182 protein-coding genes, 3 tRNA genes, 1 rRNA gene and 1 pseudogene (1 of these 187 cut by a window edge) are annotated in these 230,686 nt (G+C 60.5%); 122 read left to right on the forward strand and 65 right to left on the reverse strand.

Going from position 1 to position 230,686, the window contains the following annotated elements:
• The first annotated feature begins 205 nt into the window (after nt 1–205).
• Nucleotides 206–318 (forward strand): 5S ribosomal RNA (gene rrf / locus O0879_RS17980).
• A gap of 126 nt (nt 319–444) precedes the next feature.
• Here rrf and uraH read toward each other — a convergent pair.
• Entirely contained in the window at nt 445–798 is a 354-nt protein-coding gene (uraH, locus tag O0879_RS17985; protein ID WP_070303439.1) for a hydroxyisourate hydrolase, read from the reverse strand.
• A 121-nt stretch (nt 799–919) separates the two neighbouring features.
• Here uraH and puuE point away from each other — a divergent pair, with 121 nt between their 5' ends.
• The 10 genes from puuE to O0879_RS18035 all read left to right on the forward strand — a co-directional run bounded on the left by puuE (nt 920) and on the right by O0879_RS18035 (nt 18,143).
• Nucleotides 920–1,873 carry an allantoinase PuuE gene (gene puuE, locus O0879_RS17990; protein WP_289917918.1) on the forward strand — a complete coding sequence of 318 codons (954 nt, stop codon included), beginning with the start codon at nt 920–922 and terminating at the stop codon, nt 1,871–1,873.
• Between the two features lie 99 nt (nt 1,874–1,972).
• Nucleotides 1,973–3,439, forward strand: a complete 1,467-nt coding sequence (gene xdhA / locus O0879_RS17995; protein WP_289917921.1) for a xanthine dehydrogenase small subunit — start codon at nt 1,973–1,975, stop codon at nt 3,437–3,439.
• Between the two features lie 10 nt (nt 3,440–3,449).
• Nucleotides 3,450–5,795 (forward strand): xanthine dehydrogenase molybdopterin binding subunit, encoded by a 2,346-nt coding sequence (xdhB, locus tag O0879_RS18000; protein WP_099665389.1) that lies wholly within the window; start codon nt 3,450–3,452, stop codon nt 5,793–5,795.
• A 9-nt stretch (nt 5,796–5,804) separates the two neighbouring features.
• Nucleotides 5,805–6,872 carry a xanthine dehydrogenase accessory protein XdhC gene (xdhC, locus tag O0879_RS18005; RefSeq protein ID WP_289917923.1) on the forward strand — a complete coding sequence of 356 codons (1,068 nt, stop codon included), beginning with the start codon at nt 5,805–5,807 and terminating at the stop codon, nt 6,870–6,872.
• A 9-nt stretch (nt 6,873–6,881) separates the two neighbouring features.
• Nucleotides 6,882–8,198 (forward strand): guanine deaminase, encoded by a 1,317-nt coding sequence (gene guaD / locus O0879_RS18010; protein WP_289917925.1) that lies wholly within the window; start codon nt 6,882–6,884, stop codon nt 8,196–8,198.
• Between the two features lie 43 nt (nt 8,199–8,241).
• Nucleotides 8,242–9,729 carry an adenosine deaminase gene (locus tag O0879_RS18015; RefSeq protein ID WP_289917927.1) on the forward strand — a complete coding sequence of 496 codons (1,488 nt, stop codon included), beginning with the start codon at nt 8,242–8,244 and terminating at the stop codon, nt 9,727–9,729.
• Between the two features lie 793 nt (nt 9,730–10,522).
• A complete protein-coding gene (locus O0879_RS18020; RefSeq protein ID WP_289917929.1) occupies nt 10,523–13,969 on the forward strand; it encodes a TonB-dependent receptor in 3,447 nt (1,148 codons plus the stop codon).
• Nucleotides 13,970–14,125: 156 nt separating this feature from the next.
• The gene (locus tag O0879_RS18025) at nt 14,126–15,823 is read left to right on the forward strand and encodes a bifunctional metallophosphatase/5'-nucleotidase (protein WP_289917931.1); all 1,698 of its coding nucleotides are present in this window, start codon (nt 14,126–14,128) and stop codon (nt 15,821–15,823) included.
• Nucleotides 15,824–15,840: 17 nt separating this feature from the next.
• A complete protein-coding gene (locus tag O0879_RS18030; RefSeq protein WP_289917932.1) occupies nt 15,841–17,070 on the forward strand; it encodes a phospholipase D-like domain-containing protein in 1,230 nt (409 codons plus the stop codon).
• A 2-nt stretch (nt 17,071–17,072) separates the two neighbouring features.
• Nucleotides 17,073–18,143 (forward strand): S1/P1 nuclease, encoded by a 1,071-nt coding sequence (locus tag O0879_RS18035; RefSeq protein ID WP_289917934.1) that lies wholly within the window; start codon nt 17,073–17,075, stop codon nt 18,141–18,143.
• Nucleotides 18,144–18,178: 35 nt separating this feature from the next.
• On the opposite strand, the gene O0879_RS18040 is transcribed toward O0879_RS18035, so the two are convergent.
• Nucleotides 18,179–18,943: a DeoR/GlpR family DNA-binding transcription regulator gene (locus tag O0879_RS18040; protein WP_289917935.1), complete on the reverse strand. Its 765-nt coding sequence runs from the start codon at nt 18,941–18,943 to the stop codon at nt 18,179–18,181.
• An 85-nt stretch (nt 18,944–19,028) separates the two neighbouring features.
• Here O0879_RS18040 and O0879_RS18045 point away from each other — a divergent pair.
• Nucleotides 19,029–19,613 (forward strand): annotated as a pseudogene (locus O0879_RS18045) (NUDIX domain-containing protein); the annotation flags it as partial.
• Nucleotides 19,614–20,032: 419 nt separating this feature from the next.
• Here O0879_RS18045 and O0879_RS18050 read toward each other — a convergent pair.
• The 7 genes from O0879_RS18050 to O0879_RS18080 form a co-directional block, all read right to left on the reverse strand.
• A complete protein-coding gene (locus O0879_RS18050) occupies nt 20,033–21,004 on the reverse strand; it encodes an ABC transporter permease (RefSeq protein ID WP_034754516.1) in 972 nt (323 codons plus the stop codon).
• A gap of 4 nt (nt 21,005–21,008) precedes the next feature.
• Nucleotides 21,009–22,088 carry an ABC transporter permease gene (locus tag O0879_RS18055; protein ID WP_035824975.1) on the reverse strand — a complete coding sequence of 360 codons (1,080 nt, stop codon included), beginning with the start codon at nt 22,086–22,088 and terminating at the stop codon, nt 21,009–21,011.
• Nucleotides 22,085–23,614, reverse strand: a complete 1,530-nt coding sequence (locus O0879_RS18060) for an ABC transporter ATP-binding protein (RefSeq protein WP_099665375.1) — start codon at nt 23,612–23,614, stop codon at nt 22,085–22,087. Before O0879_RS18060 ends, O0879_RS18055 begins: the two co-directional genes overlap by 4 nt.
• A gap of 81 nt (nt 23,615–23,695) precedes the next feature.
• Complete coding sequence (locus O0879_RS18065; protein WP_289917938.1) at nt 23,696–24,691, reverse strand: BMP family ABC transporter substrate-binding protein; 996 nt, start codon at nt 24,689–24,691, stop codon at nt 23,696–23,698.
• Between the two features lie 379 nt (nt 24,692–25,070).
• Nucleotides 25,071–25,973 (reverse strand): LysR family transcriptional regulator, encoded by a 903-nt coding sequence (locus O0879_RS18070; RefSeq protein ID WP_077400023.1) that lies wholly within the window; start codon nt 25,971–25,973, stop codon nt 25,071–25,073.
• Between the two features lie 87 nt (nt 25,974–26,060).
• The gene (locus O0879_RS18075; RefSeq protein ID WP_099665374.1) at nt 26,061–26,990 is read right to left on the reverse strand and encodes a pseudouridine-5'-phosphate glycosidase; all 930 of its coding nucleotides are present in this window, start codon (nt 26,988–26,990) and stop codon (nt 26,061–26,063) included.
• Between the two features lies 1 nt (nt 26,991).
• A complete protein-coding gene (locus O0879_RS18080) occupies nt 26,992–28,149 on the reverse strand; it encodes a carbohydrate kinase (protein ID WP_099665373.1) in 1,158 nt (385 codons plus the stop codon).
• Between the two features lie 380 nt (nt 28,150–28,529).
• Here O0879_RS18080 and xapA point away from each other — a divergent pair, with 380 nt between their 5' ends.
• The 7 genes from xapA (at nt 28,530) to O0879_RS18115 (ending at nt 37,156) form a co-directional block, all read left to right on the forward strand.
• On the forward strand, nt 28,530–29,369 hold the full coding sequence (xapA, locus tag O0879_RS18085; protein WP_099665372.1) for a xanthosine phosphorylase: 840 nt from the start codon (nt 28,530–28,532) through the stop codon (nt 29,367–29,369).
• Between the two features lie 117 nt (nt 29,370–29,486).
• Complete coding sequence (locus tag O0879_RS18090; protein ID WP_289917940.1) at nt 29,487–30,680, forward strand: phosphopentomutase; 1,194 nt, start codon at nt 29,487–29,489, stop codon at nt 30,678–30,680.
• Nucleotides 30,677–31,636 (forward strand): deoxyribose-phosphate aldolase, encoded by a 960-nt coding sequence (gene deoC, locus O0879_RS18095; RefSeq protein WP_046685481.1) that lies wholly within the window; start codon nt 30,677–30,679, stop codon nt 31,634–31,636. The genes O0879_RS18090 and deoC overlap by 4 nt, the downstream gene beginning before the upstream one ends.
• Before the next feature lie 42 nt (nt 31,637–31,678).
• A complete protein-coding gene (locus O0879_RS18100) occupies nt 31,679–34,030 on the forward strand; it encodes an aldehyde dehydrogenase family protein (protein ID WP_289918463.1) in 2,352 nt (783 codons plus the stop codon).
• A 74-nt stretch (nt 34,031–34,104) separates the two neighbouring features.
• Entirely contained in the window at nt 34,105–35,427 is a 1,323-nt protein-coding gene (gene deoA, locus O0879_RS18105) for a thymidine phosphorylase (protein WP_289917942.1), read from the forward strand.
• Between the two features lie 87 nt (nt 35,428–35,514).
• Nucleotides 35,515–35,934, forward strand: a complete 420-nt coding sequence (locus tag O0879_RS18110; protein WP_354004615.1) for a cytidine deaminase — start codon at nt 35,515–35,517, stop codon at nt 35,932–35,934.
• Nucleotides 35,935–35,944: 10 nt separating this feature from the next.
• Complete coding sequence (locus tag O0879_RS18115) at nt 35,945–37,156, forward strand: nucleoside deaminase (protein ID WP_289917944.1); 1,212 nt, start codon at nt 35,945–35,947, stop codon at nt 37,154–37,156.
• A 1-nt stretch (nt 37,157) separates the two neighbouring features.
• Here the strand turns inward: O0879_RS18115 and O0879_RS18120 are convergent, their stop codons facing one another.
• From O0879_RS18120 to O0879_RS18145, 6 genes are all read right to left on the reverse strand, one after another.
• Nucleotides 37,158–38,321: a dipeptidase gene (locus O0879_RS18120; RefSeq protein ID WP_289917947.1), complete on the reverse strand. Its 1,164-nt coding sequence runs from the start codon at nt 38,319–38,321 to the stop codon at nt 37,158–37,160.
• Nucleotides 38,322–38,332: 11 nt separating this feature from the next.
• Nucleotides 38,333–38,755, reverse strand: a complete 423-nt coding sequence (locus tag O0879_RS18125) for a VOC family protein (protein WP_099665365.1) — start codon at nt 38,753–38,755, stop codon at nt 38,333–38,335.
• Nucleotides 38,756–38,915: 160 nt separating this feature from the next.
• Nucleotides 38,916–39,185, reverse strand: a complete 270-nt coding sequence (locus tag O0879_RS18130; protein ID WP_289906405.1) for a hypothetical protein — start codon at nt 39,183–39,185, stop codon at nt 38,916–38,918.
• A 141-nt stretch (nt 39,186–39,326) separates the two neighbouring features.
• Nucleotides 39,327–39,842: a hypothetical protein gene (locus tag O0879_RS18135; RefSeq protein WP_289899796.1), complete on the reverse strand. Its 516-nt coding sequence runs from the start codon at nt 39,840–39,842 to the stop codon at nt 39,327–39,329.
• A gap of 91 nt (nt 39,843–39,933) precedes the next feature.
• Nucleotides 39,934–40,611 carry a TetR/AcrR family transcriptional regulator gene (locus tag O0879_RS18140; RefSeq protein ID WP_289917950.1) on the reverse strand — a complete coding sequence of 226 codons (678 nt, stop codon included), beginning with the start codon at nt 40,609–40,611 and terminating at the stop codon, nt 39,934–39,936.
• A gap of 10 nt (nt 40,612–40,621) precedes the next feature.
• Complete coding sequence (locus O0879_RS18145) at nt 40,622–42,079, reverse strand: PLP-dependent aminotransferase family protein (protein WP_289917953.1); 1,458 nt, start codon at nt 42,077–42,079, stop codon at nt 40,622–40,624.
• 199 nt (nt 42,080–42,278) lie between these two features.
• Here O0879_RS18145 and O0879_RS18150 point away from each other — a divergent pair, with 199 nt between their 5' ends.
• The 7 genes from O0879_RS18150 to O0879_RS18180 all read left to right on the forward strand — a co-directional run bounded on the left by O0879_RS18150 (nt 42,279) and on the right by O0879_RS18180 (nt 52,286).
• The gene (locus tag O0879_RS18150; RefSeq protein ID WP_289917954.1) at nt 42,279–43,595 is read left to right on the forward strand and encodes an aspartate aminotransferase family protein; all 1,317 of its coding nucleotides are present in this window, start codon (nt 42,279–42,281) and stop codon (nt 43,593–43,595) included.
• Nucleotides 43,596–43,677: 82 nt separating this feature from the next.
• The gene (locus O0879_RS18155) at nt 43,678–45,180 is read left to right on the forward strand and encodes a CoA-acylating methylmalonate-semialdehyde dehydrogenase (RefSeq protein ID WP_289917957.1); all 1,503 of its coding nucleotides are present in this window, start codon (nt 43,678–43,680) and stop codon (nt 45,178–45,180) included.
• A 47-nt stretch (nt 45,181–45,227) separates the two neighbouring features.
• A complete protein-coding gene (locus O0879_RS18160; protein WP_289917959.1) occupies nt 45,228–46,595 on the forward strand; it encodes an NAD(P)-dependent oxidoreductase in 1,368 nt (455 codons plus the stop codon).
• A complete protein-coding gene (gene preA / locus O0879_RS18165) occupies nt 46,595–47,872 on the forward strand; it encodes an NAD-dependent dihydropyrimidine dehydrogenase subunit PreA (protein WP_289917961.1) in 1,278 nt (425 codons plus the stop codon). The genes O0879_RS18160 and preA overlap by 1 nt, the downstream gene beginning before the upstream one ends.
• 274 nt (nt 47,873–48,146) lie before the next feature.
• The gene (locus tag O0879_RS18170; RefSeq protein ID WP_289917963.1) at nt 48,147–49,631 is read left to right on the forward strand and encodes an NCS1 family nucleobase:cation symporter-1; all 1,485 of its coding nucleotides are present in this window, start codon (nt 48,147–48,149) and stop codon (nt 49,629–49,631) included.
• A 17-nt stretch (nt 49,632–49,648) separates the two neighbouring features.
• Complete coding sequence (gene hydA / locus O0879_RS18175) at nt 49,649–51,040, forward strand: dihydropyrimidinase (protein WP_289917967.1); 1,392 nt, start codon at nt 49,649–49,651, stop codon at nt 51,038–51,040.
• A 10-nt stretch (nt 51,041–51,050) separates the two neighbouring features.
• Nucleotides 51,051–52,286 (forward strand): Zn-dependent hydrolase, encoded by a 1,236-nt coding sequence (locus O0879_RS18180; RefSeq protein WP_289917969.1) that lies wholly within the window; start codon nt 51,051–51,053, stop codon nt 52,284–52,286.
• Nucleotides 52,287–52,288: 2 nt separating this feature from the next.
• Here the strand turns inward: O0879_RS18180 and O0879_RS18185 are convergent, their stop codons facing one another.
• Both O0879_RS18185 and O0879_RS18190 read right to left on the reverse strand, forming a co-directional pair.
• Complete coding sequence (locus O0879_RS18185) at nt 52,289–54,043, reverse strand: allantoate amidohydrolase (protein WP_289917970.1); 1,755 nt, start codon at nt 54,041–54,043, stop codon at nt 52,289–52,291.
• 73 nt (nt 54,044–54,116) lie between these two features.
• Nucleotides 54,117–55,055: a LysR family transcriptional regulator gene (locus O0879_RS18190; RefSeq protein WP_034754583.1), complete on the reverse strand. Its 939-nt coding sequence runs from the start codon at nt 55,053–55,055 to the stop codon at nt 54,117–54,119.
• 131 nt (nt 55,056–55,186) lie between these two features.
• Between O0879_RS18190 and O0879_RS18195 the strand changes: the two genes are divergently transcribed.
• The 14 genes from O0879_RS18195 (at nt 55,187) to O0879_RS18260 (ending at nt 71,008) form a co-directional block, all read left to right on the forward strand.
• Nucleotides 55,187–56,419 (forward strand): urate hydroxylase PuuD, encoded by a 1,233-nt coding sequence (locus O0879_RS18195; RefSeq protein WP_289917972.1) that lies wholly within the window; start codon nt 55,187–55,189, stop codon nt 56,417–56,419.
• Nucleotides 56,416–57,651, forward strand: a complete 1,236-nt coding sequence (locus O0879_RS18200) for a M20/M25/M40 family metallo-hydrolase (RefSeq protein ID WP_289917974.1) — start codon at nt 56,416–56,418, stop codon at nt 57,649–57,651. Before O0879_RS18195 ends, O0879_RS18200 begins: the two co-directional genes overlap by 4 nt.
• Nucleotides 57,652–57,708: 57 nt before the next feature.
• The gene (locus tag O0879_RS18205; protein ID WP_289899810.1) at nt 57,709–58,635 is read left to right on the forward strand and encodes a LysR family transcriptional regulator; all 927 of its coding nucleotides are present in this window, start codon (nt 57,709–57,711) and stop codon (nt 58,633–58,635) included.
• Nucleotides 58,636–58,769: 134 nt separating this feature from the next.
• Entirely contained in the window at nt 58,770–59,441 is a 672-nt protein-coding gene (locus O0879_RS18210) for a DUF4286 family protein (RefSeq protein WP_289917976.1), read from the forward strand.
• Nucleotides 59,442–59,549: 108 nt separating this feature from the next.
• A complete protein-coding gene (locus O0879_RS18215; protein ID WP_289917978.1) occupies nt 59,550–60,875 on the forward strand; it encodes an MFS transporter in 1,326 nt (441 codons plus the stop codon).
• A 9-nt stretch (nt 60,876–60,884) separates the two neighbouring features.
• Complete coding sequence (locus tag O0879_RS18220; protein WP_289917980.1) at nt 60,885–61,562, forward strand: DUF2848 domain-containing protein; 678 nt, start codon at nt 60,885–60,887, stop codon at nt 61,560–61,562.
• Between the two features lie 4 nt (nt 61,563–61,566).
• Nucleotides 61,567–62,925 (forward strand): amidase, encoded by a 1,359-nt coding sequence (locus O0879_RS18225; protein ID WP_289917982.1) that lies wholly within the window; start codon nt 61,567–61,569, stop codon nt 62,923–62,925.
• 89 nt (nt 62,926–63,014) lie between these two features.
• On the forward strand, nt 63,015–64,346 hold the full coding sequence (locus O0879_RS18230; RefSeq protein ID WP_289917985.1) for a paraquat-inducible protein A: 1,332 nt from the start codon (nt 63,015–63,017) through the stop codon (nt 64,344–64,346).
• Nucleotides 64,339–65,970: an MlaD family protein gene (locus O0879_RS18235; protein WP_289917987.1), complete on the forward strand. Its 1,632-nt coding sequence runs from the start codon at nt 64,339–64,341 to the stop codon at nt 65,968–65,970. Before O0879_RS18230 ends, O0879_RS18235 begins: the two co-directional genes overlap by 8 nt.
• 23 nt (nt 65,971–65,993) lie before the next feature.
• A complete protein-coding gene (locus tag O0879_RS18240; RefSeq protein ID WP_289917989.1) occupies nt 65,994–66,563 on the forward strand; it encodes a PqiC family protein in 570 nt (189 codons plus the stop codon).
• Nucleotides 66,564–66,616: 53 nt separating this feature from the next.
• Nucleotides 66,617–67,009 carry a DUF2946 domain-containing protein gene (locus tag O0879_RS18245; RefSeq protein ID WP_289917990.1) on the forward strand — a complete coding sequence of 131 codons (393 nt, stop codon included), beginning with the start codon at nt 66,617–66,619 and terminating at the stop codon, nt 67,007–67,009.
• 77 nt (nt 67,010–67,086) lie between these two features.
• A complete protein-coding gene (locus tag O0879_RS18250) occupies nt 67,087–69,201 on the forward strand; it encodes a TonB-dependent receptor (protein WP_289917992.1) in 2,115 nt (704 codons plus the stop codon).
• 8 nt (nt 69,202–69,209) lie between these two features.
• Entirely contained in the window at nt 69,210–70,559 is a 1,350-nt protein-coding gene (locus tag O0879_RS18255) for a PepSY-associated TM helix domain-containing protein (protein ID WP_289917993.1), read from the forward strand.
• Between the two features lie 56 nt (nt 70,560–70,615).
• A complete protein-coding gene (locus O0879_RS18260) occupies nt 70,616–71,008 on the forward strand; it encodes a hypothetical protein (protein WP_289906376.1) in 393 nt (130 codons plus the stop codon).
• A 3-nt stretch (nt 71,009–71,011) separates the two neighbouring features.
• Here the strand turns inward: O0879_RS18260 and O0879_RS18265 are convergent, their stop codons facing one another.
• A complete protein-coding gene (locus O0879_RS18265) occupies nt 71,012–71,926 on the reverse strand; it encodes a LysR family transcriptional regulator (protein WP_289913288.1) in 915 nt (304 codons plus the stop codon).
• A 102-nt stretch (nt 71,927–72,028) separates the two neighbouring features.
• Here O0879_RS18265 and O0879_RS18270 point away from each other — a divergent pair, with 102 nt between their 5' ends.
• From O0879_RS18270 to O0879_RS18285, 4 genes are all read left to right on the forward strand, one after another.
• Complete coding sequence (locus O0879_RS18270; protein WP_289913289.1) at nt 72,029–73,138, forward strand: muconate/chloromuconate family cycloisomerase; 1,110 nt, start codon at nt 72,029–72,031, stop codon at nt 73,136–73,138.
• A gap of 153 nt (nt 73,139–73,291) precedes the next feature.
• A complete protein-coding gene (gene catC, locus O0879_RS18275; RefSeq protein ID WP_251349767.1) occupies nt 73,292–73,582 on the forward strand; it encodes a muconolactone Delta-isomerase in 291 nt (96 codons plus the stop codon).
• A gap of 24 nt (nt 73,583–73,606) precedes the next feature.
• Complete coding sequence (gene pcaD, locus O0879_RS18280; protein WP_289917999.1) at nt 73,607–74,422, forward strand: 3-oxoadipate enol-lactonase; 816 nt, start codon at nt 73,607–73,609, stop codon at nt 74,420–74,422.
• A 105-nt stretch (nt 74,423–74,527) separates the two neighbouring features.
• Nucleotides 74,528–75,931, forward strand: a complete 1,404-nt coding sequence (locus O0879_RS18285; protein ID WP_251349768.1) for a sodium:solute symporter family protein — start codon at nt 74,528–74,530, stop codon at nt 75,929–75,931.
• Between the two features lies 1 nt (nt 75,932).
• Here the strand turns inward: O0879_RS18285 and O0879_RS18290 are convergent, their stop codons facing one another.
• Nucleotides 75,933–77,327, reverse strand: coding sequence for a GntP family permease (locus tag O0879_RS18290; protein WP_289918002.1), 1,395 nt, complete (start codon nt 77,325–77,327; stop codon nt 75,933–75,935).
• A gap of 730 nt (nt 77,328–78,057) precedes the next feature.
• Here O0879_RS18290 and O0879_RS18295 point away from each other — a divergent pair.
• Both O0879_RS18295 and O0879_RS18300 read left to right on the forward strand, forming a co-directional pair.
• Complete coding sequence (locus O0879_RS18295; RefSeq protein WP_289918004.1) at nt 78,058–79,281, forward strand: hypothetical protein; 1,224 nt, start codon at nt 78,058–78,060, stop codon at nt 79,279–79,281.
• Nucleotides 79,278–81,002: an ATP-binding protein gene (locus tag O0879_RS18300; RefSeq protein WP_289918006.1), complete on the forward strand. Its 1,725-nt coding sequence runs from the start codon at nt 79,278–79,280 to the stop codon at nt 81,000–81,002. Before O0879_RS18295 ends, O0879_RS18300 begins: the two co-directional genes overlap by 4 nt.
• A 200-nt stretch (nt 81,003–81,202) precedes the next feature.
• On the opposite strand, the gene O0879_RS18305 is transcribed toward O0879_RS18300, so the two are convergent.
• Nucleotides 81,203–82,393 (reverse strand): protein rep, encoded by a 1,191-nt coding sequence (locus O0879_RS18305; RefSeq protein WP_289918008.1) that lies wholly within the window; start codon nt 82,391–82,393, stop codon nt 81,203–81,205.
• Nucleotides 82,394–82,604: 211 nt separating this feature from the next.
• Entirely contained in the window at nt 82,605–82,907 is a 303-nt protein-coding gene (locus O0879_RS18310; RefSeq protein ID WP_289918009.1) for a helix-turn-helix transcriptional regulator, read from the reverse strand.
• Nucleotides 82,908–83,069: 162 nt separating this feature from the next.
• On the opposite strand from O0879_RS18310, the gene O0879_RS18315 reads away from it, so the two are divergent.
• The 3 genes from O0879_RS18315 (at nt 83,070) to O0879_RS18325 (ending at nt 85,666) form a co-directional block, all read left to right on the forward strand.
• Nucleotides 83,070–83,660, forward strand: a complete 591-nt coding sequence (locus O0879_RS18315) for a hypothetical protein (RefSeq protein WP_289918011.1) — start codon at nt 83,070–83,072, stop codon at nt 83,658–83,660.
• Nucleotides 83,661–83,670: 10 nt separating this feature from the next.
• On the forward strand, nt 83,671–84,927 hold the full coding sequence (locus tag O0879_RS18320) for a hypothetical protein (RefSeq protein WP_289918013.1): 1,257 nt from the start codon (nt 83,671–83,673) through the stop codon (nt 84,925–84,927).
• Nucleotides 84,928–85,069: 142 nt separating this feature from the next.
• Nucleotides 85,070–85,666 (forward strand): hypothetical protein, encoded by a 597-nt coding sequence (locus O0879_RS18325; protein WP_289918015.1) that lies wholly within the window; start codon nt 85,070–85,072, stop codon nt 85,664–85,666.
• Here O0879_RS18325 and O0879_RS18330 read toward each other — a convergent pair.
• Complete coding sequence (locus tag O0879_RS18330; protein ID WP_289918016.1) at nt 85,659–86,303, reverse strand: hypothetical protein; 645 nt, start codon at nt 86,301–86,303, stop codon at nt 85,659–85,661. The genes O0879_RS18325 and O0879_RS18330 overlap by 8 nt on opposite strands.
• Nucleotides 86,304–87,868: 1,565 nt before the next feature.
• Between O0879_RS18330 and gvpU the strand changes: the two genes are divergently transcribed.
• Entirely contained in the window at nt 87,869–88,381 is a 513-nt protein-coding gene (gvpU, locus tag O0879_RS18335) for a gas vesicle accessory protein GvpU (protein ID WP_289918018.1), read from the forward strand.
• Between the two features lie 538 nt (nt 88,382–88,919).
• Here gvpU and O0879_RS18340 read toward each other — a convergent pair.
• The 3 genes from O0879_RS18340 to O0879_RS18350 all read right to left on the reverse strand — a co-directional run bounded on the left by O0879_RS18340 (nt 88,920) and on the right by O0879_RS18350 (nt 92,945).
• Complete coding sequence (locus tag O0879_RS18340) at nt 88,920–90,569, reverse strand: site-specific integrase (RefSeq protein ID WP_289918019.1); 1,650 nt, start codon at nt 90,567–90,569, stop codon at nt 88,920–88,922.
• A 151-nt stretch (nt 90,570–90,720) separates the two neighbouring features.
• Nucleotides 90,721–90,797, reverse strand: a tRNA-Pro gene (locus tag O0879_RS18345).
• A 54-nt stretch (nt 90,798–90,851) separates the two neighbouring features.
• On the reverse strand, nt 90,852–92,945 hold the full coding sequence (locus O0879_RS18350) for an AsmA family protein (RefSeq protein WP_289918022.1): 2,094 nt from the start codon (nt 92,943–92,945) through the stop codon (nt 90,852–90,854).
• 132 nt (nt 92,946–93,077) lie between these two features.
• Here O0879_RS18350 and O0879_RS18355 point away from each other — a divergent pair, with 132 nt between their 5' ends.
• Genes O0879_RS18355 through arsH form a run of 3 tightly spaced genes read left to right on the forward strand, consistent with a single transcriptional unit; the run spans nt 93,078 to nt 94,607 of the window.
• Nucleotides 93,078–93,449: a metalloregulator ArsR/SmtB family transcription factor gene (locus O0879_RS18355; RefSeq protein WP_289918024.1), complete on the forward strand. Its 372-nt coding sequence runs from the start codon at nt 93,078–93,080 to the stop codon at nt 93,447–93,449.
• On the forward strand, nt 93,446–93,868 hold the full coding sequence (gene arsC / locus O0879_RS18360) for an arsenate reductase (glutaredoxin) (protein ID WP_289918026.1): 423 nt from the start codon (nt 93,446–93,448) through the stop codon (nt 93,866–93,868). The genes O0879_RS18355 and arsC overlap by 4 nt, the downstream gene beginning before the upstream one ends.
• Nucleotide 93,869: 1 nt before the next feature.
• Complete coding sequence (arsH, locus tag O0879_RS18365; RefSeq protein ID WP_289918027.1) at nt 93,870–94,607, forward strand: arsenical resistance protein ArsH; 738 nt, start codon at nt 93,870–93,872, stop codon at nt 94,605–94,607.
• A 66-nt stretch (nt 94,608–94,673) separates the two neighbouring features.
• Here arsH and ispB read toward each other — a convergent pair whose 3' ends face one another.
• Nucleotides 94,674–95,663: an octaprenyl diphosphate synthase gene (ispB, locus tag O0879_RS18370; protein WP_077400159.1), complete on the reverse strand. Its 990-nt coding sequence runs from the start codon at nt 95,661–95,663 to the stop codon at nt 94,674–94,676.
• A gap of 304 nt (nt 95,664–95,967) precedes the next feature.
• Here ispB and rplU point away from each other — a divergent pair, with 304 nt between their 5' ends.
• From rplU to proB, 5 genes are all read left to right on the forward strand, one after another.
• Complete coding sequence (rplU, locus tag O0879_RS18375; protein WP_034754730.1) at nt 95,968–96,279, forward strand: 50S ribosomal protein L21; 312 nt, start codon at nt 95,968–95,970, stop codon at nt 96,277–96,279.
• Between the two features lie 40 nt (nt 96,280–96,319).
• The gene (gene rpmA / locus O0879_RS18380; protein WP_070219281.1) at nt 96,320–96,592 is read left to right on the forward strand and encodes a 50S ribosomal protein L27; all 273 of its coding nucleotides are present in this window, start codon (nt 96,320–96,322) and stop codon (nt 96,590–96,592) included.
• A gap of 113 nt (nt 96,593–96,705) precedes the next feature.
• The gene (gene obgE / locus O0879_RS18385; protein WP_077400162.1) at nt 96,706–97,815 is read left to right on the forward strand and encodes a GTPase ObgE; all 1,110 of its coding nucleotides are present in this window, start codon (nt 96,706–96,708) and stop codon (nt 97,813–97,815) included.
• Nucleotides 97,816–97,827: 12 nt separating this feature from the next.
• Nucleotides 97,828–98,238: a hypothetical protein gene (locus O0879_RS18390; RefSeq protein WP_035825091.1), complete on the forward strand. Its 411-nt coding sequence runs from the start codon at nt 97,828–97,830 to the stop codon at nt 98,236–98,238.
• Nucleotides 98,239–98,265: 27 nt separating this feature from the next.
• A complete protein-coding gene (gene proB / locus O0879_RS18395) occupies nt 98,266–99,384 on the forward strand; it encodes a glutamate 5-kinase (RefSeq protein WP_251349774.1) in 1,119 nt (372 codons plus the stop codon).
• 54 nt (nt 99,385–99,438) lie between these two features.
• On the opposite strand, the gene nth is transcribed toward proB, so the two are convergent.
• On the reverse strand, nt 99,439–100,086 hold the full coding sequence (gene nth, locus O0879_RS18400; protein ID WP_034782448.1) for an endonuclease III: 648 nt from the start codon (nt 100,084–100,086) through the stop codon (nt 99,439–99,441).
• Entirely contained in the window at nt 100,083–100,814 is a 732-nt protein-coding gene (gene rsxB, locus O0879_RS18405; RefSeq protein ID WP_289918033.1) for an electron transport complex subunit RsxB, read from the reverse strand. The genes nth and rsxB overlap by 4 nt, the downstream gene beginning before the upstream one ends.
• A 363-nt stretch (nt 100,815–101,177) precedes the next feature.
• On the opposite strand from rsxB, the gene O0879_RS18410 reads away from it, so the two are divergent.
• The 3 genes from O0879_RS18410 to O0879_RS18420 all read left to right on the forward strand — a co-directional run bounded on the left by O0879_RS18410 (nt 101,178) and on the right by O0879_RS18420 (nt 105,338).
• Nucleotides 101,178–101,918, forward strand: coding sequence for a transporter substrate-binding domain-containing protein (locus tag O0879_RS18410; protein WP_099665327.1), 741 nt, complete (start codon nt 101,178–101,180; stop codon nt 101,916–101,918).
• Nucleotides 101,919–102,047: 129 nt separating this feature from the next.
• Nucleotides 102,048–104,612, forward strand: a complete 2,565-nt coding sequence (locus tag O0879_RS18415) for a TonB-dependent receptor (RefSeq protein WP_289918035.1) — start codon at nt 102,048–102,050, stop codon at nt 104,610–104,612.
• 42 nt (nt 104,613–104,654) lie between these two features.
• The gene (locus tag O0879_RS18420; RefSeq protein WP_099665325.1) at nt 104,655–105,338 is read left to right on the forward strand and encodes a DOPA 4,5-dioxygenase family protein; all 684 of its coding nucleotides are present in this window, start codon (nt 104,655–104,657) and stop codon (nt 105,336–105,338) included.
• 66 nt (nt 105,339–105,404) lie between these two features.
• On the opposite strand, the gene phaZ is transcribed toward O0879_RS18420, so the two are convergent.
• The 4 genes from phaZ to O0879_RS18440 all read right to left on the reverse strand — a co-directional run bounded on the left by phaZ (nt 105,405) and on the right by O0879_RS18440 (nt 109,331).
• Entirely contained in the window at nt 105,405–106,625 is a 1,221-nt protein-coding gene (gene phaZ, locus O0879_RS18425; RefSeq protein ID WP_077400193.1) for a polyhydroxyalkanoate depolymerase, read from the reverse strand.
• Nucleotides 106,626–106,900: 275 nt separating this feature from the next.
• On the reverse strand, nt 106,901–107,224 hold the full coding sequence (gene fdxA, locus O0879_RS18430) for a ferredoxin FdxA (RefSeq protein ID WP_010395176.1): 324 nt from the start codon (nt 107,222–107,224) through the stop codon (nt 106,901–106,903).
• Nucleotides 107,225–107,556: 332 nt separating this feature from the next.
• The gene (locus O0879_RS18435) at nt 107,557–107,844 is read right to left on the reverse strand and encodes a protealysin inhibitor emfourin (protein ID WP_077400196.1); all 288 of its coding nucleotides are present in this window, start codon (nt 107,842–107,844) and stop codon (nt 107,557–107,559) included.
• A gap of 89 nt (nt 107,845–107,933) precedes the next feature.
• On the reverse strand, nt 107,934–109,331 hold the full coding sequence (locus O0879_RS18440) for a hypothetical protein (RefSeq protein WP_289899840.1): 1,398 nt from the start codon (nt 109,329–109,331) through the stop codon (nt 107,934–107,936).
• A gap of 200 nt (nt 109,332–109,531) precedes the next feature.
• Between O0879_RS18440 and O0879_RS18445 the strand changes: the two genes are divergently transcribed.
• The 4 genes from O0879_RS18445 (at nt 109,532) to proX (ending at nt 113,789) form a co-directional block, all read left to right on the forward strand.
• A complete protein-coding gene (locus O0879_RS18445; protein WP_289918037.1) occupies nt 109,532–109,816 on the forward strand; it encodes a polyhydroxyalkanoic acid system family protein in 285 nt (94 codons plus the stop codon).
• A 572-nt stretch (nt 109,817–110,388) separates the two neighbouring features.
• Nucleotides 110,389–111,621, forward strand: coding sequence for a glycine betaine/L-proline ABC transporter ATP-binding protein ProV (gene proV / locus O0879_RS18450; protein ID WP_099668215.1), 1,233 nt, complete (start codon nt 110,389–110,391; stop codon nt 111,619–111,621).
• A complete protein-coding gene (proW, locus tag O0879_RS18455; RefSeq protein WP_289918038.1) occupies nt 111,618–112,721 on the forward strand; it encodes a glycine betaine/L-proline ABC transporter permease ProW in 1,104 nt (367 codons plus the stop codon). Before proV ends, proW begins: the two co-directional genes overlap by 4 nt.
• A 9-nt stretch (nt 112,722–112,730) precedes the next feature.
• Nucleotides 112,731–113,789: a glycine betaine/L-proline ABC transporter substrate-binding protein ProX gene (proX, locus tag O0879_RS18460; protein WP_289918039.1), complete on the forward strand. Its 1,059-nt coding sequence runs from the start codon at nt 112,731–112,733 to the stop codon at nt 113,787–113,789.
• A 138-nt stretch (nt 113,790–113,927) separates the two neighbouring features.
• On the opposite strand, the gene O0879_RS18465 is transcribed toward proX, so the two are convergent.
• Together O0879_RS18465 and O0879_RS18470 are read right to left on the reverse strand one after the other, a co-directional pair.
• Nucleotides 113,928–114,182: an acyl-CoA-binding protein gene (locus O0879_RS18465; protein WP_034782468.1), complete on the reverse strand. Its 255-nt coding sequence runs from the start codon at nt 114,180–114,182 to the stop codon at nt 113,928–113,930.
• A gap of 199 nt (nt 114,183–114,381) precedes the next feature.
• Nucleotides 114,382–114,738 carry an FKBP-type peptidyl-prolyl cis-trans isomerase gene (locus O0879_RS18470; protein ID WP_034782471.1) on the reverse strand — a complete coding sequence of 119 codons (357 nt, stop codon included), beginning with the start codon at nt 114,736–114,738 and terminating at the stop codon, nt 114,382–114,384.
• 197 nt (nt 114,739–114,935) lie between these two features.
• Here O0879_RS18470 and O0879_RS18475 point away from each other — a divergent pair, with 197 nt between their 5' ends.
• From O0879_RS18475 to O0879_RS18505, 7 genes are all read left to right on the forward strand, one after another.
• A complete protein-coding gene (locus tag O0879_RS18475; RefSeq protein WP_034760259.1) occupies nt 114,936–115,907 on the forward strand; it encodes a beta-propeller fold lactonase family protein in 972 nt (323 codons plus the stop codon).
• Nucleotides 115,908–115,917: 10 nt separating this feature from the next.
• Entirely contained in the window at nt 115,918–116,772 is an 855-nt protein-coding gene (locus O0879_RS18480) for a polysaccharide deacetylase family protein (RefSeq protein ID WP_289918041.1), read from the forward strand.
• Nucleotides 116,769–117,809, forward strand: a complete 1,041-nt coding sequence (locus tag O0879_RS18485; protein ID WP_099665320.1) for a sterol desaturase family protein — start codon at nt 116,769–116,771, stop codon at nt 117,807–117,809. The genes O0879_RS18480 and O0879_RS18485 overlap by 4 nt, the downstream gene beginning before the upstream one ends.
• The gene (locus O0879_RS18490; RefSeq protein WP_099665319.1) at nt 117,809–118,636 is read left to right on the forward strand and encodes an EI24 domain-containing protein; all 828 of its coding nucleotides are present in this window, start codon (nt 117,809–117,811) and stop codon (nt 118,634–118,636) included. The genes O0879_RS18485 and O0879_RS18490 overlap by 1 nt, the downstream gene beginning before the upstream one ends.
• Nucleotides 118,637–118,667: 31 nt before the next feature.
• Nucleotides 118,668–119,453 carry a molybdopterin-binding protein gene (locus O0879_RS18495; protein ID WP_289918045.1) on the forward strand — a complete coding sequence of 262 codons (786 nt, stop codon included), beginning with the start codon at nt 118,668–118,670 and terminating at the stop codon, nt 119,451–119,453.
• A 364-nt stretch (nt 119,454–119,817) separates the two neighbouring features.
• Nucleotides 119,818–122,934 carry a transglycosylase domain-containing protein gene (locus O0879_RS18500; protein WP_289918048.1) on the forward strand — a complete coding sequence of 1,039 codons (3,117 nt, stop codon included), beginning with the start codon at nt 119,818–119,820 and terminating at the stop codon, nt 122,932–122,934.
• A 63-nt stretch (nt 122,935–122,997) separates the two neighbouring features.
• Nucleotides 122,998–123,378 carry a hypothetical protein gene (locus O0879_RS18505; protein WP_289918050.1) on the forward strand — a complete coding sequence of 127 codons (381 nt, stop codon included), beginning with the start codon at nt 122,998–123,000 and terminating at the stop codon, nt 123,376–123,378.
• On the opposite strand, the gene O0879_RS18510 is transcribed toward O0879_RS18505, so the two are convergent.
• Nucleotides 123,375–123,980: a glutathione S-transferase gene (locus tag O0879_RS18510; RefSeq protein WP_289918052.1), complete on the reverse strand. Its 606-nt coding sequence runs from the start codon at nt 123,978–123,980 to the stop codon at nt 123,375–123,377. The genes O0879_RS18505 and O0879_RS18510 overlap by 4 nt on opposite strands.
• 131 nt (nt 123,981–124,111) lie before the next feature.
• Here O0879_RS18510 and O0879_RS18515 point away from each other — a divergent pair, with 131 nt between their 5' ends.
• Complete coding sequence (locus tag O0879_RS18515; RefSeq protein ID WP_289906351.1) at nt 124,112–125,464, forward strand: TAXI family TRAP transporter solute-binding subunit; 1,353 nt, start codon at nt 124,112–124,114, stop codon at nt 125,462–125,464.
• A gap of 13 nt (nt 125,465–125,477) precedes the next feature.
• Here the strand turns inward: O0879_RS18515 and O0879_RS18520 are convergent, their stop codons facing one another.
• From O0879_RS18520 to O0879_RS18530, 3 genes are all read right to left on the reverse strand, one after another.
• The gene (locus O0879_RS18520; protein WP_289906350.1) at nt 125,478–125,762 is read right to left on the reverse strand and encodes a Fis family transcriptional regulator; all 285 of its coding nucleotides are present in this window, start codon (nt 125,760–125,762) and stop codon (nt 125,478–125,480) included.
• The gene (locus O0879_RS18525) at nt 125,759–126,109 is read right to left on the reverse strand and encodes a type II toxin-antitoxin system RelE/ParE family toxin (protein WP_289899850.1); all 351 of its coding nucleotides are present in this window, start codon (nt 126,107–126,109) and stop codon (nt 125,759–125,761) included. Before O0879_RS18525 ends, O0879_RS18520 begins: the two co-directional genes overlap by 4 nt.
• Before the next feature lie 171 nt (nt 126,110–126,280).
• Entirely contained in the window at nt 126,281–126,742 is a 462-nt protein-coding gene (locus O0879_RS18530) for a rhodanese-like domain-containing protein (protein ID WP_289918054.1), read from the reverse strand.
• 386 nt (nt 126,743–127,128) lie between these two features.
• Between O0879_RS18530 and glnA the strand changes: the two genes are divergently transcribed.
• The 7 genes from glnA to O0879_RS18565 all read left to right on the forward strand — a co-directional run bounded on the left by glnA (nt 127,129) and on the right by O0879_RS18565 (nt 137,585).
• Nucleotides 127,129–128,544: a type I glutamate--ammonia ligase gene (gene glnA / locus O0879_RS18535; RefSeq protein WP_070219258.1), complete on the forward strand. Its 1,416-nt coding sequence runs from the start codon at nt 127,129–127,131 to the stop codon at nt 128,542–128,544.
• 156 nt (nt 128,545–128,700) lie between these two features.
• The gene (locus O0879_RS18540; protein ID WP_306558298.1) at nt 128,701–129,210 is read left to right on the forward strand and encodes a DUF4124 domain-containing protein; all 510 of its coding nucleotides are present in this window, start codon (nt 128,701–128,703) and stop codon (nt 129,208–129,210) included.
• Between the two features lie 5 nt (nt 129,211–129,215).
• A complete protein-coding gene (glnL, locus tag O0879_RS18545) occupies nt 129,216–130,304 on the forward strand; it encodes a nitrogen regulation protein NR(II) (RefSeq protein ID WP_289918055.1) in 1,089 nt (362 codons plus the stop codon).
• Nucleotides 130,305–130,352: 48 nt separating this feature from the next.
• Complete coding sequence (gene ntrC, locus O0879_RS18550) at nt 130,353–131,843, forward strand: nitrogen regulation protein NR(I) (RefSeq protein WP_289918058.1); 1,491 nt, start codon at nt 130,353–130,355, stop codon at nt 131,841–131,843.
• Nucleotides 131,844–131,982: 139 nt separating this feature from the next.
• The gene (corA, locus tag O0879_RS18555; protein ID WP_034760218.1) at nt 131,983–132,948 is read left to right on the forward strand and encodes a magnesium/cobalt transporter CorA; all 966 of its coding nucleotides are present in this window, start codon (nt 131,983–131,985) and stop codon (nt 132,946–132,948) included.
• Between the two features lie 134 nt (nt 132,949–133,082).
• Nucleotides 133,083–134,456 (forward strand): GAF domain-containing sensor histidine kinase, encoded by a 1,374-nt coding sequence (locus O0879_RS18560; protein ID WP_099665309.1) that lies wholly within the window; start codon nt 133,083–133,085, stop codon nt 134,454–134,456.
• A gap of 429 nt (nt 134,457–134,885) precedes the next feature.
• Nucleotides 134,886–137,585 (forward strand): TonB-dependent receptor, encoded by a 2,700-nt coding sequence (locus O0879_RS18565; protein WP_289918062.1) that lies wholly within the window; start codon nt 134,886–134,888, stop codon nt 137,583–137,585.
• 79 nt (nt 137,586–137,664) lie between these two features.
• Here O0879_RS18565 and O0879_RS18570 read toward each other — a convergent pair whose 3' ends face one another.
• Both O0879_RS18570 and O0879_RS18575 read right to left on the reverse strand, forming a co-directional pair.
• Nucleotides 137,665–139,296, reverse strand: coding sequence for an NAD(P)/FAD-dependent oxidoreductase (locus O0879_RS18570; RefSeq protein WP_289918064.1), 1,632 nt, complete (start codon nt 139,294–139,296; stop codon nt 137,665–137,667).
• Nucleotides 139,297–139,537: 241 nt separating this feature from the next.
• Complete coding sequence (locus tag O0879_RS18575; protein ID WP_289918066.1) at nt 139,538–142,180, reverse strand: TonB-dependent receptor; 2,643 nt, start codon at nt 142,178–142,180, stop codon at nt 139,538–139,540.
• A gap of 211 nt (nt 142,181–142,391) precedes the next feature.
• Here O0879_RS18575 and O0879_RS18580 point away from each other — a divergent pair, with 211 nt between their 5' ends.
• Nucleotides 142,392–142,769 carry a hypothetical protein gene (locus O0879_RS18580; protein WP_289918067.1) on the forward strand — a complete coding sequence of 126 codons (378 nt, stop codon included), beginning with the start codon at nt 142,392–142,394 and terminating at the stop codon, nt 142,767–142,769.
• A 321-nt stretch (nt 142,770–143,090) separates the two neighbouring features.
• Here O0879_RS18580 and O0879_RS18585 read toward each other — a convergent pair whose 3' ends face one another.
• A complete protein-coding gene (locus O0879_RS18585) occupies nt 143,091–143,816 on the reverse strand; it encodes a 16S rRNA (uracil(1498)-N(3))-methyltransferase (protein ID WP_289918069.1) in 726 nt (241 codons plus the stop codon).
• 529 nt (nt 143,817–144,345) lie between these two features.
• On the opposite strand from O0879_RS18585, the gene O0879_RS18590 reads away from it, so the two are divergent.
• From O0879_RS18590 to gap, 3 genes are all read left to right on the forward strand, one after another.
• Nucleotides 144,346–147,090: a TonB-dependent receptor gene (locus O0879_RS18590; protein ID WP_289913313.1), complete on the forward strand. Its 2,745-nt coding sequence runs from the start codon at nt 144,346–144,348 to the stop codon at nt 147,088–147,090.
• A 242-nt stretch (nt 147,091–147,332) separates the two neighbouring features.
• Nucleotides 147,333–149,330 carry a transketolase gene (gene tkt, locus O0879_RS18595; RefSeq protein WP_289918071.1) on the forward strand — a complete coding sequence of 666 codons (1,998 nt, stop codon included), beginning with the start codon at nt 147,333–147,335 and terminating at the stop codon, nt 149,328–149,330.
• A 79-nt stretch (nt 149,331–149,409) separates the two neighbouring features.
• Complete coding sequence (gap, locus tag O0879_RS18600; protein ID WP_010395244.1) at nt 149,410–150,420, forward strand: type I glyceraldehyde-3-phosphate dehydrogenase; 1,011 nt, start codon at nt 149,410–149,412, stop codon at nt 150,418–150,420.
• Nucleotides 150,421–150,479: 59 nt separating this feature from the next.
• Here gap and O0879_RS18605 read toward each other — a convergent pair whose 3' ends face one another.
• The 3 genes from O0879_RS18605 to glnE form a co-directional block, all read right to left on the reverse strand.
• On the reverse strand, nt 150,480–150,668 hold the full coding sequence (locus O0879_RS18605; RefSeq protein WP_152281604.1) for a hypothetical protein: 189 nt from the start codon (nt 150,666–150,668) through the stop codon (nt 150,480–150,482).
• Between the two features lie 135 nt (nt 150,669–150,803).
• On the reverse strand, nt 150,804–151,583 hold the full coding sequence (locus tag O0879_RS18610; RefSeq protein WP_289918077.1) for a YoaK family protein: 780 nt from the start codon (nt 151,581–151,583) through the stop codon (nt 150,804–150,806).
• A 13-nt stretch (nt 151,584–151,596) separates the two neighbouring features.
• Nucleotides 151,597–154,530, reverse strand: coding sequence for a bifunctional [glutamate--ammonia ligase]-adenylyl-L-tyrosine phosphorylase/[glutamate--ammonia-ligase] adenylyltransferase (gene glnE / locus O0879_RS18615; RefSeq protein WP_354670193.1), 2,934 nt, complete (start codon nt 154,528–154,530; stop codon nt 151,597–151,599).
• Between the two features lie 79 nt (nt 154,531–154,609).
• On the opposite strand from glnE, the gene O0879_RS18620 reads away from it, so the two are divergent.
• From O0879_RS18620 to tldD, 3 genes are all read left to right on the forward strand, one after another.
• Nucleotides 154,610–158,770 (forward strand): YhdP family protein, encoded by a 4,161-nt coding sequence (locus O0879_RS18620; RefSeq protein WP_354670194.1) that lies wholly within the window; start codon nt 154,610–154,612, stop codon nt 158,768–158,770.
• A gap of 30 nt (nt 158,771–158,800) precedes the next feature.
• The gene (locus tag O0879_RS18625) at nt 158,801–159,601 is read left to right on the forward strand and encodes a carbon-nitrogen hydrolase family protein (RefSeq protein WP_289918083.1); all 801 of its coding nucleotides are present in this window, start codon (nt 158,801–158,803) and stop codon (nt 159,599–159,601) included.
• Nucleotides 159,602–159,758: 157 nt separating this feature from the next.
• Nucleotides 159,759–161,219 (forward strand): metalloprotease TldD, encoded by a 1,461-nt coding sequence (gene tldD / locus O0879_RS18630; RefSeq protein ID WP_289899860.1) that lies wholly within the window; start codon nt 159,759–159,761, stop codon nt 161,217–161,219.
• 147 nt (nt 161,220–161,366) lie between these two features.
• Here the strand turns inward: tldD and O0879_RS18635 are convergent, their stop codons facing one another.
• Nucleotides 161,367–164,213 (reverse strand): TonB-dependent receptor, encoded by a 2,847-nt coding sequence (locus O0879_RS18635; RefSeq protein WP_289918085.1) that lies wholly within the window; start codon nt 164,211–164,213, stop codon nt 161,367–161,369.
• Between the two features lie 508 nt (nt 164,214–164,721).
• On the opposite strand from O0879_RS18635, the gene aroG reads away from it, so the two are divergent.
• Nucleotides 164,722–165,786, forward strand: coding sequence for a 3-deoxy-7-phosphoheptulonate synthase AroG (aroG, locus tag O0879_RS18640; protein WP_099665300.1), 1,065 nt, complete (start codon nt 164,722–164,724; stop codon nt 165,784–165,786).
• A 77-nt stretch (nt 165,787–165,863) separates the two neighbouring features.
• On the opposite strand, the gene O0879_RS18645 is transcribed toward aroG, so the two are convergent.
• The 3 genes from O0879_RS18645 to O0879_RS18655 form a co-directional block, all read right to left on the reverse strand.
• Nucleotides 165,864–168,710 (reverse strand): TonB-dependent receptor, encoded by a 2,847-nt coding sequence (locus tag O0879_RS18645; RefSeq protein WP_289918086.1) that lies wholly within the window; start codon nt 168,708–168,710, stop codon nt 165,864–165,866.
• A 357-nt stretch (nt 168,711–169,067) separates the two neighbouring features.
• Nucleotides 169,068–171,737, reverse strand: coding sequence for a TonB-dependent receptor (locus tag O0879_RS18650; RefSeq protein WP_289918088.1), 2,670 nt, complete (start codon nt 171,735–171,737; stop codon nt 169,068–169,070).
• Between the two features lie 360 nt (nt 171,738–172,097).
• The gene (locus O0879_RS18655) at nt 172,098–174,878 is read right to left on the reverse strand and encodes a TonB-dependent receptor (protein WP_289918090.1); all 2,781 of its coding nucleotides are present in this window, start codon (nt 174,876–174,878) and stop codon (nt 172,098–172,100) included.
• Between the two features lie 179 nt (nt 174,879–175,057).
• Here O0879_RS18655 and O0879_RS18660 point away from each other — a divergent pair, with 179 nt between their 5' ends.
• The 21 genes from O0879_RS18660 (at nt 175,058) to O0879_RS18760 (ending at nt 201,251) form a co-directional block, all read left to right on the forward strand.
• Nucleotides 175,058–175,480 (forward strand): hypothetical protein, encoded by a 423-nt coding sequence (locus O0879_RS18660; RefSeq protein ID WP_289918092.1) that lies wholly within the window; start codon nt 175,058–175,060, stop codon nt 175,478–175,480.
• Between the two features lie 19 nt (nt 175,481–175,499).
• Complete coding sequence (locus O0879_RS18665) at nt 175,500–177,338, forward strand: ABC transporter substrate-binding protein (protein ID WP_081345921.1); 1,839 nt, start codon at nt 175,500–175,502, stop codon at nt 177,336–177,338.
• Nucleotides 177,339–177,366: 28 nt separating this feature from the next.
• Complete coding sequence (locus O0879_RS18670) at nt 177,367–178,305, forward strand: ABC transporter permease (protein WP_289918093.1); 939 nt, start codon at nt 177,367–177,369, stop codon at nt 178,303–178,305.
• A gap of 9 nt (nt 178,306–178,314) precedes the next feature.
• Nucleotides 178,315–179,430 carry an ABC transporter permease gene (locus tag O0879_RS18675; protein WP_289918095.1) on the forward strand — a complete coding sequence of 372 codons (1,116 nt, stop codon included), beginning with the start codon at nt 178,315–178,317 and terminating at the stop codon, nt 179,428–179,430.
• A 9-nt stretch (nt 179,431–179,439) separates the two neighbouring features.
• Nucleotides 179,440–181,131 (forward strand): ABC transporter ATP-binding protein, encoded by a 1,692-nt coding sequence (locus tag O0879_RS18680; RefSeq protein WP_289918098.1) that lies wholly within the window; start codon nt 179,440–179,442, stop codon nt 181,129–181,131.
• 150 nt (nt 181,132–181,281) lie between these two features.
• The gene (locus O0879_RS18685; RefSeq protein ID WP_251349817.1) at nt 181,282–182,244 is read left to right on the forward strand and encodes a VTT domain-containing protein; all 963 of its coding nucleotides are present in this window, start codon (nt 181,282–181,284) and stop codon (nt 182,242–182,244) included.
• Between the two features lie 389 nt (nt 182,245–182,633).
• Entirely contained in the window at nt 182,634–183,653 is a 1,020-nt protein-coding gene (locus tag O0879_RS18690) for a glucokinase (RefSeq protein WP_077400303.1), read from the forward strand.
• 398 nt (nt 183,654–184,051) lie between these two features.
• The gene (scpB, locus tag O0879_RS18695; protein WP_077400306.1) at nt 184,052–184,846 is read left to right on the forward strand and encodes an SMC-Scp complex subunit ScpB; all 795 of its coding nucleotides are present in this window, start codon (nt 184,052–184,054) and stop codon (nt 184,844–184,846) included.
• On the forward strand, nt 184,839–186,908 hold the full coding sequence (gene rluB, locus O0879_RS18700) for a 23S rRNA pseudouridine(2605) synthase RluB (RefSeq protein ID WP_289918100.1): 2,070 nt from the start codon (nt 184,839–184,841) through the stop codon (nt 186,906–186,908). The genes scpB and rluB overlap by 8 nt, the downstream gene beginning before the upstream one ends.
• Nucleotides 186,909–187,252: 344 nt before the next feature.
• Nucleotides 187,253–187,741 (forward strand): ribosome maturation factor RimP, encoded by a 489-nt coding sequence (rimP, locus tag O0879_RS18705; protein WP_035828693.1) that lies wholly within the window; start codon nt 187,253–187,255, stop codon nt 187,739–187,741.
• Nucleotides 187,738–189,303, forward strand: a complete 1,566-nt coding sequence (gene nusA, locus O0879_RS18710; protein WP_077400312.1) for a transcription termination factor NusA — start codon at nt 187,738–187,740, stop codon at nt 189,301–189,303. Before rimP ends, nusA begins: the two co-directional genes overlap by 4 nt.
• 46 nt (nt 189,304–189,349) lie before the next feature.
• Entirely contained in the window at nt 189,350–192,208 is a 2,859-nt protein-coding gene (gene infB / locus O0879_RS18715) for a translation initiation factor IF-2 (protein WP_289918101.1), read from the forward strand.
• A gap of 114 nt (nt 192,209–192,322) precedes the next feature.
• On the forward strand, nt 192,323–192,739 hold the full coding sequence (gene rbfA, locus O0879_RS18720) for a 30S ribosome-binding factor RbfA (protein WP_099665290.1): 417 nt from the start codon (nt 192,323–192,325) through the stop codon (nt 192,737–192,739).
• 2 nt (nt 192,740–192,741) lie between these two features.
• Nucleotides 192,742–193,677, forward strand: coding sequence for a tRNA pseudouridine(55) synthase TruB (gene truB / locus O0879_RS18725; protein ID WP_289918103.1), 936 nt, complete (start codon nt 192,742–192,744; stop codon nt 193,675–193,677).
• 207 nt (nt 193,678–193,884) lie between these two features.
• A complete protein-coding gene (typA, locus tag O0879_RS18730) occupies nt 193,885–195,717 on the forward strand; it encodes a translational GTPase TypA (RefSeq protein ID WP_076569139.1) in 1,833 nt (610 codons plus the stop codon).
• A 117-nt stretch (nt 195,718–195,834) separates the two neighbouring features.
• Nucleotides 195,835–196,830 (forward strand): tRNA dihydrouridine(20/20a) synthase DusA, encoded by a 996-nt coding sequence (gene dusA / locus O0879_RS18735; RefSeq protein WP_251349820.1) that lies wholly within the window; start codon nt 195,835–195,837, stop codon nt 196,828–196,830.
• Nucleotides 196,830–197,294 carry a hypothetical protein gene (locus O0879_RS18740; RefSeq protein ID WP_289918104.1) on the forward strand — a complete coding sequence of 155 codons (465 nt, stop codon included), beginning with the start codon at nt 196,830–196,832 and terminating at the stop codon, nt 197,292–197,294. The genes dusA and O0879_RS18740 overlap by 1 nt, the downstream gene beginning before the upstream one ends.
• Before the next feature lie 520 nt (nt 197,295–197,814).
• Nucleotides 197,815–199,575, forward strand: a complete 1,761-nt coding sequence (locus O0879_RS18745) for a methyl-accepting chemotaxis protein (RefSeq protein WP_289918106.1) — start codon at nt 197,815–197,817, stop codon at nt 199,573–199,575.
• Between the two features lie 60 nt (nt 199,576–199,635).
• Nucleotides 199,636–199,983, forward strand: a complete 348-nt coding sequence (locus tag O0879_RS18750) for an energy transducer TonB (protein ID WP_077408994.1) — start codon at nt 199,636–199,638, stop codon at nt 199,981–199,983.
• A 167-nt stretch (nt 199,984–200,150) separates the two neighbouring features.
• Nucleotides 200,151–200,723, forward strand: a complete 573-nt coding sequence (locus O0879_RS18755) for a hypothetical protein (protein WP_289918107.1) — start codon at nt 200,151–200,153, stop codon at nt 200,721–200,723.
• 162 nt (nt 200,724–200,885) lie between these two features.
• On the forward strand, nt 200,886–201,251 hold the full coding sequence (locus O0879_RS18760; protein ID WP_289906328.1) for a hypothetical protein: 366 nt from the start codon (nt 200,886–200,888) through the stop codon (nt 201,249–201,251).
• A gap of 551 nt (nt 201,252–201,802) precedes the next feature.
• On the opposite strand, the gene O0879_RS18765 is transcribed toward O0879_RS18760, so the two are convergent.
• The 3 genes from O0879_RS18765 to O0879_RS18775 form a co-directional block, all read right to left on the reverse strand.
• The gene (locus tag O0879_RS18765; protein WP_035825219.1) at nt 201,803–202,252 is read right to left on the reverse strand and encodes a hypothetical protein; all 450 of its coding nucleotides are present in this window, start codon (nt 202,250–202,252) and stop codon (nt 201,803–201,805) included.
• A gap of 256 nt (nt 202,253–202,508) precedes the next feature.
• Nucleotides 202,509–203,168, reverse strand: coding sequence for a PEP-CTERM sorting domain-containing protein (locus O0879_RS18770; RefSeq protein WP_099665284.1), 660 nt, complete (start codon nt 203,166–203,168; stop codon nt 202,509–202,511).
• A gap of 327 nt (nt 203,169–203,495) precedes the next feature.
• Nucleotides 203,496–205,607, reverse strand: a complete 2,112-nt coding sequence (locus O0879_RS18775; protein ID WP_289918109.1) for a TonB-dependent siderophore receptor — start codon at nt 205,605–205,607, stop codon at nt 203,496–203,498.
• A gap of 289 nt (nt 205,608–205,896) precedes the next feature.
• Between O0879_RS18775 and O0879_RS18780 the strand changes: the two genes are divergently transcribed.
• On the forward strand, nt 205,897–206,343 hold the full coding sequence (locus O0879_RS18780) for a response regulator (RefSeq protein ID WP_161789566.1): 447 nt from the start codon (nt 205,897–205,899) through the stop codon (nt 206,341–206,343).
• 53 nt (nt 206,344–206,396) lie between these two features.
• Nucleotides 206,397–207,149, forward strand: a complete 753-nt coding sequence (locus O0879_RS18785; protein WP_289918111.1) for a hypothetical protein — start codon at nt 206,397–206,399, stop codon at nt 207,147–207,149.
• 45 nt (nt 207,150–207,194) lie between these two features.
• Here the strand turns inward: O0879_RS18785 and O0879_RS18790 are convergent, their stop codons facing one another.
• From O0879_RS18790 to O0879_RS18800, 3 genes are all read right to left on the reverse strand, one after another.
• Nucleotides 207,195–208,553 carry a family 43 glycosylhydrolase gene (locus tag O0879_RS18790; protein ID WP_289918113.1) on the reverse strand — a complete coding sequence of 453 codons (1,359 nt, stop codon included), beginning with the start codon at nt 208,551–208,553 and terminating at the stop codon, nt 207,195–207,197.
• Between the two features lie 19 nt (nt 208,554–208,572).
• Complete coding sequence (locus O0879_RS18795; RefSeq protein ID WP_289918115.1) at nt 208,573–208,851, reverse strand: hypothetical protein; 279 nt, start codon at nt 208,849–208,851, stop codon at nt 208,573–208,575.
• A gap of 196 nt (nt 208,852–209,047) precedes the next feature.
• The gene (locus O0879_RS18800; RefSeq protein WP_289918117.1) at nt 209,048–209,725 is read right to left on the reverse strand and encodes a hypothetical protein; all 678 of its coding nucleotides are present in this window, start codon (nt 209,723–209,725) and stop codon (nt 209,048–209,050) included.
• Between the two features lie 234 nt (nt 209,726–209,959).
• Between O0879_RS18800 and O0879_RS18805 the strand changes: the two genes are divergently transcribed.
• Nucleotides 209,960–210,205, forward strand: coding sequence for a hypothetical protein (locus tag O0879_RS18805; protein ID WP_289918118.1), 246 nt, complete (start codon nt 209,960–209,962; stop codon nt 210,203–210,205).
• On the forward strand, nt 210,184–210,339 hold the full coding sequence (locus tag O0879_RS18810; RefSeq protein WP_289918121.1) for a DUF4113 domain-containing protein: 156 nt from the start codon (nt 210,184–210,186) through the stop codon (nt 210,337–210,339). The genes O0879_RS18805 and O0879_RS18810 overlap by 22 nt, the downstream gene beginning before the upstream one ends.
• Nucleotides 210,340–210,494: 155 nt before the next feature.
• Here the strand turns inward: O0879_RS18810 and O0879_RS18815 are convergent.
• The 4 genes from O0879_RS18815 to O0879_RS18830 all read right to left on the reverse strand — a co-directional run bounded on the left by O0879_RS18815 (nt 210,495) and on the right by O0879_RS18830 (nt 213,886).
• Nucleotides 210,495–210,570, reverse strand: a tRNA-His gene (locus O0879_RS18815).
• 142 nt (nt 210,571–210,712) lie between these two features.
• The gene (gene murI / locus O0879_RS18820; RefSeq protein ID WP_289899874.1) at nt 210,713–211,558 is read right to left on the reverse strand and encodes a glutamate racemase; all 846 of its coding nucleotides are present in this window, start codon (nt 211,556–211,558) and stop codon (nt 210,713–210,715) included.
• A 66-nt stretch (nt 211,559–211,624) separates the two neighbouring features.
• A complete protein-coding gene (locus O0879_RS18825; RefSeq protein WP_166449574.1) occupies nt 211,625–213,166 on the reverse strand; it encodes a fumarate hydratase in 1,542 nt (513 codons plus the stop codon).
• A 105-nt stretch (nt 213,167–213,271) separates the two neighbouring features.
• On the reverse strand, nt 213,272–213,886 hold the full coding sequence (locus tag O0879_RS18830; protein WP_077400355.1) for a YqhA family protein: 615 nt from the start codon (nt 213,884–213,886) through the stop codon (nt 213,272–213,274).
• Between the two features lie 308 nt (nt 213,887–214,194).
• Here O0879_RS18830 and acs point away from each other — a divergent pair, with 308 nt between their 5' ends.
• The 3 genes from acs to O0879_RS18845 all read left to right on the forward strand — a co-directional run bounded on the left by acs (nt 214,195) and on the right by O0879_RS18845 (nt 217,570).
• A complete protein-coding gene (gene acs, locus O0879_RS18835; RefSeq protein ID WP_289906323.1) occupies nt 214,195–216,201 on the forward strand; it encodes an acetate--CoA ligase in 2,007 nt (668 codons plus the stop codon).
• A 184-nt stretch (nt 216,202–216,385) separates the two neighbouring features.
• Nucleotides 216,386–216,476 (forward strand) — tRNA-Ser (locus O0879_RS18840).
• 410 nt (nt 216,477–216,886) lie between these two features.
• Nucleotides 216,887–217,570: a hypothetical protein gene (locus O0879_RS18845; RefSeq protein WP_289918128.1), complete on the forward strand. Its 684-nt coding sequence runs from the start codon at nt 216,887–216,889 to the stop codon at nt 217,568–217,570.
• Between the two features lie 2 nt (nt 217,571–217,572).
• On the opposite strand, the gene O0879_RS18850 is transcribed toward O0879_RS18845, so the two are convergent.
• Together O0879_RS18850 and O0879_RS18855 are read right to left on the reverse strand one after the other, a co-directional pair.
• Complete coding sequence (locus tag O0879_RS18850; RefSeq protein WP_289918130.1) at nt 217,573–218,718, reverse strand: hypothetical protein; 1,146 nt, start codon at nt 218,716–218,718, stop codon at nt 217,573–217,575.
• 13 nt (nt 218,719–218,731) lie between these two features.
• Nucleotides 218,732–219,691 carry a protein kinase gene (locus O0879_RS18855; RefSeq protein ID WP_289918132.1) on the reverse strand — a complete coding sequence of 320 codons (960 nt, stop codon included), beginning with the start codon at nt 219,689–219,691 and terminating at the stop codon, nt 218,732–218,734.
• 682 nt (nt 219,692–220,373) lie between these two features.
• Between O0879_RS18855 and O0879_RS18860 the strand changes: the two genes are divergently transcribed.
• Both O0879_RS18860 and O0879_RS18865 read left to right on the forward strand, forming a co-directional pair.
• A complete protein-coding gene (locus tag O0879_RS18860) occupies nt 220,374–220,760 on the forward strand; it encodes a BPSL0067 family protein (protein ID WP_289918133.1) in 387 nt (128 codons plus the stop codon).
• A gap of 10 nt (nt 220,761–220,770) precedes the next feature.
• The gene (locus tag O0879_RS18865; protein WP_289918135.1) at nt 220,771–221,205 is read left to right on the forward strand and encodes an STY0301 family protein; all 435 of its coding nucleotides are present in this window, start codon (nt 220,771–220,773) and stop codon (nt 221,203–221,205) included.
• Nucleotides 221,206–221,215: 10 nt separating this feature from the next.
• On the opposite strand, the gene O0879_RS18870 is transcribed toward O0879_RS18865, so the two are convergent.
• Together O0879_RS18870 and O0879_RS18875 are read right to left on the reverse strand one after the other, a co-directional pair.
• Nucleotides 221,216–221,629, reverse strand: a complete 414-nt coding sequence (locus O0879_RS18870) for a type II toxin-antitoxin system HicB family antitoxin (protein ID WP_289918137.1) — start codon at nt 221,627–221,629, stop codon at nt 221,216–221,218.
• Between the two features lie 176 nt (nt 221,630–221,805).
• On the reverse strand, nt 221,806–223,386 hold the full coding sequence (locus O0879_RS18875) for an isocitrate lyase (protein ID WP_034784508.1): 1,581 nt from the start codon (nt 223,384–223,386) through the stop codon (nt 221,806–221,808).
• 386 nt (nt 223,387–223,772) lie between these two features.
• On the opposite strand from O0879_RS18875, the gene O0879_RS18880 reads away from it, so the two are divergent.
• Complete coding sequence (locus tag O0879_RS18880) at nt 223,773–224,186, forward strand: SMI1/KNR4 family protein (protein ID WP_289918138.1); 414 nt, start codon at nt 223,773–223,775, stop codon at nt 224,184–224,186.
• A 56-nt stretch (nt 224,187–224,242) separates the two neighbouring features.
• On the opposite strand, the gene O0879_RS18885 is transcribed toward O0879_RS18880, so the two are convergent.
• On the reverse strand, nt 224,243–225,547 hold the full coding sequence (locus O0879_RS18885; protein ID WP_289918140.1) for an MFS transporter: 1,305 nt from the start codon (nt 225,545–225,547) through the stop codon (nt 224,243–224,245).
• Nucleotides 225,548–225,698: 151 nt separating this feature from the next.
• Between O0879_RS18885 and O0879_RS18890 the strand changes: the two genes are divergently transcribed.
• Entirely contained in the window at nt 225,699–226,415 is a 717-nt protein-coding gene (locus O0879_RS18890; protein WP_289918143.1) for an SDR family NAD(P)-dependent oxidoreductase, read from the forward strand.
• A gap of 3 nt (nt 226,416–226,418) precedes the next feature.
• Here O0879_RS18890 and O0879_RS18895 read toward each other — a convergent pair whose 3' ends face one another.
• Together O0879_RS18895 and O0879_RS18900 are read right to left on the reverse strand one after the other, a co-directional pair.
• Nucleotides 226,419–226,937 carry a hypothetical protein gene (locus O0879_RS18895; protein WP_099665265.1) on the reverse strand — a complete coding sequence of 173 codons (519 nt, stop codon included), beginning with the start codon at nt 226,935–226,937 and terminating at the stop codon, nt 226,419–226,421.
• A gap of 40 nt (nt 226,938–226,977) precedes the next feature.
• Nucleotides 226,978–228,168 (reverse strand): hypothetical protein, encoded by a 1,191-nt coding sequence (locus O0879_RS18900; RefSeq protein WP_289918146.1) that lies wholly within the window; start codon nt 228,166–228,168, stop codon nt 226,978–226,980.
• Between the two features lie 331 nt (nt 228,169–228,499).
• On the opposite strand from O0879_RS18900, the gene O0879_RS18905 reads away from it, so the two are divergent.
• Both O0879_RS18905 and O0879_RS18910 read left to right on the forward strand, forming a co-directional pair.
• Complete coding sequence (locus O0879_RS18905) at nt 228,500–230,455, forward strand: PKD domain-containing protein (protein WP_289918150.1); 1,956 nt, start codon at nt 228,500–228,502, stop codon at nt 230,453–230,455.
• A gap of 118 nt (nt 230,456–230,573) precedes the next feature.
• Nucleotides 230,574–230,686: the beginning of a hypothetical protein gene (locus tag O0879_RS18910; RefSeq protein ID WP_289918152.1), read on the forward strand. The gene runs 316 nt beyond the window's last position; only the first 113 of its 429 coding nucleotides appear in the window; the start codon lies at nt 230,574–230,576; its stop codon lies off the right edge, out of view.

Consider the following 230,686-nt stretch of genomic DNA (forward strand, 5'->3'; position numbering starts at 1 on the left):
GGCTGGGTGTGGAAGTGCAGTAATGCATTAAGCTAACCAGTACTAATTGCCCGTACGGCTTGTCCCTATAACCTTAGCAGGTACAGAGGATAAGACGGTACAACGTTGCGTGTGTGTTGATACCACTATTCATTACCCTAATCTTTGCTTCTTCCAGATTCAGGCTTTGTCGCTCCACTGAGGACAAATGCCAGTACAAGTTATGCCTGATGACCATAGCAAGTTGGTCCCACCCCTTCCCATCCCGAACAGGACCGTGAAACAACTTTGCGCCGATGATAGTGCTGCAACCAGTGTGAAAGTAGGTTATCGTCAGGCTTGTTATTCGAAAAAACCCCTTCCGGTGATCCGGTTGGGGTTTTTTTACGTCTGGCGGTTTGGTTTTGCCAACAGACAGGCGTAAAAAAAGCAGCGCTGCGCGCTGCCTTTGTCATGTAACGTCGCTTAACTTCCGCGATAGGTCGAATACGACCACGGCGACACCACCAGCGGCACGTGGTAGTTCTCGTCCGTATGCGCAATGCCGAAGGCCAGGGTGACCAGATCGATGAAGCGGGGCGAAGGCAGTTCCACTCCCTGGGCGGCGAAATAGTCGCCTGCGTTGAACACCAGTTCATATTGACCCGCTTTCATGCTCTCGCCTTCCAGCAAAGGCGTGCTGCAGCGGCCATCGCTATTGGTCATATCCATCTTCAATAGCACTTTTCCTTCCGGCGCGACTGAAAACAGGGCCACCTTGACGCCGGCTCCCGGTCTGCCGTGGGCGATATCGAGTACATGCGTGCTGAGTTTTCCCATTTGCTATCCTGTATATAGGGTGAGTGAATGTGCTTATCGTGCAAATCATATACCGGTGACTGCGCCTGGCTATATGATTGGGCATATAGCCAACATTGTCCTCCTATAGGCGCGCCTCCGCATGAACAATTACGAAGATTATCCACGCGACTTGATCGGCTATGGCCGCACGCCCCCGCATCCGCAATGGCCAGGCAAGGCCCGCATCGCCCTGCAATTCGTCCTCAATTACGAGGAAGGGGCGGAAAACAGCGTGCTGCATGGCGATCCCGCCTCGGAAACCTTTTTATCGGAAATGATCGGTGCGGCCGCTTTTCCCGCGCGCCACCTGAGCATGGAGTCGATCTACGAATACGGCTCGCGTGCCGGATTATGGCGCCTGCTGCGCATGTTCGAGGACCGGCGCCTGCCGTTGACCGTATTTGGCGTATCGATGGCCTTGAAACGCAATCCGGAGGCGGTGGCCGCGTTCCAGCAACTGGGGCATGAAATCGCCTGTCATGGCTTGCGCTGGATTTCCTACCAAAATATGGATGAAGCAACGGAGCGCGAACACATGCGCGAAGCCGTGCAGATCATCCGCGAATTGACGGGTTCGGCCCCGCAAGGCTGGTACACGGGGCGCGATTCGCCCAATACGCGCAAACTGGTGGTCGAGCATGGCGGTTTCCGCTACGACGCCGATTACTATGGCGACGATCTGCCATTCTGGGAAAAAGTGGCGTACACGGATGCCGCCGGCATGCCGGCCGTGCAGCCGCAGCTGATCGTGCCCTACACCCTGGACACGAACGACATGCGCTTTGCCGCCATGCAAGGCTTTAATTCGGGCACGCAATTTTTCGATTATCTGAAGGATGCCTTCGATGTGCTGTATGCGGAAGGCGATCCGAACGGCTTGAATCAGCCGAAGATGTTGTCGGTGGGCTTGCATTGCCGCCTGGTGGGACGTCCGGGACGGGCCGCGGCGCTGGCGCGCTTTCTCGACTATGTCCAGGGCCATGATCAGGTATGGATCACGCGCCGCATCGATATCGCTGAGCACTGGCATGCGACGCATCCCTATGCTGCTTGATGGGTATTGATATTGGATGATAAGTAAAATCAGTCTTTGCATATAGTTGTCCCATATGCCGGTGTTAATCTCCTATACTGGGACTATACCGAGGCCAGCATGTCAGAACCGATCCGCTTTTATTACCGTGGTGCCGTACAGGAAGTACGCAACGCCGCCCCTACGCAGACTGTGTTGCAGCACCTGCGCGAGGATTTGCATTGCACGGGTACCAAGGAAGGCTGCGCCGAAGGCGATTGCGGCGCCTGCACCGTCGTCATCGGCAGCCTGGTCGATGGCCAGGTCGAGATGAAGGCCGTCAACGCCTGCATCCAGCTCACGCCCACCCTCGATGGCAAGGCCCTGTTTTCCGTGGAAGACTTGCAACAGCCCGACGGCGCCCTGCACCCGGTGCAGCAGGCGATGGTCGAGTGCCACGGTTCCCAGTGCGGTTTTTGCACGCCCGGTTTTGTCATGTCCTTGTGGGGCATGTACCTGAAAAAAAACGGCGAGACGCCCACGCGCTGCGAAATCGACGACACCCTGTCGGGCAATCTGTGCCGCTGCACCGGTTATCGGCCCATCATCGATGCCGCCAGGCGCATGGGGGAATTGCCGCACGTCACGTTCGATCGCGATGCCTTGAGGGGGCAATTGCAGGCGCTGCAGCGCGGCAGCCTGCATACGTATGAACATGGCGGCCAGCACTTCCACGCGCCGCGCAGCATCGATGAATTGGTGGCGTTGCGCGCGGAAAAGCCGCAAGCCTGCCTGCTGGCCGGTTCCACGGACGTGGGCTTGTGGGTGACCAAGCAATTGCGCGACCTGGGCGACATCATTTATCTGGGCAACGTGGCCGCGCTGAAGACGATTGCCCTCGTTGACGGCAAGCTGCACATCGGCGCCGGCGCCAGCCTGAACGATGCTTACGGGGCGCTGTGCCAGCATTACCCGGAGGAATTGTCGGAACTGTGGCAGCGCTTTGCCTCCTTGCCGATTCGTAACGCCGGTACTTTGGGCGGCAATGTGGCCAATGGTTCTCCCATCGGCGACTCGATGCCGTGGCTGATTGCACTGGGCAGCGAGATCGTGCTGCGCGGCCCTGCCGGACAGCGCATCATGCCGCTGGAAAACTTCTATCTGGGGTACCAAAAGAAAGATTTGCAGCCAGGCGAATTCGTCGAAGCCGTGCGCGTTCCCTTGCCACGTGCCGACGTGCAATTTCGCACCTATAAACTGGCCAAGCGCTTCGACCAGGATATTTCGGCCGTGTGCGCCGCGTTCGCGTTCCAGCTCGATGGCGAACATATCGTCGATGCGCGCATCGCCTTTGGCGGCATGGCGGCCACGCCGCAGCGCGCCGCGCAAACGGAAGCATTTTTGCGTGGACAGGCGTGGACGGAAGACAACCTGGTCATCGCCATGCGCTTGCTGGCCGACGATTACGCGCCCCTGTCGGACATGCGCGCGTCGAATATTTACCGCATGACGACGGCGCAAAACCTGTTGCGCCGCTTCTGGCTGGAAACACGCCCCGGTGCGCCGCTGTTGCGCACTGCCGTCAACGCCTACGCTTGCCGCGCCTGAAAGGACCAGCATGAACCATCCTGCCACGCCCGAACTGCAAGCGGCCGCCTGGGCCGCCGTGGGCAAGCCCAGCCCGCATGAATCGGCGCAATTGCATGTGCTGGGACAAGCCACGTACACGGACGATATCGCCGAACTGCAAGGCACCTTGCATGCGGCGCTGGGGCTGTCGCAAAAGCCGCACGCGCGCATTACGGCCATGGATTTGTCGGCCGTGCGCGCCGCTGGCGGTGTCGTCGCCGTCTATACGGCGCAGGACATTCCCGGCACCAATGATTGCGGTCCCATTATCCACGATGATCCCATCCTGGCTTTTGATCTGGTGCAATACGTGGGCCAGCCCATCTTCATCGTCGTGGCCGATACGCATGACCATGCGCGCCGCGCCGCCCGCCTGGCGCAAGTGTCATATGAGGAATTGCCCGCGATCATGACGCCGCAAGCGGCCAAGGCCGCGCAATCGTACGTGCTGCCGCCGATGCAGCTGACGCGCGGCAACTACCAGGCCGCGTTCGAAGGCGCGCCGCATGTGGTAAAGGGCCAACTCTACGTGGGCGGCCAGGAACAGTTTTATCTGGAAGGACAGATTTCCTACGCCATCCCGAAGGAAGCGCAGGGCATGCTGGTGCTGTGTTCGACCCAGCATCCGAGCGAGATGCAGCACGTGGTGGCGCATGCGCTGGGCGTGCATTCGCACAACATCACGGTCGAGTGCCGGCGCATGGGCGGCGGCTTCGGCGGCAAGGAATCGCAATCGGCCCTGTGGGCGGCGGCGTCATCGATTGCGGCGGCCAAACTGAAGCGTCCCGTGAAATTGCGCGCCGACCGCGACGACGACATGCTGGTGACGGGCAAGCGCCACTGTTTTTACTATGAGTACGAAGTGGGCTACGACGACGAAGGCCGCATCCTTGCCGCCAAGGTCGACATGACCACGCGCGCCGGTTATTCGGCCGACTTGTCCGGCCCCGTCGCCACGCGCGCCGTCTGCCACTTCGACAACACATATTACCTGTCCGACGTGGACATCCGCGCCGCCTGCGGCAAGACGAATACCCAGTCGAACACGGCTTTCCGGGGCTTTGGCGGGCCGCAGGGCGCCATTGCCATCGAGTACGTCATCGATGAAATCGCCCGCCACTTGCAACGCGATGCGCTCGATATCCGCCTGCTCAATTTCTATGGCCGCAACGATGCCGAGGGACGCAACGTCACGCCCTACGGGCAGAAGATCGTCGACAACGTGATTCATGAACTCGTTGCCGAACTGGAAGAGAGCAGCGATTACCGGGCGCGCCGCCGCGCCATCGACGCCTACAACGAGGCCAGTCCAGTCCTGAAGAAGGGCCTGGCCTTCACGCCCTTGAAATTCGGCATTGCCTTCAACGTCACGCATCTGAACCAGGCCGGCGCCCTCGTGCACGTGTACGTGGATGGCTCCGTTCTGGTCAACCATGGCGGCACGGAAATGGGGCAGGGCATCAATACCAAGGTCATGCAGGTGGTGGCGCACGAGCTGGGCCTGGACCTGGACCGCGTGCGGGCCACGGCCACCGATACCAGCAAGGTGGCGAATACGTCGGCCACGGCAGCGTCCACCGGCGCCGACCTGAACGGCAAGGCGGCGCAGGACGCGGCGCGCCAGATCCGTGAACGCCTGGCCGATTACGCGGTCAAACTGTACGGCGGCGACGTTGCTGCTGTGCGCTTCTTTGACAACCATATCCACGTGCATGGCCATGTCGTCGCGTTTGCCGAACTGGTGCAGAAGGCGTATCTGGCCCGCGTACAACTGTGGTCGGACGGTTTCTATGCCACGCCCGGCCTGTCGTGGGATGCGAAGACGATGACGGGCCATCCGTTTTCGTATTACGCGTATGGCGCGGCCGTGGCCGAAGTGGTGGTCGATACCCTGACAGGCGAATGGAAATTGCTGCGTGCGGACGCCTTGTACGATGCGGGCCAGTCATTGAATCCCGCGATTGATCTGGGTCAAGTGGAGGGGGCATTTATCCAGGGCATGGGCTGGCTGACGACGGAGCAGCTGTGGTGGAATGCTGCGGGCAAGCTGATGACGCACGCGCCATCGACGTACAAAATTCCTGGCATTTCCGATTGCCCGGAAGATTTTCGTGTGAAACTGTTTCAGAATCGCAATGTGGAAGACAGCATCCACCGTTCCAAGGCCGTGGGCGAGCCGCCGCTGCTGTTGCCGTTTTCCGTGTTCTTCGCCATCCGCGACGCCATTTCCAGCGTGGGCCATCACGCCGTGCAGCCACCGCTGAATGCCCCAGCCACCAGCGAGGAAATCCTCAAGGCGGTCATGGCCGTGCAAGCGGCGCATGCCGGCGCCTAGGAGCAGAGCATGAGCGACTGGCTGACAGCGATGGAGAACGACACGCAGCCATCCGTGCTGGTGACGGTTGCCCTGGTGGAAGGTTCCGGACCGCGGGAGGCGGGCGCGAAGATGCGCGTGACCCTCGATGGCCAGGTGGACACCATCGGTGGCGGCCACCTGGAATTGCGCGCCGTGGAAATCGCCAAGACCATGCTGGCAACGGGCGAGACCCATGCGCGGCTCGAGCGTTTTGCACTGGGCCCCAGCCTGGGACAATGCTGCGGCGGCGTCGTCCACCTGGCATTCGAATATGTCGATGCCAGCCTGAAAGAATTGCTGGCCGCCTTGCGCGAACGCCGCCAGCAAGACAGTTGGCGTTTGACGGCGCTCGACGGTGAAACCGCGTCGGCGCTGTTCGATGCTGCCGGTCGCCTGATCGCCGGGACTGCTGCACAGGCGCCCGACACGTTTTCGCGCGAACGCAGTACCCATGTGGCCCAGGATGGCAAGGGCCGGCGCTGGCTGGTCGATCCCTGCCTGGCGCCGCGCGCCCATTTGACCTTGTTTGGCGCCGGCCATGTGGGCGCCGCCATCGTGCGCGCGCTGGCCTACTTGCCTTGCAATATCACCTGGGTCGATGAACGCGAAGACATGTTTCCCGTGCAACTACCGGATAATGTGCGCATCGCCGCCACCGATACGCCCGAGGAATTTGTCGCCATGGCGCCGCCGGGCGGCAGTTTTCTCGTCATGACGCATAGCCATGCGCTCGATCAGCGCTTGACGCAAGCCATCATGGAGCGCGAGGATGCGGGCTGGTTCGGCTTGATTGGTTCGCACACGAAACGCAAGCAGTTCGAGCACCGCCTGCAGGCACGCGGCGTGCCGGACGAACGTATTGCCGCCATGGTGTGTCCGATCGGCATGCCCGGCATCCGCAACAAGGCGCCGGCCGTGATCGCCGCGTCCGTTGCCTGTCAACTACTCATGGTGTGGGAGGAAGCGGCCGCGGCCGCCCTGGCCGCACCGCTGCGGCTGGCCTCGGCCAGCGCGCCACCGCGACGCGAGAAACGCGCCGCCATTCACCCGTTATAGAAAGAAGTCATGCCGATTGTTCCTGCTACATTGCAAGCTTACCGTGCCAGCTTGCTGCACTTCCACGCCGATCCCGCCTTTAGCGAGGAGGCGCACGGCTGGCATGCGGATGGCTTGCTGATCGTGGCCGATGGCAAGGTCGTGGCCGCCGGCGATTATGCGCAGCTGCAAGCGACTTTGCCGCCCGGCACCGAGATCGTCGATTACCGCGGCAAGCTGATCGTGCCGGGTTTCATCGATACCCATCTGCACTTCCCGCAGACGGAAATGATCGCCTCGCCCGCTCCCGGTTTGCTGCCGTGGCTGGAAACGTATACGTTTCCTACCGAGCGCGCGTTTGAGAATCCTCAACATGCGCGCGATGTGGCCGAGTTTTTCCTCGATGAACTGCTGCGCTGCGGCACCACGACGGCCATGGTGTATGGCAGCGTGCATCCGCAATCGGTCGATGCCTTCTTTGGCGCCAGCGAGGCGCGCGGCTTGCGCATGGTGGCGGGCAAGGTCATGATGGACCGCAATTGCCCCGAGTTCCTGCGCGACACGGCCGAGTCGGGTGCGCGCGAAAGCGAAGAGCTGATCCAGCGCTGGCACAAGCACGGCCGTTCGCTGTACGCGATCACGCCCCGTTTCGTGCCGACGTCCACCAACGAACAGATGCACCTGGCGGGCGAGCTGGCGCGCGCCTATCCGGATACGTATTTGCAGACGCACGTGTCGGAAAACGCGGATGAATGCCGCTGGGTGCGCGAATTGCATCCGCAGGCGCGCAGCTATCTCGATGTGTATGACCAGTACGGCATGCTGCGTCCGCGCGCCATGTTCGGGCACTGTATCTGGCTCGACGAGCGCGACCGCGCGCGCATGGCGGAGACGTCGTCGGCGGCCGCCATTTGTCCTACATCAAACTTGTTCCTGGGCAGCGGCCTGTTCGATTTCGAGCGGGCCGATGCGGCGCGGGTGCTGCTGTCGCTGGCCACCGACGTGGGGGGCGGCACCTCGTTCTCGATGTTGCAAACAATGAACGAAGCCTATAAAGTAGCACGCTTGAAAGGCAGCTATCTGCCCGCCTTACGCATGTTTTATCTGGCGACCCTGGGCGCTGCACGGGCCATGCAACTGGAAGGCACCCTGGGCAATTTCGCGGCAGGCACGGAAGCGGATTTTATTGTGCTCGACAAGCAATCGACGCCGCTGCTCGAGCGCCGCACGGCCGGCTGTCAAAGCCTGGAGGAATTGCTGTTTGCCTTTGCGCTGCTGGGCGACGACCGTGCCGTGGCCGCCACCTATTCAGGCGGTCGATGCGTGCATGTGCGGGGGCAGGGCTGACCTACCCGTTGTTCAACACGAATTATCCTGAGCGAGAACGCGAATGCACAAGAAACTCACTGGCCTGGCGCTTGGCGCCGCGCTGGCCTTGACCGGAACGGCGCAGGCCGCCCCGTCTTCCAATGAAGCAGCCACCGCGCGCCATTTTGCCGCCCTGGTTGCCGGTGCGCAGCCGAAGACAGCCGAGTTGAGCCTGTTCTTTTCCATGATGCCCAAGGGCGGTGACTTGCATCACCATTACTCGGGCGCCATTTACGCCGAGCAATTCCTCGACTGGGTCGACAAGGAAAACTATTGCGTCAACAAGATAACGTATCGCATCGAAAGCAACAAGGACGTCGTGGCGGCCGAGCGCGCCAAGCCGGCCGCGCAGCGTGGATGCCTGTCGTCCACGGAAGTGTTTGCCGATGCGGGCCTGTATGCGGAATTGCTGCAGCGCTGGTCGACCAAGGATTTCTATAATCACGGCGCCATCCAGACGCCGCCGGACCGTACCTTCTTTGATACCTTTGGCTATTTCGGCCCCGTGGCATCCACGAACACGGCCGATGGTCTGAAAACCCTGAAGCAGCGCGCCATCGCGGAAAACCTCAGCTATATTGAGACGATCTTTGAGCTGTCGCCATTCGTGCAAAACGCGCAGTTCGACCAGCAAGTGCTGGCGCCGGGCTTGCAGCCGGCCGCGCTGCAAGCGCTGCTGGCCAACTGGACAGGCAGCCTGGAGCAGGATGCCGGCTTCCAGAAAAGCATCACCGCCTACAACGACAACGTCAACGCCAGCAGCGCCGGCATCGACGATGCGCACTTCACCATGCGTTACCAGGCGTATGTGTTGCGTTTCCTGTCGCCATCGCAAGTTTTTTCCTCGATGGTGGCCGCGTTCAAGGCAGCGAGCTTGAATCCCTTGCTGGTGGGCGTGAACATCGTGGGCCAGGAAAGCGTGAACGTGTCGATGCGCGATTACAGCCTGCACATGGAAATGTTCAAGTTCCTCAAGGCAAAGTATCCGAACGTTAAGATCGCCTTGCACGCCGGCGAGCTGGCGCTGGGCATGGTGCCGCCGGAAGGCATGGCTTTCCATATCGCCGAAGCCGTCGATGTGGCGGGCGCCGACCGTATCGGTCACGGCATGGATATCGCCTACGAGCACAATGCGCTGGCGACCATGCAAAAGATGCGCGAACGGGGCATACCCGTGGAAGTGAACCTGACCAGTAACGATTACATTCTCGGCATCAAGGGTCAGGCCCATCCGATCACCCTGTACCGTAAATATGGCGTGCCCTTCGTCATCTCCACCGATGACGCGGGCGTCTCGCGCAATACCCTGTCGAATGAGTACGTGCTGTTTGCCAGCCAGTACAAGACCGATTATGCGGAAGTCAAAAAGCTGTCGTATAACAGCTTGCGGTACTCGTTCCTGGCGGAAGCGGACAAGCAACGTTTGCTGAAAGCACTCGATGCCCGTTTCACCCGCTTTGAAGCGCAAATTGCCGCGGCCGACAAGGCAGGCAAGAACAGCAAACCGTAAGTTGCGCGACGTTCACAACTGATACTCTCAGGACGGCCGGATATTCCGGCCGTTTTCATTTCTCCCCCTCAAATCCCGGCAATGTATTTTTGTTAATTTTGTGGCGGCCATGCGACACAATTAACGGCAGATGCACGACTTTGTCCAATTTCTTGGATGAATCAATTTCAAGTACATATTGCTCATTTATAATCACGCGCCATAAGCCCGGACGCTGTCAGCACGATATCAATCCAGCTAGTTACCCCACGCTATTTATACTTAAAATATATAAATATGTAAAAAAAAACGTATTTGTCATCCATTTTTTGATGATGCATAGTGGGATGAATGTGATATTAAAAAGTCACAATTCATATGGCTGATAGCGTATGAAGATGGGTATTTGCAGTAAATAAAGGTGAGATGCAGAGTGAAACAAACAGTCGCGCAACTAAATGACGACATTCCTCTGCATTTTACCGCCGTGTCACAGTCTTGAAATATTTAACAATTACACTCGCGGCTTGCCATGTTCGCCGGGTAAGCCTGTCGGGTGAATGACACAGGAGCTAGCGCCCTGGGTCGTACGGATCGGTCGCAGTTTTTTCCGCCGTTATTGTCTGAATAGGAATGGTTGTGATGTGTGGAGCGGCGTTTTGTGACGGTCTTGTCAGGACCGCAGCCAGTCCCGCCGGCGTAACAGTTGCAGCATCGTAAAGAGGAAATGTTGTGTTTGTTTTGCTGTGCGGCGCAGCCGGACGGTGGGGCAAACCAGGATTTTCAAAAATAATAGTCTTTTCTGGGGTTAAAGATGATCAATCACAAACGACTTCGGCTAACGCAAATCGCGTTCAGCCTGTCTATTGCACTGGCGACGATACCATCGATCGCACAGAACACTACCTCCTCCATTGGCGGACGCATTTCCTCCACCGACGGCCAGCCGGCAGCCGGCGCCACTGTCACCATCGTGCATACCGAGTCGGGTTCCGTCAGCAATGTGACGACCGATGCGGAAGGCCGCTACGTCGCGCGCGGCTTGCGTGCCGGTGGCCCTTACACGATCACCGTGACCAAGAACGGTCAAGTTGAGAAACGCGAAGGCGTGTACGTGCAACTGGCTGAAACGGCCAGCGTGGACGCCACCCTCGGCGCGCCGATGCAAACCGTGAGCGTGACTGGCAGTGCTGGCCGTTCGGATAAGTTCAGCAAATCCAACATGGGCGCCGGTACCAGCATCGGTCCAACCGAGCTGGCCATGCAAGCGTCGATCCAACGTAATCTGCAAGATTATGCTCGTTCCGACCCACGCGTATCGCAAACCGACAAAGAGCGTGGCGAATTGTCCGTCGCCGGTCAAAACTCGCGCTACAACTCGATGACCATCGATGGCGTGGCAGTGAACGACACCTTCGGCCTGGAATCGAATGGCAGCCCGACCGCCAAGCAACCGATTTCGATCGAGGCGATCCAGTCCGTGCAAGTCAACGTCGCCAACTATGACGTGACGCAAAAAGGCTATACGGGCGCCAACATCAATGCCGTGACCAAGTCGGGTACCAACGAATTCAAAGGCAGCGCCTATTTCGTTTTCCGTAACGACAAGATGGCTGGTGATCGTTATGATAATAACAAAGACACCTATAGCTCCCCTGAGCCATTCCGCGAAACGACCAAGGGCGTTACCGTCGGCGGCCCATTGATCAAGGACAAACTGTTCTTCTTCGCCAATAAAGAGCGCCTGGAAAGCACGCGCACCGCGCCATCGTTTGGCCCACTGGGCAGCAACAAAACCAACGTCGGTATTTCCGATGCCGCAATTGCGGCAGCGCAAGCGATCGCCAAGAATAACTACGGTGGCCTCGATATCGGTACCACGGCAATCCCAGCAGGCACTCAGCTGCTGGTGAACGATACCCTGTTGAAACTGGACTGGAATATCAACGATAACCATCGCGCCATGGTACGTTATTCGAAAACGGACCAATCCGAGCCGATGTTCCCTGGCGTGTCGGCCACTGGCCTGTCGCTCAATTCTTACTGGTACACGCAGAATAAGAAGATCGAAACCGTTGTCGGCCAATGGTTTGCTGACTGGACGCCGGCTTTCTCGACCGAGTTCAAGGTGTCGTCGCGCGATTATGAAAGCACGCCAACGAACAACGCACGCCTGCCAGCGATTGGCCTGCAATTTAGTGGTGCCAATCCTGCCGGCACGCCAGCCGGCGTTCCTACCGATAACCGTTTCTTGAACTTCGGTACGGAAATGAGCCGCCAGCTGAATGTGCTGACCACCAAGACCAAAGATGCCTATCTGGGCGCGAACTGGGCTGTGGGTGATCATGAAGTCAAGTTTGGCGGCGATTACAGCAAGAACGATGTGTATAACCTGTTTGCCCAGAACATCAACGGCAATTACACATTCAATTGCACGAATAGCTCGGCAACCTACAAGTATTCGTTTGGTAGCGTGACCTGCGGCGGCAAGACTGCTTCGTCGCCCGAAATTATCCAGCAAGCGATCCTGGAAAACTTCCGCCTTGGCCGTCCTAGCTCGTACCAAGTGCAGATTCCAGTCGTGGGCGGCACAATTGAAGGCGCTGCCGCCGATTTTAGCCTGAAAAATTATGGCTTGTTCCTGCAGGATGTGTGGTCTGTCAACAAGCGCCTGACCGTCCAGTACGGCGTGCGTGTGGATAAAGCCGCCATAGGCGAGCGTCCTGCGCGCAATGCGGCCGCAGCCGCGCCGATGGTGGCAGGCGTCGCCACGGGTGGCCGCACGGGCCTGGGTGGTACCGCGCAGACCGGCGGTTTTGGCCTGGATAATACCCAGACCATCGACGGCCAGACCCTGGTACAGCCGCGTGTCGGCTTTAACTATACGTTTGACAGTGCCCGTCCGACGCAAATCCGTGGTGGTGCCGGCCTGTTCCAAGGTGCGGCGGCGACCGTGTGGATGTCGAACCCGTTTGCAAACTCCGGCATGGCGACCCGCGTCGTTGGTTGCGGCGGTAGTTTCAAGCCGTGTACGACCGTAGGCGGCCTGTTCAACCCTGATCCTGACAAGCAACCAGTCTTTATCGGTGATGGCGCCGCCAACGTCGACTTCCTGTCGCCAAACCTGCGCCAGCCATCGATCTGGAAAGCCAACCTGGCGTTCGAACATGAATTGCCATGGATGGGTCTGGTTTTCGGTGCCGAATACCTGCGCACCAAGAACAAGGATGCGATTTACTACGAGCACCTGAACTTGGGTACACCGACGGCAAAGGGTTCGGATGGACGTAATCTGTACTATTCGGCCAATGCCTATAATACCGATTGCTGGACTGCCACTGGCTCGTTGAGCTCGTCGGCGGCTCCGGTTTGCGGGGGGGCTGTGTCGCGTGCTCTGAAAAATACGGCCTACAACAACGTTCTCGTTGCCAAGAAAACGGACAAGGGAGAAGGCAATCTGGTGACTCTGTCGCTGAGCCAGCCAATGACCAAAGGCTTCGGCTGGTCGGTTGCCTACACCTACACGGATGCAACGGAAGTGTCGCCACTGACGTCGTCGGTTTCGAATTCGAACTTCAACGCCCGCAGTATCTTCAATCCAAATGAAGAAGTGGCGGCGAACTCGAGCTACCTGGTGAAAGACCGTTTCAATGCCATGATCAACTGGCAAAAACGTTTCTTCGGTACCTACAAAACAAGCTTCGGCCTGTTCTATGAAGGCCGCAAGGGCAAGCCTTACAGCTGGACCGTCAACAATGACTTGAACGGCGACGGCGTGCAGGGTAACGACCTGATGTACATTCCATCGAAACCAGGTTCGGGTGAAGTGGTGTTCCGTAACGACACCGCGACCAACCATGCCAACGAAGACCGTTTCTGGGCTTTCGTCAACAGCAACCCGGATCTGAAAAAATCCGCTGGTGGTGTTGCTTCCCGTAATGGCAGCTTCGCACCATGGACCAACAGCTTCGATATGCGTATCAGCCAGGAAGTACCAGGCTTCTTCAAAGGCAATAAAGGCGTGTTCACGATGGACTTCTTCAACGTGGGCAACATGATCAACCGCAAGTGGGGCCGTATCAATGAAATCGGCTTCCAATCCGGTGGCGGTCAGGCACGCAGCTTTGTTGACTTCGCAGGTCTCGATGCTCAAGGCCGTTACATCTACCAAGTCCGCGACAAAGTGGAAAACTATGATGTGCGTCAAAACAAGGGTGAGTCCCAATGGGCGATCCAGGCTACGGTCAAGTACGAGTTCTAATCTCGACGCTTGATTGAAGTTGCAAACGGCTGGTGGCGACACCGGCCGTTTTTTCGTTTATGTTCTGCTTTCTTGTAATGCTCGGATGGGCTTGCGGCGCGCGGCGTCCCCCCGGATGAGACAGATTCTTTTGACAACGATGACTACGTGGGGACCATGAAACATCATCTGACACCACTCGCCGCAGCGGCGGCCCTGACCTTGCTGCTGGCCGCCTGCGCCACGCCTCCCACGCCTTCCGCGGCGCCCGTCGATATCAACCTGGTCGCCCTGAACGATTTTCACGGCAATCTCGACCGCAGCAAATTTACCTACACGAGCGTCGCCGATGCCGAGCGCAAGACGGTGCAGGCCGGTGGCATCGATACCTTGTCCGGCGCATTGACGGCGTGGCGGCGCGAAGACGCGCAGCTGATTTTTGTCGGCAATGGCGACCTGGTCGGCGCCAGTCCCGCCATGTCGGCGCTGTGGGCCGATGAACCGAGCATCGTCGCCATGAACATGCTGGGCATGAAGGCCAGTTCCGTCGGCAACCATGAATTTGACCAGGGCAAGGCGGAATTGCTGCGCCAGCAGCGCGGCGGCTGCGACTCGTCGCGCGCCGACAAGGCGTGCAAGTTCACCCCCGATTTCAAGGGCGCCAGCTATACCTATATGGCGGCCAATGTCATCGACACGCAGACGGGCAAGTCCTTGCTGCCCGCCTACCGCATCGAAGAGGCGCATGGCGTCAAGGTGGGCTTCATCGGCGCCGTGCTGAAAGATACGCCGTCCGTGGTGACGGCCGCCGGCATTTCCGGTTTGCAATTCGGTGATGAAGCGGATGCCATCAACGCCACCTTGCCGCAGCTGCGCGCGCAGGGCGTGGGCGTGTTCGTCGTGCTGCTGCACCAGGGCGGCGAGACCAAGGAAGCTGTCGACCAGCCCGATTGCAGCCAGCTGAAGGGCGAAGTGGTGGATGTGGTGAAACGTCTCGATCCGGCGATTCAGCTGGTCATCAGCGGCCATTCGCACCAGGGCTATTTGTGCCGCGTCGATGGCCGCCTGGTGACGCAGGCACAAATGGGCGGACACATGTTGACGCGCATCAAGCTCAAGGTCGATCCGGTCAAGAATGCGCTGATCGATGCCAGCGCGCAAAACGTTGTCATGCTGCCAGGCATGTATGAGCCGGACCCGGCCGTAGCAGCCTACCTGGAATCGGTGAAGCAGCGCAGCGCGGCCGAATTGTCGCGTCCCGTGGCCGCCATCGCCGTGCCCACCGTGGGCCGCAGCACCAAGGGCGGCGGCGCATCCCCGCTGGGCGACCTGGTGGCCGACAGTACCCTGTTTGGCGCGCGCGCAGCCGGCGCGCAAATTGGCCTGATGAACAATGGCGGCATCCGCAAGGACCTGGAAGCAGGCGCCGACTTGATGACGAACGTGGGCCAGAACCAGGCCGTGGTGCCGTTTGGCAATACCCTGATCGTCGTGAGTCTTTCCGGCGCGCAAATCCGTACCTTGCTCGAGCAGCAATGGCCGGGCGAAGAGGCCGGCGAGGGCAATCTGCTGCAAGTGTCCCAAGGTTTTAGCTACCGCTGGGACAGCACGCAGCCGCAAGGCCAGCGCGTGCTGCCGGGCAGCATCATGCTGAATGGCATTCCTCTTGAAGACAATCAACAATACCGAGTCGCCGCCAACAGTTTCCTGGCCGGTGGCGGCGACCGCTTCACCGTGCTGGCGGCCGGCACGCGCCGCCTGGACACGGGCGTGCGCGACATCGACGCCTTCAGCAATTACCTGATCGACCGCGCGCGCGCCGGCAAGCCGGCTGGCAGCGCCACGGCGGCCGGCCGCATCGTGCGCGTCAAATAACATTACAAGGAATAACCATGCGTCGCTTATTTGTTTCTATCGTTCTCTCCAGTCTGTTCGCGGGCACGGCCCATGCCGATTTCACGATTCCCGGCTTTGAGCTGGTACACACCTCGCCCGTGGAAACGAGCTTGACCAATCCCGACCTGCGCGAGCCCGTTACCGTGTGGAGCGAGCTGTTTGATTCGGCCAAGAAAGAAATCGTCATCGCCCAGTTCTATGCCGTCAGCAAGCCGGGCACGGCCTTTGACAAAGTGCTGGCGAGCCTGACGGCCGCGGGCCAGCGCGGCGTGAAAATCCGCTTCCTGCTGGACCAGAAGGGCGTGGGCCTGTCGGAAGCGGCGACCATCGCCCAGATCAAGGCGATTCCGAACCTGGACTTGCGCCTCATCGATTTCAATAAAATCACGGGCAATGGCATCGTGCACGCGAAATACCTGGCCGTCGATGGCCAGGTGGCATACATCGGCAGCCAGAATTTCGACTGGCGCTCGTTTGAGCACATCCATGAGACGGGCTTGAAGATCACGGAGCCGGCCATGGTGAACCAGGTGCAAGCGATTTTCGAGCAGGATTGGCATGCCCAGGCATTGACGTCGCAAGGCAGCCGCGCCACGGTGCTCAACAGCAAGGTCGTGCCTGCCAATTACGCGCAAAACGCTTTCCTGTTGGCCAGCCCGAACGCTTACAACCCGGCCGGCGTGGGCGACTCGGAAACAGGCTTGCCCGCCTTGCTGGCGGAAGCGAAAAGCGAAGTGCGCATCCAACTGCTCGACTATGCCCCCCTGTCCTACGGCCCGAACCGCACGCGGCCGTATTACGCCGTGATCGACAACGCCGTGCGCGCGGCTGCCCAGCGCGGTGTGAAAATCAAGCTGATGGTGTCCGCCTGGAACACGGAAGCGCCCGCCATTGCCTACCTGAAAAGCCTGGCCCTGGTGCCGAACGTGGAAATCCGCATCGTGACGATACCCACGGCGTCGACGGGCTTCATCCCGTTCGCGCGCGTGATCCACAGCAAGACCATGAGCATCGACGGCAAGCTGGCCTGGGTCGGCACGAGCAACTGGGCGGGCGGCTATTTCGACCTGTCTCGCAACCTGGAAGTGGTGCTGCGCAACGATGCCATGGCGCAGCGTATTGCCGCGCTGCATGAGCAGACGTGGAGCTCGGCGTATGCGCAGCCTATCGATATCAACAAGCAATATCCGAAGCCGGCCAAGGCGGCGCCGCAAGGCAAGGAGTGAACATGAAAAAACTGTTGACGGTGCTGGCGCTGGGTGCGGCTTTCTCCTCCGGCAATGTGCTGGCCTGGGGCAACGACGGCCACCGCGCCGTGGGCGCCATCGCCGATCAATTGCTCAAGGGTAGCGCGGCGCAGGCGCGGCTGGAGAAATTGCTGTTGCGGGGCGAAAGCCTGGAAAAGATCGCCAACTGGCCCGATTGCGTGAAGGGCACGTATTGCGGTCCGCAATCGCCCGAAATGTTGACCTATGTGGCGGCGAATCCCAAGCATGGCGAATACCATTACACGAATGTGCCGTTCCAGAACGCGCATTACCACGACCATGGCGTGGGCACGGCCGACGACGATATCGTGCAGACGCTCAAGCAGGCGATCCTGGTGTTGCAAGGCAAGGCTGATGCGGCCAGTAATCCGCACGGCTTCAGCCAGCGCGAAGCGTTGATCCTGATCACGCACCTGGTCGGTGATATCCACCAGCCATTGCATGTGGGCAATGCGTTTGTCGGCAAGGATGGCCAGTTTTTCGTGCCCGCCACGCAGGCGCAGATTGACGATGTCACCATTTTCAATGCGCGCGGCGGCAATGACTTGCTGCTCGACGATGCGAAGATGGCGGCTCTGTCCGATGCCGTGATTCCCGCACCGCTGCCGGCCGAGGATGGCGCGGCCAAGCCCGCCAGCGCGTATCCGAAGTCGCCCACCAAGCCCCTGCATTCATATTGGGACACGACCGTCGTCGATTACGCCATGCGCCGCCTGAGCACGCGCACGCCGCAGCAGTTCGCGCGCACCGTGATCGCCAGCGCGCCTGTGGTCAGCGTCAATACTGGCGACCCCGCCACCTGGCCGTATCAATGGGGCGATGCCTCGCTGGCGGCGTCAAAGATTGCCTTCACGGACGTGGAGGCCGGCCCGGCCACGCAGCAGACCAGCCGCAAGGGCGATGTCTACAATGTGTGGAACTTGAACGTGCCGGACAATTATCCCGTGCCCAGCTCGGCGCTGGCGAAGCAGCAGCTGATCGAGGCGGGCTATCGTCTGGCCGCCGTGCTGCAGGCGATCTGGCCGCAGTAAAGTGTCATGCGAAAGCGGCCTGCGGGCCGCTTTTTTCATGCCAGGGTGATGCTGATCCCCATCTCGCGGTAGGGCGCGATCAGGGCGTCTTCCACGTCGCGGTGAACGATGATGTCGTTGACCTGGCTCAAGGGTACGATTTGAAACGGCGAGGCCGTATTGAACTTTTCCGGCGAAGCCAGCACGACAGTGCGGCTGGACGCTTCGCTCAGCGCGCGTTTCACGCACGCTTCTTCATGGTCCCCCGTAGTGATGCCCGCTTGTGGATGCAGGCTGGACACACCCATGAAGTACAGGTCGGCGCGGATGCGGCCGATGGCTTCCACGGTTGCCGCACCGACACCCACGATCGAGTGCTTGTACAGGCGCCCGCCCAGCATCAGGACCTCGACGCCGGGGTGATTCACCAGTTCGACGGCAATCGAAGGGCTGTGCGTGACGATGGTGGCGCGCAATTCCCGCGGCAGCTGGCGCGCCAGTTGCACGGCAGTCGTGCCGCCATCGAGAAACACCACTTGTCCCGTTTGTATCATGGCGCCCGCTGCGCGGCCGATGGCGGGCTTGGCTTCTAGCGAAATCTGTTCGCGCCCGGAAAACGGCGCCAGCGCGGGCGAACGGGGCAGCAAGGGCAGGGCGCCGCCGTGCACGCGCTCCAATAGACCCTCTTTCGCCAGTTCGCGCAGGTCGCGGCGTATCGTGTCTTCCGACAAGCCCAGGCTATCGCTGACGGCCTTGGCGACGATCTGGCCTTCGCGCTGGAGCAAGTCCAGCAGGTATTGTTTGCGTTGATGTGTCAGCATGATTTTTCTTGTATTTTCTTGATATTGCACGAGTTTGCATGATAAAGTCGGCAAAGGCAAGCATATACAAGCACAAGGAGACACTATGCGTGAAGAAAATAGCAAGCAGGAACGGGTCCGCATCCACGGCGTGCAGACCCTGTCGCACGATTGGTATTTATTGCAGAAAACCACGTTCGACTATCTGCGCCGTGATGGGCAATGGCAGACGCAGACGCGGGAAACCTATGACCGGGGCGATGGCGCCACCATCTTGCTCTACAACAAAGTCAAGCGTACGGTGATTTTGATCCGCCAGTTCCGCTTTCCCACCTACCGCGAAGGCCACGACGGTTTCCTCATCGAATCGGCGGCCGGCTTGCTGGAAGAGGCCAGTGCGGAGCAGCGCATCCGCGCCGAGGTGGAAGAAGAAACGGGCTATGCGGTGGGCGCCGTGCATAAAGTGTTCGAGGCTTTCATGAGCCCCGGTTCCGTGACGGAGCGCCTGCATTTTTTTGTGGCCGAATACGATCCGGCCAGCCGCATCGGCGATGGCGGCGGCCTGGCGCACGAGGGCGAGGATATCGAAGTGCTGGAACTGCCCCTGGCGCAAGCGCTGCAGATGGTGGCCGATGGCCGCATCTGCGACGGCAAGACCATCATGCTGCTGCAGCATGCGCAGTTGCACTTGATGCCGCGCAAAAGAGGACTGCAGATTTTAGTAGCTGGCCCGTATCGTTCCGGCACGGGCGACGACCCCCTCTTGATGCAGCGCAATGTGGACGCCATGCAAGCCGTCTGCCTGCCCCTGTATGCCAAGGGACACATGCCCGTGCTCGGTGAATGGCTGGCCTTGCCCATGCTGGCGCTGGCCGGTTCCACCCGGGTGGGCGACGCCGTGTATGAAGAGTTGTTCCACGCGCATGCGACGCGTTTACTCAGCCATTGCGATGCCGTGCTGCGCATCGGTGGCGCTTCCCAGGGAGCCGACCAGATGGTGGCGGTGGCGCGCAACTTGGGCCTGGCCGTGTATTTCTCGCTGGACGAGATTGCGCAGGCGTAAAAAAAGCGAAGCCCGCGGGCTTCGCTTTTTTATGATGTGATAGCCTCTTAACGGGACTTCACAAAGGGGATACCGATGGCCTTCGGCGCGATGGATTTCGCCATCAAGCCCGCCAGCACGATCACGGTGACGACATACGGCACCATCTGGATCAGCGAGCCGGGGATGCGGCCCACGACGGGCAAGTCCACGCCTTCAATCTGGATCTGGATGGCGGCAAAGAAGCCGAACATCAGGCAGCCTAGGAAGGTGTAGACGGGACGCCAGTTGCCGAACACCATGGCCGTCAGGGCCAGGTAGCCGGCGCCGGCCGACATGTCGCGCAGGAAGAAGCCGCTTTGCACGATGGCAAGATATGCGCCCGAGAACGAGCACAGGATGCCGGCCACCAGCATGGCCAGGTAGCGCGTCGCTTCCACGCTCACGCCAGCCGAGTCGGCCGCGTGCGGGTTTTCGCCGCAGGCGCGCAGGCGCAGGCCGAAGCGCGTGTGGTACAGCAGCCAGTGCACGAGCGGAATCAGCAGGAATGCCACGTAGACGAGGATGGAATGGCCGCCGATCAAGTGGGCGTACACCCAGCCGATGAAGGGGATATGTTCCACGTATTGCGTACCTGGCAAGACCACGTCGAACAGCCGCGCCGAACCGAGGTCGGGCGTGCGGCCGCCTTGCTGGAAGAAGAATTGCGCCAGAACAAACGTCAGTCCGCTCATGGCGATATTGATCGCCATGCCGGCTACCAGCTGGTTGCCCTTTTGCGTGATGCTGACATAGGCTTGCAGCAGGGCCAGGGCGACGCAGACGAGCATGCCGGCAGCCATGCCGTAATACGGGTTTTGCGTCGTGTAGGCCACGGCGGCGGACGCGAAGGCGCTGGCCAGGATCTTGCCTTCCAGGCCGATGTCGATCATGCCGCTGCGTTCGGCAAACAGGCCGGCCATGGCGGCAAAGATCAGGACGGGCGCATTGCGCACGGTCGATACCAGGATGCTGGCGAATTGAAAGTCGTCGAGTGTCATGGTGTTAGCCTTTGGTGCGCTTGAGCAGGGCGGAAATGGCCGGTGCGTAGAAGTTTTCCATGGCGCCGCAGAACAGGATGATCAAGCCCTGGATGAAAATGAAAGTTTCCGTCGGGATATTCGGTTTTTCCAGCGACAAGTCGAAACCACCCTGTATCAGCGCGCCGAACAGCACGGCCGACAGGAAGATGCCGACCGGATGCTGGCGGCCCATCAAGGCGATGGCGATGCCGATGAAGCCGGCGCCGCCGACGAAGTTGAGCGACAGATAATGCGTCGAACCCATGATGGAATTGACGGAACCCAGGCCTGCCAGCGCGCCGGAGATCAGCATGACGATGATGATCATCTTGCTGATCGACACGCCCGCATAGTGGGCCGCGTGCTTGTTGAGGCCCGTGGCGCGCAGCTTGAAGCCCCACGACGAGCGCCAGACCATCACGCCGTAAATCACCAGCGCGGCAATCGCCAAAATAAAGCTGATGTTCAGCGGGGTGTCGCCCAGCGACGGGAACCAGGTGGACAGACGCGGCATTTCACCGCTTTCCGCAAACACGCGGCTGGCCGTGTTCTGTTCGCCTGGCGGGATCAGGTATTTCACGATCACGAAGTTCATCAGGCTGGCGGCGATGAAGTTGAACATGATGGTGGTAACGACGATATGGCTGCCGCGCTTCGCCTGCAGGTAGCCGGGCAGGAAACCCCACAGCGCGCCGAACAGGGCCGCGCCGATCATGGCGGCCGGAATCAGCAGCCAGGCGGGCAGGGTCTGGTCGAAGGCCAGCATGGCGACAGTGAGGCCCAGGCCGCCGATATACATCTGGCCTTCGGAACCGATATTGAACAGGCCGGCCTGCATCGCCACGGAGACGGACAGGCCCGTGAAGATGAATGTGCTGGCGTAGAACAGCGTATAGCTCAAGCCTTCCGGATTGAGGATGGCGCTGTGGACGAGGATCGACAGCGATTCGGCCGGGTCTTCGCCCAGCATATAAATCACCAGGGCTGCGACCAGCAAGGCCGACAGCAGGTTTAACATGGGCATGACAAAGGCTGTCGCCCAGCGTGGCAAGTCGTTATTCATGATTTATGCATTCCCCCCATCAACAGACCGATGCGGGTGGTATCGAATTCTTCAATTTTCAGTTCGCCGGTGATGCGTCCGCCGCACATGACGAGAATGCGGTCGGCCAGCGCCCGCACTTCTTCCAGTTCGACGGACACCAGCAGGATCGCCACGCCCGCGTCGCGCAGGGCCAGCAATTGCGTATGGATGCTTTCGATGGTGCCGATGTCGACGCCGCGCGTGGGCTGGCCCACCAGCATCAGTTTCGGCTTGGCCAGCACTTCGCGCGCGATCACCACCTTTTGCTGGTTACCGCCCGACAACAAGCCGATGCGCAAGTCCGGATTGGCCGGGCGCACGTCGAAAGTCTTCAGCAATTGCGCGCAGCGGGCGCCGATGGCCTTGAAGTTGAACAAGCCCCAGCGGTTTTTCAGGTGGTCCTGGTAACCGAGGATGGTGTTTTGCATGACGGAAAAATTTTTCACCACGCCATCGCGCAAGCGGTCTTCCGGAATGTGGGCGATGCCCAGTTCGCGGAAGGCCAGCGGCAAGCCATCGGCATCGTGACGCTTGGCAAACGGCAAGTCCTTGTCCAGGAAGCGCAGCTTGCCCGACGTCGGCAAACGCATGCCGGACAGGATTTCCAGCAGTTCGCTCTGGCCATTGCCCGACACGCCCGCGATGGCGACGATTTCGCCGGCGCGCAGATTAAAACCTATGTCGGCAAGCAATTTGACTTGCTGGTCGTCGGCTAGTTGCAAACCGTCAACTTCCAGCACCGTGGCGCCCGGATTGTACGGTGCGCGCGGCAAGTGGCTCTGGATGGGGCGGCCGACCATCATGTTGGCCAGTTCCTCTTTCGAGGTGCCGGCGGTCGCCACGGCGCCCACCACCGTGCCGCCGCGCATGACGGTGACGTTGTCGGTGATTTCCAGGATCTCTTGCAGCTTGTGCGTGATCAGGATGATGGTCTTGCCTTGTTCCTTGAACAGGCGCAAGATTTCAAACAGCGAAGCCGTTTCCTGGGCCGTCAGCACGGCTGTCGGCTCGTCGAGGATCAGGATATTGGCGCTGCGGTAAATCTGCTTGAGGATTTCCACGCGCTGCTGCGCACCGACGGAGAGGTCTTCGATCTTTGCCAGCGGGTCGACGTCGAGGCGGTAGCGGGCGCAAATCTCGCGCAACTTCGCTTCCGCTTCCGTGCGGTGGCTGGCCAGGCGAAAACCGCCTTCCGTGCCCAGCATGATATTGTCGAGGACGGTGAAGTTCTCGACCAGCATGAAGTGCTGGTGCACCATGCCGATGCCGAGGTTGATCGCTTCCTGGCTGTTGCGGATCGGTTGTACTTTTCCGTCGAGCAGGATTTCTCCGCCGTCGGCACGGTAATACCCGTACAGGATGCTCATCAAGGTCGATTTGCCGGCGCCGTTTTCCCCCACCAGGCCGTGGATACTGCCCTTGGCGATGGAGAAGCTGACGTCGGCGTTCGCCTTCACATGTCCAAACTGCTTGGAAATGCTGCGAAATTCTACTGCTGGCTGCATAGGTTCATAACTGGATAGTTTCATGGAAACGCGCCGCGCGGAGACTGGCCCCGGCGGCGCGCTAAAAGATACGGAGAAAAATTAAACCGGGCAGCTGCTGCCGACGCGGTAATCGATCACTTTGATCTTGCCATCGATAATGTCCTTACGCGCACCCAACACGCGCTTTTCGATTTCCGGCGTAATCAGCTTGCGGTTGTTCGCATCGAGCGCCCAATCCACGCCGCCTTCTTTCAAGCCTTTATAGCTGACGCCGCCCTTCCAGGTGCCGTTCTTGACTTCCATGAAGCTGTCATAGACGGTGTTGTCGACGCGCTTGACCATCGAGGTCAGGATGCTGCCTGGATACAAATGGTTCTGGTTCGAATCGACGCCGATGGCCAGCTTGCCTTTTTCCTTGGCCATTTGCAGGGTACCCATGCCGCTGCCGCCTGCGACGGCGAAGACGACATCGACGCCGCGCTCGAATTGCGAGCGGGCCAGTTCGCCGCCCTTGGCGGGGTCATTCCAGGCGCCGGACGTGGTGCCGACCATGTTTTGCGTGATTTCCGCTTTCGTGTTGACGGCCTTGACGCCTTGCGCGTAGCCGCAGGCGAAGTTGCGGATCAGGGGAATATCGATGCCGCCGATGAAGCCGACCTTCTTGCTCTTGCTGGCCATGGCCGCGGCCACGCCCACCAGATAGGAGCCTTCTTCTTCCTTGAAGACGACGGAATTGACGTTGCTGCCGGCGGCCTGGCCGTCGATCAGCACGAATTTTACGTTCGGGAATTCCTTGGCTACCTTTTGCACGGCTTGCGTTTGCGCAAAGCCGATGGCGGCGATCATGTCGAGTTTCTTGCGGGCCAGGCCGCGCATGACTTGCTCGGCTTGCGTATCGCTCGATGCTTGCACTTCGATGAAGGAAATGCCCGTGTCTTTTTTGAAGCGCGAGGCGCCTTCGAAAGCGGATTGGTTGAACGACTTGTCGAACTTGCCGCCCGCGTCATACACGACACCCAGTTTTGGGGTAGCCGCGGACGCTTGAGCAGTCAGAAATACGGCTGCGATCGTCAAACTAAATTGTGTAAGTTTCATGAATTGGCTCCTGGAAGATCGATATTGTATATTTTTTATAGGTGAAACATATAATTTGGGGCCGATTTAGCCTGTTTTTGATGCACGAGGTGATAATTCCTTATCAACATTGCACTGTATTGCACAAGATCATTGCTGACCTTGACTGCTTTTATGTCGACAATGTGATGCTCATGCAACAGTCGACCCTGTCTCTTTTACAGGTACAACATCGAAGGGGGCTGCCGGAGCGGGCTGGGATGCGCCGTCAGTTGACGGGCAGGGCATGCACGGGACCGGCGCCGCGATGGGCGTCCGAATCACTATGCATCATGCCAGATATGTATGACAAATACGTTTTTGTTTAGTTATTTATATGAAAGCCATATAAATTGCGGCTTCAAGCGGCGGGGGGATTCAGGATATTCAGGAAGGCCCGCACGACGGGCGCGTCGTCCAGCGTGGTGTAGCTGATATACAGGTTGGCCGACGGCGGATTGGTCTTGATCGGCAGAAACACCACGCCGGGCCAGCCGATGCGGCTCGTCGTTTCCGGCACCAGGGTCACGCCCAGGCCCGCGCCCACCATGGCCAGCAGGGTTTGCGGCTCGCTCGCTTCCTGGAAGATCACGGGTTCGAAGCCGGCATTGATGCAACATTGCACCAGGTAGCGGGGAAACGCGGATTTGTCGAGGTTCAGGGTCAGCATCGGTTCGTGGGCGATGTCGATCAGTTCGATGGACGTGTTTTTTGCCAGCGGGTGGTGTTCATTGACGGCCACGCAGACGTTTTCGCGGAAACACAGTTCCTGGCGCAAATTGTCGTGACGCAAGTCGTCGTCGTTGAGCTTGGGTTCACGCCAGAAGCCCACGTCGATTTGCTTGGCGCGCAAGGCTTCGTATTGCACCGTGGGGCCAAATTCATGGATGGTCCAGCTGACGCGGGGAAATTTGGTCTGGAATTCTTCCAGCAGGCTGGGAATGGGGCCCCACATGGCCGAGCCGACGATGCCCACGCGCAAGCGGCCCACTTCGCCGCGGTCGATCTGGCGGATGGTGTCGATGGTCATGCGCATCTTGGCCAGCAGGTCGGCCGCCTCGTTCATCAGCGCCTTGCCCGCCACGGTCAGTTCGAACGTGCGCGTGGTGCGTGCAAACAGGCGTACGCCCAGTTCGCTTTCCAGTTTCATGATCTGCTGGCTCAGCGGCGGCTGCGAGATATGCAGGCGCTCGGCGGCGCGGCTGAAGCTTTTCTCCTCGGCAACGGCAAGAAAATACTTTAACTGTTTCAGATCGATGGACATGCTTTCCTTGGCGTTGCGTGGTGCTAGGCGATGGAACGGCGCGCAGGCCTGGATGCCGGCATGCGCGCTTTCTTTACAGCAGTCCTATTATCGTGCCACGACTGCCTGCATGGCAATGGCCAGCGCCGTGCCGACCTGGGCATTGTGCTTGACCAGCGCAATATTCGTCGCCAGGCTGCGGCCATCCGTCAGCTGCTTGATGCGCGACAAGAGGAATGGCGTGACTTGCTTGCCCTTCACGCCGCCCGCATCCGCTTCCTGCAGCGCTTGCGTTGTGATGGCGTCGATTTCTTCCTTGGGCATGGCTTGCGCGGCCGGCACGGGGTTGCTGACGATCACGCCGCCTTTCAAGCCCAGCTGCCACTTGGTGCCGATGAAGGCAGCCTGTTCGGCGGCTGTATCGAGGCGGAAATCGGCCTTGAAGCCGCTTTCGCGCGTGAAGAAGGCGGGGAAGCCTTCCTGGCCCACGCTGATGACGGGCACGCCATGGGTTTCCAGGTATTCCAGGGTCAGGCCGATGTCGAGGATGGATTTCACGCCCGCGCAGACGACGGCGACGGACGTTTGCGCCAGTTCCTGCAAGTCGGCGGAAATGTCGAAGCTCGTTTCGGCGCCGCGGTGCACGCCGCCGATGCCGCCCGTGACGAACACGGAAATACCCGCCAGTTCCGCGCAGATCATGGTGGCGGCCACGGTGGTGGCGCCCAATTTACCCTGCGACAGGACGAACGGCAGGTCGCGGCGGCTGACTTTCATGGCGTCGGGCGAGGTGCCCAGCAATTCCAGTTGCTCGGGCGACAAGCCCACGCAGATCTTGCCGCCGATGATGGCGATGGTAGCCGGTACGGCGCCGCCGTCACGGATGATCTGCTCCACTTCGCGCGCCATTTCCACGTTTTGCGGATACGGCATGCCGTGCGAAATGATGGTTGATTCCAGCGCCACGATGGCCTTGCCGGCGGCGCGCGCGTCGAGCACTTCTTGCGAGAACAAGAGGAAATTCTGTAATTGGGTCATGTTAATCCTGTTGAAAGAGGGTAGGTGGGGGCGGCGCCAGGTCGGCGTCGTCAATGTTGTCGAGCGCGCCGGCGGAAATCTGGGGGGAGACGGTGGCGGCCGATTCCAGGGTCATGGCGGCCAGTTTCAGGCCGCGCCGGCACGCCAGTTTCAAGTCGCTGCTGTCGTGGTAGAGCGACCAGCAGACGGCGGCGGAGAACGCGTCGCCGGCGCCCGTCACGTCGACGGCGTCCACTTCGCGCGCGGCCAGGTGCACGACAGGCGCGTCCAGGCTGTCGCCATCCGTGAAGTACACGCCTTCGCCGCCGCAGGTGACGATCACCTGGCGCGCGCCCTGGCGCTGCACTTCGCGGCAGGCGGCGCGCACTTCGAACGCCGTGGGCAAGGCCCGCGCCACGCGCGTTTCCAGTTCGCCACGGTTGAGGATCAGCAAATGCAAGCCCGTCAGGTCTTGCGGCAGGTGCGCCATCTTCGGCTGCGAGACGGCGACGATGACCAGCGGCGTCGCATGGGCGGCGTCCTGGCGCGCATCGGCCAGCAGCGCCTGCACGCTGTCGTGGCCCAGGTTCAGGTCGCAGACGGTGAGGGCGGCCGCCGCGCGCTGCGGCTGGCGGCTGTGCAAAAAGGCGGGTGTCAGCTGTTCGTAGAGTTGCATGTTGGCCATCGCCAGCAGCATTTCGCCATGTTCGTCGAGCACGGCCGTATAGGTGCCGCTGCTGGTGTTGCTCAAATGCAAGCTGCCGCGCATGTCGATGCCCGCGTCTTCCGCGTGCGTCTGCAGCGCGTGGCCGGCCGCATCGTCGCCCAGCGCCGTCAGCAGGGCGACGGGAATGGACAGGCGGGCCAGGTTTTCCGCGATGTTGCGGCCGACGCCGCCAAACACTTCTTCCGAGCGCACGGGATTCGAGGTGCCCATCTGCAAGGTCGCCAGCGTGCGCATCTTGCGGTCGAGGTTGGCGGCGCCTATGCACAGCACGGGACGGCTGTCGGGCAGCACATAGGCGCGTCCCAGCAGGCGTCGTTCGCGGATCAACCCGGCGATGTGGCCGGCGACGGCCGAGCGCGACAAGCCCAGTTCGCTCGCCAGGTCTTGCTGCGAGATGAAGGGGTTGTTGCGGATCAGCGTGTACAGCTGGTCTTTTTTATTGGTATCGGTCACAAGGTTTTCGCTGAAGGTTTAAACATTTGTCTGCGACTGTAAACATTTGTCTTTAGTGTGTCAAGCCCATGTCAAGCCCGTGTCAGGCGTGCGCGAAAAGCGGTCGTATGGAGCTTGTATGCATGCATTTTCGAGGCATGGCAGGTCTGGGCTTGCCTGGACTATAATGTCGGCCATTTATATTTGAATTGTATAAATGGGCAAGAAAAATGGTATTTGCCATACATATTCCGTTTGATGCATAGTGGCGGCAAATAGTGGCAATACGCATTTCGATATACCTGTAACACCATACTTAGCCGATACCTGGGCCGCAGTCCTTCACCGGGCACGGCCGCGCAGGCAGCAACCCATCATCATTAGTCAATCAGAGGATAACCATGTCGAACAACAGCCCTTTCCACGCCGCCGAAATCATCCGTGCCCGCGCTCCTGCAAATTTCAAGCCGCGCGTGGCGATGATCCTCGGCTCCGGCCTGGGTGTGTTGGCCGAGCAGATGACGGATGCCGTCAGCATCAGCTTTGACGAATTGCCAGGCTTCCCGATCAGCACCGTGCACGGCCACGCCGGCGAACTGGTGGTCGGCACCCTGTCGGGCGTCGCCGTCGTCTGCATGAAGGGCCGTGGCCACTTCTACGAAGGCTATGGCATGGGTGTCATGACGAGCGCCATCCGCACCCTGAAACTGCTGGGCTGCGAAATGCTGTTCGTCACCAACGCCGCCGGTTCCCTGCGCCCTGAAGTGGACGCCGGCAGCCTGGTCGCCATCAGCGACCACATCAACCTGTTGCCAGGCACACCGATGGTCGGCCCGAACGACGACCGCTTCGGCCCGCGCTTCTTCAGCATGGCCAACGCCTACGATGCGGACCTGCGCAACCTGGTCAAGGACACGGCCGCCACGAACGGCATCACCCTGCACGAAGGCGTGTTCGTCGCCTACCCAGGCCCGAACTTCGAGACGGCTGCGGAAATCCGCATGATGGCCCGCCTGGGCGCCGACACGGTCGGCATGTCGGTGGTGCCGGAAGTGGTGTCGGCCCGTCATTGCGACCTGAAAGTGGTGGGCGTGTCCGTCATCACCAACCTGGCCGAAGGCATGTCGCCATTCGCCCTGTCGCACGAACAAACCCTGAAATACGCGGCCATCGGCGCCAAAGACCTGGTCAAGCTGATCCTGGCTTTCCTCTCCAAAGTCGCTGAAAAACCGCAAGCCTAAGCACTTTTTTATGCAGTAGCGGCGCGCCGGCCACCGGCGCTGCCGCGCGGCAGGCCGGGAAAATCCGGCCTACACTGTTCGCATCATCTTCGCATCACTCCTAAAGCGAGCCTTATCATGTCACGCGCATTTATCCTCCTGCTTGATTCCTTCGGCCTTGGCGCGACGCCAGACGCCGCCAAGTATGGCGACGCAGGTGCCAATACCTTTGGCCATATTGCCAGCACTGTCGCCAAAAGCGGCAAGACCTTGAAACTCCCGAACATGGAACGCCTGGGCCTGGGCGCCGCGGCGCACCTGGCCAGCGGCGAATGGGCCACGGGCTTCGACCAGCGCGACGGTTTCACCGGCGCCTACGGCGCGGCGCGCGAGCGCTCCACCGGCAAGGACACGCAGAGCGGCCACTGGGAAATCGCCGGTGTGCCTGTCGAATTCGACTGGGGCTACTTCCCCCGCACGACGCCGTCGTTCCCGGCCGACCTGACCGACAAGCTGAAAGCCATGTCCGGCGTGCCAGGCTTCCTCGGCGACTGCCATGCCTCGGGCACGGACATCATCAACAAGCATGGCGATGAACACGTCGCCACCGGCAAGCTGATTATCTATACCTCGGGCGACTCGGTGATGCAGATCGCCGCGCACGAAGAGTCGTTCGGCCTCGAGCGCCTGTATGAAGTGTGCGAAATGGCCTTCAAGCTGGTCGAACCGTACAACATCGGCCGCGTGATCGCCCGCCCGTTCACCGGCAGCAATGGCAACTACACGCGCACTTCCAACCGCCACGATTACGCCGTTGCGCCGCCAAGCAAGACCCTGCTCGACCACGTCAAGGATGCGGGCGGCGAAGTCGTCGGCCTGGGCAAGATCAGCGACATTTTCGCCACCCAGGGCATCTCGCGCGTCGTGAAGGGCGTCGACAACATGGCGCTGTTCGAAGCGCTGCTGAAGACGGCCGATGAAGTGCAGGACAAGTCGCTCACTTTTGTGAACTTCGTCGATTTCGACCAGGCGTTCGGCCACCGCCGCAACGTCGAAGGCTATGCCGACGCGCTGCGCGAAATGGATGCGCGCCTGCCGGAATTCATGGCCAAGCTCAAGGAAGGCGACCTGGTCGTGATCACCGCCGACCATGGCTGCGACCCTACCTGGCACGGCTCCGACCACACCCGCGAACACATTCCGATGATCTTCTTCGGCCCCGGCGTCGCTCCGCGCGCACTGGGCATTTCCGAGACGTTCTCCGATATTGGCCAAACCCTCGCCAAGCACCTTGGCGTACCACCACTTGCTAATGGAACCAGCTTGTTATGACACTCATGCACCCCGAATTCAAGCGTAACGAGGCCGTTGGCCTCGACCTGGGCTGGATCAACCAGATCCGCGTCAACCGCGCCGCGACGGACCGCCGCGCGGCCAGCCTGGCGAACCGCCGTACGGTGAAAAAGGAATACCAGGCCGCCTGGCTGGTGAAAGCCATCCAGATGATCGACCTGACCACCCTGGGCGGCGACGATACGCCGGGCCGCGTGGAACGCCTGTGCATGAAGGCCATGCGCCCGCTGCGCGCCGACCTGATGGACGCGTTGGGCTTGACGGAACTGAGCACCGGCGCCGTGTGCGTGTACCACGAGATGATCCAGCCGGCCGTGAAAGTCATCCAGGGCCGCCTGCCCATCGCCGCCGTGTCGACGGGTTTCCCTGCCGGCTTGACGAGCATGGAAACGAAGCTGCGCGAGATCGAACTGTCGGTCGCCGCGGGCGCCTCGGAAATCGACATCGTCATCACGCGCCAGCATGTCCTGAACGGCAACTGGCAAGTGCTGTACGACGAAATGCTGGCTTACCGCAAGGCTTGCGGCGAAGCGCACGTGAAGGCGATTCTCGCCACGGGCGACTTGCTGACCATGGAAAACGTGGCCAAGGCGTCGTGGGTCTGCATGATGGCGGGCGCCGATTTCATCAAGACTTCCACCGGCAAGGAAGGCGTGAACGCCACCATCCCCGTGGCCCTGACGATGGTGCGCACGATCCGCGAATACCACGAGCAGACGGGTTTCCAGGTGGGCTTCAAGCCGGCCGGCGGCGTCAGCTCGGCCAAGAGCGCGCTGCAATACCTGACCCTGATGAAGGAAGAGCTGGGCAACGAATGGCTGCAGCCGCACCTGTTCCGCATCGGCGCTTCCAGCCTGCTGACCGACATCGAGCGCCAGCTCGAGCACTACGTCACCGGCAGCTACTCGGCCAATCATCGTCACGCACAACCTTAAAGAACAATCGTCATGCCAACAATTAACGAGATTCTCAATACTATGGACTACGGCCCTGCTCCCGAAAGTCAAAAAGAAGCGCAGGCGTGGCTCGACGGCCACCAGCGCACATTCGGTCTGTTCATCGACAATGCCTGGAGCGAGCCGGCCGAGCTGTTCGCCTCGACCAATCCTGCCGACGGCACGCAACTGGCCGAGCTGACGCAAGCCACGGATGCCGACGTGGAACGCGCCGTGGAAGCGGCGCGCCGCGCGCTGCCCGTATGGCAAGGCATGGGCGGCCATGGCCGCGCGAAGGTCATGTACGCGCTGGCCCGCCTGCTGCAAAAGCACTCGCGTCTGTTCGCCGTGCTGGAAACCCTGGACAACGGCAAGACCATCCGCGAAACGCGCGATATCGACTTGCCGCTGGCCGCGCGCCATTTCTACCATCACGCCGGCTGGGCGCAGTTGCAGTCGGAAGAATTCGCCGACTACCGCGCCGTGGGAGTGGTGGGCCAGATCGTGCCGTGGAATTTCCCCCTGCTGATGCTGTCGTGGAAAATCGCCCCGGCCCTGGCCGCGGGTAACACGGTGGTCTTCAAGCCGGCCGAATTCACCTCGCTCACGGCCATGCTGTTCGCCGAACTGTGCCTGCAGGCGGGCGTGCCGGCCGGCGTGGTCAACATCGTCACGGGCGACGGCCGCGTGGGCTCGGCCATCGTCAACCATCCTGGCGTCGACAAGATCGCGTTTACGGGTTCCACGGAAGTGGGCCGTTTGATTCGCGAGGCGACGGCCGGCAGCGGCAAGAAGCTGTCCCTCGAGTTGGGCGGCAAGTCGCCGTTCATCGTCTTCGAAGACGCGGACCTGGACGGCGCCGTGGAAGGCCTGGTCGATTCGATCTGGTTCAACCAGGGGCAAGTGTGCTGCGCCGGTTCGCGCCTGCTGGTGCAGGAATCGATCCAGGAGCGTTTCCTGAACAAGGTACGCACCCGCATGGAAAACCTGCGCCTCGGTTCGCCCCTGGACAAATCGATGGACGTGGGCGCGCTGGTCGACCCTGTGCAGCGCCAGCGCATCGCTGCGCTGGTCGATTCGGCCCGTGCCGAAGGCTGCGACGTATGGCAACCGGCGTGCGAATTGCCGGCGGACGGTTCGTGGTTCCCGCCGACCCTGATCACGGGCGCGTCCACTTCCGCCGCCGTGGCGCAAGCTGAAATCTTCGGCCCCGTGCTGGTGGCGATGAGCTTCCGCACGCCGCCTGAAGCGGTGCAACTGGCGAACAACACGGTGTACGGCCTGGCCGCCAGCGTGTGGACCGAGTCGATCAGCCTGGCGCTGGACATCGCGCCTGCCATCAAGGCTGGCGTGGTGTGGATCAACAGCGCCAACCAGTTCGACGCGGCGTGCGGCTTCGGCGGCTACCGCGAATCGGGCTTCGGCCGTGAAGGCGGCCGCGAAGGCATGCTGGAATACATGACGGCCCTGGCCGAAGATGCGCGTCCGGCCTTGCTGGTGGTAGAAGCCAAGGCCAAGGCGGCGGCAAAGCCGGCGGCAGCCGATCCGTTCGCCATCGACCGCACGGCCAAGATGTACATCGGCGGCAAGCAGGCACGCCCTGACAGCGCCTACAGCGTGCCCGTATTCGGCGCGAATGGCGCCCTGCTGGCCGAAGTGGGCGTGGGCAGCCGCAAGGACATCCGCAATGCCGTCGAAGCGGCCCATAAAGCGTCCGGCTGGACCAGCGCCACGGCGCACAACCGCGCGCAAGTGCTGTACTACATCGCCGAAAACCTGGCAGCGCGCGCCGACGAATTTGCCGCCCGCATCGCTGCCATGACGGGCAGTAAAAATCCTGAAAAGGAAGTGCAGGCATCGATCGAACGCCTGTTCTACTACGCCGCCTGGGCCGACAAGTACGACGGCCTGGCGCACCAGCCGCCAACCAAGGGCATCACCGTGGCGCTCAATGAAGCGGTCGGCGTGATCGGTATCGTCTGCCCGAACGAAGCGCCTTTGCTGGGCTTCATTTCGCTGGTGGCGCCGGCCATCGCGCTGGGCAACCGCGTGGTGGTGGTACCGTCGGAAGCGCATCCGCTCTCCGCGCTGGACCTGTACCAGGTGTTCGACACGTCCGACTTGCCGGGCGGCGTCGTCAACATTATCAGCGGCAACGCCGATGAACTGGCGCGCACCCTGGCCACGCACGCCGACATCGACGCCGTCTGGCGCCATGACGGTTCGCTTGACGGCTGCGCCGAAGTCGAGCGCCTGTCGGCCGGCACCCTGAAGCGCACCTGGGTAGGCGGCGCCAAGGGCCGCGACTGGTACAGCGCCGCGCAAAGCGGCGGCCGTGCCGTGCTGGCGCATGCGTCGCAAGTGAAAAACGTGTGGATTCCTTACGGCGTCTGATAAGTAGCTAGCGTTACAAAGCTGGGGTCAGATCCGCAGGGACTGACCCCAGATCTCATGATTGGAGTTATTCCATGTTGTTAACCCAGGAAATCATTCGCAAGAAACGCGACAAGGGCGTGCTGAGCGCCGAGGAAATCCAGTTTTTCGTGCGCGGCATCACTGACGGCAGCGTCAGCGAAGGCCAGATCGCGGCGCTGGGCATGGCCGTCTATTTCAATGACATGAACATGGACGAGCGCGTGGCGTTCACCCTGGCCATGCGCGATTCCGGCCAGGTGCTGGACTGGCGTTCGCTGAACTTGCCGGGGCCCATCGTCGACAAGCATTCGACGGGCGGCGTGGGCGATGTCGTCTCCCTGCTGCTGGGCCCCATGGTCGCCGCGTGCGGCGGCTACGTGCCGATGATCTCGGGCCGCGGCCTGGGACACACGGGCGGCACGCTGGACAAGTTCGACGCCATTCCAGGCTATTGCACGGTGCCGGACAATGAATTGTTCCGCAAGGTGGTCAAGGAAGTGGGCGTGGCCATCATCGGCCAGACGGCGCAGCTGGCGCCGGCCGACAAGCGTTTCTACAGCATCCGCGACGTCACCGCCACGGTGGAATCGGTGGCCATGATTACCGGCTCCATCCTGTCGAAGAAACTGTCGGCCGGGCTGGACGCGCTGGTGATGGATGTCAAAGTGGGCACGGGCGCCTTCATGCCGACCTACGACAAATCGGTGGAACTGGCCGAAAGCATCGTCGCCGTCGGCAATGGCGCGGGCATGCAGACGTCGGCGATTTTGACGGACATGAACGAGTCGCTGGCGCCGTACGCCGGCAATGCGCTGGAAGTGCGCGGCGCCATGGATTACCTGACGGGCCGTTCGCGTCCCGTGCGCCTGCATGAAGTCACCCTGGCGCTGTGCGCCGAGATGCTGGTGCTGGGCGGCCTGGCCGCCACCGAAGAAGAGGCGCGCGTGAAATTGATGGCGGCCCTCGATTCGGGCGAAGCGGCCGAGCGCTTTGCGCGCATGGTGTCCGCACTGGGCGGCCCGGCCGACCTGGTCGAACATCCGGACAAGCACCTGGAACAGGCGCCGTTCATCGTGCCGGCGCCTGCGCTGTCGTCCGGTTACGCCAACGTGCGCGATTGCCGCGCCATCGGCCTGGCCGTGGTCGCCTTGGGCGGCGGCCGCCGCCGTCCGACGGACAGCATCGATTTCGCCGTCGGCCTGACGGACCTGGTCTGCCTGGGCGAGCAGGTTGCTGTCGGCCAGCCGCTGGCCATGGTGCACGCGCGCACGGCAGCGGCGGCGCAGCAAGCCGTCAAGGAAATCCAGGATGCGTATGCCATCGGCGCGGTGGCGCTGACGGCCAATCCCGTGATTTACCGTACCATACGTCCGTAGTTGAAAACCGGGGGCAGACCCCCGCTTGCGATAGCGCTGAGCTATGTGTCGGCGGTGGTCTGACCCCGGTCTTATGAATTCAAGGGTATTGCAGAAAAAATGAACAACCAAGAACTGATCGCCGAAGCTAATGCGGGCCGTGAACTGGCCTACGCGCCATACTCGCGTTTCAAGGTAGGCGCGGCGCTGCTGTGCAAGGATGGCCGCGTCTTCCGTGGCTGTAACGTGGAAAACGCCGCTTATGGCCTGTGCAACTGCGCCGAGCGCACGGCGTTTTTCAGCGCCATCGCGCATGGCTGCAAACCGGGCGACTTCGCCAAGCTGGCCGTTACGGGCGACACGGCCGAACCGATTTCGCCATGTGGCGCCTGCCGTCAGGTGATGTTCGAGATGGGCGGCGCCGACCTGCCGGTGATCCTGACGAACCTGAAAAACGATGTCATGGAAGTGACGGCGGGCTGGCTGCTGCCGCATGGCTTCGGCAATTCCGACCTGGACATGAAGTAACAGGATCCGCTTGAACAAGACGATCGACATCCAGGCCGCCGTGGCGATTGCCGCGGCCGAAGCCATGGCCGCCAAGACGCAAGGCACCTTCGGCGTGGGCGGCGTGCTGCTCGATGGCGCAGGCAACGTGCTGCAATCGATGCACAACAACGTCGTGCGCCAGGGCCTGGTGTTCGACCCCACGGCGCATGGCGAGCGCCAGCTGGTGGACTGGTATTTTGCCGAACGGGCCAAGGGCACGCCCTTGCCGCCGCCGGGAGAGCTCACCATCGTCACCTCGCTCGACCCCTGCTGCATGTGCACGGGAGCGATTCTGGCGGCCGGTTTCAACGTGGTGGTGGCCGCACCCGATGTCAAGGCCGGCATCAATTACGATGGTAGCGCCACGTTTACGGCCTTGCCGGCGCTGTTGCAGGCGCAGGCCGGCCGCAGCTTTTGCTATCCGGCCGTGCGCGGCGCCACCGAGTATGCGCGCCTGCCTGCCGGCGCCACGCCCAAATCTTTTTTCATCGGCAAGAGCATCCACGAGGCGACGCAGGCACTGTGCTCGCTCGTGTTCGAGTCGACATCGGCGCAGGTGATGCAGCTGCTGAACGCCGGCGACGACGTGTACTTGCGCGATCCCGCCACCTTGCCATCCGAGCATGCCGTGGTGCGCGCCCTGCGCCGCCGCTATCCCGATGCCCTGACTTACCGTTGCGACCCGCACGCGCCCGATGCGGGCCTGGCGCCATTCCTGCAGGCGGCCATGGAGCAGGATGTGCGCGATGGCGGCCAGGGCGACGCGGCCGCCTTGCTCGATTCCTTCGGCAACCTGCTGCTGTGCATGCCGGGAAACGTGGCGCAATCGGCCATCCGCACGCCGTTCATGGAATGCACGCGGCAGTACGCGCAGCTGCGCTTTGAATTGATGGCGAATGCGGCGCCGGCGCTGCAGGAAGAATTCAAAAGCTACCTGGGCCACCCCAAGCACGGTACCTTCGTGCTGGCCATCGGCCCAGACGACAGCGCCGCCAGTTTCATGACCCTGGGCGCCTACGGCTCCACCATGGAAGGGGCGCTGCCGGAGAATAATCCGGCGCAATTCCAGTACGTACGACCCGCCATGGGGGAAGACGCGCTGCTGGCGCTGTGCGAGTCGATGCCGCCGCTGTATCGCAAGCTGATACGCATCCGGCCGCGCCAGGTGCTGGACCAGGCCCTGGTCCAGGCGCTAGGCTAGCCTAGGCGTCATCGTCCGGCAGGTTTTTCAGTAAAAAGTCGCGCACGTTTTCGCCCGCCACGCGGCGGATCTGCGCTTCCGACAAGCCTGCGTCGAGCAGGGCTTGCGTCAGGCGCGGCAAGCCCGTCGCATCGATGGCCGTGGTGACGGCGCCGTCGAAGTCCGAGCCATAGGCCACGTGCTCCGCACCGATCAGTTTTACCGTGTACTTGATGGCGCGCGCGATGGACGCCACGTCCTTGCCGCAGACGGCCGTATTCCAGAAACCGATGCCCACCAGGCCACCCTGGGCGGCGATGCGTTTCAGTTGTGCGTCGCTCAGGTTGCGCCCGTTGGCGCAAGTGCCGCGCACGCCCGTGTGCGACACCATCACGGGGCGTTTCGCCATCGTCAATACGTCGTCGATGGTGGCTGGCGAGGCGTGCGCCAGGTCGACGATCATCTTGCGTTGCTCCATGGCGCGCAGCCATTGCTTGCCCAGCGGCGTCAAGCCGCCTTTCTTCAAGCCGTGCTGGGAGCCGGACAGTTCCGTATCGAAGAAGTGCGTGGGCGCGGCCATGCGGTAGCCGGCCCGGTACAGGGTATCGAGGTTGGCCAGCTTGCCTTCGAGCGCATGCGCGCCTTCCAGCGTCAGCCAGCCGGCCAGCAGGGAGGGATCTTGCTCGCGCGCGGCGATGAAGCTGCGCAGCTGGGCGCGGCTGCCGATGACCCGGACCTTGCCCTGGCTCTTGGCCGCCTGCTGGCGCAGCTCGTCTGCCTGGTAGGTGGCGCGCGCCAGCAGGCTGTTCCAGGTGGCAGGCGGCAAGCCTTGCGCCACCACCAGGGCCGTGATGTTGTCCGTGTCGCTGCCATTGCGCTCGATATTCATCTTGCGCGGCGTCTTGGTGACGACGGAAAAAGCTTGCAGCGCCACGTTGGCCCGCTGCAGGCGGGGGAAGTCGACATGGCCGCGCAGGCTGTCGCGGTTCAGGTTGCGTTGCCACAGCAGGCTGTCCGCGTGCAGGTCGGCGATCCACAGGCTCTGGTGCAGGGCCACAGTGGCTGCTGATGGCGCCTTGCCGGACGGAGGATGGACACGGTTGAGGTGCTCGTCGACGAGGACGGGAGCGGACAGGAAACCGCCGATCAGCGCAAGGCTGGCGGCGGCGAGGGTACTGATAATCATTGTTCTCCGTCTTACCATGGATCGTAGGTGCCCAGGCTCCAGATATGGCCTTCCGGGTCGCGGCAGGTAAAGCCCCGTCCGCCGTAATCTTCATCCTTGATGTCGAGCACGATTTCGGCGCCCGCTTCGCGCGCGCTGCGGTAGACAGCATCGGCATCGCTGACGACCAGGTAACAGTTTTGCGTGTTCGCGCCACCGACGTCGCCGGGCAGTTTCATCAGGCGGCCATAGTCGCTGTCGATGGCCGGCGCCACCATGACCATGCCATTGCCAAAGCTCAGTTGCGCATGGGCGACGCCGCCGTTTCCGTCAGGCACAATCAATTGTTTTTCAAAGCCGAGCGCCTTGCACAGCCATTCGATGGCGGCGGGCGCGTCGCGGTAGCGCAGGCAGGGAATGGTCGTGCCGGTTGTGGCTTTTGCAGTCGAGGTCATCAGAAAACTCCTATGGCTGTGGGGGAGTAGCTTCGATTGTTAATCTTGCGTAGCGTTCCGTCTCAATACCATCCATCGGGAGGGGTTTGATGCCCGTCAGTGCCGCGCCCATCCATAGTGCCATAGAATAATCATTGCACTCTTGCTACTACGCAAATTTTTATTGCGGCGACTGCGAAGAGTTCGCTGCCTTCGTGTCCGCGTCCATGTCATCGCTGTTGCTTGCCCATCTCAGCAGCATGACGAGGGCAAACAGCATGATTGCCAGCGGCAAGATGGTGATCACGAACGCCAGGCCCAGGCAGCATGCCAGCAGCATGGGCCAGGACATGGCGCGCAGGGCGGCCATGCCTTGGCGCGTGTAAGCGCACAGCTCGTTCCAGAAAGCGCTGAAGGAAGTGCTGCCCGGTGCCGAATTGAGGTCTTTCATGCCATTCTCCTGTCGTGTGGGTGCCGCTGCGTATGCAAGCTGGCGATGGATCCACTATAGGCAAAACCCCGCTGCCAGACATCGCGTATGCGACGAATGGCAGGAATGGCGGACCGAACGGCGACAAATCAGGACAAACGGTTATTCAAACACCTTGAGTTTCAGCTGGAAACTGAGGGCGCCATACAGGCGATCCTTGTAGGATGGCACGATGGCGATATTGACGCCCACGCGCTGGTATTCATAGCTGATGGTGGGGACCAGGGCCGGGAACCAGCCGCCATCGCGCATCTTCGGATAGCCGCTGAAGCCGCCAACGACGGCGCCGACGCGCAGCGGGCCCACCTTGATGGGCTGGTAGTACACGCCCAGATAGTTCGAATAGGCGCGGTCGCTATTGTAGAAGCGGCCGGCCGTGACCGAGGCGACGGTGGAAAAGCGGTATTCGGCGCCCAGGCCCGGATTGCTGTCGTTCAGGTTCTTGTCGCGCTGGAAATGATACGAATAAAAGCCCGCGTTGAGCCAGGTTTCGCTCAGCGGCTGGTTGTCTATCATGCCGACTGTCTGCGCCTGTGCCGCGCCCGCCACTGCCAGCAGCGCCGCGCAGGCAGCTTTGCCCAGCAATGACGCGGTGCGCGCCGATGACCATTGTTTCATGCCTGTTCCTTATCCTGTCGATATTGCGCCGCCATTGCAAACGCTTCAGCGCGCCATGCTATCACTGTCAGATTGTTCATTGGAAATTTCATCACGTGCCGGGCACAGTCCTGGGCAGGGCGATGGCCGCCTGCACCATGTGCGTAAGCAGGATTTCGGCATCCTCGTAATCCTTGCGCGTGAGCTGCTTGCGCTCCAGCACCAGGGCCATCTGCGCTGAAAAATCCGCATACGATTGCGTCATGGCCCAGATGGCGAACATCAGGTGCGTGGCGTTGACGGGCGCGATCCTGCCGGCCGCGATCCAGGCTTCGAAGACGGCGATATCCTTGCGCAGCAGGGGCACGACCCGGTCGCGTATCTGCGCGCCGTACAGGGGCGCGCCGTTGATCACTTCCAGCGCATACACGCGCGAAGCCCACGGCTGCTCGCGCGAAAAACGCAGTTTGGCGCCGATGTACGCGCGCAGCACGTCGCGCGGCTCGTCGTGTTCATTGGCCAGCGATTCCATGCGCGCCAGCCAGTCGTCGAGCACGTCGTCGAGCACGCGCTGGTACAGCAGCTGCTTGGATGGAAAGTAATACATCAGGTTTTGCTTCGACAGGCCGGCTCGCTCGGCGATGGTGGCGATCGACGCGCCCTCATAGCCGCTTTCCGCGAACACGCGCACGGCTTGCTCCAGGATGTCCGCTTCCAGGCGGTCGCGGTTTTGCAGGCGCCGGCCGCCGGCATTTTTCACGGAAAGGGTAGGGGATTTGTCGCTGGCCATGGCGGATTCTTTAGCGTGGGCGGATCGATTGCAGGAAGGCTTGCAGCACGGGGGTATCGGTGTAGGCCACGTTGAAGCGGAACCACACCGTCTCGGGCGCGCGCAGCATGAAAAATTCGTTTGGCGACAGCAGGATGCCGGCCTTCAAGGCCATGTCGGCGATGATCTTGCCATTCCACTCCGGCGTTTGCACATCGGGCCAGCCGGCGCTGACGAACATGCCGCCGCGCGGACGCGCCACGGGCGCCATGCCCGCCTGCGCCAGGCAATCGATGCTGCGCTCGCGGGCCGCATCGAGCTGCGCCACCAGCCGTTCCACCATGCGCTTGTAGGGCCGCGCGGAGATGGCGTGGTAGACGGCGCGCTCGTTGATTTCCGACGTCGTCAGTCCCGCCAGCATTTTCACGCGCACCAGTTCGGCCACCAGCGAAGGCGAGGCGCAGATGGAGCCGACGCGCAGCACGGGCGACAGGGTCTTGGAAAAACTGCCCACGCGGATCACGCGGCGCAAGCCATCCATGGCCGCCAGCGACGCGTCGCCGCGCGCCGCCAGTTCGCGGTAGATATCGTCTTCCACCAGCCAGAAATCGAATTGCTCGGCCAGTGCCAGCAAGCGGTGCGCCTGCGCCTGGCTGAGCGAGGTGCCGAGCGGATTTTGCAGCACCGTGTTGACGAACATCAGTTTGGGCTGCGTGCGCGCAGCCTCGCTGGCCAGCGCATCGAGGTCCAGGCCCGCCTCGCCGCGCGCGATGCCCACGGGGATGCAGCCGTGGTGGCGGATCAGCGACTGCAGATTGCTGTAGCCTGGGTCTTCCACCAGCACCGTGTCGCCCGGCTTGGTCAGGCTGCGCAGGACCAGGTCAAAGGCGTGCGTGGCGCCATGCGTCAGCAAGACCTGGTCTGGTTCCACCTGGAACAGCTCTTCCGACAGGCTTGTCGCCAGGTGCTGGCGCAGCGAGGGAAAGCCCAGCGGATGGCCATAGCCGCGCAGCCGGCTGGCGGGAATGCGCATGGCCTGGCGCACGGCGTCGAGCACGGTCGCTTCGCCATACATTTCGGGCGGCAGCCAGCCCGCGCCCACGGGCAGGGCGTCGGACACGCCCGAATACAGGTCCGGCGTGAGGGCGTCGATGGCGGTGGGACTCGTATGCACGGCCGTCTGCGGCGAGGCGGCGATATCGTGGCGCGCGACGAAATAGCCGGAGCCGCGGCGCGACGACAGCAAGCCCAGGTTGACCAGGCGGTCATACGATTCGACGACGGTAAACGTCGACACGCCATTGCTGCGGGCGAACTGGCGCACGGACGGCATGCGCGTGCCGATGCGCAGGGCGCGGCTGCCCACCATGACGCTGATCGCGATGACGATCTGCTCGACCAGGCCGCCCTTTTTCTGGCGGTCGATGTCCAGCACGGGCCAGCCGCTGGTCTGTTCGGGGGCATCGTCTGTGCTGTCGCTGTGCTTCACGGTGGCTCCTTATGCTGCCCTGCACAAAACTGTACTGATTTTCCGACCTGTACGGTTGGGATACTTTGCCGTTTGTGTATCTGTGCCATTGGGGATGGCCTGTCTATTATTACATCAGCTTTTTGCCAACTGGTAAATTATTTTACGCTTCGTCAAAAACGATCCTGGCCCCGCGCCAGCCCATCCCAAGGAGAAGGTCATGAACGAAACAAGGCCGGAATCGATGTCGGCATTCTGGATGCCGTTTACGAACAACCGTGATTTCAAGGCCAATCCGCGCTTGCTCGTGTCGGCCGAAGGCATGTACTACAAGGACGTCGATGGCAACAGCATCCTCGATGGCACGGCCGGCCTGTGGTGCGTGCCCTGCGGCCATGCGCAGCCAAAAATCGTCGGCGCCATCCGCGACATGGTGGGCCAGCTCGACTTCGCGCCCACTTTCCAGATGGGCCATCCGGCCGCCTTCGACCTGGCGGAAAAACTGATGGACTACACGGGGCATAAATTTGGCCATGTCTTCTACACCAACTCCGGTTCCGAAGCCGTCGACACTGCCTTGAAGATCGCGCTGGCCTACCACCGGGCGCGCGGCGAAGGCGCACGCACCCGCTTGATCGGCCGCGAACGCGGTTACCACGGCGTGGGCTTCGGCGGCATTTCCGTGGGCGGCATCGGCGGCAACCGCAAGACCTTTGGCCCGCTGTTGCCCGGCGTGGACCATTTGCCGCACACGCATAACCTGGACAAGAACGCCTATACGGTGGGCGAGCCCGAATACGGCACCCACCTGGCCGACGAACTGGAACGCATCGTCGCCCTGCACGACGCCTCGACGATTGCCGCCGTCATCGTCGAACCGGTGGCCGGCTCCACGGGCGTGCTGATTCCGCCGAAAGGCTATCTGAAACGCTTGCGTGAGCTGTGCACCAAGCACGGCATCCTCTTGATTTTCGATGAAGTCATCACGGGTTTCGGGCGCATGACGACGCCGTTCGCAGCCGACTATTTCGACGTCGAGCCTGACCTGATGACGACGGCCAAGGGCCTGACCAACGGCATGGTGCCCATGGGCGCCGTCTTCAGCAAAAAGTACATCCACGACGCCTTCATGGATGCGCCGGCCGGCATCGAACTGTTCCACGGTTACACGTATTCAGGTCACCCGCTGGCCTGCGCCGCCTCGCTGGCCACCCTGCAAGTGTTCGAGGAACAGGACATCCTGGGCCACGCGAAAGTGATGCAGGCGTATTGGAGCGACGCCGTGCATTCCTTGAAAGGCTTGCCGCACGTGATTGACCTGCGCAGCATTGGCCTCATCGCTGGCATCGAACTCGATCCTATCGCCGGCAAACCCGGTGTGCGCGCCTTCAACGCATTCAAGCAGGCCTTCGCCGACGGCGTGCTGATACGCACGACGGGCGACATCATCGCCCTGTCGCCGCCGCTGGTGCTGGAAAAGCAGCATATCGACGAGCTGTTCGGCAAGCTGGCCAAGGTACTCAAAAATCTCGATTGAACGGCGACCCCAAGCAAAACCTCGGGGCGGGCCCTGAGGGGCCGACCCCGGCACTTGTTTTTGGGTTTGAAAAAGGAATAGCATGAACGATCTCGACACCATCACCCACTACATCAACGGCGCCAAAGTCGACACCGCCAGCGGCCGCTATGGCGACGTCTACAACCCCGCGCTGGGCGTACCCGTGGCCCGGGTGGCGCTGGGCACCGTGGAAGACGTGGACGCAGCCGTGCAGGCGGCCGCCGCCGCCTTTCCCGCCTGGTCGGCGACGCCGCCCTTGACGCGCGCGCGGGTCCTGTTCCGCTACCTGCAGCTGTGCCAGCAGCACACGGACGACTTTGCCGCCATGCTCACGCGCGAGCATGGCAAGACCTTTGCCGATGCGCAGGGCGAGGTGGCGCGCGGCATCGAGATGGTGGAATTTGCCGTCGGCATTCCGCAATTATTAAAAGGCGAATTCACGGACCAGATTTCGCGCGGCATCGATGCCTGGTCCATGCGCCACGCGCTGGGCGTGGTGGCCGGCATCACGCCATTCAATTTCCCTGTGATGGTGCCGATGTGGATGTTCCCCGTCGCCATCGCCTGCGGCAATACCTTCGTCCTGAAACCGTCCGAGCGCGATCCGTCGGCCTCCTTGCTGCACGCGAAACTGCTGCAGGAAGCGGGCTTGCCTGACGGCGTTTTCAACGTGGTGCAGGGCGACAAGGTAACGGTCGACGCCTTGCTCGACCACCCTGTCGTGCAGGCGATCAGCTTTGTGGGCTCCACGCCGATTGCCGAATACATCTATGCGCGCGGCAGCGCCAGCGGCAAGCGCGTGCAAGCGCTGGGCGGCGCGAAGAACCACATGGTGGTGATGCCCGACGCGGACATGGACATGACGGTCGATGCGCTGATCGGCGCGGCCTACGGTTCGGCGGGCGAGCGCTGCATGGCCATCTCCGTCATCGTGGCCGTGGGCGACGCGGGCGACCGATTGATCGATGCACTGGCAGCGCGCACGGCCGCACTGAAAGTGCGCGACGGCATGGAAGATGGTGCGGAAATGGGGCCTGTCGTGTCGTTGGCCGCCAAGCAGCGCATCGAAAAACTGATCGCCTCGGGCGTGGAGCAGGGTGCAACTTTGGTGGTCGATGGCCGCAACCATGTGGTGCCGGGCCGCGAGAATGGCTTCTTCGTCGGCGGTACTTTATTTGACCACGTCACGCGCGACATGAGCATCTACAAGGAAGAGATTTTCGGTCCCGTGCTGTGCGTGCTGCGCTGTCCTGACGTGGTGCATGCGGTGGAGCTGATCAACGCCAACGAGTATGGCAACGGCGTGGCCATCTACACGCGCGATGGCGGCGTGGCGCGCGAATTCGTGCGCCAGATCCAGGTCGGCATGGTGGGCGTCAACATTCCCTTGCCCGTGCCCATGGCCTTCAACAGTTTCGGCGGCTGGAAGCGCAGCATGTTCGGCGACCACCACGCCTATGGCCCCGAAGGCGTGCGTTTCTACACGCGCCACAAGGCCGTGATGCAGCGCTGGCCCAATACGGCAAGCGCTGGTGTGGAATTTGCTTTTCCCCAGATGAAGTGACGGTTTCACACGACAAATCCACCGCAGGATCAAAGAAGGAAACAGCGATGATCGAGTCCCTGAGCTATTTGCCGCATCCCATCCTGCCCAACGAGGAACTGGCGGGCCATTTCACGGACCTGGCGCCTCCTTTGAGCGCGCGCCAGGCCGCCATCGAAAGCGCCCGCTGCCTGTATTGCTACGACGCGCCGTGCAGCCGTATCTGTCCGTCGGAAATCGACGTGGCCAGCTTCATCCGCAACATCCACGACAAGAACATCAACGGCGCCGCAGCCGGCATCCTGAAGCAGAACATCCTTGGCGGCAGCTGCGCCCGCGTCTGTCCCACGGAAATCCTGTGTGAAGACGTCTGCGTGCGCAACCACGACGCGGAAGGCCAGCCCGTCAAGATTGGCCTGTTGCAGCGCTACGCCGTCGACCACATGACGTTTGCGGCGCACCCTTTCAAACGGGCGGCAAGCACGGGCAAGACGATCGCCATCGTCGGTGCGGGCCCTGGCGGCCTGTCGTGCGCGCACCGCCTGGCCATGCTGGGACACGAGGTGGTGATCTTTGAAAAGGAAGACAAGGCAGGCGGCTTGAATGAATACGGCATCGCCAAGTACAAGCTGACGGACGACTTCGCGCAAAAGGAAATCGACTTCCTGCTGGACATCGGCGGCATCGAAATCCGATGTCGCCAGGTGCTGGGTGAGAACCTGCAGCTGCGCGACCTGCATACGCAGTACGACGCCGTGTTCCTGGGCCTGGGCCTGGGTACCAGCCGCAAGTTGGGCTTGACGGGCGAAGACGCTCCTGGCTTGCTGGCCGCCGTCGATTACATCAGCGCGCTGCGCCAGGCCGACGACCTGGCTGCGCTGCCCGTGCCGAAACGGGCGATCGTGATTGGCGCTGGCAATACGGCCATCGACATGGCCGTGCAGATACAGCGCCTGGGCGCCGAGGAAGTCACCCTCGTCTACCGGCGCGGTTTCGACGCCATGACGGCCACCCACCATGAGCAGGAGATCGCCAAGGCCAACCAGGTGCGCATGCTGACGTGGGCCCAGCCGCAGCAGGTGCTGCTCGATAGTGAGGGCAAGGTGGCCGGCATGCGCTTCGAGAAGACCCGTATGCAGGGCACGCGTTTGACCGGTACGGGCGAAACGTTCGACGTGGCGGCCGACGCCATCTTCAAGGCCATCGGCCAGAGCCTCGACACGGAAGTGCTGCATGACCCGATGGCGGCGCTGTTGCAACGCGAAGGCGACAAGATCGCCGTCGACGCAGGTTTTCGCACGGTGCTGCCGGGGATCTACGCGGGCGGCGACTGTGTGGCGCCGGGACAGGACTTGACGGTGCAGGCCGTCCAGCATGGCAAGCTGGCCGCACTGGCCATCCATCACGATCTTCTTTCCAAAGTGGAGGCCGCATAATGGCTGATCTCAGCATCGAATTTTGCGGCATCAAGGCGCCGAACCCCTTCTGGCTGGCGTCCGCGCCGCCGACCGACAAGGCCTACAACGTGGTGCGCGCCTTTGAAGCGGGGTGGGGCGGCGTCGTGTGGAAAACGCTCGGTGAAGACCCTGCCGCCGTGAACGTCTCGTCGCGCTATTCCGCCCTGTACGGCAAGAACCGCGAAGTGGTCGGCTTCAATAACATCGAACTCATTACCGACCGCTCGCTGGAGATCAACCTGCGCGAAATCACGCAGGTGAAAAAGGATTGGCCCGACCGCGCCATGATCGTCTCCCTGATGCTGCCGTGTGAAGAGCACTACTGGGCCGACATCCTGCCCAAGGTGGAGGCTACAGGAGCGGACGGCATCGAGCTCAATTTCGGCTGCCCGCACGGCATGCCGGAGCGGGGCATGGGTGCGGCCGTGGGCCAGGTGCCCGAGTACGTGCAGATGGTCACCGCCTGGTGCAAGAAGCACAGCAAACTCCCAGTCATCGTCAAGCTCACGCCCAACATCACGGACGTGCGCATGCCGGCGCGCGCGGCCAAGGCGGGCGGCGCGGATGCCGTCTCGCTGATCAACACCATTAACTCGATTACCTCGCTGGACCTGGACCGCATGGTGGCCTTGCCCATCGTGGGCGGCGCCAGCACGCACGGCGGCTATTGCGGCGCGGCCGTGAAACCCATCGCCCTGAACATGGTGGCGGAAATCGCCCGCGATCCGCAGACGCGGGGCTTGCCCATTTCCGGCATAGGAGGTATCGGTAACTGGCGCGATGCGGCCGAATTCCTCGCCCTGGGCGCCGGCTGCGTGCAGGTGTGCACGGCAGCCATGCTACATGGCTTCCGCATCGTCGAAGAGATGAAGGATGGCTTGTCGCGCTGGATGGACGAGAAGGGATATGAGCGCATCAGCGACTTTTCCGGCAAGGCCGTGGCCAATACGACGGACTGGAAATACCTGGACATGAATTACCAGGTCATCGCGCAGATCAATCAGGACGACTGCATCAAATGCGGCAAGTGCTACGTGGCTTGCGAAGACACGTCGCACCAGTCGATCGCGCAACTGATCGACGCTGCCGGCACGCGCACGTATGAGGTGATCAAGGAGGAATGCGTGGGCTGCAACCTGTGTGAAATCACCTGTCCGGTGCAGGGCTGCATCACGATGGTGCCGCAGGTCACGGGCAAGCCATACATGAACTGGACGCAGGACCCCAGGAATCCACGGGCGTTGGTGACGGTCTAACATAAGCTACTGCGCGTTGCGCCTTGCGGCCTGTGATGCTCACCGTGCTCCAGCACGGTTGCGCTTCTCGGCCACAATTCGCTGCCGCTCGCTACGCTTCTGTTAGTCGTTGCGAGGCTGACTTCTGGCCAGGGAAATCCAAGGCACAGTTTTTGCGTACATTTATTTTGTAAACAGTTGCCCATCTTTGCAGTAAGCTAGGTTGCAGCCGTTTCCACTTTGCCGTATCCCTGGCGTCTTCGCGCGCCAGCGGTCTAACCGATGGAGCATACCTGTGAACCACGACTATTCAGGCAACACGCAACTCTGGAATGAAGACCTGGCGCCCACCACGGCGGCGCAGCGCACCTGGCGCTGGTATCACTTCGCCGCGCTGTGGGTCGGCATGGTGATGTGCATTCCCGCCTACACCCTGTCGGCCAGCTTGATCGACAGCGGCATGTCCGGTTACCAGGCCGTGCTCACGGTATTTCTCGCCAACGCCATCGTGCTCTTGCCCATGCTGCTGATCGGCCATGCGGGCACCAAGTACGGCATCCCGTATGCCGTGCTGGCGCGCGCCTCGTTCGGCACCATGGGCGCGCGTCTGCCGGCCTTGATGCGCGCCATCGTTGCCTGCGGCTGGTATGGCATCCAGACCTGGTTCGGCGGGCAGATGATCTACACCCTGATGGGCGTGCTGGTGGGCCATGAGCTGGGCGGCGAGAAGATTGCCGGCCTGGGCATCAATGGCAGCCAGTTGCTGTGCTTCCTGGCTTTCTGGGCCATCCAGTTCTATTACATCCTGCATGGCATGGAGTCGATCCGCAAGCTGGAAACCTACACGGCACCCTTGAAAATCCTCATCTGCTTCGTACTGCTTTACTGGGTGCACAGCAAGGCCGGCGGCGTAGCCAGCCTGCTGGATCAGCCATCGCAATTCATCCCCGGCGGCAAAAAGGCGGGGCAGTTCTGGAGCGTCTTCTGGCCGTCGTTGACGGCCATGGTGGGCTTCTGGGCCACCCTGGCCTTGAACATTCCCGACTTCACGCGCTTCGCCAAGACGCAGCGCGACCAGGTGATCGGCCAGTCGATCGGTTTGCCCGTGCCGATGGGATTGCTGGCCATGCTGGCCGTGATCGTCACGGCAGGCTCCGTCGTCATGTACGGCAAGGCCATCTGGGATCCCGTCGACCTGGCCAGCCGCATGACGGGCGCCGCCGTGCTGATTGCCTTGATCATCCTCTTGATCGACACGGTCAGCGTCAACCTGGCGGCCAATCTGGTGGGCCCCGCGTACGATTTTTCTTCGCTGGCGCCGAAACAGATTTCGTACAAGATGGGCGGCTACATCACGGCCTTCATCGCCATCGTCATGATGCCGTGGAAGGTGCTCGAGTCGACGCAGGGCTATATCTTCACCTGGCTGATCGGCTACTCGGCCCTGCTGGGGCCCATCGCCGGCATCCTCATCGTTGACTACTACTTTGTACGCAAGACGCAGCTGGACGTCAAACAGCTGTACCGCGACGACGGCGTCTACTCGTATGGCAATGGCTGGAACATGGCGGCGCTGATCGCCTTTGTCATTGCCGTGCTGCCGAACATCCCGGGCTTTTTGAACGCGGCCTTCCCCACGGCGTTTCCCGGTGTGGCCGAAGGTTTTAAAACCATCTACACCTACGCCTGGTTCATGGGCGTGGCCATCGCCGCCGTCGTTTACGGCGCCATGATGAAGGGCAAGGCGGCGGAGAGAGTGCAGCAGGCGCCGCAGTCCTAATCACTCAAGGAGACAAGATGACTACACTGATACATGGCGGTACTGTCGTCAACGCCGACCGCGCCTTCCGCGCGGATGTGCTGATCGAGGGCGACACGATTGCCGCCGTCGGCGAGAATCTGCCGGTGCCGGTCGGCGCCACGGTGATCGATGCGGGCGGCCTGTATGTGATGCCGGGCGGAATAGACACGCACACGCACATGAATCTGCCCTTCATGGGCACCGTGACATCCGACGATTTTTTCACGGGCACGGCGGCGGGCCTGGCGGGCGGCACCACCACCATCATGGATTTCGTCATCCCCGCACCGAAGCAGTCGCTGATCGAGGCGTATCACCAGTGGCGCGAGTGGTCGGCCAAGGCGGCCGGCGACTACACCTTCCACGTGGCGATCACCTGGTGGAGCGAGCAGGTACATGAAGAGATGGGAGTGCTGGTGCGCGAACATGGCGTGAACAGCTTCAAGCACTTCATGGCCTATAAAAACGCCATCATGGCCGACGATGAAACCCTGGTGAAAAGTTTTACACGTTCGCTTGAACTGGGAGCACTGCCCACCGTGCATGCGGAAAACGGCGAACTGGTTTTTCAATTGCAGCAAGCCTTGCTCAAGAAGGGGATTACCGGGCCGCAGGCGCACCCGCTGTCGCGCCCGCCTGCCGTGGAGGCGGAAGCGGCCAACCGCGCCATCGCCATCGCCAATGTCTTGAATACCCCCGTGTACATCGTGCACGTCTCGTGCGCCGAGTCGCTGGACGCCATCACGCGGGCGCGCGCGAATGGTCAGCGCGTGTATGGCGAAGCGCTGGCGGGCCACCTGGTGATCGACGACAGCGTCTACCAGGGCGACGATTTCGATTTCGTCGCGGGCCACGTCATGAGCCCGCCGTTCCGCGGTAAACACCATCAGGCGGCCCTGTGGCACGGCCTGCAAAGCGGTAACCTGCACACGACGGCCACGGACCACTGCACCTTTTGCGCCGAGCAGAAGGCGGCCGGCAAGAACGACTTCACGCGCATCCCGAACGGCTGCGGCGGCGTCGAGGAGCGCATGGCCGTCGTATGGGATGCCGGCGTCAATTCCGGCATGCTGACGCCCTCCGAATTCGTCAAGGTGAGCTCCACCAATGCGGCGCAGATCTTCAATATGTATCCGCGCAAGGGCATCATCGCCACCGGCAGCGATGCCGACATCGTGCTGTGGGATCCGCAGGGCACGCGCACCATTTCCGCCGCCACGCAGTTCGCCAAGGGAGGCTTCAATGTCTTCGAAGGACGTACCGTGCGCGGCATCCCCAGCACCACGATTGCCGCCGGCAAGGTGGTCTTCCACAAGGGTGAACTGATGGCGGTGGAAGGGGCCGGGCGCTATGTTGAGCGGCCCGCGTTTTCCGCCACCACCGCATAAGGAGTTGACGATGGATGCATTGCGTATCAATGGCGAACGGCTGTGGTCGGCCCTGATGGAACTGGCGCAAATCGGCGCGACAGCGAAGGGCGGCGTCAAGCGCCTGGCCCTGACGGACCTGGACAAGCAGGGGCGCGACCTGGTGGTAGGCTGGGGCAAGGAAGCCGGTATGAGCATCACCATCGACCAGATAGGCAATGTCTTCATGCGCCGCGACGGCACGGACAATAGTTTGCCGCCCGTGATGACGGGCAGCCACATCGACACGCAGCCCACGGGCGGCAAGTTCGACGGCAATTACGGCGTACTGGCCGGCCTGGAAGTGGTGCGCACCCTGAATGATTTACAGATCAAGACGCAGGCTCCCATCGAAGTGGCTTTCTGGACCAACGAGGAGGGCTCGCGCTTCGTGCCCGTGATGATGGGCTCGGGTGTATTCTGCGGCGCCTTTTCGCTCGAAACCGCGTATGCGGCCAAGGATACGGAAGGCAAAACGGTGGGCGAGGAGCTGGCGCGTATCGGATACAAGGGCGACCAGGTGCCGGGCGAGCATCCCATCGGCGCCTACTTTGAAACGCACATCGAACAGGGGCCCGTGCTGGAAGACGCCGACAAGGTCATCGGCGTGGTGCCTGCTGTGATGGGGCTATCGTGGTATGACTGCGTGGTGACGGGCATGGAAGCGCATGCGGGCCCCACGCCCATGGGCTTGCGCAAGGATGCGCTGCAGGTGTCCACCACCATCATGCAGGAAGTCGTCGCCATCGCCAACCGCTACCCGCCGTATGGCCGCGGCACGGTGGGCATGGTGCAGGTCTTCCCGAACAGCCGTAACGTGATCCCCGGCGAAGTCAAATTCAGCATCGACCTGCGTAACGTGAACGACGAACTGCTCAACACCATGCATGGCGAAATCACGGCCTTTATCGACGCCACGCGCACCGGTACTGAACTGGATATATCTCTTGAGCGGGTTTCCTATTACCCGCCATGCCCGTTCCATCCCGACTGCGTGGGCGCCGTGCGCAACGCGACTGAAAAGCTGGGCTACTCGATGATGGACGTGGTCTCCGGCGCCGGCCACGACGCCATCTATGCGGCCAGGCTGGCGCCGGCCGGCATGATCTTCGTGCCGTGCAAGGACGGCATCAGCCATAATGAAATCGAGGACGCCAAGCCCGAGCACCTGGAAGCGGGCTGCAACGTGCTGCTGCACGCGATGCTGGAGCGGGCCGTGGCTGTGTAGTCTTACGGCTTGGGCTGGAAGTTGCGCAAAAACGCCAGCAGGGCGCGCGCCGCGATGTCGGCGTCGTCGGCCGTCATGGTTTCCAGCGGGTTGTGGCTGATGCCGCCATTGCCGCAACGGGTAAACAGCATGGCCACGTCGGTGATGGCAGCCATGGCCATGGCGTCGTGGCCGGCGCCAGATAGCAGCGCGTATGGTTCGATGCCAACCGATTCCACGGCCTGCGCCAGCTGCGCCATCAGCCATGGCGCGCACGGCGCCGCACGCGCCGACAGCAGCAGTTCCAGCTGGTAGTCGATCTGGCGCCGTGCACAGATGGCGGCGATGCCATCGAGAATATCGTCGACGGCTGCCTGGCGCACGGCATTAACGGCCGCGCGGATGTCGAGCGACAGGGTGCAGGCGCCGGCGATCACGTTGACGGAGCCGTTCGGCACGTGCAGCTGCCCCACGGTGCCCACCAGCGCCTCGCCCTGGTTGCAGCGCCGTTCCACCAGCAGGATGATTTCGGCCGCCGCGCTGGCGGCATCCTTGCGCATGGTCATGGGCGTGGTGCCTGCGTGGCTGGCCACGCCGCCAAGATTGACCAGGTAGCGCGAGCTGCCGGCAATCGCCGTGACGATCCCCAGCGGTAGGTCGCGTTCCAGCAGCACGGGACCCTGCTCGATATGCACTTCCACATAGCCGAGCAAGTCGGTGGGATCGCGTGCGATAGCGCCGATGGCGCTCACTTCGTGGCCGGCGGCGGCCAGCGCGTCGCGCATGCTCACGCCATCCGTATCCAGTTGTTCCAGCAGCGATACGTCGAACTTGCCCGTGACGGCCGTACTGCCCAAAAAAGTGCTCTTGAAGCGCACGCCTTCTTCCTCGGCGAAGCCGACAATCTCGAAGTGAAACGGCAGCCTTTCTCCCCGCTCATGCAGGTGGCGCACGACGGCGATCGGTAGCACGATGCCCAGGCGGCCATCGTACTTGCCGCCGTTGCGCACCGTGTCGTAATGCGATCCCGTCATCAGGGTTTTTGCGCCGGGTGCATCGGACAGATAGCGCCCGACCACGTTGCCGACGGCGTCGATGTGCACCTGCATGCCCGCGTCCCGCATCCAGTCGGCCAGCTGTGCTGCCGTTTTCTGGTGCGCCGGCGTCAGGTAAGCGCAGGTCAGGTTGTAATCGCTGTCGCTCCAGCCGGCCAGGGTTTCCGCCTGCTGCATGATGGCCGGGCCGAAGTCCAGGCGCACGTCGAACAGGTCGTTCAGGCGCAGCTCGGCGATGCGCTTGATCTGCCGCAGCGATTCGGCCAGTTCATCGGCGCGCCGGTTCTTCAGGCGCCGCGCAAACGTGGCGATGATGTCCTGGCGCGTCAAGCCTCCGCCCGTCGGGCCCTTGACGGCCAGGATGAAGGGAAAGCCGAACTTGGCGTTGTAGTCGTCGTTCAGGTGCTGCAGGGTGGCGAATTCGTCGGGGCTGCACAGGTTCAGGCCGGACTTGGCCTGCTCGCGCGTCGATTCCGCCGTCAATTGCCCTGCGATGGCGGCCTTGCCGGCCAGCTCCGGGTGGGCGCGTATCAGCCCCAGCTGCTCTTCGGGCGAAGCTTGCGCCAGCACGTGCTGCAGCTCCGTCTTGAGTGCCGTCAGGCTGGAAAATGGCCGGGCGGGTGCCGCGCGCTGGGCGATCCAGGGCGAATGTTCATAGATGCCGTGCAGCCGTGCGATAAAGTCTGCCGTGCTGCCGGCGTTCAGGTCTGAAAGGGTGGTCATGGTTTTCCGATCATGCAAGCGGTGATGATAGCGCCCTGTTCCTGTCTCCATTATATGCGCGTGCTGATAGCGGCTATCGCTGCACCAGCGCCTTGGCGGCCGCGCTGACCTGGTCGCGCAGCCATTTGTGTTCGGGCGCCTGGTGCACGCGCTGGTGCCACAGCTGGTAAAAACGCATGGGCGGGAATTTCAGAGGCACGGTATACGTTTTCAACGGCAGCGTCTTTTCATAGAAGCGCATGAATTGCCGGCCCGTGGTCAGCACCAGGTCCGTCTGCGTCAGCATGTAGGGAATCAGGCCGAAATACGCCGATTCCACCACCACGTTGCGCTGCAGGTTCTGGCGCTCCAGAAAGGAGTCGATCACGCCGTGGTAGCCGGGCATCATCTGCGACGGCGCCACGTGGGGCAGGCTCAGATAATCGTCGAGGGTCATGGCGTCGCTGGCCGTGCGCCGCGCATAGGCGTTTTCCGCATGCATGGCGCAGATGATGGGGTCTTCGAACAGCTTCGAGATGTGCAGATGCGCGGGCGGCTCGTCCCAGTTGGCGATCACCAGATCCAGGCCCCCATCGGACAGTTGGCGGATATGGTCGATGCCGGGCCCCAGGCTGTGCAGCACGACGCGGCTTTTCGGCGAGCCGCGGCGCAGCAGGGCCACCACGTTGGGCAGGAACTGGCTATCCAGGTAGTCGGGCGCGGCGATGTGGAAGGTGCGCGCTTCTTCCTGCGCCACGAATGGCGTCTTCTTGACGAACAGGCTTTCCGTCTGGTCGAGGATGCGCTTGGCCGGATTGAGCAGGCTTTCGCCATGCTGGGTCGGCACCATGCCGCGCGCGCCGCGCACGAGCAGCGGGTCGCCCGTCAGTTCGCGCAGCTTGCGCAGGGAGGCGGAAATCGAAGGTTGCGGCTGATTGAGTTTCAGCGCCACGCGCGAGACATTCTTTTCCACCAGCAGCAGGTAGAGGATGCGGATCAAGTGCAGGTCGAGGTGTTGCGGCAGGCTGGACATGTGGCGGCGGCTCTGTTGTATATCGATTTGAATATGTCAAATATACGATATTTTTCATGTGATGGGCGGTAAATCCGTTTATCTTGTGTAGATTGGCACGAATATTGGTTCGGTCTGACTAGAGGAAATTTATGGAAGTATTTGCCTACCTGATTCCGTACGGCCTGGAGTGGCTGAACCTGATCGTCCGCTGGCTGCACGTCATCACGGGCATCGCCTGGATCGGCGCTTCCTTTTATTTCGTCTGGCTCGACAACTCGATCCGCCCGCCCGCGCCCGGCTCGGAGCTGGCGAAGAAAGGCGTGTCGGGAGAATTGTGGGCCGTGCACGGCGGCGGCTTCTATAACCCCCAAAAATACCTGGTGGCGCCCGCGGAACTGCCGAAGGAACTGCACTGGTTCAAGTGGGAAGCGTATTCCACCTGGCTATCCGGCTTTGCGCTGCTGACGATTGCCTACTACTTCAATGCCCAGGCCATGATGATCGACAAATCCGTGGCCGACATCAGCAGCGGCCAGGCGATCGGCATCGGCATCGCCACCCTCGTCATCGGCTGGACCGTGTACGACCTGCTGTGCCGATCAAAGCTGGCGCAATACGAGCTGTGGTTCGGCGTGACGGTGTTTGCCCTGATCGTCGGCGCCGCATATGTGCTCACGCACTTGCTCAGCGGGCGCGCCGCCTACATCCACGTGGGCGCCATGATCGGCACCATCATGGTGGCCAATGTGCTGATGCTGATCATTCCCGGCCAGCGCAAGATGGTCGAAGCCATGGCCGCCGGCAAGCTACCCGACCCCAAACACGGCCTGAAAGCCAAGCAGCGCAGCGTGCATAACAATTATTTTACGTTGCCCGTGCTGTTCATCATGATCAGCAACCACTACGCGATGACCTACCGCAACGATCACGCCTGGTTGGTGCTGGCGCTGATCATGGCGGCCGGCGTTTTCATCCGTCACTTCTTCAACCTGCGTCACAAGGGCCGGGTCGAGTGGCGCTATCCGGCCCTCGGCGTGGCCTTGCTGGTGGCCGTGGCCGTGGCCATCGCGCCCAAGGCGCCCGGGGCTGTGGCGGCCGCGCCGGCGGCGGACCCCGCAGCGCAATTCAAGCACGTGCATGCCATCATCGCCCAGCGCTGCGCCACCTGCCATTCGGCCCAGCCCACGCAACCGGGCTTTGCTACGGCGCCGGCCGGCATGATGCTGGATAATGAAGTCGAAATCCGCCAGCACGCGGCGCAGATCTACAAGCAGGCCATCGAACTGAAGGCCATGCCGATCGGGAACCTGACCAATATGACGGACGCCGAGCGCAGTGAGCTGGGCGCCTGGCTGCAACAGACCATGCAAGGAGCAAAATGACAACGCACGTAAAACAGATTATGGCCTGGATCGACAGCCATTTTGACGAGGAAGTCGCCTTTTTGCAAAAGGTGGTGCAGCAGCCGACGGATACGCCGCCCGGCAATAACGCGCCCCATGCGGAACTGGTGGCACAGCTGCTGCAGGCGTATGGCTGGCAGGCGGAAAAGCACGCCGTGCCAGCGGAGCAGGTGGAAGCGTACGGCATGCAAAGCATCACCAACCTGATCGTGCGCCGGCCGTATGCCGCGGGCGGTCCGACGGTGGCTTTGAATGCGCATGGCGACGTGGTGCCGCCCGGCGACAACTGGACGTATCCGCCGTATGGCGGCCAGATCGACGGCGGCTATATCTACGGCCGCGCGACGGCCGTGTCGAAGGGCGATTTCGCCACCTATGTGTTTGCCGCGCGCGCGCTCGAAGCGCTGGGCATTCCCTTGAAGGGCCAGCTTGAGCTGCACTTCACGTACGACGAGGAATTCGGCGGCTTGCTGGGACCGGGCTGGCTGCTGGAGCAGCAGCTGACGAAACCCGATTTTGTCATCGCCGCCGGTTTCAGCTACGGCATCGTCACCGCCCACAACGCCTGCCTGCAGCTGGAAATCACCGTGCACGGCAAGTCGGGCCACGGCTCCATGCCGGAGACAGGACACGACGCGCTGCAGGCGGCCAACAAGATACTCAGCGCCATCTACGGCCAGTTGCCGGAGCTGAAAAAGGTCAAATCCACAGTGGCGGGCATCGATTCGCCCACCATGCTGGTGGGGCGCATCGACGGCGGCACGAATACCAATGTGGTGCCGGGCAAGGTGGTCATGAAGATGGACCGCCGCATGATTCCCGAAGAAGACCCAGTAGCGGTGGAAGCGCAGGTACGCGCGCTGATCGAAGACGCCGTGTGGGGCGAGCCCGGCATCCGCCTCGAGATCCGCCGCCTGCTGCTGTCGCACGCGCTGCGCCCCTTGCCCGGCTCCGAGCAACTGGTGAGCAGCCTGCAAAAGAATGCGCAAGCCATCCTCGGCGAAACGATTCCCGCCGTTGGCACGCCCCTGTATGCGGATGCGCGTCTGTATGGCGAGCGGGGCATCCCCGCCGTGCTGTATGGCGCCGGTCCGCGCACGGTGCCCGAATCGAATGCGAAGAAGGCCGACGAGCGCCTGGCGCTCGACGATTTGCGCAAGGCCAGCAAGATCGTCGCCCTGACCCTGCTGGACTTCCTGGCGCAAAAATAAGGTCGCTGACTTTGGCTTACAATGGGGCGGACATTCAAACTGTGAAGAAGAGCCCCATTGAATACCCGTTTTCTCGAAGCGTTTGTCTGGGCTGCGCGGCTGGGCAGCTTCCGCACGGCGGCCGACAAGCTGCACATCACGCAGGCGGCCATCTCGAACCGCATCGCCTCGCTGGAGCAGGATTTTGGCACGCGTCTGTTCGACCGCGACGCGCGTGAAATCCGCCTGACCTTCGCCGGACGCAACCTGCTCGTGTACGCCGAACGCATGCTGGAACTGTGTCGCGACATGTATGCGGCCAATTCCTCGCCCGCGCTGATTACGGGCGAAGTGCGCATCGGCGTCATCGAAACCATCGTGCATACCTGGCTGATCCCGTTCCTGCAGCGGGTGCAGGAGCGCTATCCGGGCATCGAGATTCAACTGACGTCGGAATCGACGCGCCGCCTGCACGAGCAGCTGCAGCAGGGCGAGCTCGATATCGCGCTGCAGACGGACATGCTGACGGGCGACCATCTCCGCAGCACGGGCAGCGGCGCCATCGCTATGGGCTGGGCGGGCAGGGCCGCCGACTGGCCCGACACGGGCAAGCCGTTCACGGTGGCGCAACTGGCGCAGCATCCGATCATCACCATGAACCGGGGCTCGCAGCCCCATTCCGCATTGAAAGCGCTGTGCCAGGACGAGGGTGTGCAGCTGGGCCGCGTGCATTGCGTCAGCTCGATTTCCGCCATCGTGCGGCTGGTCAAAGCAGGTTTCGGCATCGCCGTGCTGCCGCTGGCGCCGCTGCGCGAGGAAATCGAGCAGGGCCACATCGCCCTGATTCCCTGTACCAGCAGCCTGGCGCCGCAGCGCATCGTCATCAGTTACAGCGAAGACCTCACCACGGAAGCGATTCAATTGGTGGCCATGCTGGCATGCGAGGAGGCGGCCAGGTTCACCCTGGGGCTGGGCGAAGAGTATGGCGCCGGTGCGCGGACGTGAGAATTAAATTGCTGTTGTCACCGCGACCCATAAGAAAAACTTATCAGTCGCGTTCAGAATAACCCGTTTGCCAAGTGATGGCGTGCCACCTATTCTGGGCTGGCATACCACCCATCACGCAGAACGGAACCATCATGACGACGTCACCTACCTTGCCAGGCATCCTGTTTGTCTGGACCAGCGCAGACCCGGAACACGAACGCGATTTCAACCGCTGGTACGACCGCGAACACGTGGAAGAGCGCGTGCGCATTCCCGGTTTTGTCAGCGGCACGCGCTACCAGAGCGTGCGCGGTTCCCGCAAATATCTGGGCCTGTACCGCACCGTCTCGCTCGACGCCTTCCAGACGCCGGACTACTTCAAGGCTTTCGGCCAGCAGACGCCATGGTCGGTGACGAATCTGCAGCGCATGGTGGACCCGATGCGCCGCGTCTGCGCCATCGAGGCGGAAACGGGCATGGGTACGGGCGCCTGGCTGGCCGTGCTGCGTCTGGGCGCGCCGGCGATCGGCCAGGATGCGCAAGCCGTGGCCGCCATGGCCGCGCTGGGGGCGACATTGCTGCAGATCGACGGCGTCATTGCCACGCGCTTGCTGACGCCCGACGCCAAGCTGTCCGGCCCTCTGCCGGCGGAGCAGAAGGAGGGCCGCGTGCTCGACCCGATCTTCCTGATCGACGCATCGTCGGAAAGCGCTGCTGTGGCGGCCGCCGATGCCGCCAGCGCGGCGCTGGGCCTCGACGGCGAACAGGCTGCCATCCTGCAGTTGTCCTGGCAGTTGCGCGAGGCCGACCTGCACGGGGCCTGACACGGCCGCGCGTATCTTGCCGGCACTGATAACACGAGACACGGGCCACGGCGCAGGGCAAAGCATCCTGCACCGGACCTGCAATAAAACTGACGAGAGAGGTAGGCAATGACCACATATACAACGGCAAACGCTGCGCATCCGGCGGCCCAGGCACCGGGCGACAAGCCAAAAACGGGACGCCTGGCCACGGCCAGCATGGTCGGCACGACCCTGGAATGGTATGACTTCACCGTATACAACACCATGGCCGCGCTGATCTTCAACCACCTGTTTTTCCCTTCTTTCGATCCGCTGACGGGCACCATCCTGGCCTTTTCCACGTATGCCGTCGGCTACATCTCGCGCCCGATCGGCGGCGTGATCTTCGGCCACCTGGGCGACAAGCTGGGACGCCGCTGGGTGCTGGTCGTGACCCTGATGCTGATGGGTGTGACGACGGGCCTGATGGGGCTATTGCCCACGTATGCCACGGCCGGCATCTGGAGCCCGGTCCTGCTGGTGGCACTGCGCTTCGTGCAGGGCATCGCGCTGGGTGGCGAATGGGCAGGCGCCGTGCTGATCTCCGTCGAACACGGAGCAGCGGACAAGCGTGGCCGCAACGCTTCGTGGACACAGGTGGGACCGTCGTTCGGCACCTTGCTGGCCACTGGCTGCATCGGTTTGATCACCTATTTGCTGCCGCATGAAGCGTTCATGGACTGGGGCTGGCGCATGCCGTTCATCGCCAGCCTGCTGCTGGTGGCCTTCGGCATGTGGATACGCAGCGGCATCGAAGAAACCCCGCTGTTCAAGGAACTTGACCAGAAGGATGCGAAGGCGGAAGCGCCGATAGGCGAGGTGCTGCGCCTCTACTGGCGCCGTTTGCTGATCGCCGGCGGCGTGCGCATCGGCTCGGACGTGCTGTATGCGCTGGTGGTGGTGTTTACCCTGACGTATGTGACGACGGTGCTGCACCTGTCGTCGACACTGGCGCTGACCGCCATCATGATCGGCACGGCCTGCAATGCGCTGTCGGTGCCCGTGTTTGGCGCGCTGTCGGACAAGATCGGCCGCCGACCCGTATATGCGCTGGGCGCCGTGCTGGGCCTCGTGTGGGCGTTTGCCTTCTTCACCCTGCTCGACACGGCCAGTCCGGCCGCCATCGTCACGGCCGTTGTCGTAGGCCTGGTCATCCACGCCATCATGTACGGCCCGCAAGCGGCCTTCGTTATCGAGCAATTCCCCACCAAGGTGCGCTATGCGGGTTCCTCGCTGGCCTATACCCTGGCCGGCGTCATCGGCGGCGGCTTTGCACCGCTCGTCATCGCCAGCCTGTACCGCTCGTACAACAGCACCATGGCCGTCTCGCTGTATGTGGCGGCGGCCCTGCTGATCACCGGTGCCGCCGTCTTCGCAGCCAGAGAAACGGGTCGCGGCCCCCTTGAGGAGTAAAGAGATACCATGACTACCCATACCTTCAACCTGGCGGGCCACGGCCCCGTCACCTTCGACATCGACAACCTGATCATCGCCGGCTGGACGGGCCGCGACCTGGCCATGGTCGAACACCATATCGCCGAACTGGAAGCCATCGGCGTGGCGCGCCCGAAAAGCGTGCCGACCTTTTACCGCGTGGCGGCGGCGCTGCTGTCCAGCGATGCCGCCATCGAAGTGCCGGGCTGCGATTCGTCCGGCGAGGCGGAATTCGTGCTGTTCTCCACCGAATACGGCCTGCTGGTGGGCATCGGCTCCGACCATACGGACCGCAAGGTGGAAAGCTATGGCGTGACGGTGTCGAAGCAAATGTGCGGCAAGCCCGTGGGCGATACCCTGTGGCCTTATGCCGACGTGGCCGGCCACTGGGACCAGTTGCAGATGCGCTCCTGGCGCGAGCGCGCCGGCGTGCCGGCCCTGTACCAGGATGGCCCCGTGACGCGCATGCTGTCGCCGGAAGACCTGATCCTGCGCTACACGGGGCAGGCCAGCCTGCCCGTGGGCAGCGCCATGTTTTGCGGCACGCAGCCGATCATCGGCGAGATGGGCCATGGCGACGCGTTCGAGCTGGAGCTGTATGATCCAGCCTTGCAGCGCCGCCTGCAGCACCGCTATGCCGTGCAAACCCTGCCCGTGGAAGGATAAGAGAATGACCCAACAGACCAAGACCATCCGCGACCTGGCGGCCGACCTGGCCGCCGGCCGCATCACCAGCGTGGAATTGACGCAGCGCATGCTGGCGCGCGCCGAGGCGCACCGGGCGCAGGGCGGCCATGCCTATGTCAGCCTCGATGGCGAACAGGCCCTGGCCGAGGCTCGTGCCAGCGATGCGGCGCGCGCGGCCGGCTGGGTGCCTTCGCCGCTGGCGGGTGTTCCCCTGTCCATCAAGGACCTGTTTGACGTCAGGGGACAGGTCAGCAGCGCCGCCTCGCTGGCGCTGGCTGACGCCCCGCCCGCCGTTGTGGATGCCGGCGCCGTGGCGCGCCTGCGCGCTGCCGGCGCCATCCTGCTGGGCCGCACCAATATGAGCGAATTCGCATTCTCCGGCCTGGGCTTGAATCCCCATTACGGCACGCCGCGCAATCCGCACGACCGCGCGCGCGTGGCGGGCGGCTCCACCTCGGGCGGCGCCGTGACGGTGGCGCTGGGGATGGCTGCGGGAGCGCTGGGCACTGACACGGGCGGCTCGATCCGCATCCCGTCCGCCTTTTGCGGCCTGACCGGTTTCAAGCCGACGGCGGCTTCCGTGTCGCTGGCCGGCACGGTGCCGCTGTCGCGCTCCCTCGATTCGGCCGGCCCCATCGCGCACAGTGTCGATTGCTGCGCCATTTTGTACGCAGCGCTTTCGGGTCATGATATCGGCGCGCACGCGCCAGCACTGAAAGGCTTGCGCTTTGGCTTTACCTTGGACTATGTCGATACGCATTTGGCGCCGCAGGTGCAGCAGGCTTTCGATGCTGCCCTGGACAAGCTGCGGCAAGCTGGCGCGCAGGTAGAACAGTTTGATTTCCCCGAATTGCTGGAGCTGCCGACGATTAATGGCGGCGGCGGCTTGGTGGCGGCGGAAGCTTGGCACTGGCACAGGGTGTTGCTTGAAGAGAAGGGTGCACAGTACGACCAGCGCGTGGCGGCGCGCATCCGCCGCGGTCAACTGCAGGGCGCGGCCGACTACATCGACCTGCTCGATGCGCGCGCGCGCCTGATCGGCGTCGCCCGGCGGCGCTTGGCGCCGTTCGATGCCTGGCTGATGCCCAGCGTGGCCATACTGGCGCCGGAAGCCGCGCCGCTGGAAGCGGATGACGCCACCTTCTTTGCCACGAATGGCCTGGTGCTGCGCAACGCCAGCGTGATCAACTTCCTCGATGGCTGCGCGCTGTCGCTGCCTTGCCACGCCGACGGCGAGTTGCCCGTGGGGCTGGGCATTTGCGGCTTGGCGGGCGCTGACGATCAAGTGCTGCAGATCGGCCGCGCCGTGGAGGTGCTGCTGCGGGGGCGTGGAAAAGAATAATGTCGTAGTGCAGAAAAATGCCAACTCTGTCATGATGGCTGGCATTGACATGGGATAGTCGCGCTTCGGGCGCCGGCAAACTTCACACTGTGCACCGATACGACCTGATTAGTTGTCATGACTGCGGCGTGCTGTACCGCAAACGTCCGCTGCGTCCCCGCGAAAAGGCGCGCTGTATCCGTTGCCGCTCGGTGCTGTATCGCGGCGCCCACGCGCGGGGCCCATCGGCCGAATTGACCAAGGTGGTGGCGCTCACGCTGGGCGCCGCTTTTGTCTTCCTGATCGCCCAGTTTTTCCCTATCGTCGAACTCGACGTCAATGGCCTCACTTCCAGCGCTACCTTGCTCGGTTCCATCCGCGTGCTGTGGTCCGAGCAGATGCACATCGTGGCGACGATGGTCTTCCTGTTTACCATCCTCTTTCCCGCAATCGAACTCGGTTCCCTGCTGTACGTGGCGCTGGGCCTGCGCGGCGGCGTCAAGGTGCCCGGCTTTAACCGCGTGCTGCGCGCTGTGCAGACGGCGCGCGAATGGGGCATGACGGAGGTGCTGATGATCGGCATCCTGATCACCGTCGTCAAGATGACCAGCCTGGCCACGGTGCTGCCGCAACCGGGGCTGTTCGCGTTTGGCGCGCTGACCCTGATGCTGGCCATCGTCGTCTCGTTTGACCCCAAGGCCCTGTGGAACCTGGGCGACGACCTGACCCGGCAAGCGCTGCCCGGCATCCGCTACAAGGCCTTCGCACCGGGCGAGAAGGTGCTGCCCTGCCATGCCTGCGGCCTGGTGGCGCCGCCGCTGGGCAAGGGCAGGCACCTGGCTTGCGTGCGCTGCGGCACGGTCCTGCACGTGCGCAAACCGGACAGCATCAACCGCACCTGGGCCTTGCTGGTCGCCGCCATGATCCTCTACATTCCCGCCAACCTGCTTCCCGTGATGGTGACGCAATCGCTGTTCGGCGCGCAGGACGACACCATCATGAGCGGCGTGGTGCTGTTCTGGACCAGCGGCTCGAAAGGTCTGGCCATCATCATTTTCATCGCCAGCGTGGTCGTGCCGATGCTGAAGCTGGGCGTGCTGGCGCTGCTGGCGTTCACTGCGCAGCGGCGTTCGCGCTGGCGGCCGCGCCAGCGCACCATCTTGTACCGCATGGTCGAATTCATCGGCCGCTGGTCCATGCTCGACATCTTTGTCGTCACCCTGACGGTGGCGCTGGTGCGCTTCAAGTCGCTGGCCGTGATCACGGCCGGTCCTGGCGCGCTGGCCTTTGGCGCCGTGGTGGTGCTGACCATGCTGGCGGCAATGCAGTTTGACCCGCGCCTGATCTGGGACCCCGTCGACGGGCAGGTGCCCGGCGAGGAAGAACCCGTGGTGGTGACAAATACCGGAAACAATACAGTGATTGGAGAACAGCATGTCTGACAAAGAAGCAGGCGACCATGCCGAAACGGGTGGCCGTCCATTGCCGGAGCCTGATGTGGAACAGGGCAGCCGCTGGCTGCCGTCGCTGGTATGGCTCATCCCGCTGCTGGCCGCGCTGATCGGCGCCGGCCTGGCCGCCAAATCCATCCTCGACCAGGGGCCCACGGTGACGGTCAGCTTCAAGAGCGCCGAAGGACTCGAGCCTGGCAAGACCAAGGTCAAGTACAAGGATGTCGATATCGGCCAGGTGCGCGCCATCACCCTGGGCGAGGACTTGAGCAAGGTGCTGGTGACGATCGACATGAGCAAGGAAGCGCGCCGCTTCGCCACCGCCGATTCGCGTTTCTGGGTGGTGCGCCCGCAGATCGGCGCCAGCGGCGTGACGGGGCTGGGCACCTTGCTGTCGGGCGCCTACATCGGCGTCGACACGGGCAAGTCGGAAGCCAAGAAAGACAATTTCGTCGGCATGGAGAGTCCGCCTGCCGTGGCCGGCGACCAGAAGGGCAAGCTGTACACCCTGCATGCGGAAAGCCTCGGCTCCGTCGACGTGGGTTCGCCCCTGTTCTTCCACCGCCTGCGCGTGGGCAAGGTGGTCAGCTTTGCGCTGGATAAGGATGGCAACGGCATCACCATGTCCGTCTTCGTGAACGCGCCGTACGACCAGTTCGTCGGCAAGAATGCGCGCTGGTGGCATGCCAGCGGCGTCGATGTGCGCCTCGATTCGAACGGCTTCAAGCTGAACACCCAGTCCCTGGCGGCCATGCTGGTGGGCGGCATCGCCTTCGAGGCGGAAAATGGCCGCAAGCCCGAAGAACCGGCACCGGCCAATACCAATTTCCGCCTGGCGGCCGACGAAGCCAGCGCCATGCGCGAACCCGATGGCGAAGCCATTACCACCGTGTTCTATTTCGACCAGTCCCTGCGCGGCTTGCAGCCTGGCGCCACGGTGGACTTCCGCGGCATCGTGCTGGGCGAGGTGCGTTCGGTCGGCATCGAGTTCGATCCCGTGAAGAAGAACTTCCGCATGCCCGTCACCGTCAATCTGTACCCGGCCCGCCTGGGCATGCGCTTCAAGGCCGCTGTCGACGATGAGGAAGGCTCGGCCGGCCACCAGCTGCTCGAACGCATGGTCAGCCGTGGCTTGCGCGCCCAGCTACGCACGGGCAACCTGCTGACCAGCCAGCTGTACATCGCGCTGGACTTCTTCCCGAAAGCGCCGAAGGTGGTGCTCGACGCGAACAAGTATCCGCTGGAAGTGCCGACCGTGCCGAACACGCTCGACGAATTGCAGACGCAGATCGCCAGCATCGCCCGCAAGCTCGATCAGGTACCGTATGCGGAGATCGGCAATAACCTGAACGCCACCATCAAGCAGGCCAATACCCTGTTCAAGCAGCTCGATGGTCAGGTGGTGCCGGAAATGCGCGATACCTTGACGGCGGCGAAACAGACCTTCGGCACGGCCGAACAGGTGCTGCAAAAGGATTCGCCGCTGCAGTCGGACGTGCGCCAGGCCTTGCAGCAGCTGACGCAAACCCTGCAATCGCTCAATGCCCTGTCGGATTACCTGGAACGCCACCCCGAGTCCCTGATCCGCGGTAAAAAAGGAGATGAGAAAAAATGAAGCAGCCAATTTTTGCGCTTTTGATGACAGCCATCTTGCTGTGTGCCTGTTCCACACCCCAGCCCGAGCATTTCTATACGCTCAGCGGCGGCGCCGACGCGCAGCCGGCCAAGCCCGTCAAATACTATGTCGAAGTGCTGGCCGTCAGCGTGCCGCAGCAGGTGAGCCGCAACCAGTTTGTCGTGACGGCGCCATCGGGGCGCATCGAATTGCTGGAGCAGCAGCGCTGGGCGGGGCCGCTGGCCGGCGAGATCGGCCAGGCCCTGTCGACGGCCGTGACGAACGACCTGGGCGCCATCGACGTGTTCCGCACGCCGCATCCGGACAACCTGCCCGTGTACCGCATCAGCACCAATGTGCAGCGCTTCGAGTCCGTGATGGGCCAGTATGCGCTGATCGATGCCGTGTGGAGCGTGCGCCAGCTGGCCAGCAACAAGGTGGTGACTTGCCGCACGATAGCCAATGAAAAGGTGGGCGCGGGCTACGATGAACTGGTGCTCGGTCACCGCCGCGCCGTCGGCCGCATCGCCGCCGATACGGCGAGCGTCGTGCGTGGCTTTGACGGCGGCAACGCCGCCTGTCCGGCCGCCTGAGCCGCTTTCCGCTACCCAGTCCCGGCGGCCGCTGGTAAAATGCGGCCATGGGAATGACCTCTTTCACACGCCGCTGCGCCGCCTGGATCGCCTGTTTCGCGATCCTGCTGGCGGCGCTCGCGCCATCGGTTTCCCAGGCCGTCGCCAATGCCAAGCAGGAGTCCGGCTCCGGCTGGGCGGAAATCTGCTCGGTGGCCGGCATCCGTTTCGTCCAGATCGACGATGATGGCGGCGCCGACGGCAAGTCCGGCGGCAAGGCCATGCAGATGGAGCATTGCGCCTTCTGTTCCACGCATGCGGGTTCCGTGGGCTTGCCGCCCAGTCCCGTGCTGCCGCTGCCCGTCGCCGGCGGCACGGCCATTTTCCCGGCCCTGTACTACCAGTCGCCGTCTCCGCTGTTCATCTGGTCCACCGCGCAATCGCGCGCGCCGCCCGCACTCGTCTAAGTCCTTGCATTTTCAATGTTGGCGCTGTCCGCCTTGCGGTGGGGCACGCCGCATCCGCACACTCATACGAGAATCACATGAACAAACAACTGTTGGTGCTGGCCGCGGCCATCACCGTGGCTTACCCCTGCGCGCAGGCGCAGCAACTTGACCACGCCATCGACACCGTCGTCGTTTCCGGTTCGCGCGCGCAAGCGTGGCTGTCCGAGACGCCGCAGGCCATCGGCGTCGTCAATGCCACAACCCTGGAGCGCGACAAGCCCAAGACCATGGGCGATATCCTCAACCGCATCGCCGGCGTGTACTGGAATGACCTGGGCAACGAACAGCACAGCATGAGCATCCGACAGCCCATCGGCACGAATGCCGTCTACCAGTACTTGGAGGACGGCATTCCCATTCGCCCGCTGGGCGTCTTCAACCACAATTCGCTCAACGAGATGAACATGGCGGGCGCCAGCGGCGTGGAAGTGGTGAAGGGCGCCGCGTCCTCGCTGTACGGCAGCAATGCGGTCGGCGGCGCCGTCAATTTCTTGACGGCCGGCGCCAGCGCGACACCCACGGCCAAGGTCGGCGTGCGACGCGACAGCGTGGCCGGCTACACCCGCTACGACACTTCCGCCAGCGATACCTGGGGCCAGCTGGGACTGCGCTTTTCCCACTATAGTTCGCGCCGCTCGCGCGACAACTGGCAAGAGTACAGCTACGGCGACAAGGATTCGTTCTCGCTGCGCGCCGACTATGCGCTCGGCCCCACCTCACAGCTGCGCGTCACCATCGTTCACACGGATCTCGATGCGGCGATGACGGGCAGCCTGTTCGAGAACGACTACCGCAACGACCCCGGCAAGAGCCTGAACACGTTTACCTACCGCAAAGACAAAACCACGCGCATGAATCTGGCGTGGGAGGGCGCGACGACGGCCAATGGCACGAGCACCGTCACCGTGTTTACGCGCAAGAATGACCATGGGCAGATTCCCGCGTATTCCATAGGCAGTTGCGCGGGCATGCTGTGCAAGGGCGTCATCAACAACAACAACGTCGATTCGCTGGGTCTCGATATCAAGCACCAGCAGGAATACGCCTGGCTGCGCTCGCGCCTGATCTTTGGTGTGTACGTGGACAAGAGCGACAATCCCTTTGTCAGCGATAACCTGTCCATCGTGCGCGATGCCGCCACGGGCCGCTACCTGCGCTATACGCTGGCCAATGCCAGCAATCCGCAGGGCGTGCGCGACTACCAGACGGATATCCTCAATACTGCCGTTTTCGCGCAATGGGAATTTTCTCCGCTGGCGGGCACGCGCGTGGTGCTGGGCGGCCGTTCCGACGCCATTCGTTACGATTACCATAACAGGCTGGCGCCCGGCGGCAGCGTCAATTATGGCGCGCCCGACGAGTCGCGCAGCTTTTCGCATGTCAGCCCGAAGCTGGGCGCCACCTATGCCATCGGCCATGCGGGCAGCGCGTATGCGAACGTCAGCCAGGGCTTTACGCCTCCCGAGGTGAGCCAGCTGTATGGCAAGACGGGCATCGCCGACTTGCAGCCGTCCGTCTACAACAACTATGAACTGGGCTTGCGCTGGGCCTTTTTGCAGGGCCGTTTGAAACTCGATACGGCCCTGTACCGCCTCGATGGGCGCGACACCATCGTCAGCTACACGCTTTCGCCGGGCAACAGCGAAAACCGCAATGCGGGGCGCACGCGCAGCGAAGGCCTGGAGCTGGGCCTGAACTACGACAGTGGCCCGTTTGACGCGCGCTTCGCCACGGCCATCGCGCGCCACCGCTACTTGCGCTACCAGGTGTCCTCCACTCTCGATTACAGCGACCGCACCATGCCGCAGGCGCCGCGCGACATCACTTCGATCGAGGTCGGCTACAAGCCCGTGGCCGGTGCGCGTATCGCGCTCGAAGCCGTGCACCAGGGCCGCTACTGGATGAACAATGCCAACACGGTGGAGTACAAGGGGCACGCCTTGCTGAACCTGCGCGCCAGCTACCAGCTCGCGCGCGGGCTGGAAGCGTGGGCGCAGGTGCGCAACCTGGCCGATAAACGCTATGCCGATTCGGCCAGCAGCAGCTATGCGGGCACGGGCAGCTATGTGCCGAACAGCCAGAACCAGTACACGCCCGGCGCGCCGCGCAGCGTGATGCTGGGCCTGGGCTATACCTTCAACGCACTGTGAGGATGACCATGGACGACGCAACTTTTCTCATCGCACGGCGCAAAAGCCTGTATTGGCGCATCCACTTCTGGGCCGCGCTGATCGCCTCGCCGTTTGCCCTGGTGGCCACCCTGACGGGCATTTTGTATGTATTCACGCCGCAGATCGAGGCAAGGCTGTACCAACATCTCGATCACGTGACACCGCAAGCCTCCATGCTGCCGCTGGATGCCGCGGTGGCGGCTGCCGAACGGGCGGCGCCGCGTGGCTGGGCGGTGCAGCACGTGGTGCCGCCGTTCCAGCAGGACGACGCGGTGCAGGTGGCGTTCGCGCCGCCCGGCGGCGCGCAGGATGAGCATGCGCGCCATGGCGGACATGCCGCGCCGGCCACGCCCGCCAGGCCGAAGTTCGGCCTGCCCGCGCAAGCCGTCGTCGTATATGTGAACCCCTATGGCGCGCGCGTGCTGGGTAGCCTGGCCAGTAGTGAGCGCTTCGGCAACTGGGCGAAAAAGCTGCATTCGCGCCTGCTGCAAAACGATGGCTGGCGCTGGATGATCGAGCTGGCTGCCAGTTGGCTGATGGTGATGCTGGTAACGGGCGTGATCCTGTGGTGGCCGCGCAGCGCGCAAGCGGGCTTGCCGAAGCGGGGCGCGCGCGGGCGCAATGGCTGGCGCCAGTGGCATGCTTTTCTCGGCGTGGCGCTCGGCATCGTCAGTGTCGTCATTCTGACGACGGGGCTGACGTGGAGCCAGCAGGCGGGTGGGCGCATCCGCGCGCTGCGCGACATCAGCGGCCAGGCGCCGCCGCCTGTGCCGCGCGGCCTGCACTCAAACGAGGAGGGCGCCCCGCTCGACTGGCAGGATGCGTGGCAGGTGGCGCGCAGCCATGCGCCCGCCATCGCCGTGCAGCTGACGGCGCCGGCCAGCCAGGACGATGTGTGGCGCGCCACCATGGCCGACCGCAGTCAGCCCACCTTGCGCTTCGACCTGCAATTCGACGCCTACAGTGGCAAGCCTTTGTACTATGCGGGGTGGGAGGCGCAGACGGCGTTCGGCAAGGCGACGGCCATCGGCATCCCATTTCATCGCGGCGAATTCGGCTGGTGGAACCAGGCCGTGCTGCTGCTGTTCGGCGCCAGCGTGCTGTTCTCGCTGGTGTCGGGCTGGGTGATGTTTTTCAAGCGGCGCCTTCCAGGTTCGCTGGGTTTACCCAAGCTGCTGCCCGGCGCCTGGACCTCGCCTTCCACGCTGGCCTGGATGACGGCGGCGGGCATGTGTGCGCTGATGCCGCTGCTGCTCATCTCCGGCGGCCTGCTGATGCTGCTTGAGCTGGGCCTGGCAAAATGTGGGCCGCGTGTCGGCCGGATGTGGCTGCGCTAGAATAAGGGGCGCGGCCAGGCTCGTTGCCATGGGCCGCCCCTTGCATAGGCTGAACTATGGTATTCATCGATTTTCCCGCCTTGTCCGCACTGGCCGCCGCGTCGGCCGCGGTTACCCAGAAATGCAGCTGCTGCGTCGTTCCGCTGGACGCCTGGCAGCGCCTTCCCACCTCGCTGGAGCTGGACCGGTTTGAAGAAATCGGCACTCTGCGCGAAGATCCGTACGAGGAACCGACGTTTGACGAGTATCACCCGCACGGCACGCGCTACGACAGCGTCGATGCGCCCATCGCGCCGCGCTACTATCCCGCCAATCTGAGCCAGGTAGCACGCTGCCTCAATTGCGGCCGCCACTACCTGCGCTACAACGAGGCGGGCGGTTATTTCACGGAACTGCGCATCCGCGCGCTGCGCCCGGCATTGCTGGCCGACGCGCCGCTGTCTGTCTGAGGGCTACAGGCTTTCCTTGACGTGCGCGATGCCGTGTTCATCGTAGATCGAATACACGGCAGCGAGGAGATTGTCCAGTTCCGGCGAGCGGTCCATGTGCCGCATGCTGAATAAAATGGGCGAGAACGCATGCTTGTCGTCCAGCTTGCGGTACACGACGTTCCGGTGATGCATGGCTTGCACGCTTTCCGGTACGATGGAAATGCCCTGGCCAGCCGCCACCAGTCCCATGGAAATCTGCAGTTCGCGCACTTCCGTGACGGGGCCGGGCGTGACATTGCCCTCGCTGAACATGGCCAGCACCTGGTCGGCGAAGCTGGGGCGGGGCGCTTTCGGATACACGAGCAGGGTTTCGTGGATCAGGTCCGTCAGGCGCAACCCGCCTTCTCCCTTGGCCAGCCGGTGGCCGGGCGGCAGGGCCACCACCAGCCGTTCCTCGCGCAGCAGGATGCGGCGGATGCTGGGGTCCTCGCTTTTCAGGCGCCCGAAACCCACGTCGATGCGGCCTTCCTTCAGGGCCTTGATTTGCTCCACCGTCGTCATTTCATGCAGGGTCACGTCGACCTCGGGATGGCGCTCGCAATAGCGGTGCACGACGTCGGGCAATTCCCCGTACAGGGTCGAGGCGACGAAGCCGATCGACAGGGTGCGTTCCAGCTTGCCGATGCGCTGGGTCATCGCCTTCAGGTCGCGCACCTGGTCGAGCAGCGGGCGGGCGTGGGCGAGAAAAAACTCGCCCGCTTCCGTCAGCCGCAAGGGTCGCGAGCCTTTCTCGATCAGCGCCACGCCCAGGGTTTCTTCCAGCTGCTGCATCTGCCGGCTCAGTGGCGGCTGCGCGATATGCAGGCGCGCGGCGGCCCGCGTGAAGTTCCTTTCCTCTGCCACCGCCACGAAGTAGCGCAAGTGCCGTAATTCCATCTGCATACCTTTCAGGTATAGGTTTGATACCAACTCGGTGTTGGACGTGGGAACATTCGGGGAATATCGTGTCTCCACTCCACAGAATTATACGGAATAAATATGATTCAAAATATCGAGACCTACCTGGTCGATGTGCCAACCATCCGTCCGCACAAGCTGTCCGTCGCCACCATGAATACGCAAACCCTGGTGCTGGTACGGCTGCGCTGCGCCGACGGCATCACGGGCTGGGGCGAGGCGACCACCATCGGCGGCTTGAGCTACGGCGGCGAAAGCCCGGAAAGCATCAAGACGAATATCGATACCTACATCGCGCCGCTGCTGGTCGGCATGGAAGCGAGCGAAGTGGCCAAGGCGATGGCCAGGGTGCGTAAGGTCATCCAGGGCAACCGCTTCGCCAAGTGCGCGATCGAGACGGCGCTGCTGGACGCGCAGGCGCGCCGCCTGAATGTGCCGCTGTCGGAATTGCTGGGCGGCCGCGTGCGCGATGCGCTGCCCGTGGCCTGGGTGCTGGCCAGCGGCGATACCGCGCGCGATATCGCCGAAGGGGAAAAAATGCTGGAATTGCGCCGCCACCGCATCTTCAAGCTGAAGATCGGCTTGCGCGACGTGATGGACGACGTGGCCCATGTGCTGGAGATCAAGCGGGCGCTGGGCGAACGGGCCAGCGTGCGCGTCGACGTCAACCAGGCCTGGAGCGAGACGGACGCCGTGCGTGGCATCGCCGCGCTGGAAGCGGGCGGCATCGACTTGATCGAACAGCCCGTCAAGGCGGGCAACCGCGTCGCGCTGGCGCGCCTGACGCAGCGCTTCGACGTGGCCATCATGGCCGATGAAGCCTTGCACGGCCCCGCCGACGCGCTGGCGCTGGCGCAGGCCGATGCGGCCGACGTGTATGCGGTGAAAATCACCCAGTCTGGCGGCTTGCTGCCGGCGCTGGAAGTGGCCACCGTGGCGCGCCTGGCCGGCGTCGGCCTGTACGGCGGCACCATGCTCGAAGGCGGCGTCGGCACGGCCGCCACGGCCCACGTGTGTTCCACGTTTGCCGAACTGGCCTGGGGCACGGAGCTGTTCGGGCCACTGCTGCTGACGCAGGAAGTCCTGCGCGAGCCGCTCGTGTACCGCGACTTCATGCTGCAGGTGCCGACAGGCCCGGGCCTGGGCGTCGAGATCGATATGGACAAACTACGCACCATGCAGCGCGCCTGAGGACGCCTATCAAAACCTACTGCGCGTCGTGATTTACGGTCTGCGATGCTCACTGTACCTTCGTACAGTTGCGCTTCTCGACCGCAACTCTCTTCCGCTCGCTACGGTTTTGTTAGGCCTTGTAAGTGCCTATAAAAATCTTAAGGAGACACAATGTTATTCCATGTACGCATGAACGTGAACCTGCCATTAAGCATGCCCGCCGAGCAGGCAGCGCAGCTGAAACAGACGGAAAAGGAACTGGCGCAGCGCCTGCAGCACGAGGGCAAGTGGCGCCACCTGTGGCGCATCGCGGGCCAGTACGCCAACATCAGCGTCTTCGATGTGGACAGCGTGGACGAGTTGCACAACTTGCTCACTTCCTTGCCGCTGTTCCCCTACATGCAGATCGACGTGATGCCGCTGTGCCGTCACCCATCGTCGGTGCGCGACGGCGATGCCTGACCCGCAGAGCAAAGGAGACATGCCATGAAACACACGGATACGGGAATTGTCGTGACCACCTGGAACGGGGAAGATACGCTGCTGCATTACCGCACCGACGGCGAGCGCGGCAAACCGTGCCTGGTATTGTCGAATTCCCTGGGCACGGATCTGTCCATGTGGGATGCCCAGGCGGCGGACCTGGCCAGCGACTTTTATGTCGTGCGCTACGATACGCGCGGCCATGGCCGCTCGGCCAGCGGCGGCGCGCCGTTCGGCATCGAGCGCCTGGGCCTGGACGTGGTGGCGCTGCTCGACCACCTGGATATCGCCCGTGCCGCGTTCTGCGGCATTTCCCTGGGCGGCTTGACGGGCCAGTGGCTGGGCATTCACCAGCCGCAGCGCTTGACGAAGCTCGTGCTGGCGAATACGGCGGCGCGCATCGGCACGGCCGACGCCTGGCTGGCGCGCGCTGCGCAGGTGCGCCGCGATGGCATGGCCACGGTGGCCGACGGCGCCGCCGCGCGCTGGTTCTCGCCAGCCTTCATCGCGCGTGAAGCGGCCACGGTGGCGCGCATGATCGCCACCCTGCGCGGGCAGGATGCCGAAGGCTACGCGGCCTGCTGCGCAGCGCTGGCGCAGGCGGACTTGCGCGCGCAGGTGGCCACGATTGCGGTGCCCACCCTGGTCATCGCGGGCGAGCACGATCCCGTCACCACGGTGGACGATGCGCGCTGGCTGCAGCGGCAGGTGGCAGGCGCGCAGCTGGCCCAGGTGCCCGCGTCGCATTTGTCGAATGTCGAGGCGGCGCCAGCCTTCACGGCGCAGCTGCACGCCTTTGTATCGTCGCCGGCAGGGTAAGATTTCGCTTTGCCCCTGAGCACCGCCACCGGCAAAGACCGGCACGCGGCAGGGGAAGCTTTTTTGAAATAATAATAAGAAAAAAAGCAAACTTGGAGTAGACAGATGGAAAACAGATTGATCATCATCGCGGCGGTCACGGTGGGCTATTTCGCTCTCATGTCGTACATTACGTATAGCGTGCGCAAGCATGCCAACAGTGCCGAGGGCATGACGGCGGGCGGACGCAACTATCCCGCTTACCTGATCGGTGCCTTGCTGCTGTCGGAATTCATCGGCAGTTCCGTCAGCATCGGCACGGCCCAGAAGGGCTATGAACTGGGCATTTCCGCCGCCTGGAATCTGGTGGCGCTGTCGCTGGGCTTTTTGCTGCTGGCCATCGTGCTGGTGAAAAAATACAAGGAAAGCGGGCAATCGACGATTTCCGGCATCCTGGCGCAGACGTACGGCGAACCTGTGCGCTATGCGGCATCCATCCTCACCATCGTCGCGCTGAGCATCGTTGCCGTGGCCTTGTATGCGAGCGGCGGCGCCGTGCTGGCGGCCGTGCTGCACATCAATAAAACCGTGGCCATTTTGCTGGTGGGCGCCATCACCGTGATTTATGTCAGCCTGGGCGGCATGCGCTCGGTGGTGTACACGAATTTCGCCCACTCCATCGTCAAGTACCTGGGCGTGATCCTGGCGTTGGCGTATGCGCTGGAAGCAACGGGCGGCATCGGCGCGCTGCAGGCGCAGCTGCCGGCCAAGATGTTCAACTGGGTCGAGATCGGCTGGGGCCAGATCATCGCTTGGATGATCGGCGGCATCGGTTCCATCTTCGCCACGCAATACGTGATCCAGGCCCTCGTCAGCACGGACAACCCGGCCGTGGCCAAGCGCGCCTGCTATTACGTGTCTTCGTTGATGATTCCGTTCGGCCTGATGGCCGCCCTGATCGGCATGTGCAGCGCCGTGTTGTATCCGGGCATGAAGTCGATCGACGCCTTTCCCACCCTGATCGCCCACATGCCGGCGTTTTCCGCCAGCATCATGATCGTCGGCCTGGCCGGCGCTCTGTTCGGCGGTATTTCCGCCACCACCCTGGCATCGGCCACCCTGGCCATGAAGGATTTTTATGACCCCTGGTACAACAAGGCGAAGAACGATGCGAAATCGCTGATGTTCCTGCGCATCGCCATCGTCGTGGCCGGCCTGCTGCCGCTGGTGCTGGCGCTGTATGCGGAAAAACTGCTGATGATCGCCTTCCTGGGCAAGGCCCTGCGCGCCACCCTGGCCGTGCTGGTACTGATGGCTTTCTATGCGCCGAAATTCGGCACGCCGCGCGGCGCCTTCGTCGGCGTGATCGTCTCGGTGATCGCCACCATCGGCTGGTTCCTGGCGGGCAATCCCTATGGCGTCGACAGTTCCTACCTGGCGCTGGCCGGTCCGCTGCTGACCATGGGCATCAGCCATCTGTTCAAGCCGGCGCAAGCCGTGGCGAAGCCGGCATCGTCGTCAAGGCTCTAGGTCAGACCAGCCCCGTCAGGTAATACAGGGCAATGACGAGGAACACGGCCACCGTCTTGATGACGGTGATGCCGAAAATGTCGCGGTAGGATTGGCGGTGCGTGAGGCCCGTGACGGCCAGCAGGGTGATCACGGCGCCGTTGTGCGGCAAGGTATCCATGCCGCCGCTGGCCATGGCCACCACGCGGTGCATGACTTCCAGCGGAATATGTGCCTGCTGCGCGGCCTGGATGAAACTGTCCGACATGGCGGCCAGCGCGATGCTCATCCCGCCCGAGGCCGATCCCGTAATGCCGGCCAGGGTCGTCACGGACACGGCCGCGTTGACGAGGGGATCGGGCACGCTGCGCAAGGTGTTGCTGACGGCAAGAAAACCGGGCAGGGCGGCGATGACGCCGCCAAAGCCATATTCGGACGCCGTATTCATGGCCGCCAGCAAGGCGCCGCCCACGGCCGCCTTGGTGCCTTCCGCAAAGGCGGCGCGGATGCGCCCGAAAGCCGTCACGCAGACCAGCAAGATACCCAGCAACAAGGCGCCTTCCACGGCCCAGATACCGGTCACGGAGGCGATCGACGTGGTTACGGGCGCATGCAGCCCTGGCAACGCCTCGGCGGTGAGCGAGTAACTGGCGCCGTACCAGTGGGGAATCAGCCGGGTCAGCGCAAAGTTGGCCACCCCCACCAGCACCAGGGGCGCTACCGACAGCAGCGGATGGGGCAGGTCGCCCACGTCGGCCGTGGCCTTTTCGGCCTCGGCTCCATAGCCTTCGCCCGTCGCCATGACGGAACGGCGGCGCCATTCGAGGAAAGCCAGGCCCATGATTACCGTCAGCACGGCGCCGATGGTGCCCAGCCACGGTGCGGCCCAGCCCGTCGTATTGAAAAAGGTGGTGGGGATGATGTTCTGGATCTGCGGCGTGCCGGGCAAGGTATCCATGGTGAACGAGAACGCGCCCAGGGCGATGGCGCCCGGCATCAGCCGCTTGGGGATATTGCTCTGGCGATACAGCTCGGCCGCAAACGGATACACGGCGAACACCACCACGAACAGCGACACGCCGCCATAGGTCAGGGCCGCGCACACGGCAACGATCACGGCATTCGCGCGCGAGCTGCCGATGTAGCGAATGGCCGCCACGACGATGGACTGGGAAAAGCCGGACAGCTCGATGAGTTTACCGAACACGGCGCCGAGCAAAAAGACGGGGAAATACAGCTTGATGAAGCCCACCATCTTTTCCATGAAGATGCCGCTGAAGACGGCCGGCACGGCCGACGGATCGGTCAGCAGCACGGCGCCCAGTGCGGCGACGGGCGCAAACAGGATTACGCTATAGCCGCGGTAGGCGGCCAGCATGAGAAAGGCCAGTGCGGCCAGAACTATCAGGAAAGACATCGGTCAGGCCCTTGCGCGGAAAGTGATCAGGATACTAATGATGCAATTAGTATCATACTTCTCGGCAAGACACCAACGCGCAGGTCAAGGTGCAAGCAGTTGATGCAGGCGCAGCAAGGAAGAAAGGGCTGGTCGGGGTGAGAGGATTCGAACCTCCGGCCTCTGCGTCCCGAACGTGAACTTCGCGATCTATACCGTGCCCCATGTTGTGGGTAATTCATTATAAATCAACGACTTATAATCATGTTGTTTTTCTTTTTGGAAATAAATATTAGTGGCAAAAATAGAAAACTGCCACTGATTTGGCACTGATTTTTGAACTGTTGCACTGACCACTGACTTGCCATTGATCGTTTGCCAGCAGGACTGCTGTCTTGGCTCTAGCAGTGCTAGCAGCGTCTGTGGTAGGTCAGACAGAAGGTCAAGGCCGCACCGGTCTAAGGTGGATTCGTGCGTGTCGTACATGCCTGAGCAAATACAGTCCCTGATAGCCCGATCTGAGCCGCCAACGGCAGGGAAGCGATATTCCTGACCGATTTTCAGCTTACTTTTAATCTGAGAATCTTAAGGTTGGCAGTGGGATAAAGCAGAAAGAGACTCATGGTTGCAAACTTTCTTAGATATCGCAGTAGTTCATTGCATAAACAGAAAGTTCCGGTGTAGGATCAGTCTTATGTATTGAGTTGATGAGCTAAGTTCGGGTGAACTGGCGGTGAGTGAGCGAAATTTCTTGAAAGGGAAATCTGTGGAGGACGGCGGGTATTATGCAATAAAAGGCTTTGACTTTCAAATAGACAAGACTATTTTAGCTTTGTTTAAAGAAGTTTCTTCGGGAGCGAAAGTTGCAATCGAACAAATACAAGATATAAATACAAATACGACAGTTATACAGGTTAAATATAAAGAAACCCAGGAATTTGCAAATTCAAAAATACGAGAACCTGTTGTTAAATTAATTGATGAGTTTCTTATCGATACGACAGGGAAGATTTTTATTCTTTACTGTCACTTTAAAGATGTACTGCCTTGTTCGATGTCGTTTCTTCCGACCGGTATTGATGATATATTAAATATAGCATTGAGTAAAAATTCCTCTGAATCACACAAGAAAAACTTTGATAAGATTCAAAATATATCCGCCGTGGTTCGCGCAAATTTTTCTAAAAAATTTGTACTTCAATTCGCTGATGATTACGATGCACATTTTGGTGATGTTTTAAAAGTAATTTCGAATCAGTCATTTTGCGGGTCAGATAAGGAAGCGTTATTTCTTTATCATATTATCGCGGATCATTTGAGGAAAATTGTAATTTCAAATACCGATAAAAGCCAGAGAGTTTGCGATAGAAATACAATTTTTTCATTGATGGATAGTGGGAAAAGAGCGATATTCAATTCCACTTTTTCTCAAATCAAGTCAAGAAATTCTTATTTAAATTTCTTAAAATCAAGAGCCCCGGCAATTTATGCAAACCAAAATAATTGCATCCTTATAGGACAATCTTCTAGGTCTACTTCGCCTGAGAAAATAGCAGACTTAATCAAAAGATTTTTGTTCGATTATTTCAAGTCAGCCACTTGCGATGTGAACCCCCCTATGTTTTTGATAAGGGGTGATATGGTTTTTGATGTAAAGAAGAAGTTGATAGAATCTGGCGGTAAAATAAATGATGGATATGAACAAATATTGTTTAAGACGGAGTTTTTTGTAGAGTTGCCGGTCGTCAATCTGAAGGTGGTTGGAAAAAAGGTTACGGCTTCGTTGGGTGAAATATCTTTTGAAGTAAGAATAGCTTCGCTGTCAAGAATTTCTGAACTGAAAAATAAATATATTCCGGATCGGCTGATGTATTTCGATGTACCTGAGGTAGAAACTTGGAGTTCCATTCCGATGTTTTCTGTTGATGATATTGCTCCAGAAGAAATATTAACCCTTATGAGGATTGCAAAGTGAATGGTGAAAACTTTAAAATTTCGAGCGTGTCAGCAACTGCGCTTGTTATTGAAATTATTGACCCCACAAAATTTGTTGGTCAGTTCAATATCGGTAGCTATGTGAAAGTACCATGCCGAGGTTTAGATGGAACATTTGTGGTTGGAATTATTGATAACTATCGCATTAAGGATCTTCAGTTGCCGAACCCTGGAGCGCCCGCGCAGCCGCCGTCTTTCATGCTTGACGTTAAGTTGGTGGGAATGCTTTACGATCAAGGCGGATTAAAGTTTAAACGGGGCGGTCACGGAATTCCTCTTCCTCCGAACAATGGCATTGACATCCTCAAAAAAGAGGAACTTGAGGCGGTTTTTGCTACTGGGATCAAAGAAGGGGAACGATTCGAGTTTTCTACGTTGGCTACTGACAAATCCGTTCGAGTTCCTGTTAATGGCGACAAATTTTTTAATAAGCACTTCGCCATTGTCGGGTCTACTGGTTCCGGAAAATCTCATACAGTTGCGAAAATATTACAATCCGCAGTTAGTGTGAAAGCTGGGAATTACTCAGGATTGAACAGTTCGCATATCGTTTTGTTTGATATACATGGAGAATATAAAAGTGCTTTCAAGGATTGCAATTATCTAGACGCAAATTCCTTGAAAATACCCTATTGGCTATTCGATAGTGAGGAGTTGACTGAGTTATTTATTGAGAGTGGAGAAAATAGCTCATATAATCAATTATCTCAGTTTAGATATGCTGTGGTGGAAAATAAGAAGAAATATAACCCAGGTAGGAAGGCTTATTTTGACTCGCCATTGAAATTCGATATTTTGGAGGTGGTGAAATATTTAAAAAATATGAACAACGAATTAGTGAATAAGAAAAAAGGGAAAATTCCAGAAGATAAAAATCAGAAGCAAATAGAGAAAAGAATTCCTGAATATTTTGAATCCTTATACGAATTTGATAAATTATCAGCAGATTATGTTAATGGCCCATATTCAGGAGAATTTGATAGATTCTTGATGCGAATAGAAAATATAATAGATAATCAGAGATTGGATTTTTTATTTAAAGATATTGGGGATGAAACTATTGAGGGGATACTCCAGCAAATTATTGGTCAAAAAAATAAATCAACTTCGAATGTGACCGTAATTGATCTTAGTGGCATCCCATTTGAGGTTTTAAGTATTACGGTTTCTTTAATTTCTCGATTGATATTTGAGTTGGGATATTATTATAAGCGTCATGTTCAAGGAGATGGACAAGCCGAAGCGCCGATATTGTTGGTTTATGAGGAGGCGCACAAATATGTTCCAAGAAGTGATTTGGTAAAATATCGGGCATCTAAGCTGGCAATCGAGCGAGTGGCCAAAGAAGGACGTAAATATGGCGTTACACTTGGAATAGTTAGTCAGCGTCCATCAGAGGTGTCAGAAACGATATTTTCTCAATGTTGTAATTATATTGCTATGCGCCTTACCAATCCTGACGACCAAGCGTATGTTAGGAAGCTCCTTCCGGATACATCAGGTGATCTGATATCTAGCTTGCCATCGTTGCAGTCTGGTGAGGCGTTAATTATCGGTGATGCGATTGCGCTACCTTCCTTAGTGTTGATTGATGAGTGTACGGAAACGCCGCGGTCAACTGATATTGCTTTTCTCAAGGAGTGGGCAAAAGAGTGGAAGGATATTGATTTCGATAAAATAACAGAACCATGGAAACACTAATTATGGGCGGAATGCTTCAGCTCATAGTTCCATGGGGATAAGCATTCGAAAAGCGGTCCATTGGCGGACTGAGATTCACTTCCCCGATCCGTCAACCAGAATACAATCAAAAATGCGCCTGATCCGCTACTTGTGGAGTGTAGCGTCGATACTTGCCACTGGAGAGCTTTATCCTCCAGTGGCCGCTCCCGGCAGGGCAACTACATGCATAGGGTAACCATAGTATCGGGAGCCGGGCTGATAGCACTTGACCTAATTACGGTTTTCGTTTTAGCCGTAAACGCCAATCGCATCCAGCGCAATGGAATGTGCCTATGCCCTGATCTAAGTGCAGCGCGAAGCACAATCGCCACCAGTTCCCGGCGCGACTTGACCACCGCCAAGTATCCGCGCAGGCCAGCCCTGATGATCGCGCTCCAAGCATCAGGCGAGATAGTGCCGAGCTTATCCTCTACAACATCAGTGGAGGCTGCATCCGCTGACTTAACGGCGTCATTCCGGGAGAGCTTGGCCGATCCGGAGTAAGTCAAGGTGTGCTTCCCTTTGACGGCAGTGGCATACTCTTTGAACAGTTGCTTGGCTGCATATGTGACAGAACCATTGTCCGATTGTGCGACGACGCGTAGCAGGTCGATTGGCGTTAGACTGTTGGGCTTCTTGCAGCAGCCCATATTCTTGGTGTTGTAGTTCACCGTTCGTTGGGCATCAATGTGTTCAATGATGGCAACGGCTGCTTGCGCGTTCTCGTTGATAATGATGCCGGCCTTCCCTCCAGCCTGCCGCCAGTGGGTTGACACGATATGAAATGCGTCGTCCAGTGCAGTGCGCCATGAATGCCCTGTGATTTCCTTGGCTTGCTCCGACTTACACAGGAACATGACATGGAGGTGTGGGTGCCAGCCATTTGCACCTAGGGTTACCTCCAAGCGCCGTACACATCCTACAATGCCCAATTTGTCAGCGAAGCGCTTCCAGATTGCCGGGCTACGAAAGCACTTCCAGATTGACTCCATTTGATCCAGATTCTCCGACAAAGGTTCGTAGACCTGATGGGGGGCTGTTAGCGCAGCAGCGAGGAGAATGCCGCCGGCCTGGTAATGATCGTGCACAATGCGGGAAACAATCTGCTGCTCTTTTGCCATTTTGCGGGAGTGGCAAACAGGGCAGATATGGCTGGAATCGCAAACCATCAGGCCGCCGAGTCGAGTGTTGCCACGCTCGGTCGTGCTGACCGTTACTGAAGAGTTGCTCAGTCTGTGACGCAGGCAGGCAGCGACACGACTGTCAGGAAGGATTTCGCGCACAATATTCTGAAGCTCTGCGCTTTCGAATTTGCTTCCTTCGCGGCGCAAAGACGGAATGATAGACAAGACCTGTTTGATGTGTGACATGGACGCACTCAATGTGCGTCGCAGCCCAGCTGTATAAAATTATTGGCCTTGTCTGCCTGAACGGCAGTTGAAAAATATGTCCTCGCACTGGTAATGCGACGAGGTTAAAGGAAGATGCAGCTCCAGCGGCTCTGAGCGGCTGATGATTTAGTATAGCAAACCTCAACGTGATAAATGACGTTGCGAGGAATCTCCGTACTGAAAGATTAGGTTATTGTTTGTTGACCTCCTGTTGGAAAATCCCTTCAGCCTCCTGCCGTACCTGTTCCAGCAACTTATCCAGCGCGGCCATGCTGTCTTCTTTTGAAGAGTAAGAGAGCGCAAGTACCGTCAATGGATGCAGCTTGAGCGGCCCAGCCAACTGATCGATTTTGACCAGTGTGGGATGCTTGAGTCCTCTCTCAAGTTCACTGATGTACGTGCGGCCGCTCTCGTCGAAAAAGTCCTCCTGAGTCAGTCCGCGAGCGCGTCTAACCTTCCGAAAAGCGTTTGCAAATTCGTTGTGAATTTTCATGTTGCCTCAGTTGATGTGAGGCAACCATCAAGCCATTTTGCATGCTATAGTGCTACACGCTATAGCGTGAATTATAAAAAGCAAACCTTCAAATAGAACTATTCGCGGCCATCGTTTGCTAAAAAATCATAAATTTTGAATATAAGTAACCCATAGTAAATTATGAAAAAATACACAAATCCTGCGTTGATTGCTGTTGCCTTGGCACTTTTAGGCTGTGCCACCCCACAACAGCCGCTTATCAATCCGAATGGACAACCTATGAAGTTTGTCAATCCAGTTCTCGGGAAGGGTGCAATGTCCGATGCGCGTTATGTGCTTTTGGAGAAAAGCATCAGTGATGGAAAGTATAAAGTCGTCAGTATCTCAAAGACTCGCCCGATTATCACTAATGAGCGGCAAGAGCGCATTGCCTTCAATAAAGAATTGACAGGGTTTGCGCCGGATTTCACCGATTATTCTTTCACAACCTATACTGACCAAGGGAACTATGGCGTAAATACGGTTGTTATGCGCTGTACCGCAATCCCTCGGAAGATGGATCAATACGGTCCGTGCAATAGCACTTTTTCAGGAGTGTTTGTTCCAACAGGTGTTATGAAAGACTATGTGGCTGGGAGAATCAGTCAGGCTCAAAAAGATCAATGGGAAAAGGCTAAAAATAATCCTCTGCGCGAGGTAGGTTCCCCGGAATGGGCTCTAAAACAAGCCAACGTCTTTGATCGGATGCCCGAACTTGTCAACGCCCAATAAGGAGGCAGGAATGCGTTTACTAGTTTTTCTTGCCTCGGGACTTTTGATGGCTATGATATCCTTTCAAACTTTTGCTGAGAATGGGGATGTCGGAAAGACCCCTGTTCCAAAGTCTGGCACTGCACCTGAAGTTAACAATAATTGGTCTGTGACGATCAGAAATGACGAGCCACTAGATTCTCCATTTTATGTAGCTATCCGGCAGGCTGGTAATCACTGGGATATCGACCAATTTTATACTTCTCCGCCCAAGCTAAAACGAACCGAGCCAGTCGAGTTATTTGTCGCGACCAGGGATTTGCAGCACTGGAAAAATGCTTATGCCGACCTGCGTACTGATTGCGAAAACTTTGAGGTGCGCGAGTCGGAATATCATTCCGTTTGCACTAGTGTTTTTGCCGAAAAGAAGATGGCCATTGGAGTTCTTCGAATACTCTTTAACAAAAACTCAGGCGGACTAACGCCTTTTGGATACACCGACTCCAAAGTCAAAGCGGCGATCAACAGTATTCGACCGCAAGATGCGGCGATTATGCTGGCGGCGTTCGAGCAAGGTAATACGGATTCTCAACAGCAGGAAAAGGCTGTTATGCAAACCCAGCAGGCTGCAAAACGACAAGCATTAGCCCAGCGTAACGATGCCGAATGGGCCAAGCGAAAGGCTGCGCCCAGTGGTGCCAAGGACTGGTGCGAACAGACGGTGGAGACGTTTTCCAACGGTGCTTTCGGGGTTGCTCAGACCTATACTTGCCAGAACTACGGCGTGGTCGATGAAGGTATCCTGCGGAATGAGGGCTGGGCTATTACCCATAAACAAGCTCGCCAGATTGGTCATATGCGCCAACGGGTGACAGTGTACGATATCTCTATCGAGAAGACCCCCACAAGCAGCATCTCGCAGCCAGCGGCCGTTGTGCAGCAAATCGCAGAGCAGCCAGCACGGACCAAGCAAACTGATACTACAGATAAGCCGGCAGGTGGCGTGGACTTATCCTTCATCGGTGCGCGCAAGGAGCTTAACTCCATGGGTTTCCGTTTCTATGACCAAGATCAGTTTGTTGATGCAACGCGCCGTGGCGATTTTCTTACCTTTCGTCTGTTCTTGGCGGCGGGTGCGATCCGGCCTGGGTCACCTGACAGCAAGGGTGTGACGGCACTCTCCGTCGCACAGGGATTTGAGATGAAGTTTATGCTTAATTCCTTCATTCAAGCTGAAAAGGAAGGAAAGTATCCCGGCGACATTAGTTCCGCAATACTGACGAGATAATAACCTCAACCGGATGAATCTACCAAGGCGCCAGCGGTGTGCTGGCGCTTATAAGCCCGGGCGCATACGTGGCTCTTCAAATTCATAATAATAAGTAAGAAGGTGCGCTTGCAGGCTTTCATAAATCAATAAGGGACTGAAAATGCTGGACGTACTGAACATGATTTACTTAGCTGCTATTCTGATTTCAAGCATCACCCTATACCCTAGCGAAGAAACTCCTGTGCCCTTGGGAAAAAATGCATTTGTCGAGTTGAAGTTGCATCGTGAATACTGGCGTGACGATGGTAAGGGTAAGTGCTCGTTCAATGGCGTGTTGGTGCCCTTCACTCGTACTTGGCCGGAAGAGGTGCGTCGTGGTGACGAGGTCATTATCCTTCCACCGGAACCCGAAAAAATCGCTGGCTATGTCGTAGTCGTGAATCGCAAGATATGTAAAGGCAATGTCTCGGAGGCTATTCTGCGTGCTGGTATACCGTCAACCCGGAAACCGTTCTTTGGCAGCCGTCAAGTTGACATGCATACCTTCTTTCAGGCCGGCGACATGCTGGAGACTCCGCCTGAAAAAATGCCACCCTGGATGCCGCAGGTTATTGAGCGTTTAGTTTTGTTGGCAGAAACAGACAAGAAAGCGGATAGCTTTATTACTACCGCCTTGCCCGAGCTAAATAAAGCGTTGCCCGGCTTGCCGGGTCTGGCTGGATACCAAACTGCTACAGATCAGGGCAATACTAAGTGAACTTGGTAGGTTGTAAGGCCAACCGATCACCATGACTGATTTTTTGCACATAAAAGATATGTGGCAGGTCGCCTTTATAGCCGTGCTGCCGGGCGTACTGGCATAACGCCCAAGATTGCTCTCGAACGCCATGGAAGCCTGGCTGGTTTGCGATTCGGGCAAGATGGCTCTCCACAGCATCATGGTGCCGCTTGGCTAACGACTGGTCCAGCATGATGTAGTGTTCGGCCATCTCGATTTTAGACCGCCGCCATGTCCAACTTGCCGCACCGCGAACAGGGTACCGGACCAGTTCATAGCACAGCCATTCAAGACGATGCTTGTCGGCCACATCGCGCAGATGCTCGGATGAATCTAGCAGGCCAACCGTGAACAGCATCAGCCATTCCACTTGTTCCGCGCCAAGCGGCCAATACATGACCAGCAGTGCATTAGCCTTTCCATGCTTCTTGCGCACGAGGCGCTGGGCTGGTGTCGCGCCGATTGCGTGACGTTCATGCAGCTTATTGGCGAGCTGTTCAGCCTTCGCCGCCGACACGGTACCGCAGCAGTAAGAACGATAGCCCTTGCTGATAGCGTCGATTCCGCGGCTCAGGGCGGCGGTTTTGCTGCGCGCGACAGGGGTGGATGCAAGCATGGTGTCTCCTGAATATGGTGATACTCCGTATAGCTCACATCACAGATAAAGTGCGATTGCGTTGGCTGTGATGAGACGTAATGATGTTCCGTGCACAGCACGGCAAACAACATCATGCAAAAACATTTGTTCATGAAGCTGTCGTTACGCTATACCTTGATAGGACAGATGGATTTTTAAGGCCAATGCTTCAGCGAAGGCTGAGAAGAAATCGTATGCATGGTGGTCCGCTCGGTGAGTCTTCAATGACAATGAGGGCTTAGCGAGCGGACCGCCAGACTGCAAAAACACATACGCCCGTAAGGGTACGTCGGAGCGCCACTCCGACAGGTTCCAGGTCGCCAACCTGAAACCAAGCAAACGCTGTAGCTGCATGCCTTTAATAGGGCTGGTGCGGCTGCGAAGGGCGCTGGAGGGTGTGACTCCCTCTTTCGACCCAATCTCGCCGGTCCCTCCGGCGGATGTTGGGCGACACGGAAACGGCGCCAGGCAGGCAATGGCCTGGTGACCTGTTATCGAGTGAAAGCCAGTGAAAGTCTGGCTCAGGGGACGTACCGTAAGGGCGCAACCTGTACTGCACACGTAGGCTGATGAGCATGCGGTGACGCATGAGGGCTGCAAGGGGAAACCTGGCGCAGTTGGCACCTCGAGAAATCGTGGGCCTCTGGATAGCTTAAGCGTGTAACGGCATCCCCCGACGGATGCTGTGCAGAGCAATGTAGAGCCATAGGCATGAAGCCGTGGTTCGTAGTCGATGAAGCATGATCCGAGTACCTGAGCTGCTAGGAACATCGAGCTGGGGAAACCTAAGGGGAGCCGGAAGGCTAGGTGATTGTGGAGACAGTGGCGCTGCATTGCGCATTAGCTGGTAACTAACGTGGGAACCTCTCTCCGTACCGTGTTGGTTGGCACCACACGGGCTGATGGCGAGAGGGGGAGACTGACTGAGTAGGGTTTGACTCAAGGCGCGATACGACCGAAGCGCCTGGGGAGCCACGACAGTGGCGGCATGGCAGGCACCATGCCCCGAAAGGTGGGAGCGTTTGCGAAAGTGTGTGGCAGGGCCTGGCGGCCCGTTGCGGTGATATGCCTTCTGGTTCACCTGGCGGTGGATCAGACGATCTTCAACCTTGGCTGGTTGGAGCGCGAAAAAGGAAACATTACAGAGGCACTATCTTAAGGCCGGGCATCATGCTCGATACTCGGCCATCTTTTAAACCGCCCTGCTGCTTGCGGGGCGGTTTTCTGATCGTCAACGGGTGTCTGTACCGTCAGTATATCTTCGCGGTATAGTTTAAAGTGGTTCCCGCTATTTTGACGGAAACCAATATCGACACAGTGTTAAAACGATGCCGGTTGTACTGGAACTGAACTATCCGCGAAGCTTCAAGCTGAGGATGGCTGAGGGCGTGCGTGCCACGTATAGAGGTGATGGTTAATGATAGCGACGAGCTGCAGCAAAATACTACGATATTTACGCTAAATTTCTTGTGGGTGAAATTAGCGCGGTTAGACAGTATCCGATATACTGAGTTTCCGATTGAATTGAATTTAGAAAGCAGGCCATGATTGAAAACGAAATCAGCAGTGCCGGAGTTGATTCGGCTGGCATTAAAGATGAGGTCCTATGTGCTAGCGAAGTCGACAATTCAGCATTTCCTGCACACCTACAAAAGCCGGATCAAGATCGTCTCTTACAGGAGCTGGTAAAGCATGCGAATGATTGGGGCCTGTCTATCAGCATCACTTTAAACCTCGGTGGTTCAATGGTATCGGGGCAGCTCATTTCCGTAGAGACTTATTTGGACGAGTTCGCCGCTGAATTCAAGGCTTCGTTCAAGGATAATCCTGAGATAGCTCAGTCATATTTTGACTTGTTTTCTTCATATAAGCCAAAAAGGTCGGAAGCCGAAGATAAATCACCTATTACCCCTGCTCGCTATATTCACCTGCAAGGCGTGCGAACTTACGCTCCCGGAAGACCACAATTTTCAGTGACCTCGAATTTGTGGAGAGGGCGTATTTCAGAAGTAAGCGGTTTTTTCATCGGAATGCCACCGCTGCCAAACTCTAACTGAAGTCCAGCGTATGAGGGGGCAGCCAAAACTTGGAAAAACAATATTTTAGCTGCGGCTTGAGTGTTATCGGTAGAGGTGATAATAGAGTCAGCTAACACCGGTGCGTAACGCGCACGCCAGGGAGCGGTGACCTGCTTCGGCGTTTGTCTGTGGTCATCTTGGGTTTGCAGTGACAACACGCATGATGGACCCGGACAGCGCGCTTTTTGTGGAGCTTGTCGCGCTGACGCCGTTGGACCGATCCGGGCGTCCGGAGGAGATGGTCGTGGTAGTCCTCTTTTTGGCTAGCGACGCTGCCAGTTTCATCATGGACATCAACCTCGGTGTCTATGAAGTTTTCAGAGAGGTTGGCGCAATGTTGCGATGTGGCAGGATCGTCAGGCTGCGTCCTGACGAACCGTACACATGTTTAACATGCTGTTTCACGTGCCGTATCGAAATTCGCGTAATCGCATGGTCGGAGCTAGGCCATTGCTTGCGAGAAAAAATGACTGACGCTTAAGTTTAAACGGCTGGCTAGGAAGCAGGCGATTTCTCGTTACGCTGTGCGTCGCTTGAAGTCTATGTGAACGACGTTGTCCTGACACTTGGAGTGCATGTGGGCCTTTGCAAGTAAGACTTCGCTGGAAGTTGGCGAAACGGCGTGTTCCTGCTGTTCGGTATTATCCGGCTCAACAGTGTTTGTGGTGACAAGGTTCGCCAGCGTCACACTGGCGCCTTTCTTGAGCCTGCGGACTCCGTGGTGCGTGGTTGTCTGATTGTTGTCGGAGAACGCTGCGTCAAGGCGCTTTGCGAGGCTCTGAGTGCACAGGTGGGCGTAGCGCAGCAGCATACGGACATCTCGATGACCGCTGAAGTGCTGAAGGTCCACCAGTGAGAAGCCGCCGGGCGTGTTACTGCCCGCTTCGGCAACGCGGGAAATCGCTTCATGGCGCAAGTCGTGGACACGGAGTTCGGCATTGCTGGTCAGGCCCGCACTTGAGCACATCCGCGTCCATGCTTTTCGCAAGCCGTCCACGCTAACAGGAAAGACCAGCTCGCTGTTGTGCGGCAGTTGGCGCAGCATCTCAACCAGGTCGCGGCGAAGTGGGAGCTTGCGGGCGCGGCCATTTTTTGTCTCAGGCAGATAAGCAGTCTGCGTATCCAGATTGACGTTCGACCAGGTCAGTGTCAGCGTTTCGCTGCGACGAGCCCCAGTCATGAGTTGAAAATGGATAAGGGTTTCGAACAGAGGAAGATGAACGTAGCTGGCCTCTGCTTCGCGCATGTAACGCTGGCGTGCATCCTTGATAATCTGCTTGCGGCGATATGTAGTCGCAGCGCCGTCTGCCTCCTGGCGCTCGTCCTGCATCATCTGCTCGAGACGCCGGATGATGGACTGCTCACGGTCCTCGACCAGCGCGGCGCGAAGCAGCCTCGCTTCTTCATCAAGTGACATTCGACGGTCCCGCTCATTGTAGTAGCGCGGGCGGCGCACGCCGTCCATCGGATTTTTCAGGACGTGAATGCGCCAGGTGTCGATGGCGAGGTGGCAGACCGCAGAAAACAGGTCGATTTCCCGATCCACAGTTGCCGGTGCGACAACTTGGCAACGTTCGTCTATGTAGTCCGTGAAATCGTCAGGGACGACGGCCGCGAATGGCTTACGGATGAACTTGCCAGCTTCCGACGGCTGCCCTACGCGCGTTCCGGTGGACTTGCGCATCTTCATGCTGGCGACTTTCGGATGGGGGTTAGGATGTTCCGCCACGATTGCTGCCAGGTCCTCCCGAGGCAGGCCAGCATCTTCCAGCAAGGCGTTGATTTTATATCCCTCTACTTCAAAGCTCTTGTGGCGCGGTGCTTCCTCGCGCAGGTAGCGAACCAGCAGGTCCGCAAGGCTTGCTTTCTGTCCGCTGCCGTAATCGACGAACAAGCCGCGTCGCAGCTCGCTCTCGAGCCGTTGTTTGATGTCGATAGCTTCTGTTTCGCTGTGGACGACAATACACTGGTTCTTGGCGCCGACGCTACGCGTGCGCACGACGTAATGGTCATTCAACTTTGCCGAACGGGGTTTCAGCCCTTCGGCGCGCAGTTTCTGGATATATACCTGGATAGCCTTGTGAGCGCTGTGAGCGAACTGCTTTGTGAGGTCGTCGCGGTTCTTGACAGTGACCTGGATGCGGGAACGATTTTCGATGGATGCCATGATGGCGATGCTCCGTAGTTGTGGAACACCGTATAGGGCAAAAAGTTGTCCATGCCAGGTGTAAAGTCAGACGATTGCCACTGACTTGCCACTGGACCATCCAGAAAACAAAACAGCAAGACACTAACTCGCTGTTTTATAAGGAGGTTTTTGGTCGGGGTGAGAGGATTCGAACCTCCGGCCTCTGCGTCCCGAACGCAGCGCTCTACCAGGCTGAGCCACACCCCGCTTTCCTTCATTACAGCAGATGGCGGGGTGGCTTTCAAGCGCTTGCATCAAAGCTTATTTCTTTTCCTGCTGCGCCTTCCTGATGTCCGCTTCGCTCACTTTTTTGGCTGGCGCGTTCGTCGCCGGCGAGGCAGGGGCCTTGCGGGTGGCGTTCGCTTGCGCCATGACGGCGGCGCAGTCCGTGTCGGGCGCCTTGTCGACGTTGACCAGCGGCAGCAGGGCGGCCAGCGGCGTGACGACGGTGGCCAGGGCCACGGCGGCGCCCGCTTTCAGGGCCAGCGGGCCTTTTTGCGGACCCACGTCCGGGTTTTTGAACGTGCCTTTCGCGTACAGCGGCGTGCGCAGGGTGATGATGCGGGCGCCCTTGGTGCGCGGGCGCACGTCGAGGTCCAGGGTTTCGTGGGCCAGGTTGACGTTGCCCGTGACATTCACGACGGCCGTGTCCGTATCGAGCACGAAGCGGCGCACGTCGGCCTGGCCGTTCGTCACGGCGAAGTCGCTGGCCATGCAATTGAGGTGCACTTGCTTGTCGCCAAAGATTTTGACGAAGACGGCGTTGGCCAGGTTCAGGCCGGCCAGTTCCAGCATGAATTGGCTGACGGAGCCTTCGCTGACGGTGGCCGCCAGTTCGCCATTCGCGCTGGCCAGCATGGCCGAGACGGAGTTGCCGTGGCCCGTCAGCGCCGCGTCGCCATACACTTCGCCGAAACTCGCTTGCATCGATTGCAGCTTGGGAAACAGTTCGCGAATTTTGAGGTGGCGCGCCGCCACCTTGGCTTGCGCGGCGATGGTCTTTTGACGGCCGTCGAGCGTGATATTCGAGGTGATGTCGCCGCCGGCCATGCCGAAGTTGAGCGGCGTCAAACTCAACACCTTGTCTTTCATGTGGATATGGGCGACGATATCGTTGAACGGAATGTCGTGCGTGCGCACCAGTTTCTTGCCCGTGAATTTTACGTCGGCATCGAGCGCATTCCATTTTGCCGTGTTGAACTGTTCCACCGGCAAGGCTTTGTTGGCGGGCTGCACGGGCGCCTTGCCGCGCGCCTGTTTCTGCGCATTGCTGTCGGCGCCGATGGTGGGGCCCAGGTCTTCCAGACGCAATTGCTGCGACGTCACTTCACCGCGCAGCAGGGGACGCGGCTGGCGCGGCAAGTATTGCAGGGTGCCGGCCAGGTCGCTCTGGCCCACCGTGCCCTTGAAGTCTTGATAGGTCCAGTTCCAGGTGGCGCCGTCTTTTTTGCCCAGCAAGCGTCCCTTGGTGGCGTAGTCCGGCGTTTCCGGCAGCAGCACGCCCGTCAGCGGATACAGGTCGGCCATGCTGGCGCCGGCCAGACTCAGCTGTAAGTCGATGCCGGACAAGGAGCGCGGGTCCGTCAGGGTGCCGTCGATGCTGGCCTTGTTCTTGCCCAGCACGGCATGGGCCTGCACGGGATAAACGGTGTTGTTATCGGTCAAGGACAGCACGGCGCCCGCCTTGCCGCCACCCGTCACGGGCGCCTTGCGATAGGTTCCGCCCAGGGTGAATGCGATGCCGTATTTCTGCACGGGCGCGCTGCCTGGCGCGTCGCCCGGCGTGGCGTCGGGCGCCGTCGAGCTGACCTTGGCGTGCACGTCCAGCGAAATGCCCTCATCCAGATAACGGATGGCGCCGTCGCCGAAGGCCATGCGCTGGATTTCCACGTCCCATGCCGAAGGGCCGTTGTCCTTGAAGGTCCAGCTGTTGCTGCCGTCGACGCGCCGCTGCAGGGCGATGTTCGGCGCGTCGAGCGCCAGGTCCGTCAGCACTACCTTGTGCTGCAGCAAGGGCAATGGATGGAGGGCCACGTCGATGCGTTTCGCGCTGGCTAGCTGCGGGCCGGCCGTGGCCCAGTCCGGGTTGCTCATGCGCACGTCCTGCGCACTGATGATGGGCCGCGGCACGTAGCGGCGCCAGCCGGGCTCCGTTTTCAGCCCTTGTTTCCATTTCACCTGCAAATCGCCGCCGATGACGAAGGTACGGCCCGTGCTTTCCGACACCTTCTCGTTGATGTAGGGGCGCGCGCGGTTCCAGTCGAAGGTCAGCACAAAGATGACCACGATGGCGGCCAGGGCCAGCAGGGCGGCCAGGCTCCAGCCGAGGATTTTCAGGGGTGTCGAGCGTGTCATGGGATGCCGATCGCAGTGATTTTTCATCAAGGTAGACCGATAGGCCATGACAGTCGGTGCGCTAGGTTACGTAAGATAGGTAGCCAAGACGTATGGCTTGAAATGATTCAATAATTCGACTATTATTGAAATATGGAAAATACACAGCAAATAGCGAGCGTAGCGACACCGCTGACGAGTACTTCCGCCATCGTGGCCCTGGCCGCGCTGGCACAGGAATCGCGGCTGGCCGTGTTCCGCTTGCTGGTGCAAGCGGGGCCGCAAGGCATGGCCGCGACGAAAATCGCCGAAGCGCTGGCCATTGCGCCCTCGTCGCTGTCGTTTCACTTGAAAGAACTGGCGCACGCCAATCTGGTAACGGCAAGCAAGGCGGGCCGTTCCATCATCTATGCGGCCAACTATGCGGGCATGAACGGCTTGCTGGCCTTTTTGACCGAGAACTGCTGCGCCGGCGCGTCTTGCTGCGTCAGCGAACCACATTTACTGAAGGAAACGACGACATGACGATCACGATTTATCACAACACGGCGTGCGGCACCTCGCGCAATACCCTGGCCCTGATCCGCAACACGGACGTCGAACCCGTCATCATCGATTACGTCAAGCATCCGCCTTCGCGCGAGGAATTGGTCGACCTGATCGCCCGCGCCGGCCTGACCGTGCGCGCCGTCATGCGCGACAAGGGCGCCCTGTATGACGAGCTGGGCCTGGCCAATCCGGATTTGCCCGATGCGGCCTTGCTCGACGCTATGCAAGCCCATCCTATCTTGATCAACCGCCCCATCGTCGTCACGGAACTTGGCGTGCGCCTGTGCCGGCCGTCGGAAAAAGTGCTGGAAATCCTGCCGCTTCCGCAGCAGGGCGCGTTTGCCAAGGAAGATGGCCAGGCCGTGGTGGGCGCCGACGGCAAGCCGGTGGCCTGAGATGGCAGACCTTGCCAACGAGTTGCCGAACATCAGCGCCGCGCACCTGGATGTGCCGGACCTGGACAAGCTGGCGCCGGCCAGCGTGTCCACCCACGCGCCGCGCATCCTGCTGCTGTACGGTTCCTTGCGCGAGCGCTCGTACAGCAAGCTGCTGACCCTGGAGGCGGAACGCATCCTGCGCCACTTCGGCGCCGACACGCGCGTGTTCGACCCGCACGGCTTGCCCATGGTCGACAGCGTGTCGCCCGAGCATCCGAAAGTGCAAGAGTTGCGCGCACTGTCGCTGTGGTCGGAAGGGCAAGTCTGGTGCAGCCCGGAGCGGCATGGCGCCGTCACGGGCGTGTTCAAATCGCAGATCGACTGGCTGCCGCTGGAAACGGGCAGCGTGCGGCCCACGCAGGGGCGAACTCTTGCTGTGATGCAAGTGTCCGGTGGTTCGCAATCGTTCAATGCCGTCAACGGCTTGCGCGTGCTGGGACGCTGGATGCGCATGGTCACCATTCCGAACCAGTCTTCCGTCGCCAAGGCGTACCAGGAATTCGACGATGACGGCCGCATGAAGCCGTCGCCGTATTACGAGCGCCTGGTCGACGTGATGGAGGAACTGTACAAATTCACTCTGCTGGTGCGCGACCGCCGCGATTACCTGGGCAGCCGCTACAGCGAGCGGCTGGAAGCGGCGCCGGCCATCGTACAGGAATTGGCGGGCGCGGCGATGGAGCACGAGCGCACCTAGCTTTTCGACAGTGTATAAAAAACGGCGCCATCGGCGCCGTTGTCTTTGCTGTAGCGCAAATCGCGATCAGTGATTGCGGTCCACGGCAAACGAGCACAGTTGCAGCATGGATTGCTTATAGACGCTGTCCGGCCAGCCGGCGATGGCATCGGCGGCGCGCTGGCCGGCGATTTCCGCCTGCTTGCGCGTGTAGTCGAGGGCGCCGCTGCTGGTGATGGCCGTCAGGACGGCGTCGAAATGCTGTTCGTCGCCTTGCTCGATGCAGCTGCGCACCAGTTCGCGTTGCTCTGGCGTACCGTTTTCCATCAGCCAGATCAGCGGCATGGTCGGTTTGCCTTCGCGCAAGTCGTCGCCCACGTTCTTGCCGATTTCCGCGGCGTCGCCTGCATAGTCGAGCACGTCGTCGATCAGCTGGAAAGCCGTGCCCAGCGAGCGGCCGTATTCGGCTGCCGCTTCGATATCGTCTTCGCTGGCGCCGGCGATCAGGGCGCCCAGTTGCGCCGACGCTTCGAACAGCTTGGCCGTCTTCGAGCGGATGACGTTCAGATAGCTTTCCTGTGTCACGTCCGGATCGTGCATGTTCAGCAACTGCAGCACTTCGCCTTCGGCGATCACGTTGGTGGCGTCGGACAGGATTTGCATGACGCGCATATTATTCAGCGACACCATCAGCTGGAACGAGCGCGAGTGCAGGAAGTCGCCCACCAGCACCGAGGCGGCATTGCCGAACAGGGCATTGGCCGTCTGGCGCCCGCGGCGCATCGACGATTCATCGACGACATCGTCGTGCAGCAGGGTGGCGGTATGGATGAATTCGACCACGGCGGCCAGTTCATGGTGCGCCGTGCCGCGATAGGCGTGGGCATTGGCCACCAGCAAGATCAGCACGGGACGGATGCGTTTGCCGCCTGCGCTGATGATGTATTCAGCGATCTGGTTGATCAGAATCACATCGGAGTGCAACTTTTGGCGGATCACCGTATTGACTGCGTCCATATCGGCGGCAATCGTTTGCACGATGGTGTTTTGGTTAACGTGTTTGTTAGCGTCAGACAAGGCGAACCTGCATTAGATTGTGGGTGCCGCGATTATACGACAAGGCTTGCGCGTGCGTGACGTTTGCCTATGACTGTAGGGCAATTGATTGATCTGCTTGGCACTGGCGCGCGTTTTGCTGTCCGCCTGGCGCAAGCCTGACATGATGGTCAGGTTGTCGACATACCACGATCGTCAAGCTTTGTGAATACTTTTTGACGCAATTTCTCAGTCCGTGTATAATCGCTGGTTCCCCCTGTTGTGCACGGCTTGCTTTTCATGGCAGTGGGACAAATTCTTTCAACATTTGATGAGGTTTCAAATCATGTACGCGGTCATAAAAACCGGTGGCAAACAATACAAAGTTGTCGCTGGCGAAAAACTTAAAGTAGAACAGATACCGGCAGACATTGGTTCCGAAATCACCATCGATCAAGTGCTCGCAGTAGGCGCGGGCGACAGCATCAAGTTTGGTGCTCCATTGGTCGAAGGTGCAACGGTACTGGTTACGGTTGTGGCGCATGGTCGCCATGATAAGGTCAAAATTTTCAAGATGCGTCGTCGTAAGCACTACCAAAAGCATCAAGGCCATCGCCAGAATTTTACCGAAATCCAAATCGTTTCGATCAACGGCTAATCGCCGCTGTTTGAATTAATCAGCTATCAAGGAGTCTTAAATGGCACATAAAAAAGGCGGCGGCACAACGCGAAACGGCCGTGATTCAGAATCAAAACGTCTGGGCGTTAAAGTCTACGGCGGCCAAGCTATCAATGCTGGCGGCATCATCATTCGTCAACGCGGCACCCCAGTGCGCGCCGGCGAAGGCGTAGGCATGGGCAAGGACCACACGTTGTTCGCGCTGATCGCGGGCAAAGTGAAGTTCGTTGTCAAAGGTGCTGGCTCGAAGCAATTCGTGACCGTTGTACCAAACGAAGCAGTACCAGCGTAATTCATCGCGGAGCGCCAGTTCGCTCCGCCATGATCGCATGATGTAAGGCGCAAGCCTTCAATCGAAAGGCTCTGCCCAAGGTAGAGCCTTTTTAGTTTTATGGCGGCAAAATTATGAAGTTTATCGACGAAGCAAAAATCGAAGTCATCGCGGGCGATGGCGGCAACGGCTGCGCATCTTTCTGCCGTGAAAAATTCCGGCCTTTCGGCGGTCCCGATGGCGGCGATGGCGGCAAGGGCGGGTCCATCTGGGCTGTCGCCGACCGCAATATCAACACGCTCGTCGATTTCCGTTTCTCCAAAATGCACAAGGCTCGCAATGGCGAGCCTGGCCGTGGCGCAGATTGCTATGGCAAGGGCGCGGATGACATCCACCTGCGCATGCCTGTGGGCACCTTGATCATCGACAACGCGAGCGGCGAAATCCTGGCCGATTTGACCGAACACGGCCAGATCGAATTGCTGGCCAAGGGCGGCGAAGGCGGCTGGGGCAATATCCACTTCAAGTCCTCGACCAACCGCGCGCCACGCCAAAAAGGCGAGGGCAAGGAAGGCGAACGCCGCGAACTGCGCCTGGAACTGAAAGTCCTGGCCGATGTAGGCCTGCTGGGCATGCCGAACGCCGGCAAGTCGACCTTCATTTCGGCCGTCTCGAACGCGCGCCCGAAAATTGCCGATTATCCATTTACCACCCTGCACCCGAACCTGGGCGTAGTGCGCGTGTCGCACGAGAAGAGCTTTGTGATCGCCGATATTCCCGGCTTGATCGAAGGCGCTTCCGAAGGCGCGGGCCTGGGCCATCAATTCCTGCGTCACTTGCAGCGCACGGGTCTGTTGTTGCACATCGTCGACCTGGCGCCGTTCGAAACCAACGTCGATCCTGTCAAGGAAGCCAAGGCGCTGGTGAAGGAATTGAAGAAGTACGACGAGTCGCTGGTCGACAAGCCGCGCTGGCTGGTGTTGAACAAGCTCGACATGGTGCCGGAAGAAGAGCGCAAGAAGATCGTCAAGGACTTCCTCAAGCGTTTCGCCTGGAAAGGTCCCGTCTTCGAGATTTCCGCGCTGAACCATCAAGGTTGCCCGGAACTGGTGAATGCGATTTACCAGCATCTGGAAGCGAAGAAACACAGCGAAAGCCGTGCCGAAGAAACGCAGATGACCGAAGAAGCGCGCGGTATCTCGTCGATCGACCCGGATGATCCGCGTTTCAAGATCCTCGACTAAGGCTTTACCCTGATGTCGGTACAGACGGCCGCTGCCGCGCCAGCGCGCAAGCAAGCGTGGCAGCGCCGTGTATTGCATCTGATCGCGTATGCTTACGGGCTGAGCGCGGTCGCCTGCCTGTTGTTCGCCGATGAAATGGCGGCCGGCATGGGCATCTTCCTCAATGGCGTCAATGGCTACAGCCAGTTCTACGCCACGCATGTCGGTGTCTGGGGCGCTACCGCGCTCCTGGCGCTGTTCGCGGCACGGCAGGGCGAACCGCCTGTCCTCGGCGATATCACAGCAATGTTGGTCCTGGCGCAGCCCGCCGGCCGTCTGTTCGCGGCCATCAGCTTCGGCTTGCCCCAGGGTTTTGTGTTGTTCATGTGCGCAATGGAGCTGACGGCGGGGCTGGCCTTGCTGCTGCTGCGTCCTGCGCGCTGACGTCTATTAAGTGAAGAGCGCCGCCCCATGGATTCCGTGATTCAAAAAGCTACCCGTATCATCATCAAAGTCGGCTCTTCGCTGGTCACCAACGATGGCCGCGGGCTCGACCATGCTGCCATCGCGCGCTGGGCTGCGCAGATTTCCGGCTTGCGCGCCCTGGGCAAGGAAGTGGTGCTCGTCAGTTCCGGCGCCATCGCCGAAGGCATGCTGCGCCTCGGTTTCGAGCAGCGTCCCACCGATATCCACGAATTGCAGGCCTGCGCCGCCGTCGGCCAGATGGGCCTGGCGCAAATCTATGAAAGCAGCTTCCGCGCCCACAGCCTCGGCACGGCGCAAGTGCTGCTCACGCACGCCGACCTGGCCGACCGCGAACGCTACCTGAATGCCCGCTCCACCCTGACGACCCTGCTGCGCCTGGGCGTGGTGCCGATCATCAATGAAAACGACACGGTCGTCACCGATGAAATCAAGTTCGGCGACAACGATACCCTGGGCGCCCTGGTCGCCAACCTGATCGAAGCCGATGCGCTCGTCATCCTGACGGACCAGCACGGCCTGTTCTCGGCCGACCCGCGCAAGGACCCGACCGCCTACCTGATCACGCAAGGCATCGCCGGCGATCCGGCCCTGGAAGCGATGGCCGGCGGCGCCGGCAGCAGCCTGGGCCGTGGCGGCATGCTGACGAAAATCCTCGCCGCCAAGCGCGCCGCCAAGTCCGGCGCCCACACCATCATCGCCTGGGGCCGCGACAGCGACGTGCTCAGCCGCCTCGCCCAGGGCGAAGCGATCGGTACGGAGTTACTGGCACAAACGGGGCAATTGACGGCGCGTAAGCAGTGGATGGCCGATCATCTGCACACGGCCGGCGCCGTCGTGCTGGACGCTGGCGCCGTGCAAAAGCTGCGCCAGGAAGGCAAGTCCCTGCTGCCGATCGGCGTGACGGGCGTGAACGGCGAATTCGGCCGCGGTGCCGTCATCACCTGTGTCGACGTGGATGGCGTGCCGGTGGCGCGCGGCCTGTCCAACTACACGAGCGGCGAAGCGCGCCGCATCATGCGCAAGCCGTCCACCGAGATCGAAGCGATTCTCGGCTACATGGAAGGCCATGAGCTGATCCATCGCGACAATATGGTATTGCTGTAAGCGTCCGCTTGCTGCGAACGACAAAAACGGCCCTCGCGGGCCGTTTTTTTTGCCTTACACCACGGCCGGCATCGGCGACTTGTCCTTGTAATCGCACAGGTCGGCAATCATGCAATTCCAGCATTGGGGCTTGCGCGCCGTGCACGTGTAGCGGCCGTGCAGGATGAGCCAGTGGTGGGCGTCGTGCAGGAACTCCTTGGGGATGAATTTCAGCAGTTTTTGCTCGACGATATCGACATTCTTGCCTGGCGCGATGCCGGTGCGGTTCGAGACGCGGAAGATATGCGTGTCCACGGCCATCGTCGGTTCGCCAAACGCCGTGTTCATGACCACGTTGGCCGTCTTGCGGCCCACGCCGGGCAAGGCTTCCAGCGAGGCGCGGTCGCGCGGCACTTCGCCGCCGTGCTGCTCGAGCAGGATCTGGCAGGTGGCGATGACGTTCTTCGCCTTGGTGCGGAACAGGCCGATGGTGCGGATGTAGCTGGCCAGCTCGTCCACGCCCAGGGCCAGTATCGTGGCTGGCGTATTGGCGACCGGATACAGCAAGCGGGTCGCCTTGTTGACGGACACGTCCGTCGCCTGTGCCGACAGCAGCACGGCGATCAGCAGCTCGAACGGCGTCGTGTAGTCGAGTTCCGTTTTCGGGGAAGGATTGGCGGCGCGAAAGCGCGTAAAGATTTCCAGGCGTTTGGCAGCGTTCATGCGTCTTTTTTCGGGGTGGTGGGGGCTGGCTGGGGGGTATCCGTGCTGGCGGCAGCGGCCTTGGCGCGCGCGCGCTCCATGGCGGCGGCGATGATGGCGCGCTTGCGTTCCTTTTCCGCCTGTTCGTCGGGCGTGACGGGCACTTCCTGCGTCACTTCGCGCATCTTGGCGACGGCCTTGGCGGCCAGGCGTGCTTCGTTTTCCTCCGTTTCGCGGCGCAGGCGCTGCGTGCGGAAATCGTGGCGCGCGCGCGCGTCGTCTGCTTCTGCCTGGCTCCAGGCATCCCAGCCCGTGGTGTCGCCGCTGACCGGGTACATGACGATGCAGTCGACGGGGCAGGGCGCCACGCACAGGTCGCAGCCCGTGCACAGGCTTGTCACCACCGTATGCATCTGCTTGGCGGCGCCGACGATGGCGTCCACCGGGCAAGCCTGGATGCACAGGGTACAGCCGATACACAGCGATTCGTCGATGTAGGCGACAGATCGCGGACGTTCGAGGCCGTTGACGGGATTGAGCGGGATGACTTTTTTGCCCAGCAAGCCGGCCAGGCGCACGATGCCTTGCGCGCCGCCCGGTGGGCACTGGTTGATGTCGGCGCTGCCGGCGGCAATCGCTTCCGCATACGGGCGGCAGCCGTTGTAGCCGCATTTGGTGCATTGCGTTTGCGGCAGCAAGTCTTCGATCTGGTCGGCAAGTGAGGGAGGGGCAGGGTGCGGCACGGTCATCTTCCACGGTAAAACGCCATTATCGGGCATCCGGCGCGCGCACAAGTAAAAACCTGTTGCGTGAGAGGGGATAGCCAGCGCCATGACAGCCTGTTGCAGGCGCGCCGCAATCGTATTTTATTTCCCGTGGGAATGTCAAAGTGCAAATAAACAACTTTGCAATTTCTTTTTTTTGTGGGAGCATGATTTTTATCAAGCCAGTGATCAAAAAAAGCCGACCGCCAGTCCTGTTGCCGCGCCTGCATTGCACGGTGCGCCAGGCCATAGGAGCCAAACATGCGTTTCCTCCGGACAGTTGGTTTGCCCTTCTGTTTGTTCATGCACTCTGCACTTGCCCTTGCACACGGGCAGGCTAGCTCCCCCATGGCGGCGCCGGGCGCTGCCAGTTCGCGCATCGTCCGCTTCGCGGCGGAAGACTGGCCGCCCTTTATTTCCCGCAGCCTGCCGGCCGATGGCATGTCGGGCGCCATGGTCAGCGCCGTTTTCGAGCGTCTCGGCTATACGGTCAAATATGACTATTTTCCCTGGAAGCGCGCCATGCAGTTTGGCCTGGCCAGTTCCCGCTATGCCGGGTTTCTGGCCGTGTGGCGCACGCCGGAACGGGAAAAACTCTGCCACTTTTCTGTTCCGGTTGGTAACACGCAGGGTGTGCTGGCCTACCTGAAGGAGGACGGCGTGCCCGGTGCCAGCCTGGCCGACCTGGGCAAGTTGCGCATCGGCACCGTGGCCGGTTACTCGAATGGGGAACAGTTCGACGGCATGGTGGCGCGCGGCGAGCTGAAGACGGAAGAAGGCTTGAACGACGCGACGAATCTGAAGAAACTGTTCATCAAGCGTTACCGCGTGATCGTCATCGAGCGCCATGTCCTGCAGCACTTGCTGATGGGGCGCAACTTCAGCAAGGCCGAGCGCGAACGCATCGCCGTCATCGATACCGTCTTCAAGGAGCGTCCCGTGCATGTGTGCTTCCAGCGCGATGCCGGGGGGGCGGCGTGGCAAAAACGCTTCAACGAGGCGGCGCGCGATATCGATACGGCCCGGCTGGAACGCGATTACTGGAAGCGGCTCGACCAGAGCCTGGCGACCGCCCCGGCGACTCCCTGACACGGCGCACCGCCGCTGTTGTTAGTTGCCAAAACGAAATATCTAAATACGAAACCATTCGTTCTTGTTTGTTTGTCCATCCTTTAGTCTGCAGCCACTGTGTTGACGACTTTGAAAGGATGTTTTCGTATGCTGGAACCGATTCACAAGCATGACCCCGCCCCGCGTTTGCGGCAACTGGCGCACGCCGTCTCGGCCGCCGTACTGCTGCTGGGGGCGCCTGGCGTGCTCCACGCGCAGGCCGCGCCGGATGGCGCTGGCGCACTGGCCGCCGCGCCGTATGACACCGTCATCGTCACGGGGGCGCGCGGCACGGGCCGCACGGTGGCCAACAGCGCCGCCCCCATCGACGTGATCAGCGCGCAGCAATTGCAGGCCACGGGTAAACTGAACTTGCTCGATGCGCTGGATACGGCCTTGCCGTCGTTCAACTTGCCGGCCCGCGTGCAGCCGGACCTGGGCAGCATCGTGCGTGCCGGTCAATTGCGCAACCTCGACCCGTCGCATACCCTGGTATTGGTCAATGGCAAGCGCCGCCATACGACGGCCATCGTCAACGAGGATGGTTTTCCCGGTTCCGTCGCCACCGACCTGGCCCTGATACCCACGGGCGCCATTGCCCGCGTGGAAATCCTGCGCGACGGTGCCTCGGCCATCTACGGTTCCGACGCCATTGCCGGCGTCATCAACATCATCCTGAAAGCGGATGACAAGGGTAGCTTCAGCACGCAACTCGGCTCCACCTACGACGGCGACGGCACGAACGGTTCCGTGCGCATCGATGGCGGTACGCGCCTGGGCGAACACGGCTTTGCCCACTTCGGCGCCGAAGTCCAGCGCCAGGGCATCGCCGTGCGCAATTTCGGCCTGAATCCAGGCTACCTGTCGTATCCGGCCGTGCGCAACAGCGATGGCCAGCTGGTGAAATTGGGACCGAACAACAGCTTGCCGGTCGGCGCTTCGCCGAACCCGGCAGAAGCAAGCCGCAACAGCAATCCATGGCGCAATACGGGCGTGCCGCAAAGCACGACCGCTTCGCTCAGCGCCAACTTCGGCTATGACGTGTCGAACGAGGTGCAACTGTATGGCTTCGGCACGTATGCGCACCGCAATGCCCGCTCGGCGCAGAATTTCCGTCTGCCCAATACCATTTTCAATAACAACAAAGGCTTGCTGTCCGTGTATCCCGACGGCTTCACGCCGTATGAAACGACGAGCGAAAACGATTTTTCCCTGACGGGCGGCGTCAAGGGCGAGACGGCCGGCTGGAACTGGGATATCAGCAGTACTTACGGACGCGACGATATCGACGTGGGCGTGGAAAACTCGGCCAATTATTCGCTGAGCTATCCAGGTGGCAAGACGGATTTCACCATCGGCAATCAGCGTTACAGCCGCTCGACCACCAACGCCGACGCGCGTCGTCCCGTGCCGCTGGGCTTGAGCGAGCCGGCCGACCTGAGCGTCGGTCTCGAGTATTCGCATGAAACACAGCAACGCAGCCCAGGTGAGCCCGCTTCCTGGCAGGGCAGCGGCTCATCGGCGCTGGCCGGTTACCTGCCCGTCGACGCCTCGGATACGGCGCGCCACAGCTATGCGGCGTATATCGGCCTGGGCGCGAAACTGACGCCGCAATTGTTGCTCGACACGGCACTGCGCGCCGAGAAATATTCCGATTTCGGCAGCAAGACGACGGGCCGTTTGTCCGCCCGCTATGACGTCACGCCCACGGTCGCCGTGCGCGGCACCGTCAGCAATGGTTTCCATGCACCGAGCCTGGTGACGCAATCGTACTCGAACACCTCCGACCATGCAGGCGTGCCGTATACCCTGGCGCAGCCGAACTCGGCCGCCGCGCGGGCCCTGGGCGCGCAAGCGCTGAAACCGGAAAAATCGACGAATCTGTCGGCCGGGCTGACCTTCAATCCTACGCCCACCCTGCGCCTGGGCGTTGACGCGTATCAAATCAAGGTCAGCGACCGCCTGGGCGTGTCGTCGAACATCGGCATCGACCGCAGCTCGGGCGTGGCGCTCGACGGCAGTGGCCGGCCACTGACGGCCGCGCAAGCAAGCGTGATCGAAAACCTGCTGCGCTCGGCGGGTTTGACGGTAGGCAATGGCCTCGTCGCGCATTACTTTGCCAACGTGGGCGACACGCGCACGCGCGGCATCGACTTGACGGCCGAGGATGTGCTGCGCGTGGCCGATGGCAAGCTGCGCTGGACGGCGGCCGCGAATATCAACCACACGAGCCTGGTCGGCAAGGCGGCCTTGCCGACGGTGCTGCAAGGCTTGCCGAATATCGGCACCCTGAGCAAATCGGCCGAGTACGACTTGCTGTACCGGGCGCCGCGCGACAAGGAAATCGTCACCCTGGCGTATGAAAAGGCGGGCTGGACGTTCAACGTGCGCGAGACGCGCTACGGCAAGCTCAAGCGCCTGAACGCCATCACGGGCGGCGATTACCAGCTGAAGGCCGCCTTCGTGACGGATGTCAGCGTCGGCTACGACATCAGCAAGCGCATCAACGTGACGGTGGGCGCCAACAATGTCTTCGACCAGAAACCGGGCCAGGTGCCGCGCGACGCGCGCAGCGCCGCGAATCTGGCGCAGTACACGGGCGCGTATGACAACTCGGGACCGTTGGGCGTACTGGGTGGTTATTACTACGCCCGCGCCACCGTTCACTTTTGATCTGCCTTCTCTCCATACTCATAATCAAGAACAGGAAATCCTATGTCTGACAACACTCAACACGCGGCCATCGACCTGGAATGGGCCAATCTCCTCTCGCCGCAGCGCCGCACGGTCTTGCGCGGCGGCGGCCTGGTGGCGGCGCTGGCCGCTTCGGGTCTGGCCGGCACGGCCCTGGCGCAGGATGGCGCCGTCAAGCGCGCCAAACCAGCACCGGGCAAGAGCCCGTGGGGCGAGCATACGGACACGGCTCCCACGCCGCGCCCCGTCAGCGTGCGGCCCGGCGAGGAAACCTTGCCATCGAAGCCGCGCGCCTACACGGATATCGAGAGTTATCACGCGCATATCTATTTTGACGAAGACAGTTACCAGAAGGCGGCGCTGATACGCAAGTGGGCGGCCGAGCGTTTTCAGATCGAACTGGGCGACTGGAACCTGGAGCCGCGCGGCCCGCACGTGACGCCGTCGTTTTACTTTGGTTTTACGAATGACTTGCTGCCCGTCATCGTGCCGTGGCTGCAGCTCAATAGCCTGGGCCTGACGATACTGATTCACCCGAACACGGAAGATCCCCGCGCCGACCATTTGTATTACGCGCTGTGGGTGAACCGCTCGCAGCCCGTGAATGGCTATGCGATGAAGAAACCGGGGCCGGGCGAGCCGCGAGTCGAGCAAATCTTTGTCAATACGCGTCCGACGGTGAAGGTCGAAACGTCACGCGCATGAGCCGGGCATAAAAAAAACGGCACGCCAGGGTAGCCTGGCGTGCCGTTTTGCCTGAAATACTGCGGATCAGGAATGTTTCTGGATGAATTCGCCGATTTTCGGGCAAATGATTTCGCGCCAGCGGCGGCCCGAGAAAATGCCATAATGGCCACATTTTGGCGCCACGAAATCCTGCTGCATCTCGGCAGGGATGCCGGAACACAGGTCATGCGCCGCCTGCGTCTGGCCGGCGCCGGAAATGTCGTCCAGCTCGCCTTCTACGGTGAACAGCGCCACATTCGTGATGTCTTGCGGACGCACCAGCTGGCCGCCCACTTTCCACGTGCCCATCGGCAGGCTGAATTCCTGGAAAACCGTTTTAATGGTTTCCAGGTAGTACTCGGCCGGCATGTCCAGCACGGCGTTGTACTCGTTGTAGAACTGGCGATGACCTTCCGCCGGCTCGTCGTCGCCCGTCACCAGGTGCATGTAGAACTCGCGATGGCTTTGCGCGTGACGGCCCGGGTTCATGGCGATGAAGCCGGCGTGCTGCAGGAAGCCCGGATACACCTTGCGGCCAAAGCCCGGGTAGTTCGGCGGCACCGCGTAGATCACGGTGTTTTCAAACCACGAGAATTTCTTTTCCGTCGCCAGGTTGTTCACTTGCGTGGGTGAACGGCGCGGGTCGATCGGGCCGCCCATCATGGTCATGGTTTTCGGCATGTGCGGATCTTTGGCCGTCGCCATCAGCGAGATGGCAGCCAGCACGGGCACGGTCGGTTGACAGACGGAAATGACGTGCAAGTCAGGCGCCAGCAGGCGGATGAATTCCTGCACATAATAAATGTAGTCGTCCAGGTGGAACGGCCCTTCCGTCAGCGGTACCATGCGCGCGTCCGTCCAGTCGGTGATGTAGACATCGTGCTCGGCCAGCAAGCCGCGCACGGTATCGCGCAGCAGGGTCGAGTGGTGACCGGACAGGGGGGCAACCAGCAAAACTTTGGGCTGTTGCAAGCCAGTGGCTTCTTTCTTGAAGTGAATCAGGCGGCAAAACGGTTTTGTTACGACAACGTGTTCGCGGATGTCGACGTTCTCGCCTTGGACGAGAACGGATTTGATGTCAAATTGTGGTTTTTCGTAGTCTTTGCCAAGGCGGTACATCAGCTCGTAGCCGGCTGCGATGCGTTGCGAAAACGGGGTGTGGGCCAGTGGAGAAACCGGGTTGGTAAATAACTTGGAGGACATGTCTGCCCATTGCATCACCGGAGTGAGGAAGGAGCGTTGCAGTTCGTGCAGTTGGTAAAGCATATATAGTCCTTGTTTAATTCCAAGCGCCAATATCGGCTCAAATATCATAATCCAATTTTACGATATTTGTTGAGGACAAAATGTGCATTACCGCGCATAGGTCCACAGTTTGCGCTTTGGTGTGACAGCGCGCCACACTTGCGTGGATAGACCTGCAACGATGCTCTAAAAGCAAAAAAAGCAGCGTTTCCGCTGCTTTTTGTACATTTTTTCGCCGCCACGCCCCTGCGGAGAACAGTGTCTCCGCCGGAAACGGCGCAGCAAGTGCCGTGCGCTTAGCGCACCAGCATGTCGAGCTTGTCCTTGACGTCCTTGTATTGCTCGGCTTCCGGCAAGGCAGCCTTCGTCTTGGTGATCGAAGGCCAGTTACGGGCCAGGTCGACGTTGATCTTGATGAAGGCTTGCTGGTCGCCCGGCACGTCTTCTTCCGCGAAAATCGCGTTCACCGGGCACTCTGCCACGCAGACTGCGCAGTCAATACATTCGTCCGGATCGATTGCCAGGAAGTTCGGGCCTTCCCGGAAACAATCTACCGGGCAGACATCGACGCAGTCGGTATAGCGACAGGCGATGCAGGATTCGGTGACAACGTGGGTCATAACAGTCCTATCAATTTGGGGGGAGGTGCTGTAGCGCCTGCAGGAACCTCGGCGGCGCATACTAAAGCAAAGCATTGTATTTTAAGGCAATTCGCTATTTCTCACAAATCCCGCTTATATACAATACATATAAGCAAATTCATTTTTTGGCAGCGCCGTTGCCGCGCAGAGCGTGCAATTCAGCGACTATCCGGGACGTTACCATGAAGAACGCGGCAAGAAAGCGACAGTCGCCCGATGCTGCAGGGAGCAGGACGGGCGAGGCGGAAGCTCGCCGTGTGGTGTTTTTGTTTTACCCAAATCAAGATCGGTAAAAATAAGTGCCGGAACAATCAGGCGCTGGCGCGTATTTGCGTCAGCAACTGTTGCCAACGTGCATTTTCAGCACTGCCATCCTCGGCAAACGTGATGGTGCGGCGCGCGGCCGGTGCCTCGACGGTGATCTGCCAATGGGGGATATCGGCGCCCACCTGTTCGCCCGTGCCCTGCGGGTGCGTGAAAAAACCGCTGCTGGCCAGTGCCGCTTCCAGCCCGGGGCCGGCCGGGTGGGCCTGCGTATCGATGTCGTATTGTTCGCTCAGGCCGGCAAAGCCGCCGCTGCTGCGGGCTGAAATTTTCATGCTGCTCCTTCTTGGGGACGGTGGTGGGGAAATGATGCGGCATGCCGTCGCCTGCGGCTGACCGCTGGCGGGCTTGCGGCGCGGAGCGTTTACCGGGGGGCATAACTGCGGCACCAGGCCGCCAGCGCTTCGCGCTCCGCTTCCAGCAATTGATCCGATTCGCTGTATTCCGCATGGTTCATGGTACCGCAGCAGGCGCGCCTGTCTTGCACGGCGCCCGCTTCGTCGATGACATCGGGGGCAAAGGTCATTTGTCCATCCTCCGTCATGGCATTGTCCTTGAGTACTTCGCGCACGGTAAAGCTGTTGCGGATGAAATCGAGATAGCTGGTAAAGCCGTCGGCTTGCGCCAGGGTCAGCATGTGGCCGGCCACGTCAGCGTACGTGGCCGCCTGGTCGGGGGACGCCACCAGGGCGCGCAAGACCAGGCTGCGCAGGTAGTCGCCGCAACGGTGCAGCACGGCCGCGTCATCTTCCAGCTGGGGCTGGCGTTCGTGGGCAAAGATGTCGGCCAGGATGTCGTAGATAGCGCCTGTAAACACTTGCGAGATGGCGTGCACTTCCGTGCCGGCCTCCGACAATTTGATGTCGTTATCGGCATTGCGCAAGCCGTTCGGCCGGCCCAGCGCCAGGCCGAACTGTTCCGCCAGGTCGGCCAGGAAGGTTTTGTCGTGCAGGTCGGACTTGGTTTGCGCGATCACGGCTTCGACCTGGTCCAGCTGCGACAGGGCCAGGAAGATGGCCGTCAGGTCGCCGAACGATTCGTGCAAGCCGCCCGTCTGCGGTGGATTATTGTTGAGCAGCCAATTCGGCTTGAGGCCATCGAGGATGGCGTGCCCGGTTTCATGCGAGACGATGTCGAGCGAACGGCAGGTGTAGACGCGCTCGGTGGCGCCGCTGGGAATGAAGTCGCCGAACTTGAGGGCCTTGTCGCTGCGGCTGTAATAGGCATTCATGACATTGGGCAAGCCGTGCGGGAACACGCGCAGCGGTGCCGTGTTGCTGGCGCTATTCCATTGCCAGGGCAGGGGCGGCGCCGTGTTGTTGCTGGCCATCGCGCGCTGGTACATGGTCAGCGTCATGCGCACGATGGCGAACGTGTGCACGGCGTCGAATTGGTCGGTGTTGGGCGAGACGATGAAGTCGCCAAAGGCGTTCGGGCTGACCTGGGCGATGCCCGGCTCGCCAAAGGTGATGCGCGCGTCGCGCGGACCTTGCAGTATCAGGCCGGGCAGGAAGGACTTGCGCGTGCCCAGCTCGCTCACGGACGGGTCTTGCTTCCAGATCAGCACGCGCGAGCCGACGGGCACGGCGGCCAGGTTGCGGACCGTGGCGTCCGTCAGTCGGGGCGGACCCGGCTGCAGGGTCAGTTGCGCATTCTTGCGGTGCAGGCGGTAGGGCGCCGAGGGGGTAGGGACATAGCCGACAGGCAAGGACACGCATTTGGTCAGCACGGCTTCGACCGGCACGATGACTTTCTGGTCCATGGTAGCTCTCCAAGACACTCGCAACTGGAATGGAGATAGTCGGCCTGCTTCGGTGGTTGCGGTTTGATGCGGCGCAAGTGCGGCGCAAGAAAGCGCGGTTTTTTCCGTGTGCCGCCGTTCCCCATGGCTGCGGCTGCCGCGTGGCGGCTGGTATGATGCTGGCCGTATGGCACCCGTTTTTATAATAAAAGGATCGTTTGATGGCGGATATAAATATAGTTCAGCAACATAAGCTGACAGCAGAAAAGGCGCGCGAAGCGGCGCAGCAAGTGGCCGACAAGCTGGCCCAGGAGTATGACCTGGCGTGCGCCTGGGATGGCGATGTGCTGCGCTTCGAGCGCAGCGGCGTCGATGGTTCGCTGACCCTGGAAAAAGAGCAGGCGCAACTGCAAATCAAGCTGGGCTTCATGCTCAGCGCCTTCGCTTCCACGATTGAAGGCAAGATCGCCGAAAAGATGCGCAAGGTGTTTACCGAGCCAGTTTGACCCGCTTGTCTGGCGCCATGTTTGGTGCTAGAAAACGTGTCGCAGCGATGGGCGAAAAGACGATGAAAACACGTCGCTTTTCGCCTTTTTCACGTCTGACTGTACGCTGGCGAACATTGCTAGCACATTTCTATTTGGAAAGCCATTGGACTTTGGCGGTTTTTTGCGTTATACTTGAGTCATATTTACAACAGCTACACCGCGTTTCACCATCTGCTTCGCAGTACTCCCCACTCGCTGAGTGGTGAATAATTCATTGGGTTTTACACCCGCATCCAGTTAAAAGTAGCTTGGTCGATTTTTTTTCGGTCAAATACATTTGGTGCCATGTATTTGCATGGCGCTAGCGTTGTTAAAAGTCCTGAACCACAGCCTCTTTTAGCACGCACACGGCACCCCGGCACCGGCTTTGGCCATCCGCTGGTCACATGCGTGTCACCCCCTGTTTCCTGTCGCTCCCGTGCGCTTTTGCGCCGTGGCGTAGCCGACGCAACAGGGTTTGCTGATTCCCGCCGCAAGCTGGCAGCTTGCTGGGTTTCATTCCATTCGTCAAATCGAGGGAGAACCACATCGTGGCAAAACAAATCATTATCGACCATGTGTTCAAAGTGTTCGGCGACAAGCCAGAAGAAGCACTTGAACTCGTCCATCAGGGCGCCAGCAAGCAGGATATCCTGGCCCAGACCGACTGCACCATCGGCGTTTTCGACGCCACCTTTACCATTGAAGCGGGCGAGATCTTCGTCATCATGGGCCTGTCCGGTTCGGGCAAATCGACCCTGGTGCGCATGCTGAACCGCCTGATCGAGCCGACCGCCGGCCGCATCCTGATCGACGGCAACGACATCAATACCTTGCCGGATGCCCAACTGCGCGCCCTGCGCCGCAAGGACATCAGCATGGTGTTCCAGTCGTTCGCGCTGCTGCCGCAAATTACCGTGCTCGACAACACTGCCTTCGGCATGGAACTGGCCGGCATGCCCAAGGCCGAGCGCCATGCGCTGGCCCAGCAAGCGCTGGAACAAGTGGGCCTGGACGGCTACGGCGCCAGCTATCCCGACGAATTGTCGGGCGGCATGCAGCAGCGCGTGGGCCTGGCCCGTGCGCTGGCATGCGATCCATCGATTCTGTTGATGGATGAAGCGTTTTCCGCGCTCGATCCGATTATCCGTACGGAAATGCAATCGGAACTGCTGCGCTTGCAGCAAATCAAGCGCCGCACCATCGTCTTCATTTCGCATGACCTCGACGAAGCCATGCGTATCGGCGACCGCGTTGCCATCATGAAAGACGGCCACGTGGTGCAAGTGGGCACGCCGGAAGAAATCCTGCGTAAACCTGCCAACGATTACGTGCGCAACTTCGTGCGCGGCGTCGATGCGGCGGCCGTCTTCAAGGCCAGCGATATCGCCCGCAAGAGCCAGATCGTCGTGTCCGAGTCGCCGAGCCGCGGCTCGCGCGCCGCGCTGTCGATGCTGGAAGAGCAGGATCGCGCGTTTGCCTACGTCGTCAATCCGCAGCGCAAGTTTCTCGGCGTCGTCTCGGCCGATTCGCTGCGCAGTGCGCTCGACGGCCATGTCGGTCCGCTGGGCCTGGCGCATGCCTATCTGCCCGACGTGCAGACCATCAATGCAGATGAGCCAGTCGCCGGCCTGTTCGGCCAGGTGGCGCAACTGCCTTACGCCGTCCCTGTGGTGGCCAATGACGGCAGCTTCCGCGGCGCCATCAGCAAGACAACCTTGCTGAAGTTCCTCGACCGTGACACGCCAGCCATAGCCGAACAACAACAGAAAGGACAAGCATGAATCCAAGCACCGTTTCCACAGTAGAACCCGTTGTTGAACAGGCCGCCCAAATCAATCCCTGGGCGCTGACGCCGCCTACCGACGCCAGCACCGCCTGGCTGGACGCCGCCGCGCCTGCCGTGCAGCCGGAACATGCGTCCGGCTTTCACCTGACGCAGATTTTCGACGGCTCGCTGCCGCTGGAAAGCTGGATCAACCAGGGCCTGGGCTGGGTCGTCGCGCATTTCCGTCCCTTCTTCCAGGCCGTGCGCGCGCCGATCGACAGCGTGCTGTCCGGCGTGGAAGGCGTGCTGCTGGCCGCCCCGTCGCTGACGGTGATCGCCATCATCGGCTTGCTGGCATGGCAATTTACCAGCCGCACCCTGGCCGTCGGCACCGTGCTGGCGCTGCTGCTGGTGTCGATGCTGGGCATCTGGCCGGAAGCCATGACGACCCTGTCGCTGGTCTTGACGTCGCTGGCGTTCTGCCTGGCCATCGGCTTGCCGTTGGGCATTTTCCTTGCCAGCAGCGACCGCGCGCAGAATATCCTGCGCCCCCTGCTGGACGCCATGCAGACGACGCCCGCCTTCGTCTACCTGGTGCCCGTGGTGATGCTGTTTGGTATCGGTAATGCGCCTGGCGTGATCGTGACGATCATCTTTGCCCTGCCGCCGCTGGTACGTCTGACCAACCTCGGCATCCGCCAGGTACGTCCCGACCTGATCGAAGCGGCCCGCGCCTATGGCGCCTCGCCGTGGCAGTTGCTGACCCGCGTGCAATTTCCGCTGGCCATGCCATCGATCATGGCCGGTATCAACCAGTCGCTGATGCTGTCGCTGTCGATGGTCGTGATCGCCTCGATGATCGCCGTGGGCGGCCTGGGCCAGATGGTATTGCGCGGCATCGGCCGCCTGGACATGGGTCTGGCCACCGTGGGCGGCCTGGGCATCGTGTTGCTGGCCATCACCCTGGACCGCTTGACGCAAGCGATGGGCCAGCCACGCCGCGGCGTGCGCCACTGGTACCAGACGGGTCCAGCCGGTTTCGTGCTGCGCCTGGTGCGCGGCAATGCGGAGAAAAATAATGTTGAACAGCAAGTAACGCTGGCCAACGCACAATAAAGGATACACATGCATCAAATCGACAATTTTAAAGTGACGCAAAAATCGCAACGCAAGTTCCAGCTGTTTTCCGCCCTGGCGATCGCCGCCATGGCCCTGACCACCAGCCTGGCCATGGCGCAGACGCCGGCCGCCGCTGCCGATGCGCTGCCCGGCAAGGGCGTCAAGGTGCAACCGCTGCAAAGTTCGATCGCGGAAGAAACCTTCCAGACCATGCTGGTCGACAAGGCCCTGGAAAAGCTGGGCTACGACGTGCAGTCGATCAAGGAAGTGGAATATCCGACGGCGCATATCGCCATTGCCAACGGTGACGCCACCTTCATGGCCGTGCACTGGGACCCGATGCACAAGGATTTCTATAACAATGCGGGCGGCGACGCCAAGCTGTCGCGCACGGGCCAGTATGCGGGGCCTGCCGCGCAAGGTTATCTGATCGACAAGGCGACGGCGGAAAAGTACAACATCACGAATATCGACCAGTTGCGCGATCCCAACCTGGCCAAGCTGTTCGACCATGATGGCGATGGCAAGGCCGACTTGACCGGTTGCAACCCAGGCTGGGGCTGCGAAGCGCTGATCGAGAACCACATGGATGCGTATAAATTGCGCAAGACGGTGACGCACGTGCAGGGCAGCTATGCGGCCCTGATCGCCGACACCCTGGGCCGTTACAAGCGCGGCGAACCAATTTTGTACTACACGTGGACGCCGTACTGGGTCAGCGGCGTGCTGGTGCCGGGCAAGGACGTGGTCTGGCTGAAAGTGCCGTTCTCGGCTAATCCGGACAAGGTGAATACCCGCCTCGACGATGGCAGCGACTACGGCTTTGCCGTCAACACGGCGCGCATCGTGTCCAACAAGGCTTGGGCGGAGAAGAATCCGGCCGCGGCCAAGCTGTTCGAAGTGATGCAATTGCCCGTGGCGGACATCAATGCGCAGAACGAGCGCATGCGCCGCGGTGAAAACACGCAAGCCGATATCGCGCGCCACACGGCTGGCTGGATCAAGTTCCATCAGCAGACGTTTGACGGCTGGATCGCGCAAGCGCTGGCGGCGGCGAAAAAGTAAGTTTGCGGCTGAGATAGGCGTAAAAAAAGTGGCTACCGATTTGGTAGCCACTTTTGCATTTTCAGCCTGTTTTTGTGGTTTTTGGTGAGTTTTCAGCCGTTTTCGGCCTATTTCTCTGCAAAACAGGCGTTTTCAGGTTTAATCCTTCAAGTCTTCGATCAAGTCGATGTATTGCTGTTGCGCCTCTTCCTTCGAGGTGCCGGCCAGGGCCGCCCAGGCGTCGAACTTGGCGCGGTTGACGAAGTCGGTCATGCCAGGACGCTCGCCCGTGGCGTCGCCGCTCGACGCTTGCTTGAACAAGGCGTAGATTTTCAACAAGGTCATATTGTCCGGACGCTCGGACAGGGTCTTGGAATCGAGCTGCGCTTGTTCGAATTGCTCTTGTAAACTCATGATGGCTCCTGTGTGCTGATGGAATCGCTGGAAAAGTGCGGCAGGCCCGGCGGAGTGGCCACCGTGCGTGCTGCAGTGCCTGACATCATAGTGAAAAAAGCGCGCCGTGCATTAGAGGACACACTCAAAACAAAAACGCCGCCGCTGCGTGAACAGGGGCGGCGTCGGTACAGTCGCTTGAGCGCTGCGGAGTCGGTGCTTATACGCCCAGCAGTTCGACGTCGAAAATCAGGGTGGCGTTCGGAGGAATCACGCCGCCGGCGCCGCGTGCGCCATAGCCCAGTGCTGCCGGGATGATCAGCTGGCGCTTGCCGCCCACTTTCATGCCTTGCACGCCTTCGTCCCAGCCTTGAATGACGCGGCCGGCGCCCAGCGGGAATTCGAATGGATCGTTGCGGTCCTTGCTCGAGTCAAATTTCGCGCCGGCGCTGCCGTCGTCGTTTTGCAGCCAGCCCGTGTAATGCACGACAACATTGTTGCCGGCTTGCGCTTCAGCGCCTTCGCCAACGGTGGTGTCGATGTATTGCAGGCCGGAAGCGGTAGTGGTGGTGGTCATGATTATCCTTGTGTAGGCGATGAAAGCTTCAGATTGTAGAGCAATGAGTTGCAAAGCGCCATTCCAGGCCTGGCACGGGGAAAAAACGGAAATTACGGCGATGTGTGGCTGCCGGCAGCATTTAAGGGGGGATTTCACACAATAAATACAGTGTTCCACGTAAAATGCATGTTTTGTATTTAACAGTGATTTTTGCCATGTTCCGCAGTCTACGCCGCCTTGTTTTTTCCTCGCTGTGCCTGGTTTCCGCAATATCGACGGCGCAAGCCGAAGTGGTGGTGGTGCTCAATTCCCGTGATGCTACGGTGCAACTGCTGGACCAGAAAACCTATGCTCCCCTGTCCACCTTTGCCGTCGGCAAGGAACCGCACCATCTGATGGAAACGCCGGACGGCAAGTCGCTGATCGTCGCCAGTTCCGTTGGCAACGAGCTGATTTTCCTCGACCCCGTGTCGGGCCAGATCCAGCGCCGCATCAGCAACATCCTCGACCCGTACCAGATCGGCTTTTCGCCGGACCAGAAATGGTTCATCTCGAACTCCTTGCGCCTGGACCGCATCGACCTGTACCGCTACGACGGCAAGAACCTGACCCTGGCCAAGCGCATCCCGCTGCCAAAATTGCCCAGCCACATGGCGTTCACGGCCGACAGCACCATGGCTTTCATTACGCAGCAGGGCAGCAACCAGGTCAGCGCCATCGACCTGGCCACGCAAACGGTGAAATGGACCATGCCTGTCGGTCCGGCGCCAGCCGGCATCACGATGACGCCCGATGGCAAGCATTTGCTGGTGGGCATTATGGGCAGCGATTACGTGGAAGTGATCGACTGGCGCACGCAAAAGACCGTCAAACGCATCAAGGCAGGCGCCGGCACGCACAATTTCCGCGCGCTGGGCGACAACCGCATGACGTTCGTCTCGAACCGCGTGTCGAACACGATCAACATCATCGACCAGCAAACCCTGGAAAACGTGGGCACCATCAATGTGCCGGGCGGCCCCGATTGCATGGAAATCACGCCGGACGGCAAGACCATGTGGGTAACGTTGCGCTGGATCAAGAAAGTGGCCGTGATCGACTTGACCACGCGCAAAGTGATCAAGACCATCCCGGTGGGCCGCTCGCCCCATGGCGTGTACTTCGCCACCCACTCGCCGCGCATGTGATGAGCAGGTGATGATGAAACGCTTCATTTTCGCGGGCCACGCGCCCGCCATGCTGCTGTGCGCCAGCGCCATGCTGTCGCCCGCGCATGCCGCCGCACCTGCCGCCGTACCTGTTGCCCCAGTCGCATCTCCAGTTGCATCGCCAGCGCCGGCCGCCTGCAAGGGCACCATCTACATGACCTTCGACACGGGTAGCCAGTCGCAAGCGCAGCTGATCGCCGACGTGCTGAACAAACGCCATGTGAAGGCAACCTTCTTCCTGGCCAATGAAAAGACGACGCGGGGCGACTATTCGCTCGATGCCTCGTGGGCGCCGTACTGGAAAGCCCGCGTGGCCGAAGGCCATGCGTTCGGCACGCATACGTTTGACCACGTGTACTGGAAGAAGGATCTGCCCAACGGCTTGATCCAGGTCAAGCCCCAGTTCGGCAAGGATGGCGGCAAGCTGGCCTCCATCACGGATCAGCAGTTCTGCGAGGAATTGCGCCGCGTCGATACGCGCTTCCAGGAGCTGACCGGGCGCAAGCTCGACCCGTTCTGGCGCGCGCCGGGCGGCTACACGTCGCCGCGCACCCTGGCGGCCGGCAGCTCCTGCGGCTACCAGCACGCGGGCTGGGCGCCGGCCGGCTATTCGGGCGATGAATTACCCAGCGATAAGTATCCAAACGCCACGCTGCTGAAAAAAGCCCTGGCGAACTTGCGTAGCGGCGATATTTTCATTGCGCATATGGGCATCTGGTCGCGCAAGGATGCATGGGCACCGGCCAACCTGGACGCCTTGATTTCCGGCCTGCAAGACAAAGGTTTCTGCTTTGCCACCCTGCGCGAGCACCCTGCCTATGCGCAGAAGAAGGGCCAGCCATGATCGCCGCCGACATCGTCAGCTTCGTTACGCCCGTCATCGATGCTGTGGTCGACGCCTTTGGCGCGGCGCAAGGATGGCTGTTCCAGACGGTGGTGAACCCGCTCGTATATCACCTGGGCTTTGGCGAATTCACGGAAGAAGCGTTCGAGGGCACGGAGTGGCTGCTGATCGGCCTGTGCGAACTGGTGCTGCTGTTTCTCGTGCTGCGTCCGCTCGAAGCCTTGATTCCCGCGCAAAAGATGACGGACCCGCGCGCCCGCTGGAACGATTTTATCTATACGGTGCTGCACCGCATCGGCCTGTTTTCCGTCGTGGTGTTCTTCACGCTCGATCCGCTGATGGATGCATTGGCGGGCGCCTTGCGCTTCGACAATATTCATCCATTGAACCTGGAATCGCTGTTGCCCGGCATCAGCCCCTTGCTCAGTTTTATCATTTATTTTGTGATACTGGACTTCGTCGATTATTGCTACCACCGGGCCTCGCACCATTTCGGCTGGTGGTGGGGCTTGCACAGCCTGCATCACAGCCAGCAAAACATGAACTTGTGGAGCGATGACCGCAATCACTTGCTCGATGACTTCCTGCGCGACGTGGTGATGGCGCTGGTGGCGCTCGGCATCGGCGTGCCGCCGGGCCAATACGTGCTGCTGGTGTCGATTTCGCGCATTTTGCAAAGCTTGCAGCACGCAAATGTGAGGATACACTTCGGCCGCATCGGCGAGCGGCTCTTGATCTCGCCCCGTTTCCACCGCACGCATCACGCGATCGGCGTGGGGCACGAGTCGAAAGGCAAGGGCAGCATGGGTGGTTGCAACTTCGGCGTGGTCTTGCCGATTTGGGATATGCTGCTGGGCACCGCGAATTTCTCGGCGGGCTATGCGCGCACGGGCGTGCGCGACCAACTGGCCCGCATCGACAGCAACGGTGTCGGCCGGCCGGGGCGCAACTATGGCCGCGGTTTCTGGCAGCAGCAATGGCTGGGCCTGCGTCGCATGGTGGAATTTGCAAGAATTAAACGAAAAGGACGCCGTTGATGCGTAATGTGTTGAATTCGTATGGCCGTGCTTTCCTGTCGCAATTGCATGGCAGGATACTGCTGCTGAGCGTAGCGCCGTTCATCCTGTCGCTGGTGCTGTGGGGCGGCTTGCTGTACGTGGGCTTGCAGCCGCTGATCGACAGCCTGCATGCGTTGTTCACGCAGTACGATTTCTTCCGCACCAGCGGCCAGGTGCTGACCACCTTCGGCCTGGGCGTGCTGAAAGCCGTGATCGTGCCGCTGATCGCCATGTTCATGCTGCTGCCGCTGATGATCTTGACGGCGCTGATCTTCATGGGCCTGTTCGCCATGCCGGCCATCGGCCGCCATATCGGCGGGCGGCACTTTCCGCAACTGGAAAAGAAGCATGGCGGCAGCCTGCTGGGCAGCGTCGGTACTTCGCTGGCCACGTTTTTACTCTTTATCGTCGCCTGGGTCATCCTGCTGCCCCTGTACGCGTTTCCGCCGGCCGCCCTGGCGGGGCAAGCCGTGCTGTGGGGCTGGCTGACCTACCGCGTGATGGCGTACGACGCCATGGCCGATTACGCCAGCGTGGACGAGCGCCACGCCATCATGCGCACGCAGCGCTGGCCCCTGCTGGCCATCGGCATGGTCTCGGGCGCGGCCGGCGCCGTGCCGGGCTTGCTGTGGATGGGCGGCGCGATGTCGGTGGTGTTCTTCCCCTTCCTGGCGGCGTTCGCCATCTGGCTGTATGTGCTGATCTTCATCTTTACGGGGCTGTGGTTCCAGTATTACTGCCTGGAAGCACTGTCGCGGTTGCGGGGCGTACGCGGCATGACCGACGTGGCGCCGGCGGACGCTTGAGTATTTTTATCGAATTCTACGAGGAAGCTTCATGGCTATCGGATTGATCATCATCGGCGACGAAATCCTGTCGGGCAAGCGCACGGACCAGCATTTCCCGAAAGTGGTGCAAATGCTCAAGGCGCGGGGATTGCAGCTGAGCTGGGCGGAATACGTGGGCGACGAGCCTGCCCGCCTGGTGGCCTTGCTCAAGCGCAGCTTTGCCAGCGGCGACATCGTCTTCAGCTTTGGCGGCATCGGCGCCACGCCGGACGACCATACGCGCCAGGCGGCGGCCGATGCGCTGGGCTTGCCGCTGGTGCTGCATCCGCAGGGCAAGATCAATATCCAGCAGCGCATCACGGAAATGGGAGAAGAGGCGGGCGTGCCGGCCGATCTGAACTCGCCGGAAAACCTGCACCGCCTGAAAATGGCGGAATTTGTCGAAGGCGCCGAGCTGATTCCGAACCCGTACAACAAGATTGCCGGCTTTGCCGTGCGCGAGCATTACTTCGTGCCGGGCTTTCCCATCATGTCCTGGCCCATGATCGAATGGGTGCTGGACACGCATTACCCCCATTTGTTCAACCAGGTGCCGCATGCGGAACATGCCTTGCTCGTGTACGAAACGGCCGAATCCCTGCTGACGCCGCTGATGGTGCGGCTGGAAGCGGAGTTTCCGTTGATTAAGGTTTTCAGCTTACCCAGCGTGGGCGACGCGCAGACGCGCCGGCATATCGAACTGGGCGTCAAGGGCGAGCCGGCGCAAGCGGCGGCCGCCTTCGCGCAGATGTGCGCCGCACTCGATACCTTGCAGGCGGAATACACCACCATCTGACATGCAGCCAGCCCGGCGCCGGCGGCTTTTTTGCCGGCGTCCAGCCCGCCGTGCATCTATGTACGCAAGCGTACATTCCAAGACGTTGTTTTTTTGCGAAAATCTTCAATGAAGCAAGATTTTTGTGCGCGCTCGTCAGTCGTTTTCATGCCGATGTGGTGGAATGGTGAACAGGGGCCTTGCGCGTCAAACGCGGGGTCGCCTGCCTGTGCAGTAGCGTGTTTTTTCGATTTACCGGTATGGACATCATGTTAAGCAAGCTTTGTTGTGACCGGCCCTGGCTGGCCCTCGTCTTATCCCGCGCGGAGCGGTATCGCTGCCGCATTTCCCGCGCCGTCCAAACCCAACCTTACCCCAGCATCCCATGAAAGACACAGGCGTCAATCTGGCCGCGCAAGAGCGGCCCCCCTCTGATCCAGCTGCCGAGGCGCCGCCGCCGGCGAGCCCGCCGAAGAAGCGCCGTTCGCGCATCTGGCCCATTTTTGCCATCATCCTGCTGGCGCTGATTGCCGGCGTGGCCTGGTTCGTCATGCGCGAAGTGCGCACGTCGGCCCTGCAGGCGGAATTTTTCACGCGCCTGGACCGCCAGCTGTCGTTCAAGGTCGAGCCCGGCCCCGCACCGGCGGGCGCCATCCGCTATCCGCAGCACGGCCCGTATGACGAGCGCCTCGGCTATGCCAGCTTGCCGGATTTTATTAGCAAGCTCAATGCGCGCGACTATGAAGTGACGGCGCAGGCGCGCATGTCGCCGAAAATGGTGCAACTGATCGACCGGGGCATCTTTGCCACGTATCACGAGAAAAACCGCGCGGGATTGAGCATCCTCGATTGCCGCGCCGCACCCCTGTTCGCGGCCAGCTATCCCGAGCGTATGTTCGACGGCTTCGCCGAAGCGCCGCCCGCGCTCGTGCAAAGCCTGCTGTTCATCGAAAACCGCGAATTGCTCGATCCGGGCACGCCCGAGCGCAATCCGGCCGTGGAATGGGACCGCCTGAGCAAGGCGATTCTGGACAAGGCGCTGAACCTGTTCGGCGGCCACCGCGGCGGCGGCGGCAGCACGCTGGCCACGCAAATTGAAAAATACCGCCATTCGGAAGACGGCCGCACCAGTTCCATGCAGGACAAGCTGCTGCAGATGCTGTCGGCCAGCCTGCGCTCGTACCAGGATGGCGAAAACACCATGGAAGCGCGGCGCAAGATCGTCGTCAATTACCTCAATACCGTGCCGCTGTCGGCAAAGAGCGGCTTTGGCGAGGTCAACGGCATCGGCGACGGCATGTGGGTCTGGTATGGCCGTCCATTTGCCGAAGTGAAAACTTTGCTCAAAGGCAATATGGACCAGCCGGGCAGTGCGCTCGCCTACAAGCAGGCGCTGAGCTTGCTGATCGCGCAGCGCCGTCCCTCGCATTACCTGGTGGCAGGCGGCGCCGATCTGGAAGAATTGACCAACAGCCATCTGCGCCTGCTGGCGCAAGCGGGCGTGATCTCGCCGCAGCTGCGCAATGCGGCCATCGCCGAGAAGCTGCGCCCATCGACGGCCTCGGGCGTGCAATCGGAAGCGTCGACCTCGTTCGTCACGCGCAAGGCCTCGAATGCCGTGCGCAACCACCTGGCCAGCATGCTGGGCGACCCGCGCTTGTACAACCTCGACCGTCTCGACCTGAAAGTGGTCAGCACGCTCGACGCGCAGGCGCAAAACGCCGTCACCAAGGTCTTGCGCGAGCTGCGCGACCCGGAAGTGGCGAAAGCGGCCGGCTTGACGGGCAAGGGCATGCTGGGCAATGGCGACCCCGCCAATGTGGTCTACAGTTTTACTTTGCTGCAAAAGGGCGAACAAGCCAACTTGCTGCGCGTGCAGACGGATAACTACGACCAGCCGCTCGACATCAACGAAGGCGCCAAGCTGGACCTCGGTTCCACGGCCAAGCTGCGCACCCTGGTGACGTACATGGACATCATCGACCAGTTGCACCAGCGCTACAGCGGCATGGGCGCCGCCGAACTGGGCAAGATTGCCGTCGATCCGAAGGATATGCTGTCGCAGTGGGCAATTGCTTATTTGAAACCTTTGCCGCTGGGCGAGGCGCGCAATTTACCCGCCATGCTGGCGGCCGCCATGGAACGCAAATATTCGGGCAACCCGGGCGAAGGCTTCTTCACGGGCGGCGGCTTGCACCATTTCGGCAACTTCTCCAAGCTCGACGACAGCCGCATCATGACGGTGCAGCAGGCGCTGCGCCAGTCGACCAACCTGGTGTTCGTGCGCCTGATGCGCGACGTGGCCCGCTACTACATGTTTTCGCGTCCCGATTCCTCGGCCTCGCTGCTGGCGGACGCGGACGATCCGCGCCGGGCCCAGTACCTGAGCCGTTTTGCCGACAAGGAAGGGCGCGAATTCCTGCACCGCTTCTACCAGAAGTACCGCGGCAAGAGCGTCGACGAGCAGGAAAAGATTTTATTGGCCAGTATCCGCCCGACCCCCGTGCGCCTGGCGAATATCTTCCGCACCATCAATCCGAAGGGCACCGTCGCGGAATTCGGCGATTTCCTCAACGCCAATTTACCGTCGCAAAACGAAGTACCGCCCGAGCGCGTGGCCAAGATGTACCAGCAGTATGCGATGGAAAACTGGTCGCTGGCCGACCGGGGCTACCTTGCCAATGTGCATCCGCTGGAACTGTGGATGGTGGCGTATCTGCGCCAGCACGAAGGTTCCACCCTGTCGCAGATGGTGGCGGCCAGCGAAAAGGAACGTCAGGAAGTGTATAAATGGCTGTTCAATACGCACCGCAAGCATGCGCAGGACCGCCGCATCGCCAACTTGCTGGAAGTGGAAGGGTTCCTGGAAATCCACCGCCAGTGGAAGAAGATGGGTTACCCGTTCGACTCGCTCGTGCCGTCCTACGCGACCACCCTGGGCGCGTCGGCCGACCGTCCCGCCGCGCTGGCCGAGTTGATGGGCATCATCATCAACGATGGCGTGCGCAAACCCAGCGTGCGCATCGATTCCATGCATTTCGCCGCCAATACGCCGTACGACACCATGGTCAAGCGGGGCACGAAGGTGGAAGCGGAGCAAGTGCTGTCGCCGGACGTGGCGAAAGCTGTCGCCAAGGCCATCCGCGAAGTGGTGTCGGACGGCACGGCCAAGCGGGCGAAGACGGCATTCGTCGGCGCCGACGGCGTGCCGATCCCGATGGGCGGCAAGACGGGCACGGGCGACCAGCGCTTCGACGTGTATGGGGCCGGTGGCCGCCTGATCGAGTCGCGCTATGTGAACCGTTCGGCCACGTTCGTCTTCAATATCGGAGAGCGTTTCTATGGCAGTATGACGGCGTATGTGCGGGGGCCGGAATCGAAGAACTACGATTTCACCAGCGCCTTGCCCGTGCAACTGCTGGTGTCGCTGGCGCCGAGCCTGATGCCGCTGATCGAGCCGCCTGCGCCAGCCGAAGGCGTGGCCAAGCAGTGCACGAATTAAATCGTTGCTGCATTAAAAAGCCGGCCTGAATGGGCCGGTTTTTTTATGGAGGAGAAAGAATCCATGGAAAGAACACAGCAGATCTTTGCGCAATATCACCGTTTTGACGATGGCACGCTCGTATCATTCGAGCAAGCATATGGACCCCGGGGCGTGCAGAGCGTGCGCATCGTGTTGTACGCGAGGAATCATGGGCTGGAAGGCAACATCTGGCGCAAAGTCGCCATCACGGTGGGTGACGTGCGGGAATTGATGATAAAGACGCCGGGCAACTTCATCAACCGCATCTGCTGCGGCGTGAAGCTGCTGCGCTTTGGCGACGTGTGGTGCGTGGACGTCAACGGCACGTATGCGCACGACGAGCCGGCGACCCTGGAGGAAGTGCGCCGCGATGGCGATTGCTACGTCATCGGCGGCACGGTCGAGGCAATCGAACTGGATTAACCGGCAAACACGGCCGTTTTACCTTCCAGGCGCGCGTGATACGCGGCGATGGCCGGATACTCGGGGCGCTGCATGGGCGCCATCAGCCAGCGCTTGACGGACAGGCCCAGCACGATATCCGCCAAGGTAAATTGCTCGCCGCACACATACGCGCCCGTGCGCTGCAACTGCTGTTCCAGCACGCCCATCATCTTGTTCCATCCGGCAATACCGGCCGCCAGCTGGGCCGCATCCTGGTGTGCGGGGCTGTGGCGCACCAGCGACATGAAGGCGTAGCGCCAGCTGTTGTTGAGGTCGCCCATTTGCCAGTCCATCCATTTTTCCACTTCCGCGCGGGCGCGTGGATTACTCGGCAGCAAGTCGTCGCGGCCCGCCTGGGTACACAGGTAGCGGCAAATCGTGTTCGATTCCCACAGCACCAGGTCGCCATCGAGCAGCACGGGTACCATGGCGTTCGGATTCAGGGCCAGGAAGGCCGGGTCGTCCGTGGCGCGAAAGCCGCTGCCCCAGTCTTCGCGTTCGTACGGCAGGTCGAGTTCTTCGCACGTCCACAAGACTTTGCGGACATTGATCGAGGCGGCTTTTCCAAGAATTTTCAGCATGCAGGGCTCCCGAGGGCAGGTGGTCGATCCAGCACTGTAGCCGAATTGGCCACGCCATGCATGTGAAAGTGCCTTGCATAGTTGCGCTTTTCTTGGCATCGTAGCCACCCATGAAACCTATGCGCCACCACATGTCCAAAATCCTCGCGTTCAGCCGCTTTTCCGTGCGCGATTTCCTCGCCACCGCCGGTCCCACCTTGCTGCTGGTCGGCGCGTTTTGCGCGCTCGCTTACTGGCTGGTCGACCCGGCGCCGCCGCGCAAGGTAACCCTGTCGACAGGGCAGGACAATAGCGCCTACGAAGAGTTCGGCAAGAAGTACGCGGCCACCCTGGCCAGGCACGGCATCAAGGTGACCTTGCAGCCGTCGCTGGGTTCGCAGGAAAACCTGCAGCGCTTGAACGCGGGCAAGACCGATATCGCCTTCGTGCAAAGTGGTTCGACGGAACACGAAGATGCCGAGCGCCACGGCCTCATTTCCCTGGGCAGCCTGTTTACGGAACCCGTCTGGCTGTTCATGCGCGAAGACAAGGCCGTGACGGAGCTGACGCAATTGAAGGGCATGAAGATCAACCTGGGGCCGGAAGGCACGGGCGTGCCCGGCCTGTTCCGGCAGTTGCTGTCCGTCAATGGCGTGGAAGCCAAGGAACTGACGGTGAGCGACTTGCAGAACACGCCCGCCACGGTGGAACTGCTGGAAGGGCGCATCGACGGTCTCGTGTTCAGCTCGGCGCCGGAAGCGCCGCTGATCCAGATGCTGCTGCAAACGCCGGGCATCAAGCTGTTTGATTTTTCGCAAGCGGAGGCGTACACGCGGCGCCTGCCTTTCCTCACGCATGTCGTCTTGCCGCGTGGCATCGTCGACCTGGGGCAAAACATTCCCGCGCAGGATTATCACCTGATCGCGCCGACGGCCACCCTGGTCGCGCGCGAAGACTTGCATCCGGCCCTGGTCGACCTGTTCGTGCAGGCGGCGGCCGGCATCCATGGCGGCACGGGCTGGTTCCAGCAGCAGGGGCAGTTCCCGTCCGCGCGCTACACGGAAATTCCCGTGGCGCCGGAAGCGTTGAAGTTCTACAAGGATGGCGCGCCCGTGTTGCAGCGCTACATGAGTTTCTGGCTGGCCAATTTCTTCGACCGCATGTGGGTGCTGGTGGTGGCGCTGGGCGCCCTGATCCTGCCCCTGTCGCGCGTCGTGCCGCCCCTGTACGTGTGGCGCATCCGTTCGCGCGTGTACCGCTGGTATGGCCAGCTGCGCACGGTGGAGCAGGCGCTGGAAGACGTGCCGGAAGGGCAGCGCGCGCACGTGTATGCGGAACAATTGAAACGGCTCGACCAGATTGAGGAAATGGTCAACCAGATCTCGATACCCCTGTCGTTTGCCGATGGCTTGTATGGCTTGCGCAGCCACATCAATTTCGTGCGCAAGCGCATATTGACCCTGATGGGCGAGCATCCGGCCGCGGAGGCGGGCGAGCCGGCCTGAGCGCTTAACCCGCTTAAACGAGGGTGATCGACAGCTTGCGCCCGAGCAGCGCGGCGGCCCGTTCCAGGGTGGAGAGCGTCACGTCGCTGCCGGGATCGAGCAGGCGGTCGAGTTGCGAACGGCTCGTCTGCAGCAGCGCCGCCATGCGCGTCTTCGACAGCGATTGTTCCTGCATGGCCTGCGTCAGTTGCCAGGCGATCACTTCCTTGATGGCGCGGGTTTGCGTTTGCTCAAAGATGCCTTCTTCCTTGAGGAAGTCGTCGAGACTGCTGCCGAGGTGGGGAGCGGTGGCGTTCATGTCAATTCCTTGTGGCGTTTGCGGGCCAGCGCCAGGTCGTCGTCCGGCGTGGCGCGGGTTTTCTTGATAAAGCCGTGCAGCGCCACCAGGCAATCGCCGTGATGGCAGATCAGCACGCGCGCAATGCGGTTGCCGGGCAAGCTGCTGCGCACCTCCGACAAGCCCTGCCCCAGGTGCCGGCACAAGGGCATGCCCACGGGCCAGCGCCATTGCGCATGCATCAAGTCTTGCCCGATCACATGACGTTCTTCGACGGGCAAGGATTTGAGCCAGTCGCGCACGGGTTCGCCGCCATTGCCGTTCGCATAGAACAGCAGGGTAATCTGCCGCAAGCCGGAAGCATCCATGACGCACCTCTACGTTGTACTATATAAGGTACATGTTCGCAAGGAGAATCGGCGCCGCTCTTGAGAAAAGCGGGCGCACATGGATGGTTGTAGCCGATGGCGGACCGCATGGTGGCCCGCCAGATCAAACACTGTTCAGATAATTCGGCGGCCAGCATCAAGCGGCTAGCGTCAGGCGCCCAGCCACGGCAAGCCCGCCTTGCACCAGCCGCTGATCTGCTTGCGGTGGCCGTCGGCGTCCTTGTCGCCCTCGAAGCCTTCGAGGATGTCGAAGCAGTTGATATAGCCGTGTTCGGTCGCCAGCTTGGCCGCGTGGCGCGAACGCACGCCGGAGCGGCACAGGAACAGCAGCACCTCGTCCTTGCCGGCCTGGGCCGCCAGTTGCGCGAGGAAGTCGGGATTCGGCACGCCGCCCGGGTAGGTGGCCCACTGCACCGCACCATGCTGGGTATCGGCGATGTCGACGCGGCCGACCCAGTCGCGCTCGGCAGTCGTGCGCACATCGATGAGCTTGACGGCGGCATCGCCTTGCAGCAAGTCGTACGCTTCCTGCGGCGTGACGGCGCCGGCATACGGCGTACCTTCATTGGCCCGGCTGCGGGCGGTGGTCAGGATGTCGGCGGCGGTGGTCATGGCGTCCTCGATGAAAGTGGGCAGGTGTGTGTACGATTATAGTGCGCCGTCCGCGCCCCGCAAACGGGAATCCATGGTGCACGGCGCATGCACCACAAGGAGGCATTTTTCGGTAATTCGCACAAAATGCACGATAATGGTGCGTTATTCGTTTTTTGCACTTGCTTAGTGCATTCTTGATTTGACGCAAACGCGCATCAAAATCGCGGGCAGGAAAACTTTCACTGGGATGGCAGTAATTTTGTTGCCGGCGCCGGGGCGCTCCTGGAGCTGGCATGGAATCTGCTATGATCCTTATGAGTTTTGGTGGCACGCAATGTTTGCTTCGCTTCATCAGCCCAGACGCACTAAGGTCGGCTCACCCCACATTCATTTAGGAGATACGCATGGCAATGACAGCCGCAGAAGTCTTGAAGATGGTAGAAGAAAACGAAGTCAAATTCGTTGATTTCCGCTTTGCCGATACCCGTGGTAAAGAGCAGCACGTGACGGTTCCCGTGTCGCACTTCGACATGGACAAATTCGAGTCGGGCCACGCCTTTGACGGTTCTTCGATCGCTGGCTGGAAAGGCATTGAAGCGTCCGACATGATCTTGTTGCCGGATCCAAACACGGCCAATATCGACCCGTTCATGGAAGAAACGACCCTGTTCATGCAGTGCGACGTGATCGAACCGTCGGACGGAAAGGGCTACGACCGCGACCCGCGCTCGATCGCGAAACGCGCCGAAGCCTATCTGAAATCGTCGGGCATGGGCGACACCGCCTACTTCGGCCCTGAGCCGGAATTCTTCATCTTCGACAGCGTGCGCTGGAAGATCGACATGTCGGGCTGCTTCGTCAAGATCGGTTCGGACGAAGGTTCGTGGTCGACCGGCAAGGACATCGAAGGCGGCAACAGCGGCCACCGTCCTACCGTCAAGGGCGGCTATTTCCCAGTGCCACCAGTGGACAGCTTTCAGGACATGCGTTCGGAAATGTGCCTGATCTTGGAATCGCTGGGCATCCCGGTTGAGGTACATCATCACGAAGTGGCCGGCGCCGGTCAAAATGAAATCGGCACCAAGTTCTCGACCCTGGTCGAGCGCGCCGACTGGACGCAAAACCTGAAATATGTGGTGTGGAACGTGGCGCACAGCTATGGCAAGACCGCCACCTTCATGCCGAAACCTATCGTTGGCGACAACGGTTCGGGCATGCACGTGCATCAATCCGTATGGAAAGATGGCAAAAACCTGTTCGCCGGCGACGGCTATGCCGGCCTGTCCGATTTCGCCCTGTACTACATCGGCGGCATCATCAAGCACGCCAAGGCACTGAACGCGATCACGAATCCGGGCACCAACTCGTACAAGCGTCTGGTACCAGGCTACGAAGCTCCAGTGAAACTGGCGTACTCGGCGAAAAACCGTTCCGCCTCGATCCGTATCCCGCACGTGGCCAATCCAAAAGGCCGCCGCGTCGAAGCGCGCTTCCCGGATCCACTGGCGAACCCGTACCTGTGCTTCGCCGCACTGCTGATGGCCGGCCTGGACGGCGTTGCCAACAAGATCCATCCGGGCGAAGCCGCCTCGAAAGATCTGTACCATCTGCCGCCGGAAGAAGATGCACTGATCCCGACCGTGTGCGCTTCGCTGGAAGAAGCACTGGAAGCCCTGGACAAGGACCGCGAGTTCCTGACCCGTGGCGGCGTGTTCAGCGATTCCATGATCGACGCTTACCTGGAACTGAAAATGCAGGACGTACAGCGCATGCGCATGACCACGCATCCTGCCGAGTTCGACATGTACTACTCGCTGTAATGGCGCCACGCCGGCAATGTGCCGGTGGTGAATAAAAAACGCGGGTGAGGCGATGGTCTTGCCCGCGTTTTTTTATGCAAGGCGCCAAGGCGGTGACAGTGCGGTGTTGTATAGTCGGCCCAGGAACGATGCGGCACGAGCCGACAGGAGTGAAGATTGACCAAGCATTACAGAATGGCGCTGATGGCAGGATTGCTGGGCGCGGCGGCACAGGCGCACGGGCAGCTGTATGTGTGCGCCGATGCGCAAGGACACAAGACGTACACGGACAGGAGTGCTGGCAAACATTGCCAGCTGCTCGATTTGCCGGGCGCCATGACGGAGCCGCCACGCAGGACGGCCCCGCTGGCCGGTGCGCCGGTACGGCCCGCCCTGCAGGCAGCGGCCACCGCGGCGCCTGCCGCCGGCGCGTTTCCCAAGGTCGATGGCGCCGAGCAGCGCGCGCGCGACCTGGACCGGCGCCAGATCCTGCAGGACGAGTTGCGCAGCGAAGAGCAGAAACTGGCGGCGCAGCGCCTGGAATTTAACGGCGGCCAGCCCGAGCGCCAGGGCAATGAGCGCAACTACGCGAAATACCAGGAAAGAGTGGCGCAGTTGAAGGACAACATTAGCCGGACACAGCAAAACGTCGAGGCCCTGAAACGCGAGATCGCGAATATCCGGTAAAGCACATGACACTAGACAACCATTCCAGCCGTCCCGCCCACCTGGCCGGCCTTGATTTGCTGGCCTCGGCCGTGATCCTGCTCGATGGCGACGGCCGCATCAGCTATGCCAACGCGGCGGCGGAAAACCTGCTGGAAAGTTCCTTGAAGGCCCTGTCGCGGCAAAAACTGACGGCGCTGTTCCTCAATCCCGACGAGCTGGCCGGCATTTGCGCGCAGGCGCTCGAACACAAGTTTTCCGACCTGCGCCAGGACCTGAGCCTGGAGCGCCTGGGGCGCGAGCCGCTGCGCGTGCACAGCATCGTCAGCGCGCTCGACGCGCCGAGCGACGGCGTGCTGATCGAGCTGCGCGAGAACGTGCAGCAGTTAAAGCTCGACCGCGAGGAGCGCATCCTCGACCAGAGCCAGGTCAACAAGGAGCTGATCCGCAACCTGGCGCATGAGATCAAGAACCCGCTGGGCGGCATCCGCGGCGCGGCCCAGCTGCTGGAACTGGAATTGCCGGCCCTGCACCTGAGCGAACTGCGCGAATACACGCAAGTCATCATCAAGGAAGCGGACCGCCTGCAAACCCTGGTCGACCGCCTGCTGGCGCCGCACCGCCGTCCGCACATCGTGGGCGACGTGAATATCCACGAAGTGTGCGAAAGGGTCCGCAGCCTGATCCTGGCCGAATTCCCCAGCGGCCTGACCATTGCGCGCGATTACGACGCTTCGATCCCCGAGTTTCGCGGCGACAAGGAACAATTGATACAGACCGTGCTCAATATCGCGCACAACGCGGCGCAGGCCCTGGCCGAGCGCATCGAGGCGGGCGATGCGGAGCTGATTTTCAAGACGCGCGTGGCGCGCCAGGTGACCCTGGCCAAGGTCCGTTACGGCCTGGCATTAGACTTGCATATCATTGACAATGGACCGGGCATCGCACCCCAGATCCGCGACCGGATTTTCTACCCGCTGGTGTCGGGCAGGGAAGGCGGCAGCGGGCTGGGACTGACCTTGGCGCAAACCTTCGTGCAACAGCACCTGGGCGTGATCGAGTGCGAAAGCCGGCCTGGATACACCGATTTCAGGATCGTTCTACCCTTGCCATAAGCGAGGAGGTATCCCACCCATGAAATCCATTGCGGGACGCACACACTAATGAAGCCAATCTGGATAGTTGACGACGACGAATCAATCCGCTGGGTGCTGGAAAAAGCCCTGGCGCGGGAAAATCTCGCCACCAAGAGTTTTGCCAATGCGCGCGACGCCATCGCCGCACTGGAATTTGACACGCCGCAAGTGCTCGTGTCCGATATCCGCATGCCGGGCGCCTCCGGCCTGGAATTGTTGCAGACGGTCAAGTCGCGCTTTCCTGGCTTGCCTGTCATCATCATCACGGCCTTTTCCGATCTCGATTCGGCCGTCGCAGCCTTCCAGGGCGGCGCCTTCGAATACCTGGCCAAGCCGTTTGACATCGACAAGGCTGTCGAGCTGATCCGTCGCGCGCTGGAAGAAAGCCTGCGCGAGACCAGCGTCGAGTCGGGGCCGTCGGAAACGCCGGAAATCCTCGGCCAGGCGCCGGCCATGCAGGAAGTCTTCCGCGCCATCGGCCGCCTGTCGCAATCGAACGTGACGGTGCTCATCACGGGCGAATCCGGTTCCGGCAAGGAACTGGTGGCGCGCGCGCTGCACAAGCACAGCCCGCGCGCAGCGCAGCCTTTCATTGCCCTCAACACGGCGGCGATCCCGAAGGATTTGCTGGAATCGGAACTGTTCGGCCATGAACGGGGCGCGTTTACGGGCGCCCAGACGACGCGCCGGGGCCGCTTCGAGCAAGCGGAGAACGGCACCCTGTTCCTCGATGAAATCGGCGACATGCCGTTCGACCTGCAGACGCGCCTCTTGCGCGTGTTGTCCGACGGCCATTTCTATCGCGTCGGCGGCCATCAGCCCATGAAGGCGAACGTGCGCGTCATTACGGCCACGCACCAGAACCTGGAACAGCGCGTGCGCGACGGCCTGTTCCGCGAAGACTTGTATCACCGGCTGAACGTGATCCGTTTGCGCCTGCCCAGTTTGCGGGAGCGGCGCGAGGATATCCCCATCCTGGTGCGCCACTTCCTGGTGCAAAGCGCACGCCAGTTGGGCGTGGAAGCCAAACGCATGAGCGAGCCGACGATGCAGTTCCTCAGCAGCCTCGATTTGCCCGGCAATGTGCGCCAGCTGGAAAACCTGTGCAACTGGATCACCGTGATGGCGCCGGGCCAGACGGTGGAAATCAAGGACTTGCCGCTGGAATTGACGCAGGGGCAGGGCGACGGTGCCGCCACTGCGGCGGCGGGCGAGCCTGCGCCGGCGGCCGTTGCCCATGCGCATGGCGGCCAGGTCTTCGAGGCGGCCGCGCCCGCCAACGGCGCGCCGCCGGGCTGGATTGGTTTACTGGAATTGCAGGCGGCCGGCATGCTGGGTGCGGGACAGCAGGAAGTCATGGCCGTGCTGGGACGTCAGTTCGAGTCGGCCCTGATCAAGACGGCGCTCAAGCATACGCACGGGCGCAAGAACGACGCCGCCGTGCGCCTGGGCATCGGCCGCAACACCATCACCCGCAAGATCTCGGAACTGGGCATCGACGGCGCCAAGGACGATTGACGCAGGTCAGGACGGGGGCTCCCCCGTCCGCTTTTCCACGCGGCGTCTCTCGCACGCCACAACACGCACTGCAGGCGATAAGGTAAGCTGGCGCCTGCCGGACTGTTTCGTCCGGTGTTAACTTGAACTGTGGAATAGCATGCTCATAAACTGCGTGGCCTACCAGGATGGCAAAAAACTGGCCGACTTGCCGATCGACGACATCAGCGATTACGTCGAGCGCCCCGATTGTTTCGTCTGGGTCGCCCTGCTCGACGCCACGCCGGACGAGCTGAAACAGATGCAGCACGAGTTTTGCCTGCACGAACTGGCGGTGGAAGACGCGCAGCGGGGGCACCAGCGCCCGAAGATCGAGGAATATGGCGATTCCCTGTTTGCCGTCGTGAAAACCGTGGAAATGGTCGAGAATGAACTGGTGCTGGGCGAAGTCGACATTTTCGTGGGCGCCAATTACGTGCTTTCGTCGCGCAGCAACAGCTCGCAAGGTTTCCTGGGCGTGCGTGCGCGCGCCGAGCGCGAACCGCATCTGCTGCGCCAGGGCTCGGCCTTCGTGCTGTACGCGCTGATGGACGCCGTCGTCGACCGTTATTTTCCCGTCCTCGACGCGCTGGAATCGGAGCTGGAACTGATCGAAGACCGCATCTTCGACCGTGGCACCGAGCGCGACAATATCGAACGGCTGTATCAATTGAAACGCAAGGTCATGGTCTTGCGCCACGTGGTGGCGCCCCTGATGGAAGCGGTGGGCAAGCTGCACGGCGGGCGCGTGCCGCCCCTGTGCCACGATACCCAGGAGTATTTCCGCGACGTGCACGATCACCTGGCGCGCATCAATGGCACGCTCGACACCATCCGCGACACGATCAGCACGGCGATCCAGGTGAATCTGTCGATGGTGGCCATCGACGAGAGCGAAGTGAACAAGCAGTTGGCGGCCTGGGCGGCCATCTTCGCCGTGTTTACGGCATTTGCCGGCATCTGGGGCATGAACTTCAAGTTCATGCCGGAGCTGGACTGGCATTATGGCTATCCGGCCGCCGTGGCAGTGATGAGCTGTGTCTGCGGTTATATGTATTACTTGTTCAAGCGTTCCGGCTGGCTGTAAAAAATTCCTGTGTATCTGTATTATTAAGCAATAGCCAGGGGTACAATCGCGGCAGGTCCGCTGGGGCGGGCCATGGCTGAGAGTCGCCGCGCCGGCAGGTGTGCCTGCGCTTCCGGTGCCGTGCAGGAGCATTCATGAGTATTCCGTTGTTTGATGTGAATTCGCAAGAACCCCTGTTCGATGCCGAGCAGCGGCGCACCCTGGCGGAAGCGGCTCTGCGCTCGATTACCGCCTCGACGGCGCACGCCCGGGGCGACGACTTCCTGCGCATCCTCGTCAAGGACCTGGCCGAAGCGCTCGACGTGCATTATGTGATCGCCGGACGCCTGGTGCGCCTGGAAGATGGCAGCGAAGGCATCCGCACCCTCGCCCTGTGGGGCGGCGACGGTTACCAGCCGAATATCGAATACAGCCTGCAGCACACGCCATGCCAGGATGTGACGTGCCAGAGCATGTGTTTTCATGGCAGCGATATCCAGCGTCGCTTTCCATTCGATACCCTCCTCGTCGACATGCAGGCGGAAAGCTATGTCGGCATGCCGCTGATCGACACCGATGGCAAGACCCTGGGCATCCTGTCGGCCATCGACACGCGTCCCATCGATGAAAACAAGCGCTTGCTGGCGCTGCTGCTGCTGTCGATCTTCTCGGCCCGCGGCGCGGCCGAGCTGCAGCACCAGGAGCGCACCCAGCAGCTGGAAGAAATCGTGCGCGTGCGCACCGAATCGCTGCTGGCGGCGCAGGCCAACCTGATCGAACAAGAGCAGATGGCGGCCCTCGGTTCGCTGGTGGCCGGTGTCTCGCATGAAGTCAACACGCCCATCGGCGTGGCGCTGACGGCCGCGTCGAGCATGGGCAGCTATGCCGACCAGCTGGTGCAGCTGCTGGGCGGCGCCAAGGTCAGCCGTGCCGAACTGATCGACATAGCCGAGTCGCTCAAGGGAGCGGCCGCCTTGATCGAGCGCAACCTGGCGCGCGCCGCCGACCTGATCGGCAATTTCAAGCAACTGGCCGTGGACCAGGTCAGCGAATACGTGGCCGACCTGGCGCTGCACGACTATGTGCACGGCCTGGTGTCGGCGCACAGCCCGGAATTGCGCAAGGCGGCGCTGGGCGTGGAACTCGATATCGCGCCCGATTGCCAGGTGCGCCTGGCGGCCGGCAAGCTGTCGCAAATCCTCTCGAACCTGCTGATGAACAGCGCCCGCCATGGCTATCCGCAGGGCGGACCGGGGCGCATCACGATACGCGCGCGCATCGAGGAGGATGACACCGACGCGGCTGCGCGCTGGCTGCTGCTCGATTTTTCCGACGACGGCATCGGCCTGGCGCCGGCCGTGCGCGAACACATGTTCGAACCGTTCTTCACTACCAAGCGGGGCCAGGGCGGCTCCGGTCTGGGCATGCACATCGTCTACACCATCGTGCAGCAACTGGGCGGCCAGGTGTGCGCCATCGACAGCACGCCCGGCTGTCATATACAGATCAGGCTGCCGCTGGCCAGCTGACCACGGCTGCGCTGTACGCTATCTTTGGGTGGCATACCTGCCTGACTTCTATTTTTTTTCACAATGTTGTATGTATGCTATACGCGACGTGAGTTCTGTTGACACCAAGAATATCGCCGTGATTCTATGTAGTTGTCTAGCTAACTTTCAGTTGGCTGGCCTCGGCTGTTGCGCCGACATCGTGGTTCGCCTTCCCTCATGCGGGAGCGGGGCTGGCACACTGTCGAACGCGCGGTGCAGGAATAGTACCTTTAGGAGAGTGGATGCAGTCCGGATAGCAGCTTTGTTGCTTACATAATGCAAAAATGAAAAGGGTTCGTCATGCTTAAAGAAACCGTCATCTCCCGTGCCGTTCGCATTGTCTGTGCCGGTGGCATGGCAGCGGCTTTGTCCCTTGCCTCGCAGTCTGCGGTGGCTCAAGATGCGCAGATGCAGCGCGTGGAAGTCACTGGCTCGTCGATCAAGCGCATCGCCGCCGAAGGTGCCTTGCCCGTCACCGTGTTGACCGCCGAAGCCATCCGCACCTCGGGCGCCACCTCGGTCACAGACCTGGTCAAGAAACTCTCTTCCGCCCAGGGGGCGACGACGGAAAGTTCTTCGGTCGGGGGCAGCACCTTCGGTTTCTCCGGCATTTCCGTGCATAACGTGGGTGAGACGCGTACGCTCGTCTTGCTGAATGGCAAGCGCCTGGCCCAGTTCGGCGGCCAGACCCTGACCGGCTTTGCGGCCGGCTTCGACTTGAATTCCATCCCCATCTCGGCAATCGAACGTGTGGAACTGCTGACCGACGGCGCCTCCGCGCTGTATGGCGCCGACGCCATCGCCGGCGTGGTCAACTTCATTACCAAGCACGATACGACGATGGGCGATGTGAGCATCGGCTATTCCGCGCCCAAAAATGGTGCGCGTGAGAAACGTATCAGCGCCACCAAAGGTTTCGGCAATCTGGACGAAGATGGCTACAACGTGGTGCTGACCTTTGGCCATGATGAACGCGACAAGTTGACCTCGGTCGACCGCTCGTTCGCCAACACAGGCCAGGTGCAATTCTCGGCCAATGGCAAACGCTATCAGAAGCAGCAGTCTTCGGTCAGCCCGATTCCCGCCAACGCCGTTGATGACAATGGCCAGTTGATCAGTCCTTACCAAAAGCTGAACGGCTCCTGCCCCGCCAGGACTTTCCGCGTGCTTGAACCGTATGCAGACCCGGATGGCACCCCGCGCTTGAATGACTACTGCGGTTATGATTTTGTTAAGGACCTGGAGATCTATCCGGAACGCAAACGCGACAATTTCATGGCTTCGGGCACGTTCAAAGTCGCCGGTCACGAAGTGTATGCCGACGTACTCTTGTCGCGCACCAAGCAGACCTCGCGTATCGCCCCCGTGCCTGGCGAGATTTCCATCGATAAAGGGACGCCGTTGCATGACAAGTATTTGTTGCCAGTCGGTATAACCGGTGACAGCGTGGCGGCCTATCGCCTGTTCGACATGGGACAGCGCACCTCGAAGGATACGGCGGATTTCGCCAGCGTGGTGGTGGGCACGCGCGGCGTGGCTGCCGGCTGGGATTACAATGCCTCCTACAACTTCTCGGAAAGCCGCGTAAAAGGCAGTATTTCCGGTTATCCTGGCGCGATTGCCGTCAGCAACCTGACATCGAGCGGCTTGCTCGATCCCTTCGTCGGTCCGGGCAAGCAGTCGGCCGCAGCGCAGGAAGCCATCAAGGCGGCCGCCTTCACCGGCTACTGGGATGGCGGCACGTCGCGCTTGCAAACCATCAATTTGAATGGTTCGACGGAAATACGACGCCTGCCGGGCGGCGCCATGATGCTGGGCGTGGGCGCCAACATCAATCGCGAGGAGTTTTCCTCCAAACCGAGCCCGTTTGCGCAGGGTATCCTGGCCGACCCCGTGAAGGGTACCTTGTGCGGCGGCACGACGGGTCTGGAATGCGACCAGCGTTTCGGCGATGCCGCCAGCAGCAATCCGTACAGTGCCAGCCGCACCTCGAAGGGCGTGTTCAGCGAAATTATCGCGCCCGTGCTGAAGGAACTGGAACTGGGCGCGGCCCTGCGTTTCGATGAATTCTCGGACTTCGGCGGCGCCACCACGGCCAAGGCCAGCTTCAAGTGGACGCCGGCGCCCACCTTGCTGATCCGTGGTTCCGTTGGCAATGGTTTCCATGCGCCGACAGTGCCACAAGTCAACGCCCTGCAGCGCGGCTATGGCGTCACCAGCGACAATTACACGTGTACGCCGGCCCTGCAAGCGATTGCCACGCGCCTCAATGCCCAATGCCAGCCAGGCAACCACCAGTACGATCAGTTGGCCGGCGGTAACCGCAACTTGCAGCCAGAGAAGTCGAAACAGGCCACCCTGGGCTTTCGCTACGAGCCGATCAGCGCCATTACCCTGGGAGCCGACCTGTGGCATGTGCAGATCCGCGATTCCTTCGGCCAGTTGACCGAGCAGCTGGTGTTCGCCAATCCCGCGGCATTTCCGAAATCGTGGGGCGTGAATACGGACGTCGGTACGGGCAAGACCTACCTGGCCTTCCTGGCCGATAACCAGAACCTCGGTAAATCGTTCGCCACTGGCGTCGATATCGATATCAGCGCTCGATACCGCTCGGGTATCGGCCTGTTTACCTCGCAGTTGAATGCGACGCAGATGTTGCGCGAAGATATACAGCTGGAACGCGGTGGTCAGTATTATTCTGCGCTGGGTAACTTCGCCGAGCTCGGTACTGTCACCTTCCGCACGCGCGGCCAGTGGACGAATACTTTGAAAACAGGCAACTGGGCCAATTCGCTGACGGTTAACTTCCTGTCCGGCTACAAGGATCAGGAAACGACGGTCGATGTGCTCGACGCTTCCGGCGCCGTGACGGGCCAGGAAGATATCCGGATGCGGGTCGGGTTCTATTCGACGCTCGACTGGCAGACGGTCTGGACACCCAGCAAGAGCTGGGTTTTCACCGCAGGCGTGCTGAACCTGACCGACAAGAGCCCGCCATTCGTGCCATCGACGTCCGGCGCGAACCGCGGCCAGCAATTCGGCTATGACGACCGCTACTACGATCCGCGCGGCCGTACCGGCTACCTGAATGCCTCGTACAAGTTTTAATCGTCAGGTACAGGTATAAAAAAACCGGCATATGGTGCCGGTTTTTTTTCGTCCCGCCGCAGGGCGGGGACGGTGTGGCCTAGCCGCGTGCCGCCATCGACAGGGCCACCGCTTCGGCCACCTTGATGCCGTCGACGGCCGCCGACAGGATGCCGCCCGCATAGCCGGCGCCTTCGCCGGCGGGGAACAGGCCGCGCGTGTTCAGGCTTTGCAGGTCGTCGTCGCGGCGCTTGATGCGGATCGGCGACGAAGTGCGCGTTTCCACGCCCGTCAGCACGGCGTCGGCCTTGTAATAACCCTTGATTTGCTTGTTGAACGCAGGAAACGCTTCACGCAGCGCCGTGATCGCGTATTCAGGCAGCGAGGGCGTCAGGTCCGTCAGGTGCACGGCCGGCTTGTACGACGGCACCACGCTGCCAAATTCCGTCGAGGCGCGGCCAGCGACGAAATCGCCGACCAATTGCCCTGGAGCATCGTAGTTGCCGCCACCCAGGGCAAATGCGCGCTCTTCCAGTTTGCGCTGCAGGGCGATGCCGGCCAGCGGGTCGCCCGGATAGTCGGTCGGCGTGATGCCGACCACGATGGCGCTGTTGGCGTTGCGCTCGTTGCGCGAATACTGGCTCATGCCGTTCGTCACCAGGCGGCCCGGTTCCGAGGCGGCCGCCACCACCGTGCCGCCCGGGCACATGCAGAAGCTGTAGACGGAACGGCCATTGCTGGCGTGGTGCACGAGCTTGTAGTCGGCCGCGCCCAGGATCGGGTGGCCGGCGCTGGGGCCGAAGCGGCAGCTGTCGATCAGGGATTGCGGGTGTTCCACGCGGAAGCCGATCGAGAACGGTTTCGCTTCGATGTACACGCCGCGCTTGTGCAGCATTTCAAAGGTGTCGCGCGCGCTGTGGCCGATGGCCAGCACGACGTGGTTGCTGGCGATGGTTTCGCCATTGTCCAGCACCACGCCGCGCACCTGGCCGCCGTCGGCACCTGGCACGATGTCGAGATCGACCACTTTGCTGCTGAAACGGTATTCGCCGCCCAGCCGCTCGATATTGGCGCGCATTTCTTCCACCATCTTGACCAGGCGGAAGGTGCCGATGTGCGGCTTGCTCACATACATGATTTCCTCGGGCGCGCCCGCCTTGACGAATTCCGTCAAGACCTTGCGGCCGTAATGCTTGGGGTCCTTGATCTGGCTGTACAGCTTGCCGTCCGAGAAGGTGCCGGCGCCGCCTTCGCCGAACTGCACGTTCGACTCGGGATTGAGCTCGCGCTTGCGCCAGAAGCCGAAGGTGTCGACCGTGCGTTCGCGCACCTGCTTGCCCCGTTCCAGAATGAGGGGGCGCAAGCCCATCTGCGCCAGGATCAGCGCCACGAACAGGCCGCACGGGCCCGTGCCGATGACGATGGGGCGCGGTTCAGTGCTGTGGCCGGCCAGCTGTTGGCCGCCGGCGACGAATTTGTAGTCGGTGTCGGGCGCGGGCATCAGGTGGATGTCGTGGCTCAGGCGTGCCAGCACGGCCGCTTCATTCTTGACGTCCACATGCAGCGAGTAAATCAACACCACGGCGCTGCGCTTGCGCGCGTCATAGCTGCGTTTGAAGACGGTAAAGCCGAGCAAATCGGCCGCAGCGATGCCCAGGCGCGCCAGGATGGCGGCGGGCAGGGCCGCTTCGTCGTGTTCGAGGGGGAGTTTTACTTCGTTGAGTCGCAACATGGTGTGTTTTTAAAAATTGCAGGGCTCCGTATCTAGCGGAGAGTGTGCGGTGCCGAGTGAGGGCATCAGGGCGCTATTTTACCCGCATGTCCGGCTGCGGGCCATTTGCCGGCCATCTGCGCGGGTGGCGGCGCCTTGGCGCGGCAGGAAAGAAAGGTGTTGCAAAAAAGAAAAAATCCGGCGGCCAGTGCGTGGCCGCCGGATTTGTCTTGCTAACTAACTGTTATATCTTGCCTGGCGATTAGAACGTGTAACGACCGCCCAGCGTGAAGTAACGGCCCACTGCGCCCGATTGATGCAGCGATGGGTTGTAGTTGATACGGCCGTAGGTTTGCACGTCCAGTGGTGCCATCTTGTCGAACAGGTTGGAGATCGACGCGGTGAGTTCCCATTGTTTCGTGACATTCCACTTGGCAAACAGATCCGTGGTGGTGAACGAAGCGATACGGCAGTTTTTGTATGGCACGTCGTTGGCATCGATGTCCAGGCAATCGCCCTTGACATCGTTCTTGTTGCTGATGCTGCTGACGTAGTTCATGTTGGCCGTGATGTTGACCGGACCTTGATCCCAGCCCAGGGTCAGGCGGACTTTGGTCTTCGGCGTACCGCCGTTGCCGGACAGGTTGGTGTCGCCGTGGGTGCCGGCAAACTCCAGTACCGTGCCGTCGGCATTGGTACGGGTGAATTCCTTCATGTACGTGACCGTTACGCCCGAGTTAAAGCGGCCGTATTCGCCGGCGTTGTACTTGCCGCGCAAATCCAGGTCGATACCCGAGGTCTTGGTTTTGCCTGCGTTCAGGTAAGGTGCTTTGACCATCAGGATAGGACCAGCCAAGCCTGGGAAGTTGCTCGTCGGTTCGCCACGTACGATGACCGCATCCGGGTAGCCAGCCGGGTTGGCGACCACTGCGCCAGGATCGGAGCCGTTGATCTCGCCGTCACGGACGATCTTCCACCAGTCGATCGACAGGCTGATGTTCTTGATCGGCTCGAGCACCATGCCCAGGCTGTAGCTCTTCGACGTTTCTGGCTTGATGTTCTTGTTGCCGATGGTGATCGCGCCAACTTGTTGCGACGAGCAATCGATCGTCAAGTGCGTCACGGCGCAGCGCACTGGGTCGCTGGCGATGTTGGTGAACGCCGCCACGGCGCTGTTGCCGTTTTCCGCGGCGCTAGGCGCGCGGAAACCTTCCGCATACGTACCGCGGAAAGCCACGGCCGATGCTGGCGTGAACTTGAAGCCAACTTTTGGCGTGGTCGAGCGACCATAGTCCGAGTAATCATCGCTGCGCAGCGCAAATTGCAGTTCCAGTTCTTTCATGACTGGCGCGGCGACCTCGGCGTACAGGGCCTTGACGTTGCGCGAACCTTGCGAAGCGGAATAGCCCAGGCCAACGATATCGTTGATGTCGGTGTATGGCGTCGATTGGCTGTTCGTTTCTTCCTTGCGGTATTCGGCACCCACTGCGAGGCCCATCATGCCGCCTGGCAATTGGAACAGTTCGCGCGTCGCCTTGAAGTCCAGCGAGGTGCTCTTCGTCGTGCCCGAGTTGTTCAGCGTAGGCGATACCAGCGCCAGTACTTCAGGGCTGTTGATGACGCCCTTGCCGATACGGAAAGTGCCGTTGTTCAGCGCCTGGCGCAAGGCGCTGGTACGGTAGTAGCCCGTTTGCGTGCGGTCGGTTTTGCTTTCTGCATACATCAAGCCAGTATCGTAATCCCAGTTGGCGTAGGTACCCTTGACGCCGGCCAGGACACGGGTGACGGTCGTTTCGAGGTTCGATACGCGTGGACGCGATGCATCGACCCAGCGCGGACGGGCGGCGACGCCCAGGATGTTGTCCGGGTGTCCCGCTGGCATCAGCAGTTGGTCCGGGCCACTGTTGGTGTTGTTGACGCGGGCATTGACCAGGTCGAAGCCAGCGCCGGTCAGGCCGGATGGGGTGGTGTAGGTGTCGGCCTTCGACTTGAAGATGCCCACTTCCGTGTAGCCTTGCGCATCGGCGCCCAGTGCCAGGGTGCCGCGCATGAACAGGTTGACGTTTTCGGTCTTTGGCTGGACGGTCGCGAACTGGACCGGATCCCACAGGCAGCCGCCGCCGCGGTTGTCGCCCGCAGTGCCGCCGGTCGGATCGAGGTTGATCGGATCGCACGAGCCCGGCAAGTTGGTGACATTGCCCAGCTTTGGCGAGATTGGACGCAGGGTGCCCAGGAAGGAGCTGCCGCCGCCGTTGCCGCTGGTCGTGGCGCCACCGCGCTGGTCGCGCCCACCCCATGGACGGGCATCGGCTTGGCCGATCCACTTGTCGCGGTTGGATTGTTTGATTTCGCCCGATTTTTTCGCATCGATGGTGGCGAAGACGTTGAATTTGTCGGTGTCCATGTCGCCGAAGCCGATGGCGCCGGAGATGCTGGTGACGGTGCCGTCGCCGTGGCCGCTCTGGCCGACGTTGGCGGAGATGGTCTTGCCGACATAGTTCTGGCGCAAGATGATGTTGACCACGCCGGCGATCGCGTCGGAACCGTAAATGGCGGAAGCGCCGTCTTTCAGGATATCGATGCGGTCCACGGCGTCGAGGGGAATCGAATTCAAGTCGACGAAGCTGCGTTGGCCGTCATCGCCGAAGCCGTACGGCGCCGTGCGGCGGCCATTGATCAGCACCAGAGTCGAGCTGACGCTCAAACCGCGCAGCGACACGCCAGAGGCGCTGCCGGCGAAACCGCTGGTGAAGGAGCCGCTGATACTGCCGTTGTTGTCGGCGGAGATGCTGCGCACGACGTCGGCGATCGATGCTTTACCGGTCTGTTCGATGTCTTTGCGGGTCAGTGTTTGAATGACCGAAATGGTCTCGGCTTCCGCGCGTTTGATGCTCGAACCTGTCACTTCAACCTTTTGAATGTTTTGGCCAGTAGTCTGTGCGTTGGCTACATGCATGCCAAACGCAAGGCTGCCGATAAACATCAAACGGATAGACCGCGATAATCCTGTTTCCACCATCATTGCAAAACTCCTCACTTTATGAATATGCGGCACGACATCTCCTTGTATTGGAAACGCTAACCATATATGTATCTATTATTTTATCGATCGTCTCATGGACGGTATCTTTGAAATCTTTGAGTATTCAAAGTTTCAAGATGTTAATGAAACCATCGTAGCTGCTTGCCTGTCAATTTTTATAGCCCGGACACATATGAAAAAACAACACACGGCAGAGCTCGGTTATTTTTTCTTGCCTGGGCGATGTTGCCATATACGGGGTGCGGGCCGCATTTTTGCAGGCTCTGAATGCTGCGGTGCGGGAGGGAAGGCGATGGGGGAAGCGTTGTTTTTTTGTACTAACACGCAGAACGATAGACGTGAGCGCCATCATGGTGCAATATTGGGTTTGTGTATCAAAAGTGTGCAAGCCCGCATCATTCTGGTGCTTAATCGCCGGGTGCTAAAGAATTTTATTTATTTAAATATTTAAAAAGATAATAATTGGTCCGTCATTTCATGAATGCGCGGATTATCTTCGTTTGTTTTTTTGGATTTTTTTCGGCATTCACGCAATAAAAGAAATTCGTATTGCGGCAAGGCCGGTATTGCCGGCGCCGAATGGATGCGCGCTGCAACGGGCCGGAAAATGCAAGCGATGGAATTGGCATGCGGCTGCGTATGCGCTGGCCTGTGCTGGCGTTGGCGGCGACCCGAGACTGCTTCCCGGGTCGCCTGTGGACAAGAGCTTACTACACTTGCAGTTGCGGATATGACGGCAGCACGGGCGCGCTGTGCTGTCATGCGCGCATATTTACATCCCGCCCCACAATGCACTCAGCGTCGCCAATGCCGTCAGGCCCGCCGTTTCCGTGCGCAGGATGCGCGGACCCATGGCCAGGCCGATGGCGCCGGCGGCCAGCGCCGCCTTTTCTTCCGCGTCCGAAAAGCCCCCTTCCGGCCCCACCATCACGGTGATCGCCTGCGGCGGCTGATGACGCGCCCAGTCGGCCAGCGACTGCTCGGCGCGCGGCGTCAAAATGATGCGGTTATGTAAATCTTGCTGGCTGCTCCAGCTATTAAAATCCTGCAATGGCGCCAGCTGCGCCAGGCGGTTGCGCCCGCATTGTTCCGATGCGGACACGATGATCGCTTGCCAATGCGCGAGCTTTTTCTCGGCCCGCTCGCTGGACAAGCGCACGACGCAGCGCTGCGCCGCCAGCGGCACGATGCCGGCCGCGCCCAGTTCGATGGCTTTTTCGATGATCCAGTCCATTTTGGACGCTTCCGGCAGCGCTTGCGCCAGGGTCACGGCGTACGGCAGTTCCGCCTCGCGCGCCGTGTGGGACTTCAGTTCGGCGCTGGCGCGTTTTTTCTCGACGTTGCACAAGACAGCCGTGTACTCGCCGCCCTCGCCGTTGAAGACGGTGATGGCCTCGCCCGGCACAAGCCGCACCACATGGACGTGGTGGGCGACGGCGTCGGGCAGAGCGATGGTGGCGCCTATGGCGAGTGGCTGGGGACAGAAAAAACGCGGCATGCAACATCCTGCGGAGAGAAACAATGGGAGGTGCCGCGCCGCGCGCGGGTAGGGCGCGCGCGGCTGCGACTCGAGGGTGCAATTTTAGTACCGCTGCGCGCGGCCGGGTGAAATTCTTGCCGCCGGCCTGCGCACGGCGCATCCGGGGCGGGAAATTGCGCGGCTATAACAAGCTGATCAAAAACGAAATGTTGTTTTTTGATTTCATAAACCATTGCATTATTGACAGTGAAGCTTTTGGCGTGGTTTGATGACTATACAAGTTGTGTTGAACGACATCAATTGTTTCCAGCAATGTCGTCCGTGATGTGATTCGGTATGGTATGGGGAGACGCCGCACGTTTCAATGCTTGGGCCTATGGCCCTGGGCGCGTTGCGGCCAGCTTAAATTGGTTGGAAAGCATGACACTGTAACTGTAGCGGGAGGGCCTTGCCGTTTTTCGCAAGACCATGAGAGATTTAAGCGATTATAAAAATACAAACTAATCGCTTATCAAGTGATATCAGGGATCAAGAAAAGGAATCAGTTATGATGTTGATGTTTCGCGAAAAAAAGAGTGTGCAGGTGGTGAGATTGGCGTTGGCCGCGTTCGCCGGCGTCGCAACGATGAGCGTGCACGCGCAGGAAGCGATCGATGCGCCGGTGCCTAAGGTGCAGCGCGTCGAAATCACCGGTTCGAGTATCAAACGTATCGAAGCCGAAGGTATTTCCCCGATCACCGTGATGACGCGCGAATCGATCGCCCGCTCGGGCGCGACGTCGGTGCTGGACCTGATGCGCAACTTGACTGCTGCGGGCGGTAACGGCGGTGAGCTGGCGACGTCGAGTTCCTTCCGCAATGGCGCCACCAGCGTCTCGCTGCGCGGTCTGCCGACCCTCATCCTGTTGAACGGCTATCGCCTGCCGGCGTCCGGTTCGGACGATTACAGCGGCCAGACCTCGGTCGATCTGAACGCCATTCCGCTGGCGGCCATCGAGCGCATCGATGTCCTCAAGGACGGCGCCTCGGCCATCTACGGCACCGATGCCGTCGGCGGCGTCATTAACTTCATCCTGCGCAAGGATTACCAGGGCTTGACCCTGGACGCCAGCACAGGTTCGACCACCTATGGCGACGGGCAAAACCATAAGGTGTCCGTGTCCGGCGGTTTCGGTGACCGTGACGCACAGAAATTTAACGTGACTTATTCGGCTTCGTACGAAAAAACCAAGGCCATCCATGGTGTCGACCGCGATTGGGCGAACAGTACCGATTTCACCGGTCACAAGGGCGGCCTGTATCAGGGTAGCACGTACGGCGCCAAGGGCCGCGATCCTGGCACCATTTCGCTGGGCGGTTCGCAGCGCATGGCCGATCCGGAGTGCGACGCGGCCCACCGCAAGCCCTATCCTGACGCGCCGGAATGGGTGGCTGCGCCGAACCGCAACGCCTGCTTGTACTCCACCGCCGAGTCGATAGACCTGGTGCGCCCGTCCACACGCTACGGCGGGGCGGTCACGGCGAACTGGGATTTGACGCCGGATGTGTCGCTGTTCGCCAATCTGTTCTACAACCACTTCGACACCCGCATCCAAGGCTCGCCGGCCTGGATCCAAAACGCCGACCGTTCCAACGTGCTGCGTGTGGCGGCGGACAACCCCTTCAACATCTACGGCGTGCCGGTCAACATCCGCCGCTACTTCCCCGCCGCCGAGGGTGGTACGGGCACCAATGTTGATACCACCTGGCTGGTCGGCGGCGCTACCGGCCGTGCAGCCAACTGGGACTGGACCGTGTCTGTGGGCCACAGCCAAGAGAAGGGCGAAACGCGCGTCTACGGCTCCTTCCTGCACGATAAATTGCAGAGTTACCTGGCGCAGGGCAAGTTTAACCCCTTCGGCGGCAACCACAATTCGGAGCAGGTCATCAACGAACTGACAGCCGACCAGTACACCAAGACCAAGTCCTCGACGGATTTTGCCAAGGTGACTGCTTCCAGCGAATTTGGCCAACTGCCCGGCGGCAAGATCGGTGTGGCCGTCGGTGCCGAGTACAAGCGCGAGAAGCTCAGCTACGATCCGTCGCAGGCTTGGCGCGATGGCGCGATCGGCATCTATTCGACCCTGCGCGGCATCGACGGCTCCGAGTCGCTCGGCGCCGTGTTCGGCGAGTTGGCCCTGCCGCTGCTGAAAAACCTGGAAGCGCAGGCGGCCGTCCGCTATGACCGCTACCAGTTGGCTGGCGGTACCACCAACCCGAAGCTTGGCCTGCGCTGGACCGCCTTGCCGACCTTGATGTTCCGCACCAGCTACAGCACCGGTTTCCGCGCGCCGACGCTGTCGCAGCGCTTTAACGAAGGCCGCGGCGGTTTCGTCGCAACCAAGGATCCGAAGCGTTGCATCGTGGGTGACGCGTATTTTGACACCGCTTGCAGCGGTTCGGCGTTGTCTCTGCTGTCTGGCACGAAGGATTTGAAGCCCGAAAAATCGAAGCAGTTCAACCTGGGCGTGGTTGCCGAGCCGATCAAGAACCTGACGCTGGGTTTAACCTACTGGAATATCAAGTGGAACGATCGGGTCGAGAATCTTGACAACGAAACCGTGTTGGCGGGCGAGGATGGTCAGTACAAGAATGCCGTTACGCGCTACGCCGTGACGGCGGAAGACCAGGAGAAGTATAACGCGCTGAGCGCCGCCCAGCGCGCGACGCTGGGTCCGTTGGTAGGTCGCCTGAAGCAGCTGCAGGTTGGTTTGATCAACCGCAGCAAGGTCACCACCGACGGTTTGGATGTCGAAGCGTCGTACACGCTGCGCACAGCCGAGATGGGGCGTTTCAAGGTGTTCGGCGAGGCGACCTACACACTGTCCTATGACCGCGCGCTGCTGCCTGACGATCCGGCGATCAATTGCGCCAACAACACGGCCTGCGAGGCCGGTGAATACGGCTATCCTAAGCTGCTGGCCAAGCTGGGTGTCAACTGGGATCGCGGTGCTTGGGCGGCGACGACAAGCGCCAACTTCACCTCGCATTACCACGTGGACCGGACACCGTCGGCGACGATCAACCTTTACTACGACGAGTACGCGAACGGCCTGATGATCCCGAGCGCGACCCTGGTTGACGCCTCGCTGTCCTATAGCGGCTTCAAGAACCTGGTGCTGCGCGGTGGCGTCAATAACGTGTTCGATCGTGCGCCAGCGTTCGATCCATCGTCGAACATCGGCTACGACACCGCCTACGGCAATCCGCGTGGCCGTTACATCTATATGTCGGCGTCATACTCCTTCAAATGACGTGAGGGTAGACTGACGGGCGGGGCGGGTCGATTTGCGGCGCGCTCCGCAGCGGCGTAAGTCGCGAAAAACCGGGCCTGGCCCGGTTTTTTTTCGCCCCTGCCGGGCGCAAGGGGCACAACCCGCGGCGGCGGCGTTGCGCGGTTTGATTTTTCCCCTTGTTGGTCTGGTAAAATACACAGCTCTGACTGCGCCCAGCTGCGCAGCAAACGAATTTAAACTCGCGACTGACCCATACCATCATGACAACTACGCTCCCGACTACCAAAATGGCCAATGCGATCCGCGCACTGGCAATGGACGCTGTACAAAAGGCCAATTCCGGCCATCCAGGCATGCCGATGGGCATGGCCGAGATCGCAGTTGCCCTGTGGAGCGGTCACTATCGCCACAATCCAGCGAATCCAAAATGGCAGAACCGCGACCGTTTCCTGTTGTCGAACGGCCACGGCTCGATGCTGCACTACGCGCTGCTGCACCTGACCGGTTACGAACTGTCGATGGATGACATCAAGGCGTTCCGCCAGATGCATTCGAAAACCCCGGGCCACCCGGAAGTCGATGTCACGCCAGGCGTGGAAACGACCACCGGCCCGCTGGGCCAGGGCATCGCCAACGCCGTCGGCATGGCCCTGTCGGAGCAATTGCTGGCCGCTGAATTCAACAAGCCTGGCTACGATATCGTCAACCACTACACCTACGCGTTTGTGGGCGATGGTTGCCTGATGGAAGGTATTTCGCACGAAGTGTGCGCGCTGGCCGGCACCCTGGGCTTGAACAAACTGATCGCCCTGTACGATGACAACGGCATTTCCATCGACGGCAAAGTCGAAGGCTGGTTCACGGACGACACCCCGGCCCGCTTCGAAGCGTACGGCTGGAACGTCATCCGCGCCGTCGACGGCCACGATGTTGCCGCCGTGGCTGCCGCCATCGCCGCCGCCAAGAAGGCCAGCAAGCCAACCTTGATCTGCTGCAAGACCATCATCGGCAAGGGTTCGCCGAACCTGCAAGGCGGCGACAAGGTCCACGGCGCCGCGCTGGGCGACAAGGAAATCGCCGCCGTGCGCGAATACATCGGCTGGGATGCCGCCCCGTTCGAGATGCCGGCCGACGTGTACGCAGCCTGGGATGCCAAAAAGCAAGGCGCCCTGCTGGAAGCGGACTGGAACGAGCGTTTCGTCGCTTATGGCCGCGAATTCCCGCAGCAAGCCGCTGAACTGAGCCGCCGCATGCAGGGCGACTTGCCAGCCGCGTTTGAAACGGCGCTGTCGGCCGCCATCGCTTCCTGCGTCGAGAAGAAAGAAAACATCGCCACCCGCAAGGCCAGCCAGAACGCCATCCAGGCACTGGCATCGTCCCTGCCGGAATTCCTGGGCGGCTCGGCCGACCTGACCGGTTCGAACCTGACCAACTGGAAAGAGTGCGTGGCCGTGCGTTCGGGCCAGCCTGGCAACCACATCAACTACGGCGTGCGCGAATTCGGCATGAGCGCCATCATGAACGGCATCACCTTGCACGGCGGCTACATCCCGTTCGGCGCCACGTTCCTGACGTTCTCCGACTACAGCCGCAATGCGCTGCGCATGGCTGCCCTGATGAAACTGCGTTCGATCTTCGTGTTCACCCACGATTCGATCGGCCTGGGCGAAGACGGCCCGACGCACCAATCGGTCGAGCACGTCTCGTCGATGCGTTTGATCCCGAACCTGGACAACTGGCGTCCGTGCGACACCGTCGAGTCGGCTGCTGCCTGGGGCGCCGCCGTGCGCCGCAAGGACGGTCCGTCGACCCTGATCTTCTCGCGCCAGAACCTGCCATACCAGGAGCGTAGCGCCGAGCAGATCGAGAACATCTACCGCGGCGGCTATGTGCTGAACGACGTGGCCGACGCCAAGGCGATCCTGATCGCCACCGGTTCCGAAGTGGAACTGGCCGTCGCCGCCGCCAGCGCGCTGGCTGCCGAAGGCATCGCCGTGCGCGTGGTGTCGATGCCGTCGACCGACGTGTATGACCGCCAGGACGCCGCCTACAAGGCCAGCGTGCTGACGAAGGGCGTGCCGCGCGTGGCCATCGAAGCGGGCGTGACCAGCTTCTGGTACAAATACGTGGGCCTGGAAGGCGCCGTGGTCGGTATCGACACGTTTGGCGAATCGGCTCCGGCCGGCGTGCTGTTCAAGCACTTCGGCTTCACGGTCGAGAATGTCGTAGCCAAGGTTAAAGCCGTTATCGCTGGCTAATATTGATTTTGAGCAGACCCTGGCCATGTGCTGGCCGGGGTGCTGTGCTGATACCTTTTTTTTTAATCAGGAGCAGAGTATGACGATCAAAGTTGCAATCAACGGCTACGGCCGCATCGGCCGTAATGTATTGCGCGCTTTCTACGAAGGCGGCAAGAAACAGGATATCCAGATCGTTGCCATCAACGACCTGGGCGATGCCAAATCGAACGCCCACCTGACCCGCTACGATACCGCGCACGGCAAGTTCCCTGGCACGGTCACCGTCGAAGGCGACAACATGATCGTCAATGGCGATCCGATCCGCGTATTCGCACAGCGCAACCCGGCTGAAATCCCATGGGGCGAGCTGGGCGTGGACGTCGTGCTGGAATGCACGGGCTTCTTCACCACCAAAGAGAAAGCTTCGGCTCACTTGAAGGGCGGCGCGAAAAAAGTCATCATCTCGGCACCAGGCGGCAAGGACGTCGATGCTACCGTCGTGTTCGGCGTGAACCACTCCGTGCTGAAATCGACGGACACCGTCATCTCGAACGCTTCGTGCACCACCAACTGCCTGGCACCGCTGGTCAAGCCGCTGAACGACGCCATCGGCATCGAAACGGGCCTGATGACCACCGTGCACGCCTACACCAACGACCAGGTGCTGTCCGACGTGATGCATGAAGACCTGCGTCGCGCCCGTTCGGCCACCATGAGCATGATCCCGACCAAGACGGGCGCTGCTGCCGCCGTGGGCCTGGTGCTGCCTGAGCTGAATGGCAAGCTGGACGGTTTCGCCATCCGCGTGCCGACCATCAACGTGTCGCTGGTCGACCTGTCCTTCATCGCCAAGCGCGACACCACCGTGGAAGAAGTCAACGCCCTGATGAAGGCCGCTTCGGAAGGCGCCCTGGAAGGCATCCTGACGTACCAGACCGAACCGCTGGTGTCGATCGACTTCAACCACAACCCGGCGTCGTCGAACTTCGATTCGACCCTGACCAAAGTGTCGGGCCGCCTGGTAAAAGTATCGTCGTGGTACGACAACGAGTGGGGTTTCTCGAACCGCATGCTCGACACCACCGTTGCACTGATGTCGGCCAAGTAATCTTTTGACCGCATAAGCAAAAACGCCCTTCGGGGCGTTTTTTTTCGTCTGTTGCCCGCTTATTCCTTCGGTTCGCACTGATTGCGCCACTGTTCGCACGATGCCTCGACACCCTGATAGCACATATTGAGGATGTAGTCGCAGTTTTCCGACGGAATCCATGCGCGCACGGCGGCCGTGCTGGAGAACGAAGCGGCGGCGCCGGCGGCGATGGCAAAGACAAACAGGGCTTTTTTAATGGAAATCATTTTTCTCGCTTTCATCATTGGACAACGGTAGGGTGTCGAATCAAAAGACCATCCAGCCAGGCTTGATCAGCCCGCCGGATGCGGGAAAATATTAGCATTAAAACCAGTTAATAATTGCCATAAAGAAAAATATTTCTACTGACGCAAGGCGCGCAGGCGGCGCCGGTAGAAGCGCCACAGCAGGCGCAAGTCGCGTAGTACGGGCACGCCGGACAGCAGGGTCAGCACGCCGGCGAGGATGATGGTGGCGGCAGGAAAGCCGATGTGCTTGAAGGCCAGTGCGCCGCTGACCCCGCCGATGAAGAAGCCGGCGATCAGCAGGCTGTGCGTCCTGAGCTTGCCCCGGTTCACCTTGACCACGCGGTCCGGCAAGGCGCGCCGGTTGTAATACGCCATCTTGCCCAGTTCGATGCCGATATCGGTCGACAGGCCCGTCACGTGCGTGGTGCGGATGACGGCGCCCGAAATCTTGGTGATGATGGCGTTTTGCAAACCCATGACAAAGCACAGCAGCAAGATGGTGACGGGGCCCAGCACGTCGGGCATGGTGGCCAGGTAATTGCCCGTCAAGCCGAACAGCAGCAATAATGCCGCTTCCAGCAGCAGGCTGGCGGCAAACTGGCTGTGCAGGCGCCGCCGCTTGCCCCAGTTCACCATGATGGCCGTCACGGCCGCGCCGCTGACAAAGGCCAGCCACGCGCCCAGCGCCGCCAGGGCCAGCGTGATATTGCCCAGTGCCAAGTCATCCGCCATGCCCGAGACGATGCCCGTCATGTGCGAGGTATAGCCGCCGATGGCGAGAAAACCGCCCGCATTCACGGCGCCGGCCACCAGCGCCAGCACGCAGCCCAGCTGCAGATTGGCTTGCGTATCGCGCGCCGATCCGCTCAGGCGGGACAGGTAATGAAGCGGCATGCCTGGGCCGGCCTCAGGCGGTGGCGCCGAAGATGGCTTGCCACAGGCGCATGACGTTGTCCGCATGCACGCGCACTCGTTCCGGTTCCACGCGGGCCAGGTCTTGTCCCTGCAGGCGCAGCTGGTGCTGCAGCTTGCGCAGCGCGCGGTAGGCGTCGGCCACCAGGGCGGCCAACTGGGCGTCGATCAGCCCCAGTTCGCCGCACAGGCGCAGCAGGGCGATATTGCCCGAGTTGGCCGTCAGCTGCGGGTACTGCGCCGCATGCTGGAGCACCAGGTATTGCACCATGAACTCGATGTCGATCATGCCGCCCGGATCTTGTTTCAAATCAAAGTTGCCGGGGCGGGGCGGGTGGGCGTCCAGCATCTTCTTGCGCATGGCCACCACTTCGCCCTTGAGCGGGCCGTTTTCCGGCCTTTCCTTGCGCAAGATCGTGTCGCGGATGCGCTCGAAGTGCTTGCCGATGCCGACATCGCCGGCGCAGAAGCGCGCGCGCGTCAGCGCCTGGTGTTCCCACACCCAGGCCGCGCTGCCCTGGTAGCGTTCGAACGCTTGCACGCTGGAAACCAGCATGCCCGAGGCGCCGTCGGGACGCAGGGCGATGTCGATATCGAACAAAATGCCGGCCGAGGTGTGCGAGGTCATCCAGGTAATGAAGCGCTGCGCCAGCTTGGCGTACAGGCCGGGCGCTTCCTGGTCGTCGTCGTCGAACAGGAAGATGACGTCGAGGTCCGAGACATAGCCCAGCTCCTTGCCGCCCAGCTTGCCGTACGCGATGACGGCGAATTTCGGCACCTCGCGGTGGCGCGTAGGCAAGGTTTGCCAGACGGCTTGCACGGTGGCGGCGACGATGATGTCGGCCAGCTGGGACAGGTAATCGGCCAGCTTTTCCACGCTCAGGTCGCCCGCCAGGTCTTGCGCCAGGCACTGGAACAGCTGCGCGTGGTGTGTTTCGCGCAGGATATCCATCTGCCGCTCCGTGTCGCCGGGCGCGTCGTCGAGCTGGCGTTGCAAGTCCAGCGCCAGCGCGGCCGGGTCAGGCACCGTATTGCGGATGCGCTCGTCCAGCAGCTCGTCGAGCAGTATCGGATGCTGCGTGAGGAAGGTGGCGGCCCAGCCGCTGGCACACACCATGCGCACGACGCGCTCGAGCGTATGCGGGTATTCCGTCAGCAGCGACAGATAGGCCGAACGGCGCGCGATGGCCTCCAGGAAATCGAGCAGGCGGCCCAGGGTGGCCAGCTGGCTGGCGTTGCCGTTGGACACGGAGCAATCGGTGATCAGGGGCAGGGCGGAATTGACGAGGGCCACCAAACGCGTGCGGCTCGCCTCTGGCAAGGATTGCAGCCGCGGCGCCTGCCACGTGGCCAGCAGGCGGCGCGCGCAGGCGGCCGGTTCATGGAAACCCAGGGCGGCGAAGCGCGCTTCGATGGCTTCCTGCTGGTCCGAGGCGGCGCAGTCGTTCGACGTTTGCGGGTCGATGCCCGTGTCGACCGGCGGCGCGCCGCTGCTCTTGTCGCTGAACATTTCGTCAAATTGACCGGCGACAAACACGCGGTGCGCTTCCAGCTGGACCAGCAGGGTGGGCGTGTCGGGTAAACCCATCATCTGCGCCACGGTGAGGCGGTCGGCCTCGTTCGCGGGCAGGGTATGGGTTTGCGCATCGTCAAGATACTGCAGCCGGTGTTCGAGGTTGCGCAGGAAAGTGTAGGAACCCAGCAATTGTTCCACGATGGCCGGTTCCAATAGTCCCTTGTCCGCCACCGTGCGCAGGGTGGCGCGCGTGGAACGTTCGCGCAGCTCGGCGTCGCGTCCGCCCCGTATCAATTGAAACACTTGTGCGAGGAACTCGATTTCGCGGATGCCGCCACGGCCCAGCTTGACGTTGTTGCTGCGGTCCGGGTGCAGCCGCTCCTGGCGGTTGACTTCGGCGCGGATCTGGCCGTGCATGGTGCGGATGGCATCGATGACGCCGAAATCGAGGTAGCGACGGAAGACGAAGGGGCGCACGATGGCGTCGAGCGCGGCGATGTCCTCCGGCTTGCCCGTCACGGCGCGCGCCTTGACCCAGGCGTAGCGCTCCCATTCGCGCCCTTGCACGATCAGGTACTGTTCCACCATGCCCAGGCTGGCGGCCAGCGGGCCGGAATTGCCGTTCGGACGCAGGGCCATATCCACACGGAAAGTAAAACCGTCTTGCGTGATCTCGGCCAGGGCGGCGATCAGTTTCTTGCCCATGCGAATGAAAAACTCGTGGTTGGACAGGCTGCGCTGGCCCGGCAAGGTCGCTTGCGTATCGCCATCTTCCGGGTAGACAAAGATCAGGTCGATATCCGACGACACATTGAGTTCGCCGCCGCCCTGCTTGCCCATCGCCAGCACCATCAAAGCTTGTTCCTCGCCCGATTCCTCGCCGACGGGCATGCCGTGCAGGGCCACCATCTCGGCCGTGATGGCGTCCACATGCGTGCGGATGGCAAAATCGGCAAAACCCGTCATGGCGGTCACGACTTCGTTCAAGTCGGCCTGGCCGCCAAGATCGCGCGCGATCAGGCCGCAGACGAGCAGGTTGCGCAGGCGGCGCATGGCCCGTTCGGGCGGCAGCGGAGGCGTGGCGGCGTTCGCCTGGGCGGCCAGCTCGGCGGCAAAGTCGAGCCCGTCCAGCGGCGCGCGCACCAGTTGCGCCACCTGCGCGGCGCGCTCGGGGGCGGCGTCCAGCCAGCGCTGGTAGAAACGGGAGGCGGAAATCAAAGGCTGTGTGCTCATGGTATCGGTAAGGGTCTCGTGGATGCTGCGTGCATGTTCTTGTTTAACTTGGCTGCGAACGGCGGGGGATGCGGTAAAATTGTGCCGCTGGCCGAATACCGCCGGTAGTGCGTGCTCTTCCGGACGATGGTAAGGGAGGCTTTGCTCAGACGCAAGCGCAAGGATGCAGGCGCGCACCACGAATGCAGACGATTTTTGCCATTATTTGACGCCGGGCCAGTTTATTAGCTTATTGATGCAAAAACCGCCAGAAGCAAGCGTGACAGAACATGTGCCATTGGCCCTGCGCTGGCAGAGGCTGCGTGCCGCCTATCGCATGGCCAACCTGGCCACCCACCATGTATTGGGTTTTACCATCAAACTGGTGCTGCTGGCGTATTTCGCCTTCGCCGTGCTGTTTTTATTCCTGCGCTACGCCATCTTGCCGAATATCGATTATTACAAAGGCGATATCGAGCGGGCGGCCAGCCGCGCGCTGGGCAACCCTGTCAGCATCGCGCGCATTTATGCTTCCTGGCATGGCGTGCGGCCGAACCTCTTCCTCGGCGACGTGACCCTGCGCGACCAGGCGGGGCGCCAGGCGCTGAGCCTGCCGAGCATTTCGGCGACTGTGTCGTGGTGGAGCGTGCTCGGTTCCGTGCGCTTCACTACTCTGGAAATCACGCGGCCCGACCTGGACGTGCGGCGCAGCATGGATGGCAAGCTGTATGTGGCCGGCGTGCTCGTCGACAGCAGCCAGGGCAGCGACGGCAAGGGCGCCGACTGGTTGCTGTCGCAGCATGACATCATCATTCGCGACGGCAAGGTGCGCTGGACGGACGAAGCGCGCGGCACGCCGGAGCTGGCTTTAACCCAGGTCAACTTGCTGCTGCGCAACCGCTGGCGCAGCCACCGGCTGGGCTTGCAGGCCACGCCGCCCGCCAGCCTGGCCGCGCCCATCGATGTGCGTGCTCACTTCACGCATCCGCCTTTCAGCACGCGCATCTCGGATGTATCGATGTGGAAGGGCGAGCTGTATGCGGACCTGAAAAACGCCGACTTGACCGCCTGGCGCCGCTACCTCGATTACCCGTTCGAGCTGAGCCAGGGCAAGGGCGCCTTGCGCGCCTGGTTGAGCCTGGATCACGCGCGCCTGGCCGGCTTCACGGCCGACGTGGGCTTGACGGATGTGCAGGCGCAGCTGGGCGAGCATATCGCCCCGCTCGACTTGCTGTCGGTCAGCGGGCGCATTTCGGCAAAAGAAGAGCTGTCGGCGCAGGTGCCGGACGGCAAGCCCACCTTTGGCGCGAATGGCCATCAGGTGGAGTTGACGAATTTCGCGGTGGAAACACGCGACGGCCTCAGCCTGCCGCCCACGACCCTGTCCGAACGTTTCATTGCCGCCACGAAGCGAAAGCCGGCGCGCACGGAAATCACGGCCAAGTCGCTCGATTTGCAAACCCTGGCCGCGCTGGCCGACAAGCTGCCGCTGGGCGAACAGCAGCGCCAGCGCCTCGACGCCCTGGCGCCGCGCGGGCGTTTGCAGGATTTCTCGGCGCAATGGGAAGGCGAGATGGCGACACCGGCCAGCTACCGTTTGCGCGGCAAGCTCATCGACCTGGGCCTGAATGCGCAGCCGGCGCGCCTGGCCGTGGCGAAGACGGCGAGCAGCCCCGCGCAGGCGGCCGCACCGGCCATTCCCGGCTTCGACAAACTCAGCGGCACCATCGACGCCAACGACAAGGGCGGCAGCATCGCTATCGATGCGCAGGATCTGGTGCTGCAGTTTCCATCGTACCTGAGCGAACCGGCCATGCCGTTCGAACAATTCGCCATGCAGGCGCGCTGGACGTTTGAAGCGGAGAATATGCTGCAAGTCGAGCTGGACAAGCTCGACTTCAATCAGCAAGGTTTGCGCGTCGCCTTGCAAGGCACGCACCGCATGCCGCTCGACGGCAAGAACCTGGGCGAGGTCGACTTGACGGGCACGATAGACAATTTCCAGATCAACACCATCGGCCGCTACCTGCCGCTGCAAACGCCCGAGCACCTGCGCCACTGGCTGACGGGGGCGCTGGAAGGCGGCGTGGCGCGCGATGTCAGCCTGCGCCTGCGCGGCGAACTCGAGCATTTCCCCTTCAAGGCCGACACGCCGGCCCAGCGCAATCGGGGCGATTTCCGCGTGGCTGGCAAGCTCGAAAATGGCACCCTGAACTACGCGCCCGGCGAATTTGCGGAAAGCGGCCCGCTGGCCGGCAAGGCGCCGTTGTGGCCGCAGGCGGAGAAGATCAAGGGCAGTTTCGTGTTTGAACGGGCGCGCATGGAAATCCGCGGCGACACGGCCACCACGGGCGGCGTGGCCTTGACGAATGTCAAAGCCGTGATCCCCGACCTGACCGTGTTCGACACCTTGCTCGACATTGAAGGCAATGCGGCCGGCCCCATGCAGGAATTCCTCAAGTACGTGACGGCCAGCCCCGTGCTGGGCTGGATCGAGCATTTCACGGATGAAACGACGGCGACGGGCAACGCCAGGCTGGCCCTCAAATTGCACTTGCCGATCGAGCGCATGCTCGAATCGACCGTGCAGGGCAGCTTGCAGCTGGCGGGCAACGACGTGGTGCTGTTCCACGATATGCCGCCCGTACTGGGTACGCAGGGCAAGATCGAATTCAACGAAAAGGGCGTCAACCTGAACGGCTTGAACGGCAGCCTGCTTGGCGGGCCGCTGGCCATCTCGGGCGGCACGCAGGCGGACAGTTCCATCCAGGTCAAGATTGCCGGCAACATGACCATCGACGGCTTGCGCAAGACGTATCCGGCGCCCGTGCTGCAGCGCCTGGCGAAACATTTGAACGGCGGCGCGCGCTACAGCGGCTTGATCACGGCGCGCGATCACCAGGTGGTGGTCAATGTCGAATCGCCGTTGACGGGCCTGGGTCTGGATTTCCCCGCCCCCCTGAAGAAGCCGGCCGGCGACAGCCTGCCCGTGAAATTCACCTTGACGGGCAATGCGGCCAACGGCGCGGGCCTGCGCACGGACGATATCCGCATCGCGCTGGGATCCGGCATTGCCGCGCGTTACCAGCGCCAGAAGCAGGGCAAGGACGCCTGGCGCCTGGTGCGCGGCGGCATCGGCGTGAACGTGCCGGCGCCGGAACCGGACAGCGGCATGATGTTCAACGTCAACATGAAAACCCTGGACGTGGACAGCTGGATCGCCGCCGGCAGCGAGATCGCCGGCAGCGGCTCGGCATCCGCCGACAGCGGCGCCGCCGACGATGTCCCCGATATCGCGCAATACGTGGTGCCGGACATGATGGCGGCCCGTGCCAGCGAACTGATGCTGGGCGAGCGCAAGCTGGAAAACGTGGTCGTGGGCGCCACGCACCAGAAGGATGTGTGGCAAGCCAATATTGATGCAAAACAAGTGTCCGGCTATGTGACCTGGCTGGAAACGCCGTCCGGCCTGGGCAAGATGACGGCGCGCCTGTCGTCGCTGATCATTCCGGAGTCGGCCGCCAACGACGTGAAGAATTTGCTGGAGGGAAAGAACGGCGCCCAGTCGATTCCTTCGCTCGATATCGTCGCCGAGCAATTTGAACTGTTCAACAAGAAGATCGGCCGGCTGGAGTTGCAGGCCTATAACACCATGGCGGCGGGCGGGCGCGAGTGGCGCGTGGGCAAGCTGCAACTGTCGAATCCCGATGGCGCCCTGAGCGGCAATGGCAAATGGGTCATCAAGGATGGGCAAAGCACGACCAGCCTGCGTTTCGGCCTCGATATCGTCGATGCGGGCAAGTTGCTCGACCGCTTCGGCTTTGCCGACACGGTGCGCCGCGGCAAGGGGCGCCTGAGCGGCGACATCGCCTGGAACGGCTTGCCGTATTCGCTCGACATCCCCACCTTGTCGGGGCAGATCGAGATGAACGTGGAATCGGGCCAGTTCCTCAAGCAGGATCCGGGCGCGGCCAAGCTGTTGGGCGTGCTCAGCCTGCAAGCCTTGCCCCGCTTGCTGAAACTCGATTTCCACGACGTGTTTTCCGAAGGCTTGGCTTTCGACGGCATCACGGCCAACGCCAGCATCAAGCGCGGCGTGGTGAGCACCGATAACCTCAAGATGCATGGCGTGGCGGCGACCGTGCTGATGGATGGCACGGCCGATATCGCCAATGAAACGACGAATTTGCACGTGGTGGTGATCCCGGAATTCAACCTGGGTACCGGGCCGCTCGTGTACGCGCTGGCCGTCAACCCCGTCATCGGCCTGGGCAGTTTTCTGGCGCAATTGTTCCTGCGCGCGCCCGTGATGAAGGCGCTCACTTACCATATGCAGATCGCCGGGCCGTGGAAAGCGCCCGTCGTGACCAAGCTCGATGGTGGTAAATTGGACCCTGTCGCCGTGCCTGCCGCCGCAGCGGCGGAGGCGGTGGCGAAATAGGCGCGGCGTTCGAATGGAGAAGAGGTGGCAATGATGCATACAGTCGCAGCAGTACAAATGATTTCCTCGCCTTCCGTGGAAGACAACCTGGTCACGGCGCGCCGCCTGGTGGCGCAGGCCGCCGCCGGTGGCGCGCAGCTGGTGGTGTTGCCCGAGTACTGGGCCATCATGGGCAAGCAGGAAACGGACAAGCTGGCCCACGCGGAACAGCCCGGCAGCGGCCCCATCCAGGATGGCATGGCGCAGATGGCGCGCCAGCACGGCATCTGGCTGATCGGCGGCACCTTGCCCCTGATTTCCGGCGAGGAGGGCAAGGTCCTCAACACCACGCTGGTGTATGACCCGCAAGGCGAACCGGCTGGCCGCTACGACAAGATCCACCTGTTCGGCTTTACGCGCGGCGCCGAGTCGTACAACGAATCGCGCACCATCGTGCCGGGCGCGCAGGTGCGCTCGATCGAGACCCCGTTTGGCCGGGTCGGCCTGTCCATCTGCTATGACTTGCGCTTTCCCGAACTCTACCGCGCCATGGGCGATTGCGCGCTGATCGTCGTGCCGGCCGCGTTTACCCATACGACGGGCAGCGCCCACTGGGAAGTGCTGCTGCGCGCGCGCGCCATCGAAAACCAGTGCTATGTGCTGGCCTCGGCGCAGGGCGGCTTGCATCCGAATGGCCGCCGCACGTGGGGCCACAGCATGCTGATCGACCCGTGGGGCGAAGTGAAAGCCGTGTTGCCCGAAGGCGAGGGCGTGGTGAGCGGCGAGATCGACCTGGTGTTTTTGGCCGGCGTGCGCGAATCCTTGCCAGCCCTGGCGCACCGCACTATGTGAGGGTACCTGACATAAGCTACTGCGCGTCGCGCTTTGCGGCCTGCGATGCTCACCGTGCTCAAGCACGGCTGCGCTTCTCGGCCACAAATCACTGCCGCTCGCTACGCTTCTGTCAGGTACTGAGAATGAGTTGAATATAATTAGCGAGTGCAAAGTTATGAAGCCATTTGAACCCAATCTGTCGAGCCTGGCCGTGGCGCGCGAGATCCTGCTCACGCCGTTCGGCCTGGATGAAGACAAGCTGTTGAAAGCCCTGGGCACGATGTTTACGCACAAGGTCGACTATGCCGACCTGTATTTCCAGTCGACCAAGAGCGAAGGCTGGAGCCTGGAAGAGGGCATCGTCAAGACGGGCAGTTTTTCCATCGACCAGGGTGTGGGCGTGCGCGCAGTGTCCGGCGACAAGACGGCGTTTGCGTATTCCGACGATATTTCCGAGCGTGCCCTGCTGGAAGCGGCGGCGGCCACGCGCACGATTGCGCGCGCCGGCGCCGGCAGGATCAAGATCGCGGGCCAGATGCAGCCGCAGGGCGGACGTTCCTTGTACCTGCCCAACGATCCGCTTGCCTCGCTGGATGCCACGGCCAAGGTGCAATTGCTCGAACGCGTGGAAAAGATGGCGCGCGCGAAAGATCCCAGGGTCGTGCAAGTGATGGCGGGCCTGGCCGGCGAATATGACGTGGTGCTGGTGCTGCGTAGCGACGGCGTGCTGGCGGCCGACATCCGTCCGTTGGTGCGCGTCTCGCTGACGGTGATCGCGGAACAGAATGGCCGCCGCGAAACGGGCTCGGCAGGCGGCGGCGGGCGTTACAGCTATGACTATTTCAGCGATGCCGTACTGGAACAATACGCGGCGGACGCCGTCAATTCGGCCCTGGTGAACCTGGAAGCGCGCCCGGCGCCCGCCGGCCCCATGACCATCGTGCTGGGCCCGGGCTGGCCCGGCATCCTGTTGCACGAAGCCATCGGCCATGGCCTGGAAGGCGATTTCAACCGCAAAGGTTCGTCCGCGTTTTCCGGGTGCATCGGCGAGCGCGTGGCCGCCAAGGGCGTCACCGTGGTCGACGACGGCACCCTGGCTGGCCGGCGCGGCTCCCTGAATATCGATGACGAGGGCAACCCCACGCAGTGCACGACCCTGATCGAGGATGGCATCCTGAAGGGTTATATCCAGGACACCATGAATGCGCGCCTGATGAAGATGCCCGTGACGGGCAATGCGCGCCGCGAATCGTTCGCCCACCTGCCCATGCCGCGCATGACGAATACGTATATGCTGGGCGGCGACAAGGACCCGGGCGAGATCCTCGCCTCCGTCAAAAACGGCTTATATGCCGTCAACTTCGGCGGCGGCCAGGTCGACATCACGAATGGCAAGTTCGTCTTTTCGGCCAGCGAAGCGTACATGATTGAAAATGGCAAGCTCAGCTACCCGGTGAAGGGCGCGACCCTGATCGGCAATGGCCCGGACGTGCTCAACCGAGTTTCCATGATCGGCAACGACATGCGCCTGGACTCGGGCGTGGGCGTGTGCGGCAAGGAAGGGCAGAGCGTGCCCGTAGGCGTGGGACAGCCGACCTTGCGCCTGGACGGCATTACCGTCGGCGGCACGGCTTAGATCGCCATTTCAGGAACCTACTGCGCAGCCCACTCTTGAGTTTGCGTTGCTCGCTGTACCTGAAGTACAGCTGCGCTACTCAACCCAATATTGGGCTTGCTCGCTACGGTTCCTGAAACGCCTGATACGTTGAAAATATGACGAAATTCAGAACTTGTACTTCACCCCAGCACTGATGAAGCGTCCCGCCGCGCCCGCGTAGTCGAGCGGGTTGTAGCCCGTGGCGCCATACGTGAGCGGATCGAGCGGGGCGATCTTGTCGAACAGGTTTTGTATGGTCGCAAACACTTCCAGCTTGGGCGTGGCCAGCCAGCGGGCCGTCAGGTCCACCGTGGTGAACGAGGCGATGCGGCAGCCGCGCGGCGCATCCGTGCCGTTGGCGAAGTGCGTGGCGCAGCCGTCCGGGTCATTCTTGAACAGCAGGTTATCGAGCGGCGCGCGGTAGTTGACGTTGGCCGTGACGCGCCAGTTCAGGCGTTCCCAGGTGGCGCCCAGGTTAATGCGGTCGTCCGGCGTGCCCATGCAGTTGGACACGTCGCAATTGCCATGTGTGCCGGCAAAATCGCGCTGCGTGCCGTCCTGTTCCGTGCGCAGCCATTTGTACAGATGCGTCCACTTCAAGTCGAACACCAGGTTGCCATAGTCGCTGCCCAGGCTGAAGCGCTGGCGCGCGTCGATATCGATGCCGCGCACCGTCGTTTGCGCCGAATTCACATAATTGGCCAGCACGGCCGTGATAGCGCCCGGATCGCCGGCGATGCCGGTGGCCGTCGACGGGTCGCGCGCCACATGGCCTTCGGCGATGGCCGTGTCCGTTTGCTCCTGGTTGATTTCATTCTTGCGGCGGATTTGCCACAGGTCGACGGAAATGCTGGTGCGCGGCAGCGGGTCCCACACGGCGCCCACGGAATAGCTGCGCGAACGTTCGGGCGACAGCTTCGGATTGGGCGAGGTGATAACGGCGATGGAAGCCGGATCGCAGGCCGCTTCCACGCCCAGTGCGCAGCGCAGCGGATCGCTGGCGGTGGAGAACGCGGCCAGGCCGCCGACGCCGTTTTCCGCCGCGCTGGGGGCGCGGAAACCCTTGGCGAAGGTGCCGCGCAGGGCCAGTTCGCGCACGGGTGTCCATTTCACGCCCACTTTCGGCGTATAGGAGTTGCCCACGTCGGTAAAATGGTCGGCGCGCAGGGCGCCCGATAGTTCCACGCTCTTCAGCACGGGCGCCAGCATCTCTGCATAGATGGCCGAGGCGTTGCGGCTGCCCTTATAGGCGGAATAGCCGAGACCAATGATGTTGCCCCGTTCCGTGCCCGTGGTGGGCTTGAGTTCCGTCGATTCGTGGCGGAATTCCGCGCCCACGGCGACGCCCAGGGCGCCGCCGTCGAGCTTGGCCACCTCGCGGCTGGCCTTGAAGTCGATCTGCGCGATATGCGTCTTGGCGTCGTTCGAGATGCGCGGCGACAGGGCCGCGTACAGCTCGCGCGAATTGAGGCCCGCGTTTTCCGCGATGCGCCACAGGCTGCCGGACGGCAGGGCCGCGTACGCGGGGTTCAGGCTGGCCCGCTCCACGTTGGCGGCGCTCGGGTTGAGCAGGGCGAAGGCGACGTCGCGCTGCAGGTAGCCGTCCAGGTCGTTCGACACCTTGTTCTGCGAGTACAGCAGGGCGCTGTCGATATCCCAGCCCGCCACGCTACCCTTGATGCCGGCGACAAAGCGCATGAAGGTGGATGTGACTTCCGACAGGCGCGGCCCCACGTCGGCCGCCAGGTAGCGCAGCCGCGCCGCCGTGCCGAAATACGGATTGTCCGGGTGGGCGGCGCCCAGCGATACGCCTGCATTGCTGACGGGGCCGCCCGGATAGCCGACCGAGCCGCTGACCGTCGAGGGCGTGGTGGCCGAGTGCGATTCGCTGTGATACAGATTCAGCTCGGCATACGTTTGCAGCTCCGGCGTCAATTGCCAGGCGCCGCGGCCGAAGAAATTGATGTTCTTTTGCTTGGGCTGGATCTGGCCATATTGCTGCGCGGCATCAGTCAGGCAGCCGCCGCCCGGATCGCCCTGCGGGTGAGTCGTGAAGTTGCCGCAGGCGGCGCCGGGGAAGGTGCGCGTAAAGCCCGCGCCAGCGAGGTTGCCGCGGTTGTAGTAGTCGAGCGTGTCGGGATTGCGCACATTGCCGTTGACGGCGCTGCCGGCCGCATTGTTGGTGGTGATGGCGCCCGCGCCGCTGAGGGTTTCCTGCGCGCTGAAGCCCAGGTCGCGCAAGTCGCTGCGGCCGACGGCCCCCCGGCCGGCCCGGTCGCGGTTCCAGATGGCGGCCTTTTCGCTGTACTCGAGGTTCAGCAGCACGTTGTAGCGGTCCGTGTCGATGTCGCCGAAGCCGTGCGTGATGGCGGCGCGCGCGTCGCGCCCGTCCCACTCCTTCGTCTTGCCGTAATTGCCCTTGATGGCCGTGCCCTGGTAGTCGCGCCTCAGGATCACGTTGACGACGCCGGCGATGGCGTCCGAACCATAGATGGCCGAGGCGCCATCCTTGAGGATTTCCACCCGTTCCACGGCTTCCAGGGGAATGATGTTCAGGTCGGCAAACACTTTCTGCCCGTCGTCGGCCAGGCCATATGGCGCGACGCGGCGGCCGTTCAGCAGTACCAGGGTCGAGGCCGTGCCCAGGCCCCGCAGCGACACGCCGGAGGCGCCGGCGGCAAAGCCGTTGCCGAAGGTGGTGGGGACGGAGCCCTGGTTGTCGACGGCCAGGGTCTGCAGCAATTCGGCCACGCTGGACTTGCCCGATTTTTCAATGTCGGCCGCGCTCAGGGTTTGCACGGCCGACGCCGTTTCCGCCTGCGCGCGGCGGATGTTCGAGCCGGTGATTTCCACGCGCGCAATCGGCGCGGCGTCCTGCGCCAGGACGGGTAGGCTCAGCAGTGCACTGGCCAGTGCCAGGCCCAGTCTGGGTGGTGAAAAGGCAGCGGAATGCAAGGATGGTGTAGGGGTCATGCGGTTCTCCGGAAAGGTCAGGCAGTCAAAGGTCATCGATACGTCCTTGAGTTTTGTCCGTGCGGCGATGCCGGGACTAGACCTGGATCAAGGAGTGCACCGCTTGTCGTCGATAGAATGGCTGGCGTGGCGTGGTTGCCACGACGGGCACAACGGTGGCGCCGGGGATGCAGAGTCGCGGCGAGATTCACAGCGCGCAACTTTTTATGCTTTTTTGCGGGTTATGCAGTGTAAAACGGCAGCGGCATGCGGCTTTGCCGACAAATATGCTTGCCAACCCTTGCGATTTAGGTTTATAGTCGTTCATCACTTACGGATGACTCGCATGTTCGCTCGCCACTTTTTTACCGCTTATTTTTACTTTAGCAATTCCAACCCAAAGGCGGTGGAGTAGCGGTCGGTTCACGTAGCAGCAAAACGAGATCCCAGCAAATTCTAAAAAACCGCCACCGATGGCGGTTTTTTTTTACCCAGATGTTTTACCCTTCCTTAAATTTTGGAGAAAATGATGCCCCGCACCGATGATTTGCGCATTCGCGAAATGAAGGAACTGACCCCGCCGTCCCACCTGATCCGCGAATTTGCCTGCTCGGAGCAAGCCGAACAGACTGCCGCCAGCGCCCGCATTGCCCTGCACCGTATCCTGCATGGCCAGGACGACCGCCTGATGGTGGTGATCGGGCCTTGCTCCATCCACGATACCAAGGCGGCGATGGAATATGCGCGCCTGCTGGTCAAGGAGCGCGCGCGTTTCGCGGGCGAACTGGAAATCGTCATGCGCGTCTACTTCGAGAAGCCGCGCACCACGGTGGGCTGGAAGGGCTTGATCAACGACCCGTACATGGACAACAGCTTCCGCATCAACGACGGCTTGCGCATGGCGCGCGAACTGTTGCGCGATATCAATGAGCTGGGCTTGCCTGCCGGCACCGAGTTCCTCGACGTGATCAGCCCGCAATACATCGCCGACCTGATCAGCTGGGGCGCCATCGGCGCGCGCACGACGGAATCGCAGGTGCACCGCGAGCTGGCGTCGGGATTGTCCTGTCCGGTCGGCTTCAAGAATGGCACGGACGGCAACGTGAAAATCGCCGTGGAAGCCATCAAGGCCGCCTCGCAGCCGCACCATTTCCTGTCCGTCACGAAAGGCGGCCACTCGGCCATCGTTTCGACCAACGGCAACGAGGATTGCCACATCATCTTGCGCGGCGGAAAAACCCCGAACTATGACGCGGCCAGCGTGGACGAGGCGTGCAAGGCGATCGCCGCGCAAGGCCTGGCGGCGCGCCTGATGATCGACGCCTCGCATGCGAACAGCTCGAAAAAACCGGAAAACCAGATTCCCGTGTGCGCCGACATCGCCAGCCAGGTGGCCGGCGGCGATGGTCGCATCGTCGGCGTGATGGTGGAATCGCACCTGGTGGCGGGCCGCCAGGATTTGATCCCGGGCAAGGAATTGATCTATGGCCAGTCCGTCACGGATGGCTGTATCGACTGGAGCGCCAGCGTGGCCGTGCTGGAAAACCTGGCGGCCGCCGTCAGGCAGCGCCGCCTGCAGGGCGACGCGGAATAAGGTGGCGCGCAGCATGAAAAAAAGCCCGGAAAGCTAAGCTTTCCGGGCTTTTTCAGTTTTCAGCCGATGCAATCAGCTTAGAACTTGTAGGAACCGCTCAGGTAGAACTGGCGGCCCAGGGCGCTCGAGTACGATGGGTTGTAGCCAATTTGATGCGAACCCGTGTTACGCAGGGTGAACGGCGGATTGCGGTCGAACAGGTTCAGGATGCCGCCCGTGATTTCCACGTTCTTCAGCGGACGGTAAGCCGTCTGGAAGTCGAAGGTGGTGTAGCTCGGCACTTCCAGCTGGATGCCATAGCATTCGCCAGGGCTGCCGGCGACGATCACGGCGCAATCGTCGACCGTCTGTTCCTTGTCCGTGTAGCCATTGCGGTAGCTGGCGCTCAGCGTATGCGTGAACTTGGCCGTCTCATACGAGGTGGTGGCGCGGATGATGTTGCGGAAGCTGACCTTGTCGTTCGAACCGTAGCGATTCAGGCTGGTTTCCCACTGATCATCGGTGCCCGGCGTAGTGTAGCGCGAACGCAGCAGGTAGGTACCCATCAGGCGGCTCGTCAGGCGGCCGTCCAGCAACTTCATCTTGTGGGTGAAGTCGTAGTCGATACCGCGGTTTTCCACCTTGCCGATGTTAATCGGCAGCAGCTTGATTGCCAGCACGTCGAGGCCTGTCGAGGTGATGTGCTTGGTGGTGAACAGGTTGGCGTACTTGGCTGGATTGTTGAAGATCAAGCCTTCGGAGACGGCCGTGACCTGGTCGCGGATTTCCACGTTCCACAGGTCGAACGACATCGACAGGCTGTCGATCGGCTCGAACACGGTACCGATGCTCCATTGCTTCGACGTTTCCGGCTTCAGCTCAGGATTGCCGCCTTGGAAGGCTTCGAATTGCTGACGTCCAACGCCACTGCAGTAGCTGGCCAGCGGGTGACCGCCCATGCCGTTTGCCGCCGTCAATGGGCATTGGTAGTTACCGCCCGTGACGCCCCAGTCTTCCAGCGGTCCGGCGATTTCCTGCATGCTGGCGGCGCGGAAGCCGGTGCCGGCAGCGGCGCGGAACATCAGGCTCTTGGTCGCGGAATACTTGCCGCTGATTTTCCAGGTGGTGGCGTTTTCTTTCTTGCCTACCGTCTTGCCCGTCAGCTTGTCGTCGATGGCGCCGATCTGGTCATAACGCACCGAGCCGGTCACTTCCAGTTTTTTCGAAATCGGCAACATCAGCTCGGCATAGGCGCCCGCGTTGTCGCGTGCGTATTCGCTGTCGACTTGCGCATTGTCAAACAGGATTTGCGCCTGCTTGGCGACATCCGCCTGTTGCATCTTGAACGAGGTGTTGCGGTAGTCGGCGCCCACGCCCAGCATGGCGGTGCCGCCCGGCAGCGAGAACACAGGGCGCGAAGCGCGGCCGTCGACGCCCTTCATTTCCACGGTTTGCGTGTTGTAGGTGCCGCTGAAGCCAGTGCCGAGCAGGGCTTGACGCATGGCGTCCGGCATGGCGCCCACGGGGTAGGCGAACGGGTCGATAGTGCCGGCGTCGAGCAGGGCGTTGAACTTGTCGGACAGCGGGAAGCCGCTGACGTAGTCCTGCGTCTGCTTGTTTTTCGAGTACGTCACGGCCGTGTTGATATCCCAGCCGAATGCACTGCCTTCCACGCCACCGACGAGGTGGGTCGCCTTGTTGCCGTAGTCGTACACGCGGTTACCCATTTCGGACAGGCGGTACTTGGCGACGCCGCTCACGGCATTGGCCAGTTGCGACGGGCTCAACTGCGAGGCCAGGTACTTGCTGAACAGGGGCGAGTTCGGGGAAATGGAGAAATCGGCCGGGTACGGCGCGATGCTGGCCTTGATGCTCGCTTCGGTGTAGGCGAAGTCGTAGAAACCTTGCCAGCCGGTCTTGCCCAGCTTGACGGTACCCGAACTGAATAGCGAGTCGCGCTTCGATTCGGGATTGATTTCAATGGTCGACGGCGAGTCGAAATAGCAGTTGCCATCGCCGTAGAAGTCCATATTGCCAGGCGCGCACTTGCCGCCATGGGCCAGTGCATACGGATTGGCCAGGTTGACGGTATCGACGAACGGTTTGTTGGTTTCCGGGTTGATCACCACATTGCCGTTTGCATCGGTACGGTTGTAGGTGGCAGCGGCATTGGCTGCCGACGAACGCGAGGAACCGTTGATGAATTGCAGCGCCTTGCCGGTCTTCGGATCGTTGAAATTGATGATGCCGCTTTTCGCGAAGCTGCGCTGCGATGCTTTCAGCGATTTTTGTTCGTCGTGGCTGGCCGACACGAAGATGCTGTAGCCGTCTTCGTCGATATCGCCGAAGCCCTTGCTGATCGAAATCGAATTGCTGGCGCCACCTTTTTCTTCAGGGCGCGAGTACTTGGCGTTGATTTCCAGCGGCGATGTGCCTTTTTTCAAGATGAAGTTGACCACGCCGGCGATGGCGTCGGCGCCATACAGGGCCGAGGCGCCGTCCGTCAGCACTTCCACGCGCTCGATGGCCGACAGGGGGATCGAATTCAGGTCGATGGTGGTGCCGGAATTGGATGGCGCCAAGCGGCGGCCGTTCAGCAGCACCAGCGTGTAGGCTGCGCCGATATCGTGGATCGAGGCCGTGGTGACGCCACCGCCGCCGCCGCCCACCGAATCGGCGGCCACGGAGAAGCCCTGCATTGCAGGAATTTGCTGGATGAAATCGGTAACCGTGGTAACGCCGGTTTTCTTGATGTCTTTCTGGTTGAACGACTGCACCGGCAGCGACGCTTCGGAAGCGATGCGCTTGATGCTCGAACCCGTGACTTCCACGCGTTGCATGGTGCCATCTGTTGTTTCTTGCGCATACGCGGCGTGCATGCTCAGGGCCATGCCGCCTGCAAACATCAGGCGCAGCGACCGCGATATTACATTTTCTATCATCATCTGAAATTCCTTGTTATTGTGATAAAGATGGCATTTATTTTGAAATAACATGTTGCTTGCTGACAATTTATTTGCTTATTTCAAAATTGACCAACGAAAATTCTGTAAATTTTCTTGGGCCTCATCAAAACATTCACGATTCAGATTGTCAATTTCGCGCGGACTTTTTGGACGAAATGCAACATTTCCCTGTTTTTTTTATAATCCTTCAGCAATAAAATATCGTGAACCCTTGTCAGCCGTGCTCAGATGCGTAAAATAAAACGGCGCACATCATCGCTGATGGCGCCGTCTTTGCTCCCGCTGGCATATGCTTGCCAGCGCTGTCTGTCTGATCGCGTTTCCCGCAATTTCCCCTTAAAACGTATAGCTGCCGCGCAAGTACCAGGCGCGCCCGACCGGGTCCGTGTAGCGCGGGTCATAGCCTTTCTGGAACAGGGTGCCCTGGTTCGAGAACGGCGGTTCCTTGTCGAACAGGTTTTTCACGCCGGCCGTCAGTAGCAAGCCTTTCCACGCATAGCTGCCCGACACGTTCAGCAGGCTGTAGGACGGCACATCGTGGCGGTACTGCGGATCCACCTGGTTCTGATCCGTGTAGCCGGACTTGAACGATTGCGACACGGTGGCGCCCCAGTTGCCCATGCGCCAGTTCAGCGCCGCCGTATGCTTCCAGCGGAAGACGGGATTGTTGTCCGCGTAGCGGCCCACGTTGGCGATGAATTCGCCGCCGCGCTCGTTCTGGTAGTCATACTTGTGGGTCCAGGTGCCGTCGACCGACACGCTGAAATCGCCATACGCGCCGCGTCCCAGGCGCGCATTCAGGCTGACGTCGATGCCGTCGGTTTTCACTTCACCGATGTTGTCGTTCAGGTCGAGGATGGCGTAGGGAGAACCGTCGGGATTGCGCAGGAACAAGGCCTTGTATTTTTCATAGTTGCCGTAGATCGATTGTTCGGGCAGGGACGAAATCTTGTCCTTCAAATGGATGTTCCAGTAATCGACGGCGACGGTGACTTCCTTGATGGGTTCGAGCACCAGGCCAAAGGCGAAGGTGGTGGATTTTTCCGGTTTCAGCTTTTCATTTCCGCCTTGCAGCTTGAATTGCTGCAAGTCGCAATCGCGCAAGGGATTGGCGCCCGGTTGCGGCACGCCTCCGGGGCACAGGATCGGGTCGTCGTAGGAGTCGTTGGTATCGTTCTTCGACGGCGGCGCATTCTTTTCAAACAGCGTGGGCGCGCGGAAACCCGTGCTGGCCGAGCCGCGCAGCACCAGCGCGCTGCTGGCCTGGTAGCGCAGGGCCAGCTTCGGATTGGTGGTGCTGCCCACGTCGCTGTAATGGTCGAAGCGGGCGGCCAGCTGCACTTCCAGGTCCTTGATCAGCGGCAAGTTAACTTCGCCGAAGACGGCCTGGATCGTGCGTGAACCGCTCTTCGACAGCGAGCCGGACAGGCCTGAACTGGTGGCCTGGCCGGCGATGTCGCGGTTCACGTTGAAGTCGGCCTTTTCGCGCCGTACTTCGCCGCCGAGCGCGATCGCCAGCGGGCCGCCGGCCAGTTGCATCAGGTCGCGGCTGCCCTTGAGGTCGAAGCCCGTGGTGGTGACCTTGGCGTTCTGCACTTCGCCGCGCAGGGCGGTGCTGTCCAGATAAGTCTTGCCGGCCGCATCCTGCACGCCAAACGGGTTCAGGATGCCATTGAGCACGCCGGCGGCGAACGAGGCATCCTGCACATAGCCACCCGTAAATTTCTCCGACGATTTGCTGATCGCGTGGCTCAGCCCCGTCTTGTAATCCCAGCCGGCCAGTTCGCCTTCGAGAGCCAGCACCAGGCGGTCCGCCTTGCCGTCCGAATCGATCTGCCGCTGGCCCGCTTCCACGGGGCGCCAGTTGACGCTCAGCGGCTGGCCCGACAAGCCCGGCTGCGCCGGTACGCCGCCCGCATTGCCCGGATAATATTTGCTGCTAATCGGCAAGATCAAGCCCGTTTGCGGCGGCGGCGCCGTGCGTGCTTTCACCTTGTTTTCCGAATGCAGATATTCCACCGTGGCCAGGTGGCCGCCACCGAGCTTGAAGGCGCCCTTGCCGAAGAAGGCCACTTGCTCCTGCGCGGGCAGATCGTCGATCTGGCGCGTGTAATCCTGGCGGCAAGTGCCGTTGGCGGCCGCCACCGACAGCGGTGGCAGACAGCCGCTGGCCGCGTACGGATTGCCGGCCAGGCCCTTGCCGCCGTTGGCCGCCGCATCGAAGTAGTTGCCGGGGAAGGTGGTGCCGCTGGTGAGCGACAGGCCCCGCTCGGGAATGATGCCGGTCTTGGAAAAATCGCGGTCCTGCGACGTGAGCACATTTTGCTTGTGGTAGTCGACCACGCCGAAAATATTGTAGCCGTCCGTGTCGAGCTTGCCGAAACCCGTCGACAGGTTGATGCGGTGCTCGCCGCCGCCCTTGTGCTCGGGCGCGACGACTTCGGCGGTGATATTCGTGACGTTGACGGAGCGCTTCGTGATGAAGTTGATGACGCCGCCGATGGCGTCCGTGCCGTAGATGGCCGAGGCGCCATCGCGCAGCACTTCGACCCGTTCCAGGGCGGCGATGGGAATGATGTTCAGGTCGACGCTGGCGCCGTCATATGGATGGTTGGCGATGCGCCGGCCGTTGAGCAGGACCAGGGTCTTGTCGCCGCCCAGGCCGCGCAAGTCGGCGCTGGCCTGGCCGCCCGTGGGCAAGCCGCTGGTATTGCCGCCGACGGCATTGCCGCTGCCCATGCTGGACGCATTCGAGGGGATCTTGCTGAGTACTTCCTGGGCCGTCGTCAAGCCCTGTTTGGCAAAATCCTCGGCCTTGAAGATGGACAAGGGCGTCGCCGTTTCCGAGACGAGGCGTTTGATGGAGGAGCCGGTGACTTCGACGCGCTGCATGCTGCTGGTATCGCTGACTTCTTGCGCCAGCACCTGCTGGCTGAGCAGGCCTGCGGCAAGGCCGCTGGCGCAGATCAAACGGATGGAACGGGACAAGCGTGTTTCTCTGATCATGTTCAAGACTCCTGGAAAAGCGGTTGGCTAGAAGGGCAAGAACGGCCGCGCTGGTTGGCGCACCGAGAACATTGAAAAGTATTTATATCTTTTCAAGAGATTCACTGTAATGAGCTGCAAAAGTTTTTGTCAACGTGGCAAACAGGTTTGTGTGCCTAAACAACGCAGTGCATCAGAGGTACTGATTTAGAACAAAGAAGGTGCATTTTGTGCCGCATTTTTGACGAGGCTGCCATCCCCCTCGTGCGCAAAATAAAAAAACGCTCGCTGCAGTGCAGCGGGCGTTGGTGTGGATGGCATGGCGATAGTGACTTGTGCCTGCCGGATGTTCAGGCTGTGCGTGGCAGCCTGAGCGGACGCTTAGAAGAACTTGTAGCTGGCGCCCAGTTTGAAGTAACGGCCGATGGCGCCGCTGGCGTCCATCGGGTTGTAGCTCATGCCGCCATAGGTCAGCGGGTCGAGCGGCGCGATCTTGTCGGTCACGTTGTTGATCGAAGCAAACAATTGCAACTGTTTGTTGACGTTCCAGCGGGAGGACAGGTCGAGCGTGGTGAACGAGGCGAGCTTGCAACCGTTCGGCGCCGGCGTGCCGTTCGCCAGTTTGGAGGCGCAAGGGTCGCCTTCGAACTTGATATTTTTCATATCCGAACGGTAGTTCAGCACGCCGCTGACGTTCCAGTTGCCCAGGTCCCACGAGCCGGTGAGGTTGATCTTGTCCTTCGGCGTGCCGGCGCAGTTGGACGTATCGCAGTTGCCGTGCGTGCCGGCGAACTGGTAGCGCACGGTGGCCGACTCGGCCCGCACCCACGATGCGATGTGGGTCCAGGTCAGGCCGAACGTGGCGCGGCCGTAGTCGCCCAGGCGCACGCGCTGCTTGATGTCCAGGTCGATACCCTTGATCTCCGTGTAGCTGGAGTTGCGGTACGGCGCCTTGGTGATCAGCAAGGTGCCCGTGTTTGGCGTGACGACGCCGTTGATGGTCAGGTTGTTGTCGGAACGGATGGCCGTCGGCAGGGCGGCCGCTTCGTTGTAAGGCAGGGGATTAATCTCGTTTTCACGCTTGATCTTCCAGCCGTCCAGCGACAGGCTGGTATCGTTGAACGGATCCCACACGATGCCCAGGGTGTAGCCCTTGGATTTTTCCGGTTTCAGGTTCGGGTCGCCGATCTTGACGGCCGCCACTTGCAGTTCGCAGTCGCTGGCATTGGCGCCAGGCAATTGCTTGCCTCCGGGGCAGCGCACGGGATCGCTGACGGTCGAGGTGCCCGTCGATTGCGAATTGGCATTGCTTTCGGCCGGGCCCGGTGCGCGGAAGCCTTCCGAATACGTGCCGCGCACGGCGAAGGTCTTGACGGGCGTCCACTTGGCGCCCAGTTTCGGCGTGGTCGACGAGAAACGGTCGTATTTGTCGTAACGCAAGGCGCCGGACAATTCCACCGTCTTGATCACGGGCGCCAGCACTTCCAGGAAGACGGCCGAGACCTTGCTGTCGCCTTTGGCGGCCACATAGCTGGAGTTGATGGAACCGTTTTCCGTGCCCGACAACGATGGATTGTCGAGCTTGTCGCGACGGTGTTCCGCACCCACGGCCAGGCCCAGGGCGCCGCCCGGCAATTGCATCAGTTCGCGCGATGCCTTGAAGTCGATGATGTCGAGCTTGGTCGTGGAGTCGGACGTGGCGTTGGTCACCATGGCCGCGTACAGCGAGGCCGGATTCTTGTTTGCCTGTGCACCGATGTAGTACGGGAAATATTTGCTGTTCGGATTGCCCAGGGCATCCTTGACGACGGCCATGTTCAGCATGTTGCTGTAGTCGAGGTGCAGCTTCGATTCCGAATGCGTGTAGCCGGCATCGTAATCCCAGCCCATAGCATTGCCCTTGACGCCGAGCACGATGCGGTTGAACTCATTGTTGGCCTGGCGCGTGCTGGCGCCCACGTCGAAGGCCTGGTAGCGCACGCGCACGGGCACGCCATAGGGATTTTGCGGATGGTTGGCGGCCAGCACGATGGTGGTGCCAGCGCCAGAACCGTAGTTGATCACGCCAGTCGGGCTGGTGGCGTTGGGCGGGAACGCGATGGTGGGCGTGACCGATGGCGGTATCAGCGTAAACGCCGTGTCGCGCTTCGAGTAGCCCGCTTCCGCATACACCTGGGTGTCGGCATTGACTTGCCAGGTGCCGCGCGTGTACAGGTTGACCGATTCGATCTTCGGCTGCATCGAGCGGAACTGGTCATGGTGCCACAAACAGCCGCCTTTCGGATCTTGCGGCGAAGATACGGACAAGGAGGAGCAGCCTGGCAGCGACACATAGTTGTTGGTGACAGGATCGCGGATCAGGCCCGTGGGCGAGGCATTCGCATCGTTGGTGCCGTTGATGTAGCCGCCGGCGAACTGGGTGTTGATCGCGTAGCCATACGGACGCAGGTCGGCCTTGCCTATCCATTTGCGGCCGGAGCGCTCATTGTTCATCAGCATGTCCGATTTGGTGTATTCGGCATTGACGACAAAGTTGTATTTATCCGTGTCCAGGTTGCCCTTGCCGAAGGTCAGCGAGGCGCGGTGCTGTTTGGCGTCGCTGTCGCCGGAAATGCCCGTGTCGCCTTTCAGGGTCAGGCCTTCGAAGTCCTTGCGCAGGATGATGTTGACGACGCCGGCGATGGCGTCCGCGCCGTAGGTGGACGAGGCGCCGTCCTTGAGGATCTCGATGCGTTCGACGATCTGCATCGGCACCGTCGACAGGTCGGTGAAGCTTTTCTGGCCGTCATCGGCACGCGCGAACGGCGCCATGCGGCGGCCGTTCAGCAAGACCAGGGTCGAGGTGGCGCCCAGGCCGCGCAGCGAGATGGCCGTGGAACCGGCGGCAAAGCCGTTGCCGAAACCCGTCGGCAAGGAACCCGCGCCATCGGCGGTCAGGGTTTGCAGGTATTCGGCCACGGTGGCCTTGCCCGACTTCATCAGGTCGTCACGGCTGATGACCTGTACCGGTGACGCGGTCTCGGCCGTGGCCCGTTTGATGCTCGATCCGGTAATTTCCACACGTTGTACATTGGCATCTTGCGCCATTGCCGGCACAGCCATCATGCCAAGGCTGACCGCTGCTACGCTACCTGAAAAGATCAGGCGTACGGAGCGGGACATAACTGTTTCCATCATCATTCTCAAAACTCCGAAAGTAAGTTCGGCTGGTCGGTTTGCGACACAACCTCGCTAAGCTAAAAAAGATTGCTGCGTCGGCAATCGCTGTGGGTCAAACGGCAGACTGTGAGTAGCCGTGATTGATAAGACCACTTGCCGAGAAAGCTTGTCAACGTTGGGATGTGACCTTTCAGCATGGAAACAACAGTGTTTTTTCCAATATTGCGATGTTTTTAAAATGGCATTTTTTTAATGCTGCGCTACGATATATGCTTTCCGCCGGCGTATTGAAATGGCGCTCATTCGTGGACGTAAGGGTTTCTACCAATACGTTTTTTTGTGGCGCCGATCCGGCTATGTTGCGTTGCGGAAAATATTCGCAACGCCGCGAGCGGACCTTGCCGCGCGTTGCACGCATGCTGCGGCTTTTTGCCCGGCGAACAGAATATGCGTTATCGTTACGCCTTTTTCCAGCTCGCCAGGACAGCGGCGCGACTGGCGGAAAACAAGGCATAGATCTTGCGAGGATGGACTGGTTTTGGCGGTGGAATCCTGTATCCCAGGAGGAAGCCAGTACAAGCGCACCAATACGGTGCGACAGATAATCGAGATGAAGGGTATTACATGAAGTCACCATGGATGCGGCGCGTGGCGCTGCTCGCCTGCCTGGCCACCCTGCCGCTGGCGGCCGTTGCCGCCGATGCACCCAGCGCCGCGGCCGCGCCGGTCAAAACCTTGCGCTATATCTTGCCGGCCGCCGAGACGGGCTTCGATCCGGCCACCGCGCGCGACCTGTATTCGAACCACATCACGCAGGCCGTCTTCGACACCCTGTACACCTATGATTACCTGGCGCGCCCCGTCAAGGTGGTGCCCGGCGCGGCCGCCGCCATGCCGGAAGTGTCCGCAGACGGCAAGACCTACACCATCCGCCTGAAAAAAGGCATCCTGTTCACGCCGGACGCCGCGTTCGGCGGCAAGCGCCGCGAACTGACGATGGCCGATTACGTGTATTCGTGGAAACGATTGTTCGACCCGCGCCTCGCTTCGCCGCACAGCTGGCTGTTCGAAGGCAAGGTAGTGGGGCTGGACGACCTGGCCAAGGAAGCTGCCAAGGCGAACAAGCTGGACTTCAACAAGAAGGTGGCCGGCCTGGAAATTCTCGATCCGTACACCTTGCGCATCACGCTGACCAAGACCGATTTCAACTTCCCCATGATCCTCGCCTACGTGCCGACGGCCGCCGTGGCGCGCGAAGTGGTGGACAAGTACGGCGACGTGAAGGGCGAAGTGGGTTCGAATCCCGTCGGCACCGGCTACTACACGCTCGGTGAATGGACGCGCGGCAACCGCATCGTCCTCAACCGCAACCCGCAGCACTTGCCGGAAACGTGGAATTTCATGGCTGGCGACGACCCGGACGACCAGCGTATCGTGCGCCAGATGCAGGGTAAACGCATTCCCGCCATCGACCGCATCGAAATTTCCGTGATGATCGAAGACCAGTCGCGCTGGCTGTCCTTCCAGAGCGGCGGCACGGACGTGTTTTGGCTCGACGGCCCGCTGGCGCCGAAAGCATTGCTGAACGGCAAGCTGCGTCCCGAACTGGCTGAGAAGGGCGTGCAACTGTCGCGCTTGCTGGACCCGGAGATCAGCTATTACTACTGGAACATGGAAGACCCCACCCTCGGCGGCTTCAGCAAGGAAAAGATCGCGCTGCGCCGTGCCATTGCCATGGCGCACAATATCGATGAAGAAATCCGCATCATCTGGAATGGCCAGGCCAAGCGCCTCGACTATCCGATTCCGCCTGGCGTCGTCGGCTACGATCCCCACTACAAGAGCCTGCTGCAATACGATCCCGTGCTGGCCAATAAATTGCTGGATAAATTTGGCTACAAGAAGGGCGCCGACGGCTGGCGCACTTTACCGGACGGCAAGCCGCTCCTGATCCGCTATGCTTCGCGCAACGAAGCCAATGGCGTGCTGCAGGCGGAAATGTGGCGCAAGACCTACAACTCGCTGGGCATCCGCATGGAAAACGACCGCATGATCTTTTCCGACATTTTGAAGACGGAAAAGCAGTGCAAGATGCAGACGCGCACGGCGCCCTGGTTGGCCGATTATCCGGACGGCGACAACTTCATGCAGCTGTTCTATGGCCCGAACACCCACCAGAACAACAATGGCTGCTACCAGGACCCCGAGTACGATAAATGGTACGCCGCCAGCCAGGCCATGCCGGCCAGCCCCGAGCGCGACGAGCTGTTCCACAAGATGGCGCGCCGCCTGGAAGTCAATGCGGGCGCCCTGATCGGCTATGCGCGCTACCGCAACATGCTGGCGCAAAAGTCGGTGCAGGGCTACAAGAAGCACCCGATCCTGTTCCAGGAATGGGCGTACATGGATATCGACAGCACGGGCACGCCAGTGGCGCCTGTTGCCGATTCTGCTAAAAAATAAGCGCGGCTTATAACAACAAGGAATCATTATGTTTGCTTATATCCTGCGCCGCTTGTGGCAGATGCTGCCCACCATGCTGGGCGTCGCCCTGCTGGTGTTTATCCTGTTCAACTGGGTGGGCGGCGACCCCGCCTACATCCTGGCCGGCAAGATGTCTAGTGCGGAAAGCATCGCCAACATCCGCCGCCAGCTGGGCGTCGACCAGCCGTACTACGTGCAACTGTGGATCTTCATCAAGCAGATCGTCACGTTTGACTTCGGCCAGAGCTGGGCGACGGGGGAATCCGTGTCGCACATCATCACGTCGCGCCTGGGGCCGTCGATGATGGTGCTGATCCCGCTGACCGTGCTGGAAACGTTTTTTGGCGTGGCGCTGGCGCTGGCCATCGCGTTTGTGCGCGGTTCGCTGACGGACCGCGCCGTTATGATCGCCTGCACGGTGGGCATGTCGATTTCCATCCTCGTCTACATCATCGTCTTTCAGTACGGCTTTGCCTACAAGCTGGGCCTGTTCCCCGTGCAAGGCTGGGGCGACAGCTTCTGGGAAAACCTGCTGCGCTATTCCACCTTGCCCATCCTGATCGGCCTGGCCGTGTCGATTGCGCCCACCCTGCGCCTGTTCCGTACCTTCGTGCTGGACGAGGCCAACCAGGATTACGTGCGCACGGCGCGCGCCAAGGGCTTGAAGGAAGGCCGCATCATGTGGGTCCACGTGCTGCGCAATGCCGGCATTCCCATCATTACCTATGTGATGTCGAACTTGCCGGCCCTGCTGATCGGCGCTTTCCTGCTCGAGCGCTTCTTCGGCATCCCCGGCATCGGGCGTGAAGTGATTCTGGCTGTCGAGCGCAGCGACTTTCCGGTGATCAAGGCGATCACCGTGTATGTCGCCGCCGCCACCATGCTCTTCAACCTGCTCACCGACCTGCTGTACCAGGCGGTCGATCCTCGCGTACAACTGAAGTAGAAAGAGACGATGTCGAAACCTCATACATCGCCCGGCCTGTGGGCCCTGGCGTGGCGCCGTTTGCGCGGCGACAAGATTGCAATGGTATCGCTGGCCGTGGTCGGCGCCTTTTTCCTGCTGGTGCTGGCTTCCGCCAGCGGCCTGGTCGCTTCGAACTGGGAAGACGAAGTGGCCGTCAGCTACGCGCCGCCCACGTTTGTCGGCGCCGACAAGGACGTGGCCGCGGCCGGCGACGGGGCCATTCCCTTGGCCGACGAGCGCAGCTCACCCACACCCGTCAACGTGCTCGACCCGCTGGCCGACGATATCGCCGAACTGCGCGCCCAGATGGGCAGCAACCCATCGGCTGGCGTGGAAATGTACGGTGTCACGGACCCGCTGGCCGACGACTTGACGGCCTTGCGCGCTGGCATGGGCAAGGCCAAGAAACTCGTCACGCACAAGGCGGCAACCTTGCCGTTCGGCGCCGACAAGTGGGGCCACGATATCCTGCAGAAAACCGTCAAGGGCGGCGAGACGTCGATCGTCGTGGGCCTGGTGGCCGCCTTGCTGGCCGTCGTGCTGGGCACCATCTTTGGCGCCGTGTCCGGCTATTTCGGCGGCATCGTCGATGACTTCTTCAACTGGTTCTACAGCATCTTCACGTCGATTCCTTCGATCCTGATGATTTTGACGGTGGCGGCGGTCTTGCAGCAAAAGGGCGTGCTGACCATCGTGCTGATCCTGGGCTTGACGGGCTGGACGGGGCCGTACCGCTTGATCCGCGCCGAATACATCAAGCACAAGGCGCGCGAATACGTGATGGCGGCCGACGCCATCGGCGCCTCGCACTGGCGCAAGATGTTTTCCCACATCTTCCCGAACGTCAGCCACGTTGCCTTGGTGCAAATGTCCATCCTCGTGGTGGGCTTCATCAAGGCGGAAGTGATCCTGAGTTTCCTCGGCTTTGGCGTGCCGGTGGGCACCGTCTCGTGGGGCAGCATGCTCAACGAGGCACAAAATGAACTGATCCTGGGCAAATGGTGGCAGCTGACAGCCGCCGCCACGGCGATGGCCGTGCTGGTGACGGCGTTCTCGCTGTTTACCGATGCCTTGCGCGATGCGCTCGACCCCAAAGTGAAATAGGAGTTGCTCATGGACCAGAATAACCTGTTGGAAGTGCGCGACCTGCGCGTCACCTTCCGCCTGGACAAGAAGACCACGTTCGAAGCCGTCAAGGGCATCTCGTTCAACGTGCCGCGCAACAGCACCGTCGCCCTGGTGGGCGAATCGGGCAGCGGCAAGTCCGTCAGCTCCCTGGCTGTGATGGGCTTGTTGCCGCCGGACAACACCATCATCGACCCCGCTTCCAGCATCCACTTCGGCGGGCGCGACTTGCTGCAACTGTCGATCGCCGAGCGGCGCACCATGTGCGGCAAGGATATCTCGATGATCTTCCAGGAACCGATGTCGTCCCTGAACCCCGTCTTCACGGTCGGGTTCCAGATCGCCGAAGTGTTGCGCCAGCACATGGGCATGAACCGCAAGCAGGCGCGGGCGCGCACCCTGGCGCTGCTCGAGGAAGTGGGCATACCCGACCCCGCCACGAAAATCGACGCCTACCCGAGCCAGATGTCAGGCGGCCAGCAGCAGCGCGTGATGATCGCCATGGCCATCGCCTGCGAACCGAAGCTCTTGATCGCGGACGAGCCGACGACGGCGCTGGACGTGACGATCCAGAAGCAGATCATGGACCTCATCGCAGCGCTGCAAAAGAAACACCAGATGTCCGTGCTGTTCATTACCCATGACCTGGGCCTGGTGGGAGAGATCGCCGACCAGGTGATCGTCATGCGCCACGGCGAAGTGCGCGAGACAGGGGACGTGCGCCAGGTATTCGAGGCGCCGCAAGACAGTTATACCAAGGCGCTGCTGCATTGCCGCCCGTCCCTGGACGAGCGCCCTTGGCGCCTGCCCGTCATCGCCGATTATATGGATGGCAAGGCGGGTCCCGGCATCGAGGTGAAGCAGCGCACGCGCGGCTACACGCCGGGCGACGAACCCGTGCTGGTGGTCAATAACTTGAGCAAAAGCTTTTACACGCGCGAGGGCTTGTTCGGCAAGCGCGAATTCCAGGCCGTCAAGGATGTGTCGTTCACCTTGCCACGCGGAAAAACGCTGGGCGTGGTGGGCGAGTCCGGTTCCGGCAAGACGACGGTGGGCTTGACCTTGCTGCGCCTGCACCAGGCCACGGGCGGCACGGCCATGTTCCACGGCAAGGATCTGATCGCCATGCCGAACAAGGAGTATTTGCCGTATAAACGCCGCATCCAGATCATCTTCCAGAATCCATATGCCTCCCTGAACCCGCGCTTCACGGTGGGACAGATCCTGCTGGAGCCCATGCGCATCCACAAGATCGGCGCGACGGACCAGGAACGCATCGCCAAGGCCTACTGGCTGCTCGATAAAGTCGGCTTGCCGGAACAGGCCTTCCACCGCTATCCGCACGAGTTTTCCGGCGGACAACGCCAGCGCATCGCCATTGCCCGCTGCCTGACCATGCAGCCGGAAATTCTCGTGTGCGACGAATCCGTGTCGGCGCTGGACGTGTCGGTGCAGGCGCAGGTATTGAACTTGCTGCAGGATTTGCAGGATGAATTCGGATTGTCGTACATCTTCATCTCGCACGATTTGTCCGTCGTCAAATACATCGCCGACCAGGTGATGGTGATGCACAAGGGGCAAGTGGTGGAACTGGCCGATTCGGATGAGCTGTACCGCAATCCCGTGCATCCGTACACGCGCACGTTACTAAGCGCCATACCGAAGGGCGTGCAAATATAACGTCTGTCAAAACCTGCTGCGCGTCGCGCTTTGCGGCCTGCGATGCTCGCCGTGCTCAAGCACGGTTGCGCTTCTTAGCCACAAATCACTGCCGCTCGCTACGGTTATGTCCGACGTTTAGGTCGGGCTTTTTACGGTAAGATAGCGGCCATGCCCAACCTCATTTACCTGCTCGAACATTACGGTGTCCTGATTGTCTTTGGCATCGTGCTGGTGGAGCAGCTCGGCCTGCCGATTCCCGCCTTTCCCATCCTCGTGGTGGCGGGGGCGCTGGCCGTCGATGGCGACATGAATGGAGGGCTGGTGCTGGCCGCCGCGCTCAGCGCTTGCCTGATCAGCGACTTCACGTGGTTCCGCGCGGGCCGCCATTTCGGCAAGCGCATCCTGCGGCTGCTGTGCCGCATCTCGCTGTCGCCCGATTACTGCGTCAGCCAGACGGAAGACAAATTCAAGCGCTGGGGTCCGAAAGCCCTGATCGTCTCCAAGTTCGTGCCGGGATTCAATACCGTGGCCGCGCCCATGTCGGGTGCGCTGGGCACGCCGCCGGGCCTGTTCTTCCTGTACGCGGGCCTGGGCGCCTTGCTGTGGACCGGCACGGGCATCGTCGTCGGCGTGATTTTCCATGCCAGCGTGCAGCAGGTGCTCGACTTGCTCAGCACCATGGGCAGCACGGCCTTGCTGATGCTGGCCACCTTGCTGGGCTTGTTCCTGCTGTACAAATTCCTCGAACGCCGACGTTTCCGCCAGGCCTTGCAGATCGAGCGCATCGGCATCGATGAATTGCTTGAACTCATAGAGCAGGGCGAAGAGCCGCTGATGGTCGATGCGCGCAGCGCCACGGCGCAGGCGCTGGAACCGGCCGTGCCGGGCGCCTTGTTTTTCAATGGCAAGGAACCGGTGCCCGCCATGATCGCCATGGACAAGGACCGCCACATCATCGTGTATTGCAGCTGCCCCAACGACGTGACGGCCGCGCAAGTGGCCAAGCTGCTGCACCAGCACGGCTTCCACCGGGCCAAGCCCCTGCATGGCGGCCTCGATGCGTGGAATGCCGCCTACCGCTCGGACCAGCCGGCGCCCGCCAGCCTGCTGGGCGAAGGCTTGCCCTCCTGATCCGGGTTGCCGCCGGCACGCCAGGCTGGCAATAAAGCTCGCAGTAAAAACCGGTAGTAATAATACGAAAACACCTTTGCGGCGCGGCCAGGACGGTAGCGCCGCACCAGCGCCGTCGCGTACCAAGCGGCTTTGCGCAAACTCCGGCATACTCTGTTTTCAAGCCGATTCCTGCTGCTGTGCAGCATGCTTTTCGCGTGCCTGACGAGTGCAAGTACTTACTATAAATCATTGTTTCTAAGCAATTTTGGCGCTGCCTGTTGCATTTGGAGTGGAACTACCAATAAAGGCTTGTTTTGATGTACTTAAACTACAAACTTTGCTTGCCTCCGGGCGCATTCATCCTTTAAGCTTGGCGTCCCATGCGTCCCACTTCATCATTTAAAATCATGAGCGCTTCGTCTTCTCCCGTACTGCCGACTTCCGCCTTCGCCGATGGACCGCGCCTGCTGGCCGACGTGGGCGGCACCAATGCCCGTTTCGCCCTGGAAGTGGCCGCCGGCCACATTACCCTGGTGGAAGTGTTGCCCTGTGCCGATTACCCGAGCCTGTCCGCCGCCCTGCAAGCCTACCTGGCCCTGCCGCACATCGCCGCGGCCGGCGGGCAAGCCGTGCGCCATGCCGTGATCGCCATCGCCAATCCGGTCGACGGCGATTTCCTCAGCATGACGAACCACCACTGGTCGTTCTCGATCCGCGCCATGCGCGAAGAGTGCGGTTTCACGACCCTGGACGTGGTCAACGATTTCACGGCCCTGGCGCGCGCCTTGCCGCAGTTGTCCAACGAGCAAAAGCACCAGGTGGGCGCGGGCACGGCCCGTCCGAACACGGCCATCGGCCTGATCGGCGCCGGCACGGGCCTGGGCGTATCGGGCCTGATTCCTTCGCATGGCGGCTGGATCGCCCTGCAAAGCGAAGGCGGCCACGTCAGCTTCGCGCCGTTCAATGAAACGGAAGTGAGCATTCTGCAATTCGCCTGGCGCGAATACGAGCATGTCTCGGCCGAGCGCCTGATTTCCGGCGATGGCCTGGAATTGATCTACCGCGCCCTGGCCGACCGCGCGGGCGTGCCGGCGGAAGACTTGCCGGCGGCGGAAATCACGCGCCGCGCGCTGGCTGGCGAATCCCAGCTGTGCGACGACGTCATCGAAGCGTTCTGCTGCATGCTGGGCACCGTGGCGGGCAACGTCGCCGTCACCCTGGGTGCGCTGGGCGGCATCTATATCGGCGGCGGCATCGTGCCGCGCCTGGGCGCGCGTTTCGACCGCTCCGGCTTCCGCGCCCGCTTCGAGCGCAAGGGCCGCTTCGCCAATTATGTCTCGCAAGTGCCGACCTTCGTCATCACGGCGCAGTACCCAGCTTTCCTGGGCGCATCGGCCATTCTCTCGGAGAAACTCGCCTCCCTGTGATGTTGGCAGCGGGCGGGATGTCGCGCCAGAGCCGGGTAAAACGCGTGTTTTACCCGGTTTTGCGCTTTTCCGCTTTTTATCAGGTACAATTGGCATCGTTGGATGAAACGACGACTGTCGCTTTCCCGTCTGGCTGCATCGTCGCCACGGGAAAAGCAGCTGCTCCGGAGTTCGTTTCATTGCTGGTTATTTAAGGCCAGCACCATGGATGGCAGGACTTTCACTGCATCCGCTTTAGTCCCGCTTTGCGCGCATCGGCCAAGGCGTCGGAAAAACAGCCTCAACTAGTAACCCAGCACGGCGTCATCATCGATGTCTGCCCTCTGTTACGTTGAAATGAACGTTTTTGATTTCTTTCTCTGCATACGAATTGCAACACACATCCGCACAGAATTGCTATGAATACAATTGAGGCTAAAAAAGTCCTCGAAACCGCGTTGCTGTGCGCTCGTGAATCGCTGACGATCCACAGCTTGAAGAAGCTGTTCGTCGATGCGGACGAGAATGGTCGCGTGCGTGGCGTCGGCGTCGGTGCCGACACGATCAAGCAATTGCTGGAAGAGTTGCGCGATGAGTGGGAAGGGCGCGGCATCGAGATCGTCAGTCTCGCTTCGGGTTGGCGCTTTCAAAGCCGCCCGGAAATGAAGATGTATCTCGACCGCCTGACGCCCGAGCGGCCGCCCAAGTATTCGCGGGCGACCCTGGAAACCCTGGCCATCATCGCCTATCGCCAGCCGGTGACGCGCGGCGATATCGAGGAGATTCGCGGCGTTGCCGTCAATTCGCAGACGATCAAGATGCTGGAAGACCGTGGCTGGGTCGATGCCATCGGTTACCGCGACGTGGTGGGACGGCCGGCCTTGCTGGCCACCACCAAGCAGTTTTTGGATGACCTGGGTTTGCATTCGCTGTCCCAGCTGCCGCCGTTGCAGCAAATCAGTGAAATGCAGGGCAATGGGCTGGAAGCCCTGGAAGCCGCCCTGCAAGAGAATTTTGACAAGGCAAGCAATGAGCTTGTCCCCCAGCTTGGTGCAGGTAGCAATACGGCTGTGACAGATGTAGATGTGACAGCAAGCCTTGATGCCGGCCCCGATGCTTCGCCCACGGACGAAGCCTACACTCACGACCCTGCGCCAGAACTAACGGTTGACGCTGCGCCAGGTCAGCACAGCCAAGAAACGAAGAATGAATAATCCGAACACACCCGAGACAGTAACCGCCAGCGACGAAGCCATCGTTGCCAAGCCCAAGCGCCGCACCAAGGCCCAGATCGAAGCCGATACGGCCGCTGCCGCCGCTGCAGGCGACACCGCCGCTGCCAAGCCGAAGCGCCGCACGAAAGCCGACGTGGCTGCCGATGCGCCCGTCGTCGTCGCCGCTGCTGAGACTGAAGCGGCGCCGGCCGCCAAGAAAACCCGCGCCAAGCCAGCCCTGAAGGCCGTGGCCGACGCCGCCGAAGCGGCTGCCGAGGCGGTTGCCGCTCCGGCACCGCGTCCGCCGCGCGCCCGCGCCGCCGCCAAGGCCGCTGCCGCCGTCGCTGAAACGGCGCCGGAAGTTGCTGCCGACAAGCCGGCCGAAGCGCGCCCGACGCGCGGTCCGCGCCAGATGCGTGGCGTGCAGGCGGAGCGCGCGCTGCGCCAGCCGCCGCGCGCCGAAGCGCCGCAGGCAGCCGAAGCCGTACCTACCGCCGAGCAAGCTGCCGCGCCTGTCGCCGATGTGTTCGATGCCGAAGGCAACCTCGTGTCCGGCCCACGCCTGCCGCGCGGTCCGCGCAACGACGTGCCGGGCGCCGGCAAGAATGCCGGCAAGAGCCGCAAGAAGGGCAAGGGCCGCCAGGCTGCGCCGGGCAAGCTCAGCGACGCTGATGCTGTCTTCTCGTTCGTCACCTCCGACGCGTTCGACAGCGAAGAAGGCGGCACGGGCCGCGTACAGAAAGCCGTCGTGCGCCGCGACCTGACGTCCGACGACGATGCGCCGAAGCTGCACAAGGTGCTGGCCGAAGCCGGTCTCGGTTCGCGCCGCGACATGGAAGACCTGATCATTTCGGGCCGCGTGTCCGTCAACGGCGAGCCAGCCCACATCGGCCAGCGCATCCTGCCGAGCGATCACGTGCGCATCAATGGCAAGTTGATCCAGCGCCGCGTCAGCAAGAAGCCGCCACGCGTATTGGTCTACCACAAGCCGGCCGGCGAAATCGTCAGCCATAATGACCCGGACGGCCGTCCATCCGTATTCGACCGCTTGCCGACCATGAAAGCCGGCAAGTGGCTGGCCGTTGGCCGCCTCGACTTCAACACGGAAGGCTTGCTGCTGTTTACCACCTCCGGTGACCTGGCCAACCGCCTGATGCACCCGCGCTACGGCATCGACCGCGAGTACGCCGTGCGTACCCTGGGCGAGCTGGAAGAGGGCATGCGCCAGAAGCTGCTGGCCGGCGTCGAGCTGGAAGACGGCCTGGCGCAGTTCTCGAAGATCGCCGACGGCGGCGGCGAAGGCATCAACAAGTGGTACCGCGTGGTGATCGGCGAAGGCCGTAACCGCGAAGTGCGCCGCATGTTCGAAGCCATCGGCCTGACCGTTTCGCGCCTGATCCGTACCCGCTACGGCGCCATGACCCTGCCGAGCGGCCTGAAGCGCGGCCGCTGGGAAGAGATGGATGAAAACACCGTGCGCGACCTGCTGACGGCCTATGGCATCGAAAAGAAAATGCCGGCATCGGGCGACCCCCGCGCCGCTGGCGCCGCCAAGGGCCGCGAAGCGCGCAAGGCCAGCCGCGATGACGAGCCGAATGGCAACCGCATCGATGTGAGCAACCGCAACGCCGATCCTTTCCCGGTCGCGCCGCGCCGTGGTCAGCCGCAAGGCCAGTTTGCCCGTCCGCAAGGCCAGGGTCGCCCAGGCGGCGCCGGCCGTCCAGGCGACGCGCGTGGTCCTGGCCGTGGCCAGCCGCAAGGTCCGTTCCAGGGTGGTCAGCCCCGCTCGTCGGCATCGTTCGAGGGCGCGCCGCAAGGCCAGGGTCGTCCGCCGCGTGCGGCAGGCCAGGGTCAAGGCCGTCCGGGTGGCGAAGGCCGCGCGCCGCAGCGTGGTCCGCGCCAGCCCGATCCGCTGCAAACGGCCTTCGGTTTCGCCAACACGGGTCCGCGCCGCAATACGGGTGGCGGTGGTGCTGGTGGGCAACGTTCCGGTGGTCAGCCGCGTGGCGGCATGGATCGTGGCGGCATGGATGGCATGCCGCGCCGCCGCAGCAAAGGTTAATCGGGAAGAGTTTCTTCTTGCGCGCCCGCCGATCTGCCGCGGGTGCGCGCTCTTGTAACTGTTGTAAGCCGGGCCGCTCCGCGTGTGCGGCATTGCGGCGAAGTTAATAAGAGGTTATAATCTGCAGCCTAATAAAAGTTCTCCGCAGGGTTGTTTGGTGGGGAGTGCTTTCATCTGGTTGGGGAAATACAAGAAGATGGGCAGATGCCCATTTTTTTTTTGTTGAACCGTTTGTAATGGCTCCGCAAGGGGCCATATATGACTTGAATGCGTGTTTTTGCATGTTGTAGGCGCCCGATGCGGCGCCGTCATGCCGAAAACGGGCCTTATTTCTGGAGAATTTCTTGCAGCAGTTGGGATTAATTGAAAAGACAGTTACAGGTCTGGGCTATGAGCTCGTTGATGTCGAACGTGCCGAGCGCGGACTGCTGCGCGTCTTTATTGATTTCAGCGCCGCCGATGCCGCTGAAAAAGGTCCGATCACGGTCGAAGACTGTGCCACGGTGAGTCACCAGTTATCGCATGTGTTGACGGTAGAGAACGTTCCTTACGAGCGCCTCGAGATTTCTTCCCCGGGTCTGGATCGTCCGGTGCGCAAGCTGGAAGACTTTGTCCGTTTCGCAGGTCAGGAAATCATCGTCAAGTTGATGGTGGCGATGCCGGGTACGAACAACCGGAAATCGTTCCAGGGGATCTTGCAAGAACCCGTGGGCGATAAATTGTCGTTGGAATTTGAAGGTAAGGATGGTCCGGCGATGTTGGAGTTTACGCTCGCGGATGTGGATAAGGCACGCTTGGTGCCGCAGGTGGTTTTTAAGGGACGCAAAGCATGAGCCGCGAAGTTTTATTATTGGTTGACGCGCTGGCGCGCGAAAAAAACGTCGATAAAGATGTCGTCTTCGGCGCCCTCGAATTCGCGTTGGCGCAAGCCACGAAGAAACGGTATGAGGGTGAGGTAGACATCCGCGTTTCGATCGACCGCGAAACGGGCGAATTCGAATCGTTCCGCCGCTGGCACGTGGTGCCCGATGAAGCGGGCCTGCAATTGCCGGATCAGGAGATCCTGCATTTCGAGGCAAAAGAACAGATTCCGGATATCGAAGTCGATGACCACATCGAAGAACCGATCGAATCCGTCGAATTCGGCCGCCGTTTCGCCCAGGATACCAAACAGGTCGTCCTGCAGCGCGTGCGTGACGCCGAGCGCGAACAGATCCTGGTCGACTTCCTGGAACGCGGCGACTCGCTCGTCACCGGCACCATCAAGCGCATGGAACGCGGCGACGCCATCGTCGAATCGGGCAAGATCGAAGCGCGTCTGCCACGCGACCAGATGATCCCGAAAGAGAATCTGCGTATCGGCGACCGCGTGCGTGCTTTCATCTTGCGCATCGACCGCAATATGCGCGGCCCGCAAGTGATTTTGTCGCGTACCGCGCCAGACTTCATCATGAAGCTGTTTGAACTGGAAGTGCCGGAAATCGAGCAAGGCATGCTGGAAATCAAATCCGCAGCCCGCGATGCCGGCGTCCGCGCCAAGATCGCCGTCTACACGGCCGACAAGCGCATCGACCCGATCGGTACTTGCGTCGGCATGCGCGGTTCGCGCGTGCAGGCCGTGACCGGCGAACTCGGCGGCGAACGTGTCGATATCGTGCTGTGGTCGGAAGATCCGGCGCAGTTCGTCATCGGCGCCCTGGCGCCGGCGAACGTGTCGTCGATCATGGTCGACGAAGAAAAACACGCGATGGATGTCGTCGTGGACGAAGAAAACCTGGCAATCGCGATCGGCCGTTCCGGCCAGAACGTGCGCCTGGCCTCGGACCTGACCGGCTGGAAGATCAACATCATGACGGCCGAAGAATCGGCTGACAAAGCTGCCCAGGAAACGGCTGCCGTGCGCATCCTGTTCATGGAAAAGCTCGATGTCGACCAGGAAGTGGCCGATATTCTGGTGGAAGAAGGTTTCGCCAGTCTGGAAGAAATCGCTTACGTGCCAATTTCCGAAATGCTGGAAATCGAATCGTTTGACGAAGATACCGTCAATGAACTCCGTACCCGTGCGCGTGATGCGCTCGTGACCGAAGCGATTGCTTCGGAAGAGGGTCTGGAAGGCATGGACGAGGCGTTGGTCGGTCTGGAAGGCATGGACCGCATTACCGCCGGCAAGCTGGGTCTGGCTGGTATCAAGACCGTTGAAGCATTTGCAGCACTGGCATACGACGAATTTGGCGCAATCCTGGCCTTGTCTGCGGACCGTGCGCGTGAACTGATTACAAGTGAATTTAAAGATGTGACCGACGATGAGATGAAGTTGGTTGACTCGAAATACGACGATCGTGCCAAGGCGTTGCAAGCCAAGGCATGGAGTCTGGCCGAATCCGCAAAGGCTTAATTTGAGTATCTTTATCATCTCCGCGACACATAGAAAAGAGGACTGAATGGCGAGTAACAACGTAGCCCAATTTGCCACCGAACTGAAGATGCCTGCAGATTTGCTGCTGACGCAGCTGCGTTCTGCCGGCGTCGAGAAAAGTTCGACGTCAGATCCATTGTCGAAAGATGATAAGGACAAGCTTTTGGATCATCTGCGCCGCACACACGGCGCAGCGGCTGACACAGAAAAGAAGAAAATCACCGTGACCCGCAAGGAAACGACTGAAATCAAGCAAGCTGACGCCACCGGCAAATCGCGCACCATCCAGGTGGAAGTGCGCAAGAAACGCACTTTCGTCCAGCGTGACGAAGCTGCGCCGGTCGCAGCTGAACCGGTCGCGCCTGCCGCACCGGTGATCGATCCCGCCGACGTGGCGCGCCGTGAAGAAGAAGCCCGTAAACAGGCTGAACTGATCGCCCGCCAGGAAGCCGATCTGCGCGAAAAGCAAGAACGTCTGGCCAAGCTCGACGCGGAAAAAGAAGCCCAGGCGAAAGCCACGCAACAGGCTGAATTGGCTGCGAAGAAAGAAGCTGAAGCGGAAGCGAAGAAAGCGGCCGCCAAGGCTGCCGCCGCGCCTGCCGCCAGCGCCGCTGCGCCTGTCGTTGACGACGCCGCCGCCGAAGCGAAAAAAGCTGCTGCCGCTGAAGAAGCGAAGAAGAAAGCCGCCGCCGCTGCTGTTGCCGCCAAGGAAGCCGCTGACAAAGCGGAAGCCACCGAGCGTGCACGCAAGGCCGTAGCCGACGAAGTCGCCCAGATCAAGGCCATGATGAACGCGCCACGCCGCGCCATCAAAGCCCCTGAGCCTGCACCGGTACCGGTCAAGCCGAAGGCGCCGGAAGGCACGCTGCACAAGCCTGCTGACAAGAAACCTGGCGACAAGCCGGGCGACAAGAAGCCTGCTGTTGCAGACAAGAAATCTATCAAGTCGGCGAATGTGTCGTCCACCTGGTCCGATGACGCGAAAAAACGCGGCACCACCGGTGGTCCCAAGCCACGCGGCAACAGCGGCCCAGGCGGCCGTGACAGCTGGCGCGGTGGCGCGAAGGGCCGTCGCCCGGCGCACCATGACGACCGTGAATCGAACTTCCAGGCCCCTACGGAAGCCGTCGTCAAGGACGTGCACGTACCGGAAACGATCACCGTGGCTGAACTGGCGCACAAAATGTCCGTCAAGGCATCCGAAGTCATCAAGCATTTGATGAAATTGGGCCAGATGTGCACGATCAACCAGGTGCTGGACCAGGAAACCGCCATGATTCTGGTGGAAGAAATGGGCCACAAGGCGTTTGCCGCCGAACTGGACGATCCGGAAGCGCTGCTGGCCGACGTGGGCGAACACGCGCACTTCGAAACCAAGCCACGCGCACCGGTGGTCACCGTCATGGGTCACGTCGACCACGGCAAGACCTCGCTGCTGGACTATATTCGTCGCGCCAAGGTTGCTTCCGGCGAAGCGGGTGGCATTACGCAGCATATCGGCGCTTACCACGTCGATACGCCACGCGGCATGATCACCTTCCTCGACACCCCGGGTCACGAAGCGTTTACCGCGATGCGTGCCCGTGGCGCCAAGGCAACCGACATCGTCATTCTGGTGGTTGCCGCCGACGATGGCGTGATGCCGCAAACGAAAGAAGCGATTGCCCATGCGAAAGCAGCCGGCGTACCGCTGGTGGTGGCGATCAACAAGGTCGACAAACCAGGCGGCAACGTTGACCGCGTGACGCAGGAACTGGTCGCCGAACAAGTCGTGCCGGAAGAATACGGTGGCGAATCGCCATTCGTGCCGGTGTCGGCAAAAACGGGTCAAGGTATCGACGACCTGCTGGAACAAGTGCTGTTGCAAGCCGAAGTGCTGGAACTGACGGCACCGGTCGAAGCGCCAGCGCGCGGTCTGGTAGTCGAGGCACGTCTGGACAAGGGCCGTGGTCCTGTCGCGACGATCCTCGTGCAGTCCGGTACCTTGCGCCGCGGCGACGTGATCCTGGCTGGCTCTTCGTATGGCCGTGTTCGCGCCATGCTGGACGAGAACGGCAAAGCCATCGCTGAAGCGGGTCCTTCGATTCCGGTCGAAATCCAGGGTCTGACGGAAGTGCCGGTTGCCGGTGAAGAAGTCGTCGTCATGGCTGACGAGCGCAAGGCGCGTGAAATCGGTCTGTTCCGTCAAGGTAAGTTCCGCGACGTGAAACTGGCGAAACAGCAAGCTGCGAAACTGGAAAACATGTTCGACCAGATGGCCGAAGGCGAAGTGAAAAACTTGCCATTGATCATCAAAACCGACGTGCAAGGTTCGCAAGAAGCGCTGGTCGGTTCGCTGCAGAAACTGTCAACCTCCGAAGTGCGCGTACAAGTGGTCCACGCTGCCGTCGGCGGCATCACGGAATCGGACGTCAACCTGGCAGTCGCCTCGAAAGCGGTCATCATCGGCTTCAACGCCCGTGCTGATGCCCAGGCACGCAAGCTGGCCGAGTCGAATGGCGTGGACATTCGCTACTACAACATCATTTACGATGCGATCGACGAGATCAAATCGGCGTTGTCGGGCATGTTGGCACCAGAGAAACGCGAAACGGTCATCGGCCAGGTCGAGATCCGCCAGGTTATCCTGGTCTCGAAAGTGGGCGCGATTGCCGGTTGCCTGGTCACCGATGGCGTGGTCAAGCGTGCTTCTTCCGTCCGCCTGTTGCGCAACAACATCGTGGTGTGGAGCGGCGAGATCGACTCCCTGAAACGCTTCAAGGACGATGCGAAAGAAGTTCGCGCCGGTCTGGAATGCGGCCTGTCGCTGAAGAACTACAACGACATTCAGGTTGGCGACACGCTGGAAGTGTTCGAAGTCCAGGAAATCGCTCGTACCCTGTAATCACAGCAGTAATGGCGCGGACATATCTTTGTCCGCGCAAACACGTGGGGCGCATTGGTCAACGGGCAACCGTTTGACCCATGCGCCCTGCGGCACTTAGGACAGCATAAAATCATGGCTAAACATAGCAAAACCATGCCAGCGCGCGGCTTGCGCGTGGCCGACCAGATCCAGCGCGATCTGGCAGAAATCGTCGCCTACGAATTGAAGGACCCGCGCGTCGGCACGATGATCACCATCACCGAAGTGCAGATCACGCCCGACTACGCGCACGCCAAGGTGTTTTTCACGATGTTGAAGGACAGCAAGGAAGCCATCAAGAACACCACCGAAGGCTTGATGGCCGCGGCCGGCTTCATCCGTGGCTTGCTGGGCAAGCGCCTGCACATCCACACCTTGCCGATGTTGCATTTCGTGCACGACAGCTCGACCTCGCGCGGCATGGAAATGTCCTTGCTGATCGACAAGGCCAACGCCACGCGCGCGGCTGACGCCGAGCCGGACGCGAAACCCGAGACGGACGAGCAATAACAGTGGCGGGTCCGAAGAAACCACCGGGCATCAAGCGGGTGCGCGACCTGGTCGATGGCGTCTTGCTGCTGGATAAGCCTGTCGGCTGGTCCAGCAACGACGCCCTGATCAAGGCCAAGCGCGTGCTGAACGCGAAGAAGGCGGGCCATACGGGCACGCTGGATCCGTTCGCCACAGGCTTGCTGCCGCTGTGCTTTGGCGAGGCGACGAAGTTCTCGCAGGACTTGCTGGAAGCGGATAAAACCTACGAAACCCTGGTGCACCTGGGGCAGACGACGGATACGGGCGACACGGAAGGCGAAGTGCTGGAAACGCGCGACGTCAACGTCACCGAAGAGCAGATCGAAGCCGTGCTGGCGCAGTTCCGCGGGCCGATCCTGCAGACGCCTCCCATGTACTCGGCCTTGAAAAGGGACGGCAAGCCCTTATATGAGTATGCAAGGGCCGGCATCACCCTGGAGCGCGAAGCGCGCCCGGTGACCATCCACAAGCTCGAGTTCCTCGGCTACGAAGCCCCGTTCCTGAAATTGTCCGTGATGTGCAGCAAGGGCACGTATATCCGCGTGCTGGGCGAAGACATCGGCCATGCCTTGGGTTGCGGCGGCCATTTGAACGCCTTGCGCCGCACCCACGTGGGCACCCTGACCCTTGACGGCGTCGTCACGCTCGATGAATTGACGGCGCACGCCGCGCCGTTGAGCTTGCTGGCGCCCGTCGATGCACTATTGTCGAGTTTCCCCGCCGTCCAGCTGACGGAAGAATTGGCCAAGCGTTTCCTGCATGGCCAGCGCATCGCGCTGGGCAAGGAAGACGTCGCCGTGCCAGCCGAGCCGGGCAGGGTGCGCGTGTATCACGACAGCAAGCTGCTGGGCACGGGCCAGTTGCAGGAATACAGCATCCTGGCGCCAGAACGCTTGATTGCCACGGCGCATCAATAAGTCACAGCAACGTCATATTACCCAGCGACACTCGTTAAACAGTGTCGCTTTTTTAAACAAACCGTCCCCGACTGCGGGAGCCGCCAGCATTTTTAGATAGCGTTGCAACGCAACATGCTATACTACGCGGTTCCGGAAATAGATTAGCATTCGGGTATCTCGTACATCTTGTACGCACTCCGCAGTTTTTCAGTAACTACTACGACCATGTCAAATACAAAACGCGCAATTCGTAATATCGCCATTATCGCCCACGTTGACCACGGCAAAACCACGCTGGTGGATCAGCTGCTGCGCCAGTCCGGCACCTTCCGTGAAAACCAAGCGGTCGACACCCGAGTCATGGACTCGAACGACCTGGAAAAGGAGCGCGGCATTACGATTCTGTCGAAGAACTGCGCCGTTGAGTACGAAGGCACCCACATCAACATCGTCGACACCCCAGGCCACGCCGACTTCGGCGGCGAAGTGGAACGTGTTCTGTCGATGGTGGACTCGGTTCTGCTGCTGATCGATGCACAAGAAGGCCCGATGCCGCAAACCCGTTTTGTCACGCGCAAGGCGCTGGCACTGGGTCTGAAGCCTATCGTTATCGTCAACAAGATCGACCGTCCGGGCGCACGTCCGGACTGGGCCATCAACCAGACGTTCGAACTGTTCGACAAGCTGGGCGCTACCGATGAACAACTGGACTTCCCTATCGTTTACGCTTCGGGCTTGAACGGCTATGCCGGCCTGACCGAAGACGTGCGCGGCGGCGACATGAAGCCGATGTTCGACGCCATCCTGGAACACGTTCCAGTACGTGACGACAATCCGGAAGGCCCGCTGCAAATGCAGATCACCTCGCTGGACTACTCGTCGTACGTCGGCAAGATCGGCATTGGCCGCGTCAACCGCGGTACCGTCAAAGTCGGTCAAGACGTGCTGGTCATCAATGGCCCAGGCGCGACCCCGATCAAGGGCCGCATCAACCAGGTGCTGAACTTCAAGGGCCTGGAGCGCGTGCTGGTGGACGAAGCCGTCGCCGGCGACATCTGCCTGATCAACGGTATCGACGAAATCGGCATCGGTTCGACCCTGTGCGCAGTGGACACGCCAGAAGCGCTGCCTATGCTGACCGTCGACGAGCCGACCCTGACCATGAACTTCATGGTCAACAACTCGCCACTGGCTGGCCGCGAAGGCAAGTTCGTTACCTCGCGTCAACTGCGTGACCGTCTGGAAAAAGAATTGAAAGCCAACGTTGCTCTGCGCGTGGCCCCAACCGACGACGACACGATCTTCGAAGTATCGGGCCGCGGCGAGCTGCACCTGACGATTTTGATCGAAAACATGCGTCGCGAAGGCTTCGAGCTGGCCGTTTCGCGTCCACGCGTGGTCTTCAAAATGGTCGATGGCGTGCGCCACGAGCCGTTTGAAAACCTGTCGGTCGACGTGGAAGAAGCCAACCAGGGCGGCGTCATGGAAGAACTGGGCCGTCGTCGTGGCGACCTGCAAAACATGGAATCGGATGGCAAGGGCCGCGTGCGTCTCGAGTACCTGATCCCGGCACGTGGCCTGATCGGCTTCCAGGGCGAATTCATGACCCTGACCCGCGGCACCGGCCTGATGAGCCACGTATTCCATGAATACGCACCAGTCGACAACACCCGTGGCGAAATGGCTGGCCGTCGTAACGGCGTGCTGATCTCGCAAGACGACGGCGCCGCTGTTGCCTACGCTATCTGGAAACTGCAAGACCGCGGCCGCATGTTTGTGTCGCACAATGACCCGGTCTACGAAGGCATGGTCATCGGTATCCACTCGCGCGACAACGACCTGGTCGTCAACCCGATCAAGGGCAAGCAGCTGACCAACGTGCGTTCGTCGGGTACCGACGAAGCGGTGCGCCTGGTACCACCTATTCAGATGTCGCTGGAATACGCAGTCGAATTCATCGAGGACGACGAACTGGTGGAAATCACCCCTAAATCGATCCGTCTGCGCAAGCGCTTCCTGAAAGAGCACGAGCGTAAAAAAGCGTCGCGTGATTCGTAATCTGTTGTAGAGCATGGCCTGCGGGCCATGCCGCTCCGGCCCGCTGCGCCGCGTCACCGTCACTGGTGAGGCGCGCAGCGGGTTTGTCATTTGCAGCTCCTGTTTTTTGTAGACACCATGACTTCCTCTTCTTTGCCTTCCCGCCGCCTGTCCGTTGCCCCCATGATGGACTGGACCGACCGCCATTGCCGCAAGTTCCACCGCGAAATCACGCGCCACACCTGGCTGTACACCGAGATGGTGACGACGGGCGCGCTCGTGTACGGCGACGTGGAGCGCCATCTGCGCTTCAACGAGGAAGAGCATCCGGTGGCGCTGCAGCTGGGCGGCAGCGATCCGACGGACCTGGCCACCAGCGCGAAGCTGGGCCAGCAGTGGGGCTACGATGAAGTCAACCTGAACTGCGGCTGCCCGTCCGAGCGCGTGCAAAAGGGCGCGTTTGGCGCCTGCCTGATGGCCGAGCCGCAACTGGTGGCCGATTGCGTGAAAGCCATGCGCGACGTGGTCGATATCGACGTCACGGTGAAACACCGCATCGGCATCGACGACAGCGAGTCGTACGACTTCGTGCGCGATTTCGTCGGCACCGTGGCCGATGCCGGCTGCAAGACGTTTATCGTGCATGCGCGTAACGCCATCCTGAAAGGGCTGAGTCCGAAGGAAAACCGTGAAGTGCCGCCCCTCAAGTATGACTATGCCTACCGTTTGAAGCGTGATTTTCCGCAATTCGAGTTCATTATCAATGGCGGCATCAAGACGCTCGAGGAGATCGACCTGCACCTGCAGCACCTCGACGGCGTGATGCTGGGCCGCGAGGCGTATCACAATCCGTACGTGATGGCGCAGTTCGACCAGCGCTATTACGGCGACGACGCTCCCGTCAAGACGCGCGAACAGGTGCTCGAAGCGATGATTCCCTACATCAGCGCGCAGCTGGAAAAGGAAGCGGGGCGCTTGAAACTGAACAGCGTCACGCGCCACATGCTGGGCCTGATGCAAAACCTGCCCGGCGCGCGCGGCTTCCGCCAGACCTTGTCCGATTCGAAGAAGCTGGCTTCGGGCGACCCGCGTTTGCTGCTGGAAGCGGCGGCGCGCCTGTCGTTGCCTGCCTGATGAGCGGCGATTGCCATGGTCTTGCGCGCCAGATTGAAGGCTACCTGCAAGCCGTCAGCGCGCTGAAGGACGATGGCAGCCTTTTCGCATGCTCCTGTCTGGGCCCCGTCGCACCGCAGGCGGCGTTCGATGCGCTGTGCCGCGCGCTGGAGATCGCGCCGGACGGCTTGAGTCTGCAGCCGATCGAGAGCGTGGTGTGCAGCGGCGTCCTGTGCACGCCGCGCCAGTGGCTGCTCGAGCGCTTGCACCCGGCGAGCGAGGCCGACCGCCAGCCGCTCGACGCGCGCCTGTTCGATGGTTTCGAGAACGAACTGGCCGAACTGCTGGGCAGTGCGCCCCGCTGGTATCAACTGGTATCATCGGGCCAGCGCAGCCTGGCCGCTCAATTGGGCGCCATCTGGAGCGTCTTTGTCTTTGGCACAGAGCGTCACGCCTATGTGATGCATTGCAGCTGGGACCGCTGAGCAAACTTGTCTATACCGGTGCCCCGGCGCACTGGTATTGTCCGCACCACCCCCTCCTCTGAATACCACTTCCGAAACGATGTCATATGGCTATGCCATGTGTTGTAAATGCGCTGTTTCGGCGCACGGCCGCACTGTCGTGGGGCATTTCTATGGGGCAAGAAACGGCGTTGTTGCCATTTCCCCGAAGAAAGTTAATCAGCCATTTATTCAGGTACTTATTGCTTGCTTTGAGGCAAAATTTACACCTATAATTGATTATAGACAAATATTTCTCATATGAATGTTTGATGTTGATCTCACATCATCGGTGTCAAAAATTCAGTCCGTGGAACAAATTTGCATTCGCAGTCACTGGTGGTTTTCAGGGCTGTTGTAGACCAGGAAGTACCCCAGGCTGCGTGCGGCCGGATACCGCCAGCATACCAATGGGTAAGGGCGGATGCCGGTGTTGCGCAGCCTTCGTCTTGTCGTGCCGGGCAAAAATCCTTATCAATAGTTTCATTTACGAAGAGCCGAAATGAATTTAGCAAAAATGAAGGTTGGTACCCGCCTGGGCCTGGGTTTCGCCCTGGTACTGGTTCTGCTGGTGGCCGTGACCGTTCTCGGCATCGCGCGCATGGCGCAAATCCAGGAACGTCTCGATCACGTGATCAATGTCAACAACGTCGTCACCCGCCTGGTGATCGACATGCGTGGCAACGTCAGCGACCGCATCACCTCGCTGCGCATCCTGACCCTGATGACCGACGCGGGCGATATGGAGCCGGAAATGGCGCGTATCAAGACGCAGACCAGCACCTATCAGGAAACGCAGAAGAAGCTCGAAGAGAAATTCGCCGTCGAGTCGACTTCTGAAGAAAAAGCCCTGCTGACCTCGATCAAGGAATACGAAGCCGCCGCCATGCCGGCCATCGCCAAGGCGTCCGCGCTGTGGATGGCCAACGATGCGGAAGGCGCCACGCGCGTGATGATCAAGGAAATCCGCCCGGTACAGAAAAAATGGATGGAAGCGCTGGAGCAACTGGCCGTGCTGGAAGACAAGCTCAATGAGCAGATGCAATCGGATGCCCGCAAGGCCTTCGACAGCGCGCGCCTGTTCATGATCATCCTCGGCGTACTGGCCGTGGCGATGGGCGTGGCGGCAGCACTGGTGATCACCCGCGGCTTGCTGAAGCAGCTGGGCGGCGAGCCTGACTACACGGCGTCGATCGCCGGCAGCATCGCCAATGGCGACCTGTCGATCGGCATCCACACGCAGCCATCGGACAATTCCAGCCTGCTGGCGGAAATGAAGGAAATGCGCAACAGCCTGGTGGGCATCGTCGGCCAGGTACGTGTCGGTACGGAAACTATCGGCACGGCGTCGCGTGAAATTGCCGACGGCAATATCGACCTGTCGTCGCGCACGGAAATGCAGGCCAGCGCGCTGGAAAAAACGGCGTCGGCCATGGAAGAGCTGACCTCGACCGTGAAACAGAATGCGGACAATGCGCGGGAAGCCAACAAGCTGGCCGCCACGGCGTCGGACGTGGCCCTGAAGGGCGGCTCCGTGGTGTCGCAAGTGGTTGACACCATGAGCTCGATCAATGAATCGGCGAAGAAAATTGTCGACATCATCGGCGTGATCGATGGCATCGCCTTTCAGACCAACATCCTGGCGCTGAACGCGGCCGTGGAAGCGGCACGCGCCGGCGAACAAGGCCGCGGCTTTGCCGTGGTGGCATCGGAAGTGCGCAACCTGGCCCAGCGTTCCGCTGGCGCCGCGAAGGAAATCAAGATCCTCATCGACGATTCGGCCGAGAAGACGGAACGCGGTACGCGTCTGGTGGGCCAGGCCGGTGTGACGATGGGCGAAGTGGTCGACAGCGTGCGTCGCGTCACCGACATCATGAGCGAGATCGCCAGTGCCAGCCAGGAACAAAGCGCCGGCATCGAACAGGTCAACCTGTCGATCATCGAGATGGATGGCATGACGCAGCAAAATGCGGCCCTGGTGGAGCAGGCTGCCGCCGCGGCGCAAAGCTTGCAAGACCAGGCGGCCGAACTGGCCCACGTGGTCAGCATCTTCAAACTGGTCGAAGGCGAAGAAAAGCCGGCAGCGTATGTACCTGCCCCCGTGGCGGCTGTGGCTGCCCCCGTTGCCGCGCGCAAGCCGGCGCCGGCATTGCGTCCGGTGAAATCGCTGGCACGCAAGGCGGAAGCGGCAGCTCCCGTGGCTGCTCCGGCGCCGCGCAAGGCGGCAAGCGCCGGCAGCAATGACGAGTGGGAAGAGTTTTAAGCGCGGCCAACAGCGCACAGGAAGTTGTAATTACCGTATCTGATAATCATGGGGAAGCACATGTTTGAGAATAAGCGTTTGATGAGTGTTGCAGCAGCCTTGCTGGTGTCCGTTTCTTCCGCAGCCTTCGCTGCCGAGGTGCCAGCGTCGTTCGATGCCAAGAATTGCAAGGCCGACTATCCGAAAGCTTCGTTGATGAACGAAGAGCAGGGCACCGTGACGATGTCCTTCCTGGTCAATGCCGATGGTAGCGTTGCCGATTCGAAAGTCGAGAAGAGCAGCGGCTTCAAGAACCTGGACAAGGCCGCCATCAAGGCCCTGTCCGCGTGCAAGTTCAAGCCGGGCACCAAGGATGGCGCCGCAGCGCAGACCTGGACCAAGGTCGACTACGCCTGGAAGCTGGACTGATCCACCTATTGCCGGGGGCCTGGCTCCCGGCATGAGCTCTCCGCTACGGGCGGCGCCTGCAAGGGTGCCGCCCGTAGTGTTATGTGCGCCAGCCAACGGCACTGTCGCCGCCGATTCTGTTACCCTCGAAACATACCTTCGGGATCTCCCACCACAAGAGGCCTACCATGCAGCGCATCCTGACACTTTCCCTTCTCGCCGCCAGCGGCATGCTGCTTTCCGCCTGCGCCTCGCTGGGCACGCCCGTGGGCTTGCAGGCGGGGCAGACCGTGGCCGTCGTCAATAGCCTGAGCTGGGACAATCCCCTGACGGGCAAGCGCGACGGCGTGCGCACCAGCTGGCCCATCAAGGATGGCAAGATTGCCCCTGAGTATTTTCCGCTGGCGCAGCTGAAGCAATGCGAGGCGGGCGGCAAGCCGTGCGCCTGGGGCGTGATGCGGGCGCAGCGCGGCGCGCCCGCTTTGCAGTATGCGGACGGCGGCGTCGACCTGGCCGTGAGCGTGGCTATCGACGTGGCGCGGCGCCAGGATGCGCGCCTGGGAGAGACGCAGACGGCGATGGCGATTCCGCAGGATGTGGCCGCGCTGGCTGGCAGGCAACAGGTGCAGCCCAGCTGGAAATTGAAGTATGGAAAGGTCGAGCAGGTTGAGCTCGATTACGGCGTGCGCTACCAGGTGTGCGTGCAGCGCTACGATGCGGCCGGCAAGGCCATCGATACCTGCGCGATACCGTTTATTTGAGGAAACATGCCGCGCGCGCCGTTTGTGGCGGCTTTGCGACACTTCATGTTGCGGCGTGCGTCGGGGTGTAACAATCGGTAAAAGCACAGCAAAGCGCGGCGTAATTTCTTATAGTACTTAATTAAGGTAGTACACCAGTATTGGTACCCGAGGAGAATTGCAATGAAAACCCTGTTGGCAGTAATTTCGCTGGCCGCCCTGGGGGGCTGCGTCGTGGCGCCGCCCGGTCCCGCGTATTACGGTTCGCGCGCGCCACAGGGGGCTTACAATCCCTATGAATGGCATACGGTCTCGTCCGAACCGGTGCAGTCATCGCGCGTGGAATACACGAATGAACCCGTGTATGTGCAGCAGCAACCGGTGTACGTGCAGCAGCCCGTTTATGTGCCGGCGCCCGTGTACGCGCCGCAACCGTATTATTACAATCCGCCCGTATCGATCGGGCTGGACTTCATGTTTGGCTTTGGGCGCTACGGTGGACACCGCGGCGGCTGGGGCGGGCACGGACGCTACTACGGCCGCCGCTAGTCAACATCCCACCAAATTTACTGCGCGTCGCGATTCGCGGGCTGCGATGCTCGCTGTACTAAACTACAGCTGCGCTTCTCCCCCACGACTCACCGCCGCTCGCTACAATTTGGTGAGAGTTGTGACGTAATATGAACTCAGTGGAAATACACGGAACTCTGGTGCAGCACGTCCGCCGAGCACAGGATGTACATCGCCGCCGCTGCCAGACCTATTTGCAAGGCGCCAAAGCTGATCGGGATGAGGCGGGACATGTCGTACTCCTGAGTGGTGTGAGGTGTGGTCAGGCTTTCATCATAGGATGACTCGATGCCTTTGGGCATCGGATGAATGTCCGCCACGATGTAGGACAACACCTCGTGCCTGGCGCCCCGCCTCGCTCTCCGACTGCCTGAGTAACCCCCAATAAATTATTCCGATTTCTGACTTCCATAACCGGCGCTCTGCGGTGTTGCCCACTGCTAGCAGTGCTCGCACTGCGTCGCAGCGGGCGCCTTGCATAGCATCCGGTTCTGTTCGTCATAACTTCACAATAATTTCCTGAGGATTACTTAGCGGTTTTTCCAGCGCACTACAGGCTCTTCCGGCGCCGTGTCCGGCACGTTCGAGATCGCCAGCCAGTGCGTCAGGCGTTCCGGATGCTTGAGATTGATGCCCATGCCATCGATGATGCCGACCTGTTCCAGCATGCGTGCATCGATTTTCGCCTTCGACACCGTGGGCGCGCCCATGACCATGCGGTCATACGCCTTGCGCGCCTTGTGTTCCCATTTGTGCAGATTGCTTTCATCGAAGCGGTTCGCTTCGAAATACACGGTCAGGGTGCCATCGAGGTTGCCGAAGCCGACAATGCCCGCGCCCTTGCGGATGGTGGTGGTGTTGTCGATGTCAAATTCCGCCGTGGGCACGAAAATGCCGGCGCGGCCATCGATGTCGGGACGTCCCACGGGCGTTTCCTTGCCATAGGAACTCGTTTCGGTAATGGTTTTTTCTGCAGACATAGTGCGTGTGGTGGCCGTGCCGGGAGCGCGATCGGGCCCGGCAGCGCCAGTCATCCTGTTCAAAAAATGCGTGCTGATGATCAGGGCGGGGTAGTGGCCCTGGCGGAGCGATGCTTGGCATTGCTTGATACCCCGCTATTGTAGCGTCAATTTAATTCTTTTTGGCAACATTTCCTGGGAATTATGCTTCCGTTTGGGCCATAAAAAAAGCCGCCCGGCCTGGTGGCGGAGCGGCTGTTGCACGACGACTTCAGACTCAGGCGGCAGTCTTGCGGCGTGCCATGAAACCCAGCAAGCCCAGGCCCAGCAGCATCATGGCGTAGCTTTCCGGTTCCGGCACGGCCGTCGTCACCGAGACGTTGTCCAGGTAGGAACCATAGGTTGGCGCGGAGGCCGGGCCGATCGATTCGAAGCGCAGCAAGGTGGACGAACCGAGCGCGGTGACGTTCTGGCTGTAGGTTTGCCACACGCCGGTGGTGTTGCCGACCAGGGCCGTTGGCGTCAGCAGGGTCGAACCCCAGTAGACGTTCATCAGGCTGCTTGCGCCGCCTGGCGTATTCGGGCGGCCCGAGTAGGCAAACGACAGCGCATACGTGCCGCCGGCCGTGGTAGCGAGCGATTGCGACACGGACGTCAGGCGCTCGGCGTTGAGTTCCAGGTATTGCGTGCCGGCGGCAGCGACGGGGTTGAAGCCGCTCTGGCCGCCTTGCGTGGCGCCCTTCTGGATTTCAAAGGCCGTATTGCCGCTGACGGATGAGGTCCAGCCCGTCACGGCGCTCAATTGTGCGAATGGGGTGGTGATGGCGTTGCTTTCGAAGCTGCCGTTGACGACCAGTTCGGTCGCGGCGTTGGCGCCGCCGGCAGTGATCAGGGAGGCCAGTGCGGCGATCTTGAAGAGGGTAGCAGGCATTTTCATGTGGGTCCGTTCTATTATTTAAAAGTTAATTTCATTTCCTAAATGACATTTAAAGAATATCACTAAAACTCACGAAAAAAACTGCTGCACGATAAAAATATTTGTAATTGTGAAATCATTCATGTTCAAAATTGCATTAATTTCCATGGTGAACCAATTGCAGTGCTGGCGCAGGGTGAGCGCGGCCCTGAGGCTGCTTGCCCCGGAGTATTTTTGTGACATCGGGACGTAAAAAAACCTGCATCGAAACAACAACGATGCAGGTTTTTTGCGTGCCGCCCGCGTGCGCGCCCGGCTATTGATGCCATAGCCGCGACGTGCGCGGGACTAGAACGCCAGCCGTCCTTGCAGGTAAACCATGCGCGGCGCGCCCACCAGCTTGCCCAGGTTGCCGTCCGAGGTGCGCGTGAAGTAGCGCTTGTCGGCAAGGTTGTTGACGCCGGCAACCAGTTCCAGGCCGTTCTGGCCCGGTACTTTCCATTTCACTTGCGTGTTCCACGTACGGAAGCCGGGAATGACGCCCACGCTGCCGGCCAGGTTTTCCGCCACGGTGTTGGCCTCGTCGGCGAACTGGCGGCTCTGGTGGCTGCTCGACAGGTCGAAGCCCCAGGCGCCCAGCTGGTAGTGGGCGCCGACGGTGTCCGTGGTGCGCGAATAGAAGGGCACGTCATTGCCCGCGTTCACGCCATCCTGCAAGGTGGCCTTGGTATAGGTGTAGGTGGCGTAGGCGTTCAAGCCGGCCAGCGGGCCGGACTGGTCGAAGTGGTAGTCGACGGCCGATTCCAGGCCCCGGTGATGCGTGGCGCCCACGTTGTAGAAAATAGCGTTCTTGCCGCTGCCGACGGACTGGATCTGGTTGTCGAACTTGATGTTGAACAAGGTCGCCTCGGCCGACAGCTGGCCGCTCTTCCAGCGCGCGCCCAGCTCGGCGGTTTTCGCCAGTTCCGGCTGCAGCGCGTTCTTGCTTGATTGCGCATTGAGCTGCGTATTTTGCACGGCGCCAAACGAGCTGTTGTAGTTGCCGAACAGGGTGACGTTGTTGTTGAGCAAATAGGCCACGTTCAGCGAGGGCAGGGCTTTGTTGTTGAGCAACTCGATCTTTTGGTCGGTCGGCAAGTGGTTGAAGCGCACCGTCTTGATGTGCTCGTAGCGCACACCCGGCGTGATGCGCCAGGCGTCGATGGCGATCTTGTCGTCGATATACACGGCTTGCGCATCGGTGGAGTTGTTGGCGAAGTTCGTCGTTTGTTGCACGCCGCTGGCGATGGCGACGCTGTAGATGCTTTCATCGGCCCGTTCAACCAGGTAGCGGTAGCCGACGGTGACGTCCTGCGACACCTTGCCGGTCGTGAAGCGCTGCGTGTAGCGCGGTTCGATGGCCGTCGTTTCATAGTTGCGCGGCTGGTGGCCCAGGTTGTTTCCGCTGATCAGCGTGCTTTCGCGCGAGCTCTTGTTGTAATAGGCGCGCACCTCGAATTCTTGCGTGCCGGAAATGGCATTCAGGTAGCCGATGTCGAAGGCCTTGCGCTCGCCGCTCCAGAAGTCGGTGGGGCGCGTGTTCTGGAACGGGTCCTGCTTGTATTGCGCGGCAGTCAGGCCGCCCGGCGTGCGCGACGTCACGTCATAGTAGGACAGCTTGCCGTACACCTCGGCCGTCGGGCTCAGGTCGTAGCGGAATTTGAGGGCGAAGTCGTTGACCTTCTCATCGCTGCCCACGCGCCAGTCGCTGCCGCGGATGCCGGAATACAGCACGGCCAGGCCCAGGCCGCTGTCGAGCTGGGTACCGGCAAACACGCTGGCCTGCGTGTTGTGGCCCACTTCGCTGTATGAGTTGTAGCGCACGGTGGCGTCGCCCGTCACGCCTGACGTGGTAGGCACGCGGCGCGTCTTGAAGTTGATGATGCCGCCCACGTTTTGCGGGCCAAAGCGTACGGCGCCGCCGCCGCGCACCACGTCGACCGTTTCCACATTGGCCAGGCTGACGGGCGCGAACGACAGTTGCGGCTGGCCATACGGCGCGACCGACATCGGGATGCCATCGAGCAAGACCGTGCTGCGCGGCGAATAGCGTCCAGCCAGGCCGCGCACGCCGATATTCAGGGAAATGGCGCTGCCGGCGCTGCCCGAGTTGTCGCTGATCTGCACGCCGGGAATGCGGCGCATCACGTCGCTGAGGCTGGTCGCGCCCGAGTTTTCGATGTCATCCTTTTGCACCACCGTGCGGGCGCCCGCGAAATTTTTCGTGCTGGCGGCCATGCTGGTGCCCAGCAGGTTGCTGCTGACCTGGATGGATTCCAGGATGGGACCGGCGTCATTGGCGGTACTGGCCGTATTGGCGTCCTGTGCCTGCGCGGCAAGGGACGCGCCCAGGCAAGCGAGGGCGATGGCCAGCGCGCACGGGCGCAGCGAAAAAGGCAGTGGGGAAAGTGTGGCGGCCATGCATGGATCTCCGTAGGGACAATGGTTGCGCGGGCATTTTTGGCGGCGCGACAACATCGTGGCGTGGGCATCCTGCGCAAGGGGATAAGAATGATAATGATTCTCATTTTATCCGTCAATTGCGAATATTGCGTAGTGGCGGTATGCCTGCCCGCAGGGTGGGGAAGTGTTGCTGGCGCGGTACAGCGGGCGGTCTTGATTGCCGCTTGGCACCAGTGCTCGGGTGCGGCGGCATTGTGCGCGCTTCTTGTATACTCCCGTTTTTGCAGCCGTCAGACGTGAACGTACAATGAGCCAGACAACTGAAACGACACCAGGCAATCCCCCCGTGGAACGCCGCCAGGGCGACCAGCCGGCAAGTGCTGCGCGCAAATTGAATCTGCTGGTGGTCGACGACAACCAGGAAGTGGGCGAATCGCTGGCCATGCTGCTCGAAGCGCTGGGCCACCACGCGGTAGTGGTGCGCAACTGGCAGATGGCCGTCGAGCAAGTCAAGCTGTGCGTGCCCGACGCCGTCTACCTCGACATAGAAATGCCCGGCATCAGCGGCATCGAAATCGGCCGCCGCCTGCACCACAACCCCGAAACGGCCAATGCCGTGCTGATCGCCGTCACCGGCCACAGCCTGCCCATGTACATGGACGACGCGCTGGCCGTGGGCTTCCGCCACTTCCTCGTCAAACCCGTGCGCCTGGACGACCTGGCGACGACGGTGCAGTCGGTGCTGGCGGGCTGAAATGTGTGCTATGGTTTGCGGCCCATCCCCGGGCATCCGGACACAGGCACGCAATGACCATGCATTCCCCGCAGCAAGCTGCAAGCACCGACCTGGCCAGCCGCTATCTGGGCGTACTGGCCGATTGTGATACGGCCTTGCTGGATCGCCATGCGCCGCATGCCGATGCGGAAAAGCTCTCGGGTCTCTTTCTCCCCAGTATTCCGCCCAACTGGCTGGAGGCCCGGCAGCGCATTATGATCGTGGGCTGCGAAACGCGGCAATGGAATGTGTTGCCGGTAGGGGAGCGTTTTAGTTCGCTGGAGTACTATGTCGAGCGGTCGATGGCCGTGCATCAGGCTTATTTTGCGCAGCAATTGTCACGCGCGGATATCAAGGGCCGTGCCTTTCATAATTTCACGCGCGCGGTGGCCCGGCGTTCCGGCAGCGATGGCTTGATCTATGCCAATCTGCTGTGCATGGCGTGGAATAAAGGTAGTCCCGTCAAATGTCGGCATTTTGAGGTCATCAAGAAGTACTCCAAACTGCTGCTGGATGTACAAATCGATTTCTTCCAGCCCGAGATCATCATCTTTGCCAATGGCAGCGCCACCGCCGGGCACCGGCGCGATTTCTTTCCGCTGGCCCGCGATGCGCAGGGCAAGGCGCTGGGCTGCGATTATGTCGAGGATGGCATACCGAATGCGCAATTGTGGCAGTTCCCGCTGCACCACAGGGATTGCTACCGCATCCAGCATCCTTCGTCGCGCTCGCCAAGTGCGGCGCGGGCGCGCGAGTTTTTGCTGGGCCTGCTCCCCGCCCGCTGAGAGGACGCCCCGGCAGTGCCATGCCGCCGGGATATCGTTCGTCTGTTAGGGCCGGCTCAGCGACCACTGCTGATTATTCGCATTGGTCAGGTTCCACTGGATGATTTGCGCGTTTTCCAACGTGCTCAGGTTCAGGACGTCCAGGGTCAGGTTGCTGTAGCGGTTGCTGATCGTCTGGTAGCCGGACGCGGGGCTGGCGAAGCGCCATTGCTGGCCCAGTCCGCCCCAGTAGCTCCATTGGGCGATATTCGTGCCCGCCGTGGTCGAGTTGTTGTAGTCGTCCAGGCCCAGCAGGCTGTTCGCATTGATCAGGCTATAGTACCCGTCGCCATGCCCCACCACATACCATTGCTGGTGTTTCCCTCCTGTATAGGTTTGCTGCTGCACCAGCGCGCCATTCGCCGTGCCGGCGCCGGCCACGGCTAGCGCTTTGCCGCTCAGGCGCGAGCGCAGCACCGTGGGGCCGTCCGAGATGCCGCCGCAGCTGGCGACCGTAAAATTGCGCGTCAGGCTGGGCCAGCCATCGCCGTACGTCATCTTTAATATGTCGAGCTTGGCCGCGCCATTGTCGTTGACGTCGTAGTAGTGGACCGACGTGTAGTTGCAGCCATCCTGCTTGAGCACGCCGATATGGCCCGGTCCCTTGTACTTGCCGTCGAGGTTGGGCAGCACCGTGCGCGTGCCGCTGTACGGCCCCGTCACGCTGCTGGCGCGTTGCACTTCCACATAGTATGTGCTGGCGGCGCCCTGGCAGCATTTGCCGCGGTTGACGAACAGATAGTAATACTCGCCGTCGCGCGTGATGTAGGGCGCTTCGATATCCTTGCCGCCGCCACCGAGGATGGTGGTGACGTTGCCGCTCGTCTTGCCTGTCGCCTGGTTGATTTCCGTCACGCCGATGCCGCCGAAAAACGAGCCGTAGGACATGTAGACCTTGCCGTCGTAGTCGCGGAACAGGGCCGGGTCAATGGCATTGATTTCTCCTCCGCCCCCATACGATTGCACGACGATGCCCAGGTCCGTCCAGCTGGGATTTTTCAGCGAAGCCGAGCGGGCCACGCCGATGGCCGACACGGAGGTACCGAAGGTGGACACCGAGTAATACAGATAATAGTAGCCATTCATGTGGATCACGTCCGGCGCCCAGTACGAGCCGCTGAAGTTGGGGATTTTATTGGCGATCCAGGCCGGCGGCGTGCTGAACACGGGCGCAGGGCCGGCCGACCATTTCAGCAGGTCCGTCGAGGTGGAATACCAGATGCCGTCGCCCGTGGTGAAATTGAAATACGTGTCGCCGTCTTTTGTCAGGGTACCGGGGTCGTGCGCATTGGGCACGCCCGTCAGGGTGATCGCCTGCGCATGGGCGCAGAACATCAGGCAGAGTGCTGCCAGGATTTGCTTCATCGTTGTCTCCGTACTGTTTTTATGGGGTGGTCCAGGCCGCACCCCAGAGTAGGGCGATGGTCGAATTTGCACTAATGAATTTTTTGCAGGAAGCGATACCGGGGCCGGTATCGGAGAATGAAGAAAAGCGGCGCCGGAATAGAAAAAGCCCGGTTCGAAAACCGGAATCTGCTTTGTATTTCTCGCTCCTGCTTCCCTTCTTGTCGGCCAAAATATATTCCAGCTCAGATGCCCGTTTACCCGCATCGTCCAACCTGGCCATCAGCTGGGAAAGCCCTTGTAATTGAATCGTTGGCATCGAGGTCTCTTGAAATGGAGTCGTTGCATGCTGATACCCTGGAGGCGACGATATGCAGACGTCTGCACAAAACACCCACAAGTAGCGCGGCGCCTTGCGGTTGATGCGTGCGCCTTGAGAGCACCTATAAATAAAAAAGACCGCCCGAAGGCGGTTAGGTGCAGCTCAGTTACAGCACAATGTCAAATGTGCGTTTCTACTTAGTCCTCACGGTTGAAGGCTTTGTTTCAGCATTATCCTGCTCTTTGTCCTTGTTACATTTATTAGCGAGCTTATCAAGATTCTCCGGATTAATAACATTTTCTGACATTCCATCGTTCAGAAGTTTCTGCCGCTGGTCCTTGAATTTTTTAGCTGACTCGCACATCTCTGGCAACTGTTCAAAGTAATCTATTGCGGCTTTAGTGGCAGCCTCATTCGCCCGCAGTGCCGACTTAACGGCATACTCGATCGCGTATCCAGATGCGGCACGTACTGCCTTCATCTCCTCATCCGAGCGTTTCTGCGTAGAATTCATAGTCAAACTCTTTTTACTCAATCCAGCTAAACTTCGGGTCAGGACTTGTCCGACCCGGAGATACTCAACAGCTGAAGTTTGCTTTCCTGGAGCGATGGAAGCGTCCAAGCTCTGCAACTCAATAATCTTTTTGTCTATCTCCGACGTGTTCTCGTCCAGCTTTTTAATCGCCTCGCCAAAAGTAATATTCCCGGGATCAACTTCGACCAATATCGAATCGTTGACTCTGATCGACCCATTCTTTACCAGCGGTGCTATAGCAGCCAAGAGCTGTGACTCTCGATATTTAATGGAGCCCCAGTAGCCGCCAATAGCAAGACAAACCACTACAAAGCCAACGCCAAGCAACTTTTTCATGCTGAATCCTTAAGTGTTTTTTAAGCATGATACAACACAGCAACTAATGCGTGACCTCCCAAATTCTCAATAGCTTGATTCCGACAATTGCCCTTATACAATCACCAAGTCCAAATCGTCTTTCGTGGCTAAAATTTTGTGCAGGCAGATTAAGGTCTCGCGGCGCATCAACGGCGGCACGAACGGTCTGGCCGAGCGCTTGGATCTGTTCGCGGTGGCGCAGCGGATACTTACGTGAGTGCGCTGGTCAAGCTCGTGCGCAAGGTGCCTGGCTGGCTATATGGCGCCTTGCTGTTGTGCTTGCTGGCCGGCGCCGCACTGCACGGTCTGGCCATGATTTTCCGCGAGGGCTTCAAGGACAAGAAGGCCGGGATCATGCTGATGATCTGCAGCCGGATACCCAGCGCCAGGGCATCTTGTTTGATGCTGGCGGGGACAGGGCTCAATCAGTGCGGTCGATGGCTGCCCTTGATGCGTTAAATGAGCGGTTCGGACGCGATACCGTACACCTTGGATCTGCAGGCTGGGTCAGGTGCTGGGCAATGTTGTCGGAAAATCGGACGCCCCGATACACCCTCAATTGGGCCGAGCTGCCGACAGTGCTGGCGAAGTAGGCGGCTTCCTCTGCCTGAGTAATTTCGCAGTCAATATATCGGGCTCGATGTCCCGGAGGAGACGGTATTCGTTGGAAAGTTTGAAAAAACGTTGGAAAATGAAAAAAAGGGTTACAGCCGAAGCGTGTAACCCTTTTATTTTCCTACTCATTCTGTGGGGTGGCTGATGGGGCTCGAACCCACGACAACAGGAATCACAATCCTGGACTCTACCAACTGAGCTACAGCCACCACTGTCTTACTTACCTGTTTAGCTGTTTTGCTGAACAGGTGCCGAATTATACAAAGAACTCGGCAAAGTGGCAAATCTAAATGCAGTCTTTTTTAAAGAATCGAAAGATTGCATGAAAACGGTCGTTTTTGCTCACCCAGCTCACACGGACAGGTGTTCGACGGGCGGGTGCAAGTCCAGCAAACCGGCGAAGGCTTTCGCCAGGGACTCGACCTTGGCCGTCGTGTAGCCTTGCAGCCGTGGCGCGTCGTTGTTGATGCGGCGCAAGCTTGCCGCATCGAGCAGGCGGGCCAGCTGGCGTGCCACGGCGTCGCCCGTGTCCACCAGGGTGATCTGTTCCTGCGTATGGGCGCGTACCGTGCGTTCGATGGCTTCCTGCACGAACAGGTAGTGCGTGCAGCCCAGCACCAAGGTGTCGACGCCTTGTTCCAGCATGGGGGCGATGTAGCGTTCCAGCATGGCGCTGGTGGCGTCCAGCGGATCGGTGCCCAGTTCGCATTGCTCGATGCGGTCGGCCAGGCCGATGCAGGGCTGCAAGATGAACGTGGCGCCCGTGGCGGCGCTCACCTGCTCGCGCAAGGCCAGCAGTTTGTCGCCGCGCAAGGCGCGTTCCGTGGCCAGCACGGCGATCTTGCCGTTGCGGCTGATGCCTGCCGCCGGTTTCAAGCCCGGTTCGACGCCGACGATGGGCAGGTCGGGGTAGCGCGTGCGCAAGGCCTTGATGGCGGCGATGGTGGCCGTGTTGCAGGCCACGACCAGCGCCTTCGCGCCTTGCTGCAATAAAAAGGCGGTGATCGCCAGCGAACGGTCGATCACTTGCTGTTCCGTCTTGTCGCCATACGGGGCATAGCCGGAATCGGCAAAGTAAATCAGGTCTTCCTGCGGCAGCTGCGCGCGGATATGGCGCAGTACCGACAGGCCGCCCACGCCGGAATCAAAAATGCCGATGGGGGCGTCCGGGCGGGCATTGCTTGCAATAGAAGTCATATAAAGCCGAAGAGGATAAAAAAACGCCGCGCTGTGTTGCCGCGCGGCGTTAATGGTAGTGCTTGTTTAAGCGACCGTCACGGGAATCTTGCTGACGCTATTGAGTTGCTCGATCTTCGCCTGCCACTCTTTCGGGCCCGTGTTGTGCACGGAGGTGCCTTTCGAGTCCACGGCCACCGTCACCGGCATATCGACGACGTCGAATTCGTAGATGGCTTCCATGCCCATGTCGGCAAAGCCCAGCACTTTCGCGCCCTTGATGGCTTTCGACACCAGGTAGGCGGAACCGCCCACGGCCATCAGGTAGGCCGACTGGTGTTTCTGGATCGATTCGATGGCGACGGGACCGCGTTCGGCCTTGCCGATCATGGCGATCAAGCCCGTCTTTTCCAGCATCATGTCGGTGAACTTGTCCATGCGCGTGGCGGTCGTCGGGCCGGCCGGGCCGACCACTTCGTCGCGCACCGGGTCGACCGGGCCGACGTAATAGATCACGCGGTTCTTGAAGTCGACCGGCAACTCTTCGCCCTTGGCCAGCATGTCCTGGATGCGCTTGTGCGCGGCATCGCGGCCCGTCAGCATCTTGCCGTTCAACAGCAAGGTCTGGCCCGGCGTCCACGAAGCGACTTCTTCCTTCGTCAGGGTGTTCAGGTCGACGCGCTTGGATTTTTCCGTGTCCGGCGTCCAGTGCACTTCCGGCCACGACGACAGCGATGGCGGTTCCATGTAGGCAGGGCCCGAGCCGTCCAGCACGAAGTGGCCGTGGCGCGTGGCGGCGCAGTTCGGGATCATGGCGACAGGCTTCGACGCGGCGTGCGTCGGGTGCATCATGATCTTGACGTCGAGCACGGTCGTCAGGCCGCCCAGGCCTTGCGCGCCGATGCCCAGAGAGTTGATCTTGTCGCACAGCTCGATACGCAATTCTTCCAGTTTATTTTGCGGGCCGCGTTGTTTCAGCTCAAACATGTCGATGTCTTCCATCAACACCTCTTTTGCCATCAGCATGGCTTTTTCGGCCGTGCCGCCGATGCCGATGCCCAGCATGCCAGGCGGGCACCAGCCGGCGCCCATGGTCGGCACGGTCTTCATGACCCAGTCCACCAGCGAGTCGGATGGGTTCATCATGATCATCTTCGACTTGTTTTCCGAGCCGCCGCCCTTGGCAGCCACTTTCACGTCGACGGTATTGCCTTCAACCAATTCCATGTGCACGACGGCTGGCGTGTTGTCCTTGGTGTTCTTGCGGTCGAAATGCGGGTCGGCCACGATGGAGGCGCGCAGCTTGTTGTCGTCGAAGTTGTACGCGCGGCGCACGCCTTCGTTGACGGCGTCGGTAACCGTGCCGCTGAAACCTTCGAAGCGCACACCCATGCCGATTTTCAGGAAGACGTTGACGATACCCGTGTCCTGGCAAATAGGACGCTTGCCTTCCGCGCACATGCGCGAGTTGGTCAGGATTTGCGCGATCGCATCTTTTGCCGCCGGGCTTTGCTCGGCCGCGTAGGCGCGCGCCAGATGTTCGATGTAATCAGCAGGGTGGTAGTAGCTAATGTACTGCAACGCTGCGGCGACGGATTCGATCAGGTCTTCTTGCTTTATGACAGTCATGGTGTTCTCGCGGTAGATAAGAAGGGTAAGACTCTTTACTAATACTAGTTACTGCATTGGAGTGACAAAGCCCATGGCCGCTGCTGGCAGCCATGGGCTTCGGGTTTAATGCGGTCGTGCCTGGTTCTGTGTCACCGTCATGATGCGGTCGGTGTACGCGATCGCCATGGCGGAAATGATGAAGACCATATGGATCACCGTCTGCGCGATGATCACTTCCATCTTGTAGGAGTTGGCATTGATGAAGGTCTTCAGCAGGTGGATGGACGAGATGCCGATGATGGCCATCGCCAATTTCGTCTTCAGCACGGAAGCATTTACATGCGACAACCATTCCGGCTGGTCTGGGTGGTCATCGAGGTGCATGCGCGAAACGAAGGTTTCGTAGCCGCCAATAATGACCATGATCAACAGGTTCGAAATCATGACCACGTCGATCAGGCCTAATACCACCAGCATGATGGTCGCTTCGTTCAGCTTGGTCGGCAGGGCGCTGCCGGGCACGGCGACGGCCGTCAGTACGTGCTGCAGGGCTGCATCATTGCCGAACACGGCGCCGATCAGGTCGGATAATTCCACCCAGAAATGGAAGACATACACGCATTGTGCGAGGATCAGGCCCAGGTACAGCGGCAACTGCAGCCAGCGCGACATGAAGATGAAGGCGGACAATGGATGCAGCTTGGTATGTTTGGCAGACGGTGGTAGGTGGTCGATCATGTAGGGGTTCCTGGGGGAGTAAATACCAATTTTTGGCATGCCCGACATTTTACACTTGCTGTCGATTACTGCGCATGGCCTTGCTCTGTATTATTGGGTTTGATGAAATACAAAGTGGTATTGAAGCTTCGGCGCGCCAGGCATTTTCCCAGTGAAAATACTGTACGGCGTCCCCTTGACGCCCATCGCCGAAGGCGCTTATGGTTAGCCTTGACGGAGGAAAACGCTGCAGAAAATGCGCAATGTAAGGCGTCCGTAAGACATGGCGCTTATCGTGTTAGCAAACAATTACTACACTGGAGACAAGCATGGCCGCTACAGAAAACCAAGGACAGGGCACGCAGCAGCAAGGACCAGAAGAGTCGCGCGTATTTGAACCATCGGCGGCCTTTGCCGCACAAGCTACCATTTCCGGCATGGCCGCGTACCAAGCCATGGTGAAAGAGGCGGAAACCGACTACGAAGGCTTCTGGGCCAAGCTGGCGCGCGAAAACCTGAGCTGGAAAAAGCCGTTCACCCGCACCCTGAACGAAGACAATGCCCCGTTCTACAAATGGTTCGAAGACGGCCAGCTGAACGTGTCGTACAACTGCCTGGACCGCAACATCGAAAACGGTCTGGGCGACAAGACGGCCATCATCTTCGAAGCGGACGACGGCACCGTTACCAAGGCTACCTATAAAGAACTGCACGAAAAAGTCTGCAAGTTCGCCAACGGCCTGAAATCCAAGGGTATCGCCAAGGGCGACCGCGTCATCATCTATATGTCGATGTCCGTGGAAGGCGTTGCTGCAATGCAAGCCTGCGCGCGCATCGGCGCCACGCATTCCGTCGTGTTCGGCGGCTTCTCGGCCAAATCCCTGCAGGAACGCATCATCGACGCGGGCGCCGTGGCCGTCATCACGGGCGACGAGCAATTGCGCGGCGGCAAGAAGCTGCCACTGAAATCCATCGTCGACGAAGCGCTGGCGCTGGGCGGCTGCGATACCGTGAAAAACGTCATCGTGTATAAACGCACGGGCAGCGACTTGCCGATGGTGGCTGGCCGCGACACGTGGCTGCACGACCTGGTCGCAGGCCAGAGCGCGCAATGCGAACCGGAATGGGTCGATGCCGAGCATCCATTGTTCATCTTGTATACGTCCGGTTCGACGGGCACGCCGAAGGGCGTGCAGCATTCGAGCGGCGGCTACCTGCTGTGGGCCGCGCTGACGATGAAGTGGAGCTTCGATATCAAGCCCGACGACGTGTTCTGGTGCACGGCCGATATCGGCTGGGTGACGGGCCACAGCTACATCGCGTATGGCCCGATGGCCGTGGGCGCCACGCAAGTGGTGTTCGAAGGCATCCCGACCTACCCGAACGCGGGCCGTTTCTGGGAAACCATCAAGAAACACAACGTCAGCATCTTCTACACGGCGCCAACGGCCATCCGTTCGCTGATCAAGGCGGCTGACGTGGACCCGAAAGTTCATCCAGGCAACTACGACCTGACCAGCCTGCGTTTGCTGGGCACGGTCGGCGAGCCGATCAATCCGGAAGCGTGGATGTGGTACTACAAGCATATCGGCGGCGAGAAATGCCCGATCGTCGATACCTTCTGGCAAACGGAGACGGGTGGCCACATGATTACCCCGTTGCCGGGCGCCACGCCGATGGTCCCCGGTTCCTGCACCCTGCCATTGCCGGGCATCATGGCCGCCATCGTCGACGAAGCGGGCCAGGACGTGCCGAACGGCCAGGGCGGCATCCTGGTGGTGAAGCGTCCATGGCCATCGATGATCCGCACGATCTGGAACAACCCCGAGCGTTTCAAGTCCAGCTATTTCCCGGAAGAACTGGGAGGCAAGATGTACCTGGCAGGCGACGGCGCCATCCGCAACAAGGACACCGGCTACTTCACCATCACGGGCCGCATCGATGACGTGCTGAACGTGTCGGGCCACCGCATGGGCACGATGGAAATCGAATCGGCCCTGGTGGCCAACCCGCTGGTGGCCGAGGCCGCCGTGGTGGGCCGTCCGGACGACACGACGGGTGAATCGATCTGCGCCTTCGTGGTGCTCAAGCAAGCGCGTCCGACCGGCGAGGAAGCGAAGAAGCTGGCCCTGGAGCTGCGCAACTGGGTCGGCAAGGAAATCGGCCCGATCGCCAAACCGAAGGAAATCCGTTTCGGCGACAACCTGCCGAAAACCCGCTCCGGCAAAATCATGCGCCGCCTGCTGCGCGTGCTGGCCAAGGGCGAAACGATCACGCAAGACGTGTCGACCCTGGAAAACCCTGCCATCCTGGAGCAGTTGAAGGAAGCGTCGTAATGAAAGGTCGGTCCCTGCGGGGGCCGACCACGGCTTCTGTTGGGCTGCTGCTTGTCGCTGTTCGCTTTAACTTTTACCCCACGGTAAATAACTTTGGCAGTCCGTAGAATCTTTGCTATAATCTGCGGCTTCGCGACAAGCGAGAAATAGTACGCAATGCGAGCAAGTAGACGCATTGCCTGCAGGAGAGGTGGATGAGTGGTTGAAGTCGCACGCCTGGAAAGCGTGTATAGGTTCATAGCCTATCGGGGGTTCGAATCCCCCTCTCTCCGCCACAGACGAAAAAGAAAAAGCTACCCTCGGGTAGCTTTTTTTTTTCGTCTGTACGCGGAGAGAAGCAGGGCGCCTGCGCGCCCTGCGCGGGGGATTCGAAGGGTCGGGCCTACCGGCCCGGCCCTCTCCGAATCTACTGGATGCTGCCGCTGAGCGGCAGCTCCGCGCGCCTGCGGCGCGCGTTCGTGGTTCTAATTAGGTTTCGACTAAGCATGCTTTTACGGCGTCAAATGCATGAATCCGTGTTCGAATGGTAGAACTAGTTCTTACTCCACCTGTTTTAATTTATCGACTGGTGCTCATGGAGATGGTTATAATAAATTGATCGAATATTATGCTGCACCTACTAGTTCATTGAATCTAATTGGGATAATAGCGTACTGGTGTAAGGGTTTTTTAACACTCAAAAAATATGAACCGATCAACCAAATCTAAAATTTTCACAGGCTTCAAAACCGAAGAGCAATTGGTAGAGGTAGTCCTTTCTTTTATCAAAAAATCGGCAGGATCTGGCTATAAAGCCGAATTAGAGCTTGATGGTGGTGTCGGGATTGCTGATATTGTGCTCTACAAGCGGCATCCTAGAACGACACGAGAATTACGAAAGCTGGCTTCAGTTCCCCCAAGACTTGCACCGTTGCTTGATCCATTGACGGCGGCTTACATCAGCACATGTGATGATCTAGCTAGCTCTCTGGGTCTTTCAAGTTCCGCCGCTCTGCGCTTGATAAAGCAGCTACAACGGCTGGGGCTGTGGACGGCGCACCCGTCTAAATCTGCGTTGGCATCGGTAAGGGTTCCGCCGTTTCAAACAATCGTAGCTATCGAAGCAAAGCTTGCTGATTGGTCACGCGCCTTAGGCCAAGCATACCGTAATCTTCAGTTTGCGGATGAATCGTGGGTTGTGCTCGATCATCGCTTTCATAGGCCAGCCGTCGCTCAATTAGAACGTTTTATTCGCTCAGGCGTCGGTTTAGTTTCAATGGACCTTAACGGTGATCTCTACGTGCATCACCGTGCTACTACTACGCCAGCCATGAGCTTGACCAAGCGCTGGCACGCTCAAGCTGCGTTAGCACGGCGTGTGGCAAAATAGTATCAGCTAAGCGCATCCAACCAAGGCTTGATGTGGCTTCCTCTCCCATGCCGCTCCAGCTCTATACCTTTCGCCTCAATTTTTGAGTACCAGGTTTTAGCACTTTTCAGCCGATCAACGAGCATGGACTGGCGTTCAATTAACTTCAGAGGTTTCATGCTGGCTACATGATCATGCATGTTTTTAAAAAAGTGCTTGTATAACTGTGGTTGATTAAAGGTCGGCTCAACAGGAGATGCTAGTGCTTGCTCGGCACCGTCCGTAGGGTCGTAAATAGCTTTCCATACTTCTGGACATTTTTCTCGAATTGTTTTTGCATCTTGAAATTGAACCCAATTCAGCAGGCCAGCCAAGTAAATTCGAGCCTTCGGACCACGTCTTTCTCCTTCGCTTTCGACAAATTTTTCGATCGAAAATATTCTCGTGTTTTCGAAGCTTCCCATGGTTATCGTTACATCAGTGGATGCCGCGAATATAAGACCTTCTACATTGGTATAGCCCACTGTCAATTTAAGACCACTGCCAGTTATTTCTTTAAAGAATTGCATGCATGCTGTAAGGAAACTTACGTCGTGTATCTGTTTTGTGTCTCGAACGTTCTGATAAACTAGATATATTTCTTCAACATTTGGATAGGACGTTATCCAATTTAAGAGACGAGTTCGAAACGCAGAATCCTCGATCATTGGCGACGTTATGGCGACACATAGGCAGACTCCGGAATTACCTGCTGCTTTCATGAATGCATCTACTGTAAATCGTCGTTGCCGCTCAACATAGTCAGAATACATTTGATCTAGAAAGCGCGTTGGAACAACTATGGTGCGGAAGCCTTGATCTTTTTGGAATTCTACACAATTTTCTGCGACCTTGGTTGCATGAGTTGCGAACGTCGATGTTTGAAATCCGCCATTAACCATCTCTGGAAAAAAAGGATAACTTTGTAATTTAGACTTACGCGAGCTGGGCAAATAAAACTGTGGATCGAAATATGAAGCCGAACGCGTTGCAGCGCTTAAATTTTCGATGTTCGTCATCGATTGATGAAGAGGACTTAGAATCAGTCCATCACCGCAGTGGTCCTTCTCAAATGAATCAATGTTCCAAACTGCGTTGTGTCCTACTTGATGGAGAAGCTGAAGCGTCATACCAAGGTCATCCTTATATAATTTTCAATGCTGTCAATTTTTCAATAAATAGTGCTGGTGTGCGTGGGCGTTTCCATGGAAATTTTTCCATAGTCCAGCTAACAAACTCTGAGATTTCTGAGTTCGCTACTCCCAATTCTTTTAGTGACTTTGGAGTTTCATTCTCTATCGCATAAGCCAATTCGAAATCATTCATGTTATTTTTTTCTCGGAACGGATGCTGACCTGCGAGTAGACGATACATCAGTACTCCAATTGCAAAGAAATCTGTTTTAAAGCTGATAGCGTCTTTATCGTTTGCGATTTGTTCGGGGGCAGCAAAATCAAGAGTCAGTGGTGCATTTCCCCAACCGTTGCTCGTCAGCCCCACGCTACCTGTTTCTCTCACGATGCCAAGATCAATGATGACTACGCTGCCACATGGCTTAATCAAGATGTTCGCAGGTTTTATGTCTCGGTGGACGAAGCGGCGTGGATGTAACCACAGAGGGGAAAGAGCGTCTGCGATTCCGATACAAAGGTCAATGACTGCATTAACCTTCCATTCATACGCTTCCATGGTGTGTGCCAAAGTACTTGAAATCACGAATTCTTCTATGCTTACGTAGAGCTTCTCAGGTAATTGCTCGTCACTGACAGGATTGTCTATGAATAAATTGCAATAAAGCAATACTGGAAAATTTGCAGGTCTAACCTCAGAAAGGATGGAGGTTTCAGCTTGTAGGCGTGCGAGTGCTTCTGCGGAAGCGTCTGCTACAACTTTGATGACGACACGCCCCCATTTTTCCCAGCCAAGTAGAAAGTTAGAAGGTTCGTCGTTGAATTCTTCTATTACATCAGGGGATATTCGAGCATCTTCGAAATGGCCGAAGTAGACTACTCGTTGTCCTGACTCGGCAGCTACCTCTTCAATCACTAAGCTTGGCAAACAGGCTACAAGGTTTTCCCGCAGTTGTTGTGAATCTTTAGGCAAAGAAGAACTCCCTGTTAATGATGCATCAGCAACGTCGGTTGAACAGATTATTTTGAAGTACAGCTAAAGTTAAATTTGACTAGAAGTAATTTTTTATAAATTAAGATTGGACACGACTTTACGCCTTTTGTTGCTGGAAAAATCTCTCCAATTGTCACGATGGATATTGGGCGGGATTGAGGATTGGAAATCTTGCTGACTTGAATCTTCGTATAGTTGACCTGCAAGAGTGTGGAGTGATACCCGCAAATTCAATAGCAAAGAAATGGCACCAAAACTGTAGGCAGGATATTTGAAGTTAGTTAACCATGGTGAACTCTGCTGAAGAACTCTGGGGTCAGGTTCGCCATTTGTACACGATCTAAGCCTTGGCCATTTCGATCTGCATCGATGTCTGAACTCATGTGGCAGACGCAGGGTCACGTCTGCCATTCGGACACAACCTCAGCTATTTATCTAATGCTTTACCTGGCAATATTTGCTTAATCTTGTTTCCTGCCGCGTTATTCAGATGCCGCTTCCGCATAGAGCAGTGTCACTTTGAATGACGAACCTGTCTCACGGCTCGTTGACCTATCACTCGAAATAACCGACTTCCCCTCAAATCTTGCGGTTCCTCAATCCCCGCACAGTTTCCCCCATGTATCGTAAGCCTCTCCCACAAAGCCATGGAGAGAGTCTCATGTCCTACACCTACAGCAAAGTCGACGAACTGGAAAAAACCACCATGGTCGGCAACCACCAATGCGTTGCGCTGGTCCGCCACTACGCGGGTGCGCCTGCCACGTTGGCCTGGAAGCAGGGGGAAGCGGTGCTGGGGAATCGTTTGCTGCGTAAAGGCACGGCCATTGCCACGTTTATCAAAGGGAAGTATGCGAATCATCAACAAGGCAATCACGCGGCCTTGTATATGGGGCAGACGCTGGACGGCATCATTGTCATGGATCAGTGGACGGGCAAGCGCCTGGGCATCGTGACTTCGCGAACCTTGCGCTCCAAAGGCCAGTACAAGAATGGCTTGCATGTCGATCCCAGCAACAATGCCGATGCTTTTTTTGTCATCGAATAGAGGAGCATCCATGCGACATAAACGTTTGTTGACCGGTGCCGCCTGCTGCATTTTCCCTGTGTTCACGCAGGCTGCCGTGACCGCCTCATATGCCTGCCCGCAGAGCGTGCCTGCGACTTCGATCAGCCTGAACGCCGTGCCTGCCGGCTGGACACCGTATATCGGCAGCCCGCTCTACCTCAGTGCCGCGGCGCCTATCGACGGCGCACCGGAGCGCAGGGGGCAGCTCGTGCCCGGCGGGGAGCGCAAGAAGAAAGGGCGCACGATACTCAGCTACCGTCTGGAAGGCTCCTATCCAGACGGCAAGTGGTTGCAATGCAGTTACGGCGCGCATGGTGAGGTGACACTGTCGAAGAGAATGGACGACAGCGTCAGCCTTTGTGAATTCACCTACAGGAAGGGCAGCAAGGCCGGGCAGAACGAGATCGATATCGATTGCCGTTAAGTCATTGGCATCACCGCGCACCGCCTCCGGCCTCGATCAAGCTGAGCGCCGCACGCGACAGCAAGCCGCTGCGCGTCTCGTGCCGCACCGCCGCATAGCGGTCGATCTTGCTCAATACAAAGCGCGGCAGGCTGATGTTGATGCGTTCGGGCTTGCTGTCGAGCTTTTCAATGTCGAGGTGGGCCAGTGCCCAGATGCCACCCGCATGCTCAGGATTGGCCTGCAGGGCTTCGATCTTGCTTTGCGTGATTTCCACTGGCTCGCCCAGTTCCAGCAGTGTCTCGATGTGGCAGGTGATGGCTGACCGAACGTTGTTGAGCGCGTCTTCCACGCTGTCGCCCCACGAGTGGACGCCTTTGATGTCGGGGACGTTCACGCCGTACACACTGTCGGCATCTTTAAAAATGACAACGGGGATATTCATGGCTGTTCCCTCATGCACTATCTGTTGAACTCGGCAACGCGGAGGAGAAATGTTGCTCTCTGCAAGCATACGCATAATGTGTATCAGTGTGTATTCCAGGTCTGACGCTACGCAACGTTCAGACGCAAAAAAGCCCGCCAAAGCGGGCTTTCTCACTCTACAGCCAAACCAACAACTCAGAACTGGTTCATCGTGTTGTCTTTACCAGCTGCTTTGAGCGCCGCTTCGCCGCTGAAGTAATCCTTGTGGTCGTCGCCGATGTCCGAGCCGGACATGTTTTGATGTTTCACGCAGGCGATGCCCTGGCGGATTTCCTTGCGCTGCACGCCGGCCACGTAGCCCAGCATGCCCTGGTCGCCGAAGTATTCCTTGGCCAGGTTGTCGGTCGACAAGGCTGCCGTGTGGTAGGTTGGCAGGGTGATCAGGTGGTGGAAGATGCCGGCTTCGCGGGCCGAGTCGGCCTGGAAGGTGCGGATCTTCTCGTCGGCGGCGATCGCCAGTTCCGTCTGGTCGTATTCCACGCTCATCAGCTGGGCACGGTCGTAGGCGGACACGTCCTTGCCTGCCGCTTTCATGCCGTCGAAGATTTGCTGGCGGAAGTTCAGGGTCCAGTTGAACGATGGGCTGTTGTTGTACACCAGCTTGGCGTTCGGGATGACCTTGCGGATTTCGCTGACCATGCCGCCGATTTGCGCGATATGCGGTTTTTCCGTTTCGATCCACAGTAGGTCGGCGCCGTTTTGCAAGGAGGTGATGCAGTCGAGCACGCAACGCTCTTCGCCGGAACCGGCGCGGAACTGGAACAGGTTGCTCGGCAGGCGTTTTGGACGCAGCAGCTTGCCTTCGCGCTTGATGATGACGTCGCCATTGCCCAGCGCGTCGGCCGACACTTCTTCGCAGTCGAGGAAGGAGTTGTATTGGTCGCCCAGGTCGCCTGGTTCATTGGTGACGGCGATCTGCTTGGTCAGGCCGGCGCCCAGCGAGTCCGTGCGGGCAACGATGATGCCGTCGTCCACGCCCAGTTCTAGGAAGGCGTAGCGGATGGCGCGGATCTTGGCCAGGAAGTCTTCGTGCGGCACCGTGACTTTACCGTCCTGGTGGCCGCATTGTTTCTCGTCGGATACCTGGTTTTCGATCTGGATGCAGCAGGCGCCCGCTTCGATGAACTGTTTTGCCAGCAAATAGGTCGCTTCGGCATTGCCGAAACCGGCATCGATGTCGGCGATGATGGGCACGACGTGGGTCACGTGGCCGTCGATCTTCGCCTGGATGGCTTGCTTGGCATCGCCCTGGGCCGCGTCCAGCTGGCGGAACAGGCCGCCCAGTTCGCGTGCATCGGCCTGGCGCAGGAAGGTGTACAGTTCCTTGATCAGGGCCGAGACGGCGGTTTTTTCATGCATCGACTGGTCCGGCAGCGGGCCGAACTCGGAGCGCAGGGCGGCGACCATCCAGCCGGACAGGTAGAGGTAGCGACGGTCGGTGCTGTTGAAGTGCTTCTTGATCGAGATCATCTTCTGTTGACCGATGAAACCGTGCCAGCAGCCGAGCGACTGGGTGTACTTGGATGGGTCCGCATCGTAGGCGGCCATGTCGTTGCGCATGATCTTCGCCGTGTACTTGGCTATGTCCAGGCCGGTCTTGAACTTGTTCTGGGCGCGCATGCGGGCGGCGGACTCGGGATTGATGGCGTTCCAGGCGCTACCTTGTTGGTCTTTCAAACCAGCAACAGCCTTGATGTCGTCTTGATATTGGGACATGTGAATCTCCTAAAAAGAAAAGCTATGTTTGAGAAAATCGCCGAGTGCGCCACAACGTCTTGTCGAAGCAAACTGCATGACTAAATAGTAGGCCGATTCGCGCCGATCTTCAAGTCTTATATAAGACATATAACTTAAATTTAATCGTTCTTTTTCAACGACTTAATTATAATTTTTCAGGATGTGAAATGAATTTTCAAAAAGTGAGAGCATTAATGGATGAGTCTGCCGTTTGAAATCCCGCGATGTGAAACGCCTTTTCAGATTTTGGTGCAGCGCGACAAATCGGGGCGAAAAAAAGCCACCCGAAGGTGGTGTAGCGGTACATTTGTTTTAATATCATGCTCCGCTTGTGAAAGGTAACGTCAGCGATGCAGATTAACGGTATGGATTTACCCGTCGAGTATATTGCTTTTGCGGCAAGATATCGGGACGCGGCAGGATTCTGCAATTTGAGGTTGAAGGAGGAGCTCGATTCTTTCGGTCGCGTCCTGCAGACGGAATTGGCGCACATCTATGCGGATGCCGCCGAATTGACTGCCCGGACAGCGCAGCTTGGGGCGTATTTCGTCGGCGATGGCTGCTATGGAGAGCCTGGAAGCAGCAGTGCTGGCCCGGGAGCCATGCCGGACATCGTTGATTTTACAGAAGTCATTTGTTTCGGCATGGCCGGTGACGGGAGTCAATTCTGTCTCGATTTCAGGGGTGCCCGGGGGGCACCATCTGTCATCTTGTGGGACGATGACTACTGGCGGAAGATTTCAAACTCCTTTGCAGACTTCCTATTGCTATTTTCTTGATCGCTTACCGGGGCAACTGCTGCAGCGCACGAGGCAAGCCCGTGCGCTGCCCAAATCTAGCGTCCCACCGTCTGCCGTTGGTCCTTGATGAACAGGGCCGTCAGCATGCCCACCACGCACACGCCGATCACGTAATAGGCGGGGCCCAGCACGTTGTTCTTCAACATCAGGGTCACGACCACGGGCGTCAGGCCGCCGAAAATCGCGTACGACAAGTTGTAGGAAAACGACAGTCCCGAGAAGCGCACCTGGGCCGGGAACGCCTGCACCAGCACGTAGGGCACGGCGCCGACGACGCCGACAAATAAACCCGTCATGGCGTACAGGGGCAGCAGCAGGTCGGGGCGGGTGCCGACGGTGGTGTAGAAAATGTACGTGGAAATGGCCAGCAGCACGGAACCGACGAAGATCACGCGCTTACCGCCCAGGCGGTCGGCCAGCATGCCGGCGATGATGCAGCCGAAGGCCAGGCACAGGGTCGCCACGGTATTGGCCACCAGGGTGGTGCGCGGCGCGATGTGGTGGATCTTTTGCAGCAGGGCAGGAGTCATCAGGATCACGACGACGATGCCGGCCGACAACATCCACGTCAGCAGCATCGACACGACGACGGCGCCGCGGTGGCTGCGCAGCACGGATTTCAAGGGCATTTCCGTCGCCAGCGCCTTGCGCTGCTGCATTTCCGCAAACACCGGCGTTTCATGCAGCCAGCGGCGCAGATACATGGCGCCGAAGCCGAAGATACCGCCCAACAAGAATGGATAGCGCCAGGCGCCATCGGTGATTTCTGCCGGCGTGTAGACGGTGTTCAAGCCCGTCGCCACGAGCGAGCCCAGCAGGATGCCGACTGTCAGGCCCGCCGTCAGCACGCCGCAGGCAAAGCCCGTGAAACGGCTGGGTACGTGTTCGGAGACGAACACCCAGGCGCCCGGCACTTCGCCGCCCACGGCCGCGCCCTGGAAGATGCGCATCAACAGCAGCAGCAGCGGGGCGGCCAGGCCGATGGTGGCATACGTGGGCAGCAGGCCGATCAGCAGTGTCGGCACGGCCATCATCAGGATGGAGAGCGTGAACATGCGCTTGCGGCCGAGCAAGTCGCCGAAGTGGGCCATGACGATGCCGCCCAGCGGGCGCACGACGTAGCCGGCGGCGAAGATGCCGAAGGTTTGCAGCAGGCGCAGCCATTCCGGCATTTCCGGCGGGAAGAACAATTGGCCGATGGCGTTGGCAAAGAAGACGAAGATGATGAAGTCGTAGAATTCCAGCGCGCCGCCCAGGGCGGCCAGCGACAGGGTCTTGTAGTCTTGCTGGGTGAGGGGACGGCTTGCGGCGTTGCTTGCGGCGGTGTCGGAGGTAGGCATGTGTCTCGTTCTTGTGTGTTATGGGAGATTGCCAGACCTAGCATACGCATTTCCGCCGCGTGAGTAAATGCGGGGGGAGGGGGAGCTGCCTCAGCTGTGCTTAATACAACGCCGCTATCATCGGCGTTGACTTCATTGCAAAGGACACAGTATGCACATCATGATCGTGGGCGCCAGCCGGGGCCTGGGACGCGCGCTGGTGGACGGTTTGCTCGCTGACGGGCATGCCGTCATCGGCGTATCGCGCCAGCAACCTGCCGACTTGCCCGCCGGCCAGGGTACGCAGCTGCAATGGATCGCGGCGGACCTGGCCGCACCTGCCGAGGCCGTCGAATGCATCGCGCGTGCAGCGCCGGCCGCGCTGGACGCGGTGATCTACAACCTGGGCGTGTGGGAAGAAAAGGCGTTTAGCGACGAGTATGCTTTCCTCGGCGATGCGGACGACGCCATCGTCGACATGGTCAATACGAATATCACGGCGACGATATTGCTGCTCAAGCGTCTGGTGCCGCGCTTGCTGGCCAGTGGCAAGCCGCAGCTGATACTGACGGGGTCGACGTCCGGCCTGCGCCAGAGCGGCCGCCCGGAAGTGACGTTCAGCGCGTCGAAATTCGCGCTGAACGGCATCGCCGACGCCTTGCGCGAAGGTTTCCGCGAACAGGGGCTGGCCGTGACGGCGCTGCAGCTGGGCTACCTGAATACCTACGATGGCTTGTCCGTGCCGCTGGCGGACGCTAGCGCGCGCGGCGAAGGCGAGCTGATACCCGTGCATGACGTCGTTGCCGTCGTGCGCATGCTGCTGAACCTGTCGAATGCTTCGTTCGTGCGCGAACTGGTGATGCCCGCGCTGCGCGACGAGCGTTTCTGACTCTTATGCGTCCTTGCCGTAAACCTCGGACCAGCCGAGACGCTCTTCCAGCCACTCGTCCACTTCCGAGCTATCCATGTGCATCAGGGCGGCGCCCAGCCGCAGCTTGCCCTTGGCCAGAGCCAGCACGGCGAACACGGATTCCAGCATGACGGGGTCGAGCTGGCCCTGCAGGTCGCGCGCGGCGATGGCGGGCAGTTGCGCCCAGGCATCGCGGTAGCTGTCGGCCAGCCAGTCCGGCAGAGGCGGATTGTGCAGGCGGTGGCGCTCGATTTCAATCAGGGCGATGAGCGCATAGAAATCTTCCTCTCGCGCTTGCGCGCCGCCCAGCATGGCGACGAGCTGGGGCACGGCCGCATACGAGGCGACGCCCACGTCGCCCTGGTGGTGCAGCTCTTCCCACAGCTCATGCCACACGTCTTCGCCCGCCTGCATGGCCTTGAGCGCCTCGGCCACGTCGTAAGGCATGCGGTAGCCGCCTTCCAGGGTGGGCCAGAGAGGATCGTCGAGTGATAACAGCATGGTTTTCCTTGATGGGATAGCTCGGCTGAGCAAACGCGCACTATACAAGCACCCGGCGCACGCAGAGCGCGTAGCCGTCAAACTCGCGCAAAGTCTGATAGGCGACGCCCGTGTCAAAGTCCTTGCACCAGGCTTCGTCTTCGATGTCGCCCGGCTCGCTCGACCAGTGCCAGTTTGGCCGGAATGCATCTTTCAATGTCGCATACAGCAAGGTCTGCTCGCGCCGGTTGGGCAAGCTGTGACCGAGGCTGGCGGCCCAGTCTGATGTGGCTTGCCACGAGTCGTACTCCGGCTCGAGCTTGTCCGGCTGCAATAGCAGATGGTAGTCGGGCACGCCATCCTTGCCGAGAATCAGGCCGGCATAGCGCTCGCCCTGCCGCAAGGGGACGGGGGCGGCCGCCGATGGCGCCAATTCGACCCGGCGCACGGCGCAGGCGCGGCCGCTGTAGGTCTTGCGAAAGTTGTATTGGGTGCCGTTATCGAAATCGTGGCTCCAGGCCAGGCGGGGCAGGATGGCGTCCGCTTCCGACGACCAGTACCAGGCATCCGGGAAGGCGTCGCGCAAATTGGCGTGCAGCAAGGCCAGTTCGCTGCGCGTGGGCAGGCAGGCGCCGCGCGCCGCGGCCCAGTCGAGCGCGGCTTGCCAGGGCAGGGCGCCGGCTTCGCCGGGCAGCAGGAACAGCTGGTAGTCGGGGGCGCCAGCGTGGCCAGGCATGATGCCCGCGTAGCGTTCGCCGGCAATGGCGCCCAGCACGCCAGGGCAATGCTCGAACCAGCCATCGTCTTCTTCCTCGGCAATAAAGGCCGCGATCAGCGCCTGAGGCGCGGGCGGCGCGCCGGCCAGCAGGGAGTTGAAGCAATTGATGGCCGAGGCGTGGGGCGTACCGGCGCCATTGGCGATACCGACGAGAAACTCGCCAGCCCAGTCGGGCAAGGTGGCGATCAGGCGCGGCAGTTCATGCAGCAGTGCCATGCAATACGCCGTCTCGCCGTAGCGCCAGGCGGCGCGGTTGGTTATCTGATAGGCGCCGTAATCGTGTTCGGCTTGCACGGATTGAAAGATGGCCAGTGCATATTGCGCGCCCTCCTTGCCCGTCAGCGCATCGAGCATGGCGCAATAGCGCTGGAAGCGCTGCTGGGCTTCATCGGGCGGCGTGGTGCTGTCGTCGTCCTGGATGATGTTGCCCAAAATTAAAAGTTCGGCTTTCCAGTGTTCGAATGAGGATGGCATGGAATGAATGAAATGATCGCGACGAGCTGCCATTATGACCTGTGCCGCCCGTGATTTTATTGATGGTGGCAGATTTCTTTTCGATCAAAATGCATCGTCCTTGTTTTCGTGTTTATTAATTCGGCTTCCTGTGGTGACTCATCGTTACAAATGAATTTTATTAGATGGTTGTGGTGCAATATTTTCCTCTGCTTGAAATGGACAATACGAAGGCGGCGCTGGAATTAATATATTTTTATGCCGTTCAATTCAGCGGTTGCCTATCATATTTTTTACTTATCGTGAATAATTCGGGTCGAGTGAAATATCATTAACCTGATCGGAATATCACGTGAATAGTAGAATTTTATTTTGTGCGCTGGCTTTTGCTGCCTTGTCGGCCTGTGGCGGCGGAAGTAATAACGCGGCGGACAATGGCGGCGCAGTCGTGCCACCCGTTACCCCTTCCATTCCGGTGGCGAATACGGCGCCCGTCGCGCAGGCCGGGCCCGCCCAAAGCGTGGTGGTCGGCAGCGTCGTGACCTTGGACGCGAGCGCCAGCTCCGATGCGAATGGCGATGCCTTGACCTACAAATGGGTGATCAGCTCCAAACCTGCATCCAGCGCCGCTGTCCTGGATTCCTTATCTGCCGTGAAACCGACTTTTACCGCTGATGTGGAGGGCGTGTACGTGGCCACGCTGATGGTCAATGATGGCAAGATCAGCAGCGAGCTGTCGTCGGTGACGGTTGCCGCGTCGGTAGCCAATGCCCCGCCTGTCGCTAACGCGGGGCAGTCAATGACCATTGTTGCGGGTATGGGTATTATGTTGGATGGTAGCGCAAGCAGCGATGCGAATGGCGATATCCTCACCTATAAATGGAGCCTGGTATCGAAGCCTGCCGGCAGTACTGTACGGATCGTGGATGCAAACTCCGTGCGTCCGTATGTCGGCGTGGATTTGCCGGGTGCCTATGAACTGAGCCTGGTTGTCAACGATGGCAAGGTCGATAGTGCGCCGGCTTTCGTGACGACGACGGCGGTTGTCGGCAATGCCCGGCCATTGGCCAATGCGGGCGTGGCGCAGAACGTGCTCAAGGGGAACACCGTCATTCTTGATGGCAGCGCAAGTTCCGATGCGAATGGCGATGCCCTGACGTATTACTGGACCCTGACTTACCGTCCTGCGGGGAGTACTGCCACGTTGTCGTCCGCAACGCTGGTGAAACCCTCTTTTATCGCCGACAAGGCTGGCACGTATGTCGCCACGTTGCGTGTGTGGGACGCAACGACATCGAGCGATTCAATGAGCGTCACGATTACGGCGACGTCCACGAATGCCGCTCCGGTGGCGAATGCCGGGGTGGATCAGCGTGTGCTGGCAGGTGCGTATGGTGTGACCCTCGATGGCAGGGGCAGTTCGGATGCGGACGGCGACAATCTCAGCTATAAATGGACGTTCATTTCCGTGCCGCCAAATAGCATGCTGCAACCGTTTCCCGGCGAATTGTACCGCAGCCAGGCAGTCAGCAGATTTTGGGCGAATGTGCCGGGAACCTATGTCGTCAGCCTTGTCGTCAATGACGGTACGGTCGACAGTGCACCATCAACCGCCACCATTATTGCCACTGCAAGCTCGACCAATGCGGAGCCGATGGCCAATGCGGGCATAGATCAGGTTGTCGCACCAGGAACGACCGTGCGTTTGACGGGACTTGGCAGTACGGATGCGGACCGCGATGTCTTGACATACCGCTGGCAGTTGAAGAGCAAGCCTGCTGGCAGTGCGGCCGTGCTGTCGTCGCTGACTGACGCGCAGCCGACATTTGTCGCAGATATGGCCGGTGATTATGTCGCGACATTAATCGTCAACGATGGCTCGGTCAATAGTGGCGAAGATAATGTCACGGTAACGGCGACGCCGAATCTGCTCAATTTATACCAGGTGCAGGACAATGGGGCCGGTCCGGTCGAGACGAAGACCGGCTTGCCTTACCTCGCCAATGCGACGGTACAGAGGTCGTGCTCGGGATCGTGTGCGGCCAACTTTACGGTCGATACCTTCAAGGTGGCCGCCGCCGGGACGAGCTTCATGATTACCAATGTGACGGCCGTCGACAGTACCGGCAAGGTCGTTCCGGCCATCGTCGGTCTGGTGTCGGGCCAGGTCATTCCTGCCGGCAGCAGCGCCACCTTCTCGCTGGTGTCGCCCAAGACGAATGGCGCAACGGCTAAACTGAGCTACAAGTTCTTTGTGGCGGAAACGGGCCAGTCTTTCGTTTATAACGCCGACTTCACGTCAAACTAAGTGATGTAACTAAGTGATGTAACTAAATGATGTAACTCAGTGATGTAACTCAGTGATGTAATATGGCGAATGCCGGGCTTCGGTTCCGCGTTCGCCAGCCCACCTTGCCTCCTACCCCATGCCCACCTGGACTTCCCCGCCCCAACTCGTCGCCCTGGCCGCCTTTTATGCGCAGGCGCAAGCCCATCCGGATGCCATCGGCGACGCGGCCTTCCTCGGCGCCGTCAAAGC

The sequence above is a fragment of the Janthinobacterium sp. SUN120 genome, assembly GCF_030397735.1.
In the GTDB taxonomy this organism is placed as follows: Bacteria; Pseudomonadota; Gammaproteobacteria; order Burkholderiales; family Burkholderiaceae_D; genus Janthinobacterium; species Janthinobacterium kumbetense.

What these genes read in the sequence shown, in the direction of transcription:
- typA (WP_076569139.1), top strand. Translation starts at nt 193,885, where the DNA reads ATGTCAAATACAAAACGCGCAATTCGTAATATCGCCATTATCGCCCAC.
- O0879_RS18465 (WP_034782468.1), bottom strand. Translation starts at nt 114,182, where the DNA reads ATGAGTTTACAAGAGCAATTCGAACAAGCGCAGCTCGATTCCAAGACC.
- deoC (WP_046685481.1), top strand. Translation starts at nt 30,677, where the DNA reads ATGACACTCATGCACCCCGAATTCAAGCGTAACGAGGCCGTTGGCCTC.
- O0879_RS18680 (WP_289918098.1), top strand. Translation starts at nt 179,440, where the DNA reads ATGGACCAGAATAACCTGTTGGAAGTGCGCGACCTGCGCGTCACCTTC.
- O0879_RS18225 (WP_289917982.1), top strand. Translation starts at nt 61,567, where the DNA reads ATGACCCAACAGACCAAGACCATCCGCGACCTGGCGGCCGACCTGGCC.
- O0879_RS18525 (WP_289899850.1), bottom strand. Translation starts at nt 126,109, where the DNA reads ATGGATGCTTCCGGCTTGCGGCAGATTACCCTGCTGTTCTATGCGAAC.
- O0879_RS18895 (WP_099665265.1), bottom strand. Translation starts at nt 226,937, where the DNA reads ATGCTGTTATCACTCGACGATCCTCTCTGGCCCACCCTGGAAGGCGGC.
- nusA (WP_077400312.1), top strand. Translation starts at nt 187,738, where the DNA reads ATGAGCCGCGAAGTTTTATTATTGGTTGACGCGCTGGCGCGCGAAAAA.
- O0879_RS18340 (WP_289918019.1), bottom strand. Translation starts at nt 90,569, where the DNA reads ATGGCATCCATCGAAAATCGTTCCCGCATCCAGGTCACTGTCAAGAAC.
- rluB (WP_289918100.1), top strand. Translation starts at nt 184,839, where the DNA reads ATGAATAATCCGAACACACCCGAGACAGTAACCGCCAGCGACGAAGCC.
- O0879_RS18125 (WP_099665365.1), bottom strand. Translation starts at nt 38,755, where the DNA reads ATGACCTCGACTGCAAAAGCCACAACCGGCACGACCATTCCCTGCCTG.
- O0879_RS18055 (WP_035824975.1), bottom strand. Translation starts at nt 22,088, where the DNA reads ATGAATAACGACTTGCCACGCTGGGCGACAGCCTTTGTCATGCCCATG.
- O0879_RS18060 (WP_099665375.1), bottom strand. Translation starts at nt 23,614, where the DNA reads ATGCAGCCAGCAGTAGAATTTCGCAGCATTTCCAAGCAGTTTGGACAT.
- O0879_RS18875 (WP_034784508.1), bottom strand. Translation starts at nt 223,386, where the DNA reads ATGTCCCAATATCAAGACGACATCAAGGCTGTTGCTGGTTTGAAAGAC.
- O0879_RS18900 (WP_289918146.1), bottom strand. Translation starts at nt 228,168, where the DNA reads ATGCCATCCTCATTCGAACACTGGAAAGCCGAACTTTTAATTTTGGGC.
- O0879_RS18580 (WP_289918067.1), top strand. Translation starts at nt 142,392, where the DNA reads ATGGACGGTATCTTTGAAATCTTTGAGTATTCAAAGTTTCAAGATGTT.
- O0879_RS18770 (WP_099665284.1), bottom strand. Translation starts at nt 203,168, where the DNA reads ATGAAAATGCCTGCTACCCTCTTCAAGATCGCCGCACTGGCCTCCCTG.
- O0879_RS18510 (WP_289918052.1), bottom strand. Translation starts at nt 123,980, where the DNA reads ATGCTGAAAATTCTTGGAAAAGCCGCCTCGATCAATGTCCGCAAAGTC.
- O0879_RS18250 (WP_289917992.1), top strand. Translation starts at nt 67,087, where the DNA reads ATGAACAAACAACTGTTGGTGCTGGCCGCGGCCATCACCGTGGCTTAC.
- murI (WP_289899874.1), bottom strand. Translation starts at nt 211,558, where the DNA reads ATGACTTCTATTGCAAGCAATGCCCGCCCGGACGCCCCCATCGGCATT.
- O0879_RS18130 (WP_289906405.1), bottom strand. Translation starts at nt 39,185, where the DNA reads ATGAAAGACCTCAATTCGGCACCGGGCAGCACTTCCTTCAGCGCTTTC.
- pcaD (WP_289917999.1), top strand. Translation starts at nt 73,607, where the DNA reads ATGAAACACACGGATACGGGAATTGTCGTGACCACCTGGAACGGGGAA.
- O0879_RS18745 (WP_289918106.1), top strand. Translation starts at nt 197,815, where the DNA reads ATGAATTTAGCAAAAATGAAGGTTGGTACCCGCCTGGGCCTGGGTTTC.
- O0879_RS18030 (WP_289917932.1), top strand. Translation starts at nt 15,841, where the DNA reads ATGCGTCGCTTATTTGTTTCTATCGTTCTCTCCAGTCTGTTCGCGGGC.
- infB (WP_289918101.1), top strand. Translation starts at nt 189,350, where the DNA reads ATGGCGAGTAACAACGTAGCCCAATTTGCCACCGAACTGAAGATGCCT.
- O0879_RS18270 (WP_289913289.1), top strand. Translation starts at nt 72,029, where the DNA reads ATGATTCAAAATATCGAGACCTACCTGGTCGATGTGCCAACCATCCGT.
- O0879_RS18435 (WP_077400196.1), bottom strand. Translation starts at nt 107,844, where the DNA reads ATGAAAATTTCAGCCCGCAGCAGCGGCGGCTTTGCCGGCCTGAGCGAA.
- O0879_RS18135 (WP_289899796.1), bottom strand. Translation starts at nt 39,842, where the DNA reads ATGAAACAATGGTCATCGGCGCGCACCGCGTCATTGCTGGGCAAAGCT.
- O0879_RS18390 (WP_035825091.1), top strand. Translation starts at nt 97,828, where the DNA reads ATGTCGGTACAGACGGCCGCTGCCGCGCCAGCGCGCAAGCAAGCGTGG.
- O0879_RS18220 (WP_289917980.1), top strand. Translation starts at nt 60,885, where the DNA reads ATGACTACCCATACCTTCAACCTGGCGGGCCACGGCCCCGTCACCTTC.
- catC (WP_251349767.1), top strand. Translation starts at nt 73,292, where the DNA reads ATGTTATTCCATGTACGCATGAACGTGAACCTGCCATTAAGCATGCCC.
- O0879_RS18290 (WP_289918002.1), bottom strand. Translation starts at nt 77,327, where the DNA reads ATGTCTTTCCTGATAGTTCTGGCCGCACTGGCCTTTCTCATGCTGGCC.
- O0879_RS18015 (WP_289917927.1), top strand. Translation starts at nt 8,242, where the DNA reads ATGCACAAGAAACTCACTGGCCTGGCGCTTGGCGCCGCGCTGGCCTTG.
- O0879_RS18265 (WP_289913288.1), bottom strand. Translation starts at nt 71,926, where the DNA reads ATGGAATTACGGCACTTGCGCTACTTCGTGGCGGTGGCAGAGGAAAGG.
- O0879_RS18585 (WP_289918069.1), bottom strand. Translation starts at nt 143,816, where the DNA reads ATGCCGCGTTTTTTCTGTCCCCAGCCACTCGCCATAGGCGCCACCATC.
- O0879_RS18200 (WP_289917974.1), top strand. Translation starts at nt 56,416, where the DNA reads ATGACAACGCACGTAAAACAGATTATGGCCTGGATCGACAGCCATTTT.
- O0879_RS18245 (WP_289917990.1), top strand. Translation starts at nt 66,617, where the DNA reads ATGACCTCTTTCACACGCCGCTGCGCCGCCTGGATCGCCTGTTTCGCG.
- O0879_RS18190 (WP_034754583.1), bottom strand. Translation starts at nt 55,055, where the DNA reads ATGTCCAGCCTGCCGCAACACCTCGACCTGCACTTGATCCGCATCCTC.
- O0879_RS18825 (WP_166449574.1), bottom strand. Translation starts at nt 213,166, where the DNA reads ATGACTGTCATAAAGCAAGAAGACCTGATCGAATCCGTCGCCGCAGCG.
- O0879_RS18215 (WP_289917978.1), top strand. Translation starts at nt 59,550, where the DNA reads ATGACCACATATACAACGGCAAACGCTGCGCATCCGGCGGCCCAGGCA.
- O0879_RS18255 (WP_289917993.1), top strand. Translation starts at nt 69,210, where the DNA reads ATGGACGACGCAACTTTTCTCATCGCACGGCGCAAAAGCCTGTATTGG.
- glnL (WP_289918055.1), top strand. Translation starts at nt 129,216, where the DNA reads ATGACACTAGACAACCATTCCAGCCGTCCCGCCCACCTGGCCGGCCTT.
- tkt (WP_289918071.1), top strand. Translation starts at nt 147,333, where the DNA reads ATGACAACTACGCTCCCGACTACCAAAATGGCCAATGCGATCCGCGCA.
- O0879_RS18500 (WP_289918048.1), top strand. Translation starts at nt 119,818, where the DNA reads ATGAAAGACACAGGCGTCAATCTGGCCGCGCAAGAGCGGCCCCCCTCT.
- glnA (WP_070219258.1), top strand. Translation starts at nt 127,129, where the DNA reads ATGGCAATGACAGCCGCAGAAGTCTTGAAGATGGTAGAAGAAAACGAA.
- O0879_RS18790 (WP_289918113.1), bottom strand. Translation starts at nt 208,553, where the DNA reads ATGAAGCAAATCCTGGCAGCACTCTGCCTGATGTTCTGCGCCCATGCG.
- nth (WP_034782448.1), bottom strand. Translation starts at nt 100,086, where the DNA reads ATGAACGCTGCCAAACGCCTGGAAATCTTTACGCGCTTTCGCGCCGCC.
- O0879_RS18885 (WP_289918140.1), bottom strand. Translation starts at nt 225,547, where the DNA reads ATGCCTACCTCCGACACCGCCGCAAGCAACGCCGCAAGCCGTCCCCTC.
- O0879_RS18285 (WP_251349768.1), top strand. Translation starts at nt 74,528, where the DNA reads ATGGAAAACAGATTGATCATCATCGCGGCGGTCACGGTGGGCTATTTC.
- uraH (WP_070303439.1), bottom strand. Translation starts at nt 798, where the DNA reads ATGGGAAAACTCAGCACGCATGTACTCGATATCGCCCACGGCAGACCG.
- O0879_RS18520 (WP_289906350.1), bottom strand. Translation starts at nt 125,762, where the DNA reads ATGAACGCCACCGCTCCCCACCTCGGCAGCAGTCTCGACGACTTCCTC.
- O0879_RS18755 (WP_289918107.1), top strand. Translation starts at nt 200,151, where the DNA reads ATGCAGCGCATCCTGACACTTTCCCTTCTCGCCGCCAGCGGCATGCTG.
- O0879_RS18260 (WP_289906376.1), top strand. Translation starts at nt 70,616, where the DNA reads ATGGTATTCATCGATTTTCCCGCCTTGTCCGCACTGGCCGCCGCGTCG.
- obgE (WP_077400162.1), top strand. Translation starts at nt 96,706, where the DNA reads ATGAAGTTTATCGACGAAGCAAAAATCGAAGTCATCGCGGGCGATGGC.
- O0879_RS18315 (WP_289918011.1), top strand. Translation starts at nt 83,070, where the DNA reads ATGAAAAAATACACAAATCCTGCGTTGATTGCTGTTGCCTTGGCACTT.
- O0879_RS18065 (WP_289917938.1), bottom strand. Translation starts at nt 24,691, where the DNA reads ATGAAACTTACACAATTTAGTTTGACGATCGCAGCCGTATTTCTGACT.
- gap (WP_010395244.1), top strand. Translation starts at nt 149,410, where the DNA reads ATGACGATCAAAGTTGCAATCAACGGCTACGGCCGCATCGGCCGTAAT.
- O0879_RS18350 (WP_289918022.1), bottom strand. Translation starts at nt 92,945, where the DNA reads ATGACACGCTCGACACCCCTGAAAATCCTCGGCTGGAGCCTGGCCGCC.
- O0879_RS18485 (WP_099665320.1), top strand. Translation starts at nt 116,769, where the DNA reads ATGATCGCCGCCGACATCGTCAGCTTCGTTACGCCCGTCATCGATGCT.
- O0879_RS18470 (WP_034782471.1), bottom strand. Translation starts at nt 114,738, where the DNA reads ATGACCACCACCACTACCGCTTCCGGCCTGCAATACATCGACACCACC.
- O0879_RS18505 (WP_289918050.1), top strand. Translation starts at nt 122,998, where the DNA reads ATGGAAAGAACACAGCAGATCTTTGCGCAATATCACCGTTTTGACGAT.
- O0879_RS18020 (WP_289917929.1), top strand. Translation starts at nt 10,523, where the DNA reads ATGATCAATCACAAACGACTTCGGCTAACGCAAATCGCGTTCAGCCTG.
- O0879_RS18560 (WP_099665309.1), top strand. Translation starts at nt 133,083, where the DNA reads ATGAGTATTCCGTTGTTTGATGTGAATTCGCAAGAACCCCTGTTCGAT.
- O0879_RS18150 (WP_289917954.1), top strand. Translation starts at nt 42,279, where the DNA reads ATGAACGAAACAAGGCCGGAATCGATGTCGGCATTCTGGATGCCGTTT.
- O0879_RS18850 (WP_289918130.1), bottom strand. Translation starts at nt 218,718, where the DNA reads ATGACGCTTCAGCTTCTCCATCAAGTAGGACACAACGCAGTTTGGAAC.
- O0879_RS18495 (WP_289918045.1), top strand. Translation starts at nt 118,668, where the DNA reads ATGGCTATCGGATTGATCATCATCGGCGACGAAATCCTGTCGGGCAAG.
- rsxB (WP_289918033.1), bottom strand. Translation starts at nt 100,814, where the DNA reads ATGACCGTGCCGCACCCTGCCCCTCCCTCACTTGCCGACCAGATCGAA.
- O0879_RS18800 (WP_289918117.1), bottom strand. Translation starts at nt 209,725, where the DNA reads ATGAAAAAGTTGCTTGGCGTTGGCTTTGTAGTGGTTTGTCTTGCTATT.
- proW (WP_289918038.1), top strand. Translation starts at nt 111,618, where the DNA reads ATGAATCCAAGCACCGTTTCCACAGTAGAACCCGTTGTTGAACAGGCC.
- O0879_RS18235 (WP_289917987.1), top strand. Translation starts at nt 64,339, where the DNA reads ATGTCTGACAAAGAAGCAGGCGACCATGCCGAAACGGGTGGCCGTCCA.
- O0879_RS18070 (WP_077400023.1), bottom strand. Translation starts at nt 25,973, where the DNA reads ATGTCCATCGATCTGAAACAGTTAAAGTATTTTCTTGCCGTTGCCGAG.
- O0879_RS18565 (WP_289918062.1), top strand. Translation starts at nt 134,886, where the DNA reads ATGCAGCGCGTGGAAGTCACTGGCTCGTCGATCAAGCGCATCGCCGCC.
- O0879_RS18310 (WP_289918009.1), bottom strand. Translation starts at nt 82,907, where the DNA reads ATGAAAATTCACAACGAATTTGCAAACGCTTTTCGGAAGGTTAGACGC.
- rbfA (WP_099665290.1), top strand. Translation starts at nt 192,323, where the DNA reads ATGGCTAAACATAGCAAAACCATGCCAGCGCGCGGCTTGCGCGTGGCC.
- gvpU (WP_289918018.1), top strand. Translation starts at nt 87,869, where the DNA reads ATGATTGAAAACGAAATCAGCAGTGCCGGAGTTGATTCGGCTGGCATT.
- O0879_RS18410 (WP_099665327.1), top strand. Translation starts at nt 101,178, where the DNA reads ATGGCGGCGCCGGGCGCTGCCAGTTCGCGCATCGTCCGCTTCGCGGCG.
- O0879_RS18325 (WP_289918015.1), top strand. Translation starts at nt 85,070, where the DNA reads ATGCTGGACGTACTGAACATGATTTACTTAGCTGCTATTCTGATTTCA.
- O0879_RS18675 (WP_289918095.1), top strand. Translation starts at nt 178,315, where the DNA reads ATGTCGAAACCTCATACATCGCCCGGCCTGTGGGCCCTGGCGTGGCGC.
- guaD (WP_289917925.1), top strand. Translation starts at nt 6,882, where the DNA reads ATGCCGATTGTTCCTGCTACATTGCAAGCTTACCGTGCCAGCTTGCTG.
- O0879_RS18140 (WP_289917950.1), bottom strand. Translation starts at nt 40,611, where the DNA reads ATGGCCAGCGACAAATCCCCTACCCTTTCCGTGAAAAATGCCGGCGGC.
- O0879_RS18610 (WP_289918077.1), bottom strand. Translation starts at nt 151,583, where the DNA reads ATGCCGCTTCATTACCTGTCCCGCCTGAGCGGATCGGCGCGCGATACG.
- O0879_RS18635 (WP_289918085.1), bottom strand. Translation starts at nt 164,213, where the DNA reads ATGACCCCTACACCATCCTTGCATTCCGCTGCCTTTTCACCACCCAGA.
- O0879_RS18415 (WP_289918035.1), top strand. Translation starts at nt 102,048, where the DNA reads ATGCTGGAACCGATTCACAAGCATGACCCCGCCCCGCGTTTGCGGCAA.
- O0879_RS18475 (WP_034760259.1), top strand. Translation starts at nt 114,936, where the DNA reads ATGTTCCGCAGTCTACGCCGCCTTGTTTTTTCCTCGCTGTGCCTGGTT.
- O0879_RS18195 (WP_289917972.1), top strand. Translation starts at nt 55,187, where the DNA reads ATGGAAGTATTTGCCTACCTGATTCCGTACGGCCTGGAGTGGCTGAAC.
- O0879_RS18570 (WP_289918064.1), bottom strand. Translation starts at nt 139,296, where the DNA reads ATGTTGCGACTCAACGAAGTAAAACTCCCCCTCGAACACGACGAAGCG.
- arsC (WP_289918026.1), top strand. Translation starts at nt 93,446, where the DNA reads ATGACGATCACGATTTATCACAACACGGCGTGCGGCACCTCGCGCAAT.
- O0879_RS18160 (WP_289917959.1), top strand. Translation starts at nt 45,228, where the DNA reads ATGATCGAGTCCCTGAGCTATTTGCCGCATCCCATCCTGCCCAACGAG.
- O0879_RS18040 (WP_289917935.1), bottom strand. Translation starts at nt 18,943, where the DNA reads ATGCTGACACATCAACGCAAACAATACCTGCTGGACTTGCTCCAGCGC.
- O0879_RS18050 (WP_034754516.1), bottom strand. Translation starts at nt 21,004, where the DNA reads ATGACACTCGACGACTTTCAATTCGCCAGCATCCTGGTATCGACCGTG.
- O0879_RS18025 (WP_289917931.1), top strand. Translation starts at nt 14,126, where the DNA reads ATGAAACATCATCTGACACCACTCGCCGCAGCGGCGGCCCTGACCTTG.
- O0879_RS18240 (WP_289917989.1), top strand. Translation starts at nt 65,994, where the DNA reads ATGACAGCCATCTTGCTGTGTGCCTGTTCCACACCCCAGCCCGAGCAT.
- deoA (WP_289917942.1), top strand. Translation starts at nt 34,105, where the DNA reads ATGTTGTTAACCCAGGAAATCATTCGCAAGAAACGCGACAAGGGCGTG.
- O0879_RS18445 (WP_289918037.1), top strand. Translation starts at nt 109,532, where the DNA reads ATGGCGGATATAAATATAGTTCAGCAACATAAGCTGACAGCAGAAAAG.
- aroG (WP_099665300.1), top strand. Translation starts at nt 164,722, where the DNA reads ATGCCCCGCACCGATGATTTGCGCATTCGCGAAATGAAGGAACTGACC.
- O0879_RS18515 (WP_289906351.1), top strand. Translation starts at nt 124,112, where the DNA reads ATGTCCAAAATCCTCGCGTTCAGCCGCTTTTCCGTGCGCGATTTCCTC.
- acs (WP_289906323.1), top strand. Translation starts at nt 214,195, where the DNA reads ATGGCCGCTACAGAAAACCAAGGACAGGGCACGCAGCAGCAAGGACCA.
- O0879_RS18655 (WP_289918090.1), bottom strand. Translation starts at nt 174,878, where the DNA reads ATGTCCCGCTCCGTACGCCTGATCTTTTCAGGTAGCGTAGCAGCGGTC.
- O0879_RS18355 (WP_289918024.1), top strand. Translation starts at nt 93,078, where the DNA reads ATGGAAAATACACAGCAAATAGCGAGCGTAGCGACACCGCTGACGAGT.
- O0879_RS18780 (WP_161789566.1), top strand. Translation starts at nt 205,897, where the DNA reads ATGAGCCAGACAACTGAAACGACACCAGGCAATCCCCCCGTGGAACGC.
- O0879_RS18760 (WP_289906328.1), top strand. Translation starts at nt 200,886, where the DNA reads ATGAAAACCCTGTTGGCAGTAATTTCGCTGGCCGCCCTGGGGGGCTGC.
- O0879_RS18210 (WP_289917976.1), top strand. Translation starts at nt 58,770, where the DNA reads ATGACGACGTCACCTACCTTGCCAGGCATCCTGTTTGTCTGGACCAGC.
- xdhC (WP_289917923.1), top strand. Translation starts at nt 5,805, where the DNA reads ATGAGCGACTGGCTGACAGCGATGGAGAACGACACGCAGCCATCCGTG.
- O0879_RS18320 (WP_289918013.1), top strand. Translation starts at nt 83,671, where the DNA reads ATGCGTTTACTAGTTTTTCTTGCCTCGGGACTTTTGATGGCTATGATA.
- hydA (WP_289917967.1), top strand. Translation starts at nt 49,649, where the DNA reads ATGACTACACTGATACATGGCGGTACTGTCGTCAACGCCGACCGCGCC.
- O0879_RS18860 (WP_289918133.1), top strand. Translation starts at nt 220,374, where the DNA reads ATGTCCTACACCTACAGCAAAGTCGACGAACTGGAAAAAACCACCATG.
- O0879_RS18480 (WP_289918041.1), top strand. Translation starts at nt 115,918, where the DNA reads ATGATGAAACGCTTCATTTTCGCGGGCCACGCGCCCGCCATGCTGCTG.
- O0879_RS18645 (WP_289918086.1), bottom strand. Translation starts at nt 168,710, where the DNA reads ATGATGATAGAAAATGTAATATCGCGGTCGCTGCGCCTGATGTTTGCA.
- preA (WP_289917961.1), top strand. Translation starts at nt 46,595, where the DNA reads ATGGCTGATCTCAGCATCGAATTTTGCGGCATCAAGGCGCCGAACCCC.
- O0879_RS18590 (WP_289913313.1), top strand. Translation starts at nt 144,346, where the DNA reads ATGATGTTGATGTTTCGCGAAAAAAAGAGTGTGCAGGTGGTGAGATTG.
- O0879_RS18670 (WP_289918093.1), top strand. Translation starts at nt 177,367, where the DNA reads ATGTTTGCTTATATCCTGCGCCGCTTGTGGCAGATGCTGCCCACCATG.
- O0879_RS18775 (WP_289918109.1), bottom strand. Translation starts at nt 205,607, where the DNA reads ATGGCCGCCACACTTTCCCCACTGCCTTTTTCGCTGCGCCCGTGCGCG.
- O0879_RS18870 (WP_289918137.1), bottom strand. Translation starts at nt 221,629, where the DNA reads ATGAATATCCCCGTTGTCATTTTTAAAGATGCCGACAGTGTGTACGGC.
- O0879_RS18685 (WP_251349817.1), top strand. Translation starts at nt 181,282, where the DNA reads ATGCCCAACCTCATTTACCTGCTCGAACATTACGGTGTCCTGATTGTC.
- O0879_RS18795 (WP_289918115.1), bottom strand. Translation starts at nt 208,851, where the DNA reads ATGCCAACGATTCAATTACAAGGGCTTTCCCAGCTGATGGCCAGGTTG.
- O0879_RS18185 (WP_289917970.1), bottom strand. Translation starts at nt 54,043, where the DNA reads ATGACCACCCTTTCAGACCTGAACGCCGGCAGCACGGCAGACTTTATC.
- O0879_RS18420 (WP_099665325.1), top strand. Translation starts at nt 104,655, where the DNA reads ATGTCTGACAACACTCAACACGCGGCCATCGACCTGGAATGGGCCAAT.
- O0879_RS18750 (WP_077408994.1), top strand. Translation starts at nt 199,636, where the DNA reads ATGTTTGAGAATAAGCGTTTGATGAGTGTTGCAGCAGCCTTGCTGGTG.
- O0879_RS18180 (WP_289917969.1), top strand. Translation starts at nt 51,051, where the DNA reads ATGGATGCATTGCGTATCAATGGCGAACGGCTGTGGTCGGCCCTGATG.
- O0879_RS18880 (WP_289918138.1), top strand. Translation starts at nt 223,773, where the DNA reads ATGGATTTACCCGTCGAGTATATTGCTTTTGCGGCAAGATATCGGGAC.
- O0879_RS18865 (WP_289918135.1), top strand. Translation starts at nt 220,771, where the DNA reads ATGCGACATAAACGTTTGTTGACCGGTGCCGCCTGCTGCATTTTCCCT.
- O0879_RS18625 (WP_289918083.1), top strand. Translation starts at nt 158,801, where the DNA reads ATGATGCATACAGTCGCAGCAGTACAAATGATTTCCTCGCCTTCCGTG.
- proB (WP_251349774.1), top strand. Translation starts at nt 98,266, where the DNA reads ATGGATTCCGTGATTCAAAAAGCTACCCGTATCATCATCAAAGTCGGC.
- O0879_RS18785 (WP_289918111.1), top strand. Translation starts at nt 206,397, where the DNA reads ATGACCATGCATTCCCCGCAGCAAGCTGCAAGCACCGACCTGGCCAGC.
- O0879_RS18845 (WP_289918128.1), top strand. Translation starts at nt 216,887, where the DNA reads ATGAACCGATCAACCAAATCTAAAATTTTCACAGGCTTCAAAACCGAA.
- O0879_RS18810 (WP_289918121.1), top strand. Translation starts at nt 210,184, where the DNA reads ATGGCTGCCCTTGATGCGTTAAATGAGCGGTTCGGACGCGATACCGTA.
- O0879_RS18830 (WP_077400355.1), bottom strand. Translation starts at nt 213,886, where the DNA reads ATGATCGACCACCTACCACCGTCTGCCAAACATACCAAGCTGCATCCA.
- O0879_RS18650 (WP_289918088.1), bottom strand. Translation starts at nt 171,737, where the DNA reads ATGATCAGAGAAACACGCTTGTCCCGTTCCATCCGTTTGATCTGCGCC.
- xapA (WP_099665372.1), top strand. Translation starts at nt 28,530, where the DNA reads ATGTCGAACAACAGCCCTTTCCACGCCGCCGAAATCATCCGTGCCCGC.
- ntrC (WP_289918058.1), top strand. Translation starts at nt 130,353, where the DNA reads ATGAAGCCAATCTGGATAGTTGACGACGACGAATCAATCCGCTGGGTG.
- proX (WP_289918039.1), top strand. Translation starts at nt 112,731, where the DNA reads ATGCATCAAATCGACAATTTTAAAGTGACGCAAAAATCGCAACGCAAG.
- rpmA (WP_070219281.1), top strand. Translation starts at nt 96,320, where the DNA reads ATGGCACATAAAAAAGGCGGCGGCACAACGCGAAACGGCCGTGATTCA.
- fdxA (WP_010395176.1), bottom strand. Translation starts at nt 107,224, where the DNA reads ATGACCCACGTTGTCACCGAATCCTGCATCGCCTGTCGCTATACCGAC.
- O0879_RS18490 (WP_099665319.1), top strand. Translation starts at nt 117,809, where the DNA reads ATGCGTAATGTGTTGAATTCGTATGGCCGTGCTTTCCTGTCGCAATTG.
- rplU (WP_034754730.1), top strand. Translation starts at nt 95,968, where the DNA reads ATGTACGCGGTCATAAAAACCGGTGGCAAACAATACAAAGTTGTCGCT.
- dusA (WP_251349820.1), top strand. Translation starts at nt 195,835, where the DNA reads ATGACTTCCTCTTCTTTGCCTTCCCGCCGCCTGTCCGTTGCCCCCATG.
- O0879_RS18035 (WP_289917934.1), top strand. Translation starts at nt 17,073, where the DNA reads ATGAAAAAACTGTTGACGGTGCTGGCGCTGGGTGCGGCTTTCTCCTCC.
- O0879_RS18440 (WP_289899840.1), bottom strand. Translation starts at nt 109,331, where the DNA reads ATGGACCAGAAAGTCATCGTGCCGGTCGAAGCCGTGCTGACCAAATGC.
- phaZ (WP_077400193.1), bottom strand. Translation starts at nt 106,625, where the DNA reads ATGCTTTACCAACTGCACGAACTGCAACGCTCCTTCCTCACTCCGGTG.
- O0879_RS18890 (WP_289918143.1), top strand. Translation starts at nt 225,699, where the DNA reads ATGCACATCATGATCGTGGGCGCCAGCCGGGGCCTGGGACGCGCGCTG.
- scpB (WP_077400306.1), top strand. Translation starts at nt 184,052, where the DNA reads ATGAATACAATTGAGGCTAAAAAAGTCCTCGAAACCGCGTTGCTGTGC.
- O0879_RS18665 (WP_081345921.1), top strand. Translation starts at nt 175,500, where the DNA reads ATGAAGTCACCATGGATGCGGCGCGTGGCGCTGCTCGCCTGCCTGGCC.
- O0879_RS18305 (WP_289918008.1), bottom strand. Translation starts at nt 82,393, where the DNA reads ATGTCACACATCAAACAGGTCTTGTCTATCATTCCGTCTTTGCGCCGC.
- O0879_RS18120 (WP_289917947.1), bottom strand. Translation starts at nt 38,321, where the DNA reads ATGATTATCAGTACCCTCGCCGCCGCCAGCCTTGCGCTGATCGGCGGT.
- arsH (WP_289918027.1), top strand. Translation starts at nt 93,870, where the DNA reads ATGGCAGACCTTGCCAACGAGTTGCCGAACATCAGCGCCGCGCACCTG.
- corA (WP_034760218.1), top strand. Translation starts at nt 131,983, where the DNA reads ATGCTCATAAACTGCGTGGCCTACCAGGATGGCAAAAAACTGGCCGAC.
- O0879_RS18530 (WP_289918054.1), bottom strand. Translation starts at nt 126,742, where the DNA reads ATGACCACCGCCGCCGACATCCTGACCACCGCCCGCAGCCGGGCCAAT.
- O0879_RS18090 (WP_289917940.1), top strand. Translation starts at nt 29,487, where the DNA reads ATGTCACGCGCATTTATCCTCCTGCTTGATTCCTTCGGCCTTGGCGCG.
- puuE (WP_289917918.1), top strand. Translation starts at nt 920, where the DNA reads ATGAACAATTACGAAGATTATCCACGCGACTTGATCGGCTATGGCCGC.
- O0879_RS18765 (WP_035825219.1), bottom strand. Translation starts at nt 202,252, where the DNA reads ATGTCTGCAGAAAAAACCATTACCGAAACGAGTTCCTATGGCAAGGAA.
- xdhA (WP_289917921.1), top strand. Translation starts at nt 1,973, where the DNA reads ATGTCAGAACCGATCCGCTTTTATTACCGTGGTGCCGTACAGGAAGTA.
- xdhB (WP_099665389.1), top strand. Translation starts at nt 3,450, where the DNA reads ATGAACCATCCTGCCACGCCCGAACTGCAAGCGGCCGCCTGGGCCGCC.
- O0879_RS18330 (WP_289918016.1), bottom strand. Translation starts at nt 86,303, where the DNA reads ATGCTTGCATCCACCCCTGTCGCGCGCAGCAAAACCGCCGCCCTGAGC.
- O0879_RS18605 (WP_152281604.1), bottom strand. Translation starts at nt 150,668, where the DNA reads ATGATTTCCATTAAAAAAGCCCTGTTTGTCTTTGCCATCGCCGCCGGC.
- tldD (WP_289899860.1), top strand. Translation starts at nt 159,759, where the DNA reads ATGAAGCCATTTGAACCCAATCTGTCGAGCCTGGCCGTGGCGCGCGAG.
- O0879_RS18740 (WP_289918104.1), top strand. Translation starts at nt 196,830, where the DNA reads ATGAGCGGCGATTGCCATGGTCTTGCGCGCCAGATTGAAGGCTACCTG.
- O0879_RS18100 (WP_289918463.1), top strand. Translation starts at nt 31,679, where the DNA reads ATGGACTACGGCCCTGCTCCCGAAAGTCAAAAAGAAGCGCAGGCGTGG.
- O0879_RS18155 (WP_289917957.1), top strand. Translation starts at nt 43,678, where the DNA reads ATGAACGATCTCGACACCATCACCCACTACATCAACGGCGCCAAAGTC.
- O0879_RS18075 (WP_099665374.1), bottom strand. Translation starts at nt 26,990, where the DNA reads ATGACCCAATTACAGAATTTCCTCTTGTTCTCGCAAGAAGTGCTCGAC.
- O0879_RS18690 (WP_077400303.1), top strand. Translation starts at nt 182,634, where the DNA reads ATGAGCGCTTCGTCTTCTCCCGTACTGCCGACTTCCGCCTTCGCCGAT.